Source organism: Exiguobacterium sp. s141 (assembly GCF_018618085.1).
GTDB classification, from domain to species: Bacteria; Bacillota; Bacilli; order Exiguobacteriales; family Exiguobacteriaceae; genus Exiguobacterium; species Exiguobacterium mexicanum_A.
In genome coordinates this window covers 1-174740 of the sequence record NZ_JACSLJ010000006.1, presented here as the reverse complement: position 1 = coordinate 174740, position 174740 = coordinate 1, and the positions used below count along the sequence as shown (strand labels likewise).

Here is a 174740-nt window from a genome sequence, read left to right as displayed (position 1 = left end):
GAGGTAGATAGGTCATGGGTGGAAGCACGGCGACGTGTGGAGCTGAATGATACTAATCGGTCGAGGCTTTGATCTAGTCTAATGGTTTGCATGAATTGATGAGTCTTCAGTTTTCAGGGAACAACCCTGAAATGGATTGACACGCCCTCGAGGCGATGTTAATATTCTTTTGTCTGGTGGCGATAGCGAAGCGGCCACACCCGTTCCCATGCCGAACACGGAAGTTAAGCGCTTCAGCGCCGAAAGTAGTTGGGGGTCTCCCCCTGTGAGGATAGGACGTTGCCAGGCAAGATCGTTCCGCAATAGCTCAGTGGTAGAGCAACCGGCTGTTAACCGGTAGGTCGTAGGTTCAAATCCTACTTGCGGAGCCATATTAAGGCCCGTTGGTCAAGCGGTTAAGACACCGCCCTTTCACGGCGGTAACACGGGTTCGAATCCCGTACGGGTCACCATTTGGAGGATTAGCTCAGCTGGGAGAGCACCTGCCTTACAAGCAGGGGGTCGGCGGTTCGATCCCGTCATCCTCCACCATTTAATTTTAACCAATCAAACCATATATGCCGGTGTAGCTCAGTTGGTAGAGCATCTGACTTGTAATCAGAGGGTCGAGGGTTCGAATCCTTTCGCCGGCACTCCTTGGGGGGGTAGCGAAGTGGCTAAACGCGGCGGACTGTAAATCCGCTCCCTCGGGTTCGGCGGTTCGAATCCGCCCCCCCCCACCAGGTTTGAGCCATTAGCTCAGTTGGTAGAGCATCTGACTTTTAATCAGAGGGTCGCAGGTTCGAGCCCTGCATGGCTCACCATGTTTTTGCGGAAGTAGTTCAGTGGTAGAATACGACCTTGCCAAGGTCGGGGTCGCGGGTTCGAATCCCGTCTTCCGCTCCATATTTTTCCCTTTAAGGGGCCTTAGCTCAGCTGGGAGAGCGCCTGCCTTGCACGCAGGAGGTCAGCGGTTCGATCCCGCTAGGCTCCACCATTTGTTTTTTTCTTAAGTTACTTATGACTTAAGTTTTTTTTTGCCTAAATCCATGAACCATTCACTTGAGAGTACAGAGAAAGGCAGCCTGCCACCATTCAGGCTGCCTTTTTGTATGTTTATTCATCATGATGTGAAGTTGAACCACGACTTTGGTAACGTTTACAATGTAGATATTAAACGTTCAAGGGGGAAATGGGGATGAATTGGTCATATATTGAAGTACCGCTTCGCTATGGACAGGGGAAACATGGCGTAGAGCAAGGTCCATCAAAGTTACGCACACTTGGATTGGAGACATTATTACCGGCCTCAACGAAGCGACAGACGATTCGGGTGTTACCTGAATCTGAAATGATCAACAGTGAAGAGCATTTGAAACGCGTAGACGGGGTGTTATACACGGTCCAAGAACTGGCAGAAGTCGTCGATATCGAGATACAGGCGAAACGATTCCCCTTGATCGTTGGGGGCGATCACAGCATGGCAATCGGGACGCTGGCGGGTCTTGCCAAAACAGGACCGTACGGCGTCATCTGGGTCGACGCACATGCTGATTTGAATACGGGAGAAACGTCTCCATCGGGCAATATTCATGGCATGCCGCTTGCTGCGGCGATGGGAATGGGAGATATTCGCTTGACTGAAGTCGGCGGACGTGAACCCAAACTCGCGCCTGAGCACTTGGTCTATATGGCGCTTCGAGACATCGATGAAGGTGAGATTCGAGAAATCAATCGTCTTGGCATTAAAGTCATCACGGTCGAAGAAATTCGGACGCGGGGCGTCGACGTCATGATGGAAGAAGCACTCGCTTATTTGCGCGCACGTGTCGATCGCTTCTATCTCAGTTTCGACATGGACAGCTTGGACGCGAAACTTGTGCCAGGTACCGGGACGCCGGTCGATCAAGGTCTGACGGCCGCGGAAGGAAAAGCGATTTTGGCCGAAGCGATGAAGGCAGACGATCTGATTGCGATTGAGTTGGTTGAATTGAATCCGGCGCTTGACCATGAGGATACGACGGCCCAGTTGGCGTTTGAGTTGTGCGAGACGATTTTGAAATCCAAAGAAAACCTGTTATTGGAAGGTGAAACTGTCTGATGACCTTACAGTTTCCAAGTCCCTTTGCTACAATGGACTTGGAAACTTTTTTTGTTGTTACGATTTTTTTTGAAACCTACATAGAAAACGATTCGTATAGAAAGATGACCGCATAGGTTGCGGAGAGGGGAAGTGGATTGATGGAACGGCTGACCACCCGTTTAGTAGACGAATTGAGGTCGGGGAATCATGATTCGTTTGCTGAGCTGGTAGAACTGTACAAGGATGGTGTCTTTGCTGTCGCTTATAAGATATTATATGATCGTGGCGAAGCGGAAGACGCAGCCCAGGAGACGTTCATTCGGGCGTATACCCGGATTGATACGTACGATCCTCAGTACAAGTTCAAGACGTGGCTCTATCGCATTGCGACGAATGTCGCAATCGATCGTCTCAGAAAACGAAAGCCGGAGTATTCGATGGATGCCGAGATTGCTGGCACCGACGGCTTGACCTATCAGGACCATTTGGCTGATGAAGCACCCCAACCCGATGCCCAAGTCGTTCATCGCGAAATTCGAGGCGAGATGCATGAAGCGATCAAGCAGTTGCCCGATAAGTATCGGATCCCGCTCCTGCTGAAGTACGTGGATGATTTATCGCTCAAAGAAATTAGCGTCATGATCGATATGCCGGTCGCTACGGTTAAAACAAGGATCTTCCGGGGAAGAGAAATGTTAAAGACATTCTTTCAAAACAGGGAGGGGTTCAATTGACTCCTGAAGAAAAAGTACAACAATATTTGGAAGATGGCATCCTGCCCGAAGAATCTGACGAACTACGTCACTTGTTGGAGGACGACGACTTATATGAAGCGTACCTTCAATACGAACGAATAGATGCCGAACTGAAGGCCTTACCACGGCCGAAACTATCCGATGATTTTACAGCCCGTGTGATGGCATCTCTACCTGACGCGAAAGCACGGGTCGATGTCACACCGGTGACTCGATTTGAAGAAAAAGTCCAGACGAAACGCAAACCACCATCCAAATGGATGACGTGGTTCCGTAAGCATCCAGGACTGATGGCGGCCGCCTTATTCTTCAGTTTGATGTCGAGCGCGACGCTCGGCCTATGGAACGAATCGACAGAGACGATGACGTACACGAAAGTGCCGGGCATCGTTGTCACGTCAAACGAGGTCGTCATCCCGGAAGGCGTTACCGTCGAGCGGGATATCACGGTCCAAGGCGGGGACCTTCGAATTGAAGGGACCGTCAATGGGAACGCGACGGCTGTAAATGGTCGGGCTTATCTGGCTAGCGCTGGAGAAGTCACGGGAGAACTTGAGCAGATCGATCGGATGTTTGAGTGGATGTGGTATTCGTTCAAACAAATCTTCTAACGGAGACGCCGGAGACGGCGTCTTTTTGTGTTCGTTTCAATCTGGTTTCGTTTTATTGTCTAGCGATGCGCGGTTTCGGAAATGTGATATAATGTAATTTGCACGAATTGGCTAGGTAGTTGAGGAGGGGAGCATTTGCCGCTACTTGAACAGGTATCATTCTTATCATTTTTTAGTCTTTCAGAGAACGTACATTGGTACGATTATTTGAATGACGTTTTAGATATTGTCGTCGTCACGTATGTCATCTATAAATTGATGATGATTGTACGTGGGACAAAAGCGGTCCAATTGATTAAAGGGATTTCCATCATCCTTGTCAGCTGGTTCCTCAGTGGGTTCTTTGGGTTGAAGACGTTACAGTTCTTATTGAATCAAATCATCACATATGGACTACTTGGGATCATTATCATCTTCCAACCAGAACTCAGAAGAGGACTCGAGCATTTAGGACGAACAAGTAATTTGTTCGGCCGAACGAGCACGAGCGATGAGGATAAGCAACGTCAAATGATCGAAGCGATCGTCAGTTCGGCGCAATACATGTCAAAACGTCGCATCGGCGCATTGATTGCGATTGAACGCGATACGGGCTTGAATGAGTACGTCGAGACCGGGATTCGCATGGATTCGCACATCACATCACAACTGATTATCAACCTGTTCATTCCGAACACTCCGCTGCATGACGGGGCGATGATTATCCAGGACGGGAAAATTGCGGCCGCGGCTTGTTATTTGCCGTTGTCCGAGAGCCCGCACATCGATAAAGCGTTAGGGACACGACACCGGGCCGCCATCGGGGTCAGTGAAGTGACTGATAGCGTGACCCTCACCGTCTCTGAAGAAACAGGCGCCGTGTCACTCGCGATTGCCGGTCGTCTGTATCGAGAGTTGGATGAGGAGGCACTTCGCAGTAAGTTGATCCAAGAACTCGTTATTGAAGAAAAAGAGACGACGCTCTCGTTCTTTAATAAAAAAGGGGGGGACAAGTAAGTGATTGATCAGTGGTTACAACATAAATGGTTTCTCCGCATCATCGCACTTGCTTTAGCCATCCTGCTTTATTTCATGGTCGCCGAAACGAGTTCGTCGACCAACTCCACGAATGCCCTCCCGATCGTCGGACAAAGTTCGATGACGCTCGACGTTCCCGTCGAAGTGTTCTTCGATGAGGTGCAGTACGTGGCATATAACGTTCCAGAAGAAATGAACGTTGAACTTCAAGGACCATCTAGCAGTTTAACGATGACGAAATTGGTGAAAGATTATCAAGTCTTCGTCGATTTAACGAATCTCGGGACCGGCTTCCACCGTGTTCCGGTTGAGGCACGCGGCTTTGGCGGAGACGTCAACGTCAAGCTCGAACGGGATACAGTAGAAATTTACATCGACCGTAAACAGACAATTGAAGTTCCCGTATCGGTCAACCTTTTGAACAAAGAGCAGTTGCCAGAAGGGAAAGTGGTTGGTGACGCCGATATTGAACCGGCAACGGTGAAAGTCTCGGGCGGTGCCAGTCGGATTCAAAACGTCAAAGAGATCACGTTGAACGTCGATGTCGCCAACCAAAGTCAAACGTTCACGCGAGAATTGACGCCGACGATTTTAGATGCGAACGGCAATCCGCTCAACGTGACTGTTGAACCGAACATCATCAGTGTGTCGGTCCCGGTCTACGAACAAAGTGCCGTCTTCCCGATCGAAGCAGTCACGACTGGTGAAGTGGCCGACGATTACAGACTTGTCGATACGTTGCTTGAAGAGACGGAAGTCCGTGTCTTTGCGCCACAAGACGTGCTCGATGCGATCGACATCGTGGAGACGGAGCCGATTGATTTAGACGGCATCGACAAGACCGGGAAAGTGACCGCCAATCTCGCTTTGCCAGAAGGCGCTTCATCCCTTGCGACAAAGCAAGTGGAAGTCCAATTGCTCGTCCGGGCTGCAGATGAGACGCGAGACGACACAGGCGAATTGACGGAACGGGTTCGCTTGACGGTCCCTGTGACCGTGCGGGGGTATGACCGGACCAACTTTACGCTCCAAGCTCCTGAAGTGATTGGAGTGACGTTGTCCGGGAAGCGATCCCTGTTGGAAAACATCACGTCGAACAGCGTGAGTGTGACCTTGGATTTGACAGGTCTCCCGAGCGGACTGCATGGGGTCGACGTCGATTATGAAGTACCAAAAGGTGTGACCGTCGTCTCACCGAAAACGATCGACATTGAGTTGACGAGTGTCGATGAACAAACCGAAACGTCCTCGATTCAATGAGGCGTTCAATCATACAAAAGTGAGGAATTGAATTCATGGGTAAATATTTTGGAACTGATGGAGTCCGCGGTGTCGCGAACTCAGAATTGACAGCAGAATTAGCATATCGTTTAGGTCGTGCGGGCGGCTACGTGTTATCGAAACACTTGCCAGCCGGCGAACAGCCAAAAGTTTTGATTGGCCGTGACACACGCATTTCAGGCCACATGCTTGAAGGTGCACTCATCGCGGGTCTCCTCTCAATCGGAGCCGAAGTGATGCGTCTCGGCGTCATCTCGACGCCAGGTGTCGCTTATTTGACGAAGTCGCTTGATGCAACAGCCGGTGTCATGATCTCGGCATCGCACAACCCGGTCGCGGATAACGGCATCAAGTTCTTTGGTAGCGACGGCTTTAAGCTCGATGACGCGACAGAAGCGGAAATCGAAGCGATTTTGGATGCGGCGGAAGACACGTTGCCACGCCCGGTCGGGAAAGACCTCGGCTTTGTCTCGGATTACTATGAAGGTGCACAGAAGTACCTTCAAATGTTGAAACAGACGGTCGAAGAAGATTTCGACGGTCTCCATATTGCCCTTGACTGCGCCCATGGTGCGACGAGCGGATTGGCAGCACGTCTGTTTGCTGACCTCGAGGCGAACGTCTCGACGATCGGAAACTCGCCGAACGGCTTGAACATCAACGAAGGTGTCGGCTCGACACACCCTGAGCACTTGGCACAGTTCGTTCGTGAAAAAGGAGCGGACATGGGTCTCGCCTTTGACGGCGACGGCGACCGCTTGATTGCGATCGATGAGAACGGTGATATCGTCGACGGCGATAAAATCATGTACATCTGCGGGAAGTACTTGAGCGAGAAAGGCCGTCTCAAAGACAACACGATTGTCGCGACGGTCATGAGTAACCTCGGCTTCCATAAAGCGGTTGAAGAGGCTGGTATGACGGCGCTTCAGACGGCGGTCGGTGACCGTTATGTCGTCGAAGAGATGAAGAAACACAACTACACACTCGGTGGCGAGCAGTCGGGTCACCTTATCTTCCTCGACCACTCGACGACGGGAGACGGCATGCTCTCTGGCGTTCAACTCGCCCAAATCGTGAAGACGACAGGCCGCAAGCTGTCAGAACTCGCGGCTGAGATGCCGGTCTACCCACAAAAACTCGTCAACATCCGTGTCACGGACAAAAACGAGGCGATGAACGGCGACCGCGTGCTCGCGACGATTCAAGAAGCGGAAACGGAAATGAACGGCAACGGCCGCATCCTCGTCCGCGCCTCTGGTACGGAGCCGCTCGTACGCGTCATGGCGGAAGCACCGACTTCGGAAGAATGTGACCGTTATGTCGAACGAATCGCACAAGTTGTCCGCGAAGATTACGGTGTAGAAGGATAATTCTGTCGAAATAGGGAATAAAACAAGGGAATCCGTCCTCGGGTTCCCTTTTTGTTTCCGTTTTGTCACTGTGAAATTATGTGATTTTCTTGACGAATGGAGGTGTGATTTGTACTATTAAGAGCGTGACCTTAGAAACGGAAGGACACCCAGTACGAAACAAGCGCCAGAACTCTTCGGAGTTGACGAGGTTGGAGGTTATCGAGTTTTCGGCGGATGCCTCCTAGTCGCCTGTCACGACTACAAGCAAACCCTCAAAACGCCCGGGCGACCGGACGGCCAAAGGGGAGCGCGTTGACAGCTCTTAGAAAAAGCCCGTTTCCTTTTTCGAGAAATCGAATATAGAGGAGATTTTTGTATGTGTGGAATTGTAGGAATGATTGGGAATACCGGAGCGAAGGAAATCCTTCTCAAAGGTCTTGAAAAACTCGAGTACCGCGGTTACGACTCGGCAGGTCTTGCTTTGATGCATGATAACGTGAACGTGCATAAAGAAGTCGGCCGGATTGCTGCGCTACGCGAAGTCGTCCCAGCAGAAGTAGATGGCACGATTGGAATCGGCCACACACGATGGGCAACACACGGGGTGCCGAGTGTGCCGAACGCCCACCCGCACCAGAGCACGACGGGCCGCTTCACGCTCGTCCACAACGGTGTCATCGAGAACGACGAACAGATCAAGGCGACACTCGACGTGCCGTTCCTCTCGGAGACGGACACGGAAGTCATCGTCCAGTTGATGGAGAAGAACTTCGTCGAACTCGGCGACGTCGAGGCGGCGTTCCGCAAGACGTTGTCTGAGCTCCACGGCTCGTACGCGATCGCGATGATCGACTCGGAAGATAAAGAGCGCCTCTATATCGGCAAGAACAAGTCACCGCTCCTCGTCGGACTCGGCGACGGCACGTTCAACGTCGTGGCGTCTGACGCGATGGCGATGCTCCAAGTGACGGACCAGTACCTCGAGCTCCACGACGGCGAGATTGTCATCTTGACGCGCGAATCGGCGACGATCAAGACACTCGACGGCGAAGTCCTCGAACGTGCCCCGTATACGGCCGAGATCGATGCGTCAGACATCGAGAAAGGCACGTACGCGCACTACATGTTGAAAGAGATGGACGAGCAACCAGCCGTCATCCGCAACATCATCCAGCACTACCAGAACGACGCCGGTGACATCGAGCTCACGGAAGGCGTGCGCTCGCTCGTCTCAGAAGCGGACCGCATCTATATCGTCGCCTGTGGTACGAGCTACCACGCTGGTCTCGTCGGCAAGCAATTGATCGAGCGCGTCGCAGGTGTGCCGACAGAAGTGCACGTCGCTTCAGAATTCGGTTACAACATGCCGCTCCTCACGGAGAAGCCGTTGTTCCTCTTCATCTCACAATCAGGTGAGACAGCGGACAGCCGGGCCGTCCTCGTCGAAGTGAAGAAGCGCGGCTACAAGGCGCTCACACTCACGAACGTTGCCGGTTCGACGCTCTCACGTGAAGCGAACGAAACGATGCTCCTCCACGCCGGCCCGGAGATCGCGGTCGCATCGACGAAAGCATACACGGCCCAAATCGCCGTGCTCGCCATCCTCGCCTACGACATCGCTCGTGCGAACGGCAAGAAGCTTCCGTTTGACCTCATGACAGAGCTCGCGCGTGTCGCGACGATCATGGACTCGGTCATGGCTCAAAAAGAAATCTTTGAGCAATTGGCAGACAAGTTCTTGAAAGAGTCACGCAACGCGTTCTTCCTCGGTCGCGGCATGGACTCATACGTCGGTCTCGAAGGTGCCCTCAAGCTCAAAGAGATCTCGTATATCCAAGCAGAAGGCTACCCAGGTGGTGAGCTCAAGCACGGACCGATCGCCTTGATTGAAGATGGCACACCGGTCATCACGCTCGTCTCGCAACCGAACACGCACCTCAACATCCGTGGAAACATCAAGGAAGTTGTCGCCCGTGGCGCCGTTGCCTGCACGATCTCGATGGAAGGCATGGAACACGAGAGTGATTCATTCGTCTTGCCGCGTGTCGAGCCACTGCTCACGCCGCTCGTGACGGTATTACCGCTTCAACTCATCTCGTATTACGCGGCTCTTGCGCGTGATTGCGATGTCGACAAGCCACGTAACTTGGCGAAATCAGTCACAGTCGAATAAACGGTAGGCCAAGATCTTTCGGGATCTTGGCTTTTTTTGTTGTGATTTACGTCATGCGAACCGGCTTGTATACTGAAGGTATAACGACTAAGGAGAGAACGCCATGCGAATCCAACTAGTTAACACATTCATCCTGCCGGAGGACGTGCGTTCATAAGTTGGCCACCTCCTCCGATGATTCACTGTATCGGAACAAACTATCGGAGGAACCATACAATTGAAGATTCAACAGCTTTACTATGCGGTCACGAGTTCGCGCTCGCTCATCATACAGATGGTGTTCACGTTGAACGCCATCTATTATATGACGACCGCCGAGTTGAATGCGTTACAACTCGTCTTGATTGGAACGATTTTAGAAGTATCGATTTTACTATTCGAGTTGCCCACCGGTCTCGTCGCCGATTTATATGGGCGGAAGCGGTCAATGGTCATCGGCATCGGTTTGATTGGATTGGCCCATTTGCTAGAAGGGGGCATCCCTGAATTTTGGGCCATCGCGGTCGCGTCAGCGCTATGGGGTATCGGCTGGACGTTCATCAGCGGGGCCGAACAGGCATGGATTGCCGATGAGATGGGGAATGACGGGTTAGAACAAGTGTTTTTGCGAGGCGCTCAATATAGTTCGCTCGGCCGCTTCGTCGGAATTGGGCTTGCCGTGCTCCTCGCCGAAGTCACGTCCGTCCAAACGACAATCGTGCTCGCCGGTGGGATGTTGGTCATGCTCGCGATCATCGCATGGCGCGTCTTGCCAGAGACGCGGTTCGAACCGATCACGCGGGCCGATACCTCGAACCTCGTGCAAGCAAAACGGACGGTTCGGGACGGATACACCCATATCCGTGGCAATTCGATTCTCGTCGGCTTGGCTGCCATCACGCTCGTCTGGGGTCTCGCTAGTGAAGGATTCGACCGGTTATGGGGCGCGCATTTGATTGAGACGTTCCAGTTGTCGGAACAGGCGGCCGTGTATTGGTTCGGCTTGTTCTATGCCGTCGCGTTTCTATTCAACATGCTGGTGTTGAAAGGTGTCGAGCTATACGTCAAAGGACGCTATGCGACGACCTTGTTTTGGTTCAACGTGTTGCTCATCGTTGCGATGCTTGCTTTCGCTTGGGTCGGACAGTTTTGGGTGGCCGTGTTGCTGTATTGGACGATTGCGGCACTGCGCAACGTGCACTACCCGCTTATGAGCGTCATGACGAACGAGCGGCTCCCGTCGAAAGGCCGGGCGACGATTTTGTCGATGTTCGGTCAGGTCGACGCGTTCGGTCAAGTCGCCGGGGGACCGTTGATTGGACTGCTCGCCCTGTACACGTCGATTCAAGGAGGGCTCGGGGCAGCGGCGCTCTTGCTCCTCCCGATGTTGGTTTTCTTGAGAAAAATCAAGCACCATTGAGGCAAAGACCGTCCCGTGATTCGTTCGAGGGCGGTCTTTTTATGTGTCAAACTGCTAACAAATCATCGTATCGGTCTCAAAAACGTCTCATCACCTTAGCAGCAGGGTAACGTATACACATAAAGACGTAAGGGAGAGATTCGATGAGACAGAAAAAATGGATGACGGGTTTGAGCGCGATGTTGCTCGTGACGACTTTGGCAGCTTGTGGGGATGCCGAGGAAGAACAGACGAGCGATTCGACAGAAGAACATTCGGACCATTCGATGATGGACCATTCGGGATCAGGAGAGGTGCCGAGCGGGTTAAGTGAAGCGACAGATCCGACGTTCCCGGTCGGGTCGACCGCGATGATGACGGCCGACCATATGCCGGGCATGGATGGCACCGAGGCGACAATCGTCGGTGCATATGACACGACCGTCTATTCGGTTTCTTATACCCCGACGGATGGGGGTGACCCGGTCGAAGATCATAAGTGGGTAATCCATGAAGAACTCGACAATCCAGGTGAGGCACCGTTAGAAGAAGGGACCGAAGCCACTCTGGCCACGGACCACATGGACGGGATGGACGGCGCCGAGGCGACGATTGATTCGGCCGAACAGACGACGGTGTATATGGTCGACTTCACCACAAACGACGGGGAAGACGTCACGAACCATAAATGGGTCACAGAGGATGAACTCGAAGCCATGAACTAAGGATGAACCTCAGAGAAATCTGAGGTTTTTATTTATTTACGATGATTATTTATTGATAAACGATAAAAGTGAGGTTATGATGAAGCTATCAAACGAAGTGAGGTGGCTTCATCATGAAACGAGAGACGGTTTTTTTACGGCTGGCCGTATTCGTTCTGGCTGTCCCGATTGTGGCGGCCTGCTTGTTTTTGCTTCCGTACATTTGGCGCGAGGCGGTCGAGAGCGGGAGTTGGATTGAGGACTCGATTCGCCCGATTGTGATTGGCATGTACGTATCGGCCATCCCGTTCTTCCTTGCGCTGTTCCAAGCGTTCATGTTGCTCCGGTTGATCGACCGCGATGAAGGGTTCTCGTATCGGGCTGTCCAATCACTCCGCACAATCAAGTATTGTGCGTTGACGATCACGGCCGTTTATATCGGGACGCTCCCGTTCTTCTACTGGTTCGCCGAGCGAGATGATGCGCCTGGGTTCCTTCTCATCGGGCTCGTCTTTGTGTTTGCCGCGTTCGTCGTCGCCGTATTCGCGGAACTGTTACAGAAACTATTGAAGCGTGCCATCGACATGAAGCAAGAAAATGATTTGACGGTCTAAGGTGAGATAGATGGCGATTATTGTAAATCTTGACGTAATGTTGGCGAAACGAAAGATGAGTGTGACCGAGCTGTCTGAAAAAGTCGGTATCACAATGGCAAACTTGTCGATCTTAAAGACGGGCAAAGCGAAAGCGATTCGTTTCTCGACGCTCGAAGCAATCTGTCAGGCGCTCGACTGTCAGCCGGGCGACATTTTAGAATATCGGGAAGAGTGATGGACAGGGCGAGCGCCCTGTTTTTTTGTGGAGTTTGAAACATTTTCCATCACGTTGCGTATAAGACAGGAAAGACGAACGAAAAGGGGAAACAAGATGATTCAGACATGGAATGAACGGGCGCACAAAGCGTTAAAAGGAAAGGCAGGGCTATTACTCATCTGGTCGTTCGCCTGCTCTGTGATGTTAGAATTGGGGTTGATGGCAGACCCGACTTATTACGGTTTGACGGTGGAGTCACTGCCGCTGACCGTGCTCAGTTTAGGTGGCATCTTAGTTTATATCGCCCTTTATCCGGTTAACGTCGGATACAGCTGGCTCATCTTAAAGACGGTACGAGATCAGCCGATTCGCTGGAGTGATGTGTTCGACCCGTTTCGTCACCGTTATGGAAAACATTTGCTCGCAACAATTCTCGTCATATTGTTCCAAGTACTATGGACATTGTTGCTAGTCGTACCAGGAATCATAAAGTATTTCTCGTATGCGTTCACATACTTCATCTTACGCGACGAACCAGAACTGTCTGCTACAGAGGCAATCACAAAATCGAGAACGATGATGCGCGGACGAAAGTGGGATGCGTTCAAACTCATTTTGCCATTCGTTCCGATGTATCTAGTCGGTTTGACTTTTTATATACAACTCGACTTGGTCATCCTCGGGTCATGGATTTTCCTTGTCGCACTAGCACTCATCCGCCCGTTCATCGTCAGCCGTTTCGCCGTCATGTATGAAGACGCGCGTATCGAGTATGACGAGCAGTGGGATCGCTCGGCGTGAAGCGCATCGGTTCCGGCGTATGAGTCCTCGGCCATGATACAATCTTCCTGACAGAAGGGGGAATGGACATGAACATCGGTATTATTGGTGCCGGACTGAGCGGGATTGTCGCAGCACGCGACCTCGTGCGTCACGGCCATACAGTTGAATTGATTGAGAAGAGTCGGAGCGTCGGGGGACGCTTGGCGACGAGGCGGATCGGAGACGGCAAAGCCGATCACGGAGCTGTCTATTTCACCGTACGAGGGGAAGAACTCAAACAAGATGTCGCCGACTGGCAGACGAGAGGGTGGGTGAACGTCTGGTACGCTGACCCGTATCCGCGCTACGTCGCCGTCGATGGGATGAACGCCTTGGCCAAACGGTTGGCCGACGGGTTGACCGTCCATTTGAACGAGCGGGTCGAGACGGTCACGACCCGAGATGGTCAGGTCAGTGTCAAGACGGATGTGACGACGCGACAGTATGACCGTCTCCTCATCACGTCGCCGCTCCCGCAGACGCTCGACTTGCTCGCAGATTTTCCGGTCGATGCGGCGTTACGTGAATTGACGTACGCCCCGACGTTTGTCGGTTTGTTCGAATTGGCAAGCGATACTCCCATCGGTCCGGACGGGATTCTCGATACAGACTTGGCGCCGGGTATCTTGAAAGTCATCAACAACCGCCAAAAAGGCATCTCGGCGACCGAACTCGTCAGCGTCTATATGGACGAGTCGTGGAGCGAGGAGTGGTATGAACGAGCGGACGAAGACACGCTTCGTGAGATTGAGCGCCTGTTGCAAACGGTGACAGGGTCGGCGGTGATTCAATCGAGGCAGTTGAAACGGTGGCGCTATGCGCAGGCGACCGACGTCTGGAACGAGCCTTACCATCGATTGCGTGACGAGCCGATTTTCTTGGCCGGTGACGTCTTCCTCGAGCCGGATGACACTTCAGGCCGGACTCGGTTCGAGAGCGCGTACGTCTCAGGACTCCGTGTCGCGGAAGCGATGCGTTAAACCTTCTTCGGAAGGTTTTTTTCATGACCGTGCCGAATAGTCAGACATATGAATTGGAGAGGGGAATCAGACATGGGGATGGTTGGCGCATACATGCGGGTATCGGTCGAAGAGTTGACAGCACTGCTTCAAGAGCCGGAGCGTTTCGAGCGACTGTTAGAAGATAAGGAACGACAGACCGATATCGATAAGGCGTGGCACGGTCTTTACTTTTTATTGACCGGGGCGACCGATTTGAACGAGATCGACCGTCATTCGCTCGGGAAGGCAGTCTTCGGAGGGGATGTCATCGACGAAGAGACGGGCATCGCCTATTTGATGCCGGGAGAAGTCGAGGACTTGTCGACCCGACTTCAATACATCGAGCTGGAGGCGCTAGAAGCGCGCTACGACGTCGCGACGATGAATGAGCAGGAACTGTACCCATTTGAACGGGAGTGGGGACTCGAGGAAAAACAGTACTTATTGGACCAGTTCGATGAGTTGAAACGTGTCTTCGCCCAGGCGTCGAGACAGCGGGAGGCGCTCGTCACATGGATCGGGTAAGCGTAAAGGCGTTACGTCTTCAAGATGAGGCGTTGCTGTATGAGTTCGAGTGCGAGAATCGCACGTATTTCGAGCGTTCGGTTACGAGCCGAGGCGACACCTACTATGAGCCGGAATCATTCCATCAGGCGTTGCAGCAACTATTGAGCGAGCAGGCGGACGTGGACGGATGCTATTACTTGATGTGGTGCGACGATACAATCGTCGGGCGTCGGGACGTCCATCACACCGATGCCGACACTGGTGAGGTCGGTTACCGGGTCGGGGCGGAGCATGGGGGACGCGGGTATGCCACGGCGGCCCTGCGCCAATTGCTGACGTTCAAGTTGCCTGGATTCAAAGGATTGAGAGCTGAGACGACAAGCGACAACGTGGCGTCCCAACACGTATTAAGGGGTGCCGGTTTTATCCGTGACGGCGAGGTACGACAGATAGAATGGGGAGGACGAACGCTGACGTTTAATACGTATGTATATCCACTCGACCGGTGAAGGAACGACTTCATCGGTCGTTTTAGTTGACGGTTGATAGTTTAGGACATAAACTATCTTTATCTAGTTTAGGGGGTAAACCAAAATGAAAGAATTGATGCGGGAGGCCGTCCAGTTGTTCGAAGAGGTCATGTTCCAAGGTGCGGAGCATGTCATCGAGGCGATGGACGGTGACGTCTGGCATGACTATTCGCGGGAACAACTGCAGCTACTCAAACTGCTCGAACAGTTCGGTCCGATTCAAGCCGGCCAGTTGGCCCAAAAACAAGGAGTTCATAAGAGCGCCGTCTCCAACCGGTTAAAAAAGCTCGTCGACAAAGAGCTCGTCGTCAGTCGACGCGGGCATGACCAGCGCGAGCGGTTGATCGAGTTGACGGAAGCCGGACATCGCATCGTCGAAGAAGCGGATGCGGCCGTCTACCGTTACGTTGAATCGTTGCTCGACGGAAACATCGAAGAGACAGAAATCGAACAGTTCGTCCGGACGTTCCGGAAAATTAAACAGCTGCTTCGAATTGGGGAGGAATAACACGTGCATAAAATCATCCAATGGCGCTGGGGCATCTTAATCGGTCTCATCGTCTTGACGGCCGCCTTGTTTGTGGTGGCGCCGAACTTGACGAAGCAGGCCGAACAAGCCGGCAGCTTCCAATTATCCGAGGACATGGACTCGCAGCGGGCGCAGGACATCTTGAACGCCGCCGGAAAGAGCGATAAGACGATCTCGCTCGTCTATGAGTTCGAAACGCTCGGTGATGCCGAACGGGCCGATATTTCCCGGGTCATCGGCGAGATGAAACAAAACGACACGGTCGTCAAAGACGTACTCGACCCGTTTGAAAATGAAGAGACGGAAGCACAGCTCGTCTCGGAGGACGGCCGCATCGTGCTCGTCCCAATCACGGTCGAAGGGTCGATGGAAGACATCAACGCCTTCGCGGACGACGTGCGGGCAAACATTCTCCCGGAAGACGAGACGGTCTACATCACAGGTGAAGAAATCATCAACAACGATGTGAACTTGAGTGCGCAGGAAGGCTTGAAGAAGACGGAAATCATCACGGTCGTCCTCATTTTCGGACTGCTCCTGCTCGTGTTCCGTTCAATCGTGACGCCGTTCATCCCGCTCATCGCGGTCGGATTCACGTATTTATTGAGCCAATCGTTCGTCGCATTCTTCGTCGATTGGTTTGGCTTCCCGGTCTCGAACTACACGCAGATTTTCCTCGTGGCCATCTTGTTCGGGATTGGAACCGACTATTGTATTTTGCTGCTCAGCCGGTATAAAGAAGAGCTCGGCGCGGGCCACGCGATTGAAGATGCCATCGTCAACACGTACAAGACAGCAGGGCGGACAGTCCTCATCAGCGGTCTTGCCGTGTTCGTCGGCTTTGCGGCCATCGGTTTCGCCGATTTTCCAATCTTCAAATCAGCCGTCGCCGTCGCGGTCGGGATTGCCGTGCTCTTGCTCATTCTCTTCACGGTCGTGCCGTTCTTTATGGCGACGCTCAAGCATCGTTTGTTCTGGCCATCGAAGAAGGCGGGCGAACATCACGACAGCCGTCTCTGGGAAGGATTCAGCCGTCTGTCGGTCAATCGACCGTTCGTTTCGATTCTCGTCGTCGCGTTGATCACGGTACCGGTGTTGTTCACGTATGACGATGCCCGGTCGTTCAATACGGTCGATGAGATCGGTGACGATTATGATTCCGTACGTGGGCTCAACTTGATTTCAGAAGGATTCGGGCAAGGAGAGTCGCTCCCGGTCCAGGTCATTCTAAAACAAGATGGCGCGTTGTCTGAAACAGATATTCCGTATATCGAGAAATTCTCGAATGAACTTGAAAAAATCGATGGTGTAAGCGGCGTTCGTTCCGTGACGCGGCCGACGGGTGACGTCATTGATGACTTTTATGTGGATACCCAGCTCGAACAAGTAAGTGCAGGATTGACGGAGGCCGAGACGGGTCTCGGCGACGTCCAAGAAGGACTCGCGCAAGTCGAGTCTGGGCTTGAAGCAATCGTCACTCAACTTCCTGCTGGTTCAGCGAACGCTGGAGCTCCGCTCGCAGAAGCGGCAGCGGGACTTGGTCAATTGAACGCGCAACTTGGATTGATTGGGCAAGGGTTGACGACTTCGCAAAATATTCCTGCGACCGTGGCGGGACTTGGGCAAGTTTCTGCTGGTCTCGGTCAAATTGAAGCAGGTATCAATGAGGCAGCTACGGCGTTAACGGCACAAGGCGCCCAAGTCGGTGAACTCGGAACGGGTCTCGGACAACTCGCTGCTGGTGTCGGTGAAGCGAACGCAGGGCTCGCTCAAATCGAGACAGGTATCAATGAAGCGGCAACATTCCTATCAGACCTCAGTAGCTCGGACAGCCTGCGCGATACGGGCGTCTATCTACCGGAAGGGACGCTCACGTCAGAGGAGTTCGCTCCAGCTGTCGAGCGCTACGTGTTTGACGACGGGACGGCGACACAGCTCGAAGTCATCCTCGAAATGGACCCATATTCGCCGGAAGCGATTGACACGGTCGAGACCGTGAAAGCGACGATGGACCGGGTCGTCACCGAGACGCCGTTCGCGGAGGCAACGATTGGGTATGCCGGTATCTCGAGCATTAACAGCGACTTGAATGAGACGTCGACGAACGACTTCAATCGGACCGTCGCGATCATGCTCGTGACGCTCTTTATCGTCTTGACGGTGTTGTTCCGCTCGATGATCATGCCGCTCTACATGATCGGGTCGCTCTTATTGACGTATTATACGTCAGCAGCCATCACAGAGCTCATCTTTGTCGAAGGACTCGGCTATGACGGCATCAGTTGGGCTGTTCCGTTCTTCGGATTCGTCATGTTGATCGCCCTCGGTATCGACTACTCGATCTTCCTACTCGATCGGTTCCGCGAGGAGTCGATCAACGGGATGACAGTACGCGATGCCCTCATTCACTCGATGACGAAGATGGGGACGGTCATCATGACCGCCGCTGTCATCCTCGCCGGGACATTCGGGGCGATGATTCCGTCTGGGGTACTCAGTCTCGTGCAGATTGCGACGATTGTTATCACCGGACTGTTGTTATACGGATTGATTGTGTTGCCACTGCTCATCCCAGCGATCACCGTATCGTTCGGGGACGGGGTATGGTGGCCGTTTAAACAAAAAAGTAAAGATAGAGACTAAATTTTGCGATGGACAGCACAACAATTGTTGTGCTGTTTTTATTTGTTGAGTCAATGTCAGCGAAATGGAGAAAGACGGACTTGAGATTAATAAAAATACGCCGAAATATAATATAGATCTTTATTCTATTGAAAGTAGGTAACAATTATGGTGAATCATTTTGAAAAAATGAGTTCGTTGTTTGTATCGCGCATGGTGATTATTTTATTTTTCCTCTCTTATCCGATCATGGGTGTTTTGTATTGGATGGGGGAGCTCGCGGGGCAAGGCGTAGTCAATTTTATTCTGATAGGTGGTGTCATTCAAGCCGCATCATGGCTGGGCCATCGCTTCTATGTGGAACATACTTGGTTGAAGTATGGGCTCGTCACGTTGATGTACATTGCAGCTTCAGCAATTATCTTGACGCTGCCAGGTACTGCGATTCAAAATATCGTCTTTCTGTATATCGTATTGATGTTGATGTACTTGAATCGGCATCTTGTGCTGTACGGCAGCATTCTCGCGTTTATCGTATCGGTCGGAGCTGTATTGATTGGGCGCTTTTCATTTGAAACGCCGCTCGATCTCGTCATTTGGTTCACTGTGCTCACAATGGCTTTGTCTGGCGCATACTTTGTGTCATTCTTTGGTGCGAAGTTGTTACATGAAACGTTCATGCAACAAGAAAAGTCAGAACAACACGCTAGCGAAATCGAGCTAACGATGGCGAAGACGACAGCGAGTGCGACCACACTTCATGGGGCCGTCTTCACGATGAATGATTCAGTCGACTCTGTCACAAATGCTTCGGAGCAAGTTACAGAACAAATCGGTTTGATGACGAAACGGACGTCGGAACAAGCAGGTCTGATTCAAAACGTCGCTTCGCAAATTCGTTCAACTGTACAGGCGTTTGAGCGGATGCAACAACAGCTCCAGGAGACGACGTCTCAAGTGAGTGGGGTCTTGCAGGACGCTCATGTATCGCATGAAAATATGGACTCGACAGAACGGTCGCTCGCTGAACTGAACTTAAGTATCAGTGAAGTCAATCATGCGTTTAAAGGATTGGCGGAGCGTTTCCAAGAAGTGCGGACCATCACGGGTACGATCCAGCAGATTTCGTCTCAGACGAACCTGCTGTCGCTCAACGCTTCAATTGAAGCAGCGCGAGCGGGGGAACACGGAAAAGGATTTGCAGTCGTCGCGTCTGAAATTCGGAATCTATCGGCTCAAACGGCCCAAGCCTCATCTCAAATCAATGATATTATCCAACTCGTCATGCAGGAGGTGCAAGTGACGGAACGTGCAATCGATGGTAGTACAGAACGTTTATCGACGCAGGAAGAACAAGTACGTAAGAGCGGAACATCGATTCTCTCCATGATCCAAACGACAGGAACGGTCGCAAGCACCGTGGATGAGACGTCGACACAGCTCCAAGTCGTCGCATCAGAACTGAACAAAGTTCACCAAGTGACTTCCCAAATGTCGGCACTAATGACAGCGCTCGAAGTGAACAGTCAAGACGTTCATGTGCTGACGATGTCACAGCAAGAAGCGTTAGCTTCGTTGAAAGATCAAATTGAAGAACTGAACGAGATTGCGAACGAACTCGTCTAAACGATGGACACGCCTTTACAAATAGGCGTGTCCATTTGCGTATACATCTCTTCCAAAACGGGAACAGTTTTGCGTCAGTCCTAAAATGAGGAGGAATCGCATATGGCAATTACAATCACCGCTATCTTGAAGGCACATCCGGGGAAAGAAGAGGCGTTGCGGCAAGCGCTCGATGAGGTCATCCCCCCGTCGAGACAAGAGGAAGGATGTTTGACGTATGTGCTCCATGAGTCGATCGATGCACCAGGTACGTTTGTGTTTTATGAGCAATATGAAGACGAGACGGCGCTCGACCATCACATCAACTCACCACATTATCAAGCATACCGAAAGGCAGCCGAGACGCTGCTCGCCGTCCGTGATGTGTATCGTCTGCGTGAAGTCTGAAAGGAGTCAATCCGATGATTACCCAATCGATTATCCCGTGCATTTGGTTTGAAGGTGACGTCGAGGCGATTGCGGAGTGGTACGTGTCGAAGTTTCCGGATTCATTCGTCGACTATACGACGAAACTGACGGATACACCTTCCGGGGAGACGACGGTTGTGACCGTCTCGCTGGCAGGACAGTTCTTTCAACTGCTCGGGGCGGGTCCGTTGAAGGAACGCAACCCGTCCATCTCGTATATGGTTGCGTTCCCGACGTCGGAAGAAGTAGAGACGCTATGGAACGAGCTTGTGGAGGGGGCAGAGGTGCTCATGCCGCTCGATACGTATGACTTCAGCGAGCGCTACGGCTGGTTAAAAGACAAACACGGTGTCTCTTGGCAAATCATGCATAGCGGCGGGATGGACATCCAGACGGTGACCCCATGCTTTTTGTTCGTCGGGGACGTCTTCGGGCGCGCTGAGGCGGCCATGAACGACTGGATTTCCATCTTCCCGGATTCGTACGTGCTGGAAGACCATCTGATTCGTTACGAGGCGACAGACGGACCGGAGTTGGAAGGGAAGCTCAATTACGCCCGCTTCGTCTTGTCCGGACGCGAGTTCGTCACCATGGACAGCGCGGAAAATCATCAATTCGCCTTCAACGAGATGCAGTCGCTGATCGCGTTTTGTGAGACACAAGCCGAGATTGATGACTACTGGGCCAAACTGTCGGCCGTCCCGGAAGCGGAACAGTGCGGCTGGCTCCAAGATCGTTATGGCGTCTCCTGGCAAATCGTGCCGTGGGAGATGGAAGAGATGCTGACGACCGGAACAAAGGAACAATTGGCACGAGTGACCGAGGCGTTCTTGCCGATGAAGAAAATCGACGTCAAGGCGTTACGAAACGTCTACTGACAAAACAAGCCGTCCCGATTAGTTCGGGACGGCTTGTTTGTCGTGTTGTGTGAAGTCGGACAGGGCGTCTTTCTCAATCATTGTATCGGATAAGCGAAGCTGTTCGGCGGCCTCGTCAATATACGGCTCACATGCTTGAAGCGGCAAGTCATCACCGGTCTCGACCGAATAACACATGCCGCTGCCAACCGGCTCCGTCAAATCCGGGACGAAATAGAGGTCGTCGTAGCGGAAGGAGCCGTTCCGGAACACGGTCAAATTCGGCTCATCGTCGAGGAGCGAGCGTCCGAGCATATACGTCGGTGTCATCCCGAGCAAATCGAGGATGGTCGGGGCCAGGTCGACTTGCCCGCCGCTCGCCTGCACCGTCTGACCTCGTTCGAGCCCGGCCGGTTTGATGAATAACGGGACGGAGCGGTCAAGCTGGAACAACTCGACCGTGGAGTCGGCATCTGCTTTTACGGCCATCTCGTCACCGGCAGCGGTCAATCCGCTGTCGTGGTCACCATAAAAGACGACGAGGGTGTTGTCCCACTTCTCGTCTGCTTTCAATTGTTCGACCATAAGACCGACGGCGGCATCGCTGTAGTGGACTGTGTGGTAATAGTCCTCGAGGAGCGAGTCGTCGTACCCCGACAAATCCAATCGTTTCTCCTCGTCCGGAATCTCATATGGCGTATGGCTCGTCAACGCGACCATGAAGGAATAAAACGGCTCGTCCAACGTGTCCAAATGGTCGACTGACGTCGTCAGGAACTCCTTGTCACCGACCGCCATCCCGATGACAGGCTTCGTCGGATAATCGTCTTGATGGAAGAAATGGTTGTAGCCGATTTGCTCATAAAAGTTGGCGCGGTTCCAAAACTCCTTGTCGAATGCATGCATCGCGGCCGTGTCATAACCAGCGCGCCGTAATTGCTCCGGCAAGGCGTCGAACGTGTTCGTGGCGTATTGCGTATACACCGACCCCGATTGGACGGGATAGAGCGAGGCGTTGACGGTAAATTCCGCATCGGACGTCCGGCCCTCGTGCGTCTGATGATAAAAATTCGGGAAGTACAGCATCTCGTCGCGAAGCGCATTCAAATTCGGGGTCAGTTCTTGACCGTTGACGGTCTGGCCGATCACGGACGTTTGGAACGACTCGAGCTGAACGATGATGACGTTCGTGTCGGCTGTAGCCTCGACCGGTTCGGTCGCCAACGCTTCGATTTGGCCGCGCTCCCGTTCCGTCAGGTCGTCACCGAGGTTCAACGCGTCGCGAAGGCCACGGAACGTATCGAGCCCGTGATAGCCCCAAAATCCGAACTGATAATACTCACGCATATTCGAAATCGGGGTCTTGCGATGGTCTGCCTCGGCGTAATGAACGGCGGTTGGAACGGTAAAGACGATGAGGCCGATCAGAAAGCCGGAAGCTGCCAAACGGCGACCGAGGCGTTTCGATTCCGTGATGGGGTGTCGCTTCATATAGACGAGGATAGCCGCGTAGACGAGCAAATCCGTGAACAAGATGAAGTCGGGTGCTTGAATCAATGTCAAAAATCCGCCCCCGACGTCTCCCATCTGGCCGATATCAGACAGTAGGGCGACCGACAGCAAGTTGCCGAAATAGCGGTAATACCAGACGTCCGAGATGAGTAGCGTGCTGTGCAGAAACAGCGACGCGAACAAAATCCAGCGACGTGTCTGTGGTTTTACGAGTAGCGCCCAACTCGTCATCATCAAGATGGTCGCGAGGTTGATGAATAGAAAAGGTAGGTCGAACGCGCTCGCGGTCAACAGGCTGAAGAGGAACAGCTTGGCGAGGGAGAGCGATAAGTAACTCCAATAATCGAGATATTTCATGAAAGGCCTCCAAACGGTACGGACAAAGTGTGTTCTCTGTCATGTACCTGTTCGAAGACGGCGAAAAACATGAGGGTGTGCGATTTTGGCAATAAAAAAAGCGAGGCAGCGCCTCACTTGATGACAAACGTGTCCCGGAGCTCGATAATCGTGCCTTCTGGAGCTTTTAATTTACTCAAATGACCGTCAACGACGAAGTAGATGTTCCCGCCGTGCTTTGGTAGGAACGTCACGCCAAGTGATTCTAGCCGTCTTACTTCCGCTTCGAGGTCATCGACATAAAGCGCGAAGTGGACCGGGCCGGCCACGTGCTTCGAATAAGGCGACAACGTCTCGTCGACTTTTGCCGTTTGAAGCTCGATATAAAAGTCACCGAGTTTGAGCCAGCTGTTGAACGCTCGGGTGTGGAAGTCGGGTGACTCTTGGACGAGCTCGAAGCCGAGCGCCTCATAGAATCGTTTGGACGCCTCGTAATCGGGCGTTTGGATGCAGAGATGGTGGATTTGTTTCATGATGTCACTCCTTTCTTTTAGTTTATCCAATCAACGTTCTGAACGGAACTTTTCTTCACGTGAGACGTATAGGACACCGAGGAGGGAATGATGATGAAAATCCAATACGAATTGACAGAAGACGACTATATCCGGTTCAACTTGAGCCATATTAAACGTTCGAAGACAGGAAAGCGGATGATTCTCCTGCAGCGAATCATCGGACCACTTATCTTTTTAGGCGCTGCTTTCGTGCTGGCGACGTGGCTCCAAGAGACGGACTGGTGGCTATATGGCATATACGGGGTCGCGAGTATTCTTTGGTTCCTGTATTATCCGAAATACTTTGAACGGCATGTCCGGAAGCAGACGCGGCGTCTCATCGACGAACGCAGCAACGAAGGCATGATTGGTCCCCACACGATGGATTTGGAGGAGACTGGTCTGCGCGATTTAAATGAGTTCGGCGAGACGCGTGTGTCATGGGCAGGAATCAAGGAAGTCGTCGAGGAGGACGATTATGTGTATCTATACAACTCCTCGGTCAGCGCCTTTATCTTGCCGAAGCGCGGACTGGACATGGAAGAGGTGCGCCGATGGCTGCCGATACGCTGACGATTCAACTTGTCGATGACACGAATCGGGAGGCTGTTGTCGCCTTGGCCGTCGCTTCTGACCAAGCTCGCTTTATCGAAACGAACGCCGAATCGCTCCGCGAGATGGAAACCGATGTCAAATATGCGTGGCAGTGCTATGCACTTTGTCGCGATGATCATCCCGTCGGCTTCATGATGATTGGGGCCGAGAACAAGGTGGAGCGTTACATCTGGCTCGATCGATTTATGATCGATGTGACAGAGCAAGGGAAAGGAATCGGGTCACGCTTTTTACAGTTGGCACTCGTGTGGATTCAAGAGCGATTCGATGTGGATGACCTCATCCTCAGTCTCCATCCGACGAACGAACCGGCGAAACGATTTTATGCGAAGGGTGGATTTGTCGACAGCGGCTTGATTGATGAGGCAAACGGGGAAGAGATTTGGGTGTATCACGTCAAACAGGGACAGCCGTCATAAGTCGGCCGTCCCTGTTTTCGTCGTCGTTGAGCCTTGAACAGCGTTGCCCGCTTTGAAAAAGAGGAAGATGGCAGCCACTCCGAAAATCGAGATGAACACGTTTTGAAGCAACACATCGACGAACATCGGCTCGCTGGAAAACGTGCCTGTCGCAATCTGAGCATTCCAGCGGGTGAACGTGGCGATGCGTTCGAGCGTGTACAAGAGACCGGACATGAACAGGCAAGCGGTGGCCGCCAATAATAGCGTCAATCGATTCAAGAAATGACCTCCCAGTATGTGTTATCCTGATTTTACCATTTTTTTCAGCGGGGGAAACTCCTATTTATCGTTTCACCTCGAGCGGTCGTAATTGCTTGACCCGAGCCAAGACGATCCAGCCGAGCACGGCGCCAGTCACACTCGACGCAAGGAAGGCCGGGAAGAAGAACAGTGCCCCGAACTCGCTCCCCATCAACACCTTGGCGTACGGGACGGCGACGAGCGAGGCGATGAGCCCTGTCCCGATGACTTCACCGAATGCGGCGAAGGCGACGCGGTTCGTCTTCATATAGAAGACCCCGGCCAAAAGCGCCCCAATCATACCTCCGGGAAAGGCCAAGAGCGACCCGGTACCGGTCATGACACGGACGATTCCGGTCACGAACGCAACGAGAACGGCCCCGATCGGCCCGACGGTGACGGCGGCGATGACGTTCACCATATGTTGAATCGGATAGGCACGGGCGACACCGGTCGGAATCGAGATGAACAGGGAGCCGATGACGGCGATGGCGATGAGCATCGCCATCCAAGTGAGTTGTTGAATACGCATAGATAGTCTCCTTTCAAAATGAAAACGCCACTTCTCCAAGTGGAAAAGTGGCGTGGAAAGACAGACGAATCCCACACCACTTCCCTACGCTGGTATGAGCCAGATCAGGTTCGAAGGGTCCGGCGCATGCCGTCTCAGCCCGAAGGCTCCCCTAGTGGTCGTTTATTAACATGAGTATAGCATACCGTCACTTGACGCGGTCGAGCTTTCGTGGTCGGAACGCGACATAGATGATGCCGACGAACAGGCCGTACAACAAAAGGGAGAAGACGAGATTGATCAGCCACGGGAGTGTCCCTATGAACACGGCGACGGACGCGTTTTGAAACCAGACGAGCGAGAGCGACAGCCCGACAAAGCTGAGAACGAGCGTTGTCCAAAAGCCGACAGCTCGGCGCTTGAACAGACGCCAAACGAGCAGCCCGATGATGAGACTGACGACGGCCGTCGCCCCTAAGTACATATACAAGATGGCATCGACCGGGTATGAGTAATATACAACGTCCATATCGTTTCCTCCTAGGAGATGATGAAAGAAAGGGTGAAAAGGATGAGACAGGCAATCCCATGGCGTGAACGATCGTTTCGTGAACGGTTCGAACGATGGATTGAGGCAAACGTGCCGAATGCGAGGTGGCACGTGATCAAAGATACCGATTTGACGTACTTGCTTGTTGGCGCGCTCAATGAGGAACGTTACTACGCCAAAGCGGTGACCGATATCAGCCGCGGCGAAGCCAATCTGTCGGCGTTTCTGGCCGAGCGGCATCCTGATTTCGTCCCTGACGTCATCGCCATCGATTCAGCCCGGAACTGGTTGCTCATGCGAGACATCGGCGGAGAGGCGTTACATGAACGACCGGACGTGAGTCGATACGAAGCGGCGTTGCGTCAATACGCACAGCTGCAGCGACAGGAGATCGACCAGATCGAGACCTGCTTGTCTTACGGCATCCCGGACCGCCGACCGGACAAGTTGAAGGACGAAATCCGTACGTATTTACCTGAGCTCTGCGCCGGGCTCGAGCAATACAAAGCCGAGGCCATGCTCGCGCTTCAAGATGAATTGATCGCGATGTGCGATGAGCTGGCGATTGGGATGCCGATGAGTCTCGAGCACGGTGATTTGCACGGCGGCAACATCTTCTGGCGGGAACGGACGAATGATTTGTGTATCCTCGACTGGGGCGACGCGACCGTCATCAGCGTGCGCGTGTTTTGGAACGCGCTGTACGACTTATTGCCGGAAGAAGACGAGGTCGCCTGGTATGAACAGATTCAAACGATGCGTACGGTTTACTTGGAAGCGTGGAGCGGCGTCGCACCCAAGGACGTACTTTGGCGTCATCTATTGATCGCCGAAGAGCTCGGTTGCGTCTATCGTGCCTTGTCGTGGCATGTATATGTGACGAGGTACCGGTACGATGTAGCTGAGTCGAGCGATAAGCCGGCGCAATGGCTCAATTTGCTACTCGAGTACCGGGACTTGAAGCGACGCTTCCCATAAGTCATTCATGTTTCTCGAGTAGGTTTTCATAATCCGTCTCGCTCCAAAACAGCGGAGCAATCGACTCCGGCCCTTTGAAGATCTCACCGTCTCGGTCGTAGACGATGGCGTAGCCGCCTTCGACTTCAAAGACGATCAAGTCGGCCTTCACTTCCTTGACCCCGTTTCCCGCGATGATGACGTTCTCGAGCGGATCGCGCGCCAGTTGTACGCCCCATTCGTCGAGCTCGACGATGAGCGCGGATGTGTAGGCGTGGCGATTATAGAGCGCCTGAAACTCGTCTTCGGTCAAAACGACGTCCGTCGGTGGGGCACTCGTCCCATATTTTCGTTTCTCGATTTCTTCGACGAATTGAAGGAACGATGCTTCTTGCCAAAACAGCGGCGCGACCGACTCGGGACCGTTGGCGATGTCTCCGTTCGCGCTCTCATAGACGGTGGCGTACGTGCCGTCGTCAAGTTTGAACGGATGAATGTCGGCGTATGTATGCTGGATGCCGTCGCCGGCGATGACGACGTGCTCGAACGTCTCGCGGAACGGGGTGAGTCCATCGTTCTCGAGTGCCTTCAAGAGCGGCGGGACTTTTTCATATTGGTCGAAGACGTCTTTAAAATCTTCTCGCGTCCAAGCGGTGATGTCTTCGGACGACGGTTCATTTGTATCGGCCGGGACGATGGGTTGCTCAACGGAATCGGTGCACCCGGTCAGCAAAAACACACTGAATCCGAGTAGGCCTAGGCGTTTCATCAATCAAACCTCCTAAGAAAGTTACATTTTTTTCCTATTATCAATGAGCGTAGCATGTTTGCCAGTCATTGAGAACCCGGGTACTTTCTCGCTCAGGGTTGCCGCTTCAAGTAGCGGTCGAGTGCCTCGTGAAAGCGTTGTTGCTGCTCGAACGGGATGTCATGATCGGATGCGGGACCATAGCGAATCAGATGATAGAGCGAGGCATCGATATCTGTCAGCTCGATGCGCTCGAACCAGTCGACGACCGTCTCATTCGTCCGAAGTTTTAACTCAGGGGCGAGCGACGCGTTGAACGTGATCAGCCAATCCCTCAGTTCGATATTCGTGAGCATCGGGAACGTCCGTGCCTCAATCGATGTGTCCGCGTTGAGAGACAGTGGCGCAAAGGCATTCTGTCTACTAGAAAACGTGAATCCTTTCCCCCGTCGACGACGCAGCCATCTACGCACGCCATAGACGGTCAACCCGATGGCAGCAAGGAAGGCGAACAATGTGCCGAGTCCGCCTGGGGCATCACCATCCCCGCTACCAAATTTGAATTTGAGCATGTCTTCCTTCACTTGCCGTTCTCCACCGTTTCCCTTCTCATCGGTAGAACCCAAATCAATACCACCTTTTGGCGGTGGTGCCTCTTCTGGCTTGCCCATTTCGATCACACTGATTGGAGCAGGTGTATTGATCGTTTGAAGCCAACTGAACGTCTCCTTGCTGATAAAGACGAACATCACTACGAGACAAGCTGTCACAACAAGGAATCCTATAAATCGAGATGACCACTTCATCCTTTCCCTCCTTATCGGAATGTTCAGACTATTTATTGTCTATATTACCATAAACAGGTAAACTTCGAATAAGACATCTACCAACGGAGGGGAACGAAATGGGAATCGAAGCGGTCATCAAACAGTTGAATGAAGTGTATTTGGGGAAAGGTGAAGTCGTCCGGCTCTGCTGCACGGCGCTTCTCGCCGAAGGGCACATCTTGCTCGAGGACGTACCTGGAACTGGGAAGACATTGCTCGCCAAAGCGATCGCCGGCAGTTTGGACGGGTCATTCTCGCGCATCCAATTTACGGCCGATTTGCTCCCGTCCGACGTCATCGGGACCGACTACTTCAATATGCAGACGCAAGGATTTGACCATCGCCAAGGTCCGATTTTCGCAAACATCGTCCTGATTGATGAAATCAATCGAGCCGTCCCGCGCACCCAGTCGGCGCTGCTCGAAGCGATGGAGGAACGACAAGTGTCAATCGGCGGGAAGACGTATCCGATGCCGAAGCCGTTTTTCGTCATCGCGACGCAAAACCCGATTGAATCGGCTGGGACGTTCCCGCTCCCAGACGCGCAACTCGACCGGTTCCTCATCTCGATTCCGGTCGGCTATCCGGAAGCCGCCGAAGAGCGAGAACTGTTGTTGCAAGTGTTGACCGAGACCCGCAAACAAATCGAGGCCGTGACGTCACTCGCCTCGCTGCAAGAAGCGCAGGCCGAGACGAGACAAGTCGCGATTCAAGACGATGTCCTCGACTATATGCTCGGTCTCGTCCATGCGACCCGGGCGCATTCGTCTGTCGAGGTCGGGGTCAGCCCGCGCGGCGCGATCGCATTGCTCCGCGCGTGTCAAAGTTATGCCTATTTGGCCGGCCGACTGTACGTCATCCCAGAAGACGTCAAAGCCGTGGCGCCGTACGTGCTCGCCCATCGGATCAGCTTGACGCTTGAAGGCGGAATTAAGTCGACCAAAGCGAACGTCATTGCACACATTTTAGACACCGTGCCCGTGCCGGTCGAGGGCTGACGCATGATCCTGTCCACGCACGCTTGGTTGCAGCGAAGGCTCCTCCCTATATATATCGTGAGCGGAGCCATGCTCGTGTTCTTCCCATACGTCTACGGATTGGGTTACATATGCTTCATTGTCGCGAGTGCGATTTGGATGCTCGAGCGGACGCGGCAACAACTCGAGCGGCACATCGATCTCCGGTTCACGCAATACGAAGAATTGCTGTTTGTCGGGGACGAGAGTCGGCTCGTATTGGTTGTCGATGGGGTGGACGAGTTGGATCGGCTCGGCCTGCCACTTCGCATTCGTTTGAAGTCGAGCTCGGGAATCAGCTTTCCGGCGCATGAGCGCCTTCCGAACGTGCTCGACTATAAGGTCGATGTCAGTCGCGCCCGCCACGAATTGGTCGTGCGCGCTGAGTATCGCGGACCTGCCACGTTCGAAGAATGCGTCATCGCCGTCACGCTCCCGTTCCGACTCGGGACGTATTTATATGAACGACCGGTCGATATAGAGTGGACCGTCCTTCCATCGCTCCTGTTGCATCCACCGGTCGGGACGAAACGGTTAGCGCTCGGGGACCGGCCGCTCTTGGCGTCACCGCTTCGAAATCCGTTGCAACTAATCGGGTCGAAACCGTATGAAGGGGAACCGGTGAAGGAGATCGATTGGTATGCGACGGCGAAACTCGGACGCCTGCAGTCAAAAGTATTTCAACAGACGACGCTCGATACGTTCACGTTCGCCTTGGATTTGAATGGTCCGTCTGGGTATACGCTCCATCACGACTTCGAATCGCTCATCAGCCAAACCGCCTTCGTCACGTCACGACTGTTAAAAGAAGACTGCAAAATCGAATTGTTCATAAATCGATTCAATGAGGATGGGACGATGTTTCATGTCCCGCTTCAGGAAGGGGAGCGCGGCATTCGCTTCATCTTGTTGCAGTTGGCGACGATTCACCCGGGCAATCGCTTCATCTCGACCGACGCCTTTACACGGATGGTCGAGCGAAAACGATTGAAACAAAGCCATCTCGTCTCGTTCAATCAACACAATCTGTACGATTGAACAGGGGAATGTCGGATTTTGGCGAACTCTTTACGTATGAATTGGGTCAAAAGGAGAGAGACATATGCCAAAACGAAAATTTGCCAATCGCCGGGACTGGGAACGCATCTTACAACATCGCTACGCGCAGATGGAAATCCATGATGACCGTTTCTCCGGGACGGTCGCCTTGTTTCAAATCGACGCCGTCCGCGCACCTCAATATAAGATGCACAAGGGAGAAGAGTTCATCGTCGCCGATGCCGGATACGCTTGGCTACAATACTTCCCGGACGACGAGCCGTTCGGTGTGACCGTCATGTTTAATGAGGAAGGGCAAATCGTCCAATGGTACATCGATATCGTCGAAGCAATCGGATATGAGGATGGAATCCCGTATATGGACGACTTGTTGCTCGACATCCTCATCTTCCCGAACGGGGACGTGGTCCGTAAAGACGAGGACGAGTTCGAGGAAGCGACGGAGGCCGGAGAACTGACGCCGGAGCTCGTCGAACAGGGCTGGCGCGACTTCCATGCGACGCTCGACCGGATTGAACGGAACGACTTCGTCTATTTCGACTTGGCGAACGAGCATTACACCGAATTGAAGCAAAAACTTTGAACGGCCTGTTCCCTTTGGTACAGTGAAAGAAAAAACAAGGGGACGAATCATGAAAATCATCAATATCGAGACGTGGTCGCGCAAGAAGCACTACGAATTCTTCAAGGCGTTCGACGCTCCGCATTTCAACGTGACGGCGAGCGTTGATGTGACGAAGTTACATACGCACGCCAAACGGACCGGCCAGTCGTTCTTTAAACTGTTCTTGTACGGTGCTGTCAAGACGGCGAACGCCATCCCGGAGCTTCGCTACCGCATTCGCGGCGACGAGGTCATCGAGCACGACGTCGTACATCCATCGTTCACCGTCATGATGGACGATGACGTCTTCAACTTTTGCACGGCGACCTATAAAGACACGTTCCCGGACTTCATGGAAGAAGTGACGGCCCGGATGAGCGGGGCGAAACGGGAAGTCGTCGTCGGCGACGATGAGCCGGACAGTCTGCTTTACATCACGAGCGTGCCCTGGGTCACGTTCACGAGCATCAGCCACCCGACACACGATCAGCAGCATGATACGGTGCCGCGCATCGCTTGGGGCAAATTCACGGAGACGGGCGGCCGAATGTCGATGCCGCTCTCGGTCCAAGCGCATCATGCCCTCGTCGATGGCGTCCATGTCGGTCGCTATTACGAGTTGTTGCAAGCGTGGCTCGACGACTTGAGTGACTTGGAAATTCAAACCTCAGAGGAGAAGGGGCTCGACGAAGCGATTCGTCTCCGCGAGATCGGAGAGCTCGAACGGGCAAAGCAGCTGTTCCTGATGTTGCTCCGACAAGACGAGAAGAACCCACGCCTGCATGCCCATTGCGCCTGGTGTTATGACTCGCTCGGGGAAGAGCGTCAAGCCGTCCCGCATTATGAACGGGCAATCCGGCTCGGCCTCGCCGGCGAAGAGCTTCGGGAGACGTATATCGGACTCGGCAGCACGTATCGGGCGCTCGGCCGCTATGAGGACGCTGAGGCGTTGTTTGCCAAGGCGATTGAGCAGTTCCCAGACATCGGGGCGCTCAAAGTGTTCCAGGCGATGACCCGCTATAACCTCGGTCGCCATAAGGAAGCGACCGGTACGTTGCTCGAACTGCTCGCAAGCCCGGAGCCGGATGACAGCATCAAACGGTATCGTCGCGCCATCGCGTTTTATGCGCGTAACTTGGATGAGACGTATGACTGAAACGACAAGACGAGGCAACTCGTCTTTTTTTTTTGAGACAAATTGATTGACCCATCAAATTTAGCGTGTTATATTTATCTCGAATTAAAGATAATGAAATTTAAAGTATTGTTTTCTCTCAGCAAAGGAGGGGAACACATGGAAGAACGACAAACGTTAAAAGCGATCACGGTGTTGCTTCGGGCCTCGCAATCGATTCAAGACGTGGTCAAGCATGAAGTCGCCGAGTACGGGCTGAATCCGACCGAGTTCTCGGTCCTGGAATTGCTGTACCATAAAGGCGACCAACCGATTCAAATGATCGGCAAAAAAGTATTATTGACGAGCGGGAGCATGACATACATCGTCGACCGGCTCGAAGCGAAAGGCTATTTGATCCGCAAAGCGTGTCCTAGCGACCGTCGCGTCACGTATGCGGCACTGACAGAGGAAGGACAGACACTTATGTCATGCATCTTTCCAGCCCATGAACGACGAATGGACGAGCTCTTCGACGGTCTCGATTTAGCAAATACAATTACTCAATTGAAGACGGTCGGCAAACGCGCCGAAGTGTCAAAAAATTTTAACTGATTATCTCGAAATCAAGATTTTAAGGAGCGATTCGAATGAACCATGTAAAAGGAATTCACCACGTGACGGCGATTACGAGCAGCGCCGAGAAGAACTATGACTTCTTCACGAACGTCCTTGGGATGCGTCTCGTCAAAAAGACGGTCAACCAAGACGACATTAAGACGTACCACTTATTTTTCGCCGATGACAAAGGCAGCGCTGGAACAGATATGACGTTCTTCGATTTCCCTGGCATCCCAAAAGGCGTGCATGGGACGAATGAAATCGCCAAGACGTCGTTCCGCGTCCCGACCGACGAGGCACTCACATATTGGGAACGTCGATTCGATCGCCTCGGAGTGAAGCATGAAGGCATCGCCGAGCAGTTCGGCAAGAAGACGCTTTCGTTCGTCGATTTCGACGAGCAGGCGTACCAGCTCATCTCAGATGAGTTCAACGTTGGCGTCGCGTCAGGCGAACCGTGGCAAAACGGCCCGGTCCCGCTCGAGTACGCCATCACGGGCCTCGGTCCAATCTTCATCCGCATCGCGGACTTTACGTATTTCAAACAAGTGATGGAGCAAGTCATGTTGTTCGAAGAGATCGGACAAGAAGGCGACGCGCATCTCTTTGAAGGAGGTGAGGGTGGAAACGGAGCGCAAGTCGTCGTCATTCATGACGAGACGTCACCAGTCGCGCGCCAAGGGTTCGGAACCGTGCATCACGTCGCTTTCCGTGTCGATGACCGCAGTGTCCTCGATGAATGGACGGCACGATTGCAACAGTTCGGGTTACCGACATCAGGCTATGTCGACCGCTTCTTCTTTGAATCGTCTTACGCACGCGTCGCGCCGCAAATCCTGTTCGAATGGGCAACGGACGGACCAGGGTTCATGGGCGATGAGCCGTATGAGACGGTCGGTGAGAAATTGTCACTCCCGCCGTTCTTAGAGCCGAAGCGGGAACAGATTGAAGCGATGGTTCGACCGATTGATACGGTCAGAAGTACAAAAACGTTTGAGAAAGAATATGAGGGAATGAAATGAGCTTTTTAAATCGTTTGTTCGGTAAACAAGAAGAACCAACCAACTCACAAGGAGGAACTAACATGTTGAAAATTGGAATCGTACTCGGATCTACTCGTGAAGGACGCGTCAGCCCACAAGTCGGAGAATGGGTGAAAGAACTCGCGAACAAACGCGGTGACGCTAACTATGAAATCATCGATATCGCAGACTACAGCCTTCCGCTTCTCGGCGAACCAGGCGGCGACGCATCAGGTGCGGCGGCATGGTCTGAGAAAATCGCAGAGATGGACGGCTTCGTCTTCATCGTCCAAGAATACAACCACTCAATCACAGGCGCGCTCAAAAATGCTCTCGACTACTTACGTAACGAATGGCATAACAAAGCAGCCGGAATCGTCTCGTACGGTTCAGTCGGCGGTGCGCGTGCGACAGAACACTTACGCGGCGTGTTGAGCGAGCTCTTGATCGCCCATGTCCGTGTCCACCCAGCCCTCTCGCTCTTCACGGACTTCGAGAACGGGACACATTTCGCACCGAAAGACGTTCAAGTCCAATCGGTCAACGACATGCTCGACCAGCTCGTCCCATGGACAGAAGCGATGCAGACGGTCCGCACGAAAGCGGCAGAAGCTGCGAACAACTAAGTATTTGGCCAGCCTTTAAACAGGCTGTTTTTTTTGTGCGCTTTTTTTACGGGTCATGTAAAGTTGGAGTAGAAGAAGGGGGGAAATGAGCATGTGGGCTCGGAAAATTGTCGCGGCGTCGCTCACGGCCCCGATTTATGCACTCTTGTTGGCGTGTTGGGTCGTCATCCCGCAATATCCAGACAGCGGTGGGGTGAGCGATACGGTGAATGGGCTATTGATGTTGACGGCCGCCTATCTTGCAGTTAGTTTCCCGGTCATCGTCACGTACGGCGTGTTGACGTCGGTGTTCAGCGATTGGGTGACACGCCGGATGTCGAAGCGGTTCGGGCCGCTCGTCTCGTTTGGGTTACATATCGGGTTCGGGCTCGTCTTGCTCTGGCTCAGTTTAGGGGCGGCGCTATTATATTGGGCGATTGATCGCTACTTGACATATAAGGGCTGTCGGTTCGCAACAAGGCAGGTGTGGTCGAGTCTCGTCATCCCCGTCGGTGTCATAGTGACGGCTGTTGGCATCGTTTATTTGATTGGTGTGATGCAAGACGTGATGCATCGGTTACACGGGTGAAAGTTGGCAGGATAGGGAACAAAGAAAAGACATGTTTGTAGAGTTGAAGGAGGAATCGTGATGAAATGGATGATTTATGGGGCGAACGGCTATACAGGCGAACTGATTGCCCGGCAAGCAGTAAAAGAAGGGATGACACCGGTGCTCGCGGGTCGGCGTGCGGACGCAATCGCAAAGCTCGGGGAAGAGCTCGCGTGTGAGACGCGCGTCTTTAACTTGTCGTTCGATAAGGCGACGCGCCAATTGGAAGACATCGACCTCGTGTTACACTGTGCCGGACCGTTCGCCGATACGAGTCGGCCGATGGTCGAGGCGTGCCTCGCCACGAAGACGCATTACTTGGATATTACCGGGGAAATCGAAGTGTTCGAATACATCCACTCGAAGAAACGGGCCAAGCTCGCACAAGAGGCCGGCGTGTTGCTTTGTTCGGGTGTCGGCTTTGACGTCATCCCGACCGACTGTGTGGCCCGCAAGTTGAAAGAGCTGATGCCGGATGCGACGAATCTAGCACTCGGCTTCTCGGCGGCCGCCGGTATCTCACGCGGGACGCTGAAAACAGCCATCCGCGGACTCGGGTCGAGCAGTGCCGAACGGAAAGATGGCGAACTGACACCATTCCCGCTCGGGGCGAAACGCCGTCACATCGATTTCGGACGCGGCAAGAAAACGGCACTTGCGATTCCATGGGGGGATGTCTCGACCGCCTATTATACGACGGGTATCCCGAACATCACGACGTGGGTCCCGGTCCCGACGGCTTACGCTTACGGGGCGCGTCTCTTATCTTGGTTCGGCCCGATTCTTGGCAGCGACGCGGTGCAAGGAAAGCTGCTCCGTTACGTTGATGAGCACGTGAGCGGACCGGATGAGTCAGAACGGGAGCAATCATCGACGTATGTCTGGGGCGAGGCGACGGACGCTTCAGGACGCAAAGTGATCGTTCGCATCAAGACGGCGAGCACGTATGCCTTCACCGTGTACGGCGCACTTGAGGTCGTGAAGCGTCTTGTCGGATCGGGCCGTGTCATCCCAGGTAGCTTTACACCGGCGATGCTGTTCGGGTCGCACTTCATCGAAGAAATCGAAGGATCATCGTCATTTGTCGTCGATGAGGTCCGGCTGTAACGGAATCACAATCTGTTCGCAATCGAAGTGTGGTAAACTCAGGGGAGATTAGTAGGGAGGGAATGAGATGAGACGCTTAGAACTAGCCAGGCGGATCGAACGCATCAAAGCGGAAGGGACGTCTGCCTATATTCGGCATCGTAAACAGACCCCTCCCTATGAAGGTTCGGAATTGATTGTTGAAAACAAGGGCCACGTCTTCCGGATGGGCAATACGAGTTTCGCGGTCGGCTTCGGGTTGAATCGACCGACCAGTTTTTACGATTTGCACCAGATGGAGAAGTGGGTGCGCGGGAAGAACGTGTCCCGCCTACATATCGAAGTCTGTCCACTCGCGGACATGTCGCTCCTTCGGTTGCTGCAAGAACGAAACTATACGCTCGACCACTTCCTCGACGTCTGGTTGCTCGACGTGAATGCGTTCGTGTTCCCATCAGATGAACCGGACGCGGTCGAACGGGTGAACGCCGATAACGTAAACGAATGGGCCCGGGCCATCGCGGCTGGCTTTGCCGAGACGGGAACGATTTTACAAGAGACGATTGATACAGCGAAAGGTTTCTACGCGCTCCCCGAAAACCAAGCATTTCTCGTCCGCGAAGGTGAGACGGCTGTCGCCGGTGGTATTCTTGCCATCCAGGATGGGATGGGAGAACTGTTTTTGACGAGCACAATCCCAGCTTACCGAAACAAAGGTTACCAGACACAGCTCATCTTGGAGCGGATCGCCGCCGCGAAAGCAGCGGGTTGTCAGTACGTGACCGTCACAACGAAAGTCGATACGGCCTCGGGCCGCAATATGGAGCGTTTAGGTTTTATCCCGTTCTATCAGAAAGCGGTCATGAAAAGCCCGATCCTCAAATAAACAGGTCGCCCTGCGGGGCGACCTGTTGTCGTTAAAGCAAAGATTCGGCGCCGTCGACGTACACCTCGGAACCGGTGACGTGGCTCGACATGTTGCTCGCGAAGAACAACACGACGTCCGCGACTTGTTTGGCCGTGCCTGACTTGCCGGCGAGCGGCTGATTCCCTTCCGGGTACTCAATCGGGATGACGACTTCCTCAAGCAAGGCGTCGTCTCGGTTCGTCGAGTCATCGATGTTCGTATCGATGGCGCCGGGACAAATCGAGTTGACGCGAATGCCGAACTGGGCGAGCTCGGCTGCAGCCATTTTGGCGAATCCGGTCTGTCCGGCTTTTGTCGTCGCATAGCCGCTGAAACCGAAGTTTTTGAAATAACGGTTCCCGTTGATGGATGACGTGATGATGATGCTGCCGCCTCGTTCCTTTAAGTACGGGATGGCATGTTTCACCGTCAAGAACGTGCCCGTTAAGTTCGTCTCGACGACACCGTTCCAATCCTCGAGCGACAAATGCTCGATTGGCGTGATCGTCCCGTTACGACCCGCGTTCGCGAAGACGATATCGACGTGACCGAAACGTTCGACGGTCTGTTCATACGCTCGTTTCATCTCGTCTTCCTTCCCGACGTCGGCACTGATGCCGATGGCTCGTTCGTCTCCGATCAGGCTCGCGAGTTGCTGGGCATCCTCCAATTTTAAGTCGACGATGGCGACTTTTGCCCCCGCTTGGACGAACCGGATGACGGCGGCGCGCCCGATTCCGGATGCCGCGCCTGTGATGAATGCGACTTTCCCCGACAACAATGCATTTGAAATCATTCAATTCGCTCCTTTCAGCTTCCTGTTCTCATATTCCACCGTTCCCTAAAAACTATGCTCGTTTTCTGAAAAAAAGCCGTGTCGCTTAATCCGGCGTTACATGGATTGACACGGCAATTTTGAGTTTGGCGTCACGGTCGAGCTCCACCGTGACGACTTGACCGACCCGAAGTTCTTGCACGTCGTTCGCACCCCCGGTCACTTCGGTCTGATCATTGATTAAAATCGTATACAACTTGACTTCATTGCCCGAGACGTCACTTGGACCAATCATCATTTGGGGGATATCGATTTGCTCAATCCGTCCTTCGATTTGATGGTCGTCCCACGTACTAATCCAATACACCGCCACTAAACAAAGACCGATAAACGCGAGGGCAAAGATGAGTCGTGTCCTCATGACGTTCCTCCTCTGCGGTATTCCGGTACGATGGTTTCCATTAGTTATTTACCCGTATTACAGGAATTGTACAGGACTCTTTTGACAGGAATTTGAATCAATGTTGCGGAATATAACAAGACAATTTGATGAGTGGAGGTGCTGACGATGATGCTAGTCGGGCTGGTCGGTTTAATCATTTTAGGATTGGTGGCGTTCGGATGGTGGACAATCGGGTTCCCACGGCGACGCATATGGGGCGGACTGATCATGTTAGGTGTCGCGTTCACCTGCTTCCCTTTCCTTCTTGTCTTGAGCGGGGAACGCTTTGGGTTCCATGGCATCATCGCGGGATTGGTCGGATTATTTTGTATTGTTGCGGGCGGATTCTTCTTTCTTGTGCTCGGTTGGATGGGCCGTCCGCAGAAAATTCGAAAGGTACGGACACTCTCGGAAGACCCTGATTTGTTTTAGGATAGGTTGTCAGCCGACTCTTGGAACCCGTACAGTGAATGAAACAAACATGAGGGAGCGATGATGTTGGGGACAAGTAAACAACCGCCGACGTTACGGGCGGGGGACACGATTGGAATCATCACGCCGTCGTTTCCGGCACCGGTCCGGTTTCCGGAACGGTATGCGCGAGGAATTGAACAGCTCAAGCGGATGGGTTTTCTCGTTCGAGAAGGACGGTGCACGCACCGTTCAGAAGGATACCGCTCGGCCTCGATCCGAGAACGGGCCGAGGAGTTCAATGAGCTGCTGCGTGATGATGACGTGAAAGCGATCATCAGCACGATTGGGGGGACGAACTCGAACTCACTCTTACCGTATATCGATTACGAGGCGTTGCGACAACATCCGAAAATCATCATGGGGTATAGCGATGTCACAGCACTCCTCCTCGCCTGCTATACGGAGACGGGCGTGACGACGTTCTACGGTCCAGCCATCGTCCCGTCGTTCGGGGAATACGAGACGATGTTTGCGGACGGGGAGCGCTACGTGCGAGAGGTACTCTGTTTGGAGCGGACGGCGCCTTACTCACTCGACGTTCCCCGAGAGTGGACCGAGGAGATGATCGATTGGTCGACGCAGGACCGGGAGAAAAATTTCCGCCCGAATGATGGCTGGCTCACTCTCCGAGAAGGTCAGGCTCGTGGCAAGTTGATTGGTGGGAACATGAACACGATGACCGGATTCTTGAAATCGGACTATTTCCCAGACTTGGACGGGGTCATCCTGTTTTTAGAAGACTCGTTCAAGACGATGGCAGACGAGGAACGTTCCCTCAGTATGCTCAAACTGGCCGGAGTGTTCAATCAAATCAATGGACTCATCATCGGGAAACATGAACATTTCGATGCGGCCGACGCACCGTTCACGTTTGAGGAGCTGTTGCTCGAAGTGCTCGGAGACGTCGACTTCCCGATTTTGACGAACGTTGATATCGGGCATACGTTTCCGTCACACGTGTTCCCCATCGGCATCGATGTCGAACTCGATGCGACGTCAGGGACAATCACTTTTTTAGAGGATGGAGTGACGCGATAATGGAATTCATCACGGTCGTAGACCACCGGCGGAAGAAAGTCGGGTTGAAGTCACGCGCCGATGTGCACAGGGACGGGGACTGGCATGAAACGTTCCATTGTTGGATGACGGCCCACGACCGTCTCTTCCTGCAACTTCGAAGCGATCGGAAGGCAGATTTTCCCGGATTGTTCGATATCACGGCAGCCGGGCATTTGGCGGCCGGAGAGACCGTTCGGGACGGGGTGCGGGAGATTCATGAAGAGCTCGGGCTCGACCTGACGTTCGATCAACTGACTCCGCTCGGCGTCTTCGAAGACGTGATCGAGACAGGGACATTTTTGGATCGAGAATTCGCCCATACATATGTCTACGCGTACGCGGGAGAACCGTTTACATTAGATGAGACGGAAGTGGGCGATGTCGTCACGGTCGATTTTGCGGCGTTCCGGTCGCTTTTGGCCGGGAAGCATGCGGAGGTTGAGTCGATCTCGGCAATCTCAGGGGAGACACGGACCGTGACGAAGCAAGATCTCGTGCCCCATCCCGCAAGTTATTGGGAGCAAGTTTTGACAGGCCTTGAAGAGTTGACTTCAAGCAATCGAGGCGGGTCTCATGATTGATTTTATTTGGCAACTGCTGAACGTATTGCTCGTGCTCGGTTTAGGTAGTCTTTTGGTTTGGTGTTTTCGCAAGTGAAGAGGGGGGAATGACGAGATGAACGTTGAACGTACAGATACACCGCTCCAGATTGAGACCGGACGGTTATACTTGCGGGCACCTCGCGCCGGGGAAGATGCCCGTATCGTCAACGAGGCGATTCGGGAGTCGCATGATGAACTGAAGCGCTGGCTTCCGTTCGCGCAAGAAGTGCCGACGTTATCCGAGACGGAAGAAAACTTGAAGCGGGCACAGGAACTCTATGTAACAGGTGAGAGTTTTCGGTATCTCATCTTTTTACGGGAGACGGGGACGTTCGTCGGGACGGTCAGCCTGTTTGAGATTGACTGGGACGTACGGAAGGCTGCAGTCGGCTATTGGCTTCACACGGAACACACCGGCCACGGTTATATGAGCGAGGCGGTCGAGGCGATCGTCCGTTTCGGATTCGCCCACTTCAGCTTCCAGCGGATTGAAATCCAATGCGAGTCGACCAATGAAGGAAGTCGAATGATTCCGGAACGGCTCGGCTTTCAGTTGGAAGGCACGCTCCGAAACGAGGACTTGTCCGCTGACGGAAAACGCTTGACGGACACGGCCGTCTACAGCATCTTACCCGGCGAACTTATACCTGCAGCGACATGATGCGTTGGGGTCCGACCGGGCCGTCGATCAAGCGGCCGGTGTCGACGAAGCCGACAGTTTGATAGAGCGAGAAGGCCGGCTCATTTTTGAGATTGACTGACAGGACGACCTCGTGTTTATCGGTGAAGTGCTCCCGGACATAACTCGGCAAGAGACGGAGCGCCGCTTTGGCGTGGCCGTTTCCTTGAGCCGGATGATTGATGGAAAACATCGAGAGCAATAACGCATCTCGCGCCTCCGTGTAAGAGGCGACCCGTTCCGTGTCGTGGAGCAGAAAGAAGCCAACGGGCTCATCGGTCGTGATGACGACAGGGTACACCCCGTCTGGCAACTGCGAATCGAGATCTGTTGGGAGCGTCGTATACTTCTCTTGGTCGAGCGGTAGGGAAAATGTCTCCAAGACAGGCCAATGGGCGTCACGGAGTGGTTCGAGTTTGATTGACATCCGGATTCCTCCTCGGTGTAAGTTGACTCTTCTAGTATACTGAACTCTAACTCGAAAGGAACTGAACTCGATGGCAAGACCAGTCATTTCTTATATCCAAAATCCGCCGCTCACAGATCTTTACCGTGCTTTCATGGATGGTTTTTCCGATTATATGATTCATTTTGACATGGATGAGACTCGATTTGAGGCGGTGTTTCTCGTCCGCGATCAAAACCAGCCATCCCGTTCCGTCGTCGCCTATGCGGACGATCGTCCTGTTGCCGTTATGTTGAGCGGCGTGGCGCACCTGGCTTCGGGGTGGGTCACTCGTTGCGGTGGCTTGGCGGTCGCCCCTGGCTATCGACACCTCGGCATCGCGAACGAGTTGATGCGTCGCTTCGATGAACAAGCGATGGGCACACGCCTGCTTGAAGTCATCCAAGGGAACGAACCAGCGCTCACGCTTTATGAACGGCTCGGCTATGAAACAGTTCGAGAAATTATGTACTTCCGATCTGTACCGACCGAGACGGAGGCGTCGCTCGAACCGGAACCAATCACCGAGCTATTCGAGACGTATTATCCGTCTGCGATCCACCGACCGATTTGGCAAGTCGACGTTCGTACGACCCAACAACAGGCTGAGCTCGTGCGAGTCCGTGAGGGCGAGACGACAGGAGCCCTCCTTTTCCGAGGCGATTTGCTCCTTGATGTGTTTGGTCGGGATGAAGATGCGGAATGGTTGTTGCGAGCGGCAGCAGCGGCCGGTCCGATTAAACTGACGCTCACTTCGGATCGTCCGGCCTTGATCGAGGCAGCCCGCCGACTCGGATTCGTGCAGGACGCCATCGCTCAATTCGAGATGGTCAAACCGGGAGGTATCGTGTGATGCATCGTTTCTTGCCCGTCCTGATGGTGCTGCTGATTGTCGGGAATTTGTTCACAATCCTCGGACTGACGACGAACTTGTCATCAGCCAGCACCCGGTTCTTTTTAATCGGTGGCCCGGCCTTGACCGTCTGCGCCGCCCTCAGTATTGTCATAATCGTATTGAAACGAAAGCGATGACCGCGATAGGACGTATGAAGTTTGAGTGAAGTTTGTGGAGGGTCGACTCACCGTTTTGACATGTTCGACATATAAATGAAATGCTTCATATATTGAACTTTTCAAACATGGATGCTATATTCGCACTTGTAGCTTTTTATATAGCTAGCGAATCATCCTATTTGGAGGTTTTTATCAATATATGTGGAAACAACTACTCGTAACCGTCGGTACAGGCGTCCTGATTTTTTCAGGGACTTCAGCTGTATCGGCGGATCAACTTACCCCGCAAGACCTCGTCAAGGCGACGAAATCGCTTCAACAGACCGAACAGCGGCTTCATACCTCGAAACAATCGGTCGCGAAAGCCAAACGCCGCGCTGAAGCGGTTGAAGCAAAAAAGAACGCGATTCAAAAGAAGATTGATCGTGCCAACGCGCAACTCGCGTCATACGAGACGGCGCTGAATCCCGAGACGGATGATCCATCCCTGTTCAAACAAGTGCTATCGACTGTTCTTCCGAGCGCGAAAGCGGAAGCGGCGGCATCTGAAAAGAACGAGGCTGACTTGAAAGAGAAACAAGCGGCGACGACTCGGTCGTTAGAAAAATTAGAGAACGAACAGGCCAAAGTGGGCGCAGAGCACAAGAAGGCCCGCTCGACCCATTCAGCCGCCTACAAGCAATTGAAACATCGGGCCGCCGAGTTGAAAGATTTGAAACGACAAACGACAGCGTTGGCGCCTGAGAAGTTCATGATGCCGGCGACCGGTCGTCTGTCACAAGGCTATGGCGCTGCGAGCGGACAGTTCGGGTACACGTTCCATAACGGACTCGATATCGCCGCGAACGTCGGCACACCGATTTACGCGGCCGCGGCCGGAACGGTCACCGACGTCAAGTCAGGTGGTCCTTACGGCAAGCACGTCTTCATCGAGCACGAAATCGATGGTCAGAAATGGACCACGGTCTACGCGCACATGCATAAAATCGAAGTGAAAAAAGGACAGGCGTTGCTCCAAGGCGAAGGCATCGGCCAAATCGGCAACACCGGCAACTCGTCAGGTCCTCACCTCCATTTCGAAGTGCATAAAGGCGAATATGCCTATTCATCCAGTTCGGCCGGAAACACGGTCAACCCGATGGACGTCGCCGAAGTACTCGGTGGCGCGTCGCCCATTAAAGCTACTTATTGACGCAACGAAATTCGTTGCGTCATTTTTTGTGTCATTTCTTCAAGCCTGCTCATCATGTGTCGTTCGCAGTTCGAACAGCTTTTGGAACGCCTCGTCGCGGTCGAACGTGCTGAACCAGCGGAAGTCGTCGTGGTCGAGAATCCGGTAATGTTGACTGACCATATTCTGTTGAATCCGATATTTCCCTTGATGCTCGATCGTCGTCCACCAGACGTGTCCGCCCAACGTCTTCGTCGCCAACGTTGGATCGGTATGCGCGACGAGGCGAATGAACTCGATCGGTTGATCCCCGATCAACGAATGGAGATAAGAGCTTTGATTGAACAAGGCGCAGATGGCGACGGTCGTCGTCCAGTTCGCGTTCAGGCGTCGCTTCTCGATTTGAATCAATGTCTTTTTTGAGATACCGACGAGCGTACAGAGTTCTTCTTGGGATAATCCTTGTTCCGTCCGAATCAGTTTGAGTTTGCTGGAAATCAGCTCAGAAAACGTTTCTTTTGTATGCATAAATTCTCCTAAGATGTATTTTTACACATCGTATCATGTGGCTTGAAAACAGGGAAGATATAGGATGGGGAAAACAGCTGTTTATGGTCATGAAAAAGCGGAAGGAGATGGACTCCTTCCGCTCACGCAATGGCCTACGTTATTCTCGTGTCGGGTCGTGATTGCCTTCGCTATCAGCAATCGTATCCGAGCTCCCGAAATCCTCGACTTGGCTGAACGCGTCGGTGCTTTGGCCAGGCTCGTCCGTCCCATCGAGCTGTTTGCGGGCGGCTGTCTCGGACGGGTTGAGCACGTCTTCTTCGACCGGGCGTTCACGGTCGGTCTGATGCTCGTCTTCTTCTTGTTCACGCGCATGCTTGATGCAGAGTGTCGCTTCCGGGATTACCTCTAGGCGGTCCAACTCGATGTCTTCCCCGCACACCTCACACTTTCCATACGTGCCTTTCTCGATGGCGAGCAGTGCCTTGTCCACATCGCTCAAAAAATCTTCATCGAGTTCCGTGAGCGCTTGGTCACGTTCACGCAAAAAGAGCTCTTCCCCGGAATCGGCCGGGTGATTATCATAGTGCGACAGTTCCCCTTCGTCATATACCTCTTCCCGATTTTCCATATATCCTTCGGTCTTCGCTTTTTCTTTTAATAGACGCTCCTTGAACGTATCGATCTGCTTCTGTGTCAACATACGGTTCACTCTCCAGTTCTGTTTTCATTAGTATTAGCATTTCCCATTTTGAGTCGTGACAAACCTTCCCGTCGGCGGGGTCCGTTTCTAAACGATTCGGAAAACGGGTATGATGACAGAGAAGGAACGAATTAGCCGAAGGAGGAATTAGGACGATGAGAAAAGTAGAAGTCATCCCATATGACCCGATATGGGCGACGAAATTCGAAGAAGAGGCGGCCAAGCTCCAGCGATTGTTCGAAGACGAACTCGTCGCGATTCATCACATTGGTAGTACGTCGGTCCCCGGGCTCGACGCGAAGCCGATTATCGATATCATGCCGGTCGTTCGGCAAATCGAGCGAATCGACGACTGGGTCGGTCATATGGAAGCGCTCGGTTATCGGAGTTTTGGTGAACACGGCATCCCGAGACGCCGTTTCTTTGCGAAAGGCGAGGAGGTTCGGACTTTCCACGTCCACATGTTCGAGGACGGGGATGACGGCGTCATCCGGCATCTCGCCTTTCGTGACTACTTGGTCACATTCCCGGACGTGCGGGACGAGTACGCGTCGCTCAAGCAGCAGTTGGCGAGCCAACATCCGGACGATATCGAAAGTTACATCCAAGGGAAACAAGACTGGGTATCGGCGACGGAGCGGGCGGCTACAATATGGTATGGATCCAGAAAACAAATTTGAAACCTTTTTCCATTTCCCCTCGTAAAGAATGGTAATTATTTTAAGGGGGGAACGGAATGAAACAATTTCTTGGCAAGTGTATCGAGTACGCGTTCGTCGCCGTCGTGTTCGTTGGTTTGTTTTTCGGACTGCGTTACGGAGTCAGTCACTTCGTCTTAACAGCCGAGGAGTCTTATTTCTATGTCTTTCTCGGCACTGCGTTTATCCTCTTTCCGGCCTCGCTATTCGTAGGTTATTGGCTGGCCCGTCCCATTCAGCGCCGTTTGAGCGGAAGAGAGACGGTAAGTTCGAACCACACGTTGCGCGGCTATGAAAAACCGCACGGGGTCACTGAGACACGAGATTATGGGAACGAGGGATCGGGGCCGTTATGATGCAGTTGAGACGAACCGACGATGCGAGCTTGATTGCGACGTTGAATCGTCCCATCCATGAACATCATCTTCAGTTGGCGCCGTCCTTCTTTGCATCTTACGATCACGCGGCGATGGAAGCGGCGTTTTCGGAGATGATGGCGCGAAACGATTATCATTTCTTCACGGCAGAGGTCGATGCTGACGTCATCGGATATGTCTGTTTTCAAGAGCGGGTAAGTGAGGCGAACGCATTTCGGCAAGCAGTACGCACGCTGTACGTGCATCAAATCAGTATTAACCCGGAAGCGAAGCGAAAAGGGTATGGACGTTTGGTTATGGAAGAAGTCGAACGCTATGCCATCGCGCACGGAGTTCCCTCAATCGAACTGGATTATTGGTCGTTGAACGAAGCGGCTGCGGCTTTTTATGAACAGGTCGGATTCCGACCGAAACGTCAAGTCGTCGTAAAGCAGCTGTAGAACGGAGAGACCGGCCATGGCCCGGCGGATCACCTTGTTCATCGTGTTGACGTTTAGTCTGTCATGGTCGTGTTGGGTGTGAACATCTGGCTTGTCCGCACGACGGGCATCTCGTCTTGGCGCGCCGCTATGATGCGCAATTTTTGAAAGTGGAATGAGGAGGATTTGATGGAGACAGTCATTTTAGTCATCGGTGTCATCGGGACGATTTCGCTCATGTTATTCATGTCGAACCAATGGTTGGGTTATGGCAAAGGCAACATCGTCATGACGCTAGACGAGCATTATACGAATTTGAATGAGTATGTGCCGGCAATCCTGACGAAACTGTATGAAGACGGGAAGTCGGCCCATTATCTCGGCGACCGGAAGTTTGAAGTGGACGGGAAACGCTATGTCCTCGTCGAGCGGACCGTCCCGATTGGTCGGGTTCCGACACAACAGACGGTGCTCATGCCGGACAAACAATAAGCCGCGCCTCAGGCGCGGCTTATTTTATTTGACGGCCGGGGGACCGAACACACCGGCGTGATAGTCGCGGAACGCTTGGCGAATCTCATCCTCGGTGTTCATGACGAACGGGCCGTGAGCGATATAGTCTTCTCGAATCGGTTTGCCTGAATAGACAAGCAGTTTCGTGCGTGACGTTGCTTTTATGCGGAGTCCGCTCTCACCCTCGGCCGTCTCGTCGAACGTGAGCGTCGCTACGTGCGTCTTTTCGAGCGGTGTCGCGGACGTCCCGAGTTCGACCGAACCGGCGAGCATATAGACGAAGGCGTTATGATTCACGGGGATGACGTGCTCATAGACTTCACCTTCCTTTAAGCTGACTTCACTCATTGTGATCGGGACAAGGCTGTCCATCGGGCCTGTCGCACCGCCGACCTCACCCGAATAGACACGGACTTGTCCACCGTCGATTGGCACGACCGGGGCGTCTTCGACGTACACGTTTTGATAAGACGTCGTCGTCGTTTTGAGCGCTTTCGGTAAATTGAGCCACAGTTGCAGCGTATGAATCAAGTCGTCGTCGACGGCCTCCTCGGCGTGTCGGGCCGCCCAGCCCGCGTTCATGTACTGGACGTCTCCGGCATCTAAAATCGAATGGCCGCCGTGGTTGTCGATATGTTCGAGTCGTCCGTCAATGACGTAGGTGATCGTTTGGAAACCGCGATGCGGGTGGTCCGAGAACGTGCCGCGTTTGAACCAGTCCTCGGCCATCAAGATGAACGGGTCGAACTCGTTTTTTCGCTCAGGGGGCAAGACCCAACCTTGTTGTACGTGTGGATATCCAGGTTGCTTATAAGCGACGGGCCAATGTGTGGCGACGTCGCGCTCGAATCGTTTCGTCATCAAATTCTCTCCTTTACATCGTTTGCTGTCATTGTCGCATAGCGACCGATGGATGCTTTCTGATTTTGCCTAGAAAACGTGCAAAGACAGACCGGTTCATACCGGTCTGTCTTTAGGAAAGGGGTTAGCCCTGTTGCTTATTGAATAAGTCGTGCCAACGTTCGGCATCGGCGCGGAGCAGTTTGAAGTGTGACCCTGTCAACGTATTCGTCAAAAAGACATCGTCTCCGTTATAGCTGATATCGAACGTCTGCGCACAAATACCCTCGAAAACGGTCAAATAGGGAGTCGGGGCCGGGGTCCCGGCCGTGGCGACAGCTTTCGAACGATCGATCGCTTGGAACACGAATTGGACGGCCTCGGCATTGGCGTGATGCAAGAACGATGCGTCCTTGGATTCCGTTCCGAGCAGCGCCAAGTCATGTGTCACGACATGCCGGCGGTGGGCAAATTGTTGGCGCATCTTCGTTTTCAACCGATCGCCGCGAAGCAACGTTTCTTCTCGATAGGTGATTGAGACGACTTGTTTATGCGGTTTCCCGTCACGGATGAATGAAAAGCTGAACAAAGGATAGCGCTCATTCGGGATGAGTGTCGTCGGGAGCGTGCTCGCTTGACGAGCGCCAAGCATGCGGTCGAAGCTCGCGTCTTTCGGTCGAAGCACATCCCCATATAAGGTTTGATCAGATGACAAATGAAGCCCATATTGTTTTGTATCTTGAGACACCTCGGTACCTAAGGCGAGGGAGAGGAAAGGTTGGCGCGATGCTTCGTTAATCGGCAACGTGACCGTCTCATATGTTTCCGGGGATTCGAACGTGAATTCGAAAGAGCCATTGAACGGCATCGTCACGTGAACGAGCGTCTGCTCGAGCCCGCTCCGTTTCGGATATGGCTCGTTGCCGACGGGTTTAGTCATTTCCTCTGTGAAATGGATCCGTTCGTGCGGTTGGGCGTTTCGTAGTTTTGACGTTGCCGAAGACGGGACAGCGTGGTCACGATACGCAATGAGACTGTTCGGCAACGTGTCGATTTGTTTCATATACGTGATCGTCTCGGCTTGGCACTGGACGTAGGCTTGATTGTCCACTTCAAAAAAAGTGGCGGTCGGAAAGACATCGGTCGAGGATGTCGTGATCAGCGGTTGGGTCAATGTGACCGTCCCGATCAAGTGACGTTCTCCGTCAGGAATACGGGATAGCGCGTCCTCTGGATAACAAGCATCGAGGACGTTCGTCCGATCGGACTCGGTCATCTCGATTTGTTGTCCTGATGGCAGGGTAGCGCGACCTTGATAGTACTCTGGAGCTATATGTAAACGAAAGGCATGTTCTTCTTCACATCCAAAAAGGACGAACAACATGGCGAGCGTACAAAGAATCAAGTACTTTTTCACGGGGGTGCACTCCTTTGATGATTAACTTTCATCATTTTAGCACCATTTTTTTGTGACTTTAGTCTTAGGAAAAATAATGTGTTTTTTTAAAAAAAAATCAAAAAACCCGCTCAACTTGAACTGAGCGGGCTTGTTTTACACTTATGGATATGAAATGGAATTTCACTCTTGTGAACATGTCGATTTTTGACGAATGAACCGTTGAATGGCCACGTTCTTGAAAATGATGAAACTATTTAAAAAATCAAGGATGGAACCAATCAGGGTTTATTTGTTTATTTTTACCTTCAATCGACGTCGCGGCCGCGGGCTGCCTTCAAAATTTCGAACCATTCTTCACGGGTGAGCTCGATATCGAGCGTGCCGACGGCGGTCTTGACTCGGTCAATTTTCCCAGATCCGACGATCGGCATGATCTTGGCAGGGTGTTTCAAAAGCCATGCGTAAACGACTGCATCGATACCGCTCGCTTCGTGGCGGTCACTGACGTCTTCGAGTTTCTCGCGAAGCGGCGCATACTGTGACTCGGTGAACAGTTGACCGCCGGCGAGCGGGCTCCACGCCATGAGCGGCATCCGCTTCTCGTGGCATAGGTCGACAGAACCATCTTCGAAGTGTTTCAGTTGCATCGGTGAAAGTTCGAGCTGATTCGTCACGAGTTGGAACGGTAAGCGTGACTGGAGCAACTGTTGGGTTGCCGGTACGTGGTTCGAGACACCGAACGTCCGGACTTTTCCACTGCGTTGTAACGTAATGAATGCCTCAGCGACTTCGTCCGGGTCCATGAGCGGATCGGGACGATGGATCAACAGCGTGTCAATCTGGTCAATGGCGAGCTCTTTGAGTGAACGCTCGGCTTGACGGATGATATGCTCTTTCGTCGTATCATAATGGTTGATTGTTTGGCCTGGGTTGAAAGAACCTGTCAGTTTAATGCCAGTCTTCGTCACGATCTCGATTTGATCGCGAAGTGAAGGATTGAGGCGAAGTGCTTCCCCGAATAGTCCTTCACATGTATAGCCGCCGTATATATCGGCGTGGTCGAACGTCGTGATTCCGAGTTCGATACATTGCTCGATGAACGTGAGACGTTCCTGCGGGCTCATATCCCATTCAGCGAGACGCCACATGCCGTGGATGATCCGTGAGAATGATAAGTCTTCTGTCAGTTCGATACGTTGCATGATTGATTCCTCCTCATTTTCTGTCGCTTTCATTATAGAGATAGTCGGGGGATGCGTCACTTATTGGGCGTATCGGACGGACGCGGACCGAGTCAAATGAAAGTGATTTCAGTTATGATAGGAAAGAGATGAACCGAAAAAGAGGAGTGCTCTATGAATCATTATGAACAATATGCGGGCGTCACGTTTGAGCGACACGGGCAAGACACGCGTGTGACCGCCTATCATCCTGACCTCGAACTGCACGGGATCGGGCGCAGTGCTGCCGTGTTCCGCATCAAAGCTACCCGACTCGTCATTAAAGTGTTTTTCCCTGGCTATACGTACATCGCGGCCGAGGAAGCCGTGATCTATCGGAAGCTCGAGGGATTGCCACAATTCCCGGGTCTGTACGAAGCAGGTCCGAACTATATCGTCATCGACTATATCGAAGGGAAGACACTGTTTGAATGTTTGATTGAAGGCATTTGGATCGACCCCGCGTACATCAAGCAAGTCGATGAGGCGCTCATAGCGGCCCGGCGACTCGGGTTGACCCCGTCCGATGTCCATTTGCGCAACCTCATCCTCACGCCGGACGGCCGACTCTATTTGATTGACTTGGCGCGATTCCGACAAGGGCAACAAGTCGATCACCAATGGGAAGATTTGAAGCGGATGTATCGGCTCTATCGCCTCCGTTTCATGCCGAAGCGGTATTCGGAGCGCTGGTTGAACGGTGTCGCCTACCTATATCGTACATTCGTGAACGACCCGAGACGTTAGTCGACGGTGGTTTTTCTTTTGAAGATTAGGGAACAACAGTAACGTATTGTCGTTGTGTAGTCATTCAAAAGGAGGACGAATACATGGCTCATCGAATTTATGCGAACGAACTGGAAACGTTGCACGATTGCGTGGAGACGTGCAATTACTGTCTTGAATCTTGTCTCGAGGAACATGACGTGAAGATGATGGTCGACTGTATCCGACTCGATCGTGAGTGCGCTGCAATCTGTTCATTCCTCGCCGAGGCGATGACACGGGAGTCGGCGTTCGTACCGGAACTGGCCCGGGCTTGTGCGGTCGTCTGTAAGGCGTGTGCCCAAGAGTGTGAGAAACATAAGCACGAACATTGTCAGGAATGTGCGCGCGTCTGTTTCGAGTGCGCATCGATGTGTGACCGTTTGGCAGCCTAAGGTAAAAAAGTCAGTCGAAACGGCTGACTTTTTTTGTGGCAGCAAATCGTTACGTGTATTTTGAAATTGAGATAAGTATAATAAAGAAAACTTATAGAAAGTATGGTGTCCTCATGATTCGCAACTGCCGTCGAGACGACCTTCAAGCCGTTTTACATATTTACAATGACGCAATCGTCAACAGTACAGCTGTTTACCATTACGAGCCGGTGACGCTTCAAAATCGCGTCGCTTGGTACGAAGATAAAAAAGCGTCCAGGCTCCCGATCATCGTGTGGGAGGAAGGCGATGTCGTCATGGGATTTGCCACGTTCGGCCCGTTCCGTCCATGGCCGGCCTATCAGTATACGGTCGAGCACTCGGTGTACGTGCATCCCGGCTATCGGGGGAAAGGGATCGGGAATAAATTGCTCCGTGAAATCATCCGCATCGGTGAAGAACGGGAAGTGAAGACGATGATTGGTGGGATCGATGCCGCCAATATCGCGAGCGTCAAAGCCCATGAAAAATTAGGGTTCGTCCATTCAGGCACGATTAAAAAAGCCGGATACAAGTTTGGCAAATGGCTGGACTTATCGTTTTATCAGCTTGATTTGAAAGGCCCCGAGACTCCGCAAGAAGGCTGACCGCTAGCTGTCGAACTTCTAAAATTGCGGTATACTGGGAACAGTGTATCGAATGGAGGGATCAGTATGACAGAACTACCGAATTGCCCAAAATGTCAGTCGACTTATGTGTATGAGGACGGGAGCTTGCTCGTCTGTCCGGAATGCGCCTACGAGTGGTCGCCGAGCGAGGTAGCCGAAGCGGAAGCAGACGCGCAAATCAAAGACGCGAACGGAAATGTGCTCCAAGACGGAGACACAGTCACGGTCATCAAAGATTTGAAGGTGAAAGGGACGTCGCTCGTCGTCAAACAAGGCACGAAAGTGAAAGGGATCCGTCTCGTCGACGGGGACCATGACATCGACTGCAAGATTGAGGGCTTTGGCGCGATGAAGCTCAAATCGGAATTCGTGAAGAAAATCTAAAAAAAGCGTGTTGGTCCGTTCGCGGACCAACACGCTTTTTGCTGTTTATGAGAAAAATGGTTTGTATTCCCGGCGTTCGTGCATGACGGATACCCACTGGAGCGTCGTGAACTCCTCGAGCACCCACTCGCCGTTGAAGCGGCCAAGACCCGAATCTTTCTCTCCGCCGAACGGCAAGTGCGGCTCGTCGTTCACCGATTGGTCGTTGACGTGAATCATTCCCGTCTCGACTTGGCGGGCGAACTCGGTCGCACGGTAAATCGAACCGTGGACGGCACCGCTCAGTCCGTATGGCAACTCATTAGAGATATGGAGCGCCTCGGCGTCGTCCTTGAACGACAGAATGACGGCGACCGGTCCGAAAATCTCATTTTTCGCGAGTGGCATGTCGTTCGTGACACCGCTCACGACGGTCGGCTCGAGCACGTTCCCGTCAGCGTTGCCGCCGACCTGGAGCGTCGCACCGGCGTCGACCGTCTGCTTGATTTGATCGAGGATGCGGTCGACTTGGTCGTGGTCGATGAGTGGACCGACTTGTGTGTCTGATTCGTTCGGGTTGCCGAACTTCAAGGCACGGACCCGATCAACGAATTTTTTGAGGAATTCATCGTGAATCGACTCGGCGACGAGGATTCGGTTCGTCGACATACAGATTTGCCCTTGGTGATAGAATTTCGAATAGACGGCCGATTCCACGGCACGGTCTATGTCGGCGTCGTCTAAGACGACGAAGACGTTATTCCCACCGAGTTCGAGCGCTGTCTTTTTCAACAGGCGTCCGGCCTTCTCGGCGATCCCTTTGCCGACCTCGGTCGAACCGGTGAACGAGATGAGTTTTGGCACCGGGTGCTCGACGATGGCGTCCCCAATCTCCGAACCGCGACCGACGACGATGTTCAAGACGCCTTTCGGAAGACCCGCTTCTTCAAATAGCGAGGCGAAGAGGAGACCTCCTGTGACCGGTGTCGCCGTCGCTGGTTTGACGACGACGGTATTCCCCGTCGCGAGGGCGGAGACGATTGAGCGGACCGCGAGGTGGAACGGGAAGTTCCATGGGCTGATGACGCCGATGACGCCAAGCGGTTTCCGATAGACCCGGTTCTCTTTGTTCGGGACGATTGAAGGCTTGATGAGCCCGTCCATGCGGAACGGGAACGTCGCCGCTTCCTTGATGATCGCCATCGAGGCTAAAAATTCGCCTTCTGCTTTGATGCGCGTGCTGCCCGACTCTTTGACGAGCCAGTCGATGATGTCATCTTTATGCTGCAACGTCACTTCGGCGAACTTCTCAATCAAGGCCCGGCGATTTTGTGGCAGCATCGTCGCCCATTCGGTTTGTGCTTCTTTCGCAACGGCATAAGCCTTGTCGAGATCAGACTCGTCGGCCGACCGGATGGAGAACAATGTCTCATCCGTGAACGGGTTGGTGTTATCGATCGATTTGTCGCTTGACCCTTCGACCCATTGGCCATCAATGTACATCTTTGTAAAATCGGTATGCATATTCAAACACTCCTTTATCTTTTTGCTTCACCTTAAGAAGTATTCACCTGATTTGAAAAAATAAACCTCTCGATGCGCAACTAACTTGTTTTACAAAGTAGTTGCAATTGGTAGTGCCTTCCATTACTATTGTGTATAACAAGTTAGTTTAACGAAAGTGAGGTCACGCCATGGCGATGAGTCAAATGTTAAAAGGATTGCTCGAAGGTTGCCTGTTGGCCATCATCGATAAAGGAGAGACGTACGGCTATGAGATGTCGGAGAAGTTGCAGACGTATGGCTTCACGATGGTGAGCGAGGGCAGTATTTACCCGGTCCTGTTACGGATGAAGAAAGAGGGGTGGGTCGAGACGGTCCAAAAGGCGTTGCCATCAGGGGGACCGAAACGAAAATATTACATTTTGACGGAGGCGGGACAGCAAGAGTTGCTCGCCTTCAAACAACGTTGGGCGGAAGTGTCAAGCGGTGTCGACCGCGTACTCGGAGAGGAGAATGAAGATGGAACTTTCAAAAAAGAGTCGTGATTTTTTGGATGATTTAGCGGTATATCTCATGTCGAGCGGGAAATCGGAAGGGGAAGTGCAAGACGTTGTCGCCGAGCTGAAAGACCACCTCGAGGAGGCGGAACGCGCAGGCAAAAGCGTGGACGATGTCGTCGGCCAGAGCCCGAAAGCCTACATGCAGCATCTTGGACGTGAGATGGCGTTCGATGGAAAAGGGTTTTTCAAAATCATCGCAATGATCATTCCGAACGTGTTCGCCTACATCATCATCGCCAACTCCATTCAAGGCGAGATGACATTCTCGACGGTCCAGTTGATTGGGTTCCCGCTCGTCGCTGTCCTGTTCTTACTCGCCGCTTCACAAGCGTTCCGCAACATGTCGGTCCGCTCGAAAAAAAGTAAATTCAAAAACGGGATGATATACATTGCGCTCGCCGCGATGCCGATGACGTTATTCCTCGGGCTGATGGTGCTCGACATCTTCGTCGAGACCCCAACGATCGTGTTCGGCCCAACCGGTCAACTCGTGTTACTCGGCCTTGCCGTCGTCACGTTGCTCATCGTCTCGGTTTGGACGAAAACATGGATCAATCTGATCGTCCCGATTCTCTTGTTTGGACCGCAATATGCGTTCGCCCAAACAAGCTTGCCGCTCGAACAACAATTGATTTACTCGATGCTGATTTTGTTCGTCGGGATGGGGATTTTCTTGTTCGTGTGGTGGAAAAAGAACCAAAAGGAGCAAGTTTGATGTTGGCACGCTTCGGATTATTTTTCTTCTTGAGCCTACCTTTGGGCTATCTCATGGCCGCAGCCGACGATCAATGAGACAGGTTATCCGAAAAAGCACTCACGTCTGCTTAGAGTGTAACGCGGCTGGGAATAGGCAACTGTACGCCTAAAAGAGAAAGAAGGGATTCCCGTTGCCAGTCAATCCGACGATTCAATTTTATTTGAACCAGTTTCAAAATCAGCTCTCGACCACATATGACCAATTGGATCCGTTCGAATTAAGACGACAAGAAGACGCAATGATGACCCGGTTTCAACATAAAGAGCACGTGCATGATGTCGAAGAGCGTCTGATCGCGCTCTCAGGCCGTTCGCTCCCGATTCGCATCTATCGGTCGGGTCGAACGATCGCGCCAGCACTCGTCTATTTTCATGGTGGCGGATATGTCACGGGCAGTCTCGACACCCATGACGCGATATGTCGGACGATCGCGAACGAGGCCGACTGCACCGTCATCTCGGTCGGCTACCGACTCGCTCCGGAGCATAAGTTTCCGACAGCCGTCTACGATAGCTATGGGGCGCTCGTTTGGATTGCGGATCACGCCTCGGAACTTGAAATCGATGCCGAGCGCATCGCCGTCGGCGGAGACAGTGCCGGCGGGACACTCGCCACGGTCAGCGCCTTGATGGCGATTGAACGAGGTCGTCCCCTCGTCATGCATCAGCTGCTGTTTTACCCGGTTACCGGGACCGAGGAGAACTTGCCGCTGTCATTGATTGATTACGCGAACGGTTATTTGCTCGATGAAGGGCTCATCCGGTGGTTCCAGCAACAATATTTCCGTGATGAGTCGGAATTGATGCATCCGTACGCCTCGCCGATTTTTTCGGGCCACTTAGGGGACCTTCCCCCGACGACGTTGTTGACGGCCGAATACGACCCGCTCCGCGACCTCGGACGCGCATACGCCAACAAATTGATTAGCCTCGGTGTCCCGGTGACGTATCACAATTACGGAGGACTCATCCACGGATTCGTCAACTACTACGCATACGTTCCGGAAGCGCGACGAGCCGTCAAAGAAGCGGCGCAGGCGCTCGGACATGCCTTCCATACGCAAAAAACTCGCCCCTGAGGCGAGTTTTTTTCATGCTTTCGATAAATAAGGGAAGCGACAACCTTCCGGGAAGAGTTGTCCTTCGTTCATGCGAATCATCCATTGGCCGTCGCGGGACGGACGTTGTTCCACACCGTCCAGATTGGGCGTGAATTTAAAGACGATTTCGGTGATGCCTTCAAAGGAGAGGCGAGCCACGACGTCACGCATATCGACAGGTCGCGGCGACAGCACGGCATACAAGTTTAAGCGCGAGCGCTCAATCATATAAATGACATGGACGTCATCGAAACGATACACGTCCTCGTTCATCCCTTGGTAGTAATGGAACATCCAAATATGCATGTCGTCCGTCGCATAGAGGCGTGGCGAAAACGGGAGCGACTCCAGCTTGAAACGACGCCACTGCTCGGCATCGACATCGACACGTTCGAGTGGGGAAGCCGATCCCGATACTGAAACGAATAGCTCCGGTTCAAGTTGGACGGAGAACCCCTGTTGCTCGTAAAACGGTTCAACCCCTTCGTCACAAGCCAAAAAATAAGGCAAGGCATCGGCGTCATGCTGTTTGAACAGATACTTGAAAATACGGGTGGCGAGCCCTTGTCCTTGTCGATCCTCGTCGGTCATGACCGTCCCAATCTGATACGCTTCGCGCGCGGTTCCGTCAGCCACGATCGTCATCCGGCTCATCCCGACGTTCGAGATGACATTCCGATAAAACGTCAAGGAATAACAGCGATAGCGGTCGGTCCATTCGCCGGCCATGTACCATTCACCAAAATCGATGCCGAACATCTCATCGGCCAAATAGAAAAATGACGCGAATTCTTCCCCTGAATACTCGAGATTGCTGATAGGTCGTTTAGCCATATGACTCACTCCTTGTTTTGAACTTCTCGGTCCGTTCCTGTACATTAGAGGCAGAGAGGGGTAATACAGATTATGAAACGGTATGAAGCGATTTTATTCGATGTCGATGATACGTTGCTCGACTTTAAACAGAGCGAGCACGTCGCCTTGGAGCAGTTGCTCGCGGCACACAACGTTCGGATGACGGATGAATTGAAACAACAGTATGTGACGATCAATAACGGATTATGGCGCGCGTTCGAGCGCGGCGAGGTCGGACGGGAAGACGTCTTGATGGGCCGGCACACGCAACTGTTCGACACGCTCGGCATCACGATCGATGCACATGAAGTCGAACAGCGTTATCGCGACCATTTGCACGCCGGGGTGCACATCATCGATGGGGCACTCGAACTCGTCCGTACGCTCAGTGAACAGTATCCGCTCTATATCGTCACGAACGGGGTGACGGAGACTCAGTTCAAGCGGCTCGAAGCCTCGGGACTGCTCCCTTACTTCCAAGACGTGTTCGTCTCGGACGCGACCGGTTCACAAAAGCCAATGAAACCATTTTTTGACTATGTATTTGACCGGGTTCCGAATGTGGCACCGGAACGCGGGCTCATTGTCGGTGACTCGCTGACGGCAGATATCGCCGGCGGGCGCATGTATGGGCTCGACACGTGCTGGTACAATCCGCACGAGATTGCGGCGACGGTCGAGACGACGTATGAAATTCAAGACTTGCACGAGTTGAAATCGATTCTATCCGGCTCAGCGGTCGATAAAGTGGGGCGGTAATGATTGTGGCAACGCATAGAGCGTCTCCGGGAAGAGTTTCAAGTCACGGAGCGCGTCAAGTGGCTGCCAACGATAGATGAGGTGATCGCCTTCCGGTCCGTGGAAGTCTCCATGCCGGAGCGGGAGGTCACCCGATACATAGAAGTACATGCCGATCTCGTGGACGGTGCGCTCTAAGTAAGTGAAGAAATTTTCGGAGACGAAGGCGAACGTCGTTCCCGTCAGTGTCGCTTCGAGTTCTTCTTGCAGTTCACGCGTCAAGGCGATTTCGGCCTCTTCGCCGATGCCGACGCGGCCGCCCGGCAACGCCCAAAAGTCATCGTTCACGTTCCGATGAACGAGCAAATGACCGTCCTGGACCCAGATGCCGGCGACGCGATAATTGAACGTGCCGTGCTCGGTCGGAAATACGATATCCATTTTCATCACTCCATTCCTTAAGCTACATCAAGTATACGCCAAGGAGGCAGGTCATGTTTCAATCAAATGAGAGCTATAAAGGTGAGGACTTCCGCGACGAGACGCTCCGTGACATCCAACTCACGCAGACGACGTTCGAGAACTGTCGCTTCACCTATATCGATGCGACCGAGTTTGAGACCGAACAGTGTCGTTTCATCAACTGTGACTTCACCGATTCGAAGTGGAACGCCTCGCGCCACAGCGGCAGCTCATTCCTGAATTGTCAGTTCAACGGGGCGAATCTGTTTTTGAGCGAGTTCGATCAGTGCAAGATGACGGGTTCGTCGTTCGATTCATGCACGTTTGAAGGGGTCGTCGTGCGTGAAGGAGATTGGTCGTTCGTCAATCTGCGTCACGCCCCGCTCCGGAAGATGGATTGGTCCGGTGTCCGGTTGACGGAGGCGGATTTATACGGTGCGGATTTGAAAGAATCACGCTGGACGAACGCCGTCTTGTCCCGCGCCGTGTTGCAACACGCGGATTGCTCCGGTGCCGATTTTGTAGGGGCCGAGATGGATGGGGTCGATTTCTCGGACGTCATTCTGAAACAAGCGACGCTTGACGTCATGCAGGCCGTCCAAGTCGCCCGCTCGCTCGGGGCGAACGTCATATGACCAATGAGCAAGTGCTCGAGCACTTGACGGCCATGGCCGCGGAGCGGGAAGACGTCCGCGTCCTCGTCTTGAACGGGTCGCTCGTCAATCCGCACGTAAAACCAGACCGTTTTCAAGACGTCGATGTCACTTGTTTCGTCGAAGACGTGACCGCGTTCATCGAGGACCGCTCGTGGATGGCGCCGCTCGGGGACGTCTTGATTATGCAGACGCCGGACGAGGTGCCGGGAGGCGACGAATATGAGCGTTTCGCGTTTCTCGTCCAGTTTGCAGCCGGTCATCGCGTCGATTTGACCGTCCGTCCTATGCGTGACGTGCAGGAAGCGATTCACGCTGACTCACTTAGTCTCGTCCTCATTGATAAAGACGAGATTGCCGGTCAACCGATCCCATCTGATGACACGTACCGCATCAAACGACCGAGCCGATTCGACTATGAGCAGTGTTGGAACGAGTTTTGGTGGGTGTCGCTTTACGTCGTCAAAGGTATCAAGCGGGGTCAACTGTTATACGCTTTCGACCATGTGACGATCATGCGAACGATGCTCCGGCAGATGCTTGCATGGGACGTCGGCTTTGCGACAAACTTTACGGCGAACGGAGGAAAGTCCGGGGATGGGCTTGAGAAGCATCTGGCCCCTGAAGTATGGCAGGCTTATCTTGATACATACACTTTGGTCGAAGTGACAGCGGTGGAAACGGCCCATGCGACGTTGGTGGAACAATTTGAACGTGTCAGTCGCCGCGTGGCCGACCAAGCCGGATATCCGTTTGCGGAGATGGAAGCCCGACGAATTCGTGACGCCTTTTCGACGCTTTGGTGTTCAAACGATTAGTTTTCGGTTGAGTCGGGAAAAGCCCCTCTATAGAAGGGGGAATGACGCTTGAATCCGTATACGACGTTCATCGCGCTCCTAGTGGGGAGTTTACTTTTATTTGTCGGCATCCGGACGAAAAAGTGGCCGATTTTAGTCGTGGCCTTATTTCCGCTTGGACTTGTCGCCTTCAACATGTATTTGCTGATTACTGGACGTTAGAAGACTGTTTTCTTCAGTCTTCTTTTTTGTATATCGATTTTACAAAAAATGCTGTCGGCAACAAAATCCCGATGGCCGCTTCGAGCAAGGCGAACAACCGGGCCGGACCGATTGGCAGCAGGTCGCCGAATCCGATAGACAGCAACGTGACCCCGCTGAAGTAAAGCAGATTGCGCCAGTTCGGATCGACCGCGTTCATCGTCTCGAGTGACGTCACCAATATGACGCCATCGCGTGATAGCGCGTAGTAAATCAAGGCAAACCCGATCATGACGCCGAGTAGGCTGACGAACAAGTGGCTGAACAAGCGCATATCGAAGCCGGTCTGTCTATACGTTTGGCGCCGAAAGAAGGTAAACACGTTCAAGCCGACGAATAATAGGGCAATCGTCAATAAAATGGTATTCACGCCCATTTCTCCCTTCTGTGATAGTCTGTATTATGTTGTTTCCCTGATCGTTCACCGTCAAACGGACCGATTCACACCAAGACGGATTCATTCAACAAGGAGGTGTCCGAGTGCGACGATGTCTAGTGAGCGGCTTATTGTTCATCTTCTGTTTAGGAGGATGTACGACGAAAGAGCCGTTTGATTTTGATGAGATCCATTCCTATAAGATTTTTTATAACATGCCGACCGAGGCGATCATTGAAGACATGGCCCGATACGACCTCGTCATCATCGAACCGATTTGGTATACAACGGAACAGATTGAAGCGATTCGGTCGAACGGGACGAAAGTGCTCGGCTATATTAACGTGATGGAAGCAGATACGTGGAATCGTGCGCTCATCGGCCAAATGGACAAAGACGATTTCTTCTATCGGGACGGGGAACGCATCTATTTCCCGAAATGGGATTCGTATTTGACGGATATCAGCTCGTCCGACTTCCGTAAAATTTTAATCCGTGAAATTCAAAAACAAGTCATCAATAAACATCTGGACGGAATTTTCCTCGACACGGTCGGGGATATCGATGACGTCCACCTCGACTATCCGGACGACTTAGAAGAACAGTTGGCTGGGCTCGAGGCCTTTTTACAAGCGATTGAAAAGGCATACCCGGGCGTCCCCGTCGTCCAAAACTGGGGCATCGAGACGCTCGAACGAACGAGTGCGCCTTATGTGGAAGGCTTCATGTGGGAAGGCTTTAACTACACGGAAATCACGTCTGACTCTTGGTCGATGGAGATGCTCGATCGAATGAACGCGATTCAAGACGAATATGGAATCGCCGTCCTCACCGTCTCGGACCAAGAAGAGGCGACAAGTCGGGACATGGCCGAGGCGAACGGATTCATCCATTATCACGAACCAACTTATTACAATACGTGGGATTTTTAGGGGGTAATTAGGGGAAAGGAAGATAAGGGACTATGTATACCTGTCCGAGGGCAGGGGATCATCCCGCATTAAAACTGAAGAGATGTTATCCATGAGGAGGGGATTATCATTCTGTACGCTCAAGACCGTCCATGGCTCAAATGGGTCGAGATTCTTGTCGTGTTCGCACTATTGATCGGAATCGATTTATTCTTCAGCCTAGGCACGATTCAAAATGAACTGAACTTGTTTTATGTGGCCGCCATCCTGTTCGCGCTCAGGTATGGAACGATTTTCGGCTTAATCAGTTTCGGCATTTTGCTCCTCTATAAAGTGTTATACACCGGCTTAATGGGAGGAGACATCTTCCTGTTGTTCTACGATACAAACTCACTTCTTACACTGTTTTACTACTTCGCCATCACTGTCATCGTCGGGTTGTTCAGCACCTCATTTCGAGAGCGTTACGAAATCAGCCAGTTCCGCAACGAAGAACTGAAAGATGAAAACACGTATTTGAAAGAGACCGTCGATTTACTCAACACTTCGCAAACCACACTTCGTCAAAAACTACTTCAATCCGAGTACAGCTTGAACCAATTGTATGAACTGGCCGTATCGCTTGATTTGCCGCATCCAGAATTGATTCGGAGCGAGACGATTCGCCTATTGAAAAAAACGTTCCTCGCGAGTGACGTCGCCATCTACCACGTCGACCGTTCCCAGAAGTCGATGCGCCTCTTGATTCGCCAAACGGACAAGAAAGAGTTTCCACAAACGATTTTTCTCGATGAGGCGTCGAGTATGTTCAAACGGTTCTTCCAAGTGCAAGAGACGACGCTCCGTCAACTCGATGACGAGGACACGGACCCGATGTTGCTCGCACCGATCATCGTGGACGGGACGACCCGAGAAGTCGTCGTCATCAAACGGTTGCCGCTTCGGAAATTGACGACCGATGACTTGCACGTTCTCAACATCCTCTTCTCGTGGATTGGCACACGCATTCAAAATGCCGAGAACCTGATTCGTAAAGAGCAGCACGAGAAGATGCATAAAGGCACCTCGTTTTATAAGAAAACAGCGTTCACAGAACTCGTCGCCATCCAAGAACGAAAGAAGATTCACCATGGACAGCCGTATATCGTCCTCGAATATCCGCTCGGGTATGAGCCTGTCTCGCTCGAGAGTATCGAGGCCATCGTCCATTCGTATTTACGGGAGATCGATGTCGTCGGGTATGACCCGGATGAGAACAAGCTGTTGCTCTTACTCCCAGGAACGAGTGAAGAACACCGTCAACGGATCTATGACCGGATCGAAGGGATTTTGATCCAGAAGGGAGTGTGACGGGATGGAGTCTACCATTCGTCTCGTATTGATCGGGATTTATGTCGTTCATGCACTGCTCGCCTTCGGATTATTGATCGTGTTGAAACGAAGAATGAAAGCGCCGGATTATGGTGTCGCGGTGGCGGCGCTCAGCTTCGGTCTGTTCTTACCGTTTCTGGCCGAACTTGCCGTCTATGCGGTGTATCGGCTTGCTGAACGGTTCGGTCGGAGCGGTCTGATTGAAGACTATGACGACTATATCGACTTCAAGGTCGTCAACTATGAACAAATTCGTCATGAAGCGAGCAGCAGCAGTCATCTGTTACCGCTCACCGACGCCATCAATTCGAAAGATCCGGCTATCCGCAAACACTCGATTTTGACGCACGTCAACCAGTCGATTGACCAGCAAGGCAAGTATTTGCAGATGGGACTTGAGAGCACGGACAGCGAGACTGTCCACTACGCCGCGGCGACAATGAACATCTTGATCGATCAATATGAACAAGAATTGAAACACGCCAAACGCGAATACGACTTAGGTAATCCAGACACGATTCGACGGCTTGCGACGATTTATAAACGCATGATCCATAGTGAGCTCATCACCGAGGTCATGTTGAAGGACAAGCGAGGCGCATGGCTGGAGGAATTATTGAAAGCGAAGACGCTCTATCCACCTTCGCCTTGGATTTACGAGGACTTGAACGAGATTTATCTCACGTTAGAGCGCCCCAAAGAGCAATTGAACATCTTAAAAGAGTACGTCCATCATTTCCCGGAACGCATCGAGGCTCATCTGATGCTGATCAATTACTATTATGAGCGCGAACGTTGGAACGAAGTGAAGGCGGTCATGTTTATGATGCAGACCCAATTCTCACTGGAGGACGTACCGTATGAGTACCGACTGTTGTTTGAAGAATGGAGTGACACGACATCATGGAAAAACGAACTGTAATCTCCTTCTCGCTCTTCATCGTCTTATTTTTAGTCGTCGTCGGTGCGATTCAATACTTACGGATCCACTCGCTACACACGTTGTTGCCAAACGTCGCCGAGCAACAGATGAACATCGACCAGTTGAAGAGTGATGCCTCGGCAAAAGCGGGTGAGCATCAGCTACAAGTTTATCTCGTCCGGGATGAAGGTGATTTGGCGGTCGAAACGGCAAACAACCTGCTGTACGGTCTGCAGTATGCGAAACTTGATGTTCGCGAAGTGAACCCAGGCGCCGTCGGATCGATTGCGCCATCTCCATACACCATCATCATTTTCACGGGTGAAGATACGACAAGATGGCCGTTCGTGGAAATGAAACGTTATGTCGAACAAGGCGGGAACCTCGTCTTTGCGAATCGGTTTAAAGATCCGGCATGGAACGCGTTGACCGGCATCGAAGAAATCGGTGAGTACGTACCGGACGTGTATGGTCTAAATTTTGAAGAGACGATTTTCCCTGGGTATGTTGACTTGAACCCACCGGACGACTTATTTGTCCATAGTGTCGTCGATTTTGCGATTGCAGACGAGGCCAACGTCATGTTGTCGGCCGAAGGATTCCCGATTCTTTGGGAATACGGCGTCGGCGAAGGGAACGTCCTTTATTGGAATACGACGATCACCAACCAAAAGATGATCCGCGGTCTGTTCGTGCAGACGCTCGGCACGATGCCGCCGGCGTTCGTCACGGCACAAGCAGCGATCAAGCTCATGTACATCGATGATTTCCCGGCACCGGTCATGGACGGGAAAATGAAAGACGTGTCCGCGACCCCGCTCGATAAATCGGTCAAAGATTTCTTCGCCGAGGATTGGTGGGAAGATATGGTCGATTTGGCGAAAGACGACGATTTGATTTACACGGGTGCCATGATTGGGACGTATGAAGAGGAGATGGAGCTCGTCGACGAACAGTTGATCAAACGGGGTGAGTTCCCAATGCTCTACTTCGGTCGCAAATTGATCGCCCACGGTGGGGAAATCGGACTCCATGGCTATAACCACCAATCGCTCGTCACGGCCGATGAACCGATTGACCCGACGTACGGGTACATCCCCTGGCAAGATAAAGACGAGATGAAACGGTCATTGCTTCAAGCCGAGTCCGTGTTTGAGAATTATTTCCCGGCTGAAACGCTCAAGTCATATGTCCCGCCGTCGAACGCGCTCAACCGGACTGGGGTCGATGCGATCGCCGAAGCGTTGCCAGAACTGCGCACGATTGCTTCGCTCTACACCGGGGAGCCGGAGAGCGGGGACTTCGTCCAAGAATTCGAATTTGATGCGACGCATCCAAACTTGTACCATTTCCCGCGTGTGACAAGCGATTACGGGGAAGAGCGCGGATCGATTTTCCAAATAGTCGATGCAATCGCCAACTTCGGTGTGTTTTCCCACTTCATTCACCCGGATGATGTCCTCGACCCCGACCGGGCCTTCGGTCGGGATTGGGATACGATGTTCGCGAGTCTTCGCAAAATCGTCCACGACGTGAAAGATCAATATCCGCACCTCGAGGCATATACGCAACACTACGCGACCGAAAAGATGATCACATACCAACAAGCTGATTTGAACGTCACGTTTGATGAGTCGACCGTCTATTTGGCCGGGGAAGGTCTCGTCAACCCCTCTCATTTCACGATTCGCCTCAAACCAGGCCAATCACTTGAGACGGGAGAGTTTGACTTTGGGACGGTCGAACAATGGGAAGCCGACCGTCCGCTCTACCTCGTCGAACTGACATCGGCGAACGCTGAAATCGCCATCAAGGGGGAAGCGCAATGAGAATCGGACTCGTATTAGAGGGCAGTTATCCATACGTGAGCGGAGGCGTCTCAAGTTGGACGCAGACGTTGATTGAGGCGATGCCCGAAGTGTCGTTTGAAATCATTTCGATTCAACCGACAGAGAAGCGTCCGGAAGAGATGAAATATGTGTTCCCACCGAACGTTTCAGGGATCACCCACTTGTATTTGAGCGACTTGGGTGAGCGGGCGAAAGGGCGATTAAAGTGGGGCGCTGAGGACGAACAGAACGTATCGGACTGGCTCATGTTGAAAAGTCCGAACCGGCAAGCGCTTCGTTTGCTTGGGAAAGAAGTGCCTTCAAGTCAGGCGTTTTTCGCAAGCGAGTTCTTTTGGAAAAATGTCAAGGCGGCCTACGCCGAGGAAATGAACGGAGGTTCGTTCATCGACTATTTCTGGATGTGGCAGAGTATGTACACTCCGATTTTACGGGTGCTCCATCAACCGCTCCCGAAAGTCGACCTCGTTCATTCCGTGTCAACGGGTTATGCCGGTGTGGTCGCGTCCTACATGAAAGAGACGCAAGGGATTCCGTTCATCTTGACGGAGCACGGCATCTACTCGCGGGAACGCGAAGAGGAGATTCTACAGTCGTATTGGATTCCAGCGCCGTATAAGCCGAGGTGGGTCCGTTTCTTTCACCATTTGTCGCGTGAGGCCTATAACGCGGCCGATGAGATCATCACCTTGTTCGAGCGGAACCGCGAATATCAGGAGTGGATTGGCGCCCCGAGCGAGAAGACGAAAATTATCGCCAACGGCATCGCCGATCGACAAATCCAGGCGACGGTCGACCGTCCGGAGCACGATCTCTTTCAAATCGGGGCCATCGTCCGCTTGGTGCCAATCAAAGATTTGAAGACGATGATTTACGCCGCCAAGATTTTGCAGGAGCGGCATCGTCTGTTCAAGCTGACGATCATGGGACCGCTCGATGAGGATGAGGAATATGCGGAAGAGTGCCGGTTGCTCATCGAACAGAGCGGGCTGACCGATTATGTCGAGCTCGCTGGAAAGGTTGATGTCCAAGCCTATTTGCCGAAGTTTGATTTACTTCTGTTGACGAGTATCTCGGAAGGTCAACCGCTCGCGATTCTTGAAGGTATGGCAGCCGGCATCCCGTGGGTCGCGACCGATGTCGGGGCTTGTTCCGAGCTCCTGTATGGACGAGAAGACGACCCGTTCGGTCCAGCCGGGTTTATCGTGCCCCCGGTTCATCCGGAAGCGGTCGCGGACAAGGTCGAGTGGATGATGGATTATCCGCAGGAGCGGATGCGTTTCGGTAAGAACGGGCGGGAGCGGGTCCGCCAATACTATCGTCTCCAACAAGTCGTGGACCGCTACAAGGCCATCTATGAAACGAGGAGGGAACAGTATGGCGGGCATCGGGTTTAAGTTGCAGAAGTTGTTCCAAGAAGACTACTATTCGTCCAGGTTGAAGGCGTACACGTTCTCGGGCCTCGTCACATCCGGACCGTGGTTGATCGTCATCTTGGTCGTCGGGACGATTCAATGGTTGGCGTTCCAAATGCCGATGTTATCGCTCGCCGAACGGACGCTTTTCATGATCTCGGTCTCGTACGCGTTCATCTTCTCGCAAATCTTGTTCAGCTTCCAACAGCTCGTCGTCACCCGATATGTGGCGGACTTGTTTTACGAGAAGAAAGCACATGAAATTTTCCCGGTCTTCACCGGGATGCTCAAAGTGACGATCCTCGCCGCGACGATTCTGTACAGTATCTTTTGGCTATTGTCGCCGCTCGATTTTCTGTACAAACTGACGTTGTTCGTTTTATTCATGACGATTAACGTCATCTGGGTCATGTTCTTGTTCTTGAGTGCCGCCAAGTATTATCAAGCGGTGGCCTATAGCTTCTTGCTCGGCGGACTCATCTCGGTCGGGAGTGTCTATGCGGTTAGTCGCCTCATGGCCAATCCGTCGAGTCTCGAGCTATTGCTCGGCTTCACGGCCGGGATGATTGTGACGTTGTTCGGCTTGTTCTTCGCGATGCTCCGGACGTTCCCACTCCGCTATGCCGTGAAAGAGTTTTCGTACTTCAAATACTTCGACCGCTATCCAGACTTGTTCGCCATCGGGGTGTTGTACGTGCTCGGGATTTGGGTCACGAACTTTATCATCTGGTTCGGAGAAGGACGCGTCATCATCGCGGACTCCTTCTTGTTTAATCCGTACTATGACACGGCCATCTTTTGGTCCTACTTGACGATCATCCCGACGCAGCTCTTGTTCATCGTCGCCGTCGAGACCCGGTTTTATGAGCGCTATCGCACGTTTTATGGATTGATCAACTACGGCGGGGCGCTCCATCAAATCGAGAAGGCGAAACAGACGATGACGTCGGTGCTGAAAAATGAGTTGATTCGACTCGCGCGCAGCCAAGGCGTCGTGACGTTGTTCGCCATCCTCATGGCAGGCGTGTTCGTCGGTTGGATCGGCGTCCCGGATGAGATCGGTCAAATCTTTCGGATGACGACGCTCGCGGCGTTCGCGAACGCGATGATTCTCATCTTGACGTTGTTGTTGCTCTATTTCGAGGATCGACGCGGGGCATTGTTCGTCAACATCTCGTTCTTCACGTTGAATGCGTTGTTCACGCTCTTGCTCTTGCCGCGCGGCATCGATTGGTACGGCGTCGGCTTTGCCGTCAGCACGACAATCACGTTCTTCTTGGCCGGCCTGCGTTTGATCTATTACATGGGCAAAGTCGATTATTACGTGTTCGCGGCCTCGAATCGACGCAAGCTCGGTACCGAACGGTTCTCTCAAATGGGGACGTTGTTGAACCGTCACTTCTCGCGATAAAGGGTTTTCAACAAAGATAAAGACTGATATGATGTGGTCGTAGACGACCGAATTTCATAATGTTTACCACTAGGGGAGTCGCGTGACGCGGCTGAGATGGACGAGGTCCAGACCCTTTGAACCTGATCTAGTTCACGCTAGCGTAGGGAAGTGGGCGAACCGATTGTTCTCGTACACTTTGTGTAAATCCGACGCCGCTTCCGTTATGGGAGGCGGCGTCTTTTTTTATCACAAAGGAGGAGACAAGAATGACATTCACCGCACATCTTCGACAAGAGGCCGATGCCTTGTTTCAAGCCAGCTTTGACCATCCGTTCGTCCGCGAGCTCGGAACGGGTGAACTCGACGAGGCGAAATTTCGGCATTACGTCATGCAAGACTCATATTATTTGAACCAGTTCTCCAAAGTGCAGGCGAAAGGCGCGACCCTCGCCCCGAACATGGAAGTAGCGAGCCGCTTTTTGACGCATGCGCTTCATACGATTGAAGCGGAGCATGCGTTGCACCGTGAGTTTTTCACCTTGCTCGACGTGACGGAGGCAGAGTGGGCAACGTTTGAGCCCGCTCCAACGGCTTACGCCTATGCGCTCCATATGCAACAGGCCGGTCCGACGCTCGGCGACGTGCTCGCGTCGATTTTGCCGTGCTACTGGGTCTATTATGAGATTGGGGAACGAATGAAAGATGCCACACCCGATCATCCGATCTATGCGACGTGGATTGCGACGTACGGTTCGGAATGGTTCCGCGATCTCGTCGAGGAACAGCTTGAACGGCTCGACGTGCTCGCCGGACAAGCGACAGCGGAAGAACGGGTCCGGTATCAACAGCTGTTCTTGAAGAGTTGTTATTATGAACATGCGTTTTGGGAAATGGCGTGGACGCTCGAATCGTGGGATTTACCGGCGGGGGTGACACGATGAAGCGCGACTTATGGGACAAAGTCAGAGCCGAACGGCCACTCATCCATAACATTACGAATATCGTCGTCGCTAACTTTTCGGCGAACGGGTTGCTCGCCATCGGCGCTGCGCCGGTGATGGCGTTAGCCGTCGAAGAAGTCGCGGACATGGCGTCTGCGAGCGATGCGCTCGTACTCAATATCGGCACACTCGATGCGACGACGGAACGTACGATGATTCGAGCCGGACAGGCGGCGAATGAATCGAGCCGGCCGGTCGTCTTCGATCCGGTCGGTGTCGGGGCGACCGCGTTTCGACGTGACGTCGCTACATCCATTTTGCAACACGTCCGCGTGACGGTCATCCGAGGCAATGCCGGAGAAATCGCGACATTGATTGGTCTCGACGCGGCGGCGCGCGGCGTGGACGCTGGGGAAACGCGGGTTGATTTGAATCACATCGCGCGCGCGGCGGCACGACGCTACAACTGTGTCGTTGCCGTGACCGGAGAGACGGATGTCGTCAGCGACGGGGACGCGACGATTGAAATCAAAGGCGGCACCGCAGCGATGGCCCGGACGACAGGGACCGGTTGTTTACTCAGTGCGGTCGTCGGTGCGTTCCTTGCGGTCGAATCCGACGCGTTGACGGCCACGGCGACAGCGCTCGCCGGATATGCCCGGTGCGGCGAACTGGCTACCGCTTTGGCGGACGGACCGGGCGACTTCCCCGTTCATTTCTTGAATGAACTCGGCAAGATGACGGCCGTCGAGTTGCCGAGCGACCGTATTGAGGTGGTGTCATGATGCGGCCGCAAGTATTGACGATTGCCGGTTCGGACTCTGGCGGGGGAGCGGGAATCCAAGCTGATTTGAAGACGTTTCAAGAGCTCGGCGTGTTCGGGACGAGCGTTCTGACGGCCGTCACCGCTCAAAATACGCGCGGGGTGCATGGGGTCGAAGCGGTGTCGCCGGAACTCATCACGCAACAACTCGATGCAATCGGTTCGGACTTTTCGATCGCAGCATGTAAGACCGGAATGTTATTTGATGCGTCGCGCATCGAGGCGGTCGCTACCGGGGTGAAACGTCATGTCTTCAACCGACTCGTCGTCGACCCGGTCATGATTGCGAAAGGAGGGGCTCCGCTTTTACAGGACACGGCGGTCGATGCGCTCAAGACCTCCTTGTTGCCACTCGCGACAGTCGTCACACCGAACGTGCCGGAAGCGGAAGTGCTGACCGGTTTGACGATTCGATCGTTTAATGATCGTCTCGAGGCGGCTCGGCGGATGTTAGCGTACGGTGTGCGCGCGGTTATTTTAAAAGGCGGCCATCTCGAAGGTGAAACTGCCGAAGACTTGATCATGACGGAGTCAGAAGTGTTCCTCCTCTCGGCCCCGCGCATCCAGACGAGCGATACACACGGAACAGGTTGTACATTTTCGGCGGCGCTTACAGCGGAACTTGCCAAAGGTCGTTCCATCATGGAGGCGGCGGTGACGGCGAAGCGGTTCATTCAAAGCGCCATCACCCATGGCCTCGAGATCGGCGCCGGACACGGACCGACGAACCATTGGGCATATGTGGCGTATGGAGAGGAGGGCGTGACGATTGAATCCATCAAGGCGGGCACTCGCTGAACAGTTACGGCTTTACTTCGTATGCGGGACACAGAACACGAAAGACATACTCCAGACGGTCGAAACGGCGCTCCGATGTGGCGTGACATGTTTCCAATTTCGCGAAAAAGGTAAAGAGGCACTGTATGGGGATAAAAAAGAAGCGATGGCGAGAGCGTTGCAAACACTTTGCCGCTCGTACAACGTCCCGTTCATCATCAATGACGACGTCGACTTGGCAGAGCGCATCAATGCGGATGGCGTGCATATCGGGCAAGACGACGCCGATGCCGCACGCGTTCGCGAACGAATCGGTCCGGGCAAATGGCTCGGTGTCTCCGTCCATACGCTCGAAGAAGCGGCTGCGGCGATCGACTATGCGGATTACGTCGGCATCGGTCCGGTCTACCCGACGAACTCGAAAGCAGACGCCGGGGCAGTCAATGGGACGGTGCTCATTCGCCAAGTTCGAGCCATGTATCGAGAGCTGCCAATCGTGGGGATTGGTGGCATTTTACCGGAATACGTCCCGATGATTCGGCAAGACGGGGCGGACGGCGTCGCCGTCATATCGGCCATCGCTTCTGCACCGGATGTGGCCATGGCCACACGGCGTTTCGCTTGTCTCTGAATTCAAATCGAGGAGGAAGACAGATGAACGTATTTGTAATTGGCGCGAATGGACAGATTGGGAAACAGCTCGTCGAACGATTGCACGAGGAAGGGAAGCATCAAGTCACGGCGATGGTGCGGAAACAAGACCAACTCGACGACTTTACATCGAAAGGCTATCAGGCCGTCCTAGGCGACCTCGAAGGTGACGTGTCGTCACTTGAACAGGCGATGTCTGGCATGGACGTGATCGTGTTCGCGGCCGGTTCGGGTGGTAGCACTGGAGCCGACAAGACGTTGTTGATCGACCTGGACGGCGCGGCGAAAAGTATCGAGGCTGCCAAGAACGGGAATGTTAAACAGTTCGTCATGGTCAGCGCCTTGAAGGCGGAAGATCGTTCGGCATGGCCGGAAGAGATGAAACCATACTATGTCGCGAAGCATCATGCGGATCGTCTGCTCGAGGAGAGCGGGCTTACGTATACGATCGTCCGTCCGGGCGCTCTCACAGATGACGCCGGTACCGGCAAAGTGAAGACGGGCGACGTATCGACTGGTGAGATTCCGCGTGCAGACGTGGCGGCCTTCTTGGCACATCTCATTGGTCATGACGCAGCCCACAATCAAGCGATTGACCTCGTCAAAGGTGACACGGCGATTGAGGACACATTATAAACGAGATGACGACAGCGAGCGGACTTGGTTCCGCTCGCTTTTTGTATGGATGTGTCCGTGAACTCGACAAAGGATTCGCTTCGACCGATAGAGAAAGTGAGAGATGGATTTGTTAGAAGAAAGGGGTCTATCCATGACCGCATTATTTCTCTATATGGCCGTTTACTTGCTTCCGGCTTTTCTATTGAGTCACCTTGCTCTTGACGTATTGGTTCGGTAACGCCGGAATTTTGCTTTTCGTCTGTTCGGTCCACTTCATTGTCAAAGTGACGGGCGTCGGGGCGAAGTTACCGAGATGGATTTATCCGTATGCCATTTATTTGCCGCTCGTCCCGGTCGCGTTGACGTTCATCCGTCAAGAGAACATCTTGAACAGTCAGCGTTTCGACCAAGTCGGTGTCTGGATTTATCCTGAGTTCAACGCGTCTTATTTGACGACGATGACCGTCGGTAACGTGTTTCATTTTCTTGTGATTCTATTATTGATGTATGCCCTTAAGCGGTCCGAGCGCTTCGAGCATCATCGTGTCCTGCGCTTGTCGTCATCGACCTCGACGGCTTTAAAGGAATCAACGACACGTACGGTCACCAAGTCGGCGATGATTTTCTCATTCATCTCGGTGAGTTGCTTGAGATGGCGACGCCGGAAGCAGGACTGGCCTCGCGCGTCGGTGGGGATGAGTTCTATATGTATGTGCCGAACGTCGATGCAGATGACATCGTTGCGTTCGTCGAGCGCTTGCAGTTGCTGCTGACGGAGCGGCCGTTCCGGCTCGGACGGGAGACGATTCCGATTCGAGCGAGCATCGGGGTCAGTGTCGCACCGAATCAAGGGGCGGACTTGGACACGCTCATTCATAAAGCCGATCAAGCGATGTATCAAATCAAGCAACACGGTAAAAACGACTATGCGATTTATGACGAAGTGTTACATGGACCGAAATAACGGGAACGAGAATGAAGATGGCAACTTGATAGAGGAGGAGACAATATGACTGAAAAACCGTTAGTGACGATGCGAGCCGAAGGGGAAGCGACGAGTGTGAAGACGACGGTGCATGTGCGTGACCTCGAACCGTTCGTCGTCGATGAACCGGAACGTCTCGGCGGGACGGACGCCGGTCCGAACCCGCTCGAATATTTGCTCGGGGCATTGTCGTCGTGTACGACAATCATGATTGCCTACGTGGCGCAAGACCAAGATTTCAACTACGACGGGGTGACGTTCGTGACCGAAGGAACGCTCGACCCGCGCGGCTTCCAAGGCGTTGAAGGAGTACGGACGTATTTTGAGAAAGTACACGTCAACATCGTCCTCGATACGACCGAATCGGATGAACGGATTGCGGCGCTCCAGAAAGGCGTCGAAGCTCGTTGTCCGATCCATAATTTGATGCATGCGGCCGACGTCGACATCACGGCGACGTGGACACGGAAGTGAGGATGGGGCGACCCATCCTTTTTTTGATGTAGACAGGAATGTTTGCCGACGAGCACGAACAAAAAGAGACGTGAGAAAGGAGGTTGTCATGGATATTCGCCCGATGACACAGCAAGACGCCCGCGCGATTCAAGCGTGGACGTACGAGGCACCGTATGATTTCTATAACCAAGAAGCTTCAGCGGAAGGGCTGGATGAACTGATGGCGTATCAGGCCGTCCATGACGAGGCGTTGATCGGTTTCTATTGTCTCGGCACGTATGCACAAGTGCCGAACGATACATACGTCTACGATGACACATGCGTCGACCTCGGGCTCGGCATGCATCCGGATCGAACGGGACGGGGGCACGGGCGTACATTCGTCCGGTTGGTGATGCAAGAAGCAGCGCACGAAGGCAAACCGCTCCGGTTGACGGTGGCCGCGTTCAATGAGCGGGCCATCCATCTCTATGAGCAGCTCGGGTTTCGACAGGTCACTTCGTTTGAAAAAGGGGCGACCCGTTTTCTCGTCATGACCCGATAATCAGCCGTACTGTTTCTGATGGGCTTTCTTTCGCTTCAAATAGTCTTCATCTGCCCGAAGCTGGTCCCATCGCTCTTTGAAGATGCGGGCCGATTCCGCTTTCTCCTCGTCGATTTGTCGGTCGTGGAGATCGCCGTCGTCCTTATATTTTCGTCCGCCTTTATAGTTGGCGTAACGTCTCGCCCGGGTATAGCCCATCTGGATGAATTTGCGGGCCATATCCATTCCGACGAAATCATCGTTGGCCCGGTATTTTTCGAACAGCTCCATGATCTCATCGGCGGACTGTTTGGCGATGTCTGGCGTCTTGAAGCGCCAATGGGGGAGAATCTCACTTTTATATGGTTCGACGAGCAGGACGCCTTGTTCGCCGCGTCCGACTCGATACAGCTCGGGGTGTTCGCGGAAATCAATCGTTTCAAAATCTAAATCATAATCAAATGGCATCGTCATCCCTCCTTATGGATTCATTCCCGGAACGAATCCGAGGGAAACGACAGAAAGGAAGAACAAGATGATTCAACTTGATACAGACCGGCTCCGGTTGCGGGCGTTTCAGCTCGAGGACGCTGAACAGATGTTTCGATACGCGCAAGACGAGCGGGTCGGACCGAAAGCGGGATGGGCGCCGCACCAGTCGGTCGAGGAGACGCGTGACGTCATCCGACTGTTCCAACAAGACCAAGACGTCTGGGCCATCACACTGAAAAAGACAGGTGAGTTGATCGGCAGCCTCGGGTTGCACGACCGCCGACCGGACCCTGAGATTCAGCATGACCGGCAGCGCGAGATCGGGTATGTTCTTAGCCCAGACCATTGGGGGCAAGGGTACATCCCGGAGGCCGTCCACGAAGTGATGCGGCACGGTTTTGACGACCTCGGACTTGAACGCATTTGGTGCGGTCATTTCGACTTCAACGACCAGTCGCGCCGCGTCGTCGAAAAGACAGGCTTCACGTACGCGTTCACGACGTCTCAGCAGTTGACGCGCTTGGATGGGCGCACTGTGCAGAGCCTCATTTACGTCGTGACGAAAGAGGAGTACGAACGTGTTAAAGCGTGAATAAAAGCCAGCGCGTCGCAAATCGACACGCTGGCTTTTATTTATGCGTGCTCGACAGGTTGGAGCGCTTGAATGACTTCGTCTTTGATCGTGACGCCGTTCGCTTCAAGTTCAGCGATTTTATCGGCGAACTGCGGCAAGTAATCTTTATGGGCGATGAGCAGTTCATCGAGCACCCGTTTCGCGGTCTCGCCGCTCGGGATAAGCGGATTGATGATGAACGCTTGAAGGGCGAGCCCATAGTCACCGGTCACGGCCGCTTCTTCGACGCACAGCTCCATGTTCTTCATAACTTGGAGCCATCCTTTTTCAGCCGGGGCGAGCGTGCCGAACGCGATTGGTTTCGCACCGGTCGCACCGATATAGGTGGACACTTCGACGACGTCGTCCGGGGCGAGGTCAGGGACGGCCCCGTTGTTCTTCGTCGAGACGACGATATGTGTGTTCTTATTGGCGTAAATCGAGGCGATCGTCTCACACGCCGCGTCCGAATAGTGGGCGCCACCGCGTTTAGATAGTTGCTCCGGTTTATGGTCGAGGTTCGGGTCTTTGTACAGCTCGAATAGCTCCGCTTCCGTCTGCTTCACTTGCTCGGCCCGCGTGCCGACGGCCGGGTCCCGATATTCCTCGAGCATGTGGGCGAGCATTTCCTCGGCACGATAGTAATACCGGTGATAGCCGCAAGGGATCATGTTCATCTGTTGCAGTTGTTCTTGGAAGAACGGCATGTCGTGAATATTGGCGGGAATCCCCGAATCGCCGTCATACATCTTGTCGATGATGTCGCGTGTCACGTCTTGTCCGCTCACGTCGTGGACGCGGTGCCAGTGGAAATGGTTCAATCCGGCGAACGAGTAAATCAACTCTTCCGGTTTCTTGCCGATCAGTTCTGGTTCTGCCATCATCGCATTGACGGGCACGTTGCACAGTCCGATGACTTTGTCCCATTTGCCGTACCGGATGACCGCGTCGGTCACCATTCCGCTCGGGTTCGTGAAGTTGACGAGCCAGGCGTCCGGACAGAGCTGTTTCATGTCTTCGACGATGTCGAGGATGACAGGAATGGTACGGAACGCCTTCAAGATACCGCCGGCCCCGTTCGTCTCTTGACCGACCATACCGTACGAGAGCGGAATCCGTTCGTCTTTGATGCGGGCGTCGAGCAAACCGACACGGAACTGTGTCGTGACAAAGTCGGCATCTTGTAACGCTTCTCGACGGTCGAGCGTCAGATGTACTTTGACGTCAAACGGAGAAGCGTCCCACATCCGCTGCGCCATCTGTCCGACGATGTCGAGTTTGTCTTGGCCGGCCTCGATATCGACGAGCCAAATCTCACGAATCGGTAACTCTTCGTAACGCTTGATGAACCCTTCCATCAATTCTGGTGTGTAGCTGCTGCCGCCCCCGATGGTGACGAGCTTGATTCCCGTTGTCATTCCAATCTCCTCCTCGTTTGTTCACAAAATAGTCTCAGATGTGTAAATGAATATCAGCGCTGAATGTATCTTCTCATTTCTCATTCAGTATAAAATATAGAAAAATGAACACAATAGATTTACAGGCAACTCCGAAAGCGTTTACAAAAAGAAACATATAGACATTTATTTTTGTGAATTCAATTCACGAGAGGAGACCGGACATGCTATTGACCGAGAAAATGAAGCAAGACCTGTTCTCGAAATCAGAACGGGCCGTCATCGACTATTTGTTCGTCGAGCGGGAGCGGATCCACGATAAGACGATGAAACAAATCGCCGAGGCAACGTATACGCACCCGTCGATGTTAAGTCGCATCGCCACGAAACTGGAGTTTGCGGGTTGGCTCGAGTTGAAGGAACAGTTTTTGGAGGAAATCGAGTATTTGAATCGTCACTTCTCGGATATCGATGCCAATAAGCCATTCTCGGCTAAGGATAACTTGATGGTTGTGGCGAACAAGCTGGCGGCCCTCAAACAGATGACGATCGAGGACACGCTGTCGTTGCTCGATCATGAGGCATACGAGCAGGCCGTAACGATGTTGAGTGAAGCGCGCCATATCAAGGTCTTTTCTGTCATCCATAATTTGTTGCTCTGTCACGACTTCAAGTCAAAGATGAACCGGATCGGCAAACAAGTCAGCCTCTGTGAATTCGATGCCGAATTCGAGGCGGCCAACTCGGACGAAACGACGTGTGCGCTCCTGATCTCCTATACGGGGGAAAGTGATTATACGGTCGGACTCATCCCTTACTTAAAGAAACAACGTGTGCCGGTGCTCGCCTTGACGAGTCTCGGAGAGAACGCGATCTCGCATCAGGCCGACTGCACGCTCCGTTTGACGACCCGTGAGCGCCTCTACTCGAAAATTGGGAGCTTCACGACGAACGATTCGATTCATTGTCTGCTCGACCTGTTGTACGCTGGTGTGTTCTCGAAAGACTATGAGGCGAACATGGCTTACAAAGTGCAAATCTCGAAACGGTTCGACCATCGTAAAAGTTCGAGTGAGGTCATGCAGGAAGACTGAAAACACCCCTTCGAGCGAAGGGGTGTTTGTTTAATCGAGCGAACGCAAGAGCGCGCGCACCGGACTGCCGTCACCTTTGACGATCGGGAGCGGCACGGCGTTCAATTCGTAATCACCAGGGGCGATATGGTCGAGGACGAGTCCTTCGAGAATGTGGACCCCGTTGCGGGAGAGCGCGTGGTGCGCCGCCATCTCTTTACTGTCGATCGCGTCGACCGAAGGCAAATCGAGACCGATCAAGTAAATCCCAAGTTCGCCGAGACGGTCGGCAAGTGAAGGCGTGAGTTCAGGGATGTGGCTCGGGAATTCCTGCTTGTTTGGCCAGCCGTCGGTCTTGAGAATCAACCGTTCGACGCCGGTCAAGTCAAAACCGTCCAAGTCCGTCGCTTCGATTCGTTCGTGTCCAGGGAGATGAATGACCCGGGCCGGACCGATATAGAGCCCGGGATCGAGATCGATGACGCGCTGTCCGGCGTCCTCGAAATGGAACGGGGCATCGATATGCGTCCCGGTATGCAGGCTCATCGTCACTTTCCCGACGTTGACCGAACCGCTATCGGCCATCGGCCACGCGATCTCGTAACGGAACGCCGTGTCGCCTGGCCATGTCGTGATCGTGTCTTCGAGCGGTTGCGAAACATCAATCCATGTCATCGTGTTCGTCCTCCTTACAGTTTTGTCCGGACAGTCCAAAGTTCAGGGAAGAAACGGTGGTCGAGGACGCGGCGCAAGTAATTGACGCCTGACGATCCACCCGTCCCCATCTTTTGCCCGATAATCCGTTCGACGGTGCTCATATGGTTGAAGCGCCACATCTGCTGCTGGCTGCCGATATCGAGCAGTTTCTCGCCGAGCTCATACAAGTCCCAGTACTTGTCCACGTCCCGGTACACCTCGGCCCAAGCCGCTTCGACGCTCTCGTTCCATTCCCAGTCTTTCGTGACGTCCCGGTTGAGCACGGTGTCATCGATGGCGAGACCACGGCGATGCATTTCGCGAACGGTCATGTCATAGATGCTCGGTGCCTGTAGCGACGACTCGAGAAGCGGATATAGCTTCTCATCATGGGCGTACACACTGAGTGTGCGCGCGTTCTTAAAGCCAAGGGCGAACTCGATTTGGCGGTTCTGGTACGATTGGAAGCCAGAAGACGAACCGAGTTTGTCGCGGAACTCCAAATACTCGGCCGGAGTCAACGTCGCGAGGACGCTCCACGACTGGATGAGCTGTTGTTGAATCTTCGAGACACGGGCGAGCATCTTGAACGAACGCTCGAGCTCTCCCGTCTCGATGGCGGTCACGGCCGCCGTCAGTTCATGCAAAATCAATTTCATCCACAGCTCACTCGTCTGATGGATGATGATGAACAGCATCTCGTCATGATGGTCCGATAAGCGGTGCTGACTCGATAAAATCGGGTCGAGTTGCAAATAGTCACCGTACGACATGTCTTTCGAAAAGTCTGTCTGAATTGATTGCTCGACTTTGTGTTCAATCCGTTCACTCATATTGTTTCTCCTTAGGCCACGACTTCGCGGACGTTCTCGAACGCCTCGTATTCTTTGTTTTCCATAATTGTCTGTAACGTCATCACGACATCATACACATCGGTGAACGTGTTGTAGAGCGCGACCGGTGCGAGTCGGATGATGTTCGGGGCCCGGAAGTCCGGGATGACGCGATGCTGTTTGAGCGCTTTACAAATGCGGGCCGCCTCAGGGTGTTCGAGACTCAAATGGGCACCACGCTGTGTCTCGTTGCGCGGACTGCCGATAACGAAGCCGTATGGTGCGAGCACTTCGTCAATCAGTGCGGTCATATACGTCGTCAAGGCGAGCGATTTTTCGCGGATGGCGTCCATCCCGATCTCGTTGAACATCTCGAGGGCACCAAGTTGCGGAGCCAGGCTCAAAACGTGCGGCGTCCCGATTTGGAACGCACCGGCGTCATCGGCCGGCGTCATCGTATGATCCATGTCGAACTGTTTATCTTTGCGTGAACCGAACCAACCGGCAAGGCCAGGCGTTGTCCCAAAGTGACGCTCGTGAACGAATAGACCGCCGACGCTGCCAGGTCCGCCATTCAAATGCTTATAGTTGCACCAGTAGGCGAAGTCGACACCCCAGTCGTGGAATGCGTGTGGGATGGCGCCGACCGAATGGCAAGCGTCCAAGCCGATCAAGATGTCTCGCTCGTGTGCCGCCTTGGCGAGACGGGCCATATCGAGGATTTGTCCGCTGCGATAGAGGACGGTCGGCAAGACAATCAAGGCGATGTCGTCTGTCATCGCTGCGATGATGTCTTCTTCCTTCAAGTAGCGTCCGTCCGGGCTCGAGACTTGGACCAAATGTTCGCTCGGGTCGAGTCCGCGGAGCTCGAGCTGACTCTTCAAAGCGTAGATGTCAGATGGGAAGGTGAGCGTGTCGGCTAAAATCTTCGTCCGCTTGCCTTCCGGTTTAAAGAATGAGGCGACAAGTTGGTGCAAGTTGACCGTCGTCGACCCGGTGACCATCACTTCCTCGGCTCTGGCTCCAACGAGCGGAGCGTTAAGTGCGGCCAATTGTTCTGACAAGTTGAACCATGGGTGGCGTCCCGACATCCAGCCATCAATCCCGAGCTCTTTCCAATCGCTCAGTGATTCGAGTAACGTCCGTTCGGCCCGTTTCGATAACAGGCCGAGCGAGTTACCGTCCATATAAATGCCGTCTTGCGGCAAATAAAATTCTCCCCGGTATGGTGCGAGCGAGTCGCTGGCGTCGCGTGTTTCCGCGTACGCCCGTGTGAAATCTTGAGCCATATCGTTTCCCCCTTTGACTTGCGTGTCATGCTGACAAAAGCGTAGCAATCGCCTTTGCACGTGTCAATATGGAGGGACGCATCCCCAAAAGAAAGGGCCGCCTTTGAGGCGACCCCAATTCCTATTTGATTTTACGGACATTTTCTTTGCGTAATAGACTGAACAGCGTGTACACCATCAGGATCAAGATGACGGTGAACGGGAGGGCGGAGATGAGTGAAGCGGTCTGCAATCCCTCGAGCCCGCTCGCGATCAATAGAACGGCGGCGATTCCGCCGAGCAAAATGCCCCAAACGATTCGGACAGTGAGCGGTGGATTCAAACTACCATTCGTCGTCATACTGCTGATGATGTACGTCGCCGAATCGGCTGACGTGATCAAGAAAGTAAGAATCAACAGAATCGACAAGACGGATAAAATAAAGCTGAACGGCAATTCGGCGAACGTGACGAATAAGGCACTCGTCACATCGGCATCGACCGCTTGCGCAATCGATGTTCCTTCGAATAAGTCGAGGTGAAGGGCCGTTCCGCCGAACACGGCAATCCACAAGAGCGCGATGAACGGTGGCACGATGAGCACCCCGACGATAAACTCACGAATCGTTCGGCCACGTGAGACGCGGGCGACGAATGCACCGACGAACGGCGACCAAGCGATGGCCCATGCCCAGTAGAAGATGGTCCAATCACGCACCCACGTCCCTTGCTGGTACGGCTGCAAACGAAGACTGTAGCGGATAAAGTTCTGTAAATAATCCCCTAACCCGAGCGTGAACGTCTCTAAAATAAAGATGGTCGGGCCGGCAAAGAACACGAATACCATCAATACGAGCGCGGTCCCGAGGTTGATATTACTGAGCCATTTGATGCCGCGATCGAGACCGGTCGTCGTCGAAGTCAAAAACAAGACGGTCAAAACAACGATAATCAATACTTGGACGAGCGCTGTGTTCGGCAACCCGAAGACACTGTTCAAACCACCGTTGATTTGGAGAACACCGAGACCGAGTGACGTGGCGACACCCATGACGGTCGCGATGACGGCTAAAATATCAATCGTTTGATTGAGCGGCTGTTTATAAGCCCGGTCTTTAATGAGCGGAGACAGACTCGTCGAAATAAGCCCGTCCGCATTTCGGCGGAACTGGAAATACGCGATAATCAAGCCGACGATGGCGAAGACGGACCATTGGCTGACGCCCCAATGGAAGAAGGAATATGCCATGGCCAATCGAGCTCCTTCGACGGTCAGCTCGGTCGTATCCGCATACGGAGGGGTGATGAAATGGCTCATCGGTTCGGCAACGCCCCAAAAGACAAGTCCGACCCCGAAACCAGCGGAGAACAGCATCCCGATCCAAGTAAAGAACGGGTATTGCGGACGGTCCTGGTCCGTCCCGAGCCGAATCTTCCCGTATTTACTGAACGCGAGGAAGACGAGGAAGACGACGAACAAGAAGACGGCGAGTAAGTAAAACCAACCAAACGAGCGGGTCGTGAAGTTGAAGATGTTCCCGGCAATCGTCGCGAACAACGTCGGACGAATCGCGCCAAACAGGACGAGGAGAGCGATGAGACTCGCCGAAATGTAGAACACGCGATTCAAGCGTGGCTTTTCAGGTGAAGTGTTCATGAGGACTCCTTTCCAACGCACAAATTATTATTTAGGACTAATAAATATTTCCCTATTTGCGTGAAAGGAAAACGCCTATATGCCAGAATGGTGTCTTCTTTGCGTTGAGATGAATGAATTCGGGGAATGGAATGATGAGACGCGTTTGAAAGGAGATTGGAATATGAAATTGATTGCCATCGATTTAGACGGGACGTTATTGTCTCGAACTGGTATCATCACAGAAACGAACCAAGACGCAATCCGGCGTCGCCAAGCCGAGGGAGATTTGGTCGCCATCTCTTCGGGCCGATCGATTCACGATATCGAAGAGTTGCTGCGACGGAGCAGATTGACTTGTCCAATCTTGTCCGGGAACGGGGCAATCGCTTTCTATGAGAACGAACGCATTTATTACCACGCGCTCCCGAAAGACGTCGTACAGGAGTTGTGGGATGTGGCCCATGAGCACGGAGCGTATGTCGAATTTTATACGAATGCCGGGGTGAAAGTACTCCGTTCGGGTACCGATTTACTGAAGGGCGAGTTGGATGAAGTGTTGCCACACGACCAATCGTTCTCACAGGAATGGGGCGAGCGGGAGATTGAGATTCAAAACGAACAGTTCGGGCTGACATATGTTGATGCGATCGAGGACATCGACTTTGAGGCCGACGAAGTGTACAAAGTCTTTGTCTATTCGTTCGATCGGCGCAAACTGCACGAGCTCCGGAAACTGTATGAGCCTCGGACCGACATTTTGATCACGACGGCAGGCTGGACAAAAATCGAGATTGGTCATCCGAATGCGAGCAAAGGGATGGCCTTGACGCAGTTGGCAGAGCATCACGGTATTCCCCAAGCGGATATTGTGGCCATCGGGGACAATTTGAACGACATCTCGATGTTCGAAGTGGCGGAAACGAGGATTGCGATGGGGAACGCCGTCGATCCGTTGAAAGAGATCAGCACCCATATCACGAAGGATGTCGAGGACGATGGCGTCGCCTATGCGCTCGACCATTATATCGACGACTAAATTTTGGAGAAATGGTGAACACGGATTCAATGTCACGTAAAACGGTTAATGTATTAGTGTAGTCCTCATTCAACGTGTTGAGCTGAAAGGGGGCAACGGATGAAACGAAGATTCAATCGTTGTTTGACTGAGGCCGGCTCGGTGAAACGAGAGACAAGTTGGTTGAAAGACCGGCGGACTAGGTGATCTCCTGATTCAAACTGTCGTCCACCTGACCTCGCGCGAGAGGTGAGGGGCAGACAAAAAGGATATGTGGGAGGCAAAACGTCTAGGAAGTTCGGTGTTTCAAAACAGGTGGGCATGATGAGGTTCAAGATGGATTTCAACCTTATTACGTCGAAACGCAGTCATGGCCGTTTTGGAGGCAATGTCTCTGTGCAGGGTCAGATTGATGTTCAGACGAACGAACGCTCCGAAATCACGTTCTGAACCGCGTCCATTTTCTAGCACGTATCGATTGATTGCATGGGACGGTCGGCTGGGAACTTTCTCGGTCGGATGAAAGTCCGCTCTACTAGAATCGCTCACCGTTAAGCGCCACGATACGTGGCGCTTTTTCTTATGGGGCGAACGTGGCGACCCGATCCGGTTGTTTGCCATCTGCTCGTTCAAACTTCACACGATGGCCGTCTGCGGCCTGTTCGACCTGAAACGTGTAAGCGGCGTCGGGTTCGTCTTCGAACGTCACATCATAGACGTAGCCGCTTAAGGAAAGGGTACCGTCAATCGAATAGGTTTCCGCCGAAATGTTATAATGAGTCGCAAGGTACTGCTCCAAAGCCCGCTCGCGTTCTTTAATTTCGGTCGAGTAGCGGACGTAGAGGAACGTAGCGGCCGTGATGGTGACGACGAGGGTGAATCGGAGAATCGTCTCCCAGTTTCGTTTTGGCATGAGCGCGTCCCCTTTCCATATCTATAAAATAAGAATTTCAAAATATTTTACGAAAAATTCTGACAAATTACAAGAAAAAATTGTAGAGGAGTGACGACATGCCGAAAATATATTGGCTCGGGACGTTCGTGAGCGGATTGATCCTCATGATGATGGGGGAAACGGGTGCTGTCCCACGTATCGTGCCCTATTTTTTGATGGCGCTTGGCGTGACGGGCTTTCTTGTCCAAGCTTGGTTCGAACAAAAACGACGCCGCTAAAGGCGTCGTTTTTGATTAAATCGATTCGAGCAACTGGTTCAACAACGTGTCGATGTCTGCTTGGAGCGCATCGGCTTGTTGCTGCAACGTCATTAATTCTTCTAAATCGTTCGTCTCATTCATCTGGTGCAGGAGTGCTTGATGTGATGCCTCGAGCTCGGTCAGGCGAGCTTCATCAACTGTGGTGTCGCGAGTCGTTTCTTGCTTCGGTTTCACGAGTTTCGGTTTAGGAACGACGACCTCTGCGTTCATTTCATGTTGCCGTTTTTCGAGCGCATACGACACGTTTCCCGGGAAATGTGTCGCTGTCCCATCAAGCCAATACGTAATCGGGAACAGCTTGTTCAAGAAGTAGCGATCGTGTGAGACGGCGACGAGCGTGCCGGTAAAGCGGTCGAGTGCGTCTTCGAGTGCCTCACGCGCTTCGATGTCGAGATGGTTCGTCGGTTCGTCTAACACGAGCACGTTGATGTCCTCGTGCATGAGGATGGCGAGCATGAGCCGCATCTTCTCACCGCCGCTCAAATCTTTGACCGGTTTGAAGACGCTTGCGCCATAGAAGAGGAACTGGGCCAGCAATTGACGGGCCTTCCCTTCATCGACAGCGATGCGGTCACGGAACGCCTCGATGAGCCGATGGGAGTCATCAAAGTCGATGTGTTGGGACAAGTAGCCGATTTGGGCCCGTTCCGCTCGTCGCACCTCGCCTGTCGCCGGTTCGAGGTGACCGAGCAACACTTTCAACAGGGTCGACTTGCCGCTCCCATTTGGGCCGACGATGGCGATGCGTTCGCCATGACCGGCGTAGAACGAGACGTGTTCGAAGACGGTCCGGTCGTAAGTGACCGTCACGTCGGTCGCCTCTAACACATCGCGTCCGGTCCGCCCCTGAGCTGTGAACTGAATGTCCGGTTGAACGGCCTCGAGTCGTGGTTTTTTGATCGTCTCGATGCGGGCGAGCGCTTTCTCCATCGATTTGGCGCGCCGATAAAACTTCTCGTTCGGTGGATTGCCTTCGTTCGCCCACTGTCTTAGCTGTCGAATCGTTTCCTTCATCTTCTTGATTTTCTTTTGTTGCTCCGTATAGGCATGGAATTGATCGAGCAACTTCTTTTCTTTTTGGGCGACGAACGCGCTGTAGTTGCCATCAAAACTAGCCAACTCCCCGTCCTCACATTCGACGATGCGTGTGGCGACGGCGTCGAGAAACACGCGGTCGTGTGAGACGAGGAGAAGCGTGGACGGACTGTCACGCAGGAATGACTCGAGCCAAGTCATCGCTTCTAAATCGAGATGGTTCGTCGGTTCGTCGAGGATGAGCAGTTCCGGCTCTTGGAGCAACGCCAAGGCGAGCCCGACTTTGGTCCGTTCTCCGCCGCTGAGTGTGTCGAATGGGCGGTCGACGAAACTTGTGAGCCGTAATCCATCGATCATCGCATTCACTTTCGAATCGATGGCATAGCCGCCGCCGTTCTCATAGCGCATCTGCAGGGCGCCGTACGTCTCGAGGAGTGAGTCGATGTCGTCACTTGAGATCATCTGTTCCTCGAGTCGTCGCATCTCGTCACCGAGTCTCGTCAACTCGGCGAACGCGGTATAGAGTACGTCTCGCCCTGATTTACCGGGATGGGCAGGAATCTGGGCCAAATAGCCAATCGTCAGCCGTTGTTTTCGATAGATCGTCCCTTCGTCGGGCGAATCGGCGCCGACGATGAGGTGTAGGAGTGTCGTCTTGCCGCTCCCGTTCCGTCCGACGAGCCCGATTCGCTCGCCTGCGTTTACCTGAAGATTGGCATCGATTAAGACGGCGTGGCCGCCGAATTGTTTTTGAATATGTTGTAATTCGATTAACATAGATGGTTCCTCCTAAAGTAGAGGCCTATCAAAAAAACCGAGCGCAAAGAAGCGCTCGGCAAGAAAGAGAGGCGCTTTGTCGTATTTCAGCAATGTCTAAAAAAGGACAGACGGGTCCTGTGGTTACGCGACATCGTGAAAAATCGCACGCAAAATGTACAAATGTTCTGTTGACCAGTGCGTACGTCCGACAAAGTTCACCTTTCTCCCTCCTTTCAATCATCATTAGAGTTATTGTAAGCGATTTCGGTCAGTTCGACAACTAGAGAGACAGGAATTTCAGGAAACGGTGTCGTATTGTTTAGGCATCAGAAAGGAGAGACGCTATGCGCAAGGAATGGCTCGGTGCTATCAGTTTAACGCTCGCCGCCAGCATTTGGGGCGGGATGTACGTCGTCAGTAAGTATGCGCTCGGCTATATCGAACCGTTCACGCTCGTCTGGATGCGCTACGCCGTCGCTTTTGTCGTTCTGTTTATAATGTGGTGGGCGTTCGGACGCGAGCAGATTGCCAGGGGCGCCTGGAAGTGGATCGCGCTCGTCGGAGTCGTCGGCTATGTCGCCTCGATTTCATTTCAATTCATCGGCACGAAACTCTCAGATGCCCATACCGGATCGCTTGTGACGGCGGCGACGCCGGCGTTCATGGTAATCTTCGCCCGATTGATCTTGAAAGAGCGGCTCACACCTGTCAAAATCGGGTCACTTCTGTTGGCGACGCTCGGGGTCATCATCGTCGTCGGCTGGCACGTCGAAGGTACGTATTTCATCGGTAGCCTCGTCTTGGTCGGTGCCGCCATCACGTGGGCGCTCATGTCCATCTATGTGAAAATCGCTTCCGAGACGATGTCGTCGTTAACGATCACGACGTTCGCTATCGGCATCGCCTTCGTATTGATGACGCCGCTCATGGGAATGGAAGTGGCCTCATCCGGTTTACCGGATATGACCACGGTATTGTGGCTCAGCGTGTTATACGTTGGCATCATTTCGACGGCCGGGGCGTTCTTCTTTTGGAACAAAGGAATCGAACTCATGGATGCGAGCGTCGGGTCGCTGTTTTTCTTCTTCCAACCGCTCGTCGGGGGTTACCTCGGCTGGCTCGTCCTCGACGAACGGCTCGACCGCAACTTCTTCATCGGTGCCGCCTGCATCATCACGGCCGTCACTTGGTCGACACTCGCCGAACGACGGCAAAAGCGTGTCCGCGAGACACGTCAAGCTGAGGAGCGCCATATCTTATGACCAAAGACGACCGACCCGCTCTGGGCCGATCGTCTTTTTAAAATCCGTGATGATCGAGTTTGTCTTCGTCGCGCTTCATCTCGAGTTCGAGCCGCTGAATCGCGAGTTTCTCTTGCTCGATTTTGAGTCGAAGTTCTTCTAAACGCGCCTTCCGTGTCTTGTTGAACGTGTCTGCGGCGATGGACACGACGACGATGACCATGATGTAGAAAAAGAAATCCATTTGATACGCCTCCTTTTAGTGTGAGCCGAACAAATCCGTCACCAGCTGTTGTGTGAGGAGCGCCTCACGACCGTCCGTCATGATGGCTGTATCCTCGGTTAGTGCTGAGATAAAGTGGTCGATCGCCCCCTGGAACCCGCGTTGGGTCAGGAGTGTGTCCCATGACCCGAACGTTTTCGTCGAATGGGTGCCGTGCTCGAAGCGGTTGAGCGTCACCATCTCGTCGACCGTCACGCGAAGTCCGTCCCGGATGGCGCTCAGCCCTTCGTGATTCGTCCCGGCTTTCCGGTGCATCGACGTCGTGTGCAGTCCGTGCTCGTCTTGCCAGACGTGGCGTGCGAAATGGAGACCGTTCGTCTCGGTCTTCTCCAAATGCCCTGTGATCAGGCGCAACTCGCTTCCGGTGAAGTACCGGAGCGTGTCGACGACATGCAAATAGTCATCGAGCAGTGTGAACTGATAGTCGTGGCCGCGTAATCCGTCGCCGCGATGCTTGACGAAGTCGAGCGTGTGGAATGGGGCTGCTGCTTTCACGTGCTGATACATCGGGGCGAAACGGCGATTGAAGCCGACCATGAGCTTACGGTTCTTCTGCTCGGCCAGCTCGACGAGACGTTCCGCCTGTTCGATTGTCGCAGCGAGTGGTTTATCGACATACACATCGACACCGTTTGCGAGCAGATAAGAGACGACGTCGAAATGCGTCTCGGTCGAACTGTGGACGAACGCCGCGTCGACGGCTGCCGCAAGCTCGGGCAGTCCCGTGAATGATTCCATCCGGTGGGCTCGACAGATCGCCTCACGTTTGGCGACGGTCGGGGAATAGGCACCGATCAGTTCGAACGATGTGCTGTTCGATAAAATCGGTAAGTACGCTTTCTGAGCGATGCCGCCGAGACCGACGACACCAATTTTAGGCTGCCGCATATGTACCACCCCTTTTCTATCATCATAACGAAAAAAGAACCGAATGACACGCACGCGTGGTGCGTCAGGTCATTCGGTTCTTGCTTATAGGCTGGCAATGAGGACGATGTCGCCCTCTGGTGCCCTGTTGCCGCGTTCGGGTTCTTTCGTGACAGCGACGGTATCCCAGTCCGTCTCCGATTCGGTCGAATCGAGTGTATAGATGACGGTCCCGTTGCCTTTAGCATCCGTCACGAACGCCCCGGTCGGAATCGGGGAGTCGTCTTTTATGAGCCAAACTTGATATACCTCGTTCGCTTCGAGCGCATCGAGTCCGTTCGTTTGGACGATGAGCTGACGCTCACCGTCCTGTTCGGCGAGGTAAGCCACGCCTTCTGAGTCGCCTTCGAGTGGTACCGTCTCGGTCAAGGCGATGCCGCTCGGGTCATCTTGGTTCAAGAGCAGATAGCCGTTCCCGATCAAGGAGAGCACGAGTGCGGCTGCGAGAGCGAGCGCTCCCCATGGCGTCTTCTGTTTTTTCTTCGATGCCGTGAATGGGGTGACCGGGGTCGGTTCGTCTGGTTTCGACGCTGTCTCCGTATCGTCTTCTGCGAACACGTTGTCGAGGATGCGTGCCTTCATCCCGCTCGGCGGTTCAGCCGGTTCAGAGAGGAACGCGACGCCGCCGACGAGGGCCTCGAGTTGTTCGAGCTCTTCTTGACACGTTTGACATGTCGCGAGATGCGCTTCAAACCGGATGCGTTCGTCTTCCGTCAAATGCTGGTTGAAATAATCAATCAATTGGTCACAAGCGTTCATCGTTCCACCTCCTTATCGATCAAATCATGGGATAGATGCCTTCGTAACTGTTTCAACGCTAATCGAATCCTTCCTTTTACGGTACCGAGCGGAATATCGCACGCATCGGCGATCTTTTGTTGGCTGAGCCCTTGGAAATACATGAGACGGACGACTTGTTGTTGCTCGGTCGGCAGTTCGGCCATCGCCGTCTCGATTTGCGTTCGCTCTTCTTGCCATTCGACCTCGGTCTCGACGGACGGGGCCGGGGACGGGATGGCTTCAGCGTAAGACTCGTCTAGTTGCAGGTCGGGTTTTCGTTTGCGAATCAAGTCGATCGTGACATGACGGCTCATCGTGAACAGCCACGATTTGAATTTTCCTTTTGAGTCATCATATACGCCGCCGCCGCGCCACAGCTTGATGAATACTTCCTGCATCGCTTCTTCGGCGAGGTCGCGGTCTTTCGTCAACTGCATGACAAAGGCATACAGGATTCGTTCGTAGCGATCATAAAGTGCCTCGAGCGCTTGTTTGTCTTTTTGCCTGACGCGCTCGTACAGTTCAATATCAGTCATGGCTGTCTCCTTTATCCATAAGGGAATCCCTTGTATTGATCTAACGGATGAAACCGTGAAATGGATGCCTATTTGAGGTGACTATTTTGTGAACGGTCGTTATGTAGTCCCGTGTTTAACGGGAGCATGTCGACGTCGCGTCGCCGAGGCGGCGGAAGAGTTTCAAATTCAAGGCGCTGAGCAGTCGATACGTCATAAAACTAATGAACGTCGCCGTGAGGAGCGTGACGAGAAGTGCGGGTCCGTTCGAGAGCCATTGTTGCCAAAATGAATATGTCCGTATGCCGAACAAAAAGGCGAAGACAAGTCCGAACCCGATCACGATTCCGCTATACTGACAGTAGTAGCGGCTTAAACGATTTTTCATGTTGCACGTCCTTTCTCCTTTTACTATACGAGAAGGGGTATGGCGACACAAGGAGGATGACGATGAAACGATTTACAAAGGAAGGACGGACGCTCATCTGTTTTGATTTCGACGAGACGTACTTCCCGCATGCTTGTTCCGCAAAGCAGTTGGAGCACTTGCGGCAACTCGAAGATTTTCTCGATCATCATTCACATCGCTTATCGACGATGTGGGTGACGGGGAGTTCGCTCGAGACGATTATGGAGAAAGTGAAGCGGGCCGAGATGCGTTACTTCCCACATCGAATCGCGGCGAGTCTCGGGACAGAGCTGTATCAAGTGATGGCGTCCGGACAACTGGAGCTTGATTCCGGTTATTCGTCACGGTTTCCCGATGATTTTTCAGACCGCGTCACCCAAGTCGTCGACAGGCTAGGGCGAACACTCACGATTGAACCACAGACGAATCTTGGCACAAGCGGCTGGATGCACAATTATTATTACTTCGGCAAGAGCGCACAGGAGCTCGAGCATATTCGTTCGAGTGCCGGTGACTTCGGAATCGCGGTCAACGTTAGTCGTTGCAACCCGCTCGCCGGGGATCCGGCAGACGCCTACGATATTGATTTCATCCCACGAGGGGCGGGGAAAGTCGCTGCAGTCGACTACGTGTGCGACCGATATACGTTTCATACCGAGCACGCCTACGCGTTCGGGGACAGTGGGAACGATTTAGGAATGTTGGGGTATGTCGGTAACGGCTATGTGCTTGGCAACGGGACGGAAGAAGCCAAACGAGAACATGGTCGTGTCACCGAGGGCATGTATGCGGATGGGATTCTAGAAGTGTTGCATCGAGCGATGCGATAGACGAACTCAAGCGCTGGCGACTAGACGTAGCGCTGCGGTCTCCACCCGCTCGAACAAATGCGTTCTCAGCCGATGGGTCGTCAAATCGAGCGGCAGACGATGCTTCCAAAGCTCGGTGAACACCTCGAATAGGACGGCCTCGGCCCAGTCGGCTCGCGTCGTCAAGCGGAGGGTGAGCGAATATAAGATGCGCTCATAGCGGTCGTACAGCAGTTCGAGCGCGGAAGTGTCGCGGTTTAACAATCGTGCGTATAAATCGTGATCGGATATGAATGACATGGTGAACTCCTTTAGGAATGAGACTGTCTCGTGGTTTGACTTGCGGGAAAATGACGGAACCTTCTTATTTCACTTATAAGGTGAGCGTAAACGGTTACTTGCTGATTCGAGCACATTCAAAAAACACCCGAGGTCCGCGTCTAGCGGCCAGGCGGGTGTTTTTGGGTTAAAACGACGTATAACAGTGAGGGCATGTCTGGGTGTTCCCACCGGACCGTTTGAACGTTTTCTTACAGTTCGGACACGTGACGGTCTCGGTGTCTTGGCCGAACAGGCTGCCGCGGTTGAATAAGACATTTCGCAAATTTGGCAAGGCTTTGGCGGTATAAATCATGGAGATGAATAGGACGATGGCCAAAACGGCCAACATGACATATGTCATAACGGGCGTACTCCTTTCGCAAAAGATTCATTTCTTCTAGCATACGGCAAATCGCTCAAATGCACACCTCTAGACTGGAGTTACGAACAAATGTTCGATATAATAAAGGTAACAAAAGGAGGGAGATCAGATGAGGCAAGAGGTCATGCGTTGGATGCGGAACGGACAAGTCGTAGAAATGGTGTATATCGATCGGAACGGGGTCATTTCAAAGCGACGCGTCAAACTGATGAAGCTGCAAGGCGATCGACTTGTCGCGTGGGATATACGCAAGAAGGCCCGTCGGACATTTTGTATGGAACGTGTCCTCGCCTGTCTCCCGACGATCGAACGAGATTCAGGACGAGAGGAGGGAATTGGATGACACCACTTCCGAAATGTTCGGCGCCGGCCGAACGGGCGCTCAAGGCCGCCTATATCGATACGCTCGAACAGTTGGCCACGTATACGAAGCAAGAGATTGCGGCCTTACATGGGGTCGGGCCAAGTGTGCTGCGGATCTTGGAAACCGCGCTTCATGAGCAAGGACTTCGGTTCACCGACAGCGAAATACATTCCTAGTCCCGTCCTGGACTAGGAATTTTTTGGTTGGGCGATTGCATTGCACGTAAAAAGGGAAGTAATATATTTGTCATCTCCATTACAGCCTAATATCTAGTACCATGACGATAAGGTTTGCGAACCTAGCGACACCCATGAGAAAGGAAGTACACAGCATGAGGACGAAACGTTTATCCGCCATTCTAGAAAATGAGATGGATGACATCGAACGCGATCCATGGGTGACCGGAATTGAGACAGATTCCAGAAAGGTCAGTCCAGGGAATTTATTTATCTGTATCCGCGGTTATACGGTGGACGGACATGAATTCGCTGAGGATGCCGTCTCCAAAGGAGCGGTTGCTGTCATCTCGGAATACCCGCTTGATCTTGAGGTGCCGAACCTTGTCGTCGCGGACACGAAGCGGACAGCCGGCGTGGTGGCCAGTGCCTTTTATGACCACCCCTCACATCGGATGCGTATTTACGGTGTCACCGGTACGAATGGCAAAACGACGACCGCAACATTGACATATGATCTATTTCGTCTGTCCGGACGACCGGTCGGGATTGTCAGTACGATTGGAGCACGTTATAAAGATCAAACATTAAAAACACCAAATACGACGCCGGAAGCCGTCGTCTTACATCGTATTTTGGCCGAGATGGCGGATGCCGGCGTGACCGACTGTGTCGTCGAAGTCTCCTCGCATGCAATGATGGAAGGACGTGTCGAAGGCGTCCGATTTCACGCGGCGGCGTTCACGAACTTGACGCATGACCACTTGGATTACCATCGCTCAATGGACGAGTACGCCCGGGCCAAAGCCCGATTATTTGAACAAGTCGAAACGACAGACGGGGACGCCATTATTTTGAACGCCGAAGACCCGGCCAGTAAAACGATGGCCGCCTTTGCCCCGACCCGTCGACGTATCATGTATAGCACGCATGCGGACGTACCGGCCGATATCCAAGTCATTTGGCATGACCAAACGGTAGTCGTCAAAATGAACGCACTGACGATTGAGGCGCCGGTCCGCTTCATGGGCGCATTCAATGCCGCCAACTTGGCCGCAGCCATCGGTCTCGTCTCGACGTCGGAACTGATGTTGCGTGCAATCATCGCCAACGTGCCGGGACTCACGCTTCCGAAAGGTCGGCTCGAACGACTCGATACGGAAGACGCCGAGATTTATCTCGATTATGCCCATACGCCTGATGGTCTCGAGAAGTGTCTATCGACGCTTCAGCAAGGGGAACGTGAACTCGTTGTCGTCTTGAGTGCGGCCGGAGACCGAGATCCGACGAAGCGGGCAGAGATGGGTCGAATCGCGAGCCGCTATTCAGACGATTTAATCGTGACAGTACATGACGTGCGGACGGAAGACCCGAGGCACATCATCGATGGATTGCTCGAAGGTGTTGATTCGAACACGCATTACGTGACGTTCGAGGAACGGCGAGATGCCTTGCGCCATGCAGCGCAACAAGCGCTCGTCGGGAAACGGATCGTCGTCGTCGGAAAAGGTCATGACCATGTCGAACGAGTCGGACAAGAGTCGATTCCGTTCAACGAATCGGACATTTTGCTCGATGAATTAAAAAAATTAAAAGGCCAAGAACCGGCCGTTTAACGAAACGATGACAGCTGTCATCGTTTTTTAATGTGTCATTTTAGGAAAAGAAGGTAATTACTCTTACTGTAACGCTATCGAAGGAGGGAACTACACATGTCAGTTTTGTACAAAGAGTTCACAAATGATGAAGAAGTCGTGACCGCCATTCAATCGATGAAAGCGAAAGGGATTGAGGACAAGCACATTTATGTCATCACCCATGATGATGACCGGACCGACCGTGTGGCCGATAATGCCGACGCGAATACGGTGACGGCATCAGACGTCGGCCTGGGGACGGCCGCGAAAAATGTGTTCCGTAAAAAAGGGGACGAGCTTCGAGCCCAATTCGAACAGCTCGGCTTCTCATCGACCGAAGCGGATCAACTCGAGAAAAAATTAGACCAAGGCAAGGTGATCGTCGTCGTCAAAGACGCACCAGCCGGATTCACGTTATAATTCCACCACCATGGAGAATACAGAGACAGGGCTGAATCGATGGATTCAGCCCTGTTTGTTAGTCATGGATCCGAACGACGGTCCGGCCGCTCAGTTCGCCGCGCATCATCGCCTCAGCGTGGCGAGGGACGTCATGCAACGGAATCTCATGAATCATATGGTTGAGCACGTTAGAATCAAGCAGCTCATCCAGTCGTTCCCACGCCTTCAGGCGACGTACGATGGGTTGCATGACCGAGTCGATGCCGATTAATTTGACTCCGCGCAAAATAAACGGATAAACAGTTGTTGGAAGGTCGGAACCGCCGACAAGTCCGCAAGCTGCAACGGCACCTTCATAACGCGTTTGACTCAAAATATTCGCAAGAGTGGCCCCGCCAATCGAATCGATTGCCGCGTCAAACCGCTGTCGAGCTAACGGACGAACCGCTCCCTCAAGCTCGTGTCGATCGATGACGGTGTCAACGCCAAGTGCTTGCAAATAAGGGGAGTCTGTCTTTCCTGTGGATGCGATGACGTGATAGCCAAGTTTATGAAGTAAGATAATCGAAAAACTGCCTACGCCTCCAGTTGCACCTGTTACTAGCACTTCTTCCCCTGGTCGAACGCCAGCGGACTCAAGCGCATCGATTGAAAGCATGGCTGTCAATCCAGGTGTCCCGATTGTGATGGCATCACGCATGTCCATACCTTTAGGCAGTTTTACAAGCCAGTTTCCGGGAACTTGTGCAAATTGACTGAATCCGCCGAAATGTCGTTCGCCGATCCCGAAACCGGTGGCGATGACTTCATCGCCGGCTTTGAAGTCGAGATGATCGGACTCGACGACCTTGCCGACAAATTCACATCCAGGGATGAACGGGTATTGATTAATGATTTTTCCGGGTTCGGTAAGACCGAGGGCGTCCTTATAATTGAGTGCGGAATAATGGACCTCGACGAGGACGTTACCGTCTTCTTCTTTTGGAAGCGCGTCGAGTTTGACGTCCGTCACCTTGGCGTGAAGATGGTCATCCGTCTTGTCGAGGACGAGTGCTTGAAATGATTCGTTCATGGTCAATTGGCCCCTTTCGCTGATCCGTATTCTATTCCTTTGTTATGATTCCCTACCTGCCAAAATATATACACGAATGTTTCGTTCTAACAGGGAGTGGAATGGTACAATGAAAGAGATTCAACTAGAGTGAGGAGGAATGAAGCATGCGGCACGACGACTATGAGTTTGATGAAGAAGTAGAAGAAGGCGAATTGTTCAACGTATACGACATTCTGCCACCGGATGGTACCATTCTTGAGATGGCAACGGCCGAAGAGATGGTACGTGCGGCGGAACTCGAGGCGACACATAATGCGCTCGAGCGAATCCAAGACTCAAACTTTCAGTTGTCAGGGGTAACCTTTAAAGAGTTGCTGGCAGAGTTCGAACGATACGAGCAAGAATCGATGGAATTCTGGACAGGTGTTTATAGCCGATTGCGCATTCCATGGGCATGGACGATTCGAATCGATGTGGCCAACGGTCCGATTCACGTCGTCAATGACCGCGACATCTTTATCGATGAAGCGGACTTCGAAGAGTACGATTTCGAGGAATATGCTGATGATGATTACGAAGAAGAAGACAATCAATGAATCCAAAAACGTCTTTCCCTCATTCAGGGAAAGACGTTTTTTTGCTGTCGAGGAGAGCAACACGGATGCGCGTTACTTCTGTCGCTCCGAACCAAAGTCCGACGCTACATAAGATGGCGACACCGCTCACCATCGCTCCGACAATCGCCGTGTCCCCAATCATCGTGAACGACAATCCGAGACTGAACAAGCCGAAAAATAATAATCCTCCTGCAATCGTCTTCATGACTTAGCCACCCTTTCTCATTTCATCTGTCTCTAGTGTAGGCGGTTGAACCTAAAAAGGGTGGCTGAATTTTATACCAGGTGAAAAATCAGTCTAGGTCATACACCGAATACGTCTTGCCATTCTCGAACGGCTCGTCTAGCAAGTGTTTCGCCAAGATGCGGGCGACCGTTTCAGGGGTGCGCAATCGTCCTTCCGTCACATAGGAGCGGAACTGTTCAACGTCACGGAACGCGTCTTCTGACGAGGCTCGAATGCTTTCCTGCATCGCGGTGTCCATGACGCCTGGATTGAACAAGGCGACCTTGTCGTCCGTATCGGTCAATTCAAGGGCGACCGTCTCGGTGAAATGATCGAGCCCGGCTTTCGTTGCACAATAAGCACTCCAGCCCGAGATGGGGCGCTTGGCGGCCCCAGAGGTCACATGGATGAGCGAGACGGGCAGGTCGTATGCGAGCACCGCGTTTGTCAAGAGCATCGGGGCGAGCAGGTTGGCTTGGACGTGGGCGATGAGCTGCGCAGCGTCCAATTGACCGGCCCGATGAATCGGTTCAATCAACGCCGCATTTTGGACGACGAGCAAAGACGTTGCCGTCTCGATGAGCGGCTTCATCTGTCCAATTGCGACCAGTGTGCTTGTCGGATCAGCTAAGTCGACCTTGACGTGACGGAACGAGGCATCGGTCGCCTGCGTCCGTGAAAAATTGACGACCTCGTAATCACGCTTCAATAGTTCTTCGGCGATGGCACGGCCGAGGCCGCGCGATGCACCGGTCACAATGGCTAGTTTCATGACAGTTCCTCCTATTCGTGAATCGTCTTTCGATACCCGTAAAACGGGCGGAAATTCAATTTCTCGTAGTACGTGTGGGATGAAGCGCTCGCGAGCATCTCGAGGCGCGTTTCGGGGTAGAGCGCATGCACGTGTGACAGCAGTCGCTCGCCAATCCCGAGGCGACGGTGCGAGGCCGCGATGAGCAGTTCGCACACGTACAGGCTCACGGTCGTGTCGGTCAATCCACGCAAGTAGGCGATCACCTGTCCTTCTGACTCGACGACATAGGCGACGTTCGATTGCCGCCACGCCTGTTTCGTCAACTCGTGTTGTCGGACGAGTTGACTCCAACCTTCCGTTTCATTCAACGCTTGAATCTGTTCGAAGTCACGTTCTTCGTATGGGCGGATGTTCAAGAAGACACACCTGCTTTCTGTTCGATGACTTTCATGAGGTCGAACGCCCCGTCTGACTCGTTCGAACAGACGACCGAGACGATGTCTGTGGCCGGATAGTAAGCAGAATGAAAACTGACGCCGGGGTCATAGCCCATGACATGATATTTGAAGACGTGTCGATTCGCGTCCAATTGAATCCACAGACCGTAGCCATAATGTACGCCTTTGTCGTTTACCTTCACATGAGGAGTCAGCAGTCGTGATGTCATCTCCTCATCAAGTAGGCGATGAGCGAGCAGGGCGTTCCAAAGTTTGGCCATATCTTGTGCCGTCACGAACGCACCGCCGTCCGCGCCGCCTTTTATGGGAATCGAATAGTGGTTCGTCCGCCAAGAGCCGTTCGCGTGGTCGATATACCCGAGCGCCGTGTGCGCTGGTAAGGCATCGAGGGAGAAGTACCCCGAATCGGTCATGTCGGCCGGTTTGAACACGAATCGTTCGATATAGTCCGAGAACGTCAACCTGCTCGCTTGTTCGATGATGAGGCCGAGCAGGATATACCCGGCATTATTGTATTGGAACATGCCCTGTTCTTGTCGCATCGGTTCGTGCTGGAACATCGGGAGAAAGTCACGTAGCTGCCTGATGTGATACATTGGACGCTGTCGCCACAATTCCTCGAAATCGTCCATGACAGACTCGTCGAAATAGTCGGGGATGCCGGACGTGTGGGTGAGCAACTGTTCAACTGTCACGGCTGGGTCAAATCGGGGGAAGTCGATGTCCAAACTCTCGCGGAGTGTCGACGTAAACGACAATTTTCCTTGTTCGACGAGCTGGCAGATGGCAATCGCTGTGAACAGCTTACAGCCCGAAGCGATGCCGAAGCGGGTCGACGTTTGATTTTCGATTTGTTCGGCCCGATTCGCGTAGCCTTGCTGAAGTTCGAACAGGATGTCGTCTTGTCGCATGACGAGCGCCGATCCGGAAAAGGTAGATGAGACTCCATAGCGTGACCAGTCAGGACTCATGGTTGACCTCCAACTTCTAATTTTAAGTTTAAGTTTACATTCATCAACAAATGAACGTTACATTTAAACATTAACCTAAATAATGGAAAAGGTACAGGCGGCGTTTCGCTAACATGATACGATAGAATAGTACGTTTAGATGGGGAGCGGGAAAACATGGAACAATTTTGGTTAGGTTTATTAGTTGGATTGATTTTGGTACTTGTTGCGCAGAAGACACTTCAATCACGTAAAGAGGTGGACGGAGCGTTTGCACATTTCGGTAACCACGTTAAAGACGTCATTTATATATTTGAAGTCAAACCGACGTTTCGTTTTCGTTACATAAGTCCTTCCCTTGATTTGTATCTAGGTGAGGGCGTTGTAGCGGAAAACTATGAAAATCCAGATGATTGTTTTCGTCGTATTCACCCAGATGATTATCAAATTCTCATGAATAAAGTCTCAGGAAAGATGAGTTACGATGAGGCTATCTCGCAACGTTGGCGCACTAATGACGGTCGTTACTTGCGCTTTGAAGAATACACGACTCCGATTTATAAAAATGGTGAGATTGTAGCTGTACAAGGAATCATTCGGAATGTAGAAGCGGCTGTAATGAAACGTGAGGAGTTAGAATATGTGAGCCGTCATGACGAACTCACTGGGGTTTTGAACCGACGTGCCTTTAACGAAACAATTGATCGTCTTTCTTTAAAAAAAGTAGGGTTGATAGTCATCGATTTAAATGACTTGAAGAAAATTAATGACCATCAAGGTCATTCGGCTGGTGATCAGTTACTTCAGAAAACGGGACTCCTCTTGCAAGGGTTAAGCACAAACGTTTATCGGATTGGAGGCGACGAATTTGTTGTATTAATTGATCAACTAGAACAAGATGAATTGCTAGATTTGACGGTTTCCATTAGAAGCGTGTTTGAATCGAATGACATTTCAGCCGCTGTCGGTGCAGCTTGGGAGGAACAGTTAAACGATTTCAAGAAATTGTATGATCAAGCGGATCAAAACATGTATGAACAGAAGAATAGAAGTAAGACAAGTCGACACGTTCCTTGCTAAAAGATATCAGCAAGGAACGTGTCTGTTTGTCTAAATATATTATTCACCCATCGCTTCTTCACGCTCGGTGTCTGTCGTATCAAGATTGTTCAAATAAGACTCATAACGCGGTAACCAGTAGCGATACGACGTCCAGACGAGCCCGCTCGTCGTCGCGACCAACGCGAGCGTCGCTGGCCAGAACCAGCTCGACACGATCCCGTCCGCGTAGGCGAGACCGATTGGTGAGAAGACGAAGTAGACGAACACCATCGAAGCAATCAGGATGATTGACGTCGAGATGGCATGGCGCCAAGGTTTGACGCGACCGAGGTCGATGCGAATCGGATTGATGTGTTGCATCGGACGAACTTTCGCGAACACGAGCATGATGGCCGTCTCGAGGACGAACAAAATCCCGTAAATATGAATGAAGTTAATGCCGAGGTCGAAGCCGAACCACTGCTCCGTTCCCCAAACGAGGAAGTAATACGTGACGACGTGGAAGCCGATGACGAGTTTTGCGGCGATCGGTGGCACCCGCTTCACGAGCATCCCGATTAAGACGATGACGAGAATCGGGATGTTGAAGAAGCCGGTGAAACGGCGAATCAAGTCCCAAAGGCCGTCCGGTGCATACATCAAGTTTGGAGCGACGAAGAACGAGACAAGCGCGACGAACGTCCCGAACCATTTGCTGACCCGAATCAAGTCTTTGTCTGATGCGTCCGGTTTGAACTTCGGTTTGTAAATATCGAGCACGAATAGCGTAGCGATACTATTCAACAGCGAGTTGAACGAGCTGAACACGGCACCGAGCAAGACGGCGAGGAAAAAGCCCATGAGCCACATCGGCAACAAGTCGGCAATCAAGCTCGGATAAGCGAGGTCGGCCTTGTCGACGTTCGTGCCATACAAATGGAATGCGATAATCCCCGGCAGCAACATGAAAATCGGGACGAGCAACTTCAAATAGCCGGTGAAAAGCACTCCTTTTTGACCTTCGGCCAAGTTCTTCGCCCCGAGTGCCCGTTGAATGACATATTGGTTGAGTGCCCAATAAAATAAGTTCGCAAAAATCATCCCCGTGAAGATGGACAAGAACGGAACGGAATCGTTCTCTGAACCGATCGCGTTTAGTTTCTCCGGATTCTCGGTTGCGATCGTCTTCATCCCATCAACAAGATTGCCGTCACCGAGCGCGATAAAGCCAAGCGTCGGGACGAGGAATCCGATGATAATCAAGCCGATTCCGTTCAACGTGTCAGAAACGGCAACGGCACGGAGTCCTCCGAAAATGGCATACACGGCACCGATAATCCCGATGAACCAAATGACCATCCAGAGTGATTGCTCGAAGCTGATCCCGAGCAGGGCTGGTACGTCAAACAGTTGCAGGACGGCCAAGCCGCCTGAGTAGAGCATCGATGGAATCGTGACGCACATATAGCCGAACAAAAACAACAGGACCGTCAAGCGGCGGACGTCCTCGTCATACCGCTGGCTCAAAAACTCGGGAATCGTTGAAATTCCGATGCCGAGAAAACGTGGAAGTAAGAAGAGGGCCATGATGATGGCGGCGATGCCGGCCGTGACTTCCCATGCCATAGCGGACATATTGCCGGCAAACGATTGGCCGTTCAAGCCGATCAATTGCTCGGCCGACAAGTTGGTCAATAAAAGCGATCCGGCGATGAATAGACCGGTGAGACCACGTCCAGCCAAGAAATAATCGTCGGCACTCTCGACTTTTCCTTTCGTCATGCGGTATGACACGTATGCGACGAGACCCATGAAGAGAGCCCCTGTGATCAATATGTAAACAACTTGTTGAATGGTCAACGAATATCCCTCCCTCAATCTCTTCTTATTTATAAGTACTTTTCATGAATACCCGTCCTAAATCATGATTATTTCCCATTTTCTCTTTTGTAAAAGAACTGTAATAAACATCACGACAAAAAAGACACCTGAGATATCAGGTGTCAGAAAAAGCGAAGCAACGAAGTCGCGACCGTGAAATAAATGATCAAGCCGAGGTTGTCGACGACCGTCGTGATGAAGGGGCCCGACGCCACGGCCGGATCAAGTTTCAATCGATTGATGAGGAGCGGCACGAGCGTCCCGACGATGGTCGCCACGCTGAGTGACGCAAAGATCGACAGACCGACGACCATCCCGATCAAGGCACTGTCGTACAAAACGGTGATGACCCCAAAGATGACGACCATGCAGGCGAGACCGAGCAATAGCCCCGTCCCGAACTCACGGCGAATCATCTTCAACACGTTCTTTCGATTGATTGTGCCGAGCGCAATCGAGCGGACGGCGACGACGAGCGATTGGGTGGCAGCGTTACCGGCCGAACCCATGACGAGCGGCATGAAGACGGCGAGTAAGACGATCGTTTCAAGCGTGTCCTCGAAACCACCGATCGTCGACGCGGTGATCATCCCGAGGAACATGAGACTGATAATCCATGGCGCCCGTTTCATCGCCGCCTCGACCGGTCCCATGTTGATGTCAGACGAACCTTTCGTCGCCGACAGTTCTTCAAAGTCCTCGGTCGTCTCGCGTTCGATGACGTCCATGACATCGTCGACCGTGATGATTCCAAGCAGATGGTCCTCGCTGTCGATGACAGGCAAGGCCAATAGATCATATTTTTGAACGGTCCGCGCCAAGTCCTCTTGGTCGGCGAGGACGTGGGCCGATACGACGCGTCGGCCCATGATATCCGCAATTTGCACATCGAGCGGGGAGACGATCAAATCGCGTAGCGAGACGACGCCGACGAGCCGGCGATCGGTGTCGATGACATACAGGTAATAGATCGTCTCGGCTTCCGGTCCAAGTTCGCGCAAGTCTTCGAGCGTCGCACCGACGGTCTTGTCCGCTTTCAACACGATAAACTCGGTCGTCATGATGGCGCCGGCCGTATCATCCGGATAGCGCATTAAGTCTTTAACTTCGGTCGCCTCGGTCTCGTCCATCAACTCGAACAGTTCGTTCATGAAATCGTCCGGGAGCTCGGTCATCAAGTCGGCGGCGTTATCCGAGAACATGTCGTTCAACACGCGTACGGCGAACGGACGTGGCATCTCTTGGATGAACTGTTCTTGTTCATCGAGTTCGAGCTTTTCAAATAGGTCGGTGAACGCTTCCGGGGACAAGGCATCGTAGACGAACTGGCGACCCGGTTGCTCGAGCTCAATGAAGAGGTCGGCTTGTTCGCCCGGATGGAGTGTGAGAAACACGTCGCGGAAATCGACCGGGTCCCCTTTTTGGATGAGCGCTGTCACTTGGGCTTCATGACGGGCGCGTTCTGTACGTTCGATTGCCATCGACTCACTTCCTTTTCACATCATTTGTCTATATTATGTCACGACTTTAGTCGGGCTCAAACAAAATCAAAAAAATGTTATGAATTTTTTTCACAATCTATACAGTGTGTATACGTCTCTCTCCTCCGATTTGAGGGGACGCACCGTTTCTCGAGTGGTTGTTCATTCATGCCACGTCATCATCTATGCACTTTAGTGTGGAATCCACCACAGTCCAAACGTCGGACTTGCCCACCTCGGAATTGGGTAAGTTGATAATGTAAGGGTAGAAACACACCCGAATCACAAGGAGGAAGCGAGATGATATCGATGACGGATCAACAAACCGCACGGGATACAACGCTGAAACATCCGATCCACGTGTATTCAGAAATTGGTGAACTTAGGACGGTACTATTGAAACGACCAGGGCGTGAACTCGAAAATTTGACCCCAGAATATTTGGAACGACTCTTGTTCGACGACATTCCTCATCTTCCGGTCATTCAAAAAGAACATGACTACTTTGCGAGCGTGCTCCAAAATCGTGGCGTCGAAGTACTCTATCTAGAAAATTTGATGGCGGAAACGTTATCACTACCAGGGGTGCGCGAACGATTCGTCGCCGATATCTTGGCGGAGTCAAAATCGAATATCAACGGCTCGTACGAGACACTTAAAGAATATTTGCTCGCCTACGACAACGAAAAATTGATTGAAACCGTTATGGCCGGCATTCGCAAGTCTGAGATTAAGCCAGAGAAACGGCGCCACTTGCACGAGATGATTGAGGACACATACCCGTTCTATCTCGATCCGATGCCGAACTTATACTTCACCCGTGACCCGGCGGCAGCAATCGGCAACGGGCTATCCATCAACCGGATGAAAGAGCCGGCTCGTCGTCGTGAATCGTTGTTCACGCAATATATTATGCGCTATCACCCACGATTCGCGAAACATGACATCCCGATTTGGTCGGACCGCGACTACCGCTTCGCGATGGAGGGTGGGGACGAGCTCGTATTGTCGAAGGAAGTCGTCGCCATCGGGATTTCCGAGCGGACGACGGCCCAAGGGATTGAACGGGTCGCTCTCAACTTGTTGAAAAACGGCGGCACGTTCAAAAAAGTCATCGCCATCGAAATTCCGAAGTCACGTGCGTTCATGCATCTCGATACGGTCTTCACGATGGTCGACCATGACAAGTTCACGATTCATCCGTTCATCCAAGGGCCAGGAGGCAAGATGAATATCTTTGAACTGACGTTGAACGCTGAAGGCGAACTTCACATCACGCAGCATACGGATCTGTTGAACGTGTTGAAAGCCGCACTCGGTCTCGATGAGATCATCTTAATCCCATGTGGGGGCGGGGACCCAATCGCCGCTGCCCGCGAGCAATGGAACGATGGGTCGAACACACTCGCGATCGCTCCAGGCGTCGTCGTCACGTACGACCGCAACTACGTCTCGAACGAGTTGCTTCGCTCTGAGGGCGTCGAAGTCATCGAAATCATGTCGAGTGAATTGTCGCGTGGCCGTGGGGGCCCACGCTGCATGAGCTGTCCGATTATCCGCAAAGACATTTAACGAGGAGGAAACGAGCATGTCTACAACGTACAACTTTGATTTGAAAGGCCGTCATTTTCTATCATTGAACGATTTTTCAGGGGATGAGTTGAACTATTTGATCGATTTATCGGCCGCCTTCAAACGTCAAAAGAAACAAGGCGTCCCGCATCGAATCTGTGAAGGAAAGAACGTGGCGCTGTTGTTTGAGAAACCTTCGACGCGGACGCGTTGTGCGTTCACCGTGGCGGCCATCGATCTAGGCATGCATCCGGAATACCTCGGGAAATCGGATATCCAGTTTGGCAAAAAAGAATCGGTGCGCGACACGGCAATCGTGCTCGGGCGTATGTTTGACGGCATCCAATTCCGCGGCTTCGCCCATGACACGGTCGAAGGGCTGGCCAAAGACGCCGGCGTCCCGGTATGGAACGGTTTGACGGATTTGTATCATCCAACGCAAATCTTGGCCGACTTCTTGACCGTCAAAGAGCAGAAAGGCGAGTTGTCTGGCATTCGCTTCGTCTATGTCGGCGATGGACGCAACAATATGGGCAACACACTCTTGATTGGTGGTGCCAAAGTTGGGATGGACATGCGTATCTGTGCACCGAAATCGCTTTGGCCGTCGGATGAAGTCGTCGATTTTGCCCGCTCGGTCGCTGCTGAGACCGGGGCGAAGATCACGTTGACCGAAAGCATCGACGAAGCGGTCGCCGACGCCGACGTGATTTACACCGATGTGTGGGTGTCGATGGGCGAAGAGGCCGAGTTCGCCGAGCGCATCAAACTGCTTCACCCGTATCAAGTGAACATGGACATGCTCATGAAGACGAATAATCCGGACGTCATGTTCCTCCACTGTCTGCCTGCCTTCCACGACTTGGAGACCGAAGTCGGCCGGGCGATCTATGCGGAGTACGGATTGACCGAGATGGAAGTCACGGACGAGGTGTTCCGGAGTCGTCATTCCTTCGTCTTTGATCAGGCGGAGAATCGGATGCACACGATTAAAGCGGTGATGGCGGCGACGCTCACCGACACGAACGAATGGCTTGAACGCTGACGGATGGGAGGGGACCTCCCCTCCGGCCCGTACTAAACGAAAGGGATGAGTTCAATGTCTACGAAAATAGCGCATGACTCAAGTGGAACGGCTGGCGTACAACCGGAGAAAAAGGATCGACGATTAGGGCTCGGGGCGTTGACGGCACTCGTCGTCGGTTCGATGATTGGCGGGGGAGCCTTCAACTTGGCGGCCGATTTGGCCCAAGGTGCGAACGCGGGGGCGATTTTGATTGGGTGGGTCATCACCGGAATCGGGATTATCGCACTCGGTCTCAGTTTTCAAAATTTGACGATGCGTCGTCCAGACCTCGACGGAGGGGTGTACAGTTACGCCCGGGCCGGCTTCGGTCAGTTCATGGGGTTCAACTCGGCGTGGGGCTACTGGCTCTCCGCATGGCTTGGTAACGTCGCCTATGCGACGCTCCTGTTCAGTTCGGTCGGTTATTTCTTCCCAATCTTTGAAGGCGGTCAAAACATCGCCTCCATCATCGGCGCCTCGATTATGCTGTGGCTCGTTCATTCGCTCATTTTACGAGGCATTCATGAAGCATCCATGATCAACATCATCACGACGATCGCGAAACTCGTACCGATTTTTGCTTTTATCACCATCACCTTATTCTTCTTCAACCTCGATAATTTCACGTTCGATTTCTGGGGCCAGGGTGGTTTCTCATGGGGTAGTGTGAGAGACCAGGTCGTCTCGACGATGCTCGTCACACTATGGGTGTTCATCGGGGTCGAAGGGGCGGTCGTCTTATCCGGACGGGCCCGCAAGCGCTCGGACGTCGGGAAAGCGACGGTCATAGGATTGCTCGGGACGCTCATCATCTATCTGCTCATCTCGGTCATGTCGCTCGGTCTCATGAATCCAGAGAACGTGGCGAACGCCTCGCAACCGGCGATGGCGTACTTGCTCGAGTCGGCGGTCGGACCGTGGGGCGCGATGCTCATCAACGGCGGTCTCGTCATCTCTGTCCTCGGGGCGTGGCTCGGGTGGACGTTACTTGCCGCCGAGATTCCATTCGTGGCCGGGAAAGACGGCGTGTTCCCGAAATGGTTCACGAAAGAGAATAAGAACAGCGCGCCGGCTAACGCACTCTGGCTCACGAACGGATTGATCCAGCTGTTCCTCTTCACGTTCCTGTTCTCGGATGCGGCGTATAATTTCGCTTTCTCGCTCGCTTCGAGCGCCATCTTGATCCCGTACGTCTTCTCGGCCTTCTATCAAGTCAAAGTCGCGAAGAACGGCATCGGCTATAACGCCGGTGAACGCCGGACCCGCGACCTCATCATCGGAGCCGTCGCCTCGATTTACGGGATTTGGCTCATCTATGCGGCTGGAATCGACTATCTGCTCTTGACGACCTTACTGTACGCACCAGGTACGTTGCTCTATATCAAGGCGCAACGTGAGAACGGCATCAAGACGTTGACGAAGACGGAATGGATCGTGGCCGGGGTCTTGACCGCGCTCGCCATCTTGGCCGTCGTGCGCATCGTCTCAGGAAATATCTCAGTCTTTTGATCGGGGGAAACCAATATGCGGAATAAACGAGTAGTCATCGCACTAGGTGGAAATGCGATTCAACAAGGAAAAGATGCGACGGCCGAGGCTCAAATTCGAGCCGTCGAGGCGACGGCTGAATCTCTGGCCGCGCTTGTCGCCGAAGGGATTGAGGTCATCATCACCCACGGGAACGGGCCGCAAGTCGGGAATTTGATGTTGCAACAGGCTGCGTCAGATAGTCCGGCGACGCCGGCCTTGCCACTCGACGTTTGCGGGGCGATGACACAAGGGATGATTGGCTATTGGTTCGAGAATGCCCTCACGAAAGCTCTGAGATCGCGCGGTTTGGAACGTTCGGTCGCACCGATCGTCACGCGGTCGGTCGTCGACCCGAACGATAGTGCTTTCAGTCACCCGACGAAGCCGATTGGTCCCTTCTACGACGAGGCGGAAGCGCAGCAGCTTGAACGGACGACCGGTTATGTGTTCAAAGAAGACGCCGGTCGCGGCTATCGCCGCGTCGTCCCGAGCCCGTTTCCGGTGGCGATTCTCGAACACGCGGTCATCCGTGACCTCGTCGCCCATGAGCACATCGTCGTCGCCTCTGGCGGCGGGGGGATTCCTGTCATCGATACAGCCGATGGCTATGTCGGCGTCGAGGCGGTCATCGATAAAGATTTTGCCGCTGCGAAACTCGCCGATCTCGTCGACGCCGACATGCTCCTCATCTTGACGGCCGTCGAGCACGTGTTCGTCGATTTCGGGACACCGTCGGCCCGGGCGCTCGAGGAGACGACGAAAGAACAACTCGAGACGTATATCGCCGAGGGCCAGTTCGCACCGGGCAGCATGTTGCCGAAAGTTCGGGCCGCCCTTCAATTCGCCGAATCAGGACACGACCGGGTTGCCGTCATCACGTCGCTCGAACAAGCCCTTGCGGCGGTCCGAGGTGAGGTCGGGACGCGCGTCCGACTCGCCGCGACGCTCCAACAATAAGCTCAACGCCACAGACATCAGCGTCTGTGGCTTTTTTCCTGAATTGGCTGCTCGTCGTTTTTTATGGCCCGACATGGGGAAGGAATGTTGTATGTCGATTTAGACATTGCTATCATTTTGAGTGTAAACGTTTGCACAATTTAGAAGGGAAGTGACGAAGAGCGGCAACGCTCGAGCTTATGCGTCTATTTGAAGAGGAGAACGTCTATACGCAACAAATGAAACCGCAGGCAGATGATCGAGCGATCGTCCAAGGGAGCTGCTATCGCTTCACGGTACTGACGAGCCAACTGATTCGGATGGAGTATGCCGAGGATGGGGTGTTCGAAGACCGGCCGACCCAAGTCGTCTTTAACCGGGCGTTCGTAGTCCCAGAGTTTCGCGTGATTGAGGATGAGACGGAATTGCAAATCATCACGGAGCACGTCCACCTCTACTACACGAAAGGGCCGTTCGCGCCGAACACGCTTTACGTCGACGTGAAAGGGAACTTCAGTACGTATTATAGCCGCTATACGTTTAACGGACCGGAGCGGACGTTGAAAGGGACGGCGCGAACGCTCGACCACGTCGACGGGGCGACCGAACTCGGTGAAGGCATCGCCTCGAAACAAGGGTATGCCGTCATCGATGACTCTGATTCGTTCATCATGACCGAGGACCGTTTCGTCGAACCGCGGCGTAAACATATCCATGACTTGTATTACTTCGGGTATGGGCATGAGTATAAGCGTGCACTCCGTGACTTCTATCAATTGACCGGCCCGACGCCGCTGTTGCCACGAAAAGCGCTCGGCAACTGGTGGAGCCGCTATTGGCGCTACGACGAGACGGAATATAAAGAACTCATGCGTCGGTTTAAGACAGAAGACATCCCGTTCTCGGTCAGCGTCATCGACATGGATTGGCACGTCACCGACGTCCCCGAAGAATACGGGAGCGGATGGACGGGCTACTCATGGAATAAGAACTTGTTCCCGGACCCGAAAGGATTCTTGACGTGGCTCAAGCAAGAAGGGTTGCTCGTCACGTTGAACTTGCATCCGGCGGATGGCGTGCGTGCGTTCGAAGACCAATATGTGGCGATGGCCGAGGCGATGGGCATCGATCCGTCCCAAGGCGACCGCATCCCGTTCGACTTTTCCGATAAACGCTTCATTCAAGCCTATTTCGAGCAGATGCATCATCCGCATGAAGACGACGGCGTCGATTTCTGGTGGATCGACTGGCAACAAGGCTCGACGTCGAAAATGGAAGGGCTCGACCCGCTCTGGATGCTGAACCACTATCATGCGGCCGACATCGCCCGGGATGGTGATCGACCAATCATCTTCTCCCGTTATTCGGGCCCGGGCAGTCACCGCTATCCGGTCGGTTTCTCGGGAGACACGTTGATTTCGTGGGCGTCGCTCGCGTTCCAGCCGTACTTTACGGCGACGGCTTCCAATATCGGCTATGGTTGGTGGAGTCACGATATCGGTGGGCATTACCGAGGTTCAAAAGACGATGAGCTCGCCGCACGTTGGGTCGCGTTCGGTGTGTTCAGTCCGATTATGCGCCTGCACTCGACGTTCAGTACGTTCAACGGGAAGGAGCCGTGGCGCTTCGGTCTCGAGGCGGAGCGGTCGATGAAGACGTTCTTGCGTCTGCGCCATCAATTGATCCCGTACATCTATACGATGAACTGGCGGAACCACGCGGGTGCCTTGCCGCTCATCTTACCGATGTATTATGAACATCCGGATGAGGACGCGGCGTATGAAGTACCGAACGAATACTACTTCGGCAGTGAGCTCATCGTCTCTCCGATCGTCGAGCCGATGAATAAACAGCTCCACGTCGCAGCGACGAACGTCTGGTTACCAAAAGGTGACTGGTTCGATTTCTTTACCGGTCATCGCTATGCGGGAGAGAAGTCGGTTCGGGTGTTCCGGGGACTTGACGAACAAGCAGTGTTCGCGAAAGCAGGGGCCATCATCCCGATGGCACCACACCATTCGGGTCGAAACGATACCGACAACCCAGCCGATTTGGAAGTGCTCATCTTCCCAGGCGCCTCGAACACGTTCACGCTCTATGAAGACAACGGGTCGGACCGTGACTATGAGACGGGTGCTTACGCTGAGACGACGTTCACGCTTGATTGGGAGGAACGGAAACTCCACATTCACGTTACAGGTGACCGGACCGTCTTGCCGTCTGACCGTAACGTCACGTTACTCCTCCGAGGTGTGACCGGTTCTGGTGAATACAATCGAGAGACCCAGACACTGCGCCTCGAACTCGGTCCGATTGATGAAGAGATGACGGTGTCGCTCCCGGTCGAACTGACGGCAAACGATCACCGGCTCGATCGTTTGTATCGTTTCTTGGACCGCGCCGAGATTTCTTATGATTTAAAAGACAAGTTGTATCGATCGGCGGCAGCGAAGACGCGGCTCGAGGCATGGCTGTTCGATTTGCACGCGCTTGAACTCGACCGTGACCTGCAAGATGCGATCATGGAGTTGATGCTCGACTGAATAACGTGCTGTGACGAAGAGGGTGAAAGCCCCTCTTTTTTTGTCAGAAAATCGTTGGATTTTGTAAGCGTTTTCAAATTGAATCCAACTATACTAAAAGGAGAGGCAAGATAGATTGGAGGGTTCAACATGAAACCGAAATGGACCGTAGACGACTTGCGGCAACTCGATGTATTCACCAAATGTACCGCCCGTGAGCTCGAGGCACTGTTGCCCCATGTCTATTGTCGAACGTACCGGAAAGGACAGCTCTTATTCATGGAAGGCGATCCTCGGGAGCGCGTCTACTTTTTAATCAGCGGTTACGTGAAGCTTGAACGTTGCAACGAGACGGCGACCCATCAATATACGGACTACTTGAAACCGAAGCAACTGTTCCCGTATCGCGGCTTGATGACGGAACCGTATTATCAACATTCGGCGGAGGCGTTGACCGATATCGAGGTCATCTATATGCCGACGGACCGATTCGAACAACTCGTCTCTCGGAACGCGTCGATGTTACTCCATATCGTCGGACAGATGAATCGGATTCTCGACTTGCACGAACGACGGGTGCAGGACATCATCACTCCGAGTGCGACCGAACGCGTACTCAACACGATCCATTACTTGATTGAAGACCTCGGGGAACCGGAAGCAGAGGGGGTTCGCGTCCGGTGTCCGTTCACGACGATTGAAATCTCACGCTTATCCGGCACGTCACGGGAGACCGTGTCGAACATCTTATCGCGCTTACGAAAAGAAGAGGTGCTTCACTTCGATGCGCGTGAATTGATGATTGGCCATCCCGAATACTTTGAACAGTCGACCGTATGACGCCACGTGATATACGCGGCGTCTTTTGCATGTCTGGCTAAGCGAAGCGTTCGCCATGGTCGTGTGCATCAGTTATAATTAGTGAGAATCCTCACAAAGAAAAGTTTTGGATAGTATAGAAAGGATGAACGCAGTGAAACGACTGCAAGCTCTCGCTTTAGCTGAAAAACGCCATATCGTCGGACTCGTCATCGCCGCGGTGATGATCGGATTGTCGATTTTGGCGCAGGCGTATTTAATCGTCGATATCGTCGACCAGGTCTTTTTAAAAAATGCATCGTTTGAAAGCATCATCCCGGCGCTCGGCTGGCTCATTCTCGCCCTCGTCACGCGTGCTTTGTTCGGCTACATGTCAGGACGAATCGGAGCTAGTCTAGCGGAGAAAGCGAAACGGACACTCCGGTTGCAGTTGCTTGACCGTTATACATCGAATCCGATCGAGACATCTTTGTCCGGCCAGTCCGGAAAGAAAGTCAGCGTCTTCATGGACGCGGTCGATGAAGTCGACGCCTACTTCAGCCAATATTGGCCGCAAGTCATTCAAACGTCGATCATTCCGCTGCTCATTCTCGTCGTCGTCTTCAGCCAACATTGGATCTCGGGCGTCATCATGATGGTGACGGCGCCCTTCATCCCAATCTTTTTCATTATCATCGGGATTGCGACGCAGAAAAAATCCGAACAACAGATGGAGAAGATGAACCAGTTCTCCGGAAAGTTCTTGGACGTGTTGCAAGGATTGACGACATTGAAACTCTACGGTCGGACCGAGCGTGAGGCGCAAGCGATTGAAAAGAGCAGTCTCGACTTCCGCGACGCGACGATGGTCGTCTTGAAGACGGCGTTCTTGTCGGGTCTCATGCTCGAGTTCATCTCGATGCTCAGCACAGGGGTCGTGGCGCTCGAAGTGGCGCTGCAAATGGTCGTCTGGCAGAACTTGACGTTCTTCTCCGGCTTTTTGATTCTCGTCTTGGCTCCGGAATACTATTTGGCCATCAAAGACCTCGGCGGTGCGTTCCATACCGGACGCGGCAGCATGGGGGCGGCCGATCGTATTTTCGAGGCGCTCGACGCACCGGATGAACGTCTGCAGTGGGGCGACCGGACGTTGACGAGCCGGACACCCGACCTCGAGCTCGACGAAGCATCATTCGCCTATGAAGGGGGGCGTTTCACGCTCCAGCCTTTAAGCGGCGTGATTCCTGCCGGTGCCCACGTGGCGCTCGTCGGGGCGAGCGGGTCCGGGAAGACAACCGTCTTGAACGTGTTATCGGGGCTCGTCAAACCTGACAGCGGACGTGTCCTCGTGGACGGTGAACCGCTCGAGACGTACACCGATACGTCATGGTATGACACGATTGGCTATATCTCACAAAATCCGTATTTGTTCGCCGGCACCGTCGCCGATAATATCGCCCTCGGTGAGGCGGCGGACGAAGCGAAGATTCTCGAGGCGGCGACGGCAGCCGGGTTGAACGATGTCATCGCTCAGTTGCCGAACGGTCTTCATACCGAACTCGGTGAAGGGGGTTACGGCTTATCCGGAGGCGAACGGCAGCGGCTCGCCTTGGCCCGGGCCTTCTTGAAACGTCCCGGCATCATCTTGTTCGATGAACCGACGACCGGACTTGATTTAGTGACCGAACAAATCGTTCGGCGCTCAATCGATGAGTTGTCACGTGAGTCAACGCTCGTCACGGTCGCGCATCGTCTGCATACGATCAAACAAGCCGATGCGATTTGGTTCATGGACGAAGGGCGTCTCGTCGCCCAAGGCACACATGACGAACTGCTCAGCGTTCCGCAATACGCTGACTTATTCACGCTACAGAAAGGGGTGAGAGGATGAATTCCCTTTGGACGATCACGAAATGGATGATGCGAGAGAAAAAGGATATCATCCTCTCGGTCTTCTTTGGTTATGTCGCTGGCATCGCAGCCGTCGCTTTGTTCGCGGCGAGCGGATACCTCGTCTCACGGGCTGGGCTCGTGCCGCCGCTGTATGCGCTCATGGTGCCCGTCGTTTTGATTAAACTGTTCGGTGTGATTCGGGCGAGTGCGCGCTATCAGGAGCGTCTCGCCTCGCACCGGGCGACGTTCACGATTTTGAGCGAACTCCGGGTCCGATTTTATCGTCAACTCGAGCCGCTCGTCCCGAGCATCTTTGCCAAATATCGGAGTGGGGACTTGCTCGCTCGCGTCGTCGGTGACGTCGAGAGCTTGCAGAACTATTTTTTACGGGTGTTCTATCCGCCGATTATCTTGGTACTCGTCTTCTTGAGCACGATTTTCTTCGTCACATACTTCTCGGTCTGGGTCAGCGTTTGGATCTTGTTCGGCGTCTTCGTGACCGGTTTTTTGATCCCGGCCTTCTTCGCCCGTGTCCGTGCCAAGCATGACCGGGAACTCCGTACCTTGCGAGGAGACCTGTCGAGTGGGATGACGGAGATGATGTACGGCTATCGCGACCTGTTGTTGCACCATCGGCTTGGTCAAACGCGCAACGAACTGCTTGAACAGAGCGACCGCTACGCCGATGCCCAAAAACGAGATGTGACGAACCAGTTCTTCAACTCCTCGCTCGTCGTGGCGGCGTCCTTACTCGTCTCATGGGGTGTTTTGGCCATCGGGGCCTATCTTGTCGTCGACGGGGAATTAAATGGCCTCTTCTTGGCCATGCTCATCATGATGTCGCTCACCGCGTTTGAGAACGCGACACCGATGGCAGTCTTCCCAGGCCACTTTGCTGACAGCAAGCAAGCGGCCGATCGACTGCTCGAAGTGGTCGAGCCGAGTGAAGCGATTGTCGCTGCCGAGTCGGCCCGTACCGACGTAGCGCTCGAGACAGCACCTGACGTATCGTTCGAACGCGTGAGCTATCGCTACCCGGACACGTTCCGTGACGTGCTGAGCGGCGTCGACGTGACGTTACGAGGCGGTTCAAAGACCGTTATCGTCGGACCGAGCGGCTCAGGGAAATCGACACTACTTCAACTGTTGCTCGCTTTTGTCAGACCTGAGTCTGGTGAGATCCGATTGAATGGACAGCGGTTGGACGATGTGACCCAAGCATCGGTCTGGCGTGAAGCCAGCGTCGTCCTTCAAGAGAACCACTTCTTCTTCGGGACGGTGCGAGAGAACTTGGAGCTCGCCGGTAATTTCTCGGACGCTGAGATGGAAGCGGCACTCGCGAGTGTCCGCCTCGGTTTCTCGCTCGACGAGCCCGTCCTTGAGAAAGGGACGAACTTATCGGGCGGCGAGCGGCAACGTCTTGCCATCGCCCGAGCCTTGTTGAAGAATGGATTGCTCTGGATACTTGACGAAGCGACATCGGCCCTCGATGCGCGGACCGAGGCGGACGTGTTCGCCGAGATTTTGCGTCAAGCCGATGAAGCGACGCTCGTCATGGTCAGCCATCGTCTGACTGGGCTCGAACGTTTCGATCACATCATCGTCATGGAGTCCGGACGCATCGTCGAGACCGGATCGTATGATGAACTGATGCAGGCACACGGTGTCTTCTATGGCTTGAAACAAATCGAACAAGATATCTTTGCATGAAAAAACGAGCGGCTCCGTCGGAGAGCCGCTCGTTTTTTTGGATGGCAAATTTGGGTGCAACAAATGGGGGTTGTCGCATTGCTTTCAAAAAGAGTGTCGTGGAGGGGAATCCACGTGACGTATTGGTTTGGGGAACGTTTACGTCAAGCTTTGGGAGCTACAACTAAAGTATAAGTGATAACGATTCTCATTGTCAATTAGTAAAATGTACAAAAAAACCGCAAACCAAACTGTTTGCGGATTGTTGTCAGCTCGACGGTACGCCCTTGCGAAGCGTGAAGCGAAGTAAGCTGAACAAGTAACGAGTATAGAAGAGCGCGAACGCATAAAATACCGCGATGGCAGAAGCACCGAGTTCAACACCTGGAATGTTCATCAAGAACTCGAGGATGAGAATCGACAGCAAGAAAATGTAAAGACCTGCATCAAGATAGAGCGGCATTAATTTTCCGCGTTGGTGCCAGAACGTCCGGACGAGCGGTGCGACGATCATCCCGATGATGCGTTCCGCGAACCCGATGCTGAGCACGGCAATCATGAAGGCGGCGACCGTCTCGAACGATACGAGTTCTGAGAAGGCGAACATGGAGATGAGTAGGAGCGGACCGATAAAAATCATCATCGAGAGGGACGTGCGTAAAAAGATAAACAAGTTCCGTTTCATCGTATCGACTCCCCCGAAGAGCGACTGCCGGAACGTCTTGCCACGTTGATAGTCGAGGATGAACGATCCCACAAACATCAAACCGAATAGTGATAACAATACTGTCATGAAATGTGTTTCCCCTTTTTCTGTCCAAATCTATGATCACTGTAAGGATAGTCGAATCAAAGTCTAGCCTAGTGTACCGATTCACTAGTTGAAAGTAAAGCGGGAAAACTGCGGAAAATCGCAATCTTTTGCGAACATGAGGCGCTTTACGACGCCAGAATGAATCGATTTCGTCCCGATTCCTTTGCGTGGTATAACGCTTCGTCGGCATGTTTCAACACGCTGTCGACTTCGATATCGTTCGAATGGCAGGCCCCGAGCGAAACGGTGATATGGAGCGTCCCCGCGCTCGTCTCGAACGGGAACGTCGAGACTTTTTCTCGTATAGATTCAGCGAGGCGAGTCACTTCATCTCGATTGGCGTTCGGCATGATGATTAAAAATTCTTCTCCACCGAAGCGACCGACGAGATGTCGTTCCTCGCTCTCGGCGACGAGTAGCATGCCGAGTTCACGTAATACGTCGTCGCCGACGTCATGGCCGTACGTGTCATTCACGCGCTTGAAATGATCGATATCGACAAGGATCAACGCGTACTCTTTTGCCTCGACGTTCAGGTTGGCCATGGCTTCATTTAATAGACGCCGGTTGGCGATGCCGGTCAGTGCGTCCGTCCGGGCAAGTTGTTGCTGGTGCTGGACGTTCTCAAAGTGACGGCGCAGTTCTTGAAGTAACCGGTAAGCTGCATAGGCACCGCCGTATGCCATCACGACGTAGGCAAAGATAACGGGATAGAACAATTGAAGCGGTAACGCGTAATAGATAGCGGCACCGAAAACAGCGACACTGATTGTCGTGAAAGTGAGTAGCGTATTGCGAGTATTATCGAGTTTGAGTCGCAATAGACTAATAGGAAGGACGAGCCCGATCATCGTCAAGACGGCCAAATAAAAACCGATATATGCGCCATCGGTGACCATCAAAAATCGGGCGGTCAAAAAGATGACGGCTGCGACCGTTCCGCTGACCCATCCACCGAACAGGACGGCAAGTGAGATTGGTATGGAGCGCAAATCAATCAGGATACCTTCAAGCGGCAGTGCGTTCGCCAGTAAAATCAAGGCGACGACCCCGGTTTGAACGCCGAGCAGGATTCTGCCTTTCAACGGCGATTTCGGTGTGAGTCGTGGATGGTTGCGGAAAGGGAGAAACGAAATCGTGAATAACGTGAACAGGATACACAGATTCAGAAAAAATGAGTTGATGATTGTGAGCATGAACGCATCCCCTAACGTGAAATGGAAATAATTAGTTTCAGTTTAGCATATTCAAATCAAGTTGACGCTCTTTGAATGAAGGGAATGTGTTCACCATTCCCGCCATTCTTCCGTCACGTCTTCTGTTGTCTCATAACCAGCTAGAACGGCACCGGCTTGTATGAAGTCGTACAATTCCTCACGCTCGACCGTCTCGATGAAATGGTCGTGTTCTTCATCAATTTCGTTTAAACGCAATACGACGTCGCGGACGGCCGTTAACACGTTTACTTCCGTCCCGTCTGCATGTGTCAATGCGGTCACGTACCGTCGGAGCGCGGCGTCAACGGCAAAGATGATCTCGACGGTATACACGTCATCGCCTTCATTCATCCGGTCTTCCCACATCAGTGTCGGGCGATTGGCCCATAACCGTTCAACCTCCATACTAAGTGCCTCCTTCGAAATGAAACATCATCTTCCTCTCTATCATAGCAAACAAATTTGGTATGATAGAAAAAAAGGGGGACTGTCCGTGCGGTATTGGGATCATTTTAAGCGAGCGTTCATTCCGATCGCGCTCATCTTGATCGGGTTGGCCATCTTTTATACATTATCGGCTCGAGGGAATATGGCGTTGACCGTGCTCGGGGCGCTTATCGTCGGCGTCATCTTATTTTTAGTGATGCGGCACATGAATCAGGTCGAGGAAGACTAAGACGAGAACACGTTCGTGGTTCTCGTTTTTTGTTGTCGACGAGATTTTTTGGGTACACTACATAGTAAGGAGGGATTTATTATGGCAAAAGCTACATTTGCGGGAGGCTGTTTTTGGTGCATGGTCAAACCGTTTCATAAATACGAAGGGGTCGAGCGCGTCATTTCCGGTTACACGGGCGGGCACGTCGACAACCCGACCTATCAACAAGTCTGTTCGGAGACGACCGGTCACCTTGAGGCGATCGAGGTCACGTTTGACCCGGAAGTCATTTCATATGAGGAACTGTTGCGCATCTATTGGCGTCAAATCGACCCGACCGATGGCGGCGGACAATTCAACGACCGCGGTGAGTCTTATCGACCGGCCATCTTCTATCATTCGGAAGAACAGCGCGTGGCAGCGGAACGTTCAAAGCAAGAAATCGAGGACTCAGGTCGATTCGACCGACCGATTGAAGTCGAGATTCGTCCCGCGAAAACGTTTTGGGAAGCCGAAGACTATCATCAAGACTACTATAAGAAAAATCCGTTCCGCTACGAAATGTACCGGGTCGGTTCAGGCCGTGCCAAGTTTGTGAAAGAGGCGTGGAGCGACAAGAAAATTCAGAAAGAACTGAAAGACCGCTTGACGCCGATCCAATATAAAGTCACGCAAGAGAACGGGACCGAACCCCCGTTTCAAAATGAGTATTGGGACGAGGAGCGAGAAGGATTGTATGTCGACGTGATTGATGGTACGCCGCTCTTCACGTCGCGCGACAAGTTCCAGTCGAATTGCGGCTGGCCGAGCTTCGCCCGTCCGATCGAGGAAAAGCGTATCGACATGAACATGGACACGACGCACCATATGGTCCGGACTGAAGTCCGCTCGAAAGGAGCCGACAGTCACCTCGGTCACTTATTCGATGACGGCCCGAAAGAACTAGGGGGTCTGCGCTACTGCATCAACTCGGCAGCGCTTCGTTTCATTCCAAAAGAAGAACTCGAGTCTGCAGGATATGGAGAGTACAAGCACTTATTCGATGTGTGAAGGAGAGAAGGCCATGTTCACATCCGTCAAACAACAGATCCGTCGTGAGACGCTCGCGACCGTCTTGGATTACTACGACAAATCGATTCGGAATCTATCGGAAGCGGCTAGAGATGAGAAGTACAACAAGATGAGCGCGACCCCGTTCTCGTTTTTCCGGGGGAGTTCGCACTTGTTCTATTATGACTTTGCGAAAGTGCCGCTCGCGTTCGATACCGACGCGTCCCATCCGACGTTCATTCAAGGGGACTTGCATTTTGAAAACTTCGGTGTGTTCGAAGATGGGGCCGGGACGATCATTTACGATGTGAACGATTTTGATGAGGCGTATCTCGGCTCTTATTTGTTTGACGTGCTGCGCATGGCCATCTCGGTCGACTTGTTTGCCGCCGAGTCAGGTTTTGACGCAACTCGGGCCATCGAGACGTATGCCGACACGTATGCGCGCGCGATGGAGCGCTATGCGAATGGGAAAGACGAGGATGTCCAATTCACGAAAGCAAACACGTGCAAAGCGATCAAGAAAGTGATTAAAAAGGCCGAGAAGAAGAAAGACGCGTTCATGGCCGAGCGGACGGAAGTGCGGGATGAGGAGCGTTACTTTGCGACGAGTGACGACCTCGTTCCGGTCAGTCCGAAGACGGCGAAGCAAATCAAGCAGGCATGGCCGGACTATTTGTCGTCGTTATCGGAGAAACATCGCCATCACGCCGACCATTACAAGATTAAAGATATCGCCATTAAACGTGAGAGTGGCACCGCTTCGATTGGACTCGAACGCTATTATATTTTGATTGAAGGCGCGGACGAGGAGCATGACGAGGATATCATCCTTGAAATGAAACAAGCCCAATCGGCCGTCCCGTCTCTCTTCTTGCCGACGCATCCATTGTTTGAGGACGGGCTGTCCCATCAAGGGGCCCGTGTCATCGCGGCTCAGCGTGCCATGGTGCACAGTCGTGACCCGTATCTCGGCTACTTAACGATTGATGGGAATGAATACTACGTCCGTCAGCGGTCACCGTATAAGCGAAAAGTGAAAGCGAAGCACATCAAGAATGAGGAATCGCTCATCGAGACGTTGAAAGTGCAGGCGGAAATCACCGCCAAGATTCATGCCCGGGCGGACGCGGACGCAAACGTGCTCGATTATGAGGCGAGTGAACGCATCGCGACGGCCATCGGTGTGTCGCGCCCACTGTTTATCCGTCAAATCACAAGGTGGTCCCAATTTTACGCTAATCAAGTCAGGTTCGACTTTGAGGCGTTCCAGACATGGCTCACGAAGCGCTCAGAGACTCACGTCTGACGAGCATCGGACTTGCGGCCAGCCCCTCGTTTGCCTCAGAATGGAACGGTAAAGGATGTGTGCGATAGATGATTACGGAACAACAGGTCATCCTGCAGATGAAGCAAGTGATGACACAAATCGAACAATCGAGCGGAGAGGCCCAGAAGCGCCACTTGGCCAAGCTGATGGGGTATTGCGAGCTACTGCTCGCCGATTCGGCTCCGACGCAACAAGCAGTGGTTCCTGTGGCCCAACCGGTCGAGTCGAAGCCGCCGCTCGATCGTCAGATGGCGGCGTTCCTTGGAATTCCGCTTGAAGAAGAGGATAAACCGAAAACTGATTCATTGCTCGACTTTTAAGCTGTGCCCTGTGGCACAGCTTTTTTTGTGAGGCGTTCGCGTTGACTTATATACCGTAGGGGGTATAATGGGGTTAACTAAACTATACCTAACGGAGGCGTGACTATGCTTGACTTCTTGTTTGTTGCAGTAGTGATCGGATTGATTTATTTTTGGTGGACGAAGCGAAACAGCGTCAAAACAGTTTCGACGGATGAATTGAAACGGAAGATTGCCGAAGAGCGAAACATTCAACTGCTCGACGTTCGCGAACCACACGAATACCGGGGCGGGCATATCAAGCAAGCGAAAAATGTGCCGTTATCGGGATTCGGGAACGCGAGTGCCCAATATCCGAAAGATAAAGAACGTCCGGTCTACGTCATCTGTCAAAGCGGGATGCGAAGTCAACGGGCCGCGGCCATGTTGAAGAGCGCGGGTTATACGGACGTCTACTCGGTCAAAGGCGGTATGAGTTTCTGGCGTGGCTGACAGTTCTCGGTTGAACATTTGTTCAGCCGTTTTTTTATGGACTCTGAATTTCACTTTTAGAGGTGAGATTTGCGTGTGACGTTTCCGCTTTCGGTTTTCAGGGGATTCTGCTACGGTAGGAACATAGGAAAGAGAGAGGGGACCAGACAATGGCAGTCATTTTATTTGATATCGATGGGACGCTCGTCGACACGACCGGACCGATGACGCAAGCGATTCACGAGGCGTTGGAGCAACTTCCGCATTTACCGAAACCGAGTGAGGATGCGGTCCGTTCCGGTTACGGGTTGGCCGGCAACGCATTTTGGGAACATGTCATCCCGGAAGCGACGATTGAAGAGATTCGCCAAATCCGCAAGTTACGGCATGAGACGCTCGAGCGGGCGATGGAAGGACAGCTCGTCTTGTTCGACGGGATTTACGAGATGCTCGAGGCGCTTCATAAAAAAGGGCATACGTTGACGACCGCGAGCAACTGCGGCGTCCATTATTTGAACCTGATTCTTGACTCGCAAAACATTCGCCAGTTCATGACGGCGCCAGAATGCCTCGAATCCGTAAGTGGTGAGAAAAAAGCCGACATTTTGACGGCGCATCGCCTCCGTCACGGCGAGAACGACTATGTGATGGTCGGGGACCGGAAATCGGATGTCGAAGCAGCTCGGGCCCATGACTTCCCGGTCGTCTTGACTGGCTTTGGGTTTGGAAACGAGGATGAATGGGCTCTCGCGGATCATGTGATTGCGACGCCGAACGACTTGATTACGTATATCGAATCATAAAAAAATCCGGTTGAACATCGCGTTCAACCGGAATTTCTTTAAAGGCCAAGCGAGATATATTTGATTTCCAAAAATTCTTCGATGCCATGGTGACCACCTTCACGTCCGAGACCGCTCTGCTTCCACCCGCCGAACGGTGCTTGCGGTGTCGACGGGAGACCGTCATTGACTCCGACGATGCCGTATTCGAGCGCTTCGGCCAAATAGAGGGCCTCGTTGATGTCTTGTGTGAACACGTAGGCGGCGAGACCGAACGGGGTCGCGTTCGCCCGCTCAATCACTTCCTCGAGCGTATCGAACGACGCGATTGGGGCGACGGGCCCAAACGTCTCCTCGTTCATACATAGCATATCCTCATTCGCATAGCGGACGACGGCCGGTCGGACGAACAATCCGTCGAGCTGTTCGCCACCCGTGATTTCCCCGCCCCGGATTTGGGCGTCTTCCAAGTGCTTCATGACTTTATCGACCGCAGCCTCGTCGATGAGCGGGCCGATGTCTGTCCCTTCATCGAGTCCGTTCCCGACTTCGAGCGCCGCGACGGCCTCGATGAATTTTTCGGAGAACGCATCGACGATGGACTGCTCGACATAAATCCGGTTGGCGCAGACACACGTCTGTCCGCCGTTACGGAATTTCGTGGCGACGGCTTGCGGGACGGCCTTGTCGAGATCTGCCTGCGCCGTTACGATGAGCGGGGCGTGACCACCGAGCTCGAGCGAGATTTTCTTCATTGTATCGGCGGCGCCGCGCATGAGCGTCTTGCCGACCTCGGTCGAACCGGTGAACGTCAATTTGCGGACACGGGGGTCGTGTTGCCACGTGTTCACGATGTCAGAAGCTTTCCCGGTGACAAGATTGATGACACCGGGTGGGAAGCCTGCTTTCTCAGCCAGTTTGACGAGTTCGATCGCCGTCAATGGTGTCGCTGATGCCGGTTTCAATACGACGGTACAACCTGCGGCAAGCGCCGGCGCCAATTTTCGGGTGATCATGGCGGCCGGGAAGTTCCATGGGGTGATGGCGGCGACGACGCCGACCGGTTGTTTAATGGCAAAGATGCGTTTCTTGTTCGACGATGCCGGAATCGTCTCGCCGTACACGCGCCGACCTTCCGCGGCGTACCACTCGATAAAGCCGTTCGCATAGCGGACTTCGCCGATGGCTTCTTGGAGCGGCTTGCCTTGCTCTTCGACCATCGTCCGAGCGATGGCTTCCGTATGTTCATCGATCAGTCGATTCCATTCGAGCAGGAGGGCGCCTCGTTCTTCTGCCGTTTTCTCTTGCCAGTCCTTCAAGGCGTCGTGGGCGGCATCGACAGCCTGTTTCGCTTCGGCGGTGTCGCTCTTTGTCACCGTGGCCATAATGTTGCCGGTCGCGGGATTCCGCACCACGATCGTGTCCGATGTATCAATCCATTCTCCGTTGATGAAATTGTTCTCCACTCGCATCTTGATTTCCCCTTTCGTCTAGGTGCACATTAAGAAGGTACCCGATTTCAAAAATCATACACAATTTTACAACGGGGGAGGGGTCGCTATGTGGGTCATCATCTTGGGCTATGTCGTCGGCAGTATACTTGGCGGGCGCTTATACGGCAGGTGGAGCGGTCAAGACTTGGCAACGAGTGGGTCGGGAAACACCGGTGCCCGCAATGCGTTACGGATTGGCGGGAAGCGAGCGTTCTTGTTCGTTTACGGATTCGACGTCTTGAAGACGGTACTCGTGTTGTCAATCAGCGGTCCATATTTTTTTGAGACCGGACTCGCCTTGACGCTCGGGCACATTTATCCGATGTGGCATATTCGCACCGGTGGGAAGGGGTACGCCGTATTTTCTGGAATTATATTAGCGTACAGCCCGTTATGGTTTTTAGCAGGACTTGCCATGTTGCTCATTCTCATCAAACTGACGCGTAACTCGCGCGAGACGGGGCTTGTCATGCTCATGCTCTTGCCGCTCGCGGCCTGGGGGGACGCAACAGATGTCAGTGTGGCCAGTTTGACGATGATTTTGATCATGTACCATCATATAAGGGGGAAACAACGTGCTTGAATTTCGAAGAGCGACGCCGGGGGATGCGGAAGCGATTCATCGATTGAACTATGAGACGTTTGTCGAAGAAATCCCGCAACACCATCCGAACGAGGAGCGACGACTCGTCGATCGCTTCCATGATACGAATACATACTGGATTGGGCTGGCAGACGGGCAGCTCGTCGCCATGTGTGCCATCCGTGACGAACACCCGTTTTCACTTGAACAAAAAGGTGTGACGCTGCCGCCGGGAGAGTGGATTGAAGTCCGACTATTGGCTGTGACGCCCGCCTATCGGAACACAAGGACGTTTGCCGGACTTATGCGAGCGATGCTCATGGAAGCGACAGACCGGGGTGTGGAAGGGATTGTCATCAGCGGAACCGTACGCGAACAGAAGCTATATCGACGGTTCGGGTTTATCCCGTTCGCACAACCGGTCGGGACGGCGGAGGCGTTATACGTGCCGATGCAGTTGACGCGCTCTGGGTTCATGCAGTCAGAGACCGCTCGAACGTTGCGGCCAAAGTTACTCCTCGCCGGTCCCGTCGAACTGTCGAATCAAGTGCGCGCTGCGCTTGCCGCTCAGCCGGTATCACATCGGTCGACTGAGGCCAGCCGTTTGCTCCATTCGGTCCAGTCGAGGCTGAGCCATCTCGTCAAGTTGCCTCATGTTTACACATTACTCGGGAGCGGGACGATTGCGAACGATGCCGTCGCTGCCCAGTTGCACGGACGTGGCGTGATCATCGACACAGGGGAGTTCGGACGGCGGCTGATTGACCATGCCAATCGGGCTGGTCTTGAATTTGATGTCGTCCCGCTTTCGGCTGGGCGTCGTCTCGACTTAAAGCGAATCGGACAACATGCACCAGATTGGATTTGGACGGTCCATTGCGAGACGTCGACGGGGAAGCTGGTCGATTTGGACCAGTTGCGTAAGTATGCACACACACATCCGACGAAGATTGCGATTGATGCCATCAGTGTGGTTGGGACGAAAGTGACCGACTATTCGTTCGCGCATCTGGTGACGTTCGTCTCGGGCAAAGCGCTCCGAAATGCCCCTGGATTGGCGTTTGTCGCCATGCGAGATCGAGCCGTCCCGAACCCGTCGATTCCGCGTTATTTAGACTTGGCAGGCTATGACCCAATCGCCTTCACGCAATCGGTCCCGCTCATTCAAGCGATGGACGTCGCCTTGCGCGAACTGACGGACGCGGAGATTGCGACCCATCAATCCAAACTTGATGCGTTCGTACATGAACTGGTGCGCCGCGGTATATCGGTTGAACTCGGGGACGATCAAGCGCCCGGCATTTTTTCGCTCGCGCTGCCAGACACACTGTCCTCGATTGAGCTAGGATATCAATTGGCGTTCCATGGCTATCAAGTGCAGTACGAGAGCGTTTATTTGCGGCGTGCGAACTGTCTCCAAGTCTCCACGATGGGATGGACGACCGACCGGGATTTGCAGCAAGTCGCCGCCTATATCGGTACGTGGCTCCAGAAAAAAACCGCCACTCCAGGGAGTGACGGGTTCAGACGCGGAAATCTTGGCGGGCCAAATGACGAATCTTTCGACCGAGGCGTCTTGAGTTGAAGTAGGCGACGACGGCGACGACCCCACCTGACCAAAACAGCCACTCATCCGGTCGGAGATAGCCGAATAGCCCGACGACGAGGCCGAGGATGATGACCCCTGAGTTGAACGTCTGGCGGTGGAGCAGTTCTTTCGACTCGAGCTCACGTTGGAACATCGCTTGTTCGGACAGGCGCTTCCGGGTCGGCTCTTTCAAATAGTTATCGAGGAGTGGCGGGGCGTTCAGCAACTTCTTGCCGTAGTTGAGCGCCGTCATGACGTAACGGTTCTGAATCGTCGTCCCATCGGACTCGAGCCATTGAATGACAATCGGTTTACCGAGCGTAAACAAATCGATTTTTGAATCAAGGATTTGCAGAATCCCGAGCAGCGTCGAAGCGGCCCGACCGAAGAAGGCGAACTCGGCCGGCAGTTGGATCGGCTCGTTCTTGACGAGCAGTTGGATATCTTGCAACACTTTTTCGATCAGCTTCGTATCGACCGTATCGATATCGGTCTCTAAATAGAACGTGACCGCTTTTTCAAGCGCTTGACGAATGTTATGCTTGTTCGCCGTCGGCAACAGGAAACGCAAGTCCTCAAGTCCGTCGACGACACCGTCATAATCAAGCGAGATGAACGCCTGCAAGATTTTACGGATCGTCGCCATGTCTTGGGCAGTCGATGACCCGACCATTCCGAAGTCGAGCAGGATGATCGTCCCGTCGGCCCGGATTTGGACGTTACCGGGGTGGGGGTCGGCGTGGAATTGTCCGCCGAACAACAGTTGCTCGGCTGCCATCGTGAACAACCGTTTGGCAAGTGCGGAGCGGTCGATATTATTTTCTTTTAAGAAAGCGAGGTCGGTGATGCGGCGGGCTTCGACCCAATCCATCGTCAACACCCGATTCGTACAAAGGTGGTCATAATAGTCCGGGATGTACACGTCGGGGTTATCGGCGTATTTCGCTTTGAAATAATGGGCGTTCTTCAATTCGGTTTGGAAATTTAACTCGTCCCCGATGACAAAAATCATTTGGCGATATAAGCTATCTAAGTCGGTCGATTTTGCCAGCGATGTCCGCTTGAGCATCGTCGTGACGATTCGCATCGCTTTGAAGTCGGTCCGAATGATCTTTTCAATGTCTGGACGCTGGATTTTCAAGGCGACGCGCTTCCCGTTCTCAAGCAACGTCGCGCCATACACTTCCCCGATTGAGGCAGAGGCGACGGCGTCGATTCCGACGTCTTTCACAACTTGTGTATACGGGACGCCCCATTCTGCTTCCAGGATGGCGCGGGACTTGTCCCAGCCTGATGTAGGGACACGGTCGACGAGCTCGGATAACTCGTTCAATACAGAAGGAGGCAACAAGTCGGCCCGAATCGATAGAAACTGCCCGAGCTTGATGAGCAGCCCTTCGAGCCGGAGTGCGTTCCGCTTATACTCGCGGGCAAGGTTCAACATGAGCGTCTCATACTCTTCGGTTGACGCGAGACCTTGTTGCTGTTTGCGGGAGAATGCATAAATTTTAATGATGAATCGGGCGAACATCGTGACGATAATCCATATGCGGAACAAGGCGATTCGTTTCATAAAAGTACCGACATCCTTTACAAGCAGTCGCTCGACTGATCTGATTTTTTATATCTTAACTTTACCACAGAATGCTTTAAAGAAAGGGCAAGGGATATTTATGGAGTGGGAATTACTCAACGTCGTCGGAACGATTGCGTTTGCGGCGAGCGGTGCCATCATCGCGATGGACGAGAAATATGATATTTTTGGGGTATGGTTGCTCGCTTTCACAACAGCTTTCGGTGGCGGGGCCATCCGAAACGTCTTGCTCGGAAACCCGGTCAGTTTGATTTGGCAACAAAACGATCTCTTCATCCTTTGTTTTCTTGTCGCATTGCTCATCTTCCTGCTGCCAAACGTTGTTTTGCCGCATTGGGAACGCTGGGGCGTCATCGTGGACGCAATCGGTCTCGTCGCCTTCGCGTTTCAAGGAGCACAGGTCGCCATCAAGCTTGATTTACCATTATCGGCCGCGATTGCAGCGGCCGTTTTGACGGGTGTCGGTGGCGGGGTCGTCCGTGATTTGTTGGCCGGCCGAAAGCCTCTCGTCCTACAATCGGAAGTATATGCGATTTGGGCGATCATTATCGCGGTCGTCACATATTATTTCCGTCTTGAAGGAGGACTTCCTGTCTATACGTTACTTGTTGTCGTTGCGGCGCTTCGAGTGATATCCTACTATCGAAAGTGGAATTTACCTGCACGTAAAGTGCGATAAGGGGGAAATTAGTGATGAAAGCTTTACTTATTATTGGCGCCGCTTTAATGGCGCTCGGCGTCGCGTTCGGTGCGTTCGGGGCCCATGCGTTGAAAGAACGTCTGGCACCGAATATGCTTGCGAATTGGCAGACCGGTGTGCTCTATCATATGATTCACGCTATCGGCATCATCGCTTTAGCGAGCATTTTGATGAAAGTGAGCATTAGCCAGTTCAACACAGCAGGATGGCTCATGTTTGCCGGGATTCTCTTTTTCTCAGGCAGCCTGTATGTCATGGCATTGACCGGAATCACGAAGCTTGGAGCGGTCACACCAATTGGTGGCGTGCTGTTTATCGCCGCATGGGTGTTCGTCATCATCGGCGCATTCAAATTGTAATCAAACGTTAACGTCTGATTAACAGTCTTCCTGTATCATTCAAGGTGTGAGACCCCTTGTCTCCACACCGACGAACAATTGGCCCGTTTAGCCTTTTTCGCCTGGAGCGAGAGACTAAATAGGCCCTTTTTACGTTTTTTGGAAATGGTTAGACTTAGAAAAATACCTGGATTATACTTTTTTAATATAAGGTCAATAATTTCCTATTTTCATCTATTATTACAACTATGTTTCGAGAAAAGAAAAGTGAAAAAATGTTGAAATATAAAGGGGTGGGGAGCCGTATAAGGTTTCCCACCCCTTCGTCGTAATAAAAGTGAAATATAACTTTAACAGGAAAACATTCGACACTTCGATATAATTAGTCGTGTTGAAACTAAAAAAATAATCGTTTTTGTTACATAGCAAAACGACTGACCTTTAAATAGTACGTGAACCCTAACCCCGTCAATAGAAAGGATGTCCCCATTGATCAATTGGAAACGCACCGTCTCGACACTCACGCTTAGCGCGCTTCTTCTTGGGACGCACTCGGTGGCTGATGCCTCGACGTCAATCAAGGAGAAACAAGAGCAGCAGAAGAAAGTGCAAGAGCAACGGAATAACGTCAAACAGAACCAATCGAATACGTCTTCGAAAATTAAGCAAAATAAAAATGAAATCTCGAAAGTTCAAGCTGAAGTCAACAAGATGGATGCCCAACTTCAAGACATCATCAATGATGTCGCAGCGAAACGCCAAGAAATCAAGCGTACTGAGTTGAAAATTGAAGACCTCGAAGCTGACATTAAAGGCTATGAGAAGAAGATGAAGGCTCAAGAAGCAATGATGAAAGAGCGTATGGCCACGATGCAAACGAATGGCGGCGGCTCAATCAATTGGGCTGAGTTCATCTTCGGTTCGAAAAACTTCTCGGACTTGATCACACGGATGATCACGGCCGGAACGATTCAACGAAGCGACCAAGAGTTGTTTGAAGACTATGAAGCGACGCGTCAATCGTTACAAGAAGCGCAAGCATCACTTAAAGAAGAACGCACATCGCTCTTGAAGCAACAAAAAGCGCTAGAAGTACGTCAAGCTCAACTCGAGAAGAAGATGAAACAGCGCGAAGCTCGCATCAAAGAGCTCGAGGACAAGAATATCAAATTCGAATCGCAAATCTTCGACCTTCAAGAAATCGAAGCGACGTTAATCGCGCAAGAAGAAGCGATTGCGGCTGAGATTGAAGCGCAACGTCGTGAGGAAGAAGAAGCGCGTCGTCGTGCTGAAGAGGCGGCTCGTCAAGAAGCAGCCCGTAAAGCTGAAGAAGCTCGCCAAGCAGAAGCGGCGCAAGCAGCAGCAGCGGCCCGTCAAGCAGAAGAAGCAAGAGCGGCAGCGGCTAAAGCCGAGGCAGAACGAGCAGCAGCTCAAAAACAGCAGAACAATAACAATAATACCCAGTCGTCTTCATCTTCAAACCAGACGACACAAAATAGCACACCGGCACCGAAACCGGCTGCGCCAGCACCAAAGCCGGCGCCGGCACCAGCGCCTAAACCAGCTCCGATGGCACCAACCACATCGGCACCGGCACCATCGGGCGCAATGTTCATTCAACCGACAACGGGACGTTTCTCACAAGGATGGGGACCGGCAAGCGGTCAATTCGGCTACTCGTTCCATAACGGCGTCGATATCGCTGGACCTGTCGGAACACCAATCCGTGCCTCGGCAACGGGAACGGTCATCCGTGCCGGCTGGGGTGGCGCATACGGGAATCACGTCATGATTGCCCACGTCATCAACGGACAAGTTTGGACGACGGTCTATGCCCACATGAACTCGGTCTCAGTAAGCGCCGGTCAACGTGTGACACAAGGCCAAAACATCGGCGCGATGGGTAGCACAGGGAACTCGACTGGCTCACACTTGCACTTCGAGGTTCATCAAGGCAGCTACTCGTACTCAGGAACGAGCGCGGGTAGCACAGTCAACCCACGTCAGTTCTTCTAATGATCAACGAGGACCCGTCAATCGTGACAGGTTCTCGTTTTGTGTCCCATCAAAACCAAAAAACAAGCGCCTATCCGTTGCGGACAGGCGCTTGTTTCAGTTGGCTTGTTCGATGTCGTTTAATTGTTCGTTCGCTTTGCGGAAGTGCTCACGCACGAGATAGATGACGGTCAATCCGACCAACCACGGAATCCCGAACTTGAGCAGAATATTGAAGTCGGTGAACCATGTCGTGATCATGAGGCTGAGCAATAGTCCGGCACCGAGTAACGGCAAGAACGGGTAACCGATCATGCGGACCGGTAATTTGCGTCCTGTCCACTTTTTGCGGAAGAACAGGTGCGAGACGAATACCATGAACCATGTGAAGATGGCTCCGAACATCGAGATCCCCATGAGGAACGGATACGACGATTCCATGAACACTTGAAGCAGCGCCGCGAGAATGATTCCGCCTGTAGAGACGAGCAAGGCGGGCATTGGAATCCCGCTAGTGCTGACTTTTTTAAAGAGACGCGGAGCATCACCAGCTTCGGCGAGGGAATACATCATTCGCGTTGAAGCATAGAGCTGAGCGTTCATCGCTGACAACGCAGCGATCAAGATGACAAAGTTTAAAATGCCGGCTGCGCCAGGCACGTCGAACTGCTGCATGACGAGAACGAATGGGCTTTGATCAATCCCGGCTTGCTGCCAAGGGATGAGCATGAGCATGATGGCGATTGTGACGAGATAAAAGAACGTCAACCGGAACACGGTCGCGCGCAACGCTTTCGGGACGGCACGGTCCGGGTCTTTCGCTTCGCCGGCCGTGACGGCGACGAGCTCGGTCCCGAGGAAACTGAAGAGGGAGATGAAAATCGTCACCCACATGCCGTAAAATCCGAAAGCGAAGAAGCCTTCATCGCCGGCTGTGATGGATTCAATCGGTGAAACGGGTTGACCGAACAGCGTGGCGGCACCGAGCACGATAAATAGAATGATGGCCGTTACTTTGATGAACGATAACCAGTATTCGGTCGTCCCGAACGTATGGACGTGCCGGGCGTTGACGTAGATGAGCAATCCGCCGAATACGGCGACCCAGACGAATCCGTTCACGTCGGGGAACCAGTACCGCATATAGATGGCGATTGCGCTCACTTCGACGCCGATGGCGAGGACGTTGGCGACCCAGTACGAGTAACGGACCAAAAAGCCGGCGAGCGGATGGACATAGCGTTCGGCGATTGTGCCGAACGAGCCCGAGGTCGGATGGGCGACGGTCATCTCAGCGAGACAGCCCATCAATAACAGGACGATGAAGGCTCCGATGGCGTAACTGACGAGCACACTCGGTCCTGCCGTTTGGATAGCGAGCCCGCTTCCGAGGAAGAGGCCCGTCCCGATGGCGCTACCGAGCGAAATCATCGTCAACTGCCGCGTGGACAGTTCACGTTTTAATTTGCTAGTTTCCAAAGTCAATTCTCCTTTAGTTGAGTGAAGTGTTGTTGGGGACGACTATAGCAGACAAAAAAATCGGGTGTCAACTCGCGAAATCGCAAAAGACGGTATCGATTCGGCCGCACCTATAGAAGCAAAGTTTTTTTACATGCTTTTGTTTGACAGGAGGTTTCTCGACCTGTATAGTACGAGTTAACTTAATTGAAACGAATAAAGGCGTCGACGAAGAGAAGTAACGACGGTCCCCGTATGACAGAGAGCTGATGGTTGGTGTGAATCAGTATGCGGGACGTCGCGAATGGACTTCCGAGCTCTAAACCGAAACTTTTAGTAGGCTTTAGCGGGTCACCCACCGTTACCATGGGAAAGCGGATGTTTGTCCGTGAAGTGGGTTCTACGGAACCAACGAAGGTGGCACCACGGGGTTACTCGTCCTTCTCATAGCGCAAGCTATGAGTCGGGCGGGTGACCCTTTTTCGTTTCAACACATCATAAATCAGTGATTGAGAAGAGTAGCGTGAACAAGTCTCGTTCAGAGAGCCGGGGGTGGTGGGATCCCGGCCGAGGCCATCACGTGAATGGGCTCATGAGAGCATGGCTGAATCAAGTAGGTCATGACGGTTTCCTCCGTTATCGGGATACGATGTGATAGCATCGGAAAGTGGGATCAATCGATCCAACGAGAGGTGGCACCGCGGTCCATACCGTCCTCCATACGACAGACGTCGTATGGAGTTTTTTTATACCCAAAATGCTTGAGGAGGAACGGACATGTTAACACGACTATTGACGAACCCATTGACGACGAATGAAATGAAACTGGCAGCGGCCGAGCTGTTCCAAGCCGATGAAGCGCAAATCGCCGAGGTGTTACTCGCCATGAAAGCGCGCGGTGAGACGGCTGAGGAGATGGCCGGACTCGCTGACTATATTCGTGAGGCGGCAACGTTCCCCGAGACGACGCTCCCTGTGCTCGACGTCTGTGGCACAGGCGGTGACGGGGCGAACACGTTCAACATCAGCTCGACGGTCGCGTTCGTCTTAGCGGGGCTCAACATCCCGGTCGCCAAACATGGGAATCGCAGCGTGTCGAGCCGGTCAGGCAGTGCCGACGTCCTCGAGTCATTGAATATCCCGATCGTCCAAAGTCATGAGGCGATGCTCGCCGACCTTGAGCGGACGAACTTGAGTTTCTTGTTCGCCCAACACATCCATCCGGTCATGAAACACGTCATGCCGGTCCGGAAACGACTCGCAACGGCGACCATCTTCAATCAAATCGGCCCGTTGACGAACCCGCTCAAGCCGAAGCGGCAATTGATCGGCGTGTACCATCCATCGCTCATCGAGAAGATGGCGACGGCGATGCGCCACCTCGGCGTCGAGCGCGGAATGGTCGTCCATGGGGCGGGCGGGCTGGATGAAGCGAGTCTCGCTGGAAGAAATGACGTCTTGTTCTTCAACGGCGACAAAGTGGCCCGTTACACCGTCGACCCGCGCGACGTCGGATTGATGCGAGCTCCGCTGTCGGCCTTGCAAGGCGGGACACCAGCTGAGAATGCGGCGACGCTCCTGGCCGTCTTGAACGGAGAGCAGGGATCGGCGCGAGACGTCGTCTTATTGAACGCCGCGCTCGCCCTCTGCACATATGGGACGGTCCAGACGCTTCGCGAAGGCGTCGCCGCGGCAACGGCAAGCATCGAAGAAGGGCACGCCATCCGCGTACTCAAACAATTACAACGAACGGAGGTTGGCGCATGAGCTACTTGACGAAAATCATCGGAACGAAAATCGAAGAGGTCAATCAAATGGAAGACATCGAGGTGGCGAAGACGACACCGATCTCGCTACAGCGATTGATGGGGGAAGGGTTTCATGTCATCGCGGAGATTAAACGGGCTTCTCCGTCGAAAGGGTTGATTCGCGGCGAAGTGGACGTCGCGGAGCGAGCCCGCACGTATGAACGGGCGGGAGCGACAATGATTTCCGTCTTGACGGACGAGACGTATTTTCAAGGTTCGTTCGACGACTTGCGCGACGTCGCGGCCGCCGTTGAAATCCCGGTCCTCTGTAAAGATTTCATCATCGACGAACGGCAACTCGACCGGGCCAAAGCGGCCGGGGCGAGTGCAGCACTGTTAATCGTCGCGGCGCTTCATCCGAGCCGAATCCACGCCTTGAAGACGTATGCCCGATCAATCGGCCTCGACGTGCTCGTCGAAGTGCACGATGAGGCCGAGCTCCAGACGGCACTTGAACTCGGAGATGTGTTGATTGGCATCAATAATCGGAACTTGAAGACGTTCGAGGTATCGCTCGATACATCGGTCGATTTGATGACGAAGTATCCCGATGTCGCTTTCGTCAGCGAGAGTGGTGTCAGCACAGGCGAGGCGGCCCGACGTTTACAGACAACCGGGGCCCGAGCGATTCTCGTCGGAGAAGCGCTCATGCGGCAAGACGACCCGACAGCCTTGATCGAGGAGTTGACGTCATGTTCGTTAAAATATGTGGACTGAAAACTGAGGCTAGCGTGACTGTCGCTGTCGAGGCCGGAGCGGACGCCATCGGATTCGTCTTTGCGGACAGCCCGCGCCAAATCGATATCGCGACGGCGCGGCGGCTTCGGGGGTTAATCCCGGAAGATGTCCGAGTCGTCGGCGTGTTTCTCGATCCAACAGTCAAAGAGGTCGAAGCTGCCGTCGCTTGCGGGTTGACCGATATCCAGTTGCACCGCCGGACGCGGCCGCTTGAAACGTTCCGTCAGTTCGGTCTCCCGATCATCGAAGCGGATCACCAGTCAGAGGCCGACGTCATTTTACTCGACGCACCGACACCGGGCAGTGGGCAGGCGCTCGATTGGGCGAAGCTCGAACGGCCGCAGCAGACGTTTTGGCTCGCCGGTGGATTGAACATCGACAATGTCGGTGCGGCGATTCGCGCCATGCGACCGGACGGTGTCGATGTCTCGAGCGGTGTGGAAACGAACGGACAGAAAGATCACGATAAGATTCGCGCGTTCATCCGACGCGCCAAGGAGGAAGCATCATGTATACACAACCAGTGAACGGAAAGTTCGGCCCCTATGGAGGGAAATATATACCGGAGACGCTCATGCAAGCGGTCGAAGAGCTCGAAGTGGCGTACGAGGAAGCGAAACAAGACCCTGAGTTCCAGGAACGCTTCAACGATCTCCTCAGTGAGTATGTAGGACGGGAAACGCCACTCTATTATGCGGAGAACATGAGTCGCCGTCTTGGGACGAACGTCTATTTAAAACGAGAAGATTTGAACCATACCGGTGCTCATAAAATCAACAACACAATCGGTCAGGCACTCCTCGCCAAACGAATGGGCAAACGAAAAGTCGTCGCCGAGACAGGGGCCGGGCAGCATGGTGTCGCCACGGCGACGGTATGTGCGCTCCTCAATCTCGAATGTACGATTTTCATGGGTGAGGTCGACGTCGAACGTCAAGAATTGAACGTGTTTCGGATGGAGCTACTCGGTGCGACCGTCGTTCCCGTCAAGTCGGGGAGCCGAACGCTGAAAGATGCCGTCAACGAGGCGCTCCGTTACTGGGTCAAACACGTCGATGACACGCATTACGTGATGGGGTCGGTGCTCGGACCGCACCCGTTCCCGACGATGGTCCGCGATTTCCAAAGCGTCATCGGGACGGAGACGCGTCGCCAAGTACTCGAGAAGACAGGTCGTCTCCCTGACGCGGTCGTCGCTTGTGTCGGTGGCGGGAGCAACGCGATGGGCATGTTCTACCCGTTCTTGAATGATGAAACGGTCGCCTTATACGGTGTCGAGGCAGCAGGGAGTGGCGTCGATACGGACAAGCATGCGGCGACGCTCACGAAAGGTGAGGTCGGGGTGCTCCACGGGTCGCTCATGTACGTCTTGCAAGACGCGGCCGGACAAATCCAGGAAGCACACTCGGTCTCGGCCGGGCTCGATTATCCGGGTGTCGGACCAGAGCACAGCTTCTTAAAAGACATTGAGCGGGTTCGCTACGCGGCGGTAACGGACGAAGACGCACTTGCGGCCTGCATGTCGCTCAGCCGCCAAGAAGGGATTATTCCGGCACTTGAGTCATCGCATGCGCTCGCTTATGCGGAAACGCTCGCCCAAACGATGGACGAGGACGACGTGCTCGTCATCTGTCTATCTGGTCGCGGGGATAAGGATGTTCATACGATTCGAGAAAGGGTGACTCAATGATGAGATTAGATGAAGCGATTCGACAGCGGAGTGAAGGGACGGCGTTCGTCCCGTACATCATGGCCGGGGACGGCGGACTCGATCACTTGATTCCGACGATTGAACGGCTAGAAGCGATGGGAGCGACGGCCATCGAACTCGGAATTCCATTCTCGGATCCGGTGGCAGACGGTCCCATCATCGAGGCGGCTGGAATGCGCGCCCTCGAACAAGGTGTGACGTTGACGGACGTGTTGGACCATTTAATAGAAGGAACGGGTCGTTTTTCGGTGCCGATCGTCTTGATGACGTACTTGAATCCGGTGTTCCGGTTCGGGGTCGAGCGTTTCTTCGAGCGGGCGGCAGCGTCTGGGGTCAGTGGCGTCATCATTCCCGATTTGCCGTTTGAAGAGAGCCTCGATTTGTTCGCTGGCATCGATCGTCACGGAGTCGCGGTCGTACCGCTCGTCACGTTGACGAGCAGTCAGACCCGCATCGACACGATTCTGGATCAGGCGGAAGGATTCGTCTATGCGGTGACGCTCAAAGGGACGACTGGGAAGACGGACGTGTTCCCGGATGAGTTACTCGAGCACTTGCGTTCGTTGACGGCACGTTCGCCCGTACCGGTGCTCGCCGGTTTTGGTGTCCATCGCACCGATCAGGTCCGGACGCTCGGATCAGCCTGTGACGGGGTCGTCGTCGGTAGTTTCATCGTCGAGGCGCTCCATGCGGGACGTGAACAGGACGTGGCCACGTTGATTGCATCGGCGCGGACGGTCAACGCAAAAAAATAAGGGTCGTGCCTCGGCACGATCCTTATTTATTCTTCGATTTCAATGGTGCGGGTGCTCGAGCCGTCATCGGCTTTCGGTACGGTCAAGTGGAGCACGCCGTCTGACAGTTTCGCTTTGATGGCATCTTCTTTCACGTTCGGTAGATAGAGTGAACGTTGCATCGATGTGACGCGGCGTTCCCGATAGACGTAGTCTTTGTCTTCTTCCCTCTCTTCACGTTGGTCGACCGAGAGGATGAGATAGTCTTTGTCGTAGCGGATGTGAATGTTATCTTTTTTGATACCTGGCATCTCGGCCTCGATGACGTATTGGCCGTCCTGGTCCCGGACGTCGAGTTTGAACGAGTCGAGGAACGACGTCGCGCCGTCTTTCGGATCGAACAGTTGATTCATCCGATCAAAGACGTCGCCGAACAAATCTTTGCGCAATCGCTCGAGCTCATTCTTCCGGAATGGCGTCAAATCGAACATACAAATTCCCCCTTCAAAAAACGGACAGAGTAGAAGTGTTGTCACTTTTACTCTGTCCGTTTTTAGCTAAGGATAAACGTAATTGACGTGACAGTTCAATGAAGAAAAGAGGGTCACAATTCGACGCGTTCTAACCCGTCTTCCCCGAACTTGCGGTCGAGTTGGTCGTGGCGATACGTCGAGGCGAGGACGTATAACAAGTCGCCTGGCTCGATTTTCGTCTGGCCCGTCGGCGGGATGAGATAGTCTTGACGGACGATTGCATTCACGACCGTGTTCGGTGGCAAGGTGATATCGGCGAGCGTTTTTCCAATCATTGATGATTCTTCGGTCGCCACGTAAGGGACGAGCTGATGTTGCGATTGCTTGCTCGAGACGAGTGCGATCGTATAGGGCGATCGAATTTTATCCGGTCCGAGCAAATCGAGTTTCGCCGCGAGCGGTGTTAATGTCGTTCCTTGAATCAAGGCACTCGTCACGACGACGAAGAAGACGGCGTTGAAAATCAATTGGGCGTTGTCGATGCCTGCGATGAGCGGGAACGTAGCGAGGACAATCGGCACGGCGCCTTTCAGTCCGGCCCACGAGATAAACAGTTTTTCTTTGTGGGTAAACTGCATCTTGATTGTCGATAAATAGACGGCAATCGGCCGGGCGATGAACATCAGGATGAATGAAATCAATAACCCTTTCCAGATGAGCTCGGGGTCAAGCAACTGTCTCGGGAAGACAAGCAGACCGAGGATGACGAACATGATGATTTGCATGATCCAGGCCAAAGCCTCAGAGAATTGAACGATTGTCACTTCATGGGCCGTGTGCGCATTCCCAACAATCATCGCGGCGAGATAGACGGCAAGTAGTCCGCTACCGGCAAAGTAAGCAGCGACCCCATACGTCATAAAGGCCATCGAAATCATGAGGACGGCGTGCAGACCACTCGACTCGAGACGCAAATGGTTGAGCATGAGTCGGGACAAGTTTCCGAGCATGTAACCGACGAACGCGCCGACAATGATTTGCAGGATGAACATCCAAATACCGTCCCAAATCGTCGTGTCGGGTTTTAACATGAAGTCGAGGGCGAGAATCGTCAAGAACATCGCCATCGGGTCATTCGTGCCGGACTCTGCTTCGAGTGTCGAACCAACTTTCGGTGAGATATTCTTTCCTTTGAAGGCGGCGAAAACAGCAGCCGCGTCAGTAGAGCCGATAATGGCGCCAAATAGGAAGGATTCCACCCAGTCGAAGCCAAATACGAAACGAACGGCCACAGCGATGAGCCCGGTCGTCAACAGCACACCAATCGTGGCGAGTGAAGCGGACGGGGCGAGCACGCTCCGGATCGACGACCATTTCGTCTGTAAGCCACCTTCGAACAAGATGACGACGAGGGCCGCGACCCCAATCATTTGAGCGAGGTTGGTGTCATCGAAGAAAATCAGCCCGGTAATATCGCTGCCCATCAGCATGCCGATGCCCATAAACAAAATCAGGGCAGGTAAGCCGAAACGCGTCGATACGCGTGTGGCTAACACGCCGGCGACAAGGAGCAGACCAAATAAAAGAATCAAAAAATCGGTACTCAAAATCGGTGCGGTCAAACACATCACTTCCTTCTTCACGTTAATAGTCGCATTGTATTATTAAGTTCATTATACCATGAAATGGTTATGAAGTAAGAATCAACGCACTGTCGATTATGCAGATTGGAATAATCGGATATGGATATGGTAAAGTAAGGACAATCAAAAGGGGGATTCACATGGCCAAAATTCACGTACTCCACGAAAACAACGAATGGACGGACCATCTCGTCCGACGACTCGAGGAATTATCACTTCCATATGAGCTGTGGCATCTCGATCAAGGCATCATCGACATCGCGGCCGAGCCGCCAGAGGGCGTCTTCTATAACCGGATGAGTGCCTCGTCGCACACACGGGGGCACCGGTACGCGCCGGAGTTGACAGAAGGTGTGCTCGCTTGGCTCGAGGCGAACGGACGGACCGTCTTCAACGGCACACGCGCGATTCGGCTCGAAGTGAGCAAGGTCAATCAGTATACGGCGCTCCGCCAAGAGGGAATTCGGGTGCCGAAGACGATTGCGGCCGTCGGGAAAGCCCAAATCATCGAGGCGGCCGAGAAGCTCGGGATGACGCCGTTCATCACGAAACACAACCGGGCCGGTAAAGGGCTCGGGGTTCAGTTGTTTCATTCCGTTGATGCGTTGAAGGCATACGTGAACGGACCGACGTTCGAGGAATCGATTGACGGGATTACGCTCATCCAACAATATATCGAGGCACCGAAACCGTTCATCACACGCTGTGAGTTCATCGGGGGCAAGTTCGTTTACGCGGTACGAGTCGATACGTCAGACGGCTTCGAACTCTGCCCGGCCGACGCCTGCTCGATTGAAGACCAGTTTTGCCCGGTCGGCGAGACGCCACCGGCGAAGTTCGAGATCGTCTCTGGTTTCGACGACCCGATTATCAAGCAGCTAGAGGCGTTTCTGAAGAACAATCACATTGCCGTTGCTGGAATTGAAATCATCGAAGACGAGGATGGAAACGTGTACGCGTATGACGTCAACACGAACACGAACTACAACTCGGACGCCGAAGCGAAAGCAGGGCAGTACGGTATGCTCGAACTCGCGACATTCCTCGGGGACGCCTTGACGGTCACGACTAAATAAAGACAGAAGAAAGGGTCAGGCTTTTGCCTGACCCTTTCGCTGTGTATGTTGTAATTGCTGTTCAAATCGAAGTTGGACTAGTTCTGCCGTCGGTGCCATTCGTTCGATGAACGAATCTAAACGTTTCGCCGTGTCTCGATCTGATTCCTTGAACACGCGCATCGTTGTTCACCTCATTGATCATTGTTATGTTGCTTCTACAACAAGGATTCCCGAGGGCATGATAGCGTAAACCTCGATTACCCGAGGAATGTGCCGAGTTCTTCTTTTGGAAGGATGTTCCCGACATAAAAGTCGCCGAACTCGCCATATTTGGCACTGACTTCATCAAAACGCATCTCATAGACGATCTTTTTGAATTGGAGCGAGTCTTCCGCAAACAAGGTGACGCCCCACTCCCAACCGTCAAAACCGGTCGAACCGCCGATGAACTGTTGAATCTTGCCGGCGTAGCTGCGGCCGATCATGCTGTGGCGATACATGAGGTCTTTGCGCTCATCCATCGACAACGTGTACCAGTTGTCCCCGTCGCGACGAGCCTTGCTCATCGGGTAGAAGCAGATGTGGGCCGCTTTCGGGAGTGTCGGATAGAGGCGGGCCCGAATGTGAGGGTTCTCGTACGGGTCACCGTCTCCTGAACCACGGTACATGCCGAGTTCGATGACAGACACGTATGAATAGCTTGGAATCATGTAATCGTACAATTTCGTCTTCCGAAGAGCGAGTTCGACTTGCTCGAGCTCTTTGAACGTCGGACGAAGGACCATCAAGACGACGTCCGCCTTTTGACCAAGGATCGAGTAAAAGGCATGGCTTCCTTCACCGCGTGTCTCGACCTCTTCGAGTGAGCCGAGGAAGGCGACGAACTCGTCAATCATTTCTTGACGGGCGGTTGGGTCGACTGCTTTTAAACGAGTCCAATCGATGGAGCGGAAATCATGGAGCGTATACCAACCGTCTAACGTGGCGGCTGCGTGTTGCGTTTCGGTTGTCGGTGCTGGACGTTCTGACATTAAAAAAACTCCTTTCGAGACTAGGCTTCGCTGACTATTTTACCATACACGTTTGACCGTCTGGCAAATTTGACGCCGCCGTGAGGATAGTCACACTCCGGGCGGGGTAAAGAGATAGGGAGCAAGATTTTTGAAAACGGCTTCACGATGGGCTGTATCAGTCGGAAATGGTAAACTGTTCTATTCATATAATGATTGATTTCAAGCGATTTATGACGAAATGGGCAGAATAGTTTATTTTAAAAATCGTACTGTGTATAATAAAACTCGCATATGGACGAGAGCGTCCGAGAGAGAAAAAATCCGATTTCTTCTAATCGAAAAGGAGTTCATTCACTATGAAACTATTTGACACGTTGAAACAAAAAGTCAGCCCGATTCGCCCGACCATCGTCTTCCCAGAAGGGATCGATGAGCGCGTCCTCGGTGCCGCTGTCCGTTTGAAAAATGATGGCATGGTTGAACCGATCGTCATCGGACCAAAAGCTGAACTCGAAGCGGTCGCTTCGAAGCACGGCTTGGACATCTCAGGTTTGATGCAATACGACCCAGCGACGTACGAAGACATCGACACACTCGTCGAGTCGTTCGTCGAACGCCGTAAAGGTAAAGCGACACCGGAACAGGCACGTGAATTGTTGTCTTCAGACGTGAACTACTTCGGTACGATGCTCGTCCACACAGGAAAAGCAGAAGGTCTCGTCTCAGGCGCGATGCACGCGACAGCCGACACGGTCCGTCCGGCCCTTCAAATCATCAAGATGCAAACAGGCATCAAAAAGACGTCAGGCGTCTTCATCATGGTACGTGACGACGAGCAGTACGTCTTCTCGGACTGCGCGATCAACATCGCACCGGACGCGGCTGACCTCGCCGAAAACGCCTACTTGTCAGCGTTGACAGCGAAGACGTTCGGCATCGAGCCGCAAGTCGCGCTTCTCAGCTTCTCGACAAAAGGCTCAGCGAAATCGCCAGAGACAGAAAAAGTCATCGAAGCGACACGTCTCGCCAAAGAGAAGGCACCAAACCTTCCAATCGACGGCGAACTTCAATTCGATGCAGCCTTCGTCCCGAGCGTGGCGGCGAAGAAAGCACCAGGCTCTGAAGTAGCCGGAAATGCGAACGTGTTCGTCTTCCCAAGCCTCGAAGCCGGAAACATCGGCTACAAGATGGTTCAACGTTTCGGTGGATTCGAAGCGATCGGACCGATCCTTCAAGGTCTCAACAAGCCGGTCAACGACTTGTCGCGCGGCTGTAACGAAGAGGACGTCTACAAATTGACGCTCATCACAGCGGCACAAGCCATCGACGAGCGTAACGAAGCGTAAGTCGCAAGCATCCTTCCTGAGCGGAGGATGCTTTTTTTGTGGTCACATTGTAAACTATTGGAAAGGGGGCGAGGAAATGGATGAAGAGGAAGGCATCATCACATTGCCGGAAGGGCATCGGTACGCCATGTTCGGTGGCGGGGATGATTATCCGATCAAAACGTATTACAAAGGGGTGTTCGAAACAGTATTCGTCGTGTTTCATCCGTTTCTGATCCCGAAAGACGACCCGACCGCGGTTGACCGTTATGTCGAGTTGGATAAAAACGAGGTCGAACAGCAATTTCGGGCCATCACATGGGCAGATATGTGTCGCCGACTTGATTTCGATGACATCAAACGCATCGATCACGCGCTCCGGACGATGATTGCGGCGCTGAAACCGCATGCCGAAGATCAAGAAGGTGCGAATCGAATCATCGAATTTTGCAATCGCGAGAACGTACTTCCACCAGGCGAAGGAGAGCTGTCGAATCTTTTAGAGAATCAGGTGTTACGAGCACTTCTTGGGATGGGAGAAGAGTGGATGTGGAGCGGAGACGAGTTCTGCACGGAACGGCATCTCATCAACATTCGGGAGACGCTAACCTCCGATACGTGGGGGATGCGGCATCGGACGTTCTTCGGACATCAACATGATTGGCTCATCGTACCGCCTTGGGATAGCCATTTCACGTTGATTTGTGGCAGCCGAGCTTGGGTCGAGCAGGTGGTCGAGCGGTGCGAACTCGAAGGCTTCTATTGTGATGAAAACACGACAATCAATTGGAGTTTGCTTGATCGAAAACTGAGGTAAACTAGTAGGGGACAACACTATTAAGGGGGAACTACCATGCAAAACATCCATGCAACTGAATTACGTGAAAAGCTTGAGAACGGCGAAACGCTCCATATCATTGACGTGCGCGAACAAGACGAGTACGACGCGGGCCATATCCCGCACGTGCCGCTCTATCCGCTGTCTGAATTTCCTGGTGTCACGGACAAGCTCGCGAAAGATAACGTTTATCACGTCATCTGCCGCTCAGGCGGCCGCAGTGTGACGGCATGCGACTATTTGGAGTCGGAAGGCTATAAGGTCGTCAACGTCGAAGGCGGCATGCTCGCGTGGGACGGCGATATCGAGGCGTGATGCTCGACAATCCATGGGTCGTCATCCCGCTGTTAATCGCACTCTATTTGACCGTCTATACGTTCGTCAAACGAGTCGATGGCGATAAATGGAGGCTCGTCTGGGCTGTCTGGCTCATCGTCATCGTCATGATGTTGACGATTCAGCTCGTCCAAAGTCTATAAAAAATGAGTGAAGCCCGCACAGGCTTCACTCGTTTTTAGTTATCGCGCTTATCGAATGTGATTGAGGCAATCGCATCGTGCTGATGAATCGACTCTTCGTTGCGGCATTCGACGAAGAAGTTGACGACTTGTTTCATTTCATACAAGTCAGCCGCGATCAAGCGGACCATGTCTTCGACGAAACGCGGGTTCTCGTAGGCGATTTCCGTGGCACGCTTCTCATCCGGACGTTTCAAGACAGGGTGAAGCGGGGCCGATGCGTTCGACTCAGCTGCCTCAAGAAGCGCGAGACGCCAGTCGAAACCGTCGAGCGATGCTTCATCGAGACCGGCTTCAATCGTGATGTAGCCGCGTTGGTTGTGGGCGCTGTACTCGCTGATTTCTTTCGAGCATGGGCAGAGCGTTGTCACGTTGATGACGAGACCAACCGTCACGCTTGCCATCCCTGTCTCGAGGTTGTACGTCACGTTGTGCATGACGTCCGCATTCATGAGACCGCTGAGACCTGTGGCCGGGGCTTTCCGGCTGAAGAACCATGGGTAACGGACCGTCAATTGACCTTCCGTCTGTTCCATGCGCTCGGCGAGTTCTTGCGCGAACTCGATGAGCGAGCGGTTCGATAACGTCCAGCCTTGCGTGTGGTACGCGTCGAGCTGTTCTGTCAGACGTGACATGTTGATGCCTTTACGGTCTTGGACGAGCGAAGTCGTCAACTCGAACGTGGCGACCGTCGCTTGGATGCCGTCTGGCGTCTCGATGTTGACTGGGTGTTTGACGTTTGAGATGCCGACGCTGTCAAGCGCGAACAAGAAGTTTTTTGGTGTGTTTTGTAGATCGACCATTTTATCTTTTTCAGTTGGTTTCGTGCCTTTGATGGGCGGGACCGAACCGAATAATTTATGTCGTTCTGCTTTAGTAGGTAAAGCGACATGGCTTGTAGACATAATCGGATTCTCCTTTTTTGAGAGGGCAAATGACTGCCACTCGTTCTTGTTAGGATTTTATCACGAAATGTACATCGACCGGGTACCATTTTGCTCTCTGAACATGCTTTGAACGTGCTTTGCATTGTTACTTCAAATTATATTTTGCGTTTTATTTGACAAACCGTCCTACAATATAAAACTATCAGTAGTTTTATATGGGTTATAGAAGTAAGTAATAATAGAGTAGTAGTAATTTTGAATAGAATTTTAAAAAACCAGTAACCTTAAAAAAAGAAACTGGTTTTTAAAAATATAAACTCTTTTATAAAAGCTTCCAATAATCTCTCATATGTTAACTAAAAAAGAAATATTGTAAAAATGGTATTTACCCCTTGAACCTTACGTAAGGTAATGTCTTATAGTGAAACTAGCTTACTTTTGTAAAAGGAGGAATTATTGTGGAAAATACCATTGTTAAGGCATTGATCTACGAAGAGCAGATACGTTTATATTTTATTGATAATACCCAGCTGCTTCGAGACATCTTTGCCTTAAACCAGGAACTTCCTGAATCTCTTAAACTCATGTTGGGTAAAACGGTATCAGCGATGAGCATACTCTCTGGCACGCTCAAAGGGAACCAGCGCATGAGCATCCAGGTAACGTTGAGTAACCCTCACCATAAGATTTTTGCGGAAGCCGAAGCGAATGGAAATGTCAGAGGATACTTGAACGATGAACTTTTGAGATCTTCTGATACAGAAGAAAAGTCGATGCAAGATTTGATCGGACCTTCTGGGATGATCCGTGTCATAAAGGGTTCTGAGATGAATCAATTCACCAGCATTACCGATATGCCAAATCAACATATCACGGATGATATCGCCAACTATTTTGTGCAGAGTGATCAGACGCCGACCTATCTTTATTCCGACATTCAGTTGGATAATGAAGCTTCCCTTCTTTCCAGTCATGCACTGTATGCACAACTTCTTCCCGGTGCACCACCACAATTGCTTTCAGAAGTGAAAATGATTGTAAAAGCCAATCCAGATATTTTCAGTAAACTAAACGCTGAAGAAGCGAGTGACAGCGAAGAAGCGTTAACCCAGTTGTTTGGGGATGCAAAAATTATCGGCCATAGCTCCAGTCAATTTTTCTGCGGATGCAGCAAAGAAATGTTTTATGGCATGCTTTATTCCTTGAGTGAAGAGGAGATCAAACGGAGCATGGATCAAAATGAAGGCATTGAAGCTTTTTGCCATATTTGCGGGAAAACCTATACGTTTGAGCAAAAGGAGATGGAGCAACTCCTCTAACTTCGAATTTCTCGTTTTTAGTTGGTGAATAGAAATGTTGTTAAATGGAGGCTAAGCGAATGAAGGAATATTGGAAAGTCGGAGAAGTTGCAGAATTGGCGGGTTTAACGATTCGAACTTTACGCTATTACGATCAAATCTGTTTATTTTCACCTTCTCAGTATACGGAGTCAGGGCATCGGCTTTACACGAAAGCAGATTTGGTCCGTCTTCAGCCCATTTTGTCCTTAAAGCAGATGGGAATGTCGTTAGAAGAAATACAACTTCTGTTGTCTAATCCGGAGGAACAAACCGTTGCGGAGATTTTGCAAACCCAAATTTCTCGAGTCAAAGAAGAGATAGAGGTTCAGCAAAAACTAGTAGCGGAGTTGGAAAATGCGTTATCGGCTGCACACAGCAATCGGACCCTCTCGATTTCAGAACTTACTAAATTAATGGAGGCGCTGAAAATGAATAAGGAAAAATACTTTTCGAAGCAGCAATTGGATACCATGGAAAGCAGCTATGAAAATGCGGACAAACAGTTCTTGAAGCGTACAGAACAAGAATTTGAAGCTCTTATCATGGAAATTCGTTTGGAAAAAGATAAAGGCACTTCTCCCGCCGATGAAAAAGTACAGCATTTAGCGAAAAAATGGAACGACATCGTGAATGTCTTTTCCGAAGGCGATATGGCTTTCCGTAAGCAAGCCGAGCGTTTCCACGCTGAAAACCCAGGGAACGAACTGCAACATGGAATAGATGGCGAGCTATACCAATTCATCAATAAAGCATTGAATCCTAAGTAATGTTAGAGAAAAAAGGAAGAGGAAAAGCTGGTTATAAAGCTTCTCCTCTTCCTTTTTTTGTTGGTTTTTAGAGAACTGCTGATAATCTCGTGATATGTAAACTACTCTTTATAGGTCGCCTTATCCTTAGATTACAAACTCAAAACTGAAATAGGTCTCAAATACAGATATGGTATAAATTATTAATCTATTAGTATATTGTGGAAGCGTTCTTTGACTTGTGGCCAATCCTCTTTTGTCACACTATACATGACGGTATGTCGAATTGTTCCTTCTTTGCGAATCATGTGGTTCCTTAAAATCCCTTCTTTAATGGCTCCGATTCTTTCAATGGCGCGTTGTGAACGGATGTTTTCATGACCTGTCTTGATTTGAACGCGATTCAATCCCAGTTCTTCAAAACAATACGTCAACAGTAAAAACTTGCAATTGGTGTTGATGTTCGTTCGCCAACTTTTGGGATTTAGCCAAGTTGAACCAATCTCTAGTCTTTTGTGTGGCATGGAAATGTCGAGAAACCAGGTGGCCCCAATGATCTTCTTTGTCTCGATATCTACAATCACAAAAGCAAACTCTGTTCCAGCTGCTCTCTTTTTTTGAGCGTCTTGTACATATTGTTCAACGTTCCTTTTGTCCGTCAAATCCACCGACATATGTTCCCAAATTTCATGGTTATTCGCTGCGTCCCAGATTCCTTCTATATGACTGATTTCCATCGGCACTAGCTTGACAACTTCATTCTCTAAGGTTTTCATTTCCCTCACTCCTTTCTATCATTACACTTCATTTCTGGTATGCTTAACATAACCAATTCGGAGTAAAATTTACATACCAAGGAGTGTTTGGAGTGGAACTGCAAGTAACGTTTCCATCGGGAACCACAAAATATATGGCCATTTATGAACACATCAAACAGCTCATTCTACAACAACAGTTAAAAGCGCATTCAAGAATGCCCTCTAAACGCGAATTAGCCAATCAATTGAATGTCAGTGTATTTACCGTACAGGAAGCATATGCCCAATTACTGAGTGAAGGTTACCTGTATTCAACAGAGAGACAAGGTTATTTTATAGGGGAGATTGAAGTCCCCTTCCAAGAAAAAGCTGCCCTTCAAAAAGAAGAATTACTGCCAACGATAAAAGAAGAGTCCTTAAATTTTAGAAACGGACAAGTTGATCCAACAGAATTTCCATACAAAATTTGGAACCGCCTGTATCAAAATTTTCTGGCTCCTGCCCATATTGCGAATGGTGCTTGGCAAGGGGAACCGGAATTACGGAACGAAATTGCAAACTATTTGCGCCGATCCCGAGGATTGCATTGCCATGCAAAACAAATTTATGTTTTCAGTGGTACTCAACAACAATTAAGTTGTCTGTGTCAATTCCTCATTCCTTCTAAAGTAGGAATCGAGGAACCTGGCTTTATTCGGGCAAATGCGGTTTTTCACCAATTAAACATACCTGTTTTACCTCTAAGGTTGGATTCTGAAGGCTGTACCGTACCGAAACAGCCAGTGACACTTCTTTATACAACTCCAGCTCACCAATATCCACTTGGCACCATAATGTCGATCAACAGGCGCCTTGAGTTGTTGACATGGGCAAAAGCTTCTTCCAGTTACATCGTGGAAGATGATTATGATTCGGAATTCCGTTACCGAGGAGCCTCCATTCCAACGTTGGCTCATTTAGACTCTTTAAATCAAGTTATTTATTTTGGTACGTTCTCAAAAACCTTACTGCCTTCTATTCGAATCAGTTATCTTGTCCTCCCCTTATCTTTAGTGAAAGAATATGAAGCATTCCATGCACTGCAGAAATCCACTGTTTCCAAAATCGATCAGTTAGTTGTTGCAGAATTCATTAAGACAGGTAGATATGAGAAGCACATCGCCAAAATGCGAACCCTTTACCGCTCAAAGAGAAAGTGCTTGATTGAAGCGATAGATGAATTTTTAGGAGAAGATTTTTCTGTTAGAGGAGATGAGGCTGGATTGCATATCATTGTCCAATTACCTGCCTTCTTAACGGAACGAGAAGCAATTGCAAGGGCGCATTCGCTTGGCATTGCAGTTGATGCCGTATCCCATATGTATCAAGAAACCAAATCCACCGACCGAGTGATTATCGGATACGGGGCTTTGAGTGTTGGAGAAATTCGGAAGGGCATTCAATCGCTTGCATCGGTCTGGAAAAGTCCCTAAGTTAAAGTCTTAAGAATAGGTTTCATATCTATCAAGCGTTCGTAAATGTGTCAAATCATTTTACGAACGTTCGTCACCTAACACACACTTTTAAGTGCAAGATAACGGTTAAAATCATCGCAAAATAACAGTAGAAGTAACACTTTGCATGTCCTCATAAATAAAAAAACTTCAGCAATTGAAGAAAAGAAGATTGATTTCGATATGAATCGGGAATAAAATGTTCCTGTGAACTTAAAAAATAGATCACTGTTAAATATGAAGGAACACAACAAAAAAGGGGATGTTTTTAATGGATTGGCAGTTAATTCTGCAGTACGCCTGGATCATCGTCGTACTCGTCGGTCTCGAGGGGCTACTTTCTGCAGACAACGCGCTCGTCTTGGCGGTCATGGTCAAGCACTTGCCGCGGACAGAACAGAAGAAGGCACTATTTTACGGATTACTTGGAGCGTTCGTTTTCCGCTTCATCGCCTTGTTCTTGATCTCATTCTTGATCAACGTCTGGCAAGTCCAGGCGCTCGGTGCGCTTTACTTGATCGGAATGAGCGCACGACATCTGTATATGACCTATAAGGCTCGTAAAACGGAGCCGAAACAAGATCTCGCTGCTGAGGCGAAAGAAGAGACGGCTGTCACAGAGAAGCCGGTCACGAAGAAAGAGTTCTGGTTGACGGTTGCGAAAGTCGAGTTTGCTGATATCGCCTTCGCGGTCGATTCAATTCTCGCAGCGGTCGCGCTCGCGGTCAGCTTGCCGCCGCTCGGTCTCGGTGAAATCGGTGGGATCGACTCTGGTCAGTTCTTCGTCGTCTTGACAGGTGGACTCATCGGGGTCATCTTGATGCGTTTCGCTGCTCGAATTTTCGTCAAGCTGTTGCATCAACGTCCGACACTTGAGACAGCCGCCTTCATCATCGTCGGCTGGGTCGGTGTGAAGTTGACGGTGCTCGTCCTTGAACACCCTGGCTTCAAGGAATTGATTGCCGGTACACCGTTCGCGTTCATGGGTCTTCCGGACGGCTTCGTCCACTCGACGGCGTGGACCGTGTTCTTCTGGTCGGTCATGGTCGGGATCGCGGTATGGGGTTGGTTCTCTTCAAAACCGACAGCCGCTGCCAAACATTAAAAAAATGGTCTCTCGCCTTTGAGCGAGAGACCATTTTTCATGCGGTCACGTCTTGTTTCTCGTAAATCGGCACCCAGCCCTCTGTCGTCACGAAGATGCGGACGGCGACGACTTTGCGGTCGTCTTGGAGCGTGAAGTAGTGGCGCGTGTTCACCGGCACCGAGATGAGGTCGCCGGGGTTGAGCTCGATGTTGAAGTAGCCACGCTCGGCGTCATCGATGGCGAAGATGCCATGGCCGCTGACGATGAAGCGGACCTCGTCATCCGTATGATGGTGCTCCTTTTGGAAGTTGACGAGCAATTCGTCCAAGTTCGGCGTCGCGTCTGACAATGAGATGACGTCTGCCGTCTCATAGCCGCGGCGCTCCGATACATCACGAATCTCGTCACGGAACGTCGACAAGATCGCTTGTTTGTCCTCGTCCGTCAACTGATAGTTCTCTTGCAGGTTTTCCGGTAGCTTCGTGATGTCCCACTGCTCATATAAAATCCCGCGAGACTCTAAAAAGGCGCTCACTTCAGTTTGATCGACGTAACGCTCTTCGGTTTGTTGGAAATAGACAGTTGCCATGGTTGGTTCCTCCTTATGAATGGACGCCTAGGGCGCGTAGTTTTAATGTATAGCTGAACAAGAACTCGTAAGCCTCTAAATAGCGTTTGGCCGCGGCCGGGGTCTCGCCCCAGACGGTGATGCCGTGATTGCGAATGAGGACGGCACCGGCGTTTGCGTGAATGTGAGGGGCGAAAGCGGCCGCAAGAGTCGGAATGTCCGCATGGTTCTCGATAATCGGTACGCGGACGACCGCATCCTCGTCCCAGAAGCCGAGCGCTTTGATGATTTCTTGACCGGTGAAGACGACTTCGCCGGTAGCGGCATGGAGCTCGGAGATGACATTATTGTCGACCGTATGGACATGGAGCGAACACGTCGCATCCGTCCGATTGAACACTTCGACATGTAGCAGCGTCTCGGCGGATGGTTTTCCTGTCTGTTCGCCGATTAAGCGTCCGCCCGCATCGACATGAACAAAGTCGTCTGGCGTTCGTTTCCGTTTATCGCGTCCACTCGCCGTGACGAGAAATTCGAGCGGGTCGTCAGAGACGCGAATCGCCAAATTCCCACTCGTTCCGGGGAACCAGTCGCGGGCGGCGAGTTCGTCTTTAATCTCGGCCAGTTCAAGCCAACGTGCCGTAAGGCTCATACGGGCACCTCCTTCAAGTGATGGGTGATGTCGTCGAACGTCTCGAACGGGGCGTAACGGATGCCTGCGTCTTCGCAGAGCGTGATGAGTTGACCCCGGGCGTAGACGAAGTCGGCACGCTTCGCGACCTCGAAGTCGGTCACCGAGTCGCCGATGATGATTAAACGGTCACTCGGATTGACGATACGGCGGGCAATCGTCGGCTTGCAACAGCCGCAATCGTTCGTACACTGTTCGTCACAAGCGTGCGGCCACGTGACGGTTACCGTCTCGTCGGAGAAGTCGGCGACGTTACAGTAGATATGCTCAGGGGCGACGTGACCATCTAAGACCGGCTGGACGAAGAAGTCCATCCCGCCGCTGACGACGTCAAACTTCCAACCGTGCGCCCGAACCTGTTCTAAAAATGATGGGAACCCTTGGCGGAGCGTGATCCGCTCCAACAAATAATCGTGGTAAGCCGGGGCGGCCTCGCTCGGCAATAGTTGAAACAGTTGACCGACGCCGGAGCGGATTGAAATCCGTTGCTCGAGGACCGCATCTTTCAACTCGACCCAAGCCGGCGGGGCGAACGCTTTCATCAACGCGATGATATTGTCTTCCGCCGTGATCGTCCCATCGAAGTCGCACAGGATGTGGACCGTCATCGTGACGCCCACGCCTTTAACGCGGTATCGAGTTCGTCCGTCTGTCCTGCGGTGTGACCGAGGACGTGAGTGATGGCTTGGCGGAAAGCACGGGCCCCGGCGGCTGCACCGTCCGGGTGACCATGAATGCCACCGCCGGCGTTGATGACGACCTCCGTCCCGAAATCACGAATGATATCGGCGACAAGCCCCGGATGAATCCCGGCTGACGGGACCGGTAAAATTGGTTTCGACCAATGCGGTTCGGCGCTCAAGTCACGAATCGCGAACGCCTCGTCCCGTGGTGTCGCGAGCGAACCGTATGGAGACGGGAAGAGCGTCAAATCGGCCCCGGCGAGACGTGGGAGTTTACCGAGTAAGAGCGAATGACTGATGGACCCGGTCAAGGCGCCGGCAAAGGCCGGGTGGGCCAAAATCGGCACACGGATGTCTGGGTCGTTCGCAAGTTCGCGCAGTGCGTCAAGACCGTACGTATAGACGTTGAATAGGAGCGCCGTCGCACCGGCCTCGATCAGCCGGAGCGCCTGATCGCGAAGACCGAACACAGGGCCGCTCAGCGTGATGGCGTAGAGGACACGTTTCCCGGTCGCCTCAAAGTGCGCTTGAATGACGGCCGCTCCGATCCGGGCCCGTTCGAGCGACGGCGTGAGCGGATTGTCGTATAAAATCTCGTCGTCTTTGACGATATCGATGCCGCCGGCGAACTGATCGCGGAGTTGCTGCTCGAGAAACGCGAGGTCACGCCCGATGACGCCTTTGAAGATGCTCATGACGAGCGGACGGTCATGGACACCGAGCAACTCGCGAATCCCGTCGACGCCGAACTTGGCGCCTTTGAAATGAGGGGCGAGCGTTTCGGGCAACGTCAAATCGATTAACCGAATAGAATCGTCGAGGGATAGTTTCCCGAACGTCGTCGTCAAGATGGATGAAAAGTCAGGGCTGACATTATGTAACGGATAGCGGATCGTGAACCGGCTCGTCGTCTCCGTATGGGTGGTCGATACGACCTCACCCCGGTACGCCTGTAACTGCTCTTGCTCTAAATGACGCAGCTCGGTCCATGTGCCGACGGTCAGCTCGAGGGCGATTTTGTCGGCAATGCTTGCGACCGCATCCGTCCGTTTGATTTCATATGTGGCAGTGATACTCATATGGTTCCTCCTTCCAGGCAAACAAAAAATGACCCCATGCCGAGGCAAGAGGTCATCATAAAAAATGAACTCTTATCTCTCAGCTTTCGCTGCAAGAATTAGCACCGTGCCATCTCTGGTCGGTTGCTGCGACATCATCGGGCTCGTCCCTCCGTCTGCTCTTGATAAGAATGTGATTTGAAGTTGTGAAATTTAATTGAATTTTTACACAGATTCGTCACGTCGTCAATTCCTTTTTTTCCAAAAAAAATATTTTGGGAAGTTGTTTCCATATATGCACAAAAAAAGACGAGTGGCACGGAGAAAAGGACGTTGACAATTGTGACGTCGAGTCCGTAATATTCATCACATAAGTTCACCGAATCGAATAAACCACTCTTATCGCGAGTTGGCAGAGGGAATTGGCCCGATGACGCCGCAGCAACCGACCATTAGGCACGGTGCTACATCCACCAGACGAATGTCTGACAGATGAGAGGAACAACCATTTTGGCTGTGCCTCTTTCTCGCGGAGAAAGGGGCTTTTTTTGTGGGCAACGTACAGGAAGGGGAAAACATCATGTCATATCAACCATTTACAGAACAGTCTGTTGTCGAGCACGTCCGTCAATTAGGATACTTGCAAGACGGAATCGCCGAGTGTGAGGAAATCGGGGACGGCAATTTGAATCTCGTGTTTCGGATTCGCCAAGGCGAACAGCGCCTAATCGTCAAACAGGCGCTCCCATACGCTAAAGTCGTCGGTGAGAGCTGGCCGCTTACACTCGAACGGGCATGGATTGAACAGTTGGCACTCCGTGAGTTTGCGAACGTGGCGCCGCGTTTCGTCCCGGACGTCCTCGGTAGCGACCGGACGCTCGCCTACACGATTTTAGAAGATCTGTCTGATTATGAGATTGTCCGCACCGGTTATTTGAAAGGGGAGAGCTATCCGGAACTCGCGCGTCATGTCGGTGAATTTTTAGGCGAGACGCTGTTCGCGACGTCGGATTATGCGGCCGGCCCGATCGCGAAGAAGCGGATTGAACGTGACTATTACAACCCGGAACTGTGTGACATCACCGAGAAGCTCATCTTCACCGACCCGTTCAAAGACGCGGAGTCGAACAACATCGAGGCGGCGCTTCGAGAAGATGTCGAACGCCTTTGGCAAGACCAGGCGCTCAAGGTCGAGGTGACGAAACTGAAAGTCGGATTTGTCACGAAACATGAGGCGCTTCTGCACGGTGACCTACATACAGGCAGCATCTTCGCGACCCAACAAGAGACGAAAATCATCGATCCAGAGTTCGCATTTTACGGACCGTTCGGCTTTGATTTGGGCCAAATTATCGCCCATTTGACGCTGTCGACGTTCCATGACCCGCTCAAACGCTTCGAACGTTTCACGGACGTCTTGACGGTGTGGGAGACGTTCGAGAAGACGTTCCGGGCCAACTTTGAGCGCGCTGTCGAGCCGTTCAATACGGACGGTTTCGTCGACGAATTGTTGCGGACAATCTTCAGCGACACGATCGGCTATGCCGGTTGCGAACTCATTCGCCGTGCCGTCGGACTCGCCGGTGTCGCCGATCTCGAGACGTTGCCGGAAGCGACGCGGCTCGAACGAAAACGTGACGCGCTTGCCCTCGGGACGGCGCTCATTAAAGAACGCCACAGCGTCGAATCGATTGACGACTTGGTGACGCTTTTGTCGGGGGTGCGCGTATGACGGTCCAAAACATCCGCTTTAATTCGCAAACGGACGAACTCATCCTATTGGATCAGACGTTGTTACCACATGAAGAGCGTTACGTGACAATCGAGACGCTCGAACAGGCCGAACATGCCATCGAGACGCTCCAAGTCCGTGGTGCCCCGGCCATCGCTTACTTCGGGGCGTTCGTCCTCGCCAAAGAGGCAGGCCGGTTAGTCGACGACCCGGACTTCACCCGTCGACTCGACCTCGTTGGACGCCGCTTGATTGCGACAAGACCGACGGCGGTCAATCTGCAAAACGTGATCGAATCGCTCCTTGATTTAAATGTCGGGGACGACTTTGAGGCGATTGCCGAGGAAATCAAACGCCGCGCCATCGCTTTGTACGACCGGGACGTCGATACATATCGGGCCATCGGCGAGCATGCGCTGACGGTGTTGCCGGCCGGGGGGAACGTGTTGACAATCTGCAACGCCGGTGCCATCGCGACATCGCGATACGGCACAGCGCTCGCGCCGTTTTACGTCGGAAAAGAACAGGGCGTATCTTTCAACGTCTTCGCCTGTGAGACGCGGCCGCTCCTGCAAGGGGCACGCCTCACTGTCTGGGAACTCGACCGGGCCGATATCGACGTGACGCTCATCACCGACAATATGGCGGCTTGGACGATTCAGTCAAAACGAGTCGACGCCATCATCGTTGGAGCTGACCGTATCACACGGACGGGTCACGTCGCCAATAAAATTGGGACGTTGCAGCTCGCCGTCCTTGCCAAACATTACGGCATTCCGTTCTATGTCGCGGCGCCGCATTCGACGTTCGATTTGACGGCGGATGACACGATTGAAATCGAGGAGCGGAACCCGTCAGAAGTGACACATATCGGTGGTCAACCGACGGCACCCGTCGGCATCACCGTCTTCAATCCGGCGTTCGACGTCACCCCACCGGACCTCATCACCGGACTCATCACCGAGGCGGGTGTGTTCGAGCCGACAGAGACTGCCATCACACATCATGTAGGGGGAACAATTCATGTCTAAAAAACTATTAATTTTACTATTCACATTCGTCTTGGCGCTCGTCGGTTGCACGAACGAACAAGCGGCCCCATCGAAGCCGGCTGAGAAGACACCGGAGACGAAACCCGTCTCGGTCTCGAATGCCACACTTCCGAAAGATATCGATGTCGCCCTGATCATGCAGATGTCGATCGGGACGTTCTCGTCGCAGTATATCAACGGGGTGACGGAACAAGTCGAATCGTTCGGCGGCAACGTGAAAGTGTACAACGCCGACAACGACCTGTCGAAGATGGCGAGCTATGTCGATACGGCGACGACGCAAGGCGTCGATGTCATCTTGATCGACCATGGCCGTGCCGATGCGTTGAAAGAACCGGTCCAACGCGCGCTCGATAAAGGCATCAAAGTCGTCGCGTTCGACAACGATTTGACGAACGAAGGCGTGACCATCATCGACCAAGACGACTATTCGCTCGCTTGGCGTTCACTCAAGGCACTCGCCGAAGATTTGGACGGTGAAGGCAAAATCGTCACGATTTGGGTTGGTGGCTTCACACCGATGGAACGTCGCCACACGATTTATGATGCGTTCTTGAAGCGTTACCCGGGTATCACAGAAGTCGCCAAGTTTGGTTCGGCGACGAACAATACGGCGCTCGACACACAGAGCCAGATGGAAGCAATTTTGAAGAAGTATCCGGAAGGTGAGATTGATGCCGTGTTCGCGATGTGGGACGAGTTCGCTAAGGGTGCGAGCCGTGCCATCAAACAGGCCGGACGCGATGAGATCGCCGTCTATGGGATTGATTTGAGCGATGAAGATTTGCAGCTCATGCAAGAGGACGGTAGCCCGTGGAAAGTGACGGCGGCGACCGATCCGGCTGAAATCGGACGGATTCAAGTCCGTTACGCGTATCAAAAATTAGCTGGTGAAGAGACGCCGTCGATTCATTCGGTCGACCCATATCTCGTCGACCGCGACGTCTTGCCGGACGAGAAAGTAACGATGGACGACCTCGGTCAATACGTCCCGAACTGGGGCGCATCAGACGCGGCCTGGTCGGACTGGATGAAAGGGACGGACTGATGTTACGGCTTGAACGCGTCACGAAACGCTATGGTGATGTCACGGTGCTCGACGACGTCAGCTTCACGCTCCGCCGTGGCGAGATTCATGGCTTGCTTGGGTTGAACGGGGCCGGGAAGAGCACGCTCGTGAAGCTGTTGAGTGGCGCCATCATCCCCACATCCGGGACGATCGAGCTCGACGAGACACCGGTCACATTCACACCGGCCGAGGCGATACGCCGTGGGATCATCACGGTGTCGCAAGAAGTCGATGACGCCCTCTATCTCGATTTACCGATTTATGAAAACGTCGTGCCGTGGCAGGCGGTCGAACGGATTCGTCCTCGTGAACTAAAACAGCGAGCGGCCACCTACTTGGAACGTGTCGGACTAGAGATTGACGTGACCGAACCGGTCGGACGATTCCCGCTCAGCGTCAAACAACGTGTCTTGATTGCCCGGGCGCTCGCGAGTGATGCGGCCTACCTCTTGCTCGACGAACCGACGGCCGCCTTGTCGACGGAAGATGCGACGTCACTGCTCACGTTATTGCAGTCGCTCGCAGAGGAAGGTGTCGGCATTCTTCTCATCACGCATCGGTCGGACGAACTGTCGCGCGTCACCACGACGACGACGTTCCTCCGGGATGGCCGTATCGCCTATGAAGGGCCGTTTCAGGCGTTGTCAGAACGGGATATCCATACGTATTTGAGCGGATCTGACATGGCAGAAGCGGTAGAGAAAGCCGTTCCGGAAACCGAGATGCGGATTCAGGCAGAGCTCACGTTACCGGCGTTCGGGACGAGTTTGCCGTTCACGGCGTATAAAGGCGAAGTCGTCGGCATCGGCGGTGTTACCGGGAGCGGGAAGACGGAGTTGATCGAGGCGCTATTCGGTCTCTCCGGCGTTGAACAACAGATGACGTTGGACGGAAAACCAATCAAGATTCGAGAACCGCGTCAGGCGGTCCGGTCCGGGTTCGCCCTCGTACCGGAAGAACGCCGGAAACAGGGACTCTTCCTCGACGATTCGATTGAACGGAACGTCCTCGCGATCGAAGGGAAGGCGAACGCAGTCACGCGCGTCTTGGCCTCGCTCCGTGTGAAATACGACCAGGTCGGGCAACCGGTCCGAGAGCTGAGCGGGGGGAATCAACAAAAAGTTGTCCTCAGCAAATGGCTCCTCGAGGACCGGGACGTCTATCTGCTCGACGAACCGACGAAAGGCGTCGACGTGACGGCGAAACGGGATATTTATGAACTCGTCACCCGCCTCGCGAAAAGTGGAAAGACTGTCATCTTTACGTCGAGTGAACCGCATGAACTAGAATTGATCGCCAACCGGACGCTTTGGCTCGACCGCGGCCGTTGGCAACAGAAAGGAGGGGTTTAACATGGCCCAACTCGTCATCAAACAACGCACGAAACGCTTCAGCGGCATCGGTCAATACGGGACGTTGTTCGCGATTCTCGCACTCATCGCCGTCTTCGGCGTGACGAACGACCAGTTTTTGACGTACGCGAACTTCAGCGACATCATCAAGTCCGTATCGATCGTCTCGCTGCTCGCCCTCGGAGTGACGTTCTCGCTCATCGTCGGCGGGTTCGACTTATCGGTCGGCTCAACGGCGAGCCTCGCGACAATCGGTGCGGCGTCGAGTCTCGTATTACATAGTCAAGAACTGCTCGTCGCTTTGCTCGTCCCGATTGCCCTCGGCGTGCTCGTCGGACTGTTGAACGCGCTCGTGACAATCAAGTTTCGGTTACCGGATTTGCTCGCGACGCTCGCCATCATGTACGTCATCAACGGGGTCCAATTGACGTATACGAAAGGTTTTTCAATCTACGACAACATGCCGATTGAAGGAGGGACGGCACCGGGACGTTTTATCCCGTCGTTCCTCTTCATCGGCCAAGGTTCAATCGGACCTGTCCCGTTCGTCGCCATCTTGATGATTCTCTTCTTCGCCGGAGCCCATCTATTTTTGACGTATTCGAAGACGGGACGCGAGTTTTATTACGTCGGCTCGAACGTCGAGGCGGCCCGCCGCTCCGGCATCGCCGTCACGCGCATCAAGCTGTACGCGTATGTGTTGAGTGGTCTGTTCGCAGCCATCGGCGGCATCATCTTGGCGTCGCGCATCGGTACCGGACAAGTATCGGCCGGAGCACCGCTCCTCATGGACGCTGTCGCAGCCGCCTATATCGGTTACGCCGTCTTCGGGACCGGACGACCGAACGTCGTAGGTACGTTAATCGGTGCCGTCTTGATTGGGATTTTGTTGAACGGACTGACGATGTGGGACGTGCCGTATTACGCACAAGACATCGTCAAAGGCACAATTTTGATTGCGGCGCTCGGCTTGTCATACATCCAAAAGAAACAGCTCACATAGGAAAAGTCCTCAGAACGGTTGGTTCTGAGGACTTTCTTGACGTTCCATCTGAATAAAATTGAACGTGCTCCCGTTCGTCGGTTGTTGAAACGAACCGGTCTGCTTGAACCCGCACGTCTCATAGACACGAATCGCCCGCGCGTTGAAGGCGGCGACGGACAAGGTGATGCGATGCGATGAGTAAGTCGCTTTGACGAAGTCGAGAATCGATGTGACGAACGTCCGTCCGCTCCCGTTCCCGGTCAAATCGGGCTTCATGCCGAGACCGATATCGACCGTTTCAGCATCCGTTTGCGTGACGCTCACGAACCCGACGAGTGCACCGTCAGACGTGATGGCGAACACCGACTGTCCGCGCTGTTCGACGTCTAAAAATTCGGCTAAATCGTCTTTGTCGGCCGCCATATTGTAAAACGCATAATCGCCTTCGTAGTGCCATGTGTAGGCGATTGTTTCCGCCTGTGGCTGGGTCAGGACAGCGAATTGATGGGTCATTTGAATTTCCTCGTTTCACGAGCAGGATGTAGTGCTACACTCATCATAGCACCACCAACTTGGAAAATGAGGTGATCACATGGGAATCAAGCTAGATATGATTGGCATCGTCGTCGAAGACATGAAACGGGCGCTCGATTTTTACCGTTTGCTCGGCCTATCGATCCCGGAAGCGATGGATGGGGAAGCGCACGTCGAAATCGATGACGGCGGTGTCCGGCTCGCCTTCGATACGGTCGAAGTGGCGGAGTCGGTGTATGGGGAATGGAAACCGGCGACGGGGCACCGGGTCGAACTCGCCTTCTTGTGCGATAGTCGGGATGAGCTGGATGCGCGCTATGAAGCGATCGTCGGAAACGGTTATGCCTCGCACCGCGAACCGTGGGATGCGTTTTGGGGACAACGTTATGCCATCGTCATCGACCCGGATGGAAACCTCATCAGTCTATTCGCCGCATGACAAAACCCGCGCCGGATTCGGCGCGGGTTTATTCGTCGTGTGTCTCGCCCCAAGAGCAGAGCGCCTTCATGGCTGGTTGCAGGCTGAGTGCGTCCTCGGTGAGCGAGTATTCGACGTGAAGCTGTTTCTCGGTCGAATAGTCGATGCGACGGACCATACCGAGCTGTTCGAGTTCGCGCAGTTGATCGGTCAACACCTTGCGGCTGACGTCAGGGATGGCGCGTTGAATCTCAGAAAAGCGGCGCGGGCCGTTTTCGAGCGTACAGTACACTTGAGGCCGCCATTTACCGCCGATGATGTCGAGCGCCTTATTGACGGGGAACGGGGTCGTCATGTTCAATTCGCCTCGCTTTCGGGTAGTTACTTGAATGTGCGTACTTTTTTTTATTGCTTCGATGAAGGTATCGTATCGTTATCCATCAAATTGAGCAAACAAAAAGGAGCAGATGACAGTGACATATCCACGTACATTCTCACATATCGGGCTATCGGTCCCGAGTGTGACCGAAGCAGTTAAATTTTATGAGGACGTGATGGGCTGGTACACCATCATGCAACCATCGGACGTCGTCGAGGACGACTCGCCGATCGGTGTCATGTGCACGGACGTATTCGGACCGGGCTGGGGCAGCTTCAGAATTGCCCACATGTCGACGGGTGATAAGATTGGCATCGAGCTGTTCGAGTTCCCAAACAATGAGAAGCCGGAGAATAATTTCGAGTTTTGGAAGACGGGTATTTTCCACTATTGTGTTCAAGACCCGGACATCGAAGGGCTCGTTGAGAAAATCGTCGCCCATGGCGGAAAACAACGGATGCCAATCCGGGAATATTACCCGGGCGATAAACCGTACCGGATGGTGTATTGTGAAGACCCGTTCGGCAACCTCGTCGAAATCTACTCGCATTCCTATGAACTGACGTATTCGGAAGGAGCGTATTGAGCATGAAGGCTTGGCTACTTGATCAACCTGGATTAGAACATCTGCACATCGGTGAGGTGGAGCGACCGACACCAGATGCGGGCGAACTGCTCATCAAAGTCGAAGCGGTCGCCTTGAACCCGGTCGACTATAAAGTCGGCACGAACGGCAACCCGAACTGGTCCTATCCACACATTCTCGGCGTCGACCTGGTCGGGGAAGTCGTCGAAGTCGGTTCGAGCATCGCCAATATCATTACCGGTTCACGTGTCGCCGTCCACACGAGTCTTGGAAACAACGGCGGCTTCGCCGAGTATGCGGTCGTCGATGCGCGTGCTTGCGCCGTCGTCCCGCCGGAAGTGAGCGACGAGGCCGCTGCGGCCATCCTCTGTGCCGGCATGACAGCGTATGAGGCTATCATGCAGAAGTTGAACACGCGCGACAAAGAGACGATTCTCGTCCACGCCGGAGCGGGAGGAGTCGGTGGTTACGCGATTCAACTCGCCAAAAAACTTGGGCTTAAAGTGTTCACGACGGCATCGCCGGAAAACTTTGACTGGGTCACATCACTCGGTGCCGATGTCGCCATCGACTACAACGTCGAGGACGTGACGGAGAAAATCATGGAACTGACAGACGGTCGCGGTGTCGACCTGATTTTGAACACGGTCGGACGCGATGTGGCGACGGCCGATCTCGACCGGCTCGCATTCAGTGGACAGCTCGCTTATATCGCCGGTCCACCTGACATGTCGAACATGAAAGGGTTCACGCTGTCGCCGTCGATTCATGAAGTCGCCCTCGGTGCGGCCCATGCGAGTGAGAACGAGCGGGCCATCCGTAACTTGTCGTATATGGCCGAAGAGATGATGAAGCTGCTCGAGGCGGGTGAATTGAACGACCTCGTCACGGACGTCTTGCCGTTCGAACGGTTAAAAGATGGTTTGGAACAGCTACAAACACGAAAAGTACGCGGCAAATTAATCGTCCGCATGCGCGACTAACTGATGGCCTCCTGTCTATGGACAGGGGGCTTCTTGTGGAGGGGATGACATGGATTTACGGACATCGTATCAACAGACGTCACATCAACTGAGCGGTCACGGGAAACGAACTGTCGGCGTCTTGCAACAGGCGTTCGCTGAGGTCGACCCGAATCAGGTGAGCGACCACTATGGGACGGGCGAGGTCATCATGCGGTTCGAGCAAAAAATGGCGCAAGAACTGGGTATGGAGGATGCGATTTTCTTCCCGAGCGGCACGATGGCACAACAAATCGCCTTACGGATTTGGGCGGACGAGACCGAAAATCGAAACGTCGCCTATCATCCGCTCTGTCACTTGGAGATTCACGAACAGGACGGGTTGAAGGAGTTGCATCACCTCGAACCGATTTTGCTTGGGGATGACGACCGGTTGATGACGCTCGACGAAGTGAAGGCGTTACCGGATGTCGCCTGCCTGTTGATTGAGTTGCCACAACGGGAACTCGGCGGTTACTTACCGTCATTTACTGAACTTGAGGCGATTAGTCATTTGTGCCAGGAGCGAGGGATTCGTCTGCATCTAGATGGAGCGCGCCTCCTCGAGACGCTCCCATATTATGAGAAGACAGCGGAGGAAGTATGTGCGTTGTTCGATAGCGTCTACGTCTCATTCTATAAAGGCATCGGCGGTATTGCAGGTGCCATCTTAGCAGGACCTAAACCGTTCTGTGACGAGGCGAGAATATGGAAACGGCGGTACGGCGGTGACTTGATTGGACTGTACCCGTACATCATCCCGGCTGACTATTACTACGAGCTACGGAAAGACCGAATGGGGATGTATGTCGAGCAGGCGAAGGAACTGGCGCGCCGCTTCAATGCGCTCGACGGAGTGTGGACGACACCGGAAGTCCCGGTGACGAACATGTTCCATCTTCATCTCGAAGGGGACGACGAAGCGGTCGCGGCACGGATTCAATCCGTTCAAGAGACGACAGGGGTCGGCGTCACGGGCTATCTCGTATCACATGACGACTATTGTTCGACCGAGATCAGTATCGGGGATGCGTATGGAGAGATTGATGAACATCAACTCAATCGATTATTCGAACAATTAGAGCAATGATGAGCTAGAAAGAAGGGATATCGGTGAAACTAGATTTAGAGAAGACGGTCGATTCGCAGTACATCCAGCAACATCTCGCCAATGAGCGGACGTTCCTCGCCTGGATTCGGACGGCCATCACGGTCATCGGAATCGGCTTTCTCGTGACGAACTTCCACTACTATCGAAGTGAAAATTTGAACGGGGCCGAGCACCAATTGATTACGGCGATCGGCATCTTGTCGATCATCTTTGGGATCGCGACGATCCTCGTCGGGACCCGGTCGTATTTGAAAAAGGTGCATACGATCAACTCTCAGCAGTTCAAATCGGCGAAGATGAGCCTTGTCGCGCTCGCCATCGGGATGGTTTTCATTTTCACGTTGATTTTGATTGTCAGTTACTTTTTATTTTGACGACAAACAAGCACCGTGCCTCGAGAGGGACGGTGCTTGTTGTTATCGAGAGATGATGGCGTCGAGCCGTTCGAGTTGCGAAGAGAAGCCTTCGACGGCCCCCATCTCGACGACTTGCTGGAGCGACTCGGCGTCCGTGAATTCGGAGCGGCTGATGAACAGTGTGCCGTTCGGGATGTCGACAAACTCGTTCGTGATCGTCATGACGGGAAGTTCGGGATTGACGTGTCCGTCCGCGTCCGAAAATGCGTCCGTATAGACGATTTTTCGGTGCGGATCGATTTCGAGGAACGTCGATTTCCCCCATGACTCCATACCGTAATAGTCACCCTGCTCCTTGTCGACACACGTCATTTTGTAATGCCATGTGCCACCTGGTTCGAACTCGAACGTACGAACCTCTGTCTTCCATCCGGCCGGTCCCCACCATGCTTCGAGGTGGGCCGGTGTTGAGAATGCCTCGAACACGAGCGCACGCGGCGCGTTAAAACTGCGTTCGACGACTAATGTTTTGCCTTCGATTTGAGATTTCACTTTTTCCATTAGAAAGACCCCTTTCTCGAGAAAGAAGATACATCTGTCTAATCAATGTAGTCTCTATTCCCGATTCATGGACCTCTTCAACCTCTTCCGTCAAATAACAAATCGAGCACGGTCTCGCCAATCGGTCGTTCCTTGCCTTCGTAAGGGAAGGCGTGGATATGGATGGCCGGATTGAAGTTCAGCTCGATGATGCCGTAGTCACCTTCACGCGCGAGCGACGGAATCATCATGTCGACGCCGCAAATCGTCGCGCCAATCGCTCGGGCTGACTCGACCGCGATCCGTTTGTATGAATCGGAAATCTGGTCTGTATAGTCGATACTGTCACCGCCCGTGCTGATGTTCGAGTTCTCACGAAGGAAGACGAGTTCGCCATCGGCGAGGACACTGTCTGGCGTCTTGCCTTGTGGACGCAGGAACGCGACGACGATGTCATCGATGTCAATTTTTTCGAGCGGTGTCTTATAGCCTTTCCCGCGGAGCGGATCCTCATTCTTTTTGGCGACGAGTTCACGAATCGTCGATACGCCGTCCCCGGTCACGTTCGCCGGGACACGGTGCAAAATGCCCGCGACCTCGTCTCCGATGACGAGGAAACGATACTCGTTCCCAGGCAGGAACGTCTCGAGCAGGACGACGTCGTCAAACGCAAGAGCGTGACGAAACGCCTCGAGCGCCTCCTCGAACGTCGTCCCGTCCTTGAAGATGTGAATGCCGATCCCGAAGTTCGTCGATTTTGGTTTCAAGACGATTGGTTCATTCGCGAACATAGTCCAGGCGTCCTGTAAATCGGCTTCACTGCGGAGTTCGATTCCTCCCGGAACACGGATGCCATGTTCGGCGAGCACATGTTTCGTCACCGTCTTGTTTTCCATCATGAGGACCGACACGTAGTTGTCTTTCGACGTCTTCGTCGCTTGTTTGACGTACTCGGTCTGGTTGCCGTTCCGGATTCGGATGAACTGATCATCCCGGTCAATCACGTCGACGGCATAGCCGCGTTTCAGGGCCGCCTTCATCAAAATCTGCGTCGACAGCTCCATATCCGTGTAGCCGTGCATCCGGAACCGGTTAGCGTATGCGTCTTGATAGAACAGTTCGGCTTGTCGGAGCGACCACTTTGTATAGCCGTCTGTCATCATGGCGGAGGTGAGGCGTGACGCGTAAGTCGCCTCGACACGGTCAATCCGATCCCGGACAGAGGCAAAGACGTCGTCGAACCCGAGTGTGTATCGGTCATTGAACGCTTCAATTTCGTCGAGCAAATCGCGTGCGTACGTCTGAAGTGGCACCGCCTCGCCATTGCGGTACAGCAAAAGCGTTGGAGATAGGCCTTGTTTCGCCACGCGTTGCTGGTTGTGGAACGCCTCTGCCTGCCAATCCACAAATCGTGTCTCGTCTTTCAACGTCAAGTAGAGCAAGAAGACGTGCAAGAACTTCAAATCGGACAGGGCGATACCGGTCTTCTCGAACGGGTTCAAATCGATATTGCGAATCTCGATGTAATCGATGCCGTTCGTCTCGAGTCGTTCCAAGTCATTGCCGCCTCGTGACGTCTTCAGCCGAATCGGGGAGTAGAGCTCGTTCGGGTTGGCGATGTCGCCTTGAACGATGAAGCGACGCACGCTCGCGGTGTAGTCTGAGAGTGTTGAATAGTCCGGATAGAGCGGCTCGACATTCGTGTAGCCGCAGTCACTATTCCGGTACGATAACGCCGTCGTATTCGAATACACGTCCTCGCTGAGTGCCTGCATTTGACTGACGCAACGTTCTTCATAGCTCGTATGGACAGCCGGTGTCCCGCCTAACAGATAGACGACGAGCCAACGCGTCCGTAAATAGTTGCGGACGAGTTTTAAATAAAGGTCGTTCTTGAAACGGTCGTAGCGTTCCGGCGATCCTTCATAGAGGGCGGCAATCAACTCGTCTGCGAACGAGAAGTTGAAATGGATGCCCGAGATGAGCTGTTTTTTCGCCCCGTATTTTTGGAGCAGGTGTTCCCGATAGCGGCCGGCCTCGAGTCCTGAATTGCCGAAATCCGCGAGCGGGATGACCCCGCCGTCCGGAAGCGCGCACGGCATCGATTGCGGCCAAAGCCGTTCGTCACCGATATTCAGTGCCGTGATGTCGTACAGTGTCTCTAAGAAATTGTGCGCCGCTTCGACGGTCGGAAACGTCGGGGTAATCAGTTCAATCTGACTTTCCGAGAAGTCGGTCGTAATATACGGGTGCGTCGCCTTGTCACCGAGTCCTGTCGGATGTTTCGTTACGGCGAGCGTCCCTTCAGGTGTCACGCGGAGCATTTCACGCTCGATGGCGAAACGTCCGTGCAACAATTGTTTGGTTAGTTGATTAAATCGCTTCTGCAAGGGAAGTCACTTCCTTTTTCATTAGTCGGACATAGAGGACAGAGACGAGCCCTTTGACGATGCTTGAGATGGCGATGCTCCACCAAATGGCATCGAGACCGAGATAGGGCTCGAGGGCAAGCGCGAGCGGGATGCGGGCGACGGTGAAGACGATCGAGATCGTCGCCGGAATTTTCGGTAGCCCGAGTCCGGAGAAGTAGCCGTTCCCAATCATCTCGAAGGAGGCGAAGATGAGCGAGATTCCGATGATCCGTAAATAGTTCGCACCGATGTCAATCGTTGTCGGGTCATCGACGAACAGCCCGATTAGGACGTCCGGTACGAATAAAAACACGAGGGTGATCAACCCGGTATACAAGACACCGAGTCGTGTCGTCACCCGATAGCCCTCATGGACCCGGTCCACTTTGCGGGCGCCGAGATTTTGTCCCGTGTAACTTGCGATGGCACCGTTCAATCCGCCGATCATCATATAGGCGATCGACTCGACTTGAAGCCCGATGCGCTGGGCCGCGATCGCTTCGGTCCCGTATGAGCCGATCATGCGGGCGAGGAAAATACTGATGACCGTGAACAAGACGCGCTGGGTCGCCATCGGGAAACCGAGGCGAAGAATTTCTTTATAGTCCGTGCGATTTGGTTCGACCGTCTCTTCCCAATCGAACAAAGCGCGGGCCCGGTGCCAGAAGAAACCGAACATGACGACGTTCGCGACGAGCGTCGCGAGACCGGCTCCGACGACGCCGAGTCCGAGCGGATAGATGAAGAGCGGTGACAGGATCATATTGAGGGTGACCCCGGTCGCGTTGATACGCATCGCCGTCGTCGTATTGCCATAGGCACTGAACAGACGGGCGAACAACAAGTTGAAGAACGAAAAGATGAGCATCGGTGCACTGACGAGCAAATAGCTGTAAGCCAATCGTTCGACAGCCGGTGCGTCCATGTTCAAAAAGCCGATAAGCGCCTGGCCGAACGCGGCGAGGACGGTGACGAATAACAGGCCGAGACCAAGGTTCATCCGCCTCCCGGCCCGGACGTAGCGCTGAATCAACGCCTGATCCCGCCGTCCGACGGCTTGCGACACTTTGATGCCGGCGCCGACGACGATAAGGGATTGAATCGCCTGACCGAGCATGATATAAAAGCTGGCCGCGCCGATGCTGGCGACGGCGTCGCTACCGAGCGCACCGACCCAGAACATATCGACGAGACTATACGTGAACTGTAAAAGCGAACTGCCGACGAGCGGGAGGGCAAGCGCCACGATGACGCGTTGAACCTGACCGGTCGTCAAATCGATGGTTTTCACGATGAAAGACCCCTTCAATACATTTAGTATATAACCGTTTAGTTATATATAAGCACGACGTGACCGAATTCGCAATCGTAGGGAACGACTCGACGAAAAATCGACACAAAAAAAGGAATTCGATGTGAATTCCTTAACGGGTATAGGCGCGGATCCAAGTCGTCATATAGACGAGTGTCGAGATGATCAGTGTCGAGGCGAGCGCGTAAATCGGATAGGCTGGGAGCGCGTTCTCGAACAGCGGATAAAACATGAACGACGCCATGAGGAGCGGTACGGTGATCCCGAATGAGACGTAGGCCGCTTTCGTCGCTTTCGCCGTGATAATCTGTTCCCGCTCGTCGACTTCGCTAAATTCCGTCATCCGGACCGACCATTGGCCGAAGCTTAAGTTTTGGTTCGGGCGTGTCTTGAACGAATAGATTGTCCAAATGATAAAGAAGCCGACTAACAGCAAGAGCGGTAACAGGTTAAACTCAATCTCGAATCGGTCGGTCTCGATGACGGTCGACACGTTAGACAAGAACGAACTGAACAGAAAAGCCATCAGGACATACAAGATGATGCTGGAGATGGATTGGATGACGACGTGTTTCAATTTGTTTCCTCCTCGATTGTGAAAATAGATTCGACCGGTTCCTCGAACACGCGGGCGATTTGCATCGCCAGCAGAAGCGACGGGGTGTAGCTCCCCTTTTCGAGCGAGATGATCGTCTGTCTCGTCACACCGACCTTGGCTGCCAAGTCGCCTTGGGTCAATTGATGCCGGGCCCGCAACTCTTTGACGCGATTGATTAATGGCATGCCGCCACCTCATTTCTTGTTTCTATCTTCAGTGTAAAGTAAACTTTACTTAATGTAAAGCTAACTTTACTTACTTGTGGATGGTACAATATAATCAAAGTTGAAAGGGGAGAAGTGGGATGAAGGCGATTTTAGGACAACATCACGTATCGGCGATGACAGGGGACGCGTTGAAGAACTTGCGATTCTATACGGAGGTACTCGGGATGCGACTTGTCAAAAAGACGGTCAACCAAGACGATCCATCGATGTATCACTTGTTTTACGCAGATGAATCGGGGACACCGGGGACGGATTTGACGTTCTTCGAGCTGCCTTTTCTCGGGCAAACGTATAAAGGGTCGAGCAGCATCTCGCGGACAGCGCTTCGGGTGCCGGACGGGACATTGTCGTACTGGCTTGAACGATTTTCCGAATTCGGTGTACTCCATGATCCGGTCGAGGAAGTGCTCGGTCGTCCGACGCTTTACTTCGAGGACGAGGAGGGGCAACGGCTCTGTCTTGTCGAGGGCGGATCAGGGACGCCGCGGAAAAACGGACCGGTGCCGGCAGACGTCGCCGTCTTCGGCCTCGGATTTAGCGAGTGGACGGTGCGGCGGATCGAGAAGACGGAGCGGGTACTGACGGACGTGCTTGGTTATCGGTTCACGTCCGAGTTCGAACGGAACGGCCAATCGGTTCGTGTGTTCGAGACGGGGGACGGGGGTGTGGCGACCGAGATTCATCTCGTCGACCGTCCAGATTTACCGTCGGAGCGTCCAGGACGAGGCAGTGTCCACCACATCGCGATCCGCGTCGAGGATGATTTGGAGATGGCGCGTTGGGTCGAGCGGCTCGATTCATTCGGCATCAGTCATTCGGGCCTGATCGACCGTTATTATTTCAAATCGATTTATTTCCGTGAGCCGAGCGGGATTTTAGTGGAACTCGCGACGGACGGGCCGGGCTTTGCGACCGATGAGCCGGTCGAGTCACTCGGGGAACGCTTGGCGCTGCCGCCGTTTCTCGAGCCGCGACGAGCGGAAATCGAGGCGAAGTTGAAACCGCTATAATTGGTTACACGGCTAACATAAGTGAGAGGATGAAACGATTGGACGAGCAGGAGATTAGTCTTGTCATTTCTAAACTGTTAGGGGACATCATCGAGAAATATCCTCCGTATCAATGGGTCAAAACAGTAGAGTCGTTTCCACACCCCTACCAATTCAATAAAGTCAGCTATGACTATTCTGGGGACGTTGAGCCGATGACGAAGGAAGTGTTTCAAACCATCGTAAAAAACCTTGGAGAAAAAGAATGGTATTCGTCTCCATTTGAGGAGTTGTTGCACAACATCCATATTAATCAATGGAAACCGACTTTCATCTCAAATTTCGGAAAGGATTGGATATCCTATCACGATTTGCTTCAAGACGCATATGATGATTGGAAATATGAACACTTCGAATTGTACGACGAGGACGGGAATGAGCTTGATGAAAACCTCGAGATTGATTTGAACAATTGTTTATATCATTTCCTGGAACATACATCTCCTGAGTTATACGTGAAGAAAATCATGAAACGTTGGTGGGGATGACATGCAAACATCATACCGACATACAAAACCCGACGGACTATTCAGTCTGTCGGGTTTTGTATGCCTAGCAACATGGCGAGTTCGTTCGTCCGGTTGGCGACGAGGTCGGCGATTGTGTAGCGGTCGAGCACGTGCAGGAAGGCGAGCATCGCCTCGTTCAAGACGCTCCGCAAATCGCATGCGGGCGCGATGACACATCGTCCCTCGCCGAAACATTCGACGAGCTCGAACGGTTCCATCGTCCGGACGACGTCGCCGACGTTGATGTCCTCCATCGGTCGGGCGAGTCGGAAACCGCCGCCACGGCCACGCACCGATTCGAGATAACCGTGCTTGCCGAGCTCATAGACGACTTTCATAACGTGGTTCTTTGAAATCTGATATTGATCCGCCACTTCTTGAATCGTCACGAGACGATGGGAGAACGTGGCGCTATACATGAGTGTTCGGAGTGCGTAATCGCACGTTTGCGTGAGCCGCATGATGTTTCACCTCTTCATCCGTTCATTGTACAAGACATCTGACGAAAGCGCGACGATGGAAGATGTGAAAAAAGCGTGGCGGATTCAAGGCGGAAATTTGAACTTGTGTCTAAACAAGTATTTTATATATTGCTTTTGAAGTGACTTACCTCACATAATGGACGTGTACTTTCAAAAAGGGGGAAACAATATGTTAGATCAACAAACCATGGATATCGTCAAAGCAACCGCACCGGTCTTGAAAGACCACGGCGTTGCCATCACGAGTCACTTCTATAAGCGCATGTTCGAAAACAACCCAGAAGTCCGCCACTTCTTCAACCATACGAACCAAAAACGCGGTCGTCAGCCAGAGGCGCTCGCCAACGCTGTCTACGCGGCAGCCGTCCATATCGATCGTCTCGAAGCGATTCTTCCAGCCATCCAACCGGCGCTTCATAAACATAAGAGCTTGAACATCCGTCCGGAACATTATCCGATTGTCGGCGAGAACTTACTTGGCGCGATTCAAGACGTGCTCGGTGAAGCAGCCACGCCGGACATCATTGACGCGTGGGCGAAAGCATATGGTGTCATCGCCGACGTCTTCATCTCACTCGAGAAACAGATGTATGCCGATGCGCCATGGATCGGTTTCAAACCGTTCACGGTCGCTGAAGTGATCGAAGACACGCCGGAAGTGAAACGATTCCGGATCAAAGCGAACGATGGCGTCGTCGGGACGGCCATCCCAGGTCAATACATCTCGGTCCAAGCCCGTATCGCTGGGGAAGACATCTTGCACCATCGTCAATATAGCGTCGTCGAGACGACAGAAGACGGCTACTGGATCGCTCCGAAGGCGGAAGGTCTCGTCTCAAACTGGCTCCATGAGCAGACGGTCGGCACGGAAATTCCAGTGAGTGCCCCAGCTGGCGAATTTGTCCTCGAAGAGACAGATCGTCCGCTCACACTCGTCGCTGGCGGCATCGGCATCACACCGCTCTTCAACATGGCGAAAACGGCACTCGGCCAAGGGCGTTCAGTCACGTTATTGCACGCGGTTCGCAGCACGAACCTCCGTCCGCTCGGTGAAGAGCTCGATGAACTCGTAAACGCTGGTCTCCAGCTCATCACACACGTCGATGACGTATCAGGCTGCATGAGTGCGACACAACTCGAAGCACTTGATGTCGAGGGACACGACGTCTACACGTGCGGTCCGACCGCGATGATGGAGACGGTCGTCCAAACGATTCCACAAGCCCGTTATGAGTTCTTCGGTCCATCGGCCGTACTTGCCAAAGCATAAGAAAAGACGACTGCCAAAACAGTCGTCACATCACCGCAGACCGGTCATCGGTTTGCGGTTTTTATAATTGTTCAGAATGAAGCACATTTTTTTCACGGTCGAGCGTTTCGAGTGTCCAGTCGCCAAGTAGCGTCTTCTCTAGAGTAATCAAGTAAGTCCTTATATATCCTTCGTCTTGAGGATTGTTGACCATGTAGGTTTTACTCCAATCGGAATTCTGTAACCGCAAGTACACGACGTCTTCGGGTTGATTGTTCAACCGAACCCCAAGGTATTCGTCTGTTCCATTGCCAAGATGAGCCCAGTCGAATGGTGTTTCTTCAATTGTGTCACGTGTCGAGCTACTAAACTCACCGTTCGTTTTCATGATGCCTAGACCGAGAATCGTGTCGTCTGCGTTCGTGAATAGCGAGACGGTCGATCCTTCTAATTTATGGTATTCGTAAGCAGACCACCCTTGGGCAGTCATCTGGTCGTTCAATTCTTGTTGTACCTGTTCGGATGCTTGCTTTTCATGTACATCGTTATACGATTGGATTCCGGCGGTCACGGAAATGGTGATGACGGTGAGCATTCCCAGTAGCAAGATTAAAAATCCACGTGCAGACATTTCGTCCCTCCTTTATAGCAACAGCCCATGCCTCAATCCTGAGCGCATGGGCTGTTTGATTAGTACGTCAAGCTCGCGGCGACGATGATGCCGACGACGAGTGAGGCGGAGAAAAGGCTAATCCCGATGGCGAGGTTGCCGTTCTCGACTTCTTTCTCTAAGTTCACGCCTGGCGTCAGGACGTATTCAAACGTCCAGAAGGCGAGCACTTGAGCGAGAATCCCGACGAGTCCCCAGATGAAGGCATCGAGCAAGTTAACGCTGTTCGCCCACACCGTGTAGATGACGATGGCGAGTCCGATTGCTTTCCCCCAAAGTTTCAAGGCGACGGCGACGTTACCTTCTTTAATCAATTTACGTTCCGAATACTTCGTCGTAAGGGCGAAGACGACGAGTCCGGCTAAAATCAGGCCAAACCCTGTGCCGAGGTGAGCGAGGAAGCTCAAGATGGAATCGAGCGTGATGAACGTCATAAGTTATTCTCCTTTGTTGTGCCGATGGCTAAGTAGTAAGACTGGTTGTTCGTGATCATGCTGCCGGCGCGGACACCGAGAGCGGACGGATGGCCGTTCAAGCAAAAACAGCCGACCATGTAGTGCGTCTTAAGCGGACCGTTGACCGTGTTCGTCAGACGGGTCGGCAGCTCGATGAACTGTTGATACACCGCCGTCTCGTCCGCGTACGTCTGGAGCGCCTCTTTATGGAACGGGACACCGGCTTGGTCGTATAGGATGACCGAGTCGCCTTCCCGGCCGAAGGCGGGCTTTTGTACGTATGCGCTCTTGCCGATAAACGGCTCGGCCTCGAGATACGTCGGTAAAAAATACGTCTCGATGATAGAACGCTCCGCTTCGTCGAAATATGTATCGGCCTCATACAGTTCCCAAATGAGCGCTTGGACGCCTTTGGACTGCATGAGAAACGCCGAGAGCGGATTGAGGAGCGAGACGTGTTTGGCCGCGTTCAGTTCGAGCAGGCGGATGCCGATTAAATCGCCATCGGGTGCCCGGTCGTCGATCAGATGTTCAATCGGGTACGTCTGACGATACAAGACGTCAATCCGCTCCCCGGACGGTGTGAACACGCCGTCCGTATCGACGAGCAAACGGTCGAGCGGGACGAACTCCGACGGCAAGTCGAGCGTCTCTTGGAGGAAACGCGTCGTCCATTTGTCCTCGATGTTGTCATCGTGGGCCGTGAAGACGATTTTCGGTGTCCCGTCCCGGCCGAGTCGTTGCCACGCCGCGATGACGGCTTTTCGAAGTTCGGTCTTGAGCTCGTCGGTCGACGTCGCGTTCGGGTCATCGAGTCCGAATTCTGTCGTCACATAGCCGTTCACATCGAACAGTTCTTTGATGAACGTCGGCGTGTCGGCATTGAACTCCATCAATTTGATGGTGCCGTCTTTGACAATCCAGTCATAGCGGCCAATCACCGTCTCTTGCGGCAGCGCCTTGTCCCGAAGGAACGGCAAGCTCGCCTCGGGATAACCGAGCAAGCGGAGCGTATCGTCCGGGAGCGTTCGCAACAGCCGGTTCGTCTTGCGGAAAATCGTATCGACGTCACGCGTCGCCGCCCGAATCTGCCTCACCGCGTCCGTGGACATGGTGAGACAGTCGTAAAGGGCGTATTCCTCGTCGTTCAAGTCAGGCCAAAAGAAAGGGATTTGGCCGAATAATGCGTCCCGTTTCATCCCCCGAAGCCGCCTCGTGAGCCGCTCCCGAGTCCCGATTTGGAACTTGAGTTTGATTTGTTCGGGGTGATGCTGTTGGCGCCGCCATTCGAACGGTAATTCTTATAAGACGAGGAGTTCTTCAATGCACTCTTTGAATTGAACAAGCTACCGAGTAAGAAGAAGCTCCCGAAGTGAGGGGAGCGCTCGTCGTCACAGTAATATGACTCCGTCTCATCATCCCAGTCCCAATCGTCGCACTCATAGCCCGTCGGTTCTTCCGGTAACGTTGCTTGTTCGGTTTCGTCGGTGCCACACGCCGCGAGTGAAGCGGTTAATACCGCGGCTGACAGACTGCTCAAGATTTTTTTGCTTGTCTTCATGTTGATTCCTCCAATGTATAACCTGTAGGGGTGACGTAAATGACATAGACGCCACGATCTTCGTCCGCCTCGGCCGAGTCACGTTCATATTCTTTGCCGGCGACGTACAAATACTGACTGCCGATCATGGCGAGTGCGTCGAGATGCCGATCGACGTAATACGCCTCGAGCATCGGGTTGTCGAACCGGTCGTCGAGCGTCCGGATCTCCACTTTAATGTCGGTCGTCTCGTGCTTGTCGACGGGGCCTTCCGTGTAGCGGTCGACGTAAATCAAGAAATATTGTTCGCCTTCAAGCGCCGATGAGCGCTGTTTGTAGGTCATGCCGTCCTTGACGAAAAATTCGCATTCGCGGCGGGCGAGTACTTCATCGAGGCCGAGCGATGTATAATGGTAGAGTGGCTCGAACGAAAGTTCATTTTTATAGAGTCGATATTCTAAAACGATTGAGTTCATGACGTCGTCCTTTCTTTTTTCTTTCTATACGAAACCGAACTTGACACTCCCACGGCTAAAGCCGCAAGCCCATCCCTTCAGGATGGGTGGGATTCTGAAGTGCCCGTGCGGACGCAGGCCATTTCTGTTTTGTCCGAGCCTTCAGATGAGG

Annotated in this window: 197 protein-coding genes, 8 tRNA genes, 1 rRNA gene, 4 riboswitches and 2 other annotated features; of the genes, 136 read left to right on the top strand and 70 right to left on the bottom strand. The window is 52.9% G+C overall.

The genetic code is table 11. The annotated features are described in order from the left end of the window. Positions 1–172: 172 nt before the first annotated feature. The 29 genes from rrf (at position 173) to KNP74_RS12890 (ending at position 21072) form a co-directional block, all read left to right on the top strand. Positions 173–288, top strand: a 5S ribosomal RNA gene (gene rrf / locus KNP74_RS13030). 8 nt (positions 289–296) lie between these two features. Then, a tRNA-Asn gene (locus tag KNP74_RS13025) sits at positions 297–371 on the top strand. A 6-nt stretch (positions 372–377) separates the two neighbouring features. Next, a tRNA-Glu gene (locus KNP74_RS13020) sits at positions 378–452 on the top strand. 3 nt (positions 453–455) lie between these two features. Next, positions 456–531: transfer RNA gene (locus KNP74_RS13015), tRNA-Val, on the top strand. A 28-nt stretch (positions 532–559) separates the two neighbouring features. After that, positions 560–632, top strand: a tRNA-Thr gene (locus tag KNP74_RS13010). A 6-nt stretch (positions 633–638) separates the two neighbouring features. Next, positions 639–722 (top strand) — tRNA-Tyr (locus KNP74_RS13005). A 5-nt stretch (positions 723–727) separates the two neighbouring features. After that, positions 728–803: transfer RNA gene (locus tag KNP74_RS13000), tRNA-Lys, on the top strand. Between the two features lie 7 nt (positions 804–810). After that, a tRNA-Gly gene (locus KNP74_RS12995) sits at positions 811–885 on the top strand. 15 nt (positions 886–900) lie between these two features. After that, a tRNA-Ala gene (locus tag KNP74_RS12990) sits at positions 901–976 on the top strand. A gap of 201 nt (positions 977–1177) precedes the next feature. After that, positions 1178–2080 (top strand): arginase, encoded by a 903-nt coding sequence (gene rocF, locus KNP74_RS12985; protein WP_214764503.1) that lies wholly within the window; start codon positions 1178–1180, stop codon positions 2078–2080. 140 nt (positions 2081–2220) lie between these two features. Continuing rightward, positions 2221–2796 carry an RNA polymerase sigma factor SigW gene (gene sigW, locus KNP74_RS12980; protein ID WP_214764502.1) on the top strand — a complete coding sequence of 192 codons (576 nt, stop codon included), beginning with the start codon at positions 2221–2223 and terminating at the stop codon, positions 2794–2796. Then, on the top strand, positions 2793–3428 hold the full coding sequence (locus tag KNP74_RS12975; protein ID WP_214709084.1) for a bactofilin family protein: 636 nt from the start codon (positions 2793–2795) through the stop codon (positions 3426–3428). The genes sigW and KNP74_RS12975 overlap by 4 nt, the downstream gene beginning before the upstream one ends. A gap of 135 nt (positions 3429–3563) precedes the next feature. Beyond that, positions 3564–4424: a diadenylate cyclase CdaA gene (gene cdaA / locus KNP74_RS12970; protein WP_034779763.1), complete on the top strand. Its 861-nt coding sequence runs from the start codon at positions 3564–3566 to the stop codon at positions 4422–4424. Beyond that, positions 4425–5705, top strand: coding sequence for a CdaR family protein (locus KNP74_RS12965; protein ID WP_214764500.1), 1281 nt, complete (start codon positions 4425–4427; stop codon positions 5703–5705). Between the two features lie 35 nt (positions 5706–5740). Continuing rightward, positions 5741–7099, top strand: a complete 1359-nt coding sequence (gene glmM / locus KNP74_RS12960; protein WP_214764499.1) for a phosphoglucosamine mutase — start codon at positions 5741–5743, stop codon at positions 7097–7099. 358 nt (positions 7100–7457) lie between these two features. Continuing rightward, complete coding sequence (gene glmS / locus KNP74_RS12955; protein ID WP_034779756.1) at positions 7458–9254, top strand: glutamine--fructose-6-phosphate transaminase (isomerizing); 1797 nt, start codon at positions 7458–7460, stop codon at positions 9252–9254. Between the two features lie 217 nt (positions 9255–9471). Further along, on the top strand, positions 9472–10653 hold the full coding sequence (locus KNP74_RS12950) for an MFS transporter (protein WP_214764498.1): 1182 nt from the start codon (positions 9472–9474) through the stop codon (positions 10651–10653). A 143-nt stretch (positions 10654–10796) separates the two neighbouring features. Continuing rightward, positions 10797–11357, top strand: a complete 561-nt coding sequence (locus tag KNP74_RS12945; protein WP_214764497.1) for a YdhK family protein — start codon at positions 10797–10799, stop codon at positions 11355–11357. Positions 11358–11470: 113 nt separating this feature from the next. Next, on the top strand, positions 11471–11950 hold the full coding sequence (locus KNP74_RS12940; RefSeq protein ID WP_214764496.1) for a DUF2975 domain-containing protein: 480 nt from the start codon (positions 11471–11473) through the stop codon (positions 11948–11950). 10 nt (positions 11951–11960) lie between these two features. Then, positions 11961–12167, top strand: coding sequence for a helix-turn-helix domain-containing protein (locus KNP74_RS12935; RefSeq protein WP_021065857.1), 207 nt, complete (start codon positions 11961–11963; stop codon positions 12165–12167). 96 nt (positions 12168–12263) lie between these two features. After that, entirely contained in the window at positions 12264–12950 is a 687-nt protein-coding gene (locus tag KNP74_RS12930) for a DUF975 family protein (RefSeq protein WP_214764495.1), read from the top strand. Between the two features lie 68 nt (positions 12951–13018). Next, complete coding sequence (locus tag KNP74_RS12925; protein WP_251130186.1) at positions 13019–13951, top strand: NAD(P)/FAD-dependent oxidoreductase; 933 nt, start codon at positions 13019–13021, stop codon at positions 13949–13951. A 72-nt stretch (positions 13952–14023) separates the two neighbouring features. After that, a complete protein-coding gene (locus tag KNP74_RS12920; RefSeq protein WP_214711175.1) occupies positions 14024–14497 on the top strand; it encodes a YfbM family protein in 474 nt (157 codons plus the stop codon). Then, positions 14485–14988, top strand: a complete 504-nt coding sequence (locus KNP74_RS12915; protein ID WP_138858578.1) for a GNAT family N-acetyltransferase — start codon at positions 14485–14487, stop codon at positions 14986–14988. The genes KNP74_RS12920 and KNP74_RS12915 overlap by 13 nt, the downstream gene beginning before the upstream one ends. Positions 14989–15073: 85 nt before the next feature. Continuing rightward, positions 15074–15517, top strand: coding sequence for a MarR family winged helix-turn-helix transcriptional regulator (locus KNP74_RS12910; protein WP_021065862.1), 444 nt, complete (start codon positions 15074–15076; stop codon positions 15515–15517). 3 nt (positions 15518–15520) lie between these two features. Beyond that, positions 15521–18181, top strand: coding sequence for an MMPL family transporter (locus KNP74_RS12905; RefSeq protein WP_214764492.1), 2661 nt, complete (start codon positions 15521–15523; stop codon positions 18179–18181). Positions 18182–18373: 192 nt separating this feature from the next. Then, a complete protein-coding gene (locus tag KNP74_RS12900) occupies positions 18374–19786 on the top strand; it encodes a methyl-accepting chemotaxis protein (protein ID WP_214764491.1) in 1413 nt (470 codons plus the stop codon). 102 nt (positions 19787–19888) lie between these two features. Then, positions 19889–20173, top strand: coding sequence for a putative quinol monooxygenase (locus tag KNP74_RS12895; protein WP_214709104.1), 285 nt, complete (start codon positions 19889–19891; stop codon positions 20171–20173). A gap of 14 nt (positions 20174–20187) precedes the next feature. Then, positions 20188–21072 (top strand): VOC family protein, encoded by an 885-nt coding sequence (locus KNP74_RS12890; RefSeq protein ID WP_034779729.1) that lies wholly within the window; start codon positions 20188–20190, stop codon positions 21070–21072. Between the two features lie 18 nt (positions 21073–21090). Here the strand turns inward: KNP74_RS12890 and KNP74_RS12885 are convergent, their stop codons facing one another. Then, a complete protein-coding gene (locus KNP74_RS12885) occupies positions 21091–22920 on the bottom strand; it encodes an LTA synthase family protein (RefSeq protein ID WP_214764490.1) in 1830 nt (609 codons plus the stop codon). A 113-nt stretch (positions 22921–23033) separates the two neighbouring features. Continuing rightward, positions 23034–23432: a VOC family protein gene (locus KNP74_RS12880; protein ID WP_021065867.1), complete on the bottom strand. Its 399-nt coding sequence runs from the start codon at positions 23430–23432 to the stop codon at positions 23034–23036. A 93-nt stretch (positions 23433–23525) separates the two neighbouring features. Here KNP74_RS12880 and KNP74_RS12875 point away from each other — a divergent pair, with 93 nt between their 5' ends. Both KNP74_RS12875 and KNP74_RS12870 read left to right on the top strand, forming a co-directional pair. Then, positions 23526–24026: a YcxB family protein gene (locus KNP74_RS12875; RefSeq protein WP_214764489.1), complete on the top strand. Its 501-nt coding sequence runs from the start codon at positions 23526–23528 to the stop codon at positions 24024–24026. After that, the gene (locus KNP74_RS12870; RefSeq protein WP_214764488.1) at positions 24008–24487 is read left to right on the top strand and encodes a GNAT family N-acetyltransferase; all 480 of its coding nucleotides are present in this window, start codon (positions 24008–24010) and stop codon (positions 24485–24487) included. Before KNP74_RS12875 ends, KNP74_RS12870 begins: the two co-directional genes overlap by 19 nt. Here the strand turns inward: KNP74_RS12870 and KNP74_RS12865 are convergent. The 3 genes from KNP74_RS12865 to KNP74_RS12855 form a co-directional block, all read right to left on the bottom strand. Continuing rightward, entirely contained in the window at positions 24482–24748 is a 267-nt protein-coding gene (locus tag KNP74_RS12865) for a hypothetical protein (RefSeq protein WP_214764486.1), read from the bottom strand. The genes KNP74_RS12870 and KNP74_RS12865 overlap by 6 nt on opposite strands. 64 nt (positions 24749–24812) lie before the next feature. Next, positions 24813–25301 (bottom strand): energy coupling factor transporter S component ThiW, encoded by a 489-nt coding sequence (gene thiW / locus KNP74_RS12860; protein WP_214764485.1) that lies wholly within the window; start codon positions 25299–25301, stop codon positions 24813–24815. Positions 25302–25365: 64 nt separating this feature from the next. Continuing rightward, positions 25366–25464: riboswitch (TPP riboswitch) on the bottom strand. Positions 25465–25488: 24 nt separating this feature from the next. Further along, on the bottom strand, positions 25489–25809 hold the full coding sequence (locus KNP74_RS12855; protein WP_214764484.1) for a hypothetical protein: 321 nt from the start codon (positions 25807–25809) through the stop codon (positions 25489–25491). A 42-nt stretch (positions 25810–25851) separates the two neighbouring features. Here KNP74_RS12855 and KNP74_RS12850 point away from each other — a divergent pair, with 42 nt between their 5' ends. After that, positions 25852–26808 (top strand): aminoglycoside phosphotransferase family protein, encoded by a 957-nt coding sequence (locus KNP74_RS12850; RefSeq protein ID WP_214764483.1) that lies wholly within the window; start codon positions 25852–25854, stop codon positions 26806–26808. A gap of 1 nt (position 26809) precedes the next feature. On the opposite strand, the gene KNP74_RS12845 is transcribed toward KNP74_RS12850, so the two are convergent. Continuing rightward, a complete protein-coding gene (locus tag KNP74_RS12845) occupies positions 26810–27556 on the bottom strand; it encodes a hypothetical protein (RefSeq protein WP_214764482.1) in 747 nt (248 codons plus the stop codon). Between the two features lie 92 nt (positions 27557–27648). Continuing rightward, positions 27649–28341 (bottom strand): hypothetical protein, encoded by a 693-nt coding sequence (locus tag KNP74_RS12840; protein WP_138858589.1) that lies wholly within the window; start codon positions 28339–28341, stop codon positions 27649–27651. A 98-nt stretch (positions 28342–28439) separates the two neighbouring features. Between KNP74_RS12840 and KNP74_RS12835 the strand changes: the two genes are divergently transcribed. The 10 genes from KNP74_RS12835 to KNP74_RS12790 all read left to right on the top strand — a co-directional run bounded on the left by KNP74_RS12835 (position 28440) and on the right by KNP74_RS12790 (position 36985). Beyond that, positions 28440–29360 (top strand): AAA family ATPase, encoded by a 921-nt coding sequence (locus KNP74_RS12835; protein WP_214764481.1) that lies wholly within the window; start codon positions 28440–28442, stop codon positions 29358–29360. A gap of 57 nt (positions 29361–29417) precedes the next feature. Further along, complete coding sequence (locus KNP74_RS12830; RefSeq protein WP_214764480.1) at positions 29418–30416, top strand: DUF58 domain-containing protein; 999 nt, start codon at positions 29418–29420, stop codon at positions 30414–30416. Between the two features lie 64 nt (positions 30417–30480). Further along, a complete protein-coding gene (locus KNP74_RS12825) occupies positions 30481–31020 on the top strand; it encodes a ribonuclease FAU-1 family protein (protein WP_214764478.1) in 540 nt (179 codons plus the stop codon). Between the two features lie 49 nt (positions 31021–31069). Next, a complete protein-coding gene (locus KNP74_RS12820) occupies positions 31070–32197 on the top strand; it encodes a tetratricopeptide repeat protein (protein WP_214764477.1) in 1128 nt (375 codons plus the stop codon). Between the two features lie 138 nt (positions 32198–32335). Next, complete coding sequence (locus tag KNP74_RS12815) at positions 32336–32770, top strand: MarR family winged helix-turn-helix transcriptional regulator (protein WP_251130185.1); 435 nt, start codon at positions 32336–32338, stop codon at positions 32768–32770. 35 nt (positions 32771–32805) lie between these two features. Continuing rightward, on the top strand, positions 32806–33798 hold the full coding sequence (locus KNP74_RS12810; protein WP_214764475.1) for a ring-cleaving dioxygenase: 993 nt from the start codon (positions 32806–32808) through the stop codon (positions 33796–33798). Further along, positions 33795–34424, top strand: a complete 630-nt coding sequence (locus KNP74_RS12805; RefSeq protein WP_128123682.1) for an NADPH-dependent FMN reductase — start codon at positions 33795–33797, stop codon at positions 34422–34424. Before KNP74_RS12810 ends, KNP74_RS12805 begins: the two co-directional genes overlap by 4 nt. A gap of 91 nt (positions 34425–34515) precedes the next feature. Then, positions 34516–34992, top strand: a complete 477-nt coding sequence (locus KNP74_RS12800) for a hypothetical protein (RefSeq protein WP_214764474.1) — start codon at positions 34516–34518, stop codon at positions 34990–34992. 60 nt (positions 34993–35052) lie between these two features. Then, positions 35053–36120 (top strand): saccharopine dehydrogenase family protein, encoded by a 1068-nt coding sequence (locus tag KNP74_RS12795; RefSeq protein ID WP_214753427.1) that lies wholly within the window; start codon positions 35053–35055, stop codon positions 36118–36120. A gap of 67 nt (positions 36121–36187) precedes the next feature. Then, complete coding sequence (locus KNP74_RS12790) at positions 36188–36985, top strand: GNAT family N-acetyltransferase (protein WP_138858599.1); 798 nt, start codon at positions 36188–36190, stop codon at positions 36983–36985. Positions 36986–37016: 31 nt separating this feature from the next. Here KNP74_RS12790 and KNP74_RS12785 read toward each other — a convergent pair whose 3' ends face one another. Next, entirely contained in the window at positions 37017–37802 is a 786-nt protein-coding gene (locus tag KNP74_RS12785) for an SDR family oxidoreductase (RefSeq protein WP_138858600.1), read from the bottom strand. 85 nt (positions 37803–37887) lie between these two features. Beyond that, entirely contained in the window at positions 37888–38202 is a 315-nt protein-coding gene (locus KNP74_RS12780; RefSeq protein WP_138858601.1) for a hypothetical protein, read from the bottom strand. 147 nt (positions 38203–38349) lie between these two features. On the opposite strand from KNP74_RS12780, the gene KNP74_RS12775 reads away from it, so the two are divergent. From KNP74_RS12775 to KNP74_RS12760, 4 genes are all read left to right on the top strand, one after another. Continuing rightward, entirely contained in the window at positions 38350–38655 is a 306-nt protein-coding gene (locus KNP74_RS12775; RefSeq protein ID WP_214764473.1) for a hypothetical protein, read from the top strand. A gap of 63 nt (positions 38656–38718) precedes the next feature. Further along, positions 38719–39735 carry a S66 family peptidase gene (locus tag KNP74_RS12770; protein WP_371816339.1) on the top strand — a complete coding sequence of 339 codons (1017 nt, stop codon included), beginning with the start codon at positions 38719–38721 and terminating at the stop codon, positions 39733–39735. Continuing rightward, positions 39735–40337: an NUDIX hydrolase gene (locus KNP74_RS12765; protein ID WP_214764471.1), complete on the top strand. Its 603-nt coding sequence runs from the start codon at positions 39735–39737 to the stop codon at positions 40335–40337. Before KNP74_RS12770 ends, KNP74_RS12765 begins: the two co-directional genes overlap by 1 nt. A 94-nt stretch (positions 40338–40431) precedes the next feature. Then, positions 40432–41019 (top strand): GNAT family N-acetyltransferase, encoded by a 588-nt coding sequence (locus KNP74_RS12760; RefSeq protein ID WP_034779682.1) that lies wholly within the window; start codon positions 40432–40434, stop codon positions 41017–41019. Here the strand turns inward: KNP74_RS12760 and KNP74_RS12755 are convergent. After that, the gene (locus KNP74_RS12755) at positions 41000–41464 is read right to left on the bottom strand and encodes a GNAT family N-acetyltransferase (protein WP_034779680.1); all 465 of its coding nucleotides are present in this window, start codon (positions 41462–41464) and stop codon (positions 41000–41002) included. The genes KNP74_RS12760 and KNP74_RS12755 overlap by 20 nt on opposite strands. Positions 41465–41534: 70 nt before the next feature. On the opposite strand from KNP74_RS12755, the gene KNP74_RS12750 reads away from it, so the two are divergent. The 3 genes from KNP74_RS12750 (at position 41535) to KNP74_RS12740 (ending at position 43688) form a co-directional block, all read left to right on the top strand. Continuing rightward, positions 41535–42335, top strand: coding sequence for a GNAT family N-acetyltransferase (locus KNP74_RS12750; protein WP_138858606.1), 801 nt, complete (start codon positions 41535–41537; stop codon positions 42333–42335). Continuing rightward, the gene (locus tag KNP74_RS12745) at positions 42332–42514 is read left to right on the top strand and encodes a hypothetical protein (protein WP_152567766.1); all 183 of its coding nucleotides are present in this window, start codon (positions 42332–42334) and stop codon (positions 42512–42514) included. Before KNP74_RS12750 ends, KNP74_RS12745 begins: the two co-directional genes overlap by 4 nt. A 181-nt stretch (positions 42515–42695) precedes the next feature. Then, positions 42696–43688: a M23 family metallopeptidase gene (locus KNP74_RS12740; protein ID WP_214764470.1), complete on the top strand. Its 993-nt coding sequence runs from the start codon at positions 42696–42698 to the stop codon at positions 43686–43688. Positions 43689–43727: 39 nt separating this feature from the next. Here KNP74_RS12740 and KNP74_RS12735 read toward each other — a convergent pair whose 3' ends face one another. Further along, positions 43728–44195 carry a helix-turn-helix transcriptional regulator gene (locus tag KNP74_RS12735; protein WP_214709170.1) on the bottom strand — a complete coding sequence of 156 codons (468 nt, stop codon included), beginning with the start codon at positions 44193–44195 and terminating at the stop codon, positions 43728–43730. 139 nt (positions 44196–44334) lie between these two features. After that, positions 44335–44877 (bottom strand): TraR/DksA C4-type zinc finger protein, encoded by a 543-nt coding sequence (locus KNP74_RS12730; RefSeq protein WP_034779670.1) that lies wholly within the window; start codon positions 44875–44877, stop codon positions 44335–44337. A 155-nt stretch (positions 44878–45032) separates the two neighbouring features. Here KNP74_RS12730 and KNP74_RS12725 point away from each other — a divergent pair, with 155 nt between their 5' ends. From KNP74_RS12725 to KNP74_RS12710, 4 genes are all read left to right on the top strand, one after another. Beyond that, positions 45033–45557 (top strand): GrpB family protein, encoded by a 525-nt coding sequence (locus KNP74_RS12725; protein WP_214709172.1) that lies wholly within the window; start codon positions 45033–45035, stop codon positions 45555–45557. 56 nt (positions 45558–45613) lie between these two features. Then, the gene (locus KNP74_RS12720) at positions 45614–45931 is read left to right on the top strand and encodes a hypothetical protein (RefSeq protein ID WP_214709174.1); all 318 of its coding nucleotides are present in this window, start codon (positions 45614–45616) and stop codon (positions 45929–45931) included. A 5-nt stretch (positions 45932–45936) separates the two neighbouring features. Next, positions 45937–46392, top strand: coding sequence for a GNAT family N-acetyltransferase (locus KNP74_RS12715; RefSeq protein WP_214764469.1), 456 nt, complete (start codon positions 45937–45939; stop codon positions 46390–46392). A 168-nt stretch (positions 46393–46560) separates the two neighbouring features. Then, positions 46561–46863 (top strand): hypothetical protein, encoded by a 303-nt coding sequence (locus KNP74_RS12710; RefSeq protein WP_034779662.1) that lies wholly within the window; start codon positions 46561–46563, stop codon positions 46861–46863. 24 nt (positions 46864–46887) lie between these two features. Here KNP74_RS12710 and KNP74_RS12705 read toward each other — a convergent pair whose 3' ends face one another. The 3 genes from KNP74_RS12705 to KNP74_RS12695 form a co-directional block, all read right to left on the bottom strand. Beyond that, on the bottom strand, positions 46888–47745 hold the full coding sequence (locus KNP74_RS12705; protein WP_138858613.1) for a pirin family protein: 858 nt from the start codon (positions 47743–47745) through the stop codon (positions 46888–46890). Positions 47746–47869: 124 nt separating this feature from the next. Continuing rightward, on the bottom strand, positions 47870–49141 hold the full coding sequence (locus KNP74_RS12700) for a hypothetical protein (protein ID WP_240731277.1): 1272 nt from the start codon (positions 49139–49141) through the stop codon (positions 47870–47872). Positions 49142–49428: 287 nt separating this feature from the next. After that, positions 49429–50325, bottom strand: coding sequence for an aldo/keto reductase (locus tag KNP74_RS12695; RefSeq protein ID WP_138858614.1), 897 nt, complete (start codon positions 50323–50325; stop codon positions 49429–49431). Positions 50326–50478: 153 nt separating this feature from the next. Here KNP74_RS12695 and KNP74_RS12690 point away from each other — a divergent pair, with 153 nt between their 5' ends. The 4 genes from KNP74_RS12690 (at position 50479) to KNP74_RS12675 (ending at position 52534) form a co-directional block, all read left to right on the top strand. After that, positions 50479–51090, top strand: a complete 612-nt coding sequence (locus tag KNP74_RS12690; protein WP_138858615.1) for a protein kinase family protein — start codon at positions 50479–50481, stop codon at positions 51088–51090. Between the two features lie 83 nt (positions 51091–51173). Then, positions 51174–51503, top strand: a complete 330-nt coding sequence (locus tag KNP74_RS12685; RefSeq protein WP_138858616.1) for a four-helix bundle copper-binding protein — start codon at positions 51174–51176, stop codon at positions 51501–51503. A 113-nt stretch (positions 51504–51616) separates the two neighbouring features. After that, positions 51617–52129, top strand: a complete 513-nt coding sequence (locus KNP74_RS12680) for a GNAT family N-acetyltransferase (RefSeq protein WP_138858617.1) — start codon at positions 51617–51619, stop codon at positions 52127–52129. A 66-nt stretch (positions 52130–52195) separates the two neighbouring features. Continuing rightward, the gene (locus KNP74_RS12675; protein WP_114165343.1) at positions 52196–52534 is read left to right on the top strand and encodes a zinc ribbon domain-containing protein YjdM; all 339 of its coding nucleotides are present in this window, start codon (positions 52196–52198) and stop codon (positions 52532–52534) included. Between the two features lie 45 nt (positions 52535–52579). Here the strand turns inward: KNP74_RS12675 and KNP74_RS12670 are convergent, their stop codons facing one another. Further along, complete coding sequence (locus tag KNP74_RS12670) at positions 52580–54037, bottom strand: aldehyde dehydrogenase family protein (protein ID WP_138858618.1); 1458 nt, start codon at positions 54035–54037, stop codon at positions 52580–52582. A gap of 170 nt (positions 54038–54207) precedes the next feature. On the opposite strand from KNP74_RS12670, the gene KNP74_RS12665 reads away from it, so the two are divergent. From KNP74_RS12665 to KNP74_RS12655, 3 genes are all read left to right on the top strand, one after another. Beyond that, positions 54208–54561 carry a PadR family transcriptional regulator gene (locus KNP74_RS12665; RefSeq protein WP_138858619.1) on the top strand — a complete coding sequence of 118 codons (354 nt, stop codon included), beginning with the start codon at positions 54208–54210 and terminating at the stop codon, positions 54559–54561. Then, positions 54536–55291: an HAAS domain-containing protein gene (locus KNP74_RS12660; protein WP_214764468.1), complete on the top strand. Its 756-nt coding sequence runs from the start codon at positions 54536–54538 to the stop codon at positions 55289–55291. The genes KNP74_RS12665 and KNP74_RS12660 overlap by 26 nt, the downstream gene beginning before the upstream one ends. A gap of 172 nt (positions 55292–55463) precedes the next feature. Further along, positions 55464–56411, top strand: coding sequence for an alpha/beta hydrolase (locus KNP74_RS12655; RefSeq protein WP_138858621.1), 948 nt, complete (start codon positions 55464–55466; stop codon positions 56409–56411). A 12-nt stretch (positions 56412–56423) separates the two neighbouring features. On the opposite strand, the gene KNP74_RS12650 is transcribed toward KNP74_RS12655, so the two are convergent. Beyond that, positions 56424–57266, bottom strand: coding sequence for a GNAT family N-acetyltransferase (locus KNP74_RS12650; RefSeq protein WP_167491724.1), 843 nt, complete (start codon positions 57264–57266; stop codon positions 56424–56426). A 72-nt stretch (positions 57267–57338) separates the two neighbouring features. On the opposite strand from KNP74_RS12650, the gene KNP74_RS12645 reads away from it, so the two are divergent. After that, positions 57339–58046 carry a YjjG family noncanonical pyrimidine nucleotidase gene (locus KNP74_RS12645; protein ID WP_138858623.1) on the top strand — a complete coding sequence of 236 codons (708 nt, stop codon included), beginning with the start codon at positions 57339–57341 and terminating at the stop codon, positions 58044–58046. On the opposite strand, the gene KNP74_RS12640 is transcribed toward KNP74_RS12645, so the two are convergent. Continuing rightward, entirely contained in the window at positions 58020–58466 is a 447-nt protein-coding gene (locus KNP74_RS12640) for an NUDIX hydrolase (protein ID WP_138858624.1), read from the bottom strand. The genes KNP74_RS12645 and KNP74_RS12640 overlap by 27 nt on opposite strands. 53 nt (positions 58467–58519) lie before the next feature. Between KNP74_RS12640 and KNP74_RS12635 the strand changes: the two genes are divergently transcribed. Genes KNP74_RS12635 through KNP74_RS12625 form a run of 3 tightly spaced genes read left to right on the top strand, consistent with a single transcriptional unit; the run spans position 58520 to position 60159 of the window. Continuing rightward, positions 58520–59122, top strand: coding sequence for a pentapeptide repeat-containing protein (locus tag KNP74_RS12635; protein ID WP_138858625.1), 603 nt, complete (start codon positions 58520–58522; stop codon positions 59120–59122). Continuing rightward, positions 59119–59958, top strand: coding sequence for an aminoglycoside 6-adenylyltransferase (locus tag KNP74_RS12630; RefSeq protein WP_214764467.1), 840 nt, complete (start codon positions 59119–59121; stop codon positions 59956–59958). The genes KNP74_RS12635 and KNP74_RS12630 overlap by 4 nt, the downstream gene beginning before the upstream one ends. 48 nt (positions 59959–60006) lie before the next feature. Continuing rightward, positions 60007–60159: a hypothetical protein gene (locus KNP74_RS12625; RefSeq protein WP_034779628.1), complete on the top strand. Its 153-nt coding sequence runs from the start codon at positions 60007–60009 to the stop codon at positions 60157–60159. 13 nt (positions 60160–60172) lie between these two features. On the opposite strand, the gene KNP74_RS12620 is transcribed toward KNP74_RS12625, so the two are convergent. Further along, positions 60173–60574 (bottom strand): ion channel, encoded by a 402-nt coding sequence (locus KNP74_RS12620; protein WP_084592883.1) that lies wholly within the window; start codon positions 60572–60574, stop codon positions 60173–60175. A gap of 104 nt (positions 60575–60678) precedes the next feature. On the opposite strand from KNP74_RS12620, the gene KNP74_RS12615 reads away from it, so the two are divergent. The 14 genes from KNP74_RS12615 to KNP74_RS12550 all read left to right on the top strand — a co-directional run bounded on the left by KNP74_RS12615 (position 60679) and on the right by KNP74_RS12550 (position 74228). Further along, positions 60679–61506: a glycoside hydrolase family 191 protein gene (locus KNP74_RS12615; RefSeq protein WP_308162277.1), complete on the top strand. Its 828-nt coding sequence runs from the start codon at positions 60679–60681 to the stop codon at positions 61504–61506. Between the two features lie 159 nt (positions 61507–61665). Then, positions 61666–62835 carry a GAF domain-containing protein gene (locus tag KNP74_RS12610; protein ID WP_214711221.1) on the top strand — a complete coding sequence of 390 codons (1170 nt, stop codon included), beginning with the start codon at positions 61666–61668 and terminating at the stop codon, positions 62833–62835. A 4-nt stretch (positions 62836–62839) separates the two neighbouring features. Next, positions 62840–63778, top strand: a complete 939-nt coding sequence (locus KNP74_RS12605; protein ID WP_214755981.1) for a tetratricopeptide repeat protein — start codon at positions 62840–62842, stop codon at positions 63776–63778. After that, positions 63760–65607, top strand: coding sequence for a DUF2194 domain-containing protein (locus KNP74_RS12600; protein WP_214764466.1), 1848 nt, complete (start codon positions 63760–63762; stop codon positions 65605–65607). Before KNP74_RS12605 ends, KNP74_RS12600 begins: the two co-directional genes overlap by 19 nt. Then, complete coding sequence (gene pelF / locus KNP74_RS12595; RefSeq protein ID WP_214764465.1) at positions 65604–67022, top strand: GT4 family glycosyltransferase PelF; 1419 nt, start codon at positions 65604–65606, stop codon at positions 67020–67022. The genes KNP74_RS12600 and pelF overlap by 4 nt, the downstream gene beginning before the upstream one ends. After that, positions 67003–68451 carry an exopolysaccharide Pel transporter PelG gene (gene pelG, locus KNP74_RS12590; RefSeq protein ID WP_214764463.1) on the top strand — a complete coding sequence of 483 codons (1449 nt, stop codon included), beginning with the start codon at positions 67003–67005 and terminating at the stop codon, positions 68449–68451. Before pelF ends, pelG begins: the two co-directional genes overlap by 20 nt. A 61-nt stretch (positions 68452–68512) precedes the next feature. Further along, positions 68513–68617, top strand: a riboswitch (TPP riboswitch). An 82-nt stretch (positions 68618–68699) separates the two neighbouring features. Further along, positions 68700–69374: a thiaminase II gene (gene tenA / locus KNP74_RS12585; protein WP_138858633.1), complete on the top strand. Its 675-nt coding sequence runs from the start codon at positions 68700–68702 to the stop codon at positions 69372–69374. After that, positions 69371–70159 carry a hydroxyethylthiazole kinase gene (thiM, locus tag KNP74_RS12580; RefSeq protein ID WP_214764462.1) on the top strand — a complete coding sequence of 263 codons (789 nt, stop codon included), beginning with the start codon at positions 69371–69373 and terminating at the stop codon, positions 70157–70159. Before tenA ends, thiM begins: the two co-directional genes overlap by 4 nt. Then, a complete protein-coding gene (thiD, locus tag KNP74_RS12575; RefSeq protein ID WP_214709208.1) occupies positions 70159–70995 on the top strand; it encodes a bifunctional hydroxymethylpyrimidine kinase/phosphomethylpyrimidine kinase in 837 nt (278 codons plus the stop codon). The genes thiM and thiD overlap by 1 nt, the downstream gene beginning before the upstream one ends. Then, entirely contained in the window at positions 70967–71605 is a 639-nt protein-coding gene (thiE, locus tag KNP74_RS12570; protein ID WP_214764461.1) for a thiamine phosphate synthase, read from the top strand. The genes thiD and thiE overlap by 29 nt, the downstream gene beginning before the upstream one ends. A gap of 23 nt (positions 71606–71628) precedes the next feature. Then, the gene (locus KNP74_RS12565; protein ID WP_214764460.1) at positions 71629–72261 is read left to right on the top strand and encodes an SDR family oxidoreductase; all 633 of its coding nucleotides are present in this window, start codon (positions 71629–71631) and stop codon (positions 72259–72261) included. Between the two features lie 544 nt (positions 72262–72805). After that, positions 72806–73207, top strand: coding sequence for a GGDEF domain-containing protein (locus KNP74_RS14975; RefSeq protein ID WP_371816340.1), 402 nt, complete (start codon positions 72806–72808; stop codon positions 73205–73207). A gap of 45 nt (positions 73208–73252) precedes the next feature. Next, the gene (locus tag KNP74_RS12555; RefSeq protein WP_021065934.1) at positions 73253–73702 is read left to right on the top strand and encodes an OsmC family protein; all 450 of its coding nucleotides are present in this window, start codon (positions 73253–73255) and stop codon (positions 73700–73702) included. 88 nt (positions 73703–73790) lie between these two features. Then, positions 73791–74228, top strand: coding sequence for a GNAT family N-acetyltransferase (locus KNP74_RS12550; RefSeq protein ID WP_052090194.1), 438 nt, complete (start codon positions 73791–73793; stop codon positions 74226–74228). Here KNP74_RS12550 and KNP74_RS12545 read toward each other — a convergent pair whose 3' ends face one another. Beyond that, positions 74229–74675 (bottom strand): DUF4385 domain-containing protein, encoded by a 447-nt coding sequence (locus KNP74_RS12545; RefSeq protein ID WP_138858638.1) that lies wholly within the window; start codon positions 74673–74675, stop codon positions 74229–74231. It lies immediately after the preceding gene. Between the two features lie 67 nt (positions 74676–74742). Here KNP74_RS12545 and KNP74_RS12540 point away from each other — a divergent pair, with 67 nt between their 5' ends. Beyond that, positions 74743–75291 (top strand): GNAT family N-acetyltransferase, encoded by a 549-nt coding sequence (locus tag KNP74_RS12540; RefSeq protein ID WP_214764459.1) that lies wholly within the window; start codon positions 74743–74745, stop codon positions 75289–75291. A gap of 41 nt (positions 75292–75332) precedes the next feature. Here KNP74_RS12540 and KNP74_RS12535 read toward each other — a convergent pair whose 3' ends face one another. Further along, a complete protein-coding gene (locus tag KNP74_RS12535) occupies positions 75333–76730 on the bottom strand; it encodes a 6-phospho-beta-glucosidase (RefSeq protein ID WP_214764458.1) in 1398 nt (465 codons plus the stop codon). A gap of 203 nt (positions 76731–76933) precedes the next feature. On the opposite strand from KNP74_RS12535, the gene KNP74_RS12530 reads away from it, so the two are divergent. Next, positions 76934–77803, top strand: a complete 870-nt coding sequence (locus tag KNP74_RS12530; RefSeq protein ID WP_214711231.1) for a MurR/RpiR family transcriptional regulator — start codon at positions 76934–76936, stop codon at positions 77801–77803. Positions 77804–77833: 30 nt separating this feature from the next. Here the strand turns inward: KNP74_RS12530 and kynB are convergent, their stop codons facing one another. The 4 genes from kynB to KNP74_RS12510 form a co-directional block, all read right to left on the bottom strand. Next, on the bottom strand, positions 77834–78457 hold the full coding sequence (gene kynB / locus KNP74_RS12525; RefSeq protein WP_214764456.1) for an arylformamidase: 624 nt from the start codon (positions 78455–78457) through the stop codon (positions 77834–77836). 14 nt (positions 78458–78471) lie between these two features. Next, positions 78472–79311: a tryptophan 2,3-dioxygenase gene (gene kynA, locus KNP74_RS12520; RefSeq protein ID WP_034779578.1), complete on the bottom strand. Its 840-nt coding sequence runs from the start codon at positions 79309–79311 to the stop codon at positions 78472–78474. An 11-nt stretch (positions 79312–79322) separates the two neighbouring features. Continuing rightward, the gene (gene kynU / locus KNP74_RS12515; RefSeq protein WP_214764454.1) at positions 79323–80600 is read right to left on the bottom strand and encodes a kynureninase; all 1278 of its coding nucleotides are present in this window, start codon (positions 80598–80600) and stop codon (positions 79323–79325) included. 121 nt (positions 80601–80721) lie between these two features. Continuing rightward, positions 80722–82236, bottom strand: coding sequence for a BCCT family transporter (locus KNP74_RS12510; RefSeq protein ID WP_138858644.1), 1515 nt, complete (start codon positions 82234–82236; stop codon positions 80722–80724). Positions 82237–82399: 163 nt separating this feature from the next. Between KNP74_RS12510 and KNP74_RS12505 the strand changes: the two genes are divergently transcribed. Continuing rightward, the gene (locus tag KNP74_RS12505) at positions 82400–83254 is read left to right on the top strand and encodes an HAD family hydrolase (protein ID WP_214764452.1); all 855 of its coding nucleotides are present in this window, start codon (positions 82400–82402) and stop codon (positions 83252–83254) included. Between the two features lie 559 nt (positions 83255–83813). Here KNP74_RS12505 and KNP74_RS12500 read toward each other — a convergent pair. After that, complete coding sequence (locus tag KNP74_RS12500; RefSeq protein WP_214764451.1) at positions 83814–84146, bottom strand: hypothetical protein; 333 nt, start codon at positions 84144–84146, stop codon at positions 83814–83816. Between the two features lie 98 nt (positions 84147–84244). Here KNP74_RS12500 and KNP74_RS12495 point away from each other — a divergent pair, with 98 nt between their 5' ends. Then, complete coding sequence (locus KNP74_RS12495; RefSeq protein WP_034779568.1) at positions 84245–84406, top strand: hypothetical protein; 162 nt, start codon at positions 84245–84247, stop codon at positions 84404–84406. A 15-nt stretch (positions 84407–84421) separates the two neighbouring features. On the opposite strand, the gene abc-f is transcribed toward KNP74_RS12495, so the two are convergent. Next, complete coding sequence (gene abc-f, locus KNP74_RS12490; RefSeq protein WP_214764450.1) at positions 84422–86260, bottom strand: ribosomal protection-like ABC-F family protein; 1839 nt, start codon at positions 86258–86260, stop codon at positions 84422–84424. A 326-nt stretch (positions 86261–86586) separates the two neighbouring features. Here abc-f and KNP74_RS12485 point away from each other — a divergent pair, with 326 nt between their 5' ends. Beyond that, the gene (locus KNP74_RS12485; protein WP_214764449.1) at positions 86587–87504 is read left to right on the top strand and encodes a DMT family transporter; all 918 of its coding nucleotides are present in this window, start codon (positions 86587–86589) and stop codon (positions 87502–87504) included. Between the two features lie 37 nt (positions 87505–87541). On the opposite strand, the gene KNP74_RS12480 is transcribed toward KNP74_RS12485, so the two are convergent. The 5 genes from KNP74_RS12480 to KNP74_RS12460 all read right to left on the bottom strand — a co-directional run bounded on the left by KNP74_RS12480 (position 87542) and on the right by KNP74_RS12460 (position 90376). Continuing rightward, entirely contained in the window at positions 87542–87727 is a 186-nt protein-coding gene (locus KNP74_RS12480) for a hypothetical protein (RefSeq protein ID WP_021065953.1), read from the bottom strand. Positions 87728–87742: 15 nt separating this feature from the next. Beyond that, positions 87743–88654, bottom strand: a complete 912-nt coding sequence (locus tag KNP74_RS12475) for a Gfo/Idh/MocA family protein (protein WP_214764448.1) — start codon at positions 88652–88654, stop codon at positions 87743–87745. Positions 88655–88738: 84 nt separating this feature from the next. Beyond that, positions 88739–89452, bottom strand: a complete 714-nt coding sequence (locus KNP74_RS12470) for an anti-sigma factor (RefSeq protein ID WP_214764447.1) — start codon at positions 89450–89452, stop codon at positions 88739–88741. Beyond that, positions 89449–90009, bottom strand: a complete 561-nt coding sequence (locus KNP74_RS12465) for an RNA polymerase sigma factor (RefSeq protein ID WP_214764445.1) — start codon at positions 90007–90009, stop codon at positions 89449–89451. The genes KNP74_RS12470 and KNP74_RS12465 overlap by 4 nt, the downstream gene beginning before the upstream one ends. Before the next feature lie 115 nt (positions 90010–90124). Continuing rightward, positions 90125–90376, bottom strand: coding sequence for a hypothetical protein (locus tag KNP74_RS12460; protein ID WP_214711245.1), 252 nt, complete (start codon positions 90374–90376; stop codon positions 90125–90127). Positions 90377–90438: 62 nt separating this feature from the next. Between KNP74_RS12460 and KNP74_RS12455 the strand changes: the two genes are divergently transcribed. Beyond that, complete coding sequence (locus tag KNP74_RS12455; protein ID WP_214764443.1) at positions 90439–91227, top strand: HAD family hydrolase; 789 nt, start codon at positions 90439–90441, stop codon at positions 91225–91227. 6 nt (positions 91228–91233) lie between these two features. Here the strand turns inward: KNP74_RS12455 and KNP74_RS12450 are convergent, their stop codons facing one another. Both KNP74_RS12450 and KNP74_RS12445 read right to left on the bottom strand, forming a co-directional pair. Beyond that, positions 91234–91506, bottom strand: a complete 273-nt coding sequence (locus tag KNP74_RS12450) for a hypothetical protein (RefSeq protein ID WP_214711247.1) — start codon at positions 91504–91506, stop codon at positions 91234–91236. A gap of 166 nt (positions 91507–91672) precedes the next feature. Then, positions 91673–91888 (bottom strand): hypothetical protein, encoded by a 216-nt coding sequence (locus KNP74_RS12445; RefSeq protein WP_251126428.1) that lies wholly within the window; start codon positions 91886–91888, stop codon positions 91673–91675. 130 nt (positions 91889–92018) lie between these two features. Here KNP74_RS12445 and KNP74_RS12440 point away from each other — a divergent pair, with 130 nt between their 5' ends. From KNP74_RS12440 to KNP74_RS12425, 4 genes are all read left to right on the top strand, one after another. Next, a complete protein-coding gene (locus tag KNP74_RS12440; protein ID WP_029594535.1) occupies positions 92019–92252 on the top strand; it encodes a hypothetical protein in 234 nt (77 codons plus the stop codon). Beyond that, a complete protein-coding gene (locus KNP74_RS12435) occupies positions 92249–92449 on the top strand; it encodes a helix-hairpin-helix domain-containing protein (RefSeq protein WP_029594536.1) in 201 nt (66 codons plus the stop codon). The genes KNP74_RS12440 and KNP74_RS12435 overlap by 4 nt, the downstream gene beginning before the upstream one ends. A 155-nt stretch (positions 92450–92604) precedes the next feature. Beyond that, a complete protein-coding gene (locus KNP74_RS12430) occupies positions 92605–94065 on the top strand; it encodes a UDP-N-acetylmuramoyl-L-alanyl-D-glutamate--2,6-diaminopimelate ligase (protein ID WP_214719085.1) in 1461 nt (486 codons plus the stop codon). Positions 94066–94161: 96 nt separating this feature from the next. Beyond that, positions 94162–94506, top strand: coding sequence for a YflT domain-containing protein (locus KNP74_RS12425; protein WP_034779525.1), 345 nt, complete (start codon positions 94162–94164; stop codon positions 94504–94506). Positions 94507–94564: 58 nt separating this feature from the next. Here KNP74_RS12425 and KNP74_RS12420 read toward each other — a convergent pair whose 3' ends face one another. Continuing rightward, entirely contained in the window at positions 94565–95560 is a 996-nt protein-coding gene (locus KNP74_RS12420) for an MDR family oxidoreductase (RefSeq protein WP_138858656.1), read from the bottom strand. A gap of 146 nt (positions 95561–95706) precedes the next feature. Between KNP74_RS12420 and KNP74_RS12415 the strand changes: the two genes are divergently transcribed. Beyond that, the gene (locus tag KNP74_RS12415) at positions 95707–96138 is read left to right on the top strand and encodes a hypothetical protein (protein ID WP_034779522.1); all 432 of its coding nucleotides are present in this window, start codon (positions 95707–95709) and stop codon (positions 96136–96138) included. Between the two features lie 19 nt (positions 96139–96157). On the opposite strand, the gene KNP74_RS12410 is transcribed toward KNP74_RS12415, so the two are convergent. The 4 genes from KNP74_RS12410 to KNP74_RS12395 form a co-directional block, all read right to left on the bottom strand. Next, a complete protein-coding gene (locus KNP74_RS12410) occupies positions 96158–96364 on the bottom strand; it encodes a hypothetical protein (protein WP_034779520.1) in 207 nt (68 codons plus the stop codon). Positions 96365–96452: 88 nt separating this feature from the next. Then, on the bottom strand, positions 96453–97157 hold the full coding sequence (locus KNP74_RS12405) for an SDR family NAD(P)-dependent oxidoreductase (RefSeq protein WP_214764441.1): 705 nt from the start codon (positions 97155–97157) through the stop codon (positions 96453–96455). A gap of 11 nt (positions 97158–97168) precedes the next feature. Then, positions 97169–97555 (bottom strand): GNAT family N-acetyltransferase, encoded by a 387-nt coding sequence (locus KNP74_RS12400; RefSeq protein WP_034779518.1) that lies wholly within the window; start codon positions 97553–97555, stop codon positions 97169–97171. After that, entirely contained in the window at positions 97552–98568 is a 1017-nt protein-coding gene (locus tag KNP74_RS12395) for a serine hydrolase domain-containing protein (RefSeq protein WP_214764440.1), read from the bottom strand. The genes KNP74_RS12400 and KNP74_RS12395 overlap by 4 nt, the downstream gene beginning before the upstream one ends. A 156-nt stretch (positions 98569–98724) precedes the next feature. On the opposite strand from KNP74_RS12395, the gene KNP74_RS12390 reads away from it, so the two are divergent. Beyond that, positions 98725–99627, top strand: a complete 903-nt coding sequence (locus tag KNP74_RS12390) for a sensor domain-containing diguanylate cyclase (protein WP_214764439.1) — start codon at positions 98725–98727, stop codon at positions 99625–99627. A gap of 39 nt (positions 99628–99666) precedes the next feature. Here KNP74_RS12390 and KNP74_RS12385 read toward each other — a convergent pair whose 3' ends face one another. Both KNP74_RS12385 and mgtE read right to left on the bottom strand, forming a co-directional pair. Next, positions 99667–101448, bottom strand: coding sequence for a solute:sodium symporter family transporter (locus tag KNP74_RS12385; protein WP_214764438.1), 1782 nt, complete (start codon positions 101446–101448; stop codon positions 99667–99669). A gap of 143 nt (positions 101449–101591) precedes the next feature. Then, positions 101592–102950 carry a magnesium transporter gene (mgtE, locus tag KNP74_RS12380; RefSeq protein WP_214764437.1) on the bottom strand — a complete coding sequence of 453 codons (1359 nt, stop codon included), beginning with the start codon at positions 102948–102950 and terminating at the stop codon, positions 101592–101594. Between the two features lie 342 nt (positions 102951–103292). Here mgtE and arcA point away from each other — a divergent pair, with 342 nt between their 5' ends. The 8 genes from arcA (at position 103293) to cydC (ending at position 114977) form a co-directional block, all read left to right on the top strand. Continuing rightward, entirely contained in the window at positions 103293–104522 is a 1230-nt protein-coding gene (gene arcA, locus KNP74_RS12375) for an arginine deiminase (RefSeq protein WP_214764506.1), read from the top strand. A gap of 16 nt (positions 104523–104538) precedes the next feature. Further along, entirely contained in the window at positions 104539–105567 is a 1029-nt protein-coding gene (argF, locus tag KNP74_RS12370) for an ornithine carbamoyltransferase (protein WP_034779514.1), read from the top strand. Between the two features lie 54 nt (positions 105568–105621). Next, positions 105622–107097: an arginine-ornithine antiporter gene (gene arcD, locus KNP74_RS12365; RefSeq protein WP_138858664.1), complete on the top strand. Its 1476-nt coding sequence runs from the start codon at positions 105622–105624 to the stop codon at positions 107095–107097. A gap of 15 nt (positions 107098–107112) precedes the next feature. Then, a complete protein-coding gene (gene arcC, locus KNP74_RS12360; protein WP_138858665.1) occupies positions 107113–108075 on the top strand; it encodes a carbamate kinase in 963 nt (320 codons plus the stop codon). 179 nt (positions 108076–108254) lie between these two features. Then, complete coding sequence (locus KNP74_RS12355) at positions 108255–110597, top strand: glycoside hydrolase family 31 protein (RefSeq protein ID WP_214764436.1); 2343 nt, start codon at positions 108255–108257, stop codon at positions 110595–110597. Positions 110598–110726: 129 nt separating this feature from the next. Continuing rightward, on the top strand, positions 110727–111416 hold the full coding sequence (locus KNP74_RS12350; protein WP_214764435.1) for a Crp/Fnr family transcriptional regulator: 690 nt from the start codon (positions 110727–110729) through the stop codon (positions 111414–111416). 124 nt (positions 111417–111540) lie between these two features. Beyond that, positions 111541–113265, top strand: a complete 1725-nt coding sequence (gene cydD / locus KNP74_RS12345; protein WP_029594560.1) for a thiol reductant ABC exporter subunit CydD — start codon at positions 111541–111543, stop codon at positions 113263–113265. After that, positions 113262–114977 (top strand): thiol reductant ABC exporter subunit CydC, encoded by a 1716-nt coding sequence (gene cydC, locus KNP74_RS12340; protein ID WP_214764434.1) that lies wholly within the window; start codon positions 113262–113264, stop codon positions 114975–114977. The genes cydD and cydC overlap by 4 nt, the downstream gene beginning before the upstream one ends. A gap of 247 nt (positions 114978–115224) precedes the next feature. On the opposite strand, the gene KNP74_RS12335 is transcribed toward cydC, so the two are convergent. From KNP74_RS12335 to KNP74_RS12325, 3 genes are all read right to left on the bottom strand, one after another. Further along, the gene (locus KNP74_RS12335; RefSeq protein WP_138858668.1) at positions 115225–115749 is read right to left on the bottom strand and encodes a hypothetical protein; all 525 of its coding nucleotides are present in this window, start codon (positions 115747–115749) and stop codon (positions 115225–115227) included. Positions 115750–115895: 146 nt separating this feature from the next. Then, positions 115896–116966, bottom strand: coding sequence for a GGDEF domain-containing protein (locus tag KNP74_RS12330; protein ID WP_138858669.1), 1071 nt, complete (start codon positions 116964–116966; stop codon positions 115896–115898). Between the two features lie 90 nt (positions 116967–117056). Further along, positions 117057–117392: a hypothetical protein gene (locus KNP74_RS12325; RefSeq protein WP_138858670.1), complete on the bottom strand. Its 336-nt coding sequence runs from the start codon at positions 117390–117392 to the stop codon at positions 117057–117059. An 88-nt stretch (positions 117393–117480) separates the two neighbouring features. On the opposite strand from KNP74_RS12325, the gene KNP74_RS12320 reads away from it, so the two are divergent. From KNP74_RS12320 to KNP74_RS12295, 6 genes are all read left to right on the top strand, one after another. Continuing rightward, positions 117481–117663, top strand: coding sequence for a hypothetical protein (locus KNP74_RS12320; protein ID WP_138858671.1), 183 nt, complete (start codon positions 117481–117483; stop codon positions 117661–117663). A gap of 81 nt (positions 117664–117744) precedes the next feature. Beyond that, positions 117745–118695 carry a peptide-methionine (S)-S-oxide reductase MsrA gene (gene msrA / locus KNP74_RS12315; protein WP_138858672.1) on the top strand — a complete coding sequence of 317 codons (951 nt, stop codon included), beginning with the start codon at positions 117745–117747 and terminating at the stop codon, positions 118693–118695. Positions 118696–118708: 13 nt separating this feature from the next. After that, complete coding sequence (locus KNP74_RS12310) at positions 118709–120004, top strand: DUF2252 domain-containing protein (RefSeq protein ID WP_214764432.1); 1296 nt, start codon at positions 118709–118711, stop codon at positions 120002–120004. A gap of 68 nt (positions 120005–120072) precedes the next feature. Next, entirely contained in the window at positions 120073–120345 is a 273-nt protein-coding gene (locus KNP74_RS12305) for a DUF5327 family protein (RefSeq protein WP_058764957.1), read from the top strand. A gap of 105 nt (positions 120346–120450) precedes the next feature. After that, entirely contained in the window at positions 120451–120816 is a 366-nt protein-coding gene (locus tag KNP74_RS12300; protein ID WP_035385631.1) for a rhodanese-like domain-containing protein, read from the top strand. Positions 120817–120965: 149 nt separating this feature from the next. After that, positions 120966–121598 carry an HAD family hydrolase gene (locus KNP74_RS12295; RefSeq protein WP_021065989.1) on the top strand — a complete coding sequence of 211 codons (633 nt, stop codon included), beginning with the start codon at positions 120966–120968 and terminating at the stop codon, positions 121596–121598. Positions 121599–121636: 38 nt separating this feature from the next. On the opposite strand, the gene KNP74_RS12290 is transcribed toward KNP74_RS12295, so the two are convergent. Further along, on the bottom strand, positions 121637–123049 hold the full coding sequence (locus tag KNP74_RS12290) for an NAD-dependent succinate-semialdehyde dehydrogenase (protein ID WP_214764431.1): 1413 nt from the start codon (positions 123047–123049) through the stop codon (positions 121637–121639). An 88-nt stretch (positions 123050–123137) separates the two neighbouring features. Between KNP74_RS12290 and KNP74_RS12285 the strand changes: the two genes are divergently transcribed. Next, positions 123138–123653: a glycerol-3-phosphate acyltransferase gene (locus tag KNP74_RS12285; protein WP_029594574.1), complete on the top strand. Its 516-nt coding sequence runs from the start codon at positions 123138–123140 to the stop codon at positions 123651–123653. Further along, on the top strand, positions 123646–125238 hold the full coding sequence (locus tag KNP74_RS12280; RefSeq protein ID WP_214764430.1) for a GNAT family N-acetyltransferase: 1593 nt from the start codon (positions 123646–123648) through the stop codon (positions 125236–125238). Before KNP74_RS12285 ends, KNP74_RS12280 begins: the two co-directional genes overlap by 8 nt. On the opposite strand, the gene KNP74_RS12275 is transcribed toward KNP74_RS12280, so the two are convergent. Continuing rightward, a complete protein-coding gene (locus tag KNP74_RS12275; RefSeq protein WP_214764429.1) occupies positions 125177–126814 on the bottom strand; it encodes an ABC1 kinase family protein in 1638 nt (545 codons plus the stop codon). The genes KNP74_RS12280 and KNP74_RS12275 overlap by 62 nt on opposite strands. 100 nt (positions 126815–126914) lie before the next feature. Here KNP74_RS12275 and KNP74_RS12270 point away from each other — a divergent pair, with 100 nt between their 5' ends. From KNP74_RS12270 to KNP74_RS12260, 3 genes are all read left to right on the top strand, one after another. Continuing rightward, positions 126915–127514: a trimeric intracellular cation channel family protein gene (locus tag KNP74_RS12270; RefSeq protein ID WP_029594577.1), complete on the top strand. Its 600-nt coding sequence runs from the start codon at positions 126915–126917 to the stop codon at positions 127512–127514. A 14-nt stretch (positions 127515–127528) separates the two neighbouring features. Next, positions 127529–127894: a DUF423 domain-containing protein gene (locus KNP74_RS12265; RefSeq protein ID WP_029594578.1), complete on the top strand. Its 366-nt coding sequence runs from the start codon at positions 127529–127531 to the stop codon at positions 127892–127894. Positions 127895–128353: 459 nt separating this feature from the next. After that, a complete protein-coding gene (locus KNP74_RS12260; protein ID WP_138858675.1) occupies positions 128354–129889 on the top strand; it encodes a murein hydrolase activator EnvC family protein in 1536 nt (511 codons plus the stop codon). A 96-nt stretch (positions 129890–129985) separates the two neighbouring features. Here KNP74_RS12260 and KNP74_RS12255 read toward each other — a convergent pair whose 3' ends face one another. Then, positions 129986–131353, bottom strand: a complete 1368-nt coding sequence (locus KNP74_RS12255; RefSeq protein ID WP_371743441.1) for an amino acid permease — start codon at positions 131351–131353, stop codon at positions 129986–129988. A gap of 189 nt (positions 131354–131542) precedes the next feature. Further along, positions 131543–131772: a binding site (T-box leader), on the top strand. 50 nt (positions 131773–131822) lie between these two features. Further along, positions 131823–132047, top strand: a binding site (T-box leader). Positions 132048–132103: 56 nt separating this feature from the next. Here KNP74_RS12255 and trpD point away from each other — a divergent pair. The 5 genes from trpD to trpA are packed head-to-tail and all read left to right on the top strand — an operon-like array spanning position 132104 to position 136338. Further along, the gene (trpD, locus tag KNP74_RS12250; RefSeq protein WP_214764428.1) at positions 132104–133093 is read left to right on the top strand and encodes an anthranilate phosphoribosyltransferase; all 990 of its coding nucleotides are present in this window, start codon (positions 132104–132106) and stop codon (positions 133091–133093) included. After that, positions 133090–133851 (top strand): indole-3-glycerol phosphate synthase TrpC, encoded by a 762-nt coding sequence (trpC, locus tag KNP74_RS12245; RefSeq protein WP_214764427.1) that lies wholly within the window; start codon positions 133090–133092, stop codon positions 133849–133851. Before trpD ends, trpC begins: the two co-directional genes overlap by 4 nt. Further along, entirely contained in the window at positions 133827–134399 is a 573-nt protein-coding gene (locus KNP74_RS12240) for a phosphoribosylanthranilate isomerase (RefSeq protein WP_214764425.1), read from the top strand. The genes trpC and KNP74_RS12240 overlap by 25 nt, the downstream gene beginning before the upstream one ends. Then, positions 134381–135562 carry a tryptophan synthase subunit beta gene (gene trpB, locus KNP74_RS12235; protein WP_214764424.1) on the top strand — a complete coding sequence of 394 codons (1182 nt, stop codon included), beginning with the start codon at positions 134381–134383 and terminating at the stop codon, positions 135560–135562. Before KNP74_RS12240 ends, trpB begins: the two co-directional genes overlap by 19 nt. Continuing rightward, positions 135562–136338, top strand: coding sequence for a tryptophan synthase subunit alpha (gene trpA / locus KNP74_RS12230; protein ID WP_138858681.1), 777 nt, complete (start codon positions 135562–135564; stop codon positions 136336–136338). Before trpB ends, trpA begins: the two co-directional genes overlap by 1 nt. Before the next feature lie 26 nt (positions 136339–136364). Here the strand turns inward: trpA and KNP74_RS12225 are convergent, their stop codons facing one another. Both KNP74_RS12225 and KNP74_RS12220 read right to left on the bottom strand, forming a co-directional pair. Beyond that, positions 136365–136808 carry an Hsp20/alpha crystallin family protein gene (locus KNP74_RS12225; RefSeq protein ID WP_021066003.1) on the bottom strand — a complete coding sequence of 148 codons (444 nt, stop codon included), beginning with the start codon at positions 136806–136808 and terminating at the stop codon, positions 136365–136367. A gap of 113 nt (positions 136809–136921) precedes the next feature. Beyond that, positions 136922–138418: a potassium/proton antiporter gene (locus KNP74_RS12220; RefSeq protein ID WP_138858682.1), complete on the bottom strand. Its 1497-nt coding sequence runs from the start codon at positions 138416–138418 to the stop codon at positions 136922–136924. A gap of 155 nt (positions 138419–138573) precedes the next feature. Between KNP74_RS12220 and KNP74_RS12215 the strand changes: the two genes are divergently transcribed. Then, positions 138574–139509 carry an ATP-grasp domain-containing protein gene (locus KNP74_RS12215; protein ID WP_138858683.1) on the top strand — a complete coding sequence of 312 codons (936 nt, stop codon included), beginning with the start codon at positions 138574–138576 and terminating at the stop codon, positions 139507–139509. A gap of 15 nt (positions 139510–139524) precedes the next feature. Here the strand turns inward: KNP74_RS12215 and KNP74_RS12210 are convergent, their stop codons facing one another. Beyond that, positions 139525–139671 (bottom strand): hypothetical protein, encoded by a 147-nt coding sequence (locus KNP74_RS12210; protein WP_021066006.1) that lies wholly within the window; start codon positions 139669–139671, stop codon positions 139525–139527. A 77-nt stretch (positions 139672–139748) separates the two neighbouring features. Then, the gene (gene hemQ, locus KNP74_RS12205; RefSeq protein ID WP_021066007.1) at positions 139749–140522 is read right to left on the bottom strand and encodes a hydrogen peroxide-dependent heme synthase; all 774 of its coding nucleotides are present in this window, start codon (positions 140520–140522) and stop codon (positions 139749–139751) included. Between the two features lie 338 nt (positions 140523–140860). On the opposite strand from hemQ, the gene pta reads away from it, so the two are divergent. From pta to KNP74_RS12185, 4 genes are all read left to right on the top strand, one after another. Then, on the top strand, positions 140861–141850 hold the full coding sequence (gene pta, locus KNP74_RS12200) for a phosphate acetyltransferase (RefSeq protein ID WP_214764423.1): 990 nt from the start codon (positions 140861–140863) through the stop codon (positions 141848–141850). Between the two features lie 76 nt (positions 141851–141926). Then, positions 141927–142646 carry a DUF2711 family protein gene (locus KNP74_RS12195; RefSeq protein WP_138858685.1) on the top strand — a complete coding sequence of 240 codons (720 nt, stop codon included), beginning with the start codon at positions 141927–141929 and terminating at the stop codon, positions 142644–142646. Between the two features lie 36 nt (positions 142647–142682). Beyond that, positions 142683–142982, top strand: a complete 300-nt coding sequence (locus tag KNP74_RS12190; RefSeq protein WP_021066010.1) for a rhodanese-like domain-containing protein — start codon at positions 142683–142685, stop codon at positions 142980–142982. After that, positions 142958–143146, top strand: coding sequence for a hypothetical protein (locus KNP74_RS12185; RefSeq protein WP_138858686.1), 189 nt, complete (start codon positions 142958–142960; stop codon positions 143144–143146). Before KNP74_RS12190 ends, KNP74_RS12185 begins: the two co-directional genes overlap by 25 nt. A 35-nt stretch (positions 143147–143181) precedes the next feature. Here the strand turns inward: KNP74_RS12185 and folE2 are convergent, their stop codons facing one another. Further along, positions 143182–144090 carry a GTP cyclohydrolase FolE2 gene (folE2, locus tag KNP74_RS12180; protein ID WP_021066012.1) on the bottom strand — a complete coding sequence of 303 codons (909 nt, stop codon included), beginning with the start codon at positions 144088–144090 and terminating at the stop codon, positions 143182–143184. A gap of 440 nt (positions 144091–144530) precedes the next feature. Here folE2 and KNP74_RS12175 point away from each other — a divergent pair, with 440 nt between their 5' ends. Together KNP74_RS12175 and KNP74_RS12170 are read left to right on the top strand one after the other, a co-directional pair. Further along, positions 144531–145391 carry an Hsp33 family molecular chaperone HslO gene (locus KNP74_RS12175; protein ID WP_214764422.1) on the top strand — a complete coding sequence of 287 codons (861 nt, stop codon included), beginning with the start codon at positions 144531–144533 and terminating at the stop codon, positions 145389–145391. A 59-nt stretch (positions 145392–145450) separates the two neighbouring features. Continuing rightward, entirely contained in the window at positions 145451–146179 is a 729-nt protein-coding gene (locus KNP74_RS12170; protein ID WP_214764421.1) for a MerR family transcriptional regulator, read from the top strand. 182 nt (positions 146180–146361) lie between these two features. Here KNP74_RS12170 and KNP74_RS12165 read toward each other — a convergent pair whose 3' ends face one another. Beyond that, the gene (locus tag KNP74_RS12165) at positions 146362–146934 is read right to left on the bottom strand and encodes a GNAT family N-acetyltransferase (protein WP_214764420.1); all 573 of its coding nucleotides are present in this window, start codon (positions 146932–146934) and stop codon (positions 146362–146364) included. Between the two features lie 92 nt (positions 146935–147026). Here KNP74_RS12165 and pdxR point away from each other — a divergent pair, with 92 nt between their 5' ends. Together pdxR and KNP74_RS12155 are read left to right on the top strand one after the other, a co-directional pair. Beyond that, positions 147027–148388 carry a MocR-like pyridoxine biosynthesis transcription factor PdxR gene (gene pdxR / locus KNP74_RS12160; RefSeq protein ID WP_371816338.1) on the top strand — a complete coding sequence of 454 codons (1362 nt, stop codon included), beginning with the start codon at positions 147027–147029 and terminating at the stop codon, positions 148386–148388. 292 nt (positions 148389–148680) lie between these two features. Continuing rightward, positions 148681–149514, top strand: a complete 834-nt coding sequence (locus KNP74_RS12155) for a TerC family protein (protein ID WP_138858690.1) — start codon at positions 148681–148683, stop codon at positions 149512–149514. A 37-nt stretch (positions 149515–149551) separates the two neighbouring features. Here KNP74_RS12155 and KNP74_RS12150 read toward each other — a convergent pair whose 3' ends face one another. Genes KNP74_RS12150 through KNP74_RS12135 form a run of 4 tightly spaced genes read right to left on the bottom strand, consistent with a single transcriptional unit; the run spans position 149552 to position 152517 of the window. Further along, complete coding sequence (locus KNP74_RS12150; protein WP_021066014.1) at positions 149552–150085, bottom strand: 1,2-dihydroxy-3-keto-5-methylthiopentene dioxygenase; 534 nt, start codon at positions 150083–150085, stop codon at positions 149552–149554. A 13-nt stretch (positions 150086–150098) separates the two neighbouring features. Then, the gene (locus KNP74_RS12145) at positions 150099–150716 is read right to left on the bottom strand and encodes a methylthioribulose 1-phosphate dehydratase (protein ID WP_128123584.1); all 618 of its coding nucleotides are present in this window, start codon (positions 150714–150716) and stop codon (positions 150099–150101) included. Beyond that, the gene (locus tag KNP74_RS12140; protein WP_214764504.1) at positions 150713–151363 is read right to left on the bottom strand and encodes a 2-hydroxy-3-keto-5-methylthiopentenyl-1-phosphate phosphatase; all 651 of its coding nucleotides are present in this window, start codon (positions 151361–151363) and stop codon (positions 150713–150715) included. The genes KNP74_RS12145 and KNP74_RS12140 overlap by 4 nt, the downstream gene beginning before the upstream one ends. Then, the gene (locus tag KNP74_RS12135) at positions 151360–152517 is read right to left on the bottom strand and encodes a 2,3-diketo-5-methylthiopentyl-1-phosphate enolase (protein WP_214764418.1); all 1158 of its coding nucleotides are present in this window, start codon (positions 152515–152517) and stop codon (positions 151360–151362) included. The genes KNP74_RS12140 and KNP74_RS12135 overlap by 4 nt, the downstream gene beginning before the upstream one ends. A gap of 69 nt (positions 152518–152586) precedes the next feature. Further along, positions 152587–152688, bottom strand: a riboswitch (SAM riboswitch). A gap of 204 nt (positions 152689–152892) precedes the next feature. After that, positions 152893–152995: riboswitch (SAM riboswitch) on the top strand. A gap of 81 nt (positions 152996–153076) precedes the next feature. On the opposite strand from KNP74_RS12135, the gene mtnK reads away from it, so the two are divergent. Genes mtnK through KNP74_RS12110 form a run of 5 tightly spaced genes read left to right on the top strand, consistent with a single transcriptional unit; the run spans position 153077 to position 158704 of the window. Beyond that, positions 153077–154228: an S-methyl-5-thioribose kinase gene (gene mtnK, locus KNP74_RS12130; protein ID WP_214711275.1), complete on the top strand. Its 1152-nt coding sequence runs from the start codon at positions 153077–153079 to the stop codon at positions 154226–154228. After that, the gene (gene mtnA, locus KNP74_RS12125) at positions 154225–155259 is read left to right on the top strand and encodes an S-methyl-5-thioribose-1-phosphate isomerase (protein ID WP_214764417.1); all 1035 of its coding nucleotides are present in this window, start codon (positions 154225–154227) and stop codon (positions 155257–155259) included. Before mtnK ends, mtnA begins: the two co-directional genes overlap by 4 nt. After that, positions 155252–156328, top strand: a complete 1077-nt coding sequence (locus tag KNP74_RS12120; RefSeq protein WP_214764416.1) for a sugar ABC transporter substrate-binding protein — start codon at positions 155252–155254, stop codon at positions 156326–156328. The genes mtnA and KNP74_RS12120 overlap by 8 nt, the downstream gene beginning before the upstream one ends. Continuing rightward, positions 156328–157701: a sugar ABC transporter ATP-binding protein gene (locus KNP74_RS12115; protein ID WP_138858697.1), complete on the top strand. Its 1374-nt coding sequence runs from the start codon at positions 156328–156330 to the stop codon at positions 157699–157701. The genes KNP74_RS12120 and KNP74_RS12115 overlap by 1 nt, the downstream gene beginning before the upstream one ends. Before the next feature lies 1 nt (position 157702). Further along, the gene (locus KNP74_RS12110; RefSeq protein ID WP_214719182.1) at positions 157703–158704 is read left to right on the top strand and encodes an ABC transporter permease; all 1002 of its coding nucleotides are present in this window, start codon (positions 157703–157705) and stop codon (positions 158702–158704) included. 9 nt (positions 158705–158713) lie between these two features. Here the strand turns inward: KNP74_RS12110 and KNP74_RS12105 are convergent, their stop codons facing one another. Continuing rightward, positions 158714–159199: a GNAT family N-acetyltransferase gene (locus tag KNP74_RS12105; protein ID WP_214764415.1), complete on the bottom strand. Its 486-nt coding sequence runs from the start codon at positions 159197–159199 to the stop codon at positions 158714–158716. Positions 159200–159278: 79 nt separating this feature from the next. Here KNP74_RS12105 and KNP74_RS12100 point away from each other — a divergent pair, with 79 nt between their 5' ends. Continuing rightward, entirely contained in the window at positions 159279–159659 is a 381-nt protein-coding gene (locus KNP74_RS12100; RefSeq protein ID WP_138858699.1) for a VOC family protein, read from the top strand. A gap of 28 nt (positions 159660–159687) precedes the next feature. On the opposite strand, the gene KNP74_RS12095 is transcribed toward KNP74_RS12100, so the two are convergent. After that, complete coding sequence (locus KNP74_RS12095; protein WP_138858700.1) at positions 159688–159993, bottom strand: winged helix-turn-helix transcriptional regulator; 306 nt, start codon at positions 159991–159993, stop codon at positions 159688–159690. A 118-nt stretch (positions 159994–160111) separates the two neighbouring features. Between KNP74_RS12095 and KNP74_RS12090 the strand changes: the two genes are divergently transcribed. Genes KNP74_RS12090 through KNP74_RS12075 form a run of 4 tightly spaced genes read left to right on the top strand, consistent with a single transcriptional unit; the run spans position 160112 to position 163089 of the window. Then, positions 160112–160603, top strand: a complete 492-nt coding sequence (locus tag KNP74_RS12090; RefSeq protein WP_021066026.1) for a lactoylglutathione lyase family protein — start codon at positions 160112–160114, stop codon at positions 160601–160603. A 2-nt stretch (positions 160604–160605) separates the two neighbouring features. Continuing rightward, positions 160606–161586 carry a zinc-binding dehydrogenase gene (locus tag KNP74_RS12085; protein ID WP_214764414.1) on the top strand — a complete coding sequence of 327 codons (981 nt, stop codon included), beginning with the start codon at positions 160606–160608 and terminating at the stop codon, positions 161584–161586. Between the two features lie 49 nt (positions 161587–161635). Beyond that, a complete protein-coding gene (locus KNP74_RS12080; protein WP_214764413.1) occupies positions 161636–162694 on the top strand; it encodes a threonine aldolase family protein in 1059 nt (352 codons plus the stop codon). A 23-nt stretch (positions 162695–162717) separates the two neighbouring features. Further along, positions 162718–163089: a YidH family protein gene (locus KNP74_RS12075; RefSeq protein ID WP_214711283.1), complete on the top strand. Its 372-nt coding sequence runs from the start codon at positions 162718–162720 to the stop codon at positions 163087–163089. Between the two features lie 42 nt (positions 163090–163131). Here KNP74_RS12075 and KNP74_RS12070 read toward each other — a convergent pair whose 3' ends face one another. The 5 genes from KNP74_RS12070 to KNP74_RS12050 form a co-directional block, all read right to left on the bottom strand. Next, the gene (locus KNP74_RS12070) at positions 163132–163632 is read right to left on the bottom strand and encodes an SRPBCC family protein (RefSeq protein WP_138858704.1); all 501 of its coding nucleotides are present in this window, start codon (positions 163630–163632) and stop codon (positions 163132–163134) included. 77 nt (positions 163633–163709) lie between these two features. Then, positions 163710–166001 (bottom strand): bifunctional glutamate--cysteine ligase GshA/glutathione synthetase GshB, encoded by a 2292-nt coding sequence (gene gshAB / locus KNP74_RS12065; protein ID WP_214764412.1) that lies wholly within the window; start codon positions 165999–166001, stop codon positions 163710–163712. After that, positions 165985–167313 carry an MATE family efflux transporter gene (locus tag KNP74_RS12060; RefSeq protein WP_214764411.1) on the bottom strand — a complete coding sequence of 443 codons (1329 nt, stop codon included), beginning with the start codon at positions 167311–167313 and terminating at the stop codon, positions 165985–165987. The genes gshAB and KNP74_RS12060 overlap by 17 nt, the downstream gene beginning before the upstream one ends. A gap of 133 nt (positions 167314–167446) precedes the next feature. After that, positions 167447–167911, bottom strand: a complete 465-nt coding sequence (locus tag KNP74_RS12055; RefSeq protein WP_214711286.1) for a hypothetical protein — start codon at positions 167909–167911, stop codon at positions 167447–167449. Then, the gene (locus tag KNP74_RS12050) at positions 167908–168117 is read right to left on the bottom strand and encodes a helix-turn-helix transcriptional regulator (protein ID WP_021066034.1); all 210 of its coding nucleotides are present in this window, start codon (positions 168115–168117) and stop codon (positions 167908–167910) included. The genes KNP74_RS12055 and KNP74_RS12050 overlap by 4 nt, the downstream gene beginning before the upstream one ends. Positions 168118–168236: 119 nt before the next feature. On the opposite strand from KNP74_RS12050, the gene KNP74_RS12045 reads away from it, so the two are divergent. Continuing rightward, entirely contained in the window at positions 168237–169169 is a 933-nt protein-coding gene (locus KNP74_RS12045) for a ring-cleaving dioxygenase (RefSeq protein ID WP_214764410.1), read from the top strand. Between the two features lie 29 nt (positions 169170–169198). Beyond that, positions 169199–169696 (top strand): hypothetical protein, encoded by a 498-nt coding sequence (locus KNP74_RS12040; protein ID WP_214764409.1) that lies wholly within the window; start codon positions 169199–169201, stop codon positions 169694–169696. A 41-nt stretch (positions 169697–169737) separates the two neighbouring features. Here the strand turns inward: KNP74_RS12040 and KNP74_RS12035 are convergent, their stop codons facing one another. Further along, positions 169738–170178, bottom strand: a complete 441-nt coding sequence (locus tag KNP74_RS12035) for an RrF2 family transcriptional regulator (protein ID WP_021066036.1) — start codon at positions 170176–170178, stop codon at positions 169738–169740. A 190-nt stretch (positions 170179–170368) separates the two neighbouring features. On the opposite strand from KNP74_RS12035, the gene KNP74_RS12030 reads away from it, so the two are divergent. Then, positions 170369–171469, top strand: coding sequence for a globin domain-containing protein (locus KNP74_RS12030; protein ID WP_138858710.1), 1101 nt, complete (start codon positions 170369–170371; stop codon positions 171467–171469). A 61-nt stretch (positions 171470–171530) separates the two neighbouring features. Here KNP74_RS12030 and KNP74_RS12025 read toward each other — a convergent pair whose 3' ends face one another. The 5 genes from KNP74_RS12025 to KNP74_RS12005 are packed head-to-tail and all read right to left on the bottom strand — an operon-like array spanning position 171531 to position 174589. After that, a complete protein-coding gene (locus KNP74_RS12025) occupies positions 171531–172079 on the bottom strand; it encodes a hypothetical protein (RefSeq protein WP_214764407.1) in 549 nt (182 codons plus the stop codon). 59 nt (positions 172080–172138) lie between these two features. Beyond that, on the bottom strand, positions 172139–172552 hold the full coding sequence (locus tag KNP74_RS12020; protein WP_021066039.1) for a DUF350 domain-containing protein: 414 nt from the start codon (positions 172550–172552) through the stop codon (positions 172139–172141). Beyond that, on the bottom strand, positions 172549–173772 hold the full coding sequence (locus KNP74_RS12015; protein WP_214764406.1) for a glutathionylspermidine synthase family protein: 1224 nt from the start codon (positions 173770–173772) through the stop codon (positions 172549–172551). The genes KNP74_RS12020 and KNP74_RS12015 overlap by 4 nt, the downstream gene beginning before the upstream one ends. After that, positions 173769–174134 carry a hypothetical protein gene (locus KNP74_RS12010; RefSeq protein ID WP_214711063.1) on the bottom strand — a complete coding sequence of 122 codons (366 nt, stop codon included), beginning with the start codon at positions 174132–174134 and terminating at the stop codon, positions 173769–173771. The genes KNP74_RS12015 and KNP74_RS12010 overlap by 4 nt, the downstream gene beginning before the upstream one ends. After that, a complete protein-coding gene (locus KNP74_RS12005) occupies positions 174131–174589 on the bottom strand; it encodes a hypothetical protein (protein WP_214764405.1) in 459 nt (152 codons plus the stop codon). The genes KNP74_RS12010 and KNP74_RS12005 overlap by 4 nt, the downstream gene beginning before the upstream one ends. Between the last annotated feature and the right edge of the window lie 151 nt (positions 174590–174740).

Bases quoted from the DNA above. Each gene is read 5' to 3' on its own strand.
- KNP74_RS12765 (WP_214764471.1), top strand. From the start codon at position 39,735: ATGGAATTCATCACGGTCGTAGACCACCGGCGGAAGAAAGTCGGGTTG.
- KNP74_RS12265 (WP_029594578.1), top strand. From the start codon at position 127,529: ATGAAAGCTTTACTTATTATTGGCGCCGCTTTAATGGCGCTCGGCGTC.
- KNP74_RS12925 (WP_251130186.1), top strand. From the start codon at position 13,019: ATGAACATCGGTATTATTGGTGCCGGACTGAGCGGGATTGTCGCAGCA.
- KNP74_RS12285 (WP_029594574.1), top strand. From the start codon at position 123,138: ATGTGGGTCATCATCTTGGGCTATGTCGTCGGCAGTATACTTGGCGGG.
- cydC (WP_214764434.1), top strand. From the start codon at position 113,262: ATGAATTCCCTTTGGACGATCACGAAATGGATGATGCGAGAGAAAAAG.
- KNP74_RS12685 (WP_138858616.1), top strand. From the start codon at position 51,174: ATGGCTCATCGAATTTATGCGAACGAACTGGAAACGTTGCACGATTGC.
- thiW (WP_214764485.1), bottom strand. From the start codon at position 25,301: ATGCGTATTCAACAACTCACTTGGATGGCGATGCTCATCGCCATCGCC.
- KNP74_RS12165 (WP_214764420.1), bottom strand. From the start codon at position 146,934: ATGAAAACCTTAGAGAATGAAGTTGTCAAGCTAGTGCCGATGGAAATC.
- kynU (WP_214764454.1), bottom strand. From the start codon at position 80,600: ATGGCTCAAGATTTCACACGGGCGTACGCGGAAACACGCGACGCCAGC.
- KNP74_RS12680 (WP_138858617.1), top strand. From the start codon at position 51,617: ATGATTCGCAACTGCCGTCGAGACGACCTTCAAGCCGTTTTACATATT.
- KNP74_RS12005 (WP_214764405.1), bottom strand. From the start codon at position 174,589: ATGAACTCAATCGTTTTAGAATATCGACTCTATAAAAATGAACTTTCG.
- KNP74_RS12030 (WP_138858710.1), top strand. From the start codon at position 170,369: ATGTTAGATCAACAAACCATGGATATCGTCAAAGCAACCGCACCGGTC.
- KNP74_RS12750 (WP_138858606.1), top strand. From the start codon at position 41,535: ATGGCAAGACCAGTCATTTCTTATATCCAAAATCCGCCGCTCACAGAT.
- KNP74_RS12505 (WP_214764452.1), top strand. From the start codon at position 82,400: ATGAAATTGATTGCCATCGATTTAGACGGGACGTTATTGTCTCGAACT.
- KNP74_RS12070 (WP_138858704.1), bottom strand. From the start codon at position 163,632: ATGGAAAAAGTGAAATCTCAAATCGAAGGCAAAACATTAGTCGTCGAA.
- KNP74_RS12510 (WP_138858644.1), bottom strand. From the start codon at position 82,236: ATGAACACTTCACCTGAAAAGCCACGCTTGAATCGCGTGTTCTACATT.
- KNP74_RS12105 (WP_214764415.1), bottom strand. From the start codon at position 159,199: ATGACCCATCAATTCGCTGTCCTGACCCAGCCACAGGCGGAAACAATC.
- KNP74_RS12025 (WP_214764407.1), bottom strand. From the start codon at position 172,079: ATGTCTGCACGTGGATTTTTAATCTTGCTACTGGGAATGCTCACCGTC.
- KNP74_RS12500 (WP_214764451.1), bottom strand. From the start codon at position 84,146: ATGCCAAAACGAAACTGGGAGACGATTCTCCGATTCACCCTCGTCGTC.
- KNP74_RS12135 (WP_214764418.1), bottom strand. From the start codon at position 152,517: ATGAGTATCACTGCCACATATGAAATCAAACGGACGGATGCGGTCGCA.
- KNP74_RS12415 (WP_034779522.1), top strand. From the start codon at position 95,707: ATGCGGCACGACGACTATGAGTTTGATGAAGAAGTAGAAGAAGGCGAA.
- KNP74_RS12210 (WP_021066006.1), bottom strand. From the start codon at position 139,671: ATGCGCGTGTTCAAGGAATCAGATCGAGACACGGCGAAACGTTTAGAT.
- KNP74_RS12035 (WP_021066036.1), bottom strand. From the start codon at position 170,178: ATGCGGCTCACGCAAACGTGCGATTACGCACTCCGAACACTCATGTAT.
- KNP74_RS12110 (WP_214719182.1), top strand. From the start codon at position 157,703: ATGGCCCAACTCGTCATCAAACAACGCACGAAACGCTTCAGCGGCATC.
- arcC (WP_138858665.1), top strand. From the start codon at position 107,113: ATGCGGAATAAACGAGTAGTCATCGCACTAGGTGGAAATGCGATTCAA.
- KNP74_RS12485 (WP_214764449.1), top strand. From the start codon at position 86,587: ATGCGCAAGGAATGGCTCGGTGCTATCAGTTTAACGCTCGCCGCCAGC.
- KNP74_RS12725 (WP_214709172.1), top strand. From the start codon at position 45,033: ATGAGAAAAGTAGAAGTCATCCCATATGACCCGATATGGGCGACGAAA.
- KNP74_RS12040 (WP_214764409.1), top strand. From the start codon at position 169,199: ATGAAACGATTGGACGAGCAGGAGATTAGTCTTGTCATTTCTAAACTG.
- KNP74_RS12630 (WP_214764467.1), top strand. From the start codon at position 59,119: ATGACCAATGAGCAAGTGCTCGAGCACTTGACGGCCATGGCCGCGGAG.
- KNP74_RS12085 (WP_214764414.1), top strand. From the start codon at position 160,606: ATGAAGGCTTGGCTACTTGATCAACCTGGATTAGAACATCTGCACATC.
- KNP74_RS12450 (WP_214711247.1), bottom strand. From the start codon at position 91,506: ATGTCATTCATATCCGATCACGATTTATACGCACGATTGTTAAACCGC.
- kynA (WP_034779578.1), bottom strand. From the start codon at position 79,311: ATGAGTGAACGGATTGAACACAAAGTCGAGCAATCAATTCAGACAGAC.
- KNP74_RS12785 (WP_138858600.1), bottom strand. From the start codon at position 37,802: ATGATTTCAAATGCATTGTTGTCGGGGAAAGTCGCATTCATCACAGGC.
- KNP74_RS12720 (WP_214709174.1), top strand. From the start codon at position 45,614: ATGAAACAATTTCTTGGCAAGTGTATCGAGTACGCGTTCGTCGCCGTC.
- KNP74_RS12115 (WP_138858697.1), top strand. From the start codon at position 156,328: ATGTTACGGCTTGAACGCGTCACGAAACGCTATGGTGATGTCACGGTG.
- pta (WP_214764423.1), top strand. From the start codon at position 140,861: ATGAAACTATTTGACACGTTGAAACAAAAAGTCAGCCCGATTCGCCCG.
- KNP74_RS12335 (WP_138858668.1), bottom strand. From the start codon at position 115,749: ATGACAGTATTGTTATCACTATTCGGTTTGATGTTTGTGGGATCGTTC.
- KNP74_RS12010 (WP_214711063.1), bottom strand. From the start codon at position 174,134: ATGAAGACAAGCAAAAAAATCTTGAGCAGTCTGTCAGCCGCGGTATTA.
- KNP74_RS12740 (WP_214764470.1), top strand. From the start codon at position 42,696: ATGTGGAAACAACTACTCGTAACCGTCGGTACAGGCGTCCTGATTTTT.
- tenA (WP_138858633.1), top strand. From the start codon at position 68,700: ATGACATTCACCGCACATCTTCGACAAGAGGCCGATGCCTTGTTTCAA.
- KNP74_RS12825 (WP_214764478.1), top strand. From the start codon at position 30,481: ATGCCAAAACGAAAATTTGCCAATCGCCGGGACTGGGAACGCATCTTA.
- KNP74_RS12790 (WP_138858599.1), top strand. From the start codon at position 36,188: ATGAGACGCTTAGAACTAGCCAGGCGGATCGAACGCATCAAAGCGGAA.
- KNP74_RS12855 (WP_214764484.1), bottom strand. From the start codon at position 25,809: ATGGACGTTGTATATTACTCATACCCGGTCGATGCCATCTTGTATATG.
- trpA (WP_138858681.1), top strand. From the start codon at position 135,562: ATGAGATTAGATGAAGCGATTCGACAGCGGAGTGAAGGGACGGCGTTC.
- KNP74_RS12890 (WP_034779729.1), top strand. From the start codon at position 20,188: ATGATTACCCAATCGATTATCCCGTGCATTTGGTTTGAAGGTGACGTC.
- KNP74_RS12675 (WP_114165343.1), top strand. From the start codon at position 52,196: ATGACAGAACTACCGAATTGCCCAAAATGTCAGTCGACTTATGTGTAT.
- KNP74_RS12635 (WP_138858625.1), top strand. From the start codon at position 58,520: ATGTTTCAATCAAATGAGAGCTATAAAGGTGAGGACTTCCGCGACGAG.
- KNP74_RS12350 (WP_214764435.1), top strand. From the start codon at position 110,727: ATGAAACCGAAATGGACCGTAGACGACTTGCGGCAACTCGATGTATTC.
- KNP74_RS12695 (WP_138858614.1), bottom strand. From the start codon at position 50,325: ATGCAACGTATCGAACTGACAGAAGACTTATCATTCTCACGGATCATC.
- KNP74_RS12895 (WP_214709104.1), top strand. From the start codon at position 19,889: ATGGCAATTACAATCACCGCTATCTTGAAGGCACATCCGGGGAAAGAA.
- mgtE (WP_214764437.1), bottom strand. From the start codon at position 102,950: ATGGCAATCGAACGTACAGAACGCGCCCGTCATGAAGCCCAAGTGACA.
- KNP74_RS12900 (WP_214764491.1), top strand. From the start codon at position 18,374: ATGGTGATTATTTTATTTTTCCTCTCTTATCCGATCATGGGTGTTTTG.
- KNP74_RS12910 (WP_021065862.1), top strand. From the start codon at position 15,074: ATGAAAGAATTGATGCGGGAGGCCGTCCAGTTGTTCGAAGAGGTCATG.
- KNP74_RS12470 (WP_214764447.1), bottom strand. From the start codon at position 89,452: ATGAACGCTTGTGACCAATTGATTGATTATTTCAACCAGCATTTGACG.
- KNP74_RS12885 (WP_214764490.1), bottom strand. From the start codon at position 22,920: ATGAAATATCTCGATTATTGGAGTTACTTATCGCTCTCCCTCGCCAAG.
- KNP74_RS12710 (WP_034779662.1), top strand. From the start codon at position 46,561: ATGGAGACAGTCATTTTAGTCATCGGTGTCATCGGGACGATTTCGCTC.
- KNP74_RS12840 (WP_138858589.1), bottom strand. From the start codon at position 28,341: ATGAAGTGGTCATCTCGATTTATAGGATTCCTTGTTGTGACAGCTTGT.
- argF (WP_034779514.1), top strand. From the start codon at position 104,539: ATGTCTACAACGTACAACTTTGATTTGAAAGGCCGTCATTTTCTATCA.
- KNP74_RS12645 (WP_138858623.1), top strand. From the start codon at position 57,339: ATGAAACGGTATGAAGCGATTTTATTCGATGTCGATGATACGTTGCTC.
- KNP74_RS12775 (WP_214764473.1), top strand. From the start codon at position 38,350: ATGATGCTAGTCGGGCTGGTCGGTTTAATCATTTTAGGATTGGTGGCG.
- KNP74_RS12755 (WP_034779680.1), bottom strand. From the start codon at position 41,464: ATGTCAATCAAACTCGAACCACTCCGTGACGCCCATTGGCCTGTCTTG.
- KNP74_RS12405 (WP_214764441.1), bottom strand. From the start codon at position 97,157: ATGAAACTAGCCATTGTGACCGGTGCATCGCGCGGCCTCGGCCGTGCC.
- mtnK (WP_214711275.1), top strand. From the start codon at position 153,077: ATGTCATATCAACCATTTACAGAACAGTCTGTTGTCGAGCACGTCCGT.
- KNP74_RS12780 (WP_138858601.1), bottom strand. From the start codon at position 38,202: ATGAGGACACGACTCATCTTTGCCCTCGCGTTTATCGGTCTTTGTTTA.
- mtnA (WP_214764417.1), top strand. From the start codon at position 154,225: ATGACGGTCCAAAACATCCGCTTTAATTCGCAAACGGACGAACTCATC.
- KNP74_RS12425 (WP_034779525.1), top strand. From the start codon at position 94,162: ATGTCAGTTTTGTACAAAGAGTTCACAAATGATGAAGAAGTCGTGACC.
- cydD (WP_029594560.1), top strand. From the start codon at position 111,541: ATGAACGCAGTGAAACGACTGCAAGCTCTCGCTTTAGCTGAAAAACGC.
- KNP74_RS12760 (WP_034779682.1), top strand. From the start codon at position 40,432: ATGAACGTTGAACGTACAGATACACCGCTCCAGATTGAGACCGGACGG.
- KNP74_RS12015 (WP_214764406.1), bottom strand. From the start codon at position 173,772: ATGAAACGGGACGCATTATTCGGCCAAATCCCTTTCTTTTGGCCTGAC.
- KNP74_RS12225 (WP_021066003.1), bottom strand. From the start codon at position 136,808: ATGTTCGATTTGACGCCATTCCGGAAGAATGAGCTCGAGCGATTGCGC.
- KNP74_RS12050 (WP_021066034.1), bottom strand. From the start codon at position 168,117: ATGCCATTAATCAATCGCGTCAAAGAGTTGCGGGCCCGGCATCAATTG.
- KNP74_RS12550 (WP_052090194.1), top strand. From the start codon at position 73,791: ATGGATATTCGCCCGATGACACAGCAAGACGCCCGCGCGATTCAAGCG.
- KNP74_RS12080 (WP_214764413.1), top strand. From the start codon at position 161,636: ATGGATTTACGGACATCGTATCAACAGACGTCACATCAACTGAGCGGT.
- trpD (WP_214764428.1), top strand. From the start codon at position 132,104: ATGTTAACACGACTATTGACGAACCCATTGACGACGAATGAAATGAAA.
- pelG (WP_214764463.1), top strand. From the start codon at position 67,003: ATGGCGGGCATCGGGTTTAAGTTGCAGAAGTTGTTCCAAGAAGACTAC.
- KNP74_RS12410 (WP_034779520.1), bottom strand. From the start codon at position 96,364: ATGAAGACGATTGCAGGAGGATTATTATTTTTCGGCTTGTTCAGTCTC.
- KNP74_RS12620 (WP_084592883.1), bottom strand. From the start codon at position 60,574: ATGGGCGTGAATACCATTTTATTGACGATTGCCCTATTATTCGTCGGC.
- KNP74_RS12915 (WP_138858578.1), top strand. From the start codon at position 14,485: ATGGATCGGGTAAGCGTAAAGGCGTTACGTCTTCAAGATGAGGCGTTG.
- KNP74_RS12945 (WP_214764497.1), top strand. From the start codon at position 10,797: ATGAGACAGAAAAAATGGATGACGGGTTTGAGCGCGATGTTGCTCGTG.
- KNP74_RS12650 (WP_167491724.1), bottom strand. From the start codon at position 57,266: ATGGCTAAACGACCTATCAGCAATCTCGAGTATTCAGGGGAAGAATTC.
- msrA (WP_138858672.1), top strand. From the start codon at position 117,745: ATGGCAAAAGCTACATTTGCGGGAGGCTGTTTTTGGTGCATGGTCAAA.
- KNP74_RS12475 (WP_214764448.1), bottom strand. From the start codon at position 88,654: ATGCGGCAGCCTAAAATTGGTGTCGTCGGTCTCGGCGGCATCGCTCAG.
- kynB (WP_214764456.1), bottom strand. From the start codon at position 78,457: ATGACATGGATTGATGTTTCGCAACCGCTCGAAGACACGATCACGACA.
- KNP74_RS12770 (WP_371816339.1), top strand. From the start codon at position 38,719: ATGTTGGGGACAAGTAAACAACCGCCGACGTTACGGGCGGGGGACACG.
- KNP74_RS12820 (WP_214764477.1), top strand. From the start codon at position 31,070: ATGAAAATCATCAATATCGAGACGTGGTCGCGCAAGAAGCACTACGAA.
- glmM (WP_214764499.1), top strand. From the start codon at position 5,741: ATGGGTAAATATTTTGGAACTGATGGAGTCCGCGGTGTCGCGAACTCA.
- KNP74_RS12305 (WP_058764957.1), top strand. From the start codon at position 120,073: ATGATTACGGAACAACAGGTCATCCTGCAGATGAAGCAAGTGATGACA.
- KNP74_RS12155 (WP_138858690.1), top strand. From the start codon at position 148,681: ATGGATTGGCAGTTAATTCTGCAGTACGCCTGGATCATCGTCGTACTC.
- KNP74_RS12705 (WP_138858613.1), bottom strand. From the start codon at position 47,745: ATGACGAAACGATTCGAGCGCGACGTCGCCACACATTGGCCCGTCGCT.
- thiM (WP_214764462.1), top strand. From the start codon at position 69,371: ATGAAGCGCGACTTATGGGACAAAGTCAGAGCCGAACGGCCACTCATC.
- KNP74_RS12020 (WP_021066039.1), bottom strand. From the start codon at position 172,552: ATGACGTTCATCACGCTCGATTCCATCTTGAGCTTCCTCGCTCACCTC.
- KNP74_RS12215 (WP_138858683.1), top strand. From the start codon at position 138,574: ATGGCCAAAATTCACGTACTCCACGAAAACAACGAATGGACGGACCAT.
- KNP74_RS12930 (WP_214764495.1), top strand. From the start codon at position 12,264: ATGATTCAGACATGGAATGAACGGGCGCACAAAGCGTTAAAAGGAAAG.
- KNP74_RS12940 (WP_214764496.1), top strand. From the start codon at position 11,471: ATGAAACGAGAGACGGTTTTTTTACGGCTGGCCGTATTCGTTCTGGCT.
- KNP74_RS12805 (WP_128123682.1), top strand. From the start codon at position 33,795: ATGAGCTTTTTAAATCGTTTGTTCGGTAAACAAGAAGAACCAACCAAC.
- KNP74_RS12275 (WP_214764429.1), bottom strand. From the start codon at position 126,814: ATGAAACGAATCGCCTTGTTCCGCATATGGATTATCGTCACGATGTTC.
- KNP74_RS12120 (WP_214764416.1), top strand. From the start codon at position 155,252: ATGTCTAAAAAACTATTAATTTTACTATTCACATTCGTCTTGGCGCTC.
- KNP74_RS12435 (WP_029594536.1), top strand. From the start codon at position 92,249: ATGACACCACTTCCGAAATGTTCGGCGCCGGCCGAACGGGCGCTCAAG.
- KNP74_RS12640 (WP_138858624.1), bottom strand. From the start codon at position 58,466: ATGGATATCGTATTTCCGACCGAGCACGGCACGTTCAATTATCGCGTC.
- KNP74_RS12730 (WP_034779670.1), bottom strand. From the start codon at position 44,877: ATGTTGACACAGAAGCAGATCGATACGTTCAAGGAGCGTCTATTAAAA.
- abc-f (WP_214764450.1), bottom strand. From the start codon at position 86,260: ATGTTAATCGAATTACAACATATTCAAAAACAATTCGGCGGCCACGCC.
- KNP74_RS12530 (WP_214711231.1), top strand. From the start codon at position 76,934: ATGCTATTGACCGAGAAAATGAAGCAAGACCTGTTCTCGAAATCAGAA.
- hemQ (WP_021066007.1), bottom strand. From the start codon at position 140,522: ATGTCAGAACGTCCAGCACCGACAACCGAAACGCAACACGCAGCCGCC.
- rocF (WP_214764503.1), top strand. From the start codon at position 1,178: ATGAATTGGTCATATATTGAAGTACCGCTTCGCTATGGACAGGGGAAA.
- KNP74_RS12540 (WP_214764459.1), top strand. From the start codon at position 74,743: ATGATTCAACTTGATACAGACCGGCTCCGGTTGCGGGCGTTTCAGCTC.
- KNP74_RS12330 (WP_138858669.1), bottom strand. From the start codon at position 116,966: ATGCTCACAATCATCAACTCATTTTTTCTGAATCTGTGTATCCTGTTC.
- KNP74_RS12495 (WP_034779568.1), top strand. From the start codon at position 84,245: ATGCCGAAAATATATTGGCTCGGGACGTTCGTGAGCGGATTGATCCTC.
- KNP74_RS12465 (WP_214764445.1), bottom strand. From the start codon at position 90,009: ATGACTGATATTGAACTGTACGAGCGCGTCAGGCAAAAAGACAAACAA.
- KNP74_RS12170 (WP_214764421.1), top strand. From the start codon at position 145,451: ATGAAGGAATATTGGAAAGTCGGAGAAGTTGCAGAATTGGCGGGTTTA.
- KNP74_RS12195 (WP_138858685.1), top strand. From the start codon at position 141,927: ATGGATGAAGAGGAAGGCATCATCACATTGCCGGAAGGGCATCGGTAC.
- KNP74_RS12875 (WP_214764489.1), top strand. From the start codon at position 23,526: ATGAAAATCCAATACGAATTGACAGAAGACGACTATATCCGGTTCAAC.
- KNP74_RS12100 (WP_138858699.1), top strand. From the start codon at position 159,279: ATGGGAATCAAGCTAGATATGATTGGCATCGTCGTCGAAGACATGAAA.
- sigW (WP_214764502.1), top strand. From the start codon at position 2,221: ATGGAACGGCTGACCACCCGTTTAGTAGACGAATTGAGGTCGGGGAAT.
- KNP74_RS12270 (WP_029594577.1), top strand. From the start codon at position 126,915: ATGGAGTGGGAATTACTCAACGTCGTCGGAACGATTGCGTTTGCGGCG.
- KNP74_RS12445 (WP_251126428.1), bottom strand. From the start codon at position 91,888: ATGACATATGTCATGTTGGCCGTTTTGGCCATCGTCCTATTCATCTCC.
- KNP74_RS12295 (WP_021065989.1), top strand. From the start codon at position 120,966: ATGGCAGTCATTTTATTTGATATCGATGGGACGCTCGTCGACACGACC.
- KNP74_RS12300 (WP_035385631.1), top strand. From the start codon at position 120,451: ATGCTTGACTTCTTGTTTGTTGCAGTAGTGATCGGATTGATTTATTTT.
- KNP74_RS12095 (WP_138858700.1), bottom strand. From the start codon at position 159,993: ATGACGACCCCGTTCCCCGTCAATAAGGCGCTCGACATCATCGGCGGT.
- KNP74_RS12880 (WP_021065867.1), bottom strand. From the start codon at position 23,432: ATGAAACAAATCCACCATCTCTGCATCCAAACGCCCGATTACGAGGCG.
- KNP74_RS12565 (WP_214764460.1), top strand. From the start codon at position 71,629: ATGAACGTATTTGTAATTGGCGCGAATGGACAGATTGGGAAACAGCTC.
- trpB (WP_214764424.1), top strand. From the start codon at position 134,381: ATGTATACACAACCAGTGAACGGAAAGTTCGGCCCCTATGGAGGGAAA.
- KNP74_RS12325 (WP_138858670.1), bottom strand. From the start codon at position 117,392: ATGGAGGTTGAACGGTTATGGGCCAATCGCCCGACACTGATGTGGGAA.
- KNP74_RS12430 (WP_214719085.1), top strand. From the start codon at position 92,605: ATGAGGACGAAACGTTTATCCGCCATTCTAGAAAATGAGATGGATGAC.
- KNP74_RS12870 (WP_214764488.1), top strand. From the start codon at position 24,008: ATGGCTGCCGATACGCTGACGATTCAACTTGTCGATGACACGAATCGG.
- KNP74_RS12935 (WP_021065857.1), top strand. From the start codon at position 11,961: ATGGCGATTATTGTAAATCTTGACGTAATGTTGGCGAAACGAAAGATG.
- folE2 (WP_021066012.1), bottom strand. From the start codon at position 144,090: ATGTCTACAAGCCATGTCGCTTTACCTACTAAAGCAGAACGACATAAA.
- KNP74_RS12045 (WP_214764410.1), top strand. From the start codon at position 168,237: ATGAAGGCGATTTTAGGACAACATCACGTATCGGCGATGACAGGGGAC.
- trpC (WP_214764427.1), top strand. From the start codon at position 133,090: ATGAGCTACTTGACGAAAATCATCGGAACGAAAATCGAAGAGGTCAAT.
- KNP74_RS12545 (WP_138858638.1), bottom strand. From the start codon at position 74,675: ATGCCATTTGATTATGATTTAGATTTTGAAACGATTGATTTCCGCGAA.
- KNP74_RS12240 (WP_214764425.1), top strand. From the start codon at position 133,827: ATGTTCGTTAAAATATGTGGACTGAAAACTGAGGCTAGCGTGACTGTC.
- KNP74_RS12355 (WP_214764436.1), top strand. From the start codon at position 108,255: ATGCGTCTATTTGAAGAGGAGAACGTCTATACGCAACAAATGAAACCG.
- KNP74_RS12670 (WP_138858618.1), bottom strand. From the start codon at position 54,037: ATGCATACCGATTTTACAAAGATGTACATTGATGGCCAATGGGTCGAA.
- KNP74_RS12600 (WP_214764466.1), top strand. From the start codon at position 63,760: ATGGAAAAACGAACTGTAATCTCCTTCTCGCTCTTCATCGTCTTATTT.
- KNP74_RS12920 (WP_214711175.1), top strand. From the start codon at position 14,024: ATGGGGATGGTTGGCGCATACATGCGGGTATCGGTCGAAGAGTTGACA.
- KNP74_RS12800 (WP_214764474.1), top strand. From the start codon at position 34,516: ATGTGGGCTCGGAAAATTGTCGCGGCGTCGCTCACGGCCCCGATTTAT.
- KNP74_RS12145 (WP_128123584.1), bottom strand. From the start codon at position 150,716: ATGAGCCTTACGGCACGTTGGCTTGAACTGGCCGAGATTAAAGACGAA.
- KNP74_RS12555 (WP_021065934.1), top strand. From the start codon at position 73,253: ATGACTGAAAAACCGTTAGTGACGATGCGAGCCGAAGGGGAAGCGACG.
- KNP74_RS12460 (WP_214711245.1), bottom strand. From the start codon at position 90,376: ATGAAAAATCGTTTAAGCCGCTACTACTGTCAGTATAGCGGAATCGTG.
- KNP74_RS12310 (WP_214764432.1), top strand. From the start codon at position 118,709: ATGTTCACATCCGTCAAACAACAGATCCGTCGTGAGACGCTCGCGACC.
- KNP74_RS12440 (WP_029594535.1), top strand. From the start codon at position 92,019: ATGAGGCAAGAGGTCATGCGTTGGATGCGGAACGGACAAGTCGTAGAA.
- KNP74_RS12455 (WP_214764443.1), top strand. From the start codon at position 90,439: ATGAAACGATTTACAAAGGAAGGACGGACGCTCATCTGTTTTGATTTC.
- KNP74_RS12220 (WP_138858682.1), bottom strand. From the start codon at position 138,418: ATGTGTTTGACCGCACCGATTTTGAGTACCGATTTTTTGATTCTTTTA.
- KNP74_RS12850 (WP_214764483.1), top strand. From the start codon at position 25,852: ATGAGACAGGCAATCCCATGGCGTGAACGATCGTTTCGTGAACGGTTC.
- KNP74_RS12390 (WP_214764439.1), top strand. From the start codon at position 98,725: ATGGAACAATTTTGGTTAGGTTTATTAGTTGGATTGATTTTGGTACTT.
- KNP74_RS12605 (WP_214755981.1), top strand. From the start codon at position 62,840: ATGGAGTCTACCATTCGTCTCGTATTGATCGGGATTTATGTCGTTCAT.
- KNP74_RS12290 (WP_214764431.1), bottom strand. From the start codon at position 123,049: ATGCGAGTGGAGAACAATTTCATCAACGGAGAATGGATTGATACATCG.
- KNP74_RS12420 (WP_138858656.1), bottom strand. From the start codon at position 95,560: ATGAACGAATCATTTCAAGCACTCGTCCTCGACAAGACGGATGACCAT.
- arcD (WP_138858664.1), top strand. From the start codon at position 105,622: ATGTCTACGAAAATAGCGCATGACTCAAGTGGAACGGCTGGCGTACAA.
- KNP74_RS12260 (WP_138858675.1), top strand. From the start codon at position 128,354: ATGTCCCCATTGATCAATTGGAAACGCACCGTCTCGACACTCACGCTT.
- thiD (WP_214709208.1), top strand. From the start codon at position 70,159: ATGCGGCCGCAAGTATTGACGATTGCCGGTTCGGACTCTGGCGGGGGA.
- KNP74_RS12535 (WP_214764458.1), bottom strand. From the start codon at position 76,730: ATGACAACGGGAATCAAGCTCGTCACCATCGGGGGCGGCAGCAGCTAC.
- glmS (WP_034779756.1), top strand. From the start codon at position 7,458: ATGTGTGGAATTGTAGGAATGATTGGGAATACCGGAGCGAAGGAAATC.
- KNP74_RS12835 (WP_214764481.1), top strand. From the start codon at position 28,440: ATGGGAATCGAAGCGGTCATCAAACAGTTGAATGAAGTGTATTTGGGG.
- KNP74_RS12140 (WP_214764504.1), bottom strand. From the start codon at position 151,363: ATGACGGTCCACATCCTGTGCGACTTCGATGGGACGATCACGGCGGAA.
- pelF (WP_214764465.1), top strand. From the start codon at position 65,604: ATGAGAATCGGACTCGTATTAGAGGGCAGTTATCCATACGTGAGCGGA.
- KNP74_RS12810 (WP_214764475.1), top strand. From the start codon at position 32,806: ATGAACCATGTAAAAGGAATTCACCACGTGACGGCGATTACGAGCAGC.
- KNP74_RS12735 (WP_214709170.1), bottom strand. From the start codon at position 44,195: ATGCATACAAAAGAAACGTTTTCTGAGCTGATTTCCAGCAAACTCAAA.
- KNP74_RS12690 (WP_138858615.1), top strand. From the start codon at position 50,479: ATGAATCATTATGAACAATATGCGGGCGTCACGTTTGAGCGACACGGG.
- KNP74_RS12795 (WP_214753427.1), top strand. From the start codon at position 35,053: ATGAAATGGATGATTTATGGGGCGAACGGCTATACAGGCGAACTGATT.
- KNP74_RS12660 (WP_214764468.1), top strand. From the start codon at position 54,536: ATGGAACTTTCAAAAAAGAGTCGTGATTTTTTGGATGATTTAGCGGTA.
- KNP74_RS12190 (WP_021066010.1), top strand. From the start codon at position 142,683: ATGCAAAACATCCATGCAACTGAATTACGTGAAAAGCTTGAGAACGGC.
- KNP74_RS12150 (WP_021066014.1), bottom strand. From the start codon at position 150,085: ATGGCAACTGTCTATTTCCAACAAACCGAAGAGCGTTACGTCGATCAA.
- KNP74_RS12480 (WP_021065953.1), bottom strand. From the start codon at position 87,727: ATGGATTTCTTTTTCTACATCATGGTCATCGTCGTCGTGTCCATCGCC.
- KNP74_RS12815 (WP_251130185.1), top strand. From the start codon at position 32,336: ATGGAAGAACGACAAACGTTAAAAGCGATCACGGTGTTGCTTCGGGCC.
- KNP74_RS12845 (WP_214764482.1), bottom strand. From the start codon at position 27,556: ATGAAACGCCTAGGCCTACTCGGATTCAGTGTGTTTTTGCTGACCGGG.
- KNP74_RS12665 (WP_138858619.1), top strand. From the start codon at position 54,208: ATGGCGATGAGTCAAATGTTAAAAGGATTGCTCGAAGGTTGCCTGTTG.
- KNP74_RS12395 (WP_214764440.1), bottom strand. From the start codon at position 98,568: ATGAGTCCTGACTGGTCACGCTATGGAGTCTCATCTACCTTTTCCGGA.